Origin of the sequence: Micromonospora sp. B11E3 (genome assembly GCF_039871625.1) — a bacterium.
In the GTDB taxonomy this organism is placed as follows: Bacteria; Actinomycetota; Actinomycetes; order Mycobacteriales; family Micromonosporaceae; genus Micromonospora.
The window spans coordinates 54,486-223,634 of record NZ_JBDPMC010000002.1 but is presented as its reverse complement, the minus strand read 5'-3'; the positions used below and the strand labels follow the sequence as shown (position 1 = coordinate 223,634).

147 protein-coding genes and 4 pseudogenes (1 of these 151 cut by a window edge) are annotated in these 169,149 nt (G+C 75.0%); 74 read left to right on the top strand and 77 right to left on the bottom strand.

All coding sequences use genetic code 11. From position 1 onward, the window contains the following. Positions 1-88 precede the first annotated feature (88 nt). Positions 89-2,926: a leucine--tRNA ligase gene (leuS, locus tag ABGB16_RS02245; protein WP_347666240.1), complete on the bottom strand. Its 2,838-nt coding sequence runs from the start codon at positions 2,924-2,926 to the stop codon at positions 89-91. An 83-nt stretch (positions 2,927-3,009) separates the two neighbouring features. Here leuS and ABGB16_RS02240 point away from each other — a divergent pair, with 83 nt between their 5' ends. From ABGB16_RS02240 to ABGB16_RS02225, 4 genes are all read left to right on the top strand, one after another. After that, positions 3,010-3,285 carry a hypothetical protein gene (locus ABGB16_RS02240; RefSeq protein ID WP_347666239.1) on the top strand — a complete coding sequence of 92 codons (276 nt, stop codon included), beginning with the start codon at positions 3,010-3,012 and terminating at the stop codon, positions 3,283-3,285. A gap of 308 nt (positions 3,286-3,593) precedes the next feature. Then, positions 3,594-4,643: a MoxR family ATPase gene (locus tag ABGB16_RS02235; RefSeq protein ID WP_347666238.1), complete on the top strand. Its 1,050-nt coding sequence runs from the start codon at positions 3,594-3,596 to the stop codon at positions 4,641-4,643. 2 nt (positions 4,644-4,645) lie between these two features. Next, positions 4,646-5,944: a DUF58 domain-containing protein gene (locus ABGB16_RS02230; RefSeq protein WP_347666237.1), complete on the top strand. Its 1,299-nt coding sequence runs from the start codon at positions 4,646-4,648 to the stop codon at positions 5,942-5,944. 208 nt (positions 5,945-6,152) lie between these two features. Continuing rightward, on the top strand, positions 6,153-8,615 hold the full coding sequence (locus ABGB16_RS02225; RefSeq protein ID WP_347666236.1) for a transglutaminaseTgpA domain-containing protein: 2,463 nt from the start codon (positions 6,153-6,155) through the stop codon (positions 8,613-8,615). A 442-nt stretch (positions 8,616-9,057) separates the two neighbouring features. On the opposite strand, the gene ABGB16_RS02220 is transcribed toward ABGB16_RS02225, so the two are convergent. The 9 genes from ABGB16_RS02220 to ABGB16_RS02180 form a co-directional block, all read right to left on the bottom strand. Further along, complete coding sequence (locus ABGB16_RS02220; RefSeq protein ID WP_347666235.1) at positions 9,058-9,450, bottom strand: DUF3040 domain-containing protein; 393 nt, start codon at positions 9,448-9,450, stop codon at positions 9,058-9,060. A 116-nt stretch (positions 9,451-9,566) separates the two neighbouring features. Further along, a complete protein-coding gene (locus ABGB16_RS02215; protein WP_347666234.1) occupies positions 9,567-10,826 on the bottom strand; it encodes a DNA polymerase IV in 1,260 nt (419 codons plus the stop codon). A 64-nt stretch (positions 10,827-10,890) separates the two neighbouring features. After that, positions 10,891-12,081, bottom strand: coding sequence for a nucleotide pyrophosphatase/phosphodiesterase family protein (locus ABGB16_RS02210; protein WP_347666233.1), 1,191 nt, complete (start codon positions 12,079-12,081; stop codon positions 10,891-10,893). Further along, positions 12,078-12,845, bottom strand: a complete 768-nt coding sequence (locus ABGB16_RS02205; RefSeq protein WP_347666232.1) for a methyltransferase domain-containing protein — start codon at positions 12,843-12,845, stop codon at positions 12,078-12,080. Before ABGB16_RS02205 ends, ABGB16_RS02210 begins: the two co-directional genes overlap by 4 nt. Positions 12,846-12,904: 59 nt before the next feature. Continuing rightward, positions 12,905-13,081 (bottom strand): hypothetical protein, encoded by a 177-nt coding sequence (locus ABGB16_RS02200; RefSeq protein ID WP_347666231.1) that lies wholly within the window; start codon positions 13,079-13,081, stop codon positions 12,905-12,907. Between the two features lie 88 nt (positions 13,082-13,169). After that, positions 13,170-16,619 carry an error-prone DNA polymerase gene (locus tag ABGB16_RS02195; RefSeq protein ID WP_347666230.1) on the bottom strand — a complete coding sequence of 1,150 codons (3,450 nt, stop codon included), beginning with the start codon at positions 16,617-16,619 and terminating at the stop codon, positions 13,170-13,172. Between the two features lie 102 nt (positions 16,620-16,721). After that, the gene (locus tag ABGB16_RS02190) at positions 16,722-18,425 is read right to left on the bottom strand and encodes a DNA polymerase Y family protein (protein WP_347666229.1); all 1,704 of its coding nucleotides are present in this window, start codon (positions 18,423-18,425) and stop codon (positions 16,722-16,724) included. Positions 18,426-18,510: 85 nt separating this feature from the next. Further along, positions 18,511-19,311: a hypothetical protein gene (locus ABGB16_RS02185; RefSeq protein ID WP_347666228.1), complete on the bottom strand. Its 801-nt coding sequence runs from the start codon at positions 19,309-19,311 to the stop codon at positions 18,511-18,513. A 124-nt stretch (positions 19,312-19,435) separates the two neighbouring features. Further along, positions 19,436-19,885, bottom strand: coding sequence for an SAV_6107 family HEPN domain-containing protein (locus ABGB16_RS02180; RefSeq protein ID WP_347666227.1), 450 nt, complete (start codon positions 19,883-19,885; stop codon positions 19,436-19,438). A 494-nt stretch (positions 19,886-20,379) separates the two neighbouring features. Here ABGB16_RS02180 and ABGB16_RS02175 point away from each other — a divergent pair, with 494 nt between their 5' ends. From ABGB16_RS02175 to crtI, 9 genes and pseudogenes are all read left to right on the top strand, one after another. Further along, positions 20,380-21,360, top strand: a complete 981-nt coding sequence (locus ABGB16_RS02175) for an EamA family transporter (RefSeq protein ID WP_347666226.1) — start codon at positions 20,380-20,382, stop codon at positions 21,358-21,360. A 314-nt stretch (positions 21,361-21,674) separates the two neighbouring features. Then, a complete protein-coding gene (locus ABGB16_RS02170; protein ID WP_347666225.1) occupies positions 21,675-23,072 on the top strand; it encodes a ferredoxin reductase family protein in 1,398 nt (465 codons plus the stop codon). Positions 23,073-23,093: 21 nt separating this feature from the next. Further along, entirely contained in the window at positions 23,094-23,567 is a 474-nt protein-coding gene (locus tag ABGB16_RS02165; RefSeq protein ID WP_347666224.1) for an FMN-binding protein, read from the top strand. A gap of 866 nt (positions 23,568-24,433) precedes the next feature. Further along, positions 24,434-24,922, top strand: a complete 489-nt coding sequence (locus ABGB16_RS02160) for a YbaK/EbsC family protein (protein ID WP_347666223.1) — start codon at positions 24,434-24,436, stop codon at positions 24,920-24,922. After that, positions 24,919-25,623 (top strand): annotated as a pseudogene (locus ABGB16_RS02155) (monooxygenase); the annotation flags it as partial. The gene ABGB16_RS02160 and the pseudogene ABGB16_RS02155, both read left to right, overlap by 4 nt. Positions 25,624-25,772: 149 nt before the next feature. Further along, the gene (locus ABGB16_RS02150; RefSeq protein ID WP_347666222.1) at positions 25,773-26,384 is read left to right on the top strand and encodes a GNAT family N-acetyltransferase; all 612 of its coding nucleotides are present in this window, start codon (positions 25,773-25,775) and stop codon (positions 26,382-26,384) included. Between the two features lie 62 nt (positions 26,385-26,446). After that, positions 26,447-27,196: a carotenoid biosynthesis protein gene (locus ABGB16_RS02145; RefSeq protein ID WP_347666259.1), complete on the top strand. Its 750-nt coding sequence runs from the start codon at positions 26,447-26,449 to the stop codon at positions 27,194-27,196. Continuing rightward, the gene (locus tag ABGB16_RS02140; RefSeq protein ID WP_347666221.1) at positions 27,193-28,320 is read left to right on the top strand and encodes a glycosyltransferase family A protein; all 1,128 of its coding nucleotides are present in this window, start codon (positions 27,193-27,195) and stop codon (positions 28,318-28,320) included. Before ABGB16_RS02145 ends, ABGB16_RS02140 begins: the two co-directional genes overlap by 4 nt. Positions 28,321-28,333: 13 nt before the next feature. Next, positions 28,334-29,824 (top strand): phytoene desaturase family protein, encoded by a 1,491-nt coding sequence (gene crtI, locus ABGB16_RS02135; protein ID WP_347666220.1) that lies wholly within the window; start codon positions 28,334-28,336, stop codon positions 29,822-29,824. An 87-nt stretch (positions 29,825-29,911) separates the two neighbouring features. On the opposite strand, the gene ABGB16_RS02130 is transcribed toward crtI, so the two are convergent. The 3 genes from ABGB16_RS02130 to ABGB16_RS02120 all read right to left on the bottom strand — a co-directional run bounded on the left by ABGB16_RS02130 (position 29,912) and on the right by ABGB16_RS02120 (position 32,461). Beyond that, positions 29,912-30,601, bottom strand: coding sequence for a CDP-alcohol phosphatidyltransferase family protein (locus ABGB16_RS02130; protein ID WP_347666219.1), 690 nt, complete (start codon positions 30,599-30,601; stop codon positions 29,912-29,914). A 42-nt stretch (positions 30,602-30,643) separates the two neighbouring features. Beyond that, entirely contained in the window at positions 30,644-31,561 is a 918-nt protein-coding gene (metF, locus tag ABGB16_RS02125) for a methylenetetrahydrofolate reductase [NAD(P)H] (RefSeq protein WP_347666218.1), read from the bottom strand. A gap of 123 nt (positions 31,562-31,684) precedes the next feature. Then, positions 31,685-32,461 carry a GntR family transcriptional regulator gene (locus tag ABGB16_RS02120; RefSeq protein ID WP_347666217.1) on the bottom strand — a complete coding sequence of 259 codons (777 nt, stop codon included), beginning with the start codon at positions 32,459-32,461 and terminating at the stop codon, positions 31,685-31,687. Positions 32,462-32,666: 205 nt separating this feature from the next. Between ABGB16_RS02120 and ABGB16_RS02115 the strand changes: the two genes are divergently transcribed. The 3 genes from ABGB16_RS02115 to ABGB16_RS02105 all read left to right on the top strand — a co-directional run bounded on the left by ABGB16_RS02115 (position 32,667) and on the right by ABGB16_RS02105 (position 35,694). Beyond that, positions 32,667-32,900 (top strand): hypothetical protein, encoded by a 234-nt coding sequence (locus ABGB16_RS02115; RefSeq protein WP_347666216.1) that lies wholly within the window; start codon positions 32,667-32,669, stop codon positions 32,898-32,900. 248 nt (positions 32,901-33,148) lie between these two features. Beyond that, positions 33,149-34,516, top strand: a complete 1,368-nt coding sequence (locus ABGB16_RS02110; RefSeq protein WP_347666215.1) for a transcriptional regulator — start codon at positions 33,149-33,151, stop codon at positions 34,514-34,516. Between the two features lie 95 nt (positions 34,517-34,611). Continuing rightward, complete coding sequence (locus tag ABGB16_RS02105; protein WP_347666214.1) at positions 34,612-35,694, top strand: polyprenyl synthetase family protein; 1,083 nt, start codon at positions 34,612-34,614, stop codon at positions 35,692-35,694. Positions 35,695-35,942: 248 nt separating this feature from the next. Here the strand turns inward: ABGB16_RS02105 and ABGB16_RS02100 are convergent, their stop codons facing one another. Further along, positions 35,943-36,287 (bottom strand): Rv2175c family DNA-binding protein, encoded by a 345-nt coding sequence (locus ABGB16_RS02100; protein WP_347666258.1) that lies wholly within the window; start codon positions 36,285-36,287, stop codon positions 35,943-35,945. A gap of 226 nt (positions 36,288-36,513) precedes the next feature. After that, the gene (locus ABGB16_RS02095; protein ID WP_347666213.1) at positions 36,514-36,636 is read right to left on the bottom strand and encodes a hypothetical protein; all 123 of its coding nucleotides are present in this window, start codon (positions 36,634-36,636) and stop codon (positions 36,514-36,516) included. Positions 36,637-36,733: 97 nt separating this feature from the next. Here ABGB16_RS02095 and pknB point away from each other — a divergent pair, with 97 nt between their 5' ends. Further along, positions 36,734-38,716 carry a Stk1 family PASTA domain-containing Ser/Thr kinase gene (pknB, locus tag ABGB16_RS02090; RefSeq protein WP_347666212.1) on the top strand — a complete coding sequence of 661 codons (1,983 nt, stop codon included), beginning with the start codon at positions 36,734-36,736 and terminating at the stop codon, positions 38,714-38,716. Between the two features lies 1 nt (position 38,717). Continuing rightward, a complete protein-coding gene (locus ABGB16_RS02085) occupies positions 38,718-39,590 on the top strand; it encodes a deoxyribonuclease IV (RefSeq protein WP_347666211.1) in 873 nt (290 codons plus the stop codon). 210 nt (positions 39,591-39,800) lie between these two features. Here the strand turns inward: ABGB16_RS02085 and ABGB16_RS02080 are convergent. From ABGB16_RS02080 to ABGB16_RS02065, 4 genes and pseudogenes are all read right to left on the bottom strand, one after another. Continuing rightward, positions 39,801-40,887, bottom strand: a pseudogene (locus tag ABGB16_RS02080) (GntG family PLP-dependent aldolase). Between the two features lie 108 nt (positions 40,888-40,995). Further along, positions 40,996-42,402 carry a 3-deoxy-7-phosphoheptulonate synthase class II gene (locus ABGB16_RS02075; RefSeq protein WP_347666210.1) on the bottom strand — a complete coding sequence of 469 codons (1,407 nt, stop codon included), beginning with the start codon at positions 42,400-42,402 and terminating at the stop codon, positions 40,996-40,998. 107 nt (positions 42,403-42,509) lie between these two features. Continuing rightward, positions 42,510-42,995: a hypothetical protein gene (locus ABGB16_RS02070; RefSeq protein WP_347666209.1), complete on the bottom strand. Its 486-nt coding sequence runs from the start codon at positions 42,993-42,995 to the stop codon at positions 42,510-42,512. Positions 42,996-43,179: 184 nt separating this feature from the next. After that, entirely contained in the window at positions 43,180-44,763 is a 1,584-nt protein-coding gene (locus tag ABGB16_RS02065) for a glycosyl hydrolase family 18 protein (protein WP_347666208.1), read from the bottom strand. A 150-nt stretch (positions 44,764-44,913) separates the two neighbouring features. On the opposite strand from ABGB16_RS02065, the gene ABGB16_RS02060 reads away from it, so the two are divergent. Next, the gene (locus ABGB16_RS02060) at positions 44,914-45,402 is read left to right on the top strand and encodes a glutathione peroxidase (protein ID WP_347666207.1); all 489 of its coding nucleotides are present in this window, start codon (positions 44,914-44,916) and stop codon (positions 45,400-45,402) included. A 92-nt stretch (positions 45,403-45,494) separates the two neighbouring features. On the opposite strand, the gene ABGB16_RS02055 is transcribed toward ABGB16_RS02060, so the two are convergent. Continuing rightward, positions 45,495-46,298 carry an SGNH/GDSL hydrolase family protein gene (locus ABGB16_RS02055; protein WP_347666206.1) on the bottom strand — a complete coding sequence of 268 codons (804 nt, stop codon included), beginning with the start codon at positions 46,296-46,298 and terminating at the stop codon, positions 45,495-45,497. A gap of 338 nt (positions 46,299-46,636) precedes the next feature. Between ABGB16_RS02055 and ABGB16_RS02050 the strand changes: the two genes are divergently transcribed. Further along, entirely contained in the window at positions 46,637-47,164 is a 528-nt protein-coding gene (locus ABGB16_RS02050; protein ID WP_347666205.1) for a deaminase, read from the top strand. Here ABGB16_RS02050 and ABGB16_RS02045 read toward each other — a convergent pair. The 7 genes from ABGB16_RS02045 to ABGB16_RS02015 all read right to left on the bottom strand — a co-directional run bounded on the left by ABGB16_RS02045 (position 47,137) and on the right by ABGB16_RS02015 (position 51,733). Continuing rightward, complete coding sequence (locus tag ABGB16_RS02045; RefSeq protein ID WP_347666204.1) at positions 47,137-47,658, bottom strand: HIT family protein; 522 nt, start codon at positions 47,656-47,658, stop codon at positions 47,137-47,139. The two genes, ABGB16_RS02050 and ABGB16_RS02045, sit on opposite strands and share 28 nt — an antisense overlap. Positions 47,659-47,718: 60 nt before the next feature. Further along, positions 47,719-48,204, bottom strand: coding sequence for a GNAT family N-acetyltransferase (locus ABGB16_RS02040; protein WP_347666203.1), 486 nt, complete (start codon positions 48,202-48,204; stop codon positions 47,719-47,721). A gap of 75 nt (positions 48,205-48,279) precedes the next feature. Beyond that, on the bottom strand, positions 48,280-48,630 hold the full coding sequence (locus tag ABGB16_RS02035) for a DUF2203 domain-containing protein (protein ID WP_347666202.1): 351 nt from the start codon (positions 48,628-48,630) through the stop codon (positions 48,280-48,282). Positions 48,631-48,802: 172 nt separating this feature from the next. Beyond that, complete coding sequence (gene proC / locus ABGB16_RS02030) at positions 48,803-49,621, bottom strand: pyrroline-5-carboxylate reductase (RefSeq protein ID WP_347666201.1); 819 nt, start codon at positions 49,619-49,621, stop codon at positions 48,803-48,805. A 72-nt stretch (positions 49,622-49,693) separates the two neighbouring features. Beyond that, positions 49,694-50,722, bottom strand: a complete 1,029-nt coding sequence (locus tag ABGB16_RS02025) for a 6-phosphofructokinase (protein WP_347666200.1) — start codon at positions 50,720-50,722, stop codon at positions 49,694-49,696. 161 nt (positions 50,723-50,883) lie between these two features. After that, positions 50,884-51,156: a hypothetical protein gene (locus tag ABGB16_RS02020; RefSeq protein WP_347666199.1), complete on the bottom strand. Its 273-nt coding sequence runs from the start codon at positions 51,154-51,156 to the stop codon at positions 50,884-50,886. A gap of 79 nt (positions 51,157-51,235) precedes the next feature. After that, the gene (locus ABGB16_RS02015) at positions 51,236-51,733 is read right to left on the bottom strand and encodes a polyadenylate-specific 3'-exoribonuclease AS (protein ID WP_347666257.1); all 498 of its coding nucleotides are present in this window, start codon (positions 51,731-51,733) and stop codon (positions 51,236-51,238) included. A gap of 248 nt (positions 51,734-51,981) precedes the next feature. On the opposite strand from ABGB16_RS02015, the gene ABGB16_RS02010 reads away from it, so the two are divergent. Continuing rightward, positions 51,982-52,674 carry a Crp/Fnr family transcriptional regulator gene (locus ABGB16_RS02010; protein ID WP_347666198.1) on the top strand — a complete coding sequence of 231 codons (693 nt, stop codon included), beginning with the start codon at positions 51,982-51,984 and terminating at the stop codon, positions 52,672-52,674. A 196-nt stretch (positions 52,675-52,870) separates the two neighbouring features. Here the strand turns inward: ABGB16_RS02010 and ABGB16_RS02005 are convergent, their stop codons facing one another. Further along, positions 52,871-53,008, bottom strand: coding sequence for a hypothetical protein (locus tag ABGB16_RS02005; protein WP_347666197.1), 138 nt, complete (start codon positions 53,006-53,008; stop codon positions 52,871-52,873). A gap of 237 nt (positions 53,009-53,245) precedes the next feature. Here ABGB16_RS02005 and ABGB16_RS02000 point away from each other — a divergent pair, with 237 nt between their 5' ends. Further along, the gene (locus ABGB16_RS02000; protein WP_347666256.1) at positions 53,246-56,788 is read left to right on the top strand and encodes an adenylate/guanylate cyclase domain-containing protein; all 3,543 of its coding nucleotides are present in this window, start codon (positions 53,246-53,248) and stop codon (positions 56,786-56,788) included. Between the two features lie 7 nt (positions 56,789-56,795). Here ABGB16_RS02000 and ABGB16_RS01995 read toward each other — a convergent pair whose 3' ends face one another. After that, positions 56,796-57,506 carry a lysophospholipid acyltransferase family protein gene (locus tag ABGB16_RS01995; RefSeq protein ID WP_347666196.1) on the bottom strand — a complete coding sequence of 237 codons (711 nt, stop codon included), beginning with the start codon at positions 57,504-57,506 and terminating at the stop codon, positions 56,796-56,798. Positions 57,507-57,768: 262 nt separating this feature from the next. Here ABGB16_RS01995 and ABGB16_RS01990 point away from each other — a divergent pair, with 262 nt between their 5' ends. Together ABGB16_RS01990 and ABGB16_RS01985 are read left to right on the top strand one after the other, a co-directional pair. Then, complete coding sequence (locus tag ABGB16_RS01990) at positions 57,769-58,602, top strand: DUF308 domain-containing protein (protein WP_347666195.1); 834 nt, start codon at positions 57,769-57,771, stop codon at positions 58,600-58,602. A 181-nt stretch (positions 58,603-58,783) separates the two neighbouring features. Then, positions 58,784-60,202 (top strand): trehalose-6-phosphate synthase, encoded by a 1,419-nt coding sequence (locus ABGB16_RS01985; RefSeq protein ID WP_347666194.1) that lies wholly within the window; start codon positions 58,784-58,786, stop codon positions 60,200-60,202. A gap of 135 nt (positions 60,203-60,337) precedes the next feature. On the opposite strand, the gene ABGB16_RS01980 is transcribed toward ABGB16_RS01985, so the two are convergent. The 6 genes from ABGB16_RS01980 to ABGB16_RS01955 form a co-directional block, all read right to left on the bottom strand. Continuing rightward, positions 60,338-61,132, bottom strand: a complete 795-nt coding sequence (locus tag ABGB16_RS01980) for an alpha/beta fold hydrolase (protein ID WP_347666255.1) — start codon at positions 61,130-61,132, stop codon at positions 60,338-60,340. A 26-nt stretch (positions 61,133-61,158) separates the two neighbouring features. Further along, the gene (locus tag ABGB16_RS01975; protein WP_347666193.1) at positions 61,159-62,568 is read right to left on the bottom strand and encodes an NAD(P)-binding domain-containing protein; all 1,410 of its coding nucleotides are present in this window, start codon (positions 62,566-62,568) and stop codon (positions 61,159-61,161) included. Positions 62,569-62,695: 127 nt separating this feature from the next. Next, on the bottom strand, positions 62,696-63,400 hold the full coding sequence (locus ABGB16_RS01970) for an endonuclease/exonuclease/phosphatase family protein (RefSeq protein WP_347666192.1): 705 nt from the start codon (positions 63,398-63,400) through the stop codon (positions 62,696-62,698). A gap of 10 nt (positions 63,401-63,410) precedes the next feature. Beyond that, positions 63,411-64,358 carry an ROK family glucokinase gene (locus ABGB16_RS01965; protein WP_347666191.1) on the bottom strand — a complete coding sequence of 316 codons (948 nt, stop codon included), beginning with the start codon at positions 64,356-64,358 and terminating at the stop codon, positions 63,411-63,413. A gap of 78 nt (positions 64,359-64,436) precedes the next feature. Next, on the bottom strand, positions 64,437-65,111 hold the full coding sequence (locus tag ABGB16_RS01960; RefSeq protein ID WP_347666190.1) for a hypothetical protein: 675 nt from the start codon (positions 65,109-65,111) through the stop codon (positions 64,437-64,439). 43 nt (positions 65,112-65,154) lie between these two features. Continuing rightward, a complete protein-coding gene (locus ABGB16_RS01955) occupies positions 65,155-65,610 on the bottom strand; it encodes an SRPBCC family protein (protein ID WP_347666189.1) in 456 nt (151 codons plus the stop codon). Between the two features lie 200 nt (positions 65,611-65,810). On the opposite strand from ABGB16_RS01955, the gene ABGB16_RS01950 reads away from it, so the two are divergent. From ABGB16_RS01950 to ABGB16_RS01930, 5 genes are all read left to right on the top strand, one after another. After that, a complete protein-coding gene (locus ABGB16_RS01950; protein WP_347666188.1) occupies positions 65,811-67,625 on the top strand; it encodes a long-chain fatty acid--CoA ligase in 1,815 nt (604 codons plus the stop codon). 80 nt (positions 67,626-67,705) lie between these two features. Beyond that, entirely contained in the window at positions 67,706-69,340 is a 1,635-nt protein-coding gene (locus ABGB16_RS01945) for a sensor histidine kinase (RefSeq protein WP_347666254.1), read from the top strand. A gap of 7 nt (positions 69,341-69,347) precedes the next feature. Then, positions 69,348-70,016 (top strand): response regulator transcription factor, encoded by a 669-nt coding sequence (locus tag ABGB16_RS01940; RefSeq protein WP_007072219.1) that lies wholly within the window; start codon positions 69,348-69,350, stop codon positions 70,014-70,016. A 243-nt stretch (positions 70,017-70,259) separates the two neighbouring features. After that, on the top strand, positions 70,260-71,069 hold the full coding sequence (locus tag ABGB16_RS01935) for an SAM-dependent methyltransferase (RefSeq protein ID WP_347666253.1): 810 nt from the start codon (positions 70,260-70,262) through the stop codon (positions 71,067-71,069). 88 nt (positions 71,070-71,157) lie between these two features. Beyond that, the gene (locus tag ABGB16_RS01930) at positions 71,158-72,825 is read left to right on the top strand and encodes a bifunctional diguanylate cyclase/phosphodiesterase (RefSeq protein WP_347666252.1); all 1,668 of its coding nucleotides are present in this window, start codon (positions 71,158-71,160) and stop codon (positions 72,823-72,825) included. A gap of 92 nt (positions 72,826-72,917) precedes the next feature. Here the strand turns inward: ABGB16_RS01930 and ABGB16_RS01925 are convergent, their stop codons facing one another. From ABGB16_RS01925 to ABGB16_RS01915, 3 genes are all read right to left on the bottom strand, one after another. After that, positions 72,918-74,042, bottom strand: coding sequence for a glycosyltransferase family 4 protein (locus tag ABGB16_RS01925; protein WP_347666187.1), 1,125 nt, complete (start codon positions 74,040-74,042; stop codon positions 72,918-72,920). Further along, positions 74,039-75,298 (bottom strand): M48 family metallopeptidase, encoded by a 1,260-nt coding sequence (locus ABGB16_RS01920; protein WP_347666186.1) that lies wholly within the window; start codon positions 75,296-75,298, stop codon positions 74,039-74,041. Before ABGB16_RS01920 ends, ABGB16_RS01925 begins: the two co-directional genes overlap by 4 nt. Positions 75,299-75,723: 425 nt before the next feature. After that, the gene (locus tag ABGB16_RS01915; RefSeq protein WP_347666185.1) at positions 75,724-77,115 is read right to left on the bottom strand and encodes an NYN domain-containing protein; all 1,392 of its coding nucleotides are present in this window, start codon (positions 77,113-77,115) and stop codon (positions 75,724-75,726) included. A gap of 127 nt (positions 77,116-77,242) precedes the next feature. Here ABGB16_RS01915 and ABGB16_RS01910 point away from each other — a divergent pair, with 127 nt between their 5' ends. The 5 genes from ABGB16_RS01910 to ABGB16_RS01890 all read left to right on the top strand — a co-directional run bounded on the left by ABGB16_RS01910 (position 77,243) and on the right by ABGB16_RS01890 (position 82,832). After that, a complete protein-coding gene (locus tag ABGB16_RS01910; RefSeq protein ID WP_347666184.1) occupies positions 77,243-79,000 on the top strand; it encodes a DEDD exonuclease domain-containing protein in 1,758 nt (585 codons plus the stop codon). Positions 79,001-79,129: 129 nt separating this feature from the next. After that, positions 79,130-80,923 carry an HD domain-containing protein gene (locus ABGB16_RS01905; protein ID WP_347666251.1) on the top strand — a complete coding sequence of 598 codons (1,794 nt, stop codon included), beginning with the start codon at positions 79,130-79,132 and terminating at the stop codon, positions 80,921-80,923. A gap of 53 nt (positions 80,924-80,976) precedes the next feature. After that, a complete protein-coding gene (locus ABGB16_RS01900) occupies positions 80,977-81,516 on the top strand; it encodes an NUDIX domain-containing protein (RefSeq protein ID WP_347666183.1) in 540 nt (179 codons plus the stop codon). 104 nt (positions 81,517-81,620) lie between these two features. Next, positions 81,621-82,454, top strand: a complete 834-nt coding sequence (locus tag ABGB16_RS01895; protein ID WP_347666250.1) for a sugar phosphate nucleotidyltransferase — start codon at positions 81,621-81,623, stop codon at positions 82,452-82,454. 90 nt (positions 82,455-82,544) lie between these two features. After that, a complete protein-coding gene (locus tag ABGB16_RS01890) occupies positions 82,545-82,832 on the top strand; it encodes an Lrp/AsnC ligand binding domain-containing protein (RefSeq protein WP_347666182.1) in 288 nt (95 codons plus the stop codon). A gap of 80 nt (positions 82,833-82,912) precedes the next feature. On the opposite strand, the gene ABGB16_RS01885 is transcribed toward ABGB16_RS01890, so the two are convergent. The 5 genes from ABGB16_RS01885 to ABGB16_RS01865 all read right to left on the bottom strand — a co-directional run bounded on the left by ABGB16_RS01885 (position 82,913) and on the right by ABGB16_RS01865 (position 88,111). Beyond that, positions 82,913-83,587 (bottom strand): DUF4142 domain-containing protein, encoded by a 675-nt coding sequence (locus tag ABGB16_RS01885; protein ID WP_347666181.1) that lies wholly within the window; start codon positions 83,585-83,587, stop codon positions 82,913-82,915. Positions 83,588-83,770: 183 nt separating this feature from the next. Next, positions 83,771-85,396: a ubiquinol-cytochrome c reductase cytochrome b subunit gene (locus tag ABGB16_RS01880; RefSeq protein ID WP_347666180.1), complete on the bottom strand. Its 1,626-nt coding sequence runs from the start codon at positions 85,394-85,396 to the stop codon at positions 83,771-83,773. Beyond that, a complete protein-coding gene (locus tag ABGB16_RS01875) occupies positions 85,393-86,484 on the bottom strand; it encodes a Rieske 2Fe-2S domain-containing protein (protein WP_347666179.1) in 1,092 nt (363 codons plus the stop codon). The genes ABGB16_RS01880 and ABGB16_RS01875 overlap by 4 nt, the downstream gene beginning before the upstream one ends. 120 nt (positions 86,485-86,604) lie before the next feature. Then, positions 86,605-87,441 carry a cytochrome c gene (locus tag ABGB16_RS01870; RefSeq protein ID WP_347666178.1) on the bottom strand — a complete coding sequence of 279 codons (837 nt, stop codon included), beginning with the start codon at positions 87,439-87,441 and terminating at the stop codon, positions 86,605-86,607. Positions 87,442-87,511: 70 nt separating this feature from the next. Further along, entirely contained in the window at positions 87,512-88,111 is a 600-nt protein-coding gene (locus ABGB16_RS01865) for a heme-copper oxidase subunit III (RefSeq protein ID WP_347666177.1), read from the bottom strand. A gap of 108 nt (positions 88,112-88,219) precedes the next feature. Here ABGB16_RS01865 and ABGB16_RS01860 point away from each other — a divergent pair, with 108 nt between their 5' ends. The 4 genes from ABGB16_RS01860 (at position 88,220) to ABGB16_RS01845 (ending at position 91,120) form a co-directional block, all read left to right on the top strand. Then, positions 88,220-89,179 (top strand): cytochrome c oxidase assembly protein, encoded by a 960-nt coding sequence (locus ABGB16_RS01860; RefSeq protein WP_347666176.1) that lies wholly within the window; start codon positions 88,220-88,222, stop codon positions 89,177-89,179. 105 nt (positions 89,180-89,284) lie between these two features. Beyond that, positions 89,285-89,680, top strand: coding sequence for a hypothetical protein (locus ABGB16_RS01855; RefSeq protein ID WP_347666175.1), 396 nt, complete (start codon positions 89,285-89,287; stop codon positions 89,678-89,680). A gap of 111 nt (positions 89,681-89,791) precedes the next feature. Then, complete coding sequence (trpD, locus tag ABGB16_RS01850) at positions 89,792-90,838, top strand: anthranilate phosphoribosyltransferase (protein WP_347666174.1); 1,047 nt, start codon at positions 89,792-89,794, stop codon at positions 90,836-90,838. Between the two features lie 78 nt (positions 90,839-90,916). After that, positions 90,917-91,120, top strand: coding sequence for a hypothetical protein (locus tag ABGB16_RS01845; RefSeq protein ID WP_347666173.1), 204 nt, complete (start codon positions 90,917-90,919; stop codon positions 91,118-91,120). Positions 91,121-91,791: 671 nt separating this feature from the next. Here the strand turns inward: ABGB16_RS01845 and ABGB16_RS01840 are convergent. Then, on the bottom strand, positions 91,792-92,217 hold the full coding sequence (locus ABGB16_RS01840; protein WP_347666172.1) for a cytochrome c oxidase subunit 4: 426 nt from the start codon (positions 92,215-92,217) through the stop codon (positions 91,792-91,794). Between the two features lie 10 nt (positions 92,218-92,227). Beyond that, complete coding sequence (gene coxB, locus ABGB16_RS01835) at positions 92,228-93,187, bottom strand: cytochrome c oxidase subunit II (protein ID WP_347666171.1); 960 nt, start codon at positions 93,185-93,187, stop codon at positions 92,228-92,230. 170 nt (positions 93,188-93,357) lie between these two features. Between coxB and ABGB16_RS01830 the strand changes: the two genes are divergently transcribed. Both ABGB16_RS01830 and ABGB16_RS01825 read left to right on the top strand, forming a co-directional pair. After that, positions 93,358-94,509 (top strand): aminotransferase class V-fold PLP-dependent enzyme, encoded by a 1,152-nt coding sequence (locus tag ABGB16_RS01830; protein WP_347666170.1) that lies wholly within the window; start codon positions 93,358-93,360, stop codon positions 94,507-94,509. Beyond that, entirely contained in the window at positions 94,506-94,751 is a 246-nt protein-coding gene (locus ABGB16_RS01825; RefSeq protein ID WP_347666169.1) for a sulfurtransferase TusA family protein, read from the top strand. The genes ABGB16_RS01830 and ABGB16_RS01825 overlap by 4 nt, the downstream gene beginning before the upstream one ends. A 48-nt stretch (positions 94,752-94,799) precedes the next feature. On the opposite strand, the gene ABGB16_RS01820 is transcribed toward ABGB16_RS01825, so the two are convergent. From ABGB16_RS01820 to ABGB16_RS01810, 3 genes are all read right to left on the bottom strand, one after another. Further along, a complete protein-coding gene (locus tag ABGB16_RS01820) occupies positions 94,800-95,777 on the bottom strand; it encodes a carbohydrate kinase family protein (protein ID WP_347666168.1) in 978 nt (325 codons plus the stop codon). A gap of 279 nt (positions 95,778-96,056) precedes the next feature. Then, the gene (erpA, locus tag ABGB16_RS01815) at positions 96,057-96,425 is read right to left on the bottom strand and encodes an iron-sulfur cluster insertion protein ErpA (RefSeq protein WP_347666167.1); all 369 of its coding nucleotides are present in this window, start codon (positions 96,423-96,425) and stop codon (positions 96,057-96,059) included. A gap of 183 nt (positions 96,426-96,608) precedes the next feature. Then, entirely contained in the window at positions 96,609-97,745 is a 1,137-nt protein-coding gene (locus ABGB16_RS01810; RefSeq protein WP_347666166.1) for a glycerate kinase, read from the bottom strand. Positions 97,746-97,841: 96 nt separating this feature from the next. Here ABGB16_RS01810 and nadA point away from each other — a divergent pair, with 96 nt between their 5' ends. From nadA to ABGB16_RS01795, 3 genes are all read left to right on the top strand, one after another. Next, the gene (gene nadA, locus ABGB16_RS01805) at positions 97,842-99,038 is read left to right on the top strand and encodes a quinolinate synthase NadA (RefSeq protein ID WP_347666165.1); all 1,197 of its coding nucleotides are present in this window, start codon (positions 97,842-97,844) and stop codon (positions 99,036-99,038) included. 228 nt (positions 99,039-99,266) lie between these two features. After that, positions 99,267-100,622 (top strand): UDP-N-acetylglucosamine 1-carboxyvinyltransferase, encoded by a 1,356-nt coding sequence (murA, locus tag ABGB16_RS01800; RefSeq protein WP_347666164.1) that lies wholly within the window; start codon positions 99,267-99,269, stop codon positions 100,620-100,622. 71 nt (positions 100,623-100,693) lie between these two features. Then, entirely contained in the window at positions 100,694-101,299 is a 606-nt protein-coding gene (locus ABGB16_RS01795) for a DUF3043 domain-containing protein (protein ID WP_347666163.1), read from the top strand. A gap of 199 nt (positions 101,300-101,498) precedes the next feature. Here the strand turns inward: ABGB16_RS01795 and ABGB16_RS01790 are convergent, their stop codons facing one another. Together ABGB16_RS01790 and ABGB16_RS01785 are read right to left on the bottom strand one after the other, a co-directional pair. Further along, entirely contained in the window at positions 101,499-101,807 is a 309-nt protein-coding gene (locus ABGB16_RS01790; protein ID WP_347666162.1) for an AzlD domain-containing protein, read from the bottom strand. Next, complete coding sequence (locus tag ABGB16_RS01785; protein WP_347666161.1) at positions 101,801-102,604, bottom strand: AzlC family ABC transporter permease; 804 nt, start codon at positions 102,602-102,604, stop codon at positions 101,801-101,803. The genes ABGB16_RS01790 and ABGB16_RS01785 overlap by 7 nt, the downstream gene beginning before the upstream one ends. Before the next feature lie 67 nt (positions 102,605-102,671). On the opposite strand from ABGB16_RS01785, the gene ABGB16_RS01780 reads away from it, so the two are divergent. Further along, complete coding sequence (locus ABGB16_RS01780) at positions 102,672-103,232, top strand: XRE family transcriptional regulator (protein WP_347666160.1); 561 nt, start codon at positions 102,672-102,674, stop codon at positions 103,230-103,232. A gap of 175 nt (positions 103,233-103,407) precedes the next feature. Here ABGB16_RS01780 and ABGB16_RS01775 read toward each other — a convergent pair whose 3' ends face one another. The 3 genes from ABGB16_RS01775 to ABGB16_RS01765 are packed head-to-tail and all read right to left on the bottom strand — an operon-like array spanning position 103,408 to position 105,942. Continuing rightward, the gene (locus ABGB16_RS01775; protein ID WP_347666159.1) at positions 103,408-104,409 is read right to left on the bottom strand and encodes an ATP-binding cassette domain-containing protein; all 1,002 of its coding nucleotides are present in this window, start codon (positions 104,407-104,409) and stop codon (positions 103,408-103,410) included. Next, positions 104,406-105,227 (bottom strand): ABC-2 family transporter protein, encoded by an 822-nt coding sequence (locus ABGB16_RS01770; protein WP_347666158.1) that lies wholly within the window; start codon positions 105,225-105,227, stop codon positions 104,406-104,408. The genes ABGB16_RS01775 and ABGB16_RS01770 overlap by 4 nt, the downstream gene beginning before the upstream one ends. A gap of 10 nt (positions 105,228-105,237) precedes the next feature. Continuing rightward, a complete protein-coding gene (locus ABGB16_RS01765) occupies positions 105,238-105,942 on the bottom strand; it encodes an ABC-2 family transporter protein (protein ID WP_347666157.1) in 705 nt (234 codons plus the stop codon). A 309-nt stretch (positions 105,943-106,251) separates the two neighbouring features. Between ABGB16_RS01765 and ABGB16_RS01760 the strand changes: the two genes are divergently transcribed. Both ABGB16_RS01760 and ABGB16_RS01755 read left to right on the top strand, forming a co-directional pair. Continuing rightward, positions 106,252-111,180 (top strand): WG repeat-containing protein, encoded by a 4,929-nt coding sequence (locus ABGB16_RS01760; RefSeq protein ID WP_347666156.1) that lies wholly within the window; start codon positions 106,252-106,254, stop codon positions 111,178-111,180. A 130-nt stretch (positions 111,181-111,310) separates the two neighbouring features. Continuing rightward, positions 111,311-112,309, top strand: coding sequence for an aldo/keto reductase family protein (locus ABGB16_RS01755; RefSeq protein WP_347666155.1), 999 nt, complete (start codon positions 111,311-111,313; stop codon positions 112,307-112,309). Between the two features lie 72 nt (positions 112,310-112,381). Here the strand turns inward: ABGB16_RS01755 and ABGB16_RS01750 are convergent, their stop codons facing one another. Together ABGB16_RS01750 and ABGB16_RS01745 are read right to left on the bottom strand one after the other, a co-directional pair. Then, complete coding sequence (locus ABGB16_RS01750) at positions 112,382-113,182, bottom strand: site-2 protease family protein (protein ID WP_347666154.1); 801 nt, start codon at positions 113,180-113,182, stop codon at positions 112,382-112,384. Next, a complete protein-coding gene (locus ABGB16_RS01745; protein ID WP_347666153.1) occupies positions 113,182-113,382 on the bottom strand; it encodes a hypothetical protein in 201 nt (66 codons plus the stop codon). The genes ABGB16_RS01750 and ABGB16_RS01745 overlap by 1 nt, the downstream gene beginning before the upstream one ends. Positions 113,383-113,518: 136 nt before the next feature. Between ABGB16_RS01745 and ABGB16_RS01740 the strand changes: the two genes are divergently transcribed. The 4 genes from ABGB16_RS01740 to ABGB16_RS01725 all read left to right on the top strand — a co-directional run bounded on the left by ABGB16_RS01740 (position 113,519) and on the right by ABGB16_RS01725 (position 119,812). Continuing rightward, positions 113,519-115,447, top strand: coding sequence for a serine/threonine-protein kinase (locus ABGB16_RS01740; RefSeq protein ID WP_347666152.1), 1,929 nt, complete (start codon positions 113,519-113,521; stop codon positions 115,445-115,447). Positions 115,448-115,533: 86 nt separating this feature from the next. Beyond that, positions 115,534-117,666: a bifunctional adenosylcobinamide kinase/adenosylcobinamide-phosphate guanylyltransferase gene (locus ABGB16_RS01735; RefSeq protein ID WP_347666151.1), complete on the top strand. Its 2,133-nt coding sequence runs from the start codon at positions 115,534-115,536 to the stop codon at positions 117,664-117,666. Beyond that, positions 117,656-118,429, top strand: coding sequence for an adenosylcobinamide-GDP ribazoletransferase (gene cobS / locus ABGB16_RS01730; protein ID WP_347666150.1), 774 nt, complete (start codon positions 117,656-117,658; stop codon positions 118,427-118,429). Before ABGB16_RS01735 ends, cobS begins: the two co-directional genes overlap by 11 nt. A gap of 96 nt (positions 118,430-118,525) precedes the next feature. After that, complete coding sequence (locus ABGB16_RS01725; RefSeq protein WP_347666149.1) at positions 118,526-119,812, top strand: DUF2314 domain-containing protein; 1,287 nt, start codon at positions 118,526-118,528, stop codon at positions 119,810-119,812. Between the two features lie 228 nt (positions 119,813-120,040). Here the strand turns inward: ABGB16_RS01725 and gcvT are convergent, their stop codons facing one another. Then, entirely contained in the window at positions 120,041-121,171 is a 1,131-nt protein-coding gene (gene gcvT, locus ABGB16_RS01720; RefSeq protein ID WP_347666148.1) for a glycine cleavage system aminomethyltransferase GcvT, read from the bottom strand. A gap of 163 nt (positions 121,172-121,334) precedes the next feature. Here gcvT and ABGB16_RS01715 point away from each other — a divergent pair, with 163 nt between their 5' ends. After that, entirely contained in the window at positions 121,335-122,906 is a 1,572-nt protein-coding gene (locus tag ABGB16_RS01715; protein WP_347666147.1) for a leucyl aminopeptidase, read from the top strand. 72 nt (positions 122,907-122,978) lie between these two features. On the opposite strand, the gene ABGB16_RS01710 is transcribed toward ABGB16_RS01715, so the two are convergent. After that, positions 122,979-123,314, bottom strand: coding sequence for a hypothetical protein (locus tag ABGB16_RS01710; protein ID WP_347666249.1), 336 nt, complete (start codon positions 123,312-123,314; stop codon positions 122,979-122,981). A 177-nt stretch (positions 123,315-123,491) separates the two neighbouring features. On the opposite strand from ABGB16_RS01710, the gene lpdA reads away from it, so the two are divergent. The 4 genes from lpdA to ABGB16_RS01690 all read left to right on the top strand — a co-directional run bounded on the left by lpdA (position 123,492) and on the right by ABGB16_RS01690 (position 128,814). Then, the gene (gene lpdA, locus ABGB16_RS01705) at positions 123,492-124,883 is read left to right on the top strand and encodes a dihydrolipoyl dehydrogenase (protein ID WP_347666146.1); all 1,392 of its coding nucleotides are present in this window, start codon (positions 123,492-123,494) and stop codon (positions 124,881-124,883) included. A 73-nt stretch (positions 124,884-124,956) separates the two neighbouring features. After that, positions 124,957-126,858 (top strand): 2-oxoglutarate dehydrogenase, E2 component, dihydrolipoamide succinyltransferase, encoded by a 1,902-nt coding sequence (gene sucB, locus ABGB16_RS01700; RefSeq protein WP_347666145.1) that lies wholly within the window; start codon positions 124,957-124,959, stop codon positions 126,856-126,858. A gap of 140 nt (positions 126,859-126,998) precedes the next feature. Next, positions 126,999-128,381 carry a low temperature requirement protein A gene (locus ABGB16_RS01695; protein ID WP_347666144.1) on the top strand — a complete coding sequence of 461 codons (1,383 nt, stop codon included), beginning with the start codon at positions 126,999-127,001 and terminating at the stop codon, positions 128,379-128,381. A 76-nt stretch (positions 128,382-128,457) separates the two neighbouring features. Further along, on the top strand, positions 128,458-128,814 hold the full coding sequence (locus ABGB16_RS01690; RefSeq protein WP_347666143.1) for a hypothetical protein: 357 nt from the start codon (positions 128,458-128,460) through the stop codon (positions 128,812-128,814). On the opposite strand, the gene ABGB16_RS01685 is transcribed toward ABGB16_RS01690, so the two are convergent. Beyond that, a complete protein-coding gene (locus ABGB16_RS01685; protein WP_347666142.1) occupies positions 128,801-130,186 on the bottom strand; it encodes a vanadium-dependent haloperoxidase in 1,386 nt (461 codons plus the stop codon). The genes ABGB16_RS01690 and ABGB16_RS01685 overlap by 14 nt on opposite strands. Before the next feature lie 284 nt (positions 130,187-130,470). Between ABGB16_RS01685 and ABGB16_RS01680 the strand changes: the two genes are divergently transcribed. From ABGB16_RS01680 to ABGB16_RS01655, 6 genes are all read left to right on the top strand, one after another. Further along, entirely contained in the window at positions 130,471-131,853 is a 1,383-nt protein-coding gene (locus ABGB16_RS01680; RefSeq protein ID WP_347666141.1) for a hypothetical protein, read from the top strand. Positions 131,854-132,269: 416 nt separating this feature from the next. After that, complete coding sequence (locus ABGB16_RS01675; protein ID WP_347666140.1) at positions 132,270-133,217, top strand: TIGR03621 family F420-dependent LLM class oxidoreductase; 948 nt, start codon at positions 132,270-132,272, stop codon at positions 133,215-133,217. A 21-nt stretch (positions 133,218-133,238) separates the two neighbouring features. Next, on the top strand, positions 133,239-133,508 hold the full coding sequence (locus ABGB16_RS01670) for a type II toxin-antitoxin system prevent-host-death family antitoxin (RefSeq protein WP_347666139.1): 270 nt from the start codon (positions 133,239-133,241) through the stop codon (positions 133,506-133,508). Next, positions 133,498-133,950, top strand: coding sequence for a type II toxin-antitoxin system VapC family toxin (locus ABGB16_RS01665; RefSeq protein ID WP_347666138.1), 453 nt, complete (start codon positions 133,498-133,500; stop codon positions 133,948-133,950). Before ABGB16_RS01670 ends, ABGB16_RS01665 begins: the two co-directional genes overlap by 11 nt. 234 nt (positions 133,951-134,184) lie before the next feature. Further along, positions 134,185-134,493 (top strand): hypothetical protein, encoded by a 309-nt coding sequence (locus ABGB16_RS01660; protein ID WP_347666137.1) that lies wholly within the window; start codon positions 134,185-134,187, stop codon positions 134,491-134,493. Continuing rightward, entirely contained in the window at positions 134,490-134,885 is a 396-nt protein-coding gene (locus tag ABGB16_RS01655) for a hypothetical protein (RefSeq protein ID WP_347666136.1), read from the top strand. The genes ABGB16_RS01660 and ABGB16_RS01655 overlap by 4 nt, the downstream gene beginning before the upstream one ends. Before the next feature lie 46 nt (positions 134,886-134,931). Here the strand turns inward: ABGB16_RS01655 and ABGB16_RS01650 are convergent. Further along, positions 134,932-135,036 (bottom strand): annotated as a pseudogene (locus ABGB16_RS01650) (GntR family transcriptional regulator); the annotation flags it as partial. Positions 135,037-135,107: 71 nt separating this feature from the next. Between ABGB16_RS01650 and ABGB16_RS01645 the strand changes: the two are divergent. Together ABGB16_RS01645 and ABGB16_RS01640 are read left to right on the top strand one after the other, a co-directional pair. Further along, positions 135,108-135,245 (top strand): hypothetical protein, encoded by a 138-nt coding sequence (locus ABGB16_RS01645; protein WP_347666135.1) that lies wholly within the window; start codon positions 135,108-135,110, stop codon positions 135,243-135,245. After that, the gene (locus ABGB16_RS01640) at positions 135,239-135,607 is read left to right on the top strand and encodes a hypothetical protein (protein WP_347666248.1); all 369 of its coding nucleotides are present in this window, start codon (positions 135,239-135,241) and stop codon (positions 135,605-135,607) included. The genes ABGB16_RS01645 and ABGB16_RS01640 overlap by 7 nt, the downstream gene beginning before the upstream one ends. Here the strand turns inward: ABGB16_RS01640 and ABGB16_RS01635 are convergent. Further along, positions 135,528-136,121, bottom strand: a complete 594-nt coding sequence (locus tag ABGB16_RS01635) for a hypothetical protein (RefSeq protein ID WP_347666134.1) — start codon at positions 136,119-136,121, stop codon at positions 135,528-135,530. The genes ABGB16_RS01640 and ABGB16_RS01635 overlap by 80 nt on opposite strands. A gap of 270 nt (positions 136,122-136,391) precedes the next feature. Here ABGB16_RS01635 and ABGB16_RS01630 point away from each other — a divergent pair, with 270 nt between their 5' ends. After that, a complete protein-coding gene (locus ABGB16_RS01630) occupies positions 136,392-137,291 on the top strand; it encodes a TIGR01777 family oxidoreductase (RefSeq protein ID WP_347666133.1) in 900 nt (299 codons plus the stop codon). A 46-nt stretch (positions 137,292-137,337) separates the two neighbouring features. Here ABGB16_RS01630 and ABGB16_RS01625 read toward each other — a convergent pair whose 3' ends face one another. Beyond that, positions 137,338-138,525: a PHB depolymerase family esterase gene (locus tag ABGB16_RS01625; protein WP_347666132.1), complete on the bottom strand. Its 1,188-nt coding sequence runs from the start codon at positions 138,523-138,525 to the stop codon at positions 137,338-137,340. Between the two features lie 185 nt (positions 138,526-138,710). Between ABGB16_RS01625 and ABGB16_RS01620 the strand changes: the two genes are divergently transcribed. The 3 genes and pseudogenes from ABGB16_RS01620 to ABGB16_RS01610 form a co-directional block, all read left to right on the top strand. Then, positions 138,711-140,531: a DUF2079 domain-containing protein gene (locus ABGB16_RS01620; protein WP_347666131.1), complete on the top strand. Its 1,821-nt coding sequence runs from the start codon at positions 138,711-138,713 to the stop codon at positions 140,529-140,531. A gap of 90 nt (positions 140,532-140,621) precedes the next feature. Then, positions 140,622-141,269: a lipoyl(octanoyl) transferase LipB gene (gene lipB, locus ABGB16_RS01615; protein WP_347666130.1), complete on the top strand. Its 648-nt coding sequence runs from the start codon at positions 140,622-140,624 to the stop codon at positions 141,267-141,269. A 24-nt stretch (positions 141,270-141,293) separates the two neighbouring features. Beyond that, positions 141,294-141,380 (top strand): annotated as a pseudogene (locus ABGB16_RS01610) (VOC family protein); the annotation flags it as partial. 154 nt (positions 141,381-141,534) lie between these two features. Here ABGB16_RS01610 and aspS read toward each other — a convergent pair. Further along, positions 141,535-142,821, bottom strand: coding sequence for an aspartate--tRNA(Asn) ligase (gene aspS, locus ABGB16_RS01605; protein WP_347666129.1), 1,287 nt, complete (start codon positions 142,819-142,821; stop codon positions 141,535-141,537). A gap of 386 nt (positions 142,822-143,207) precedes the next feature. Here aspS and lipA point away from each other — a divergent pair, with 386 nt between their 5' ends. After that, a complete protein-coding gene (gene lipA, locus ABGB16_RS01600; protein WP_347666128.1) occupies positions 143,208-144,266 on the top strand; it encodes a lipoyl synthase in 1,059 nt (352 codons plus the stop codon). A 66-nt stretch (positions 144,267-144,332) separates the two neighbouring features. After that, positions 144,333-145,022, top strand: a complete 690-nt coding sequence (locus ABGB16_RS01595) for a DUF4191 domain-containing protein (RefSeq protein WP_347666127.1) — start codon at positions 144,333-144,335, stop codon at positions 145,020-145,022. A gap of 30 nt (positions 145,023-145,052) precedes the next feature. On the opposite strand, the gene ABGB16_RS01590 is transcribed toward ABGB16_RS01595, so the two are convergent. Then, a complete protein-coding gene (locus ABGB16_RS01590) occupies positions 145,053-145,469 on the bottom strand; it encodes an RDD family protein (protein WP_347666126.1) in 417 nt (138 codons plus the stop codon). Between the two features lie 248 nt (positions 145,470-145,717). On the opposite strand from ABGB16_RS01590, the gene glnA (ABGB16_RS01585) reads away from it, so the two are divergent. After that, a complete protein-coding gene (gene glnA, locus ABGB16_RS01585) occupies positions 145,718-147,142 on the top strand; it encodes a type I glutamate--ammonia ligase (protein WP_347666247.1) in 1,425 nt (474 codons plus the stop codon). A 705-nt stretch (positions 147,143-147,847) separates the two neighbouring features. Here glnA (ABGB16_RS01585) and mptB (ABGB16_RS01580) read toward each other — a convergent pair. Genes mptB (ABGB16_RS01580) through ABGB16_RS01560 form a run of 5 tightly spaced genes read right to left on the bottom strand, consistent with a single transcriptional unit; the run spans position 147,848 to position 156,426 of the window. After that, complete coding sequence (gene mptB, locus ABGB16_RS01580) at positions 147,848-149,413, bottom strand: polyprenol phosphomannose-dependent alpha 1,6 mannosyltransferase MptB (RefSeq protein ID WP_347666246.1); 1,566 nt, start codon at positions 149,411-149,413, stop codon at positions 147,848-147,850. 32 nt (positions 149,414-149,445) lie between these two features. Further along, positions 149,446-150,861 (bottom strand): polyprenol phosphomannose-dependent alpha 1,6 mannosyltransferase MptB, encoded by a 1,416-nt coding sequence (mptB, locus tag ABGB16_RS01575; RefSeq protein WP_347666125.1) that lies wholly within the window; start codon positions 150,859-150,861, stop codon positions 149,446-149,448. 2 nt (positions 150,862-150,863) lie between these two features. Next, a complete protein-coding gene (locus ABGB16_RS01570; RefSeq protein ID WP_347666124.1) occupies positions 150,864-152,462 on the bottom strand; it encodes a hypothetical protein in 1,599 nt (532 codons plus the stop codon). Positions 152,463-152,514: 52 nt separating this feature from the next. After that, the gene (locus tag ABGB16_RS01565; protein WP_347666245.1) at positions 152,515-155,652 is read right to left on the bottom strand and encodes a bifunctional [glutamine synthetase] adenylyltransferase/[glutamine synthetase]-adenylyl-L-tyrosine phosphorylase; all 3,138 of its coding nucleotides are present in this window, start codon (positions 155,650-155,652) and stop codon (positions 152,515-152,517) included. 6 nt (positions 155,653-155,658) lie between these two features. Next, a complete protein-coding gene (locus ABGB16_RS01560) occupies positions 155,659-156,426 on the bottom strand; it encodes a type 1 glutamine amidotransferase (RefSeq protein ID WP_347666123.1) in 768 nt (255 codons plus the stop codon). Between the two features lie 143 nt (positions 156,427-156,569). Here ABGB16_RS01560 and ABGB16_RS01555 point away from each other — a divergent pair, with 143 nt between their 5' ends. Then, positions 156,570-157,451, top strand: a complete 882-nt coding sequence (locus ABGB16_RS01555; protein WP_347666244.1) for an LD-carboxypeptidase — start codon at positions 156,570-156,572, stop codon at positions 157,449-157,451. Here the strand turns inward: ABGB16_RS01555 and ABGB16_RS01550 are convergent. After that, entirely contained in the window at positions 157,369-158,250 is an 882-nt protein-coding gene (locus ABGB16_RS01550; RefSeq protein ID WP_347666122.1) for a virginiamycin B lyase, read from the bottom strand. The two genes, ABGB16_RS01555 and ABGB16_RS01550, sit on opposite strands and share 83 nt — an antisense overlap. Before the next feature lie 185 nt (positions 158,251-158,435). Here ABGB16_RS01550 and ABGB16_RS01545 point away from each other — a divergent pair, with 185 nt between their 5' ends. Beyond that, positions 158,436-158,906 (top strand): hypothetical protein, encoded by a 471-nt coding sequence (locus tag ABGB16_RS01545; protein WP_347666121.1) that lies wholly within the window; start codon positions 158,436-158,438, stop codon positions 158,904-158,906. A 103-nt stretch (positions 158,907-159,009) separates the two neighbouring features. Here ABGB16_RS01545 and ABGB16_RS01540 read toward each other — a convergent pair whose 3' ends face one another. The 4 genes from ABGB16_RS01540 to glnA (ABGB16_RS01525) all read right to left on the bottom strand — a co-directional run bounded on the left by ABGB16_RS01540 (position 159,010) and on the right by glnA (ABGB16_RS01525) (position 162,119). Beyond that, entirely contained in the window at positions 159,010-159,384 is a 375-nt protein-coding gene (locus ABGB16_RS01540) for a VOC family protein (protein ID WP_347666120.1), read from the bottom strand. A gap of 111 nt (positions 159,385-159,495) precedes the next feature. Beyond that, positions 159,496-160,188, bottom strand: a complete 693-nt coding sequence (locus tag ABGB16_RS01535) for a WYL domain-containing protein (protein ID WP_347666119.1) — start codon at positions 160,186-160,188, stop codon at positions 159,496-159,498. A 65-nt stretch (positions 160,189-160,253) separates the two neighbouring features. After that, the gene (locus tag ABGB16_RS01530) at positions 160,254-160,679 is read right to left on the bottom strand and encodes a DUF350 domain-containing protein (protein ID WP_347666118.1); all 426 of its coding nucleotides are present in this window, start codon (positions 160,677-160,679) and stop codon (positions 160,254-160,256) included. 90 nt (positions 160,680-160,769) lie between these two features. Next, entirely contained in the window at positions 160,770-162,119 is a 1,350-nt protein-coding gene (glnA, locus tag ABGB16_RS01525) for a type I glutamate--ammonia ligase (RefSeq protein WP_347666117.1), read from the bottom strand. 267 nt (positions 162,120-162,386) lie between these two features. Here glnA (ABGB16_RS01525) and ABGB16_RS01520 point away from each other — a divergent pair, with 267 nt between their 5' ends. Next, positions 162,387-164,147 carry an NAD+ synthase gene (locus ABGB16_RS01520; RefSeq protein ID WP_347666116.1) on the top strand — a complete coding sequence of 587 codons (1,761 nt, stop codon included), beginning with the start codon at positions 162,387-162,389 and terminating at the stop codon, positions 164,145-164,147. Between the two features lie 222 nt (positions 164,148-164,369). Beyond that, a complete protein-coding gene (panB, locus tag ABGB16_RS01515) occupies positions 164,370-165,215 on the top strand; it encodes a 3-methyl-2-oxobutanoate hydroxymethyltransferase (protein ID WP_347666115.1) in 846 nt (281 codons plus the stop codon). Between the two features lie 457 nt (positions 165,216-165,672). Here panB and npdG read toward each other — a convergent pair whose 3' ends face one another. The 4 genes from npdG to ABGB16_RS01495 all read right to left on the bottom strand — a co-directional run. Then, entirely contained in the window at positions 165,673-166,371 is a 699-nt protein-coding gene (npdG, locus tag ABGB16_RS01510) for an NADPH-dependent F420 reductase (RefSeq protein WP_347666114.1), read from the bottom strand. 74 nt (positions 166,372-166,445) lie between these two features. Next, positions 166,446-167,930: an RNB domain-containing ribonuclease gene (locus tag ABGB16_RS01505; RefSeq protein WP_347666113.1), complete on the bottom strand. Its 1,485-nt coding sequence runs from the start codon at positions 167,928-167,930 to the stop codon at positions 166,446-166,448. 77 nt (positions 167,931-168,007) lie between these two features. Beyond that, on the bottom strand, positions 168,008-169,003 hold the full coding sequence (locus ABGB16_RS01500; protein ID WP_347666112.1) for a histone H1-like repetitive region-containing protein: 996 nt from the start codon (positions 169,001-169,003) through the stop codon (positions 168,008-168,010). An 82-nt stretch (positions 169,004-169,085) separates the two neighbouring features. Next, positions 169,086-169,149: the final stretch of a hypothetical protein gene (locus tag ABGB16_RS01495; RefSeq protein WP_347666111.1), read on the bottom strand. The gene runs 140 nt beyond the window's last position; 64 of the gene's 204 nt are visible here — the last part of the coding sequence; its start codon lies beyond the right edge, outside the window — the gene reads right to left on this strand; its stop codon occupies positions 169,086-169,088.

Below are 169,149 nucleotides of genomic sequence, written 5' to 3'. Positions count from 1 at the left end.
GTGTCGACGGGCAGCATGGCCGTCGACACGGATGGAGTGGTAGCCGACGCCGGCGGGGCGGGCGGGGCCCGCACCGCCGGGAACCGCGTCAGGCCACGATCGAGACCATGCGGCCCTGGACCACGATGACCTTGCGGGGCTCCTTGCCCGCCAGGCTGGCCGCGACCGCCTCCAGGGCCGCCGCGCGCACCGCCTCCTCGGACGCGTCCGCAGGCACCTCGATGCGGCCCCGGACCTTGCCGTTGACCTGCACCGGGTACGTCACCGTCTCCGCCACCAGCAGCGCCGGGTCGGCCGCCGGGAAGTCCGCGTACGCCAGCGAGGCGTCGTGGCCCAGCCGCCGCCACAGCTCCTCGGCGATGTGCGGGGCGAACGGGGCCAGCATCAGCACCAGCGGCTCGGCCACCTCGCGCGGGGTGGCCGGCAGCCGGGTCAGCGCGTTGGTCAGCTCGATCAGCTTGGCGATCGCGGTGTTGAACCGCATCCCCTCCATGTCGGAGCGGACCCCGTCGATCACCCGGTGCAGCAGCCGCCGGGTCGCCTCGTCGGCCGGGTCCTCGCCGACCCGCAGCTCGCCGGTCTGCTCGTCGACGACCGCCCGCCAGACCCGCTGCAGGAACCGGTACGACCCGACGACCGCCCGGGTCTCCCACGGGCGGGACACCTCCAGCGGGCCCATCGACATCTCGTACACCCGGAAGGTGTCGGCGCCGTACGCGGCGCACATGTCGTCGGGGGTGACCACGTTCTTCAGCGACTTGCCCATCTTGCCGTACTCGCGGCGCACCTCCTCCTCGCCCAGGAACCAGCGGCCGTCCTGCTCGACGACCTCCTCGGCCTGCACGTAGGAGCCCCGGGCGTCGGTGTACGCGTACGCCTGGATCATGCCCTGGTTGAACAGCTTGCGGAACGGCTCGAACGACGAGAGGTGGCCCAGGTCGTACAGCACCTTGTGCCAGAACCGGGCGTACAGCAGGTGCAGCACGGCGTGCTCGGCGCCGCCGACGTACAGGTCGGTGCCCCCGCAGTCGCCCTCGCCGCGCGGGCCCATCCAGTACCGCTCGTTCTCGGCGTCGACGAACCGGTCGGCGTTGGTCGGGTCCAGGTAGCGCAGCTCGTACCAGCAGGAGCCGGCCCACTGCGGCATCACGTTCGTCTCGCGGGTGTACCGCTTCGGGCCGTCGCCCAGCTCCAGCTCCACCTCGACCCAGTCGCGCCGGCGCGACAGCGGGGTCTCCGGGTCGGTGTCGGCGTCGTCCGGGTCGAACGTGCGCGGGGAGAAGTCGTCCACCTCGGGCAGCTCGACCGGCAGCATCTCCTCCGGCAGCGCGATGGCCGCGCCGGACTCGTCGTACACGATCGGGAAGGGCTCGCCCCAGTAGCGCTGCCGGCTGAACAGCCAGTCCCGCAGCCGGTACGTCACCGCGCCGGAGCCGTACCCGTTGGCCTCCAGCCACTCGATGATCCGGGCCTTGGCGTCGGCGACCCCCAGGCCGTTCAGGTCCACGCCCCGCTCCGGCGCGGCGCTGTTGATCGCCGGGCCGTCCCCGGTGTACGCCTTGCCGGCGAAGCCCTCGCTCGGCTGCACGGTCCGCACGATCGGCAGGTCGAAGACCTCGGCGAAGTCCCAGTCCCGCTCGTCCTGCGCCGGCACCGCCATGATCGCGCCGGTGCCGTAGCCGGCCAGGACGTAGTCGGCGATGAAGATCGGGATGCGCCCGCCGGTGACGGGGTTGGTCGCGTACGCGCCGACGAAGACGCCGGTCTTCTCCCGGGCCTCCGCCTGCCGCTCCATGTCCGTCTTGGCCGCCGCCGCCTTCCGGTACGCCTCGACGGCCGCGCGCGGGCTGGCGTGCCCGCCCGTCCAGGCGTCCTTCGTGCCCTCGGGCCAGGCGGCCGGCACCAGCGCGTCGACCAGCTCGTGCTCGGGGGCCAGCACCATGTACGTGGCGCCGAAGACGGTGTCCGGACGGGTGGTGAACACCCGGATCGGCTCGCGGTCGGTGGGGAAATCGATGTGCGCGCCGGTGGAGCGGCCGATCCAGTTGCGCTGCATCAGCTTGATCGGCTCGGGCCAGTCCAGGGCGTCCAGGTCCTCCAGCAGCCGGTCACCGTACGCGGTGATCCGCATCATCCACTGCTTCAGGTTCCGCTTGAACACCGGGAAGTTGCCCCGGTCGGAGCGGCCGTCGGCGGTGACCTCCTCGTTGGCCAGCACGGTGCCCAGCCCGGGGCACCAGTTGACCGGGGCCTCCGAGACGTACGCCAGCCGGTGGTCGTCGACGATCGCGCGCCGCTCGGCCACGGACAGCTCCGCCCAGGGGCGGCCGTCCGGGGTGGGGCGGTTGCCGCCTTCGAACTCGGCGATCAGCTCGGCGATCGGGCGGGCCTTCTTCGCCTCCCGGTCGTACCAGGAGTTGAAGATCTGCAGGAAGATCCACTGGGTCCAGCGGTAGAAATCGGTGTCGATGGTCGCCACCGAGCGGCGCTCGTCGTGGGCCAGCCCCAGCCGGCGCAGCTGCGCCCTGTACCGCTCGATGTTCGCCACGGTGGTGGTGCGCGGGTGGGTGCCGGTCTGCACCGCGTACTGCTCGGCGGGCAGCCCGAACGCGTCGAAGCCCATCGCGTGCAGCACGTTGCGCCCGGCCATCCGCTGGTAGCGGGCGAAACAGTCGGTGCCGATGTACCCCAGCGGGTGCCCGACGTGCAGGCCCGCCCCGGACGGGTACGGGAACATGTCCAGCACGTACAGCTTCTCCGCGCCCGCGCGCGGGTGGGCCGGGTCGGCCAGCGGGCCGGTCGGGTTGGGGGCGTGGAATGTCCCCTCCCGTTCCCAGTGGTCCTGCCAGCGGTTCTCGATCTCGTCGGCCAGGGCCGCGGTGTACCGGAACGGGGGGATGTCGCCCGCCGTTGCTGCCTCACTCATGGCGTCTCCTCGCTTCGCTCGTCGCCGCCGGCCACGCCACGGCCGGGCTGGATGCTGACCTCGCTCGGCGCGGTCATGTCGGTATGGGGAGTGGATCCGCTCGCCGCGTCGTCGCCGCCGGCGCGGCGGACGCGGTGCCCGCCGCCGGCGCGGCGGACGCGGTGCCCGCCGCCGGCGCGGCGGACGCGGTGCCCGCCGCCGGCGCGGCGGACGCGGTGCCCGCCGCCGGCGCGGCGGACGCGGTGCCCGCCGCCGGACGCCAGCGCCGTGCCGTCGCCCGCCGGAGGGCACAAAAAAGCCCCTCGCGCAGGAGGGGCCGCCGTGCTGTCGCGCGTCAGCGCATCAGCACGGCCCGGTAAGAAGCAGGAAGACTCCAGCCATGTCGGGAGTGTACCCCGCCCGCCGCGACGGCACGTCGCCCACCACCGCCAGGTGGGACGCCCGGCCGCCGTTCTCCCCCGTACCGCCCCGGCCCGGCTCCCCCGTCCGGCAGATATTCCGGGCGTAACCGACCGACTGCCTGCGCGGGTCGGCGGCACCGGCAAACATGGTTAGCCTGAGAGGCCAGTGAGAAATCTGCGGCAGACGAGGCTCTCCCGTCGCGAACCAAAGGACGGGGCCAGGTGCTCTAGACAGAGCTGCCGTTCCGGCGACGAGGAGGAGGCCCGTGACACAACAGACCTGGGACGAGGTGGGCGGTCTGCTGCCGCACGACGAGTTCCGCGCCGCCAGCGAGGCCATCGTGGCCAACATCGAGCAGGTCATCGAGGGCAAGACCGCGACCGTGCGCCTCGCTCTCGCCGTCCTGCTCGCCGAGGGCCACCTGCTCATCGAGGACGTCCCGGGGGTCGGCAAGACCAAGCTGGCCAAGGCACTGGCCCGGTCCATCGACTGTTCGGTGCGCCGCATCCAGTTCACCCCCGACCTGCTGCCCAGCGACGTCACCGGCGTCAGCGTCTACAACCAGGAGACGCACGACTTCGAGTTCCGCCCCGGCGCGGTCTTCGCCAACCTGGTGGTCGGCGACGAGATCAACCGGGCGTCGCCGAAGACCCAGTCCGCCCTGCTGGAGTGCATGGAGGAGCGGCAGGTCACCGTCGACGGGGTCACCTACCAGCTCCAGACGCCGTTCATGGTGATCGCCACCCAGAACCCGATCGAGATGGAGGGGACGTACCCGCTGCCGGAGGCGCAGCGCGACCGGTTCACCGCCCGGATCGCGATGGGCTACCCGGACGCCGGGGCCGAACTGGCCATGTTGGACGGGCACGGCGCGGCCGACCCGCTGCAGGAGCTGCAGCCGGTCTCCGACGCCGACATGGTCCGCCGGCTGATCGCCACGGTCCGCGAGGTGCACGTCGCCGACGCGGTCAAGCAGTACGCCGTCGACCTGGTCACCGCCACCCGCGAGGCCCCCGACCTGCGGTTGGGCGCGTCCCCGCGGGCGACCCTGCAACTGCTGCGCACCGCCCGGGCGGTCGCCGCCCTGGAGGGACGCGACTACGTCCTGCCCGACGACCTCCAGGTGCTCGCGGTGCCGGTGCTCGCCCACCGGATCATCCCGACCGCCGACGCCCAGCTCGCCCGGCGCACCACCGACGCGATCGTCTCCGACCTGGTGCACCGGCTGCCGCTGCCGCACGACCGCAAGCGCTCCCCGTACGACAACCGGCCCGACGACAACGGCCGCGCCCCGTACGAGCCGCGGAGGCGATGACCGTGCGCGACGGGCTCCGGGGCCTGACCACCCGCGGCCGCTCGTTCCTGGCGGCGGCGGTGGCCGCGGCCGTCTCCGCCGCCATCCTCGGCGAGAAGGACCTGCTGCGGGTGGCCGTGCTGCTCGCCGTCCTGCCGCTGCTCGCCGCCGCGTACGTCGGGCGCAGCCGGTACAAGCTGGCCTGCACCCGCTCGCTGGAGCCGCACCGGGTTCCGGTCGGGGCCAGCTCCCGGGTGGTGCTGCGGTTGCAGAACCTGTCCCGGCTGCCCACCGGCACCCTGCTGCTGGAGGATCGGCTGCCGTACGCGCTGGGCAGCCGGCCCCGGGTGGTGCTGGAGCGGCTCGGCGCGCACCAGGCCAGCTCGGTGGCGTACACGGTGCGCGCCGACGTGCGCGGCCGGTACGACGTCGGGCCGCTGGTGGTCCGGCTGACCGACCCGTTCGGGCTGTGCGAGCTGACCCGGGCCTTCCCGAGCGTCGACCACCTCACGGTGATCCCGCAGGTCACCCCCCTGCCGTCGGTCCGGCTCCCCGGCGAGTACGCGGGCAGCGGCGACAGCCGGGCCCGTTCGGTGGCGGTGCACGGCGAGGACGACGCGGCGACCCGGGAGTACCGGATGGGCGACGACCTGCGCCGGGTGCACTGGAAGTCCACGGCGCGCACCGGCGAGCTGATGGTCCGCCGCGAGGAGCAGCCCTGGGAGGCCCGGGCCACGGTGGTGCTGGACACCCGCGCGTACGGCCACCGCGGCGACGGCCCGACCGCCAGTTTCGAGTGGGCGGTCTGCGCGGCGGCGAGCATCGCCGTGCACCTGCGCCAGGCCGGGTACAAGCTGCGCCTGGTCACCGGGAACGGCGCCGACGTCGACGCGACCGAGGGCGCCGGGGACGGGCTGCTGCTCGACCACCTCGCCGAGGTGCGGCTGGACCAGCGTGGCGAGATCACCACGCTGGTCCAACGGGTCCGGCAGCGCGCCGACGGCGGCCTGATCATCGGCCTGTTCGGCACCCTGAGCACGGCCGAGGCGGAGCTGCTGGCCGGGCTGCGGGGCAACGGCGCGACCTGCGTCGGTTTCCTGCTGGACAGTTCCACCTGGCTGAACCTCCCGGCCCGGGCCCGCGCCGAGGCCGAGCACGCGCACGGCGCCGCCGCGCTCGCGCTGGTGCAGAACGGCTGGCGGGTGATCGGCGTGGAGCACGGCGCCCGGCTGCCGGCGCTGTGGCCGCAGGCCGGCCGGGGCTCGCAGGGGTTCGCCGTACGGGCGGCGCTGGCCGAGACCGTCGCGGGCGGCGTGAAATGAGCCGTGGCGGGCGGCGTGAGACGAGCCGCGGCGGGCGGCGTGGAACGAGCCGTGGCGGGCGGCGTGAGACGAGCCTTGGCGGGCACCGTGGAACGGGCCGCGGCGGGCACCGTGAGACGAGCCGCGGCGGGCACCGTGGAACGAGCCTTGGCGGGCGGCGTGGAACGAGCCGCCGCGGGCGCCGTGACGTGACCGGAAGGGTGGTCCCGTGACCGCGACACGCAACCTCGGGTTCGTGGCCGCGGCCGCGACCCTGTTGGCCGCGGCCCCGCTGTCGGCCATCTTCGAGCGCTGGACCTGGCTCGTGCAGGCCGCCATCGCGGTCGCGGTGGTGGCCGGGGTGGCCGCGCTGACCCGGCTGGTCCGCGCGCCGCTGTGGGGGCAGGCGCTGGGCATGGTCGGCGGGCTGCTGCTCGCCCTGACCTGGCTCTTCCCGGGCGGCACCGAGCTCGTGCCGTTCCTGCCCAGCCCGAGCACGTTCACCCACTTCGGCGAGCTGCTCAGCGCGTCCGTGCAGGACATGCGCACGCAGACCGTCAAGGTCGACGACACCGACCCGCTGCTGTTCGTCGCCGTGCTCGGCGTCGCCGGGGTGGCGATCGTGGTCGACGTCCTCGCCGTCGGGCTGCGCCGCCCGGCGCTGGCCGGGCTGCCGATGCTCGCCATCTACTCGGTGCCGGTCGCGGTCTACGTCGACAGCGTCCCCGCCGTGCCGTTCGTGGTCGGCGCCAGCGGCTACCTCTGGCTGCTGGTCACCGACAACGTCGACCGGGTGCGTCGGTTCGGCCGCCGGTTCACCGGCGACGGCCGGGACGTCGACGTGTGGGAGTCGTCCCCGCTGGCCGCCGCCGGCCGCCGGCTGGCCGTGGTCGGGGTGGCGCTGGCCGTGGCCCTGCCGCTGGCCGTACCCGGGATGACCGGCGGCATGCTCGACGCGCTCGGCGGCGGGACGGGCAACGGCAACGGCCGCCCCGGCCAGGGCGGCAGCACGGGGCGGATCGACCTGTTCGCCGCGCTGAGCGGTCAGCTCACCCAGTCCGAGGTGACCGACTTCGTGAAGGTCACCACCACGGAGCAGGCCCCGTTCTACCTGCGCTTCGGCGTCGCGGACGAGCTGCGCTCGGACGGCTTCCGGGTGCGCAACCCGACCGGCCAGCCGGTGTCCCGGGGCCTGCCCCAAGCCAGGCCCCTGCCGGGCGTCGAGCAGCGGCAGTACCGGGCCACCGTGGAGGTCACGAAGAACCTCACCATGCGGCTGCTGCCGGTGTACGCCGAGCCGATCCGCACCGAGGGCCTCGACGGCAACTGGCTCTACGACCGGAACCTGCAGGTGGTGTTCTCCAATCGGGAGAGTTCCCGCAGCGCGCGCTACTCGTTCGACTACGTCCGGTCGACGTACACCCCGGGCGCGCTGCGCACGGCCCGGTCGCTGCCGTCGGACCACCCGCTGCGGGTCCAGCAGACGGACACCCCGCGGGTGGCCGAGGTGGACACCCTGGTCGCCGACCTCGTCCGCGGCAGGCGCACCGACTACGACAAGGTGCGTGCCATCTACGACCACTTCTCCGCGGACAACGGCTTCACCTACAGCCTGACCACCAAGGGCGGCACGAGCGGCCAGGACATCGTCGACTTCCTCACCAACAAGGCCGGCTTCTGCCAGCAGTACGCCGCCGCGATGGCCTGGCTGGTCCGGGCCGCCGGCATCCCGGCCCGGGTGGCGTTCGGCTTCAGCAACGGCAGCGGCCCGACGGACGGCACGTACGTGCTGACCAACCGGAACCTGCACGCCTGGACGGAGGTCTACTTCGACGGGATGGGCTGGGTGCCCTTCGACGCCACCCCGGCGTACGGGGTGCAGGGCTCGACCCGGTCGGCCTGGGCCCCGGACACGGACGCGCCCGAGCCGTCCGCCCCCGAGCCGGGCAACCCGGCCACGGCGGGCGAGGCCGACCCGTCCGCCGGACCGGAGGGGCCGGACGTCGCCGACCGGGAGACCGACCAGGGCCTGGCCCTCGGGGGTGACACCCCGACCCGACAGGCCCCGACCTGGCCGTGGTGGAGCGCGGGGGTGCTGGCGCTGCTGCTCCTGCTGGCCGTGCCGGCCCTGCGGCGGGCCGCCCTGCGGCGCCGGCGCGGCTCCCGGGTGGCCCCCACCGCGCCGGCCATCGTGGACGGCGACGCCGGCCCGGCCGCTCCGGGGCGGGCGGTGGTCGTCGGGCCGGGCGCCGACCGGGCGCGGGCGGACGCGCACGCCGCCTGGGACGAGTTGCTCGACACGCTGGTGGACTACCGGGTCCGGGTGGACCGGACGGAGACGCCGAGGGCGACCGCGGAGCGCCTGGTCGCCGACGCGCTCACCGAGGACGCCGCCGCCGTCGCTGCGGTCAGGCTGCTCGGCCGGGCCGAGGAGCGGGCCCGCTACGCCCGCGCCCCGCTCACCGGGGAGCGGCTGCACCCGGCTCTGCGCGACGTGCGCGCCGCGCTCGCCACGCGGGCTGGCCGGCGGACCCGGGTGCTGGCGGCCGTGCTGCCGCCGTCGGTGCTGCTGCGCTGGCGCGCGGCGGTCACCGACACGTCGTCGCGGGTGGTGGCCCGCACCAGCGACGTGCGGTACCGGCTGCTGCGCTGGGACCCGCGCCGGCTGCTGGCCGCCCGCACCGGCCGCTGATCCGGTCGCGCGGGTGGGCGAACCAGGGTGCTGGGTCGCCCACCCGCCACCTCAAGCCCCATGCCGGCGACACGGCGGTATCCACGGCCTGCGGACACCCCCACGCCGCCGACACAGCGGTGTCCACGGCCTGCGGACACCCCCACGCCGCCGACACGGCGAGATCCGGTGCCTGCGGACACCGCCGCTTCGACGGCGACCGGCGGGAGGGCGGTGAGCGCCGGATGGCCCGGCAAGCGGGCGCCGGACAGCGCGGCAAGCGGGCGCCGGACAGCGCGGCAAGCGGGCGCCGGACAGCGGGGCAAGCGGGGCACCGGGGCATGACGAGCGGCCCGCCGTCGGACGGGCCGGGACCGACGCGGTCCCGCCAGGCGGCGGGACCGGGATCAGCCGGCGGGCCGGAGATCAGCCGGCGGGACCGGGATCAGCCGGCGGGACCGGGTCAGCGGTGCCCCTCCGGGCGCTGCCGCCACCGCTCCTCCATGCGATCGAGGAACGACGACCTGCGGCCCGACCGCCCGCGGGGACGCCGACTGGTCGTCCCGCCGACGACGTGCAGGTCGGGTGACTGCGCCCGGCGGTGCGACTGCACCGCGTACGCCGCCGAACCCAGCATGACCACGAAACCCGCCACCGCCAGCGGTGGCGTCTTGATCACCGCACCGTAGACCAGCAGGGCCAGCCCAACGATGATCGCGCCGGCAGCGACGAGCAGGCGACGCCGCGCGTGGAAACGCGGATCGCTGGCGCGCACGGCCGAGGCGAATTTGGGGTCCTCGGCAAGCGACCGCTCGATCTGCTCGAACAGCCGCTGCTCGTGCTCCGAGAGCGGCACGGCACTCCTCCCCGGTCACGCTTGGTCGGCCCGGACGGACCGACAGACCGTGACAGCCAACCGGCTGCTTACCGTCAAGTCTACGAGGGGGGTCGCGCGTCGGAAAGCGGGACGACCTACGGGCGGGGCGGATTTTCGTCTCGCTGCCCATCCCGACGGCCGAGCAGGCTCGCGGGACCTATGATGGATCGCCCGAATCGGGCCGCGGCGGCGTCCACGGCGGCCTCCGCCTCCCGCCAGCCGCGCTCGGGAGCGCCCAGCGTGAGCTGCTGCGGGGTCTCCCCCGTCGGGGCCAGCCCCTCCATCCGCACTCCGACCAGGCGGATCCGCTCGCCCGGATCCAGCGCGGTGTAGAGGGCCCACGCCGTGTCGAACATCTCCCGCGCCGTGTCGGTGGGGACGCCGAGGGTGCGGGAGCGGCTGACGGTGCGGAAGTCGGCCATGCGCACCTTGATCGACACCGTCCGCCCCACCTGGCCGGCCCGGCGCAGCCGGACGCCGACCTTCTCGGCGAGGGCGAGCAGGGCCCGGCGGATCTCCATCGGGTCGGCGACGTCGACGTCGAACGTCACCTCGGCGCCGATCGACTTCTCCGCGTGCTCCGGGGTGACCCGGCGCGGATCCACCCCCCGGGCCAGCGCGTGCAGGTGCGTGGCGGCGGCCTCCCCGAGCGCCTTGCGGAGCATGCCGAACGGCGCCTCGGCCACGTCGCCGACGGTCGCCAGGCCGAGGCGGCGCAGCGTCTCGGCGGACCGGTCCCCCACCCCCCACAGCGCGGCGACCGGCAGCGGGTGCAGGAAGTCGAGGACGCGGTCGGCGGGCACCACGAGCAGCCCGTCGGGCTTGGCCCGGGTGGACCCGAGCTTGGCCACGAACTTGCTCGGCGCGACCCCGACCGAGCAAGTCAGCCCCTGCTCCCGCGCGACCCGGGCGCGGATGCGCCGCGCGATCTCGGCCGGGGAGCCGAACAGCCGGCGGGCGCCGGACACGTCGAGGAACGCCTCGTCGAGCGAGAGCGGCTCGACCAGCGGGGTGACGTCCCGGAAGATCCGCATCACCGCCCGGGAGGCGGCCGAATACTCCGCGGGGTCGGTCGGCAGGAAGACCGCGTGCGGGCAGAGCGCCCGGGCCCGCGCGGTCGGCATGGCGCTGCGCACGCCGTACCGTCGGGCCTCGTAGCTGGCGGAGCTGACCACGCCGCGCGGGCCGACCCCGCCGACCACGACTGCCCGGCCGCGCAGCTCGGGGCGGCGGCGCACCTCGACCGAGGCGTAGAAGGCGTCCATGTCCACGTGCAGGATCGGCGAGCCGCTGTCGTCGGCGTCCGGCCCGAAGCGCGGGTCGCCACCGCGCGGCAACGACTGACTGCGGCCCATTCCCGCAGGTTAGTCGGCCGGTCCGACACTCCCGCCGGGCGCCGGGCCGCTCGGGGTGGCGGGGTCAGCCGCGCACGACCAGCAGGGGGACGGTCATCTCGGCGGCGGTGTCGGCCCCGTGGTACGCGACCAGCCGCGACTCGATCGGCTTCTCGGAGCGGGTGGCGACCACGGCGGACGTGCCCCGGCAGACGACCACCACGTCGCCGACCCGGCACAGGTGCTCCTCCGGCACCGGGCCGAACCAGCCGGTGGCCACCGCCTCGTCCCGGTGCAGCACCCGGGCGGCGTCGCCGAGCACCGCCGACCAGGCGGCCACCACGTCGTCGGCGGCGCCGGGCGCGACGTGCAGGTAGCGGACCCGCGGCTCGCCGGCGAGCACCCGCACCCCGGCCCGCAGCCGGGGGTCGGCGTCGAAGTCGAGCCGGTCCGCCTGCGGCACGTCGAGCTGGCCGTGGTCGGCGGTGACCAGCAGCGCGGCGTCCGGGGGCAGCCCGTCGACCAGCCGGGCGAGCAGCCCGTCCACCACGGCCGCGGCGAGCCGCCACGGGTCGGAGTCGACGCCGCTGAGGTGGCCGTGCCGGTCGAGGTCGGGGTGGTAGCCGGAGACCAGGGTCGGCCCGTCGCCGGCGGCGAGCGCCGCGAGCATCGTGGCGGCCAGCGCGTCGGCGTCGGCGGCGCCCCGGTAGTCGCCGCCCCGGTTGGCGGCCAGGGTCAACCCGCTGCCGCCGTACTCGGGGCGGCTCACCACGGTCACCGCGACCCCGGCGGCCCGGGCCCGCTCCAGCTGGGTGGGGACGGGCTGCCAGCGCAGCGGGTCGGGGTCGCCGGCCCACTGGATGTGGGCGAGCACCCGGTCGGTGCCGGGCACCCGCACCTTGAAGCCCAGCACCCCGTGCGCGCCGGGCGCCGCGCCGGTGCCGAGGGTGACCAGGCTGGTCGGCGTGGTGGACGGGAACCCGGAGGTCAGCGGGCGGCCGACGGCCGCGGCCAGCCCGGCCAGCGTGGGGGCGTACGGGGCGGCGGTGGGGATCTGGTACCAGCCGAGCCCGTCGACGAGCAGCACGGCGATCCGCCGTACCCCGGCCAGCGCGGGGGCCAGCCCGAGCAGGTCGGCGGCACCGGGCACCCCGAGCACCGCCAGGGCGCTGGGCAGCACGTCGGCCAGGCTCCCGCCGCCGTAGCGCGGCGCGACCGGCGTCAACGGCCCCGGGGGCTCGCCCGGGCCGGCCGGGGGCGGGACGGGACCGGTCATGCCGGCCGGCGGGCGAACAGGTGCAGCTGGGCGGCGAGGTCCCGGTACGGCGGCCGGGCGGCCAGGGCCAGTTCCAGCTCGACCAGCGCAGCCGGCTGGCCGTCCGCGACGGCGGCGGGAAGCAGGTCGGCGAGCACGCGTACCCCGTGGGTCTCCTCCACCACCAGGCCGGCGGCGGTGAGCAGGGCCGCCGCGCGGCCGGCGTCGTACCGCCGGCGCAGGGTGTCCCGGGGACCGGCGGCGCCGGCCGGGTCGGCGGCCAGGGCGACCGCCTGGTCGAGGTGGCCGTTCACCGCCCGGGCGAGCACGGCGGCGGCCTGCCCGGCGACCAGGATGCTCGCCGCGCCGCCCGGGCGCAGCGCCGCGGCCAGGGCGGCCACCACCGGCGCGGGGTCGTCCACCACCTCCAGCACGGAGTGGCAGAGCACCAGGTCGACGCCGGCCGGCTCGACCAGCCCGGCGAGCGCGTCCCCGTCGCCCTGCAGCGCGCGTACCCGGTCGGCGACGCCCGCCTCGGCGGCCCGGCGGGTCAGCGCGGCGAGCGCGTCGGGGCTGGCGTCGACCACGGTGACCCGGTGGCCGGCCTGGGCGAGGGGGACGGCGAAGCCGCCGGTGCCGCCGCCGACGTCGAGCACGGTCAGCTCGTCGCCGTCGCGGCGCTCCAGCTCGGTCCGCAGCACCGACCAGATGACGGCGGTGCGGGGGGTCAACGGCGGGCCGGCGAGCCGGCCTCGGGTCTGCTCCACCCCGTCGAGCCTAGTCACCCGGTCCAGTCGGCCGGCGGGTCCGGTGACCGGAAGGAAGCCGGACCCGCCGGCGCGGGTCAGGACTCCCCGCCGCCCGCGGGGTCCTCCTCGGCGCGGGACCGGTGGCTGTTGGCCACCGGCCCGTCGGTCACCGGATACTCCCGGGCCTCCGGGTGCGCCGCCACCCAGTCCATGCCGAGCCGGGTGCGTCGGGCGTTCGCCACCGCACCGGTGTACGCGTTGTTCCCCGTCACTGGTTCATTCCCCCTTGCCACGGGCGGGCCGCTCTGCCCACCCCCCTTCATTTTCCCGCGCACCCCCGCCGACCAGCAGTGACGATGATCACCGGAAGTCGCGGGAGGGCGGGCTGACCGGCGGCTCGATGGCGTCCAGCCGGTCGGCGGCGAGGTTGACCACCCCCTCGTGCCGCTCCAGCCGCCCCCGGACCACCAGGGCGGCGCTGGTCCGGGCCACCCGCCGGTACCGCTGCCACAGCCCCGGCGAACAGGTGACGTTGAGCATGCCGGTCTCGTCCTCCAGGTTGAGGAAGGTGACGCCACCGGCGGTGCCCGGCCGCTGCCGGTGGGTGACGAGCCCGCCGACCCGGATCCGCCGACCCGGCTCCACCGCGCCGAGCCGGGCGATCGGCACCGCCCCGAGCGCGTCGAGCCGGTCGCGGAGGAACCGCACCGGGTGGCTCTCCGGGGACAGGCCGGTGGCCCAGACGTCGGCGACGAGGCGGTCCACCGCCTCCATGCCGGGCAGCATCGGCGCGGTCGCGCCGGTCACCGTCCCGGGCAGCCGGTCCGGCCGGTCCTGGGCCGCCGCCCCGGCGGCCCAGAGGGCCTGCCGCCGGGTCAGCCCGAAGCAGGCGAAGGCGTCCGCGGTGGCCAGCGCCTCCAGCTGCGCGGCGGTGAGGCCGACCCGCCGGGCCAGGTCCGGCATGTCCCGGTACGGCCCGTGCGCCGCCCGCTCGGCCTCGATCCGCTCGGCCATGCCCTCGCCGAGGGTACGCACGCCGCCCAGCCCGAGCCGGACCGCCGGACCGCCCAGCCCCCAGGCGTGCGGCGGCTCGCCCGGCTCGCTGCCCCACCGGGTGGCCGGGGTCGACTCCAGCACCGCCCTGGCGCCGCTGGCGTTGACGTCCGGCCGGCGCACCTCGACGCCGTGCCGACGGGCGTCGTCGACCAGGGTCTGCGGCGAGTAGAAGCCCATCGGCTGGGCGTTGAGCAGGGCCGCCAGGAACGGGCCCGGGTGGTAGCGCTTGAGCCAGGAGCTGGCGTACACCAGGTACGCGAAGCTCATCGCGTGGCTCTCCGGGAAGCCGTAGCTGGCGAACGCGGAGAGCTTGCGGTAGACGTCGTCGGCCAGCTCGCCGGTGATGCCCCGCTCGGCCATCCCGGCGTAGAGCCGGTCGGCGATCTGCGCCATCCGCTCCGCCGACCGCTTCGACCCCATCGCCCGGCGCAGCTGGTCGGCGCCGGCCGCGTCGAAGCCGGCCAGGTCGATGGCGAGCTGCATCAGCTGCTCCTGGAACAGCGGCACGCCGAGGGTCTTCTCCAGCGCGTTGCGCATCAACGGGTGCGGGAAGGTCACCTCCTCCTGGCCGCTCTTGCGCCGGATGTACGGGTGCACCGAGCCGCCCTGGATCGGGCCGGGCCGGATCAGCGCCACCTCGACCACCAGGTCGTAGAAGCAGTCGGGCTTGAGCCGGGGCAGGGTGGCCATCTGGGCGCGGCTCTCCGCCTGGAACACCCCGACCGAGTCGGCCCGGCAGAGCATGTCGTAGACCTCGGGGTCGTCCAGGCCCATGTCGCCCAGGTCCAGGCTCATGCCGATCATGTCGTAGCCGTAGTGCAGGGCGGAGAGCATGCCGAGGCCGAGCAGGTCGAACTTGACCAGGCCGACGGCGGCGCAGTCGTCCTTGTCCCACTGGAGCACGCTGCGCCCGGGCATCCGCCCCCACTCCACCGGGCAGACCTCGATCACCGGGCGGTCGCAGATCACCATGCCGCCGGAGTGGATGCCCAGGTGCCGGGGGAAGCCCGCCCACCTCCCCGAGCCACCAGCCAGCTCGTTGGCGTACGCGATGACTTCCTCGGGGATGTCCTCGACGTCCACGGCCGCGACCGCGCCCCAGCGGTCGATCTGCTTGCTCCAGGCGTCCTGCTGCCCCGGCGAGAAGCCGAACGCCCGGGCCACGTCCCGCACCGCCGACCGGGGCCGGTACGAGATGACGTTGGCGACCTGGGCGGTGTGCTCCCGGCCGTACCGGGCGTAGACGTGCTGGATGACCTCCTCCCGGCGGTCGGACTCGATGTCGACGTCGATGTCCGGCGGGCCGTCGCGTTCGGGGGCGAGGAAGCGCTCGAACAGCAGCCGGTGCCGGACGGCGTCCACGTTGGTGATCCGCAGCGCGTAGCAGACCGCAGAGTTCGCCGCCGAGCCCCGCCCCTGGCAGTAGATGTCCTGCCGCCGGCAGAACGCGACGATGTCGTACACCACCAGGAAGTAGCCGGGGAAGCCCAGCTCCTCGATCATCCGCAGCTCGTGGTCGAGCTGCGCGTACGCCTCCGGGTGCGCCTCGCGCGGCCCGTAGCGCTCCCGGGCGCCGTCCATGGTGAGCTCGCGCAGCCAGCTCACCTCGGTGTGCCCCGGCGGCACCGGGTACGCCGGCAGCTTCGGCGCCACCAGTTGCAGGTCGAACGCCAGCTCCGCGCCGAACTCGGCGGCCCGGGCCACCGCTCCCGGGTACGCGGCGAAGCGGGCGGCCATCTCCGCGCCGCCGCGCAGGTGGGCGGTGGCGGCGGCGGGCAGCCAGCCGTCGATCTCGTCGAGGCTGCGCCGGGCCCGGACCGCGGCCAGCGTGGTGGCCAGCCGGCGCCGGCCCGGGGTGGCGTAGTGCACGTTGTTGGTGGCCACCGTGGGCAGCCCGGCGGCGGCGGCCAGCTCGGCGAGGGCGTCGTTGCGGTCGGCGTCGACCGGGTGCCCGTGGTCGGTCAGCTCCACCGCCACCGTCTCGGCGCCGAACAGGGCGGTCAGCCGGTCCAGCTCCCGGGCCGCCGCGTCCACCCCCTCGGTGAGCAGCGCGGCCGGCACGTGGCCCTTGCGGCAGCCGGTGAGGATCAGCACGTGGTCGCGCAGTTCCTCCGCGACCTCCTCCAGCCCGCCGTAGTCCGGGCGGCCCTTCCCGCCGCCGCGCAGCTGGGCGCGGGCGATGGTCCGGGCCAGCCGGGCGTACCCCTCGGGGCCGTGGGCCAGGGCGAGCAGGTGGGCGCCGCGCGGGTCGGGCTCGCCGGTGCCGCTGCGGGGGGACGCTCCGCCTCTCCCCGGGGATCCCGGCCCGGGCAGGCCCAGCGACAGCTCCGCGCCGACCACGGTGGGCAGCCCCAGCCCGCGGGCCGCCTCGGCGAAGCGCACCACGCCGTAGAAACCGTCGTGGTCGGTGACGGCGAGCGCGGTGAGCCCCAGGCGGGCGGCCTCCTCGGCCAGCTCCTCCGGGTGGCTGGCCCCGTCGAGGAAGCTGAAGTTGCTGTGCGCGTGCAGTTCCGCGTAGGGCACCGCGTCGTCGGGGCGGGACAGCTCGGGCGGCCGGTACGGCTCCCGCCGGTGCGCCCAGGCCGGGGCGTCGCCCCCGTCGCCGTCGACGGCGAGCGGGTCCACCACGTACAGGTGCCGCCCGCCGCCGAAGCCGTCCCCGCCGTCCCCGGTCGAGCCGGGGCGGCCGTCGGCCCGCCCGGAGAGCACCCGTTCCAGCTCCCCCCACGGCAGCTTCGGATTGTGGAAGCTCACCGGAACCCGGTCCCCGGGTCGCCCGGTCCCGCATTCCTGGCGATCTTGGTGGATTTCGGCCCTCGGAGGGGCCGAAACGCACCAAGATCGCAGGGTGCGTGCTCAGTCATAGATGGCCTCCACCAGCCACCGGCCGGCCTCGGCCGCCAGCAGCAGGGCGGTGCCGTCGGCGAGGCAGACCTGGAACCGCGCCCGACGGCGCGCCTCGGCCGGCGCCCACCAGCGTTCGTCGACCGGCCACGGGCCGGCCCAGCCGACGATCTCCACGGGTCGGGCCGTACCGACGGCCAGCCGGACGGGTGGGGCGCTCACCTGGAGCCGCGCGCTGACCACGACCGGCTCGCCGGCGGCGTCGTGCACGGCCGCGGCGAGCGGGCTGGGTAGCACCACGGCAGGGGCGGGCGGCGGGAGCCGCCCCGGCCACGGTGGCGTCGGCGCCGCCCGGCCCGACCGCGCCGGCCCGCCCGCCGGGCCGGCCGGCAGAGATGGCTCGCCGGGGCGCGCCGGCAGGGATGGCTCGCCGGGGCGCGCCGGCAGGGATGGCTCGCCGGGGCGCGCCGGCAGGGATGGCTCGCCGGGGCGCGCCGGCAGCCGCTCGTCGCCCCAGGGCACCAGCCGCACCTGGTCGGCCGGGGACCGCCCGCCGCCGAGTACCGCGGTGACCACCGCCTCGGGGCCGAGGATGCCCTGGACCCGGCTCAACGCCCGGTGCGCCCGCTCCCGCTCCTCGCCCGTCTCCCCCCACAGCCCGGGTTGCAGGCCGGCCCGGGCGAGCACCCCGTCGGGTACGAGCCGCAGCCGGATGATCCCGGACGTCGGGCGGGCCGGGCGGGCGCCGGAGCGGCCGGTGCCGCCGGAGAGCCAGCCGTCCAACTGCCAGCGCACCCGGTCGGCGATGGCCGCGGCGGTGAGCAGCCCGTCGTGCCGCCAGACCCGGTGCAGCTCCTGGCCGTGCGCGGTGACCGCCTCGATGCCGAGCCGGGTGCAGGCCAGCCCGTGCGCGGCCAGCCGCTCGTGCAGCCGTTCGGCCAGCGCGCGGGCGGCGAACGCGGCGGCGTCGACCCGGTCGATCGGCTCGTCGTGCTCGGCGGTCACCGCCAGGTCGGCCGGGGGCCGACGGACGGCCAGCGCCCGGTGGTCCCGGCCGGCGGCGAGCCGGTGGGCCAGTGCCCCGTCGAAGCCGAACCGGGCCAGTACGTCCCCGGCCGGCAGCGCGGCGAAGTCCCCCAGGGTGCGTACGCCGAGCCGGCGCAGCAGGTCGGTCAGGGCCGGGCGGCCCAGCGCCTCCACCGGCAGGGCCGTCAGGAACGCCGGCGTGCCGCCGGGGGGCACCACCCGTCCCGCGCGGGCGGCCAGGCCGGCGGCGAACACCCCGTCGGCGATGCCGACCTGGCTCTCCACCGCGCAGTTCTGGGCGACGTGCTCGATGATCCGCTCGGCGGCGGCCTCCTCCCCGCCGAAGTAGCGGCTCGGGCCCCGGGCGGCCAGCGCGCAGGCGCCGGGGCGGACCACCTCGACCCCGGCGGCCAGTTCCTCGACGGCGGCGACCACCGGCTCGAACGCCCGGGCGTCCCGCCCCGGATCGTGGTCGACGACGGTCAGCCGCGGGCAGCGCCCCTGCGCCTCCCGCTTGCGCAGGCCCCGGCGGACCCCCTCGGCGCGGGCCCGCTCGGAGCAGGCGACCACCCGGTTGGCGTGCAGCACGGCCACCGGACCGGTGGCGGGCACCCCCTCGACGATCTCGGCGGCGAGCACCGGCCAGTCCGGGCACCAGAGCAGCAGCGTGCGCACCGGCGCCCCGGTCACGCGGGACCGACCCGGGCGAGCCCGCCGATCGGGCCGGACCGGCCGGGGCGAGCGCGCCGGCCCGGGCAGGCCCCTCCCGTGCCGGTCACACCGGCCCCGGCAGGGCGAGCCCGCCGCGGCGGGGCACGGCGGCGAGGGCGGGCCGGCCGGCCGGGGGCACCGGCCGGAGCCGGCCGGCGGCGGCACGGCCGGTGACGGAGGCGACGGGGACGGCGGCCGGGCGGGGAATGACCCGGGTGAGCCCGTCGCCGGGGAGCCAGACCTTGATCTCCTTGGGACGGGCGGCCGCGCCCCGGCCCCGGGCGGAGACGGTGACCTCGCGGCGCCGCAACCGGCCCCGGCCCTGCCCCAGCCCCTCCCAGACGCCCTTGATCACCTGCAACGTGACGTCCGCGCCGTCCCAGCGGCCATACGGGACGAGCACGCTCCCGCGCTGGCGGGCGCGGGCGGCCAGCCGGTTGGCGACCGAGGCGGAGACCGTGGCCGGCACGGCGGCGACCACCACGTCCACCCCGTCGATCAGCGCGGCGACGACGGTGGGCCAGTCCGGCCCGGGCTGCGGCACCAGGGCGAGCCGGTCCAGGGCGATCCCGGCCTCGGCGGCCGCGCCCGCGCCGAAGGTGGGCACCCCCACCACGGCGCACCACGAGCCGGCCCGGGACGCCTCCGCGAGCAGCGCCAGCACCAGGGAGGTGCCGCCGCTGCGCCGGGGCTGGCCGGTGGCGACGGCGATCGTGCTGCCCCGGCGCAGCCCCCGGTTGGGCAGCAGGCCGGTCAGCTCGGGGGCGACCGGCAGCACCCGGTGACCGCCGGCCGGGTCCGGTGCGCTGGCCGGGCGCACCAGACCGGCCAACGCGGCGGAACCGACCACCATGCGGCCCGCCATCGGACCTACCCCCCGTCGCGCCTCGTGTCGTGCTGGGATCGTGCGTGCAGTGCGTGCAGTGCGTACGGGACGGGACGCGTCGCCGGGGCGGCCGGCGCGGGCCCGTTCGTGGCGCCGCAGGGGCTCAGGCGGCGCGGCCGTCGAGCGTCGGCTGGTGGGCCAGCCCGAGGGTGGTCTCCACCACCGTCACGAACTGCTCGGCGGCCCGGAGCAGGTCGTCGGCCTCGCGGGCGGTGACCACCCGGGGGATGCCGGCCTCGGCCGCGGCGCGCTTGCCGGCGGCGGCCGCGAAGAACGCCGCCCACTCGTCGAACTCGGGGGCCACGGCGCGGAGCAGGACCCAGGCGCTGGTGACCCGGTTGCGCCGGGCCGGGGCGGGGCGCGCGCGGGCGGCGAGCAGGGCGGCGGCGGCGCGGAGCGCGGCCAGGTGGGCGGCGGCGTAGCGCAGGCCGTCGGGGCGGGTCTGGGCGGCCTCGACCAGCCCGCGACGGGCCACCGTGAGGAGCTGGGCCGGGGTGCGGTGCGGCAGCACGTGCGCCGGCACCGTCGGTGCCTGGGCCGGGTTGGTCGGCATGGGGCTGTCTCCTCCACGTGGCCGGGGGCCGGGCGCGGCGACCGGTGCGGCTCGGCCGGCGGGGCCGAGCCGTGGGGTGTCGCCGGCGCAGGCCGGTCGGGTGGTGCGGAGGAAGGCGCACCGGGTGGGGCCGGCCGGGTGTGGACGCTTCCCCACACCACACCCGGCCGGCGTACCGGCGGGTTCGTCGCCCGCCGCCCGGGGGTCGTGGGCGGCGGGCGACGCTCCTGCCTGACGGGACCGGGCTCGCGACTGCCCGGCACCCAGGTGCGGCCCGCGGAGCCGCACCACCCGGGACCGGAGCCGCGAAACACCGGCCCGGGTTGGTTGGAACGGGCGTTCGAGAGAATCGAACATCCGTTCTAACGTCCCTGACAGTACACCCTCCCACCGACGAAAACGCAACGTGTGGCGTACGGCGTGGTGCGGCGACACCGGCGGGTAACGAGCGCCCCGCCCGGCGCCCCTGACGACGGCGGCACTAATCTCTGCTCGTGACGACCCCCCGCCCCGCCCTCGGTGTCGCCATGGTGCTCGGCTCGGGGGTCCTCTTCGCCGTCAACGGCACGGTCTCCAAGCTGGTGCTCCGGGCCGGCCTGAACGCCCAGCAGCTGACCCTGCTGCGCGCGCTCGGCGCCGTCGCCGGCCTGCTCCTGCTGAGCCTGGTGCTGCGCCCGGGCGTCCGCCGGCTGCGGGTCACCCCCCGGCAGCTGCCGCTGCTGGTCGCGTACGGCCTGACCGGCTTCTTCCTGGTGCCGATGCTCTACTTCGTGGCCATCTCCCGGCTGCCGGTCGGGATCGGCCTGCTGTTCGAGTACTCCGCCCCGCTGCTGGTCGCCCTCTGGGCGCGGTTCGGCCAGCGGCACCGGGTGCGCCCCCGGCTCTGGGCGGGCCTGGCGCTGAGCCTGGCCGGGCTGGGCTGCGTGGCCGAGGTGTGGGGAGAGCTCAAGCTCGACGGCCTCGGCATGCTCGCGGGCCTCGGCGCGGCGGTCTTCCTGGCCGTCTACTACGTGCTCGGCGCGCGGGGCGTCGCGGGGCGGGACACCCTGTCGCTGTGCACCTGGGCGTTCGGCGCGTCCGCCGTCGCCGGTCTGCTCACCCGGGCGGTCACCGCCGGCGTCGGCGGCTGGGAGCCGCTGGCCGCCGACACCGACCGGGGCGTGCCCGTCGCCCTGCTCTGCGCGTACGTGGTGGTGCTCGGCTCGATCGTGCCGTACCTGCTGGTGGCGGCCGCGATGCGGCACCTCCCGGCGACCAGCGTCGGGATCGTCGGCATGGTGGAGCCGGTGCTCGCCGCGGCGGTCGCCTGGCTGGTCATCGGCGACGGGGAGGCGCTCAACCCGGCCCAGCTCGGCGGCGGGGCGCTGGTGCTGCTCGGCGTGGCGCTGGCCGAGACGGCCCGGGTGGCCACCCCCGGTACGGCCGCGCCGACCGCGCCCGACACCGCGCCCGCGCCGGTGGCCGCCCCGCGCTGACCCGGCGGCACCCCGGCGTGACGCCGGTTCGTCCGGGTCCGGCCCGGCAGGCGAGTGTCTCCGCCGCCGCTGTGGAGCTGCCCCGTCCCTGCTGTCGCTCCCACCCCGCGTCCGGGCCCGGCCCCCGGGCGGCCGGTAGCGTGGGCGGGGCAGCTCCACAGGAGCCGCACCGCCCTGGTCACCGGGCCACCGACCCGCCTCGCCAGCCCTCCGACGGGATTCTCAGCACGGTCACAGCTTCGCAACAGGCGCCGCAGAGGTCCCCGCCGGAGGGTGAGGGGCATGACCGAGAGCCGTACCGACAGGACCGTCGGATGACCGCCGTCGCCGCCGGGCGACGGCCCGCCCCGCGTGCCCTTCCCGTGGCCCCCGGCTGGTGGGCCGACGCGGCCGGCAGCGCCGCCTTCCTCAGCCTGCTCGCCGTCACCGCGCTGTGGACGACCAACCGGGGGGTGCAGGAGCTGCTGTCGGGGGTGCCCACCGGGCTCACCTCCGCCGGTCGGCTCGCCGGCCTGCTCAGCACCGACCTGATGCTGATCCAGGTGGTGCTGATGGCCCGGGTGCCGCTGGTCGAGCGCCGCTTCGGCCAGGACCGGATCGTCCGCTGGCACCGGCTGGTCGGCTTCGCCTCGTTCCACCTGCTGCTCGCCCACGTCGCGCTGACCACCCTCGGGTACGCCGGCACGGCCCGGGAGGGCGTCGTCGCCCAGTTCTGGCTGCTGGTCAGCGGGTACCCGGGGATGCTGCTGGCCACCGCCGCGCTGGCACTACTGACGCTGGTGGTGGTCACCTCGATCCGGGCGGCCCGCCGCCGGCTGCGCTACGAGTCGTGGCACCTGCTGCACCTGTACGCGTACCTGGGCGTCGGGCTCGCGCTGCCGCACCAGCTCTGGACGGGCGCCGACTTCGTCTCCTCGCCCGCCGCCCGGGCGTACTGGTGGACCGTGTACCTGCTGGCGCTGGGCAGCGTGCTGGCGTTCCGGCTGGGGCTGCCGGCCTGGCGCAGCCTGCGGCACCGGGTCGAGGTGGCCACGGTGGTGCCCGAGGCGCCCGGGGTGACCTCCGTCTGGTTGCGCGGCCGGCACCTGCACCGGCTGCCGGCGCGGGCGGGACAGTTCTTCCTCTGGCGGTTCCTGGACGGCCCCGGCTGGTCCCGGGCCCACCCGTACTCGCTGTCCGCGCCGCCGTCGGAGGACCTGATGCGGATCACCGTGAAGGACCTCGGGGACGGCAGCGCGCGGGTGGCCGCCCTGCGCCCCGGCACCCGGGTCCTGCTCGAGGGGCCGTACGGGCGGCTGACCGGGGAGCACTGGCGCGGCGGCGGGGTGACCCTGCTCGCCTGCGGGGTCGGGATCACCCCGCTGCTGGCCCTGCTCTGGGAGCTGCCGTACGCCCCGGGCCGGGCGGTGCTGCTCTACCGCGCGCGTACCCCGCAGGAGCTGGCCTTCCGCGCGGAACTGGACCGGCTCGCGGCCGAGCGCGGGGTGGTCGTGCACCACCTGGTCGGCCCCCGGGCCGACCGGCCGTCCTGGCTGCCCCGGCACGCCGCCGAACTGACCGACGTCGAGGCCCTGCGCCGGCTCTCGCCCGACATCGCCGGGCACGACGTCTTCCTCTGCGGCCCGGACGGCTGGGTCGACGCGGCGCAGGCCGCGACCCGGGCCGCCGGGGTGCCCGACGAGCACATCCACCACGAACGTTTCGCCTGGTAACAGGCGCGAGGAGGAGTACGGATGCGACGCATCACGCTCTGGCTGCTGTCCACCGTGGCGGCGCTGGTGCTGCTGTTCGGCTACCGGACCAGCACGATGGGGGCGGGCGGCGGGGCCGGCACGTTCGCCGCCGGGACGGGCTCCGGCGGCGGGAGCGCCGACGCGGGCTCCGGCTCGACCGGGTCGGGGGCGTCGACCGGGTCCGGCTCGACCGGTGACCGGCAGGTCGACGGGTCGGTGGCGCAGACCCGGTGGGGCCCGGTGCAGGTCCGGATCACCGTCTCCGGCGGCAGGATCACCGAGGTCACCGCCGTCCAGGTGCCGGACGGCAACTTCCGGGACCGGCAGATCAACGGGTACGCGGTGCCGATCCTGCGGCAGCAGGCCCTCGCGGCGCAGAGCGCCCGGATCGACACCGTCTCCGGGGCCACCGTCACCAGCGACGGCTACCGGGAGTCCCTCCAGGCCGCCATCGACGCGGCGCACCTGGGCTGAGAGAGCGGAGGTGGGCACGATGAGCACGACGACGCCGACCGGCGAGCTGGACCGGCGGGCCTGGGTGGTGCAGGTGATGGGGCTGCCGGTGAGCGTGCACCTGCGCGGGCCCCGGGTCCGCGACGACGCCGTCGCCGCCCTGGTGGAGGCGTTCTTCGCCGAGCTGCGCACGGCGGACGGGGTGTTCAGCACGTACCGGCCGGACAGCGTGCTCGGCCGGCTCGGCGGCCGGGCGCCGGACCCGGCGACCGCCGACCCGCTGGTGCGGGAGGTGCTCGCGCTGTGCGAGGCGGCCCGGGCGCGCACCGGCGGCTGGTTCGACGCGCGGCGGCTGCCGCTGCCCGCCGGGGGCACCGGCTTCGACCCGTCCGGACTGGTCAAGGGCTGGGCGGTCGAGCGGGCCGCGCGGCGGCTGACCGGCCTGGCCGAGCACGACGTCTGCCTCAACGCCGGCGGGGACGTGCTGCTGCGGGCCGCCCCGGGCCGGCCCGCCTGGCGGGTCGGCGTGGAGGACCCGGACCGCCCCGGACAGCTGCTCGACGTGCTGGAGCGCGTCGCCGGCGCGGTGGCCACCTCGGGCACCGCCCGGCGCGGCGCGCACATCGTGGACCCGTACGCCCGGCGGCCCGCCGAGGCCGTCCAGTCGGTCACCGTGGTCGGCCCCGAGCTGCTCTGGGCCGACGTGTACGCCACCGCGGCGGTCGCCCGGGGCGCGGACGCGCTCGACTGGCTGGCCGCCCTCGACGGGTACGCCGCCCTGCTGGTGGACGCCGCCGGCCGGGTCCGGGCCACCGCCGGCTGGCCCGGAACCCGCCACCGCGCGGGTCGGCGCCGGCCGGTGAGCCGGGAGCGGCGAGAATGGCGGCATGCAGCCACACCCGAACGTACGGGCGGTACAGGAGGCCCTCGCCGCCGCGGCCGCCCGGGACGGCTCCGGCCGGCCCGCCGAGGTCCGCCTGCTACCCGAGGCGGTACACACCGCCGCCGCCGCGGCGGCGGCGCTCGGCGTGCCCGTCGGCGCCATCGCGAACTCGCTCGTCTTCGCCGCCGACGACGCGCCGCTGCTGGTGCTCACCTCCGGCGCACACCGGGTGGACACCGCCGGCCTGGCCGCGTCCCTCGGGGTCACCCGGCTGCGCCGGGCCACCCCGGAGTTCGTCCGCGCGCACACCGGTCAGGTGATCGGCGGGGTCGCCCCGCTGGGCCACCCGCGGCCGCTGCGCACCGTCGTCGACACCGCCCTCGACGAGTACGACGAGGTGTGGGCGGCCGGCGGGGTGCCGCAGGCGGTCTTCCCCAGCACGTACGCGGAGCTGCTCCGGATCACCGCCGGCGCCCCGGCCGACGTGGCGTGACCGGCATACCCGAGCTGGTCACCCTGCACGCCTGGCGGATCCCCCGGGCCGCCCTGCCCCGGGCGCTGGCCCGGATGGCGACGCACCCGGCGCGGCTGCGCCGCACGCCCGGGGTCCGGTTCGGCAAGCTGCTCGGCACCGGGACGGGGACCGGCTTCGGCCCCGGCGACGCCGACCTGACCCGCTGGGCGGCGCTGGTCGTCTGGGAGTCCCCGGCCGCCGCCGCCGGCTTCGCCGCGTCGCCGGTGGGCCGCTCCTGGGCCCGGATCGCCCGCTCGTCCGTCCGCGTGGACCTGCGGCCGCTGGCCAGCCGGGGCGAGTGGTCCGGGCGGCGCCCGTTCGGCGAGCCGTCCGGCGGCCGGGTCGCCGGGCCGGTGCTGGCGCTGACCCGGGCCCGGCTGCGGGCCCGCCGGGCGGTGACCTTCTGGCGGGCCGTCCCGCCGGTGGCCGCCGCCCTGCCCACCGCGCCCGGCCTGCTCGCCCGGTTCGGCGTCGGGGAGGCCCCGCTGGGCTGGCAGGGCACGGTCAGCGTGTGGCGGGACCTCACGGACCTCGTCGCGTTCGCGTACCGTCACCCCGAGCACCGGGCCGCGATCGCGCGCACCCCCACCGAGCGGTGGTACGCGGAGGAACTCTTCGCGCGGTTCGAGGTGCGCGGGGTGGCCGGCGACCGGTCGGTGCTCGGTTGGGTCGCCGACGGCGACGCGGGGCTCGATTCGGTCGCCGACGGCGACGCGGGGCTCGATTCGGTCGCCGACGGCGACGCGGGGCTCGATTCGGTCGCCGACGGCGACACAGGGCTCGATTCGGTCGCCGACGGCGACACAGGAACGGCGAAGGGTGGACAGGGATGAGGCTGGTGCGCTGGACGCCGGACGACCTGGTCCGGCGGCTGGACGACGTGGTGGCCGTCTACGGCGAGGCGATGAACTACCGCACGGACCTCCTGGACGCCCGCCGCGGCTACATCGCCACCCACGTCCGCCGCCCCGGCTTCCGCGCCGTCGCCGCCCTCACCACCGAGGGCCACCTGGCCGGCTTCGGGTACGGCTACCTGGGCACCCCCGGGCAGTGGTGGCACGACCAGGTGCACCGGGCGCTGGACGGCGAGGCCCGGCGGCGCTGGCTGACCGACTGCTTCGAGGTGGTCGAGCTGCACGTCCGGCCGCCCGCGCAGGGGCACGGCCTGGGCACCCGGCAGCTCACCGCCCTGCTCACCGTGGCGCCGGGCAGCACCACGCTGCTGTCCACGCCCGAGGCCGACGAGCAGCGGTCCCGCGCCTGGCGGCTGTACCGCCGGTTCGGCTTCGTCGACGTGCTGCGCCACTTCCACTTCCCCGGCGACGAGCGCCCCTTCGGCATCCTCGGCCGGGACCTGCCGCTCACCCCGGCCACCCCCGCGGCGTCCGCCGCCGGGCACCGGCCCGACCTGGCACCGGGCCGGCCGCCGGGGGCGCCGTGAGCGTCGGCCGCGAGGCCGGGGGCGCCGTGATCCGGCGCGGGCTGCCCTGGGCGCTGCTGGGCATGCTGGTCCTCGCCCAGATCTGCTACCCGCTCACCGCCGGCGCCACCCGGGCCCGGCTGACCGTGGCCACCGTGCTGCTGGGGTACGTGCTGTCGGTGGGCCACGCGCTGCTGGCCCGGGGCGTACGGCCGGCCGGGGCGCTGGTCGCGGTGGCCACCGGCGGCGGCTTCGCGATCGAGGCGCTCGGGGTGGCCACCGGCTTCCCGTTCGGCGGCTACGACTACTCCGGTGAGCTGGGACCGAAGCTCGCCGGGGTGCCGCTGGTCATCCCCCTGGCCTGGACGTGGATGGCCTGGCCGGCGTGGCTCGTCGCGGCCCGGCTCGCCCCGCCCGGGCCGCACCGGGTGGCGCTGGCCGCGGTCGGGCTGGCCGCCTGGGACCTCTTCCTCGACCCGCAGATGGTCGCCGAGGGCTACTGGGCCTGGCGGGACGCCACCCCGGCGCTGCCCGGGCTGCCCGGCGTCCCGGTCAGCAACTACCTGGGCTGGCTGCTGTTCGCGGTGCTGCTGGCGGCGGCGCTGCGCCCCCTCGCGGGGCCGACCGTCGACCGCGCCGACGGGCGGGACACTCCGATGTTCGCGCTCTACCTGTGGACGTACGCCTCCAGCGTGCTGGCCCACGCGGTCTTCCTCGACCTGCCCGCCTCGGCGGCCTGGGGCGCGGCCGGCATGGCCGTGGCCGCCGTGCCGCTGGCCCTGTCCCTGGGCCGCGGGCGGCAGCGGCGGCGCCCGGCCGACGCCACGGCATGACCGCGGCCCTGTTCCTGCTGGCGGCGGTCGCCGCGCTCACCGGCCACACCTGGGTCAACGCCACCCGGTGGCTGCGCCGGCCGGCCGCCGGCCCGGTCGAGGTCGCCGAGGCCGTCGCGGTGCTGCTGCCGCTGCGCGACGAGGCCGCCCGGGTCACCCCGTGCCTGCGGGCGCTGCTCGCCCAGCGGGGCGTGCCCCGGCTGCGGATCGTGGTGCTCGACGACGGCTCGACCGACGGCACCGCCGACGTGGTCCGCGCGGTGGCCGGCGACGACCCCCGGGTCACCCTGCTCACCGGGGCCGCCCCGCCACCGGGCTGGCTGGGCAAGCCGTACGCCTGCCACCAGCTCGCCGCCCGGGCCGACCCGGCGGCCACCGCGCTGGTGTTCGTCGACGCCGACGTGGTGCTCGCCCCGTACGCGGTGGCGGCGGCGGTGGCCGAGCTGCGCGCCGCGCGGGTGGCGCTGCTGTCGCCGTACCCCCGGATCGTGGTGGCGACGGCGGCCGAGCGGCTGGTGCAGCCGCTGCTGCAGTGGCTGTGGCTGACCTTCCTGCCGCTGCGGGCGATGGAGCGCTCGCGGCGGCCGTCGCTGGCCGCGGCGGGCGGGCAGTTCCTGGTGGCGGACCGGGCCGGCTACGCCGCCGCCGGCGGGCACGCGGCCGTGCGCGGGAGGATCCTGGAGGACGTCGAGCTGGCCCGGGCCGTCAAGCGCGCGGGCGGCCGGATCGCCCTGGCCGACGCCTCGCGGCTGGCCGCCTGCCGGATGTACGCGGACTGGCCGGCGCTGCGCGACGGCTACTCGAAGTCGCTGTGGGCGACCTTCGGCCACCCGGGCGCGGCGGCGGCCGTGGTGGCGCTGCTGCTCCTGCTGTACGCCGCTCCCCCGCTGCTGGCCACGGTAGCCCTGCTGGCCGGCGCCCCGGCGGTGGCCGCGACGGCGTGCGGCGGCTACCTGCTCGGGGTGGCCGGGCGGATCGTCGCCGCCCGGGCGACCGGCGGCCGGTGGTGGCCCGACGCGCTCGCCCACCCCGTGTCGGTCGCGGTCCTCGGCTGGCTGACCCTGCGGTCGTACCATCTGCGGAAGCGGCACCGCCTGTCCTGGCGGGGCCGTCCGGTCGGCTAGGGAGGGGCGGGCAATGGCGCGGATCGTGGTCGTCGGCGCCGGAGTGGGTGGCCTGGCCGCCGCCGCCCGGTTGGCCGCCACCGGGCACGAGGTGACCGTCTTCGAGCGGGCCGACACCGTCGGCGGCAAGCTCGGCCGGTACGAACGCGACACCCCCGCCGGGACGTTCCGGTTCGACACCGGGCCGAGCCTGCTCACCCTGCCCGAGGTCTTCCACGAGCTGTTCGAGGCCACCGGGGCGAAGCTCGACGAGTACCTCGACCTGGCGCCGCTGGACCCGATCGTCCGGCACGTCTTCCCCGGCGGCGGCCCCGCCCTGGACTCCTGCGCCGACCCGGCCGAGTTCGCCGCCCGGATCGGCGCCGCGTTCGGCGACCGCGCGGCGGCGGACTGGCAGCGGCTGTGGCGCCGCGCCGCCCGGGTCTGGGACGCCTCCCACTCCGACGTGCTGCGCCGCCCCGTCGGCTCCCCGCTGGACCTGGCCACGCTGGCCTGGCGGCTGGGCGACCTGGCCGCGATCGCCCCCGGCCGGACGCTGCGCGGGCTGGGCCGCCGGCACCTGTCCGACCCCCGACTGCGGATGCTGCTGGACCGGTACGCCACGTACACCGGCGCCGACCCGCGCCGCGCCCCCGCCGCGCTGGTCGCCGTCCCGTACGCCGAGCTGACCTTCGGCGGCTGGTACCTGCGCGGCGGGCTGGGCACCCTCGCCGACGCGTTGCTGACCCGCTGCCTCGACCTGGGCGTGGTCGTGCGGACCGGCGCCGAGGTGACGCGGATCGACGCCGCGGGCGGCCGGGTCCACGGGGTACGCCTCGCCAGCGCCGCCGCGCCCGTCCCCGCCGACGTGGTGGTGGCCAACGCGGACGCGCTGACCGTCTACCGGGACCTGCTGCCCAGCCCGCGCCGGCTGGCCGCGCTCACCGACCGCAGCCTCGCCGGCTTCGTGCTGCTGCTCGGCGTGTCCGGCGACTCCGGGCTGGCCCACCACAACGTGTTCTTCCCGCGCGGCACCGACGCCGAGTTCGACGCGGTCTTCGGCGACCCGGGGCGCGGGGTGCGGGCCCGCCCGGCGGCCGACCCGACCGTGTTCGTCACCGTCGCCGACGACCCGGCGGTCCGCCCCGACGGGCACGAGGCGTGGTTCGTACTGGTCAACGCCGCCCGCCACGGCACCGCCGCCGGGGCGGTGGACTGGCGCCGGCCGGGGCTGACCGAGGCGTACGCCGACCGGATCCTCGACGTGCTCGCCGAGCGGGGCGTGGACGTGCGGGACCGGTTGCTGTTCCGCGAGGTCCGTACGCCGGCCGACCTGCACGCCGACGCCGGCGCGCCCGGCGGGGCGATCCACGGCACCGCGGGCGGTCTGCTCCGCCCCGCCAACCGGGGGCCGGCGGCGGGGCTGTGGCTGGTCGGCGGGTCCACGCACCCGGGCGGCGGCCTGCCGATGGTCGCCCTGTCGGCCCAGATCGTCGCCGACGAGATCGGCCCGGCCTGGGAGTAAGGGCAGTCAGGCCCCGGGCTGTCGGGCGCGTCTGGCGGCGGCGCGTTGGCGGCGGGGCCAGCCGACGGCGGCGCGTTGGCGGCGGGGTCAGCCGGCGGCGAGCAGGGCGCGGCGGACGGCGGAGAGGAGCTGCCCCAGGCCGAAGCCGGCCAGCAGCACCCACACGGCGGTGGCCATGGTGATGGTGCCGGCGGCCAGGTCCGGGGCGATCAGCCCGGTCAGCCCCGCCAGCAGCAGCCCGACCAGGGCCACGCAGACCCGGGTCGGGCGCTCCCCCACGGTCACCGCCCCGATCTCCCGCATCCCCGCCGACACCGCCCGGGCCCGGACGTACTCGTGCAGCCAGGACAGCCCGCCCGCGGCGGCGACCAGCGCGCCCGGCGCGCCCACCAGCCAGAACGCGACCAGCCAGGCGGCCTCGCCGAGCCGGTCCGCCAGGGAGTCGTAGACGTAGCCGAGCCGCGTGGTGCGATTGGTGGCCACCGCCAACGCGCCGTCGACGCTGTCGGCCACCGCGGCGACCAGCACGAACAGCGCCGCGATCACCGGCCCGTTACCCGGCCGCACGGCGAACAGCGGCACGCAGAGGCAGAGCAGCACGCCCGCCACGGTGACCGCCGTGGGGGTGACCCGCAGCCGGCCCAGCACGTACCCGACGTGGTAGGCGAAGCGCAGCCAGGCGCGCACCACGGGGGCCGCCGCCCGGGGATCGAAGCCCCCGTGCAGCCGCGCCCACACCGCCGCGTACTGGTCCCAGTTCAGCTGAGTGCCCACCACGGATCAACCGTCGCACCGGCCCGCAGGTGTCGCGCCCGGGGGTCACACCCGCGCGCCGACCTCCAGCTGCTGCCAGACCTCCCGCGTCGCGGTGGACCGGTTGAGGGTGATGAAGTGGATCCCGGGCACGCCCTCGTCCAGCAGCCGTCGGCACATCTGGGCGGCCTGCTCGATGCCGAGCCGGCGGACGGCCTCCGGGTCGTCGGCGACCGCCTCGAACCGCGCGGCCAGGGCCGGCGGGAAGGGCGCCCCGGACAGCTGCACGGACCGCTCGATGGTGCCCAGCTGCGTCACCGGCATGACGCCGGCCAGGATCGGGGTGTCGCAGCCGGCGGCCGCCACCCGGTCCCGCAGCCGCAGGTAGTCGTCGGCGTCGAAGAACATCTGGGTGATCGCGAAGTCGGCCCCTGCCCGGCACTTGCGGACGAAGTGCGCCGTGTCGCTGGCCACGTCGGGCGAGCGCGGGTGCTTGTACGGGAAGGCGGCCACCCCGACGCTGAAGTCACCGGCCTCGCGGACCAGCCGCACCAACTCGTCGGCGTGGAGCACGCCCTCGGGATGGCGGACCCACTCCCCGCCCGGGTCGCCCGGGGGGTCGCCGCGCACCGCCAGCACGTTGCGCACCCCGACGCCGGCCAGCCGGCCGATGACGTTGCGCAGCTCGGCGACGGAGTGGTTGACCGCGGTGAGGTGCGCCATGGGCAGCAGCGTCGTCTCGGTGGCGACCCGCTCGGTCACCGCGACCGTGGTGTCCCGGGTCGACCCGCCGGCGCCGTAGGTGATCGAGACGAACGACGGGCGCAGCGACTCCAGCTCGCGGATCGACTGCCAGAGCAGCCGCTCGCCCTGGGGCGTCTTCGGGGGGAAGAACTCGAACGAGAAGGTCGGCTGGCGGTCGCGCACCAGCTCCCCGATCGCGGGCTGCGAGTTGGGGAGGACCGAGGGAAGACCGAGCGCCACGGAAGAACTCTAGCGGCCGGCGGGCCCCATACCCAGAACCTTCCCACCTGTCGCGACCGCCTCTCCACCGCCCCCACGGTTGGTCGTGGATTCCCATAGGTCGCCCAACCTTCGGGTTGAAGTTCAGGTCAGGTCGATCATGTAGTCCAGACTCACCCTGTCGGCCGGAATGGTGATCTCGGCTACCTCCACCACCCGATCTCCGACGAACGTCTGCCGGGTGATGACCACAACGGGAACGCCGCCGGGCACATGCAGAGTCGCCACCTCGTCGGGTATCGGCATCCGTGCCCGCACCTGCTCGCGCACGCCGGTGATGGTGTAGCCGAGCGAGTGAAGCTGCGAGGTGTTACCTCCGGGCCAGGGCTCGTTGGCAGGGTCGGCCACCGGCGTGCCGGCAACCATGTCCAACAGCAGGTAGGAGCTGGACATCTGCTGCGGCGCGCCGTGTGTACGGAAGACGAACCGCCGCTCCAGCAGCATCGTGCCTGGCGTGACGCGAAACAACTCGGCCAGGGCGTCCGCGGCCGCAGTTTCCCTGAACTCCTTGTCGAGGCTGAAGGCGCTCCACGCCACCTGCTGATCGGTCGTGAACGACGTACTCAGCTCACCGCTGCGGACCTGCTCAAGCTCCGCCCGGTACCGGTCCGAGCCAAGCCGCCGTACGGGCATCACCGGACGGACGTAGCTGCCCCTTCCCTTCTCGGAGGCGATCAGGCCCTCTGCCCGCAGCAGTGCCAGGGCTTCGCGCACAGTGCCCCTGGCGACAGAGAACTCAGTCATCAGCGTCGATTCGCTGGGCAGCAGGGAACCAGCTGGAATCACGCCGGACATGATCCGACGACGTAGCTCTTCCGCAACCCGCCTGTAGCGGGCTGCTCCCGAGTGCGGGGTAGGCACGCCCGCCACGCTACTCCCGATCTTCCTGAGGCTCCTGATTCCTGCGCGACTACGCGCGCCTGTCTGGACAGGTTGAATAGACAGGTACTACCGTAGCAGTGCGTCCGCGACCTCTGCCGCAGGACCGACCTCTGATGACCCGGGCCGGGCTGTGGCGGTCAAGTCAGGCGATGAAGTGCCTCAACCCACGACCGGAGCGCTACCGATGATCTCAGAACTAGCAGATTTGCCGGTGATTCCAGTCGATGAGGTTCCCGTCGCCCTGGTCTTGAAAAACGGCCCCGAACTGGTCGGATGGGCGTTCGTATTCCCGGACGGCTCCGCCTGGATCGTAAAGGCTGACGCGCGTAGCGTGATCCACTCGGGCAGCGTCAGAACCCTGGTGAACTTCTGGTCGCAAGTGTTCGACTGCGAGGTAGGCATCCCGCAGACAAAATAGCACTGAACAGAAATAGCTGTTTGCCCTCCCGATGCGAGCGAATGGCTATTTCTGCTCGTCGGGTACGGTGCACCGGCTGGGGCGGCGCGACGGCCGGAATGTCGTACCCCGGGGGTAGACAGGTGTCAGCGCGGGTGGGGCCGGCCGGTCCCCGGGGGCACGCGCGGGGGTCAGCACCGACCGGCGGCGCACCGGTCCGCCCGTCGGGCGTGCGGCGCCGCCACCGCCCCGATCCCGTCGGAGGACCGATGACCCCGTCCCCGCCCCCCGGCCCGCAGCCGCTCGGGCCGTTGCTGGCCCGGCTCCGGCTGGCGCTCGGCTGGAGTCAGCAGCGCCTCGCCGCGCGGCTGTGCGCCGCCGCCGGCGTGCCCACCCTCACCCGGCACGAGATATCCCGCTGGGAGCGGCAGCTCCGGGTGCCCGGCGACTTCTGGCTGGGCTGGCTGGCCGTCGTCCTCGACGTGCCGGTGGGGCTGCTGTCCGGGGCCGCCGCGCACAGCCGCCCGGAGCCCCCGCGGGTCGTCCGCCCCGGCTCGCGCTCCCGCTCGGCGCTGCTCGCCCTGGCCCGGCGCTGGCTGACCGATCCGCGCGGACCGCTGCTGATCGTCCCGCCGCCGGCCGCACAGCCCACGGGTCTACACCCGCCCGGCGGGGCGGCCGACCCGCCCGGGGGCGTACCGACGGTGGCGGAGCTGCGCCGGCTCGACGACCTGGCCGGGGGCGCCGACCTGGCCGGGTACGGGGCGTACCGGCTCGGGCGGGCGGTGCGGGAGCTGTCCGGGGCCGGCCCGGCCGCCCGCCGCCGGCTGCTGCCGGTGCTGGCCGAGTCGGCCCAGCTGGCCGGCTGGCTCGCCGCCGACGCCGGCCACCCGGCGGGCGGCCTCGACGCGTACCGGCTGGGGCTGCGGGCCGCGGCGGCGGCCGGCGACCCGGCGTTCGGCGGGCACGTCCTCGGCGCGGCGAGCCACCTGCTGGCCTGCGCCGGCGACCCGTACGGCGCCCTGGTGCTGGCCCGGACCGGCTACGCCGGCGCCCGGCGGTCGGCCAGCCCCGGACTGCGGGCGCTGCTGCTGCACCGGGTGGCGCTGGCGGCGGCCCTCGACGGCCGCGCCGAGGCGGCCGGGCGGGCGCTGGCCGCGGCCGACCGGGTCGCCGAGGCCGTCGAGCCGGCCCGGGAGCCGCCCTGGCTGTACTGGCTCGACGGGCCGGAGCTGGCCGCGATGACCGGGCGGACACTGGTCGCGCTGGGCCGGCCCCGACCGGCCGAGCCCCTGCTGGCCGCCGCCCGCCGGCCCGGCCGGCCGCGCGGCGCCGCGCTCTACGGCGGCTGGCTGGCCCGCGGCCACCTCCAACTCGGGAACGTGGAGCAGGCCTGCGCGGTGGCCGAGGCCGCGCTGCTGGACGCGATCCGCGCCGGCTCGCCCCGGGCCGCCGGCCAGCTCGCCGAGGTGCGCCGCCGGCTGGCCCGGCACGCCGGCGAGCCCGCGGTACGCCGGCACGCCGCCCTGGCCGCCGCCGCGGCCCGGTACCTGCCCCGCCCCGCCGGAACGCCCCGCCCGACGCGTCCCGCCCGCCCCCGGACGACCCGCCGATCACCGCCCGCGGCCACCCGCTGACCAGCGGTCGCGCTCCGGTCCCCTCGGGCGGCGGGGCGGCGGCGCGCCAGGGACCGCTGGTGCCGCTCCCACAGGCGATTCGCTAGCGTCGTGGCGTGACCCACGCTGCTCCCGTATCCCCCGTCGACCGTGCCGGCCTCCGGCAGCGGGTCGACAAGGCCCTCACCGACTTCCTGGCCGGCCAGCGAACCTGGATGGCGGACGTCGACGACGCGCTGGTGCCCGTGGCGGAGGCCATCGAGGCGTTCGTGCTGCGGGGCGGCAAGCGGCTGCGGCCGGCCTTCGCGTACTGGGGATACCGGGGCGCGGGCGGGATCGACTCGGACCAGGTGGTCAGCGCCCTCGCCGCGCTGGAGTTCGTGCAGGCCAGCGCGCTGATGCACGACGACCTGATGGACCGCTCGGACACCCGGCGGGGCGAGCCGGCGGTACACCGGCGGTTCGCCGCCCGGCACCGGGGGGCCGGCTGGTGCGGTGACGCCGACGGGTTCGGGGACGCGGCGGCGATCCTGCTCGGCGACCTCTGCCTGGTCTGGTCCGACGAGCTGCTGCACTCGACCGGGCTGGACCCGCGCACCGTGGCGCGGGCCCGGCCGGTCTTCGACGAGATGCGCACCGAGGTCACCGTCGGGCAGTACCTCGACGTGCTCACCCAGGTCACCGGCGACACCTCGGTCGAGCGCGCCGGCAAGGTGGCCCGCTACAAGTCGGCCAAGTACACCGTCGAGCGCCCGCTGCTGCTCGGCGCGGCGCTGGCCGACGCGCCCCTGGAGATCCGGGCCGCCTACTCGGCGTACGGGCTGCCGCTGGGCGAGGCGTTCCAGCTACGGGACGACGTGCTGGGGGTGTTCGGCGACCCGGCCCAGACCGGCAAGCCGGCCGGGGACGACCTGCGCGAGGGGAAGCGGACGTACCTGGTCGCGGCGGCCGTGGAGGCGAGCGACGACGCGGGCCGGGAACTGCTGCTGGGGCGGCTCGGCGACCAGGGGCTGGACGAGGACGGGGTGACCCGGCTGCGGGAGCTGATCGCCTCGACCGGGGCGCTGGCCCGTACCGAGGAGCGGATCGCCACGCTGACCGACACGGCGCTGGCCGCCCTGGCCGCCGTGGACCTGGAGACCGAGGCCCGCCAGGCCCTGGTCGACCTCGCCATCGCCGCCACCCGCCGCACGGACTGACCCACCAGGCCCACCCCACCGGGCGCCCCCACCCCACCTCACCGGCTGCCTTTCCGCTCTGCACTTCCCGCTCTGCTTCCCCGCTCTGCCGCGGTGATCATGGGGTTAGCGGTGCCCGCCACGGCGTGTCGCACCGCCAACTCCATGATCACCGCGGCCTGGCGGGGGCGCGGGTGAGGCCGGCGGGGCGGGCGCGCGGGTGGGTGGAGTGGGCGGGTGGAGGGGGGGTGGAGCGGGTGGGGTGGGTGTCAGAAGCCGAGGGCCTGGGCGCGGCGCTTGACCTCGCGGGCCTGGTCGCCGCCGAGTGCGGCGGCCGGGGTGCCCGGCAGGGTGTCGTCCGGCTCGTAGAGCCAGCGCAGCGCGGCCTCGTCGTCGTAGCCGGCGTCGGCGAGCAGGTTGAGCACGCCGGGCAGGTGCTTGAGCACGGTGCGGTTGGCCACCAGGTCGGCGGGAACCCGGCGGACGCCGTCGCGCCGGACGGCGAGCAGCTCGCGGTCCCGGATCATCTGGTGGACCTTGCTGATCGACAGTTCGAGGCGCTCGGCGACGTCCGGCAGGGTCAGCCAACCGGCAGGGTCGGCCGGACCGGGCAGCGTGGCGCCGGAGGCGGCCGGGGAGGGTGGCTCGGCGCCGGAGGCGGCCGGGGAGGGTGGCTCGGCGCCGGAGGCGGCCTGGGAGGGTGGCTCGGCGCCGGAGGCGGCCTGGGAGGGTGGCTCGGCGCCGGAGGCGGCCTGGGAGGGTGGCTCGGCGCCGGAGGCGGCCTGGGAGGGTGGCTCGGCGCCGGAGGCGGCCTGATCGGGTACGGATTCGGTCACCCGATCACCCTGCCACGCCGCCGACGGGGACGGCGAGCGCACCCCCGGCGGTGAGCACCGGCGCGGTGTCCCCGCTCGCCCCGTACGCCCGCCCGGCGGCGCCCCCGTCCCGGCTCGGCGTCGGCACGCCGGGACCCCGGCGGAGCGCGGTGTCAGGGCTGCCGGAGCCTCGCCTGTAGCATCCTGTTCAACCCTCACCCTACCGACACATAGACTGCCTGCCGATGGACACACAGGTCGCCGACACGTTGCTGGGCTCGCTGATCGACGGGCGCTACCGCATTCGCGGTCGCGTGGCCCGCGGCGGCATGGCGACCGTGTACACCGCCACCGACGAGCGCCTGGAGCGCACCGTCGCGGTCAAGATCATTCATCCGACCCAGGCGCCGGAGGCGCAGGCCCGGACGGCCGGGTTCCTGGAGCGGTTCACCGACGAGGCGAAGACGATCGCCCGGCTGACCCACCCGAACGTGGTGGCGGTCTACGACCAGGGCACGCACGCGGGCCTGCCGTACCTGGTGATGGAGTACGTGCGCGGCCGGACGCTGCGCGACGTGCTGACCGAGCGGCGCCGGCTGAACCCGGACGAGGCGCTGGCCATCGCCGAGCAGATGCTCGCCGCGATCGCCGCCGCGCACCGGTCCGGCCTGGTGCACCGGGACGTCAAGCCGGAGAACGTGCTGGTCGCCGAGGCGCCCACCGGCGGCGTCGCCAACCTGGTCGACAGCGTGGTCAAGGTGGCCGACTTCGGGCTGGCCCGGGCGGTGGAGGCGAGCGCGGAGGACGAGTCGGGCAACCAGCTCATGGCCACCGTGGCGTACGTCGCGCCGGAGCTGGTCACCGACGGGCACGCCGACCCGCGCAGCGACGTCTACTCGGCCGGCATCGTGCTGTTCGAGATGCTCACGGGCCGGGTCCCGTACGACGAGGGCCGGCCGGTGGACGTCGCCTGGCAGCACGTCGACCGGGACGTGCCGGCCCCCTCGACGCTGGTGCCCGGGCTGCCCCGGATGCTCGACGACCTCGTCGCCCGGGCCACCCGGCGCGACCCGGGCGCCCGGCCCACCGACGCCGGCGCCCTGCTGGCCGAGGTGCAGGTGGCCCGGGACGACCTGGGCAACCAGAACACCCACACCGCCGTGCTGCGCCCCGTGGCCGACGAGGTCGCCCCGATGGCGCAGCCGACCATGGTGGTCGCCGCGGTCCGCCCGGCCGAGCGGCCCGCCTGGGCCCGACTGCCCGAGCAGGGCCAGCAGCCGCACCGCCGCCGGGCCGGGCCGCAGGGCGGCGACCTCGTCGAACGGCTCGCCGCGCTGCGTACGCTGATCACGGCGGGCACGCGGGGCCGCATGGGCGTGATCGCCGCCGGGGTGGTCCTCGCCCTGGTCGTCGCGCTCACCGGCTGGTGGTTCGGGGTGGGCCGGTACACGGTCGCCCCGGAGCTGGTCACCCTGACCAAGGCTGAGGCGCAGGCGCAGGCCACCCGGGGCGGGTTCACCCTCCGGTACGCCGAGCCCCGCTACGACGAGAAGATCCCCCGCGACGGCGTGGTGGCGCAGGACCCGAAGCCCGCCGGCCGGATCCTCAAGGGCGGCGAGATCACCCTCACCCTCTCGCTCGGCCCCGAGCGGTTCCCGCTGCCCGACGTGGTCGGCAAGGAGTTCGCGCTGGCCGAGGCCGACCTGGTCGACCTCAAGCTGGTGGTGACCAAGGGCAGCCCGCGCTACGACGACAACCTGCCCGAGGGCGTGGTGGTGGACACCGACCCGAAGGTCGGGGCCGAGGTACGGCCGGGTACGAAGGTCACGGTCATCCTCAGCAAGGGCAAGGCCCCGATCACCGTGCCGAGCCTGGTCGGCAGGAACGTCAACGAGGCGCGGGCGATCCTGGGCCAACTCGGCCTGGTGCCGGTGGAGACGTACAAGGACTCCGACAAGCCGAAGGACGAGGTGCTCGCGCAGAGCCCGGCGGACGGGGCCGGCGTGGAGAAGGGCGCCCAGGTCAAGCTGGACGTCAGCAAGGGCCCGCCGCAGGTGGTCGTGCCCCGGGTGGTGGACCTGCCGTGCCCGCAGGCCAAGCAGCAGCTGGAGGCGCAGGGCTTCCCGGTGACCGTGCAGTTCAACCCCAACGGCATCGTCCGGTTCCAGAGCCCCGGGGAGAACACCTCGGTGCCGCCGGGCACCGCCGTCACCATCGGGTGCCTCTGACATGCCGGTTTCCGCACCGCAGCACCGGCCCGTCGGGTCGCACACCCCCACCTCGGGCGGGCTGGCGAAGGCCGCCCTGCCGTACGTCGACGCCGCCGCCTCCGAGGTGGTCCAGGTCTACGTCTCCAACTCGCGCGGCTGGGCGCTGCCGCCCGGCGACCCGGCGCAGGACCTGCTGTTCCGCGACGGCTGCGCCGAGCGCGGGGTGCCCGTGTTCATCCACGCGTCGCTGCTGGTGAACCTCGGCTCCCCCACTCCCGCCACGGTCGAGCGGTCGGCGCAGACGCTGGCGCACGCGCTGCGCCGGGGCGCGGCGATCGGCGCGCAGGGGGTGGTGTTCCACGCCGGCAGCGCCGTCGACGCCGGCCACGCCGAGGCGGCCATGCGGCAGGTACGCGAGGCCCTGCTGCCGCTGCTGGACAGCGCCGCCGCGACGGACGGCCCGATGCTGCTGGTGGAGCCGAGCGCGGGCGGCGGCCGGTCGCTGGCCTCCCGGGTGGAGCACCTCGGCCCGTACCTGGACGCCGTGGACCGCCACCCCGGGCTCGGGGTGTGCTTCGACACCTGCCACGCCTGGGCCGCCGGGCACGACCTCGCCGCCGAGGGCGGCATGACGGCCTGCCTGGACGCGCTGGTCGCCACCGTGGGCGAGGGCAGGCTGCGGCTGGTGCACGCCAACGACTCGAAGGACCTGTGCGGCTCGACCCGGGACCGGCACGAGAACATCGGCAAGGGCCTGATCGGCGAGCCCGCGTTCGCCGAGCTGATGGCCCACCCGGCCACGGCGGGCGTCCCGGTCGTCGTGGAGACGCCGACGGAGAAGCACGAGGGTCACGCCGAGGACATCGCGACCCTCCGTCGCCTGCGCCCCTGACCCCGCCACCCACGCGCCCCACCCCCGGCCGGCCTGACCCGCTCGGACTCACCGGCTCGCCCGGGCTCACCGGCTCGCCCCGGTGATCAACCCGGCTCGCCCCGGTGATCAAGAGAGTTGCGTCGTCGCGGCCGGCGGATCGTGACGCAAACCTCTTGGTCAACCGGCAGCTGGGGGCGGGCGGGGTCAGCCGCCAACGGGCGGGTGGGGTCAGCCGCGCAGGATGCGGGCCAGGGCGGTCGCCGCGCGGGCCACGGCCACGTCGTCGACGTCCATGTGCGTGACCAGGCGGGCGGTACGCGGGCCGAGCACCGAGATCAGCACGCCCTCCTCCCGCGCGGCGGCGGCCAGGGCACGTGCGTCCAGCGGGCACTTGGTCAGGTCCAGCGGCACCACGTTCGTGCGCACGACGGTGGCGAGCACCCCGTACGGGGCGACCGCCTCGGCCAGCCGGGCCGCCTTCGCGTGGTCCTCGGCGAGCCGCTCGACGTGGTGCGCGAGGGCGTACCGGCCGGCGGCGGCGAGGACACCGGCCTGGCGCATCCCGCCGCCCAACCGCTTGCGGATCATGCGCGCGCGGGCGATCTTCTCCGTGCTGCCCACCACGAGCGACCCGACCGGCGCGCCCAGGCCCTTGGACAGGCAGACCGACAGGGTGTCGAACAGCCGGCCGTACTCGGCCAGCGGCACCCCGTCGGCGACGTGCGCGTGCCAGATCCGGGCACCGTCGCAGTGCACCGCCAGCCCGGCGTCGTCGGCGACGCGCCGCAGCTCGCGGAGGGTGGACAGGGGGATCACCCCACCGCCGCCCCGGTTGTGGGTCTGCTCGACGGCGATCGCCCGGGTGGGCACCGCGAAGTAGCCGTCCGGGCGGATCATCGCGGCGACCACGTCGGGGTCGATGTCCGCGCCGACCGCCGGCCACGTCCGCGACGAGATGCCACCGTACGCCGCCGCCGCGCCGATCTCGTACGTGACGACGTGCGCGTCGGCGTCGCAGAGCAGCTCGTCGCCGGGCGGCACCACCAGCTGCAGGGCGATCTGGTTGGCCATCGAGCCGGTCGGGGCGAACAGCGCCGCCTCGTGCCCGAACAGCGCGGCGACCTCGGCCTCGAGGGCGTTGACCGTCGGGTCCTCGCCGTAGACGTCGTCGCCGACCTCGGCCGCGGCCATCGCCTCGCGCATCCCGGCCGTGGGCCGGGTCACGGTGTCCGAACGAAGATCGACGAAGTCAGCCACAGTTGTCCCTTCGGCCGCCGACTGCGGGGCTCGCAAGCTCACTCCTCGCGTCAGCCACAGTTGTCCCTTCGGCCGCCGACTGCGGGGCTCGCAAGCTCACTCCTCGCGTCAGCCACAGTTGTCCCTTCGGCCGCCGACTGCGGGGCTCGCAAGCTCACTCCTCGCGTCAGCCACGGAGCATCTCCGCCACCAGGAAAGCCAGCTCCAGGGACTGCTGGGTGTTCAGCCGCGGGTCGCAGGCGGTCTCGTACCGGTCGGGCAGGTCCAGGTCCGCGATGCCCTGGGCGCCGCCGAGGCACTCGGTGACGTCCTCGCCGGTCAGCTCGACGTGCAGGCCGCCCGGGTGGGTCTCCAGCGCGCGGTGCACCTCGAAGTAGCCGAGCACCTCGTCGACGATCCGGTCGAAGTGCCGGGTCTTGTAGCCGTTGGAGGACTCGTGGGTGTTGCCGTGCATCGGGTCGCACTGCCAGACCACCTTCGCCCCGGCGGCGGCGACCTTGGCCACGATGGGCGGCAGGGCGTCGCGGACGCGGTGGTTGCCCATCCGGCTGATCAGGGTGAGCCGGCCGGGGACGTTGTCCGGGTTGAGCTTCTCGCACAGCTCGATCGCCTCGTCCGGCGTGGTGGTCGGGCCGAGCTTCACGCCGATCGGGTTGGCGATCCGGGAGATGTAGTCGATGTGGGCCCCGTCGATCTGCCGGGTCCGCTCGCCGATCCAGAGGAAGTGCCCGGACAGCCCGTACGCGCGGTTGGCGGAGACCCGGGTGAGCGCCCGGTCGTACTCCAGGGCGAGGGCCTCGTGGGAGCAGTAGAGGGTGACGGTGCGCAGCGCCTCGTCCTGGGTCATGCCGCAGGCCCGGATGAACGCCAGCGCCCGGTCGATCTCCCGGGCGATGGCCTCGTAGCGCTCGCCGGCCGGGGAGTTCTTGACGAATCCCTTGTTCCAGTCGTGCACGGCGTGCAGGTCGGCGAGCCCGCCGGCCAGGTACGCCCGGAGCATGTTCATCGCGGCGGCCGAGTTGGCGTACGCGCGGATCATGCGCTGCGGGTCGGCGACCCGGGCCTCCGGCGTGGCCTCCAGCGAATTGATCAGGTCGCCGCGGTAGGCCGGCAGCCCGCGCGCGTCGGTCGGCAGCGACCGGGGCTTGGTGTACTGCCCGGCCACCCGGGCGACCTTGACCACCGGCAGGGACGCGCCGTACGTCAGCACGATGGCCATCTGGAGCAGGGTGCGGGCGTTGGCGAGCAGGTGGCTCTCGGTGTTGTCGGCGAAGGTCTCCGCGCAGTCGCCGCCCTGGAGCAGGAACGCCTTGCCCTCGCAGACCAGCGCGAGCCGCTCGCGGAGCTGGTCGACCTCGTAGGGGGCCACCACCGACGGCACGGTGTCGAGCACCTTGCAGACCTCGGCGACGACGGCCGGGTCCGGCCACGGCGGGGTCTGCGCGCGGGGCAGCTCCCGCCAGCGGTCCAGGCCGAGGGCGGCGTCCTCGGCGGAGTCGACGGTCGGCCGGCTGGTCTGCAGCGTGCGGCTGCCCACCGCCGGATGGCTCAGCTGGTGCCACTCTTGGCGCATGACAGAAAGCGTACGGCGACAGCGGACCGACCCGAGCGGCGAGGGGGACGGTTCCGGCAGTTGGGAGATACCTGGTGTGACCACGGCCACGGGCAGGCCGCCCCGCGTCAGGGGGTGACCGACGGCTCCGGGGTGGGGGTGTGGCCGCCCGGCGCCTCCGCGGAGACGCACCAGTCGGCGCCGCTGCGGGTGACGGTGAACAGCAGTGGTCGGGTTGCCTCGCGCGAGCCGGCGGTGACGGTGATCGAGGTGCTGACCTCCTGCCCCCGCTGCCCGGGGCGGACGTCGGTGATCGTGGCGCCCGACACGGCGAAGTGGTCGGCGAAGTCGCCGTTCGGACCGGTGGCGGCGGCGTCGAACGCCTCCTGCAGCGGGGCGCAGAGCTGGCTCCGCCCCGCGGCGACGTCCTTCGCGATCATCGCGTCGAGGTACGCCTGCACCCGCTCCCGGGACTTCGCGGCGGCCTCCTCGGCGGGCGCCCGTCCCGGCGGGATCTCCTCCTCGCCGCCGCCGACGATCCCGCAGCCGAACAGGGCGAACGGCAGGATCGCGAGCGTCGCGGCGAGCGCCGTCCTGGAGTGCGTCACGCCCATCGGTCCCTCCCCTCGACTCCGGCAGCATCACGTGCCGATCCGCGAGTCTGTCACATCGCCCCGGCCGGGCCGCGCACCCGGGCCGGCCGTGCGCCGCGCGGGTCGGGCGGGCGCCAACAGGGCCCTCCTCGCACGAGGATGCGGGGAGGGACCACACCCTGGTCCCTCCCCGCGCCCCGAGGACTCAGCCGAGGCCGCCCCTGATGGCGCCGATCAGCTCGCCGTTGCTCGTGTCACCGGAGAGTTCCCAGACGAACGCGCCGCCGAGGCCCTGGTTCTTCGCGTACGTCATCTTGCCGCCGATGGTGGCGGGGGTGTCGTAGCCCCACCAGTTGCTGCCGCACTTGGCGTACGCGGTGCCGCCGACCGTGCCGGTGGCCGGGCAGGTGTTCTTGAGCACCTTGTAGTCCTCGAACCCGGCCTCGTAGGTGCCTGGGGCCGGGCCAGTGGCGGTGCCGCCCGGGGTGCTCTGGGTCACGCCGGTCCAGCCCCGGCCGTAGAAGCCGATGCCGAGCAGCAGCTTGCTCGCCGGGATGCCCTTGCCCTTGAGCTTCTGGATCGCCGCGTCCGCCCAGAAGCCCTGCTGCGGGATGCCGGCGTACGAGGTGAGCGGCGAGTGCGGGGCGGTCGGGCCCTGCGGGTTGAAGGCGCCGAAGTAGTCGTACGCCATGACCATGAACCAGTTCAGGTTCGCCGCGGCGCCCGCGTAGTCGGTGGCGTCGATCTTGCCGCCGCTGCTGCCGTCGGCGGTGATCGCCGCGGTGACCAGCGCCGAGGAGCCGAACCGGGAGCGCAGCGCGCTGACCACGTTCTTGAACGCGTTCGGGCCGCTGCTGTCGCACTGCAGGCCGCACGCGTTGGGGTACTCCCAGTCGATGTCGATGCCGTCGAAGACGTCCGCCCAGCGCGGGTCCTCGACCAGCCGGTAGCAGCTGTCGGCGAACGCGGCCGGGTTCTGCGCGGCCTGGGTGAAGCCGCTGGACCAGGTCCAGCCGCCGAAGGACCAGACGACCTTCAGGTGCGGGTACATCCGCTTGAGCTTGCGCAGCTGGTTGAAGCTGCCGCGCAGCGGCTGGTCCCAGGTGTCCGCGACGCCGTCGACGCTGTCCGCCGCCGTGTACGCCTTCTCGTAGTCCGCGTAGCTGTCACCGATGGCGCACCGGCCGCCCGTGGTGTTGCCGAAGGCGTACATGATGTGGGTCAGCTTGGCCGCCGAGCCGCTGGTGTGGATGTTCTTGACGTGGTAGTTGCGGGCGTAGACGCCCCACTCGGCGAAGTAGCCGACGACCTTCTTGTCGCCGCTGGGCGGCGGGCTCGTGGGGGGCGGGGTGGTCGTGGGCGGCGGGGTCGTGGTGGGCGGCGGGGTGCCGCCGCCGCACGGCGCGCCGTTGATCGTGCAGTTCAGCGGCGCCTTGTACGCCCCGGTGCCGTTGTAGCCCCAGCTGAACGTCGCCCCGGGGGCGAGCGGGCCGGCCCAGCTCTTCTTGACGGCGACGTAGTGGTTGCCGCTGCTGGTGACGTCGGCGTCCCAGAAACTGCCGATGGTGGTGCCGGACGGCAGGTCGAACTCGATGCGCCAGGTGTCGACGCTGGCGCTGGAGCCGTTGGTGACGGTCACCCGCGTCTCGTGGCCGGTCCCCCAGTCCTGCACCTTGGTGAACGCGGCGGTCACACTTCCGGCGCCGAACGCCGAGGCCATCGGGACCGCCGCGACGGTCACGGCGACCACGGCGCCGGCCCAGAGGGCCCGGCGGAGCGATCTCTTCATGTGGCACCTCCCCCAATAGTTAGGAAACTTTCCAAAAGGATTGCTGAGACGCTACTCACGTCGTCACCACTTCGTCAAGATGTACATACGTCGATCTTTGTGAACGCTCGGATCCGACCGCCGGCCGGCACCGGTGGGTAGCCTCGGCCCATGACCGTCTTCGACATCGAGATCGACGCCCTGACCGGTGGTCCGGCGGACCTCGGCGCGTACCGGGGCAGGGCGCTGCTGGTGGTGAACGTGGCCTCCCGGTGCGTCCTCACCCGGCAGTACGCCGGCCTCCAGGCCCTGCACGACGCGTACTCCGACCGGGGCCTGGTGGTGCTCGGCGTGCCGTGCAACCAGTTCGCCGGCCAGGAGCCGGGCACCCCCGCCGAGATCGGCGAGTTCTGCCAGGTCAACTACGGCGTGACCTTCCCGCTGACGGAGAAGGTCGACGTCAACGGCCCGAACCGGCACCCGCTCTACGCGGAGCTGGTGTCCACCCCGGACGCCGAGGGCCACACCGGCAACGTGCGGTGGAACTTCGAGAAGTTCCTGGTCGCCCCGGACGGCACGGTGGCGGCCCGGTTCGCCCCGCCCGTACCGCCGGAGGACCCGGACCTGCGCGCGGCGGTCGAGAAGGCCCTGCCGGCCTGAGTTAGGCGGCGCGGCCCCGGCGGTCGAGAAGGCCCTGCCGGCCTGAGTTAGGCGGCGCGGCCCCGGCGGTCACCGGCGCGAGGCCGGCCCGGTCAGCCCGCGACGGAGCGGAAGACCGGGTAGTACCCGCCGGCCTGGCCGGCCGCGGTCGGGTGGTACGAGATGCCGATGTTCAGGTAGTTCAGGGCGTGCAGCCACTTCTCGCCGTAGCTGCACAGCTGGTGGCCGACGAAGATCGACCGGACGTCGGCGAACTTGAAGCCGGCCGAGGTGGCGGCGGTCCGGATGATGTCGTCCACCAGGTTGATGCCCTCGTTGATCTTCGCGCGGGAGGTGGCGCTGAGCCCGACACAGAAGGTGCCGAGCTGGTAGAAGACCGGGTAGCCGACGACCACCACGCGCGCCGACGGTGCGCGGGTCTTGATTCCGTTGTAGACGTTGGCCAGCTTGCCGGGCAGCTCGGCCCGGGCCTTGTTCTCCGCGGCCTGCACCGCGGCGACGCACTCGGTCTCGCCGTACAGGACGCAGGTGGTCATGATGTTGGCGAAGCCGACGTCGTTGCCGCCGATGGTGATGCTGACCAGCGTGGTGGTCGAGGACAGCGCGGAGAGCTGGTTGTTGATCACGTCCGTGGTGGTCGCGCCGGAGCAGGCGACCGAGCGGTACGAGGCGGGCCTGATGTTGGTGTTGTACAGCGCTGGGTACGCGTTGTTGCTGCGCTGGCAGGCGCCGCTCTCGGAGGTGTAGTTGTCGGCGCCGACGCCGGAGGCGTACGAGTCGCCGAGCGCGACGTAGCGGTCGGTGGCGGCCGCCTGGGCGGGGACGGCCAGCGCGAACGTGGCGCCGACGGAGGCCGCGAGGCTCACGGCGAGGGTAACGAGACGGGATTTCCGCACGTCGCACTCCTGGGGTGGGAAGTGTTGGTGCGAGATAGATATCACTATATGCGTCCCCCATGGAAGATCACCGATATTCGGTAGGGGCGGATACGGGCGTATCGGCGCCTATCCGTCCAGAGTCACGAAAGGCGAACGGCGCCCGAGGGAGGGTGTGGTGACGGGACACTGTGGAGCTGCCCCGGATGCGCGCCCACGTGCCGACGGAGCTCGCCACGTACGACGGGACGGCGGCTGTGCGCCAGTGCGCCGACCTGCTTCCGGTCGCCGTCCCGGCGGTAGCACGGGGAGCGCAGGCCGTGGTGGCCCTTCAGGGTGTCGCTCGTTAGGTTCGGCGTGTGACACCGGTCGAGATGGTCGCCGCCGCGTTGGAGGTCGCCGAGGCGGGGCTGGTGGCTGGAGAACTCCCCATCGGCGCCGTCGTCGTCCTCGGAGAGGAGATCGTCGGCCGAGCGTTCACCCAGGAGAAGTCGCGGGGCCGCCGACTGGTGCACGCCGACCTGTTGGCGATGACAGCGGCGGACGAGGCGCTGGGCTGGGGTCGACGACAAGGGCGCCTGCGGTTGGCGGTGAACCTGGAGCCCTGCGTGATGTGCCTCGGGGCGGCGATGACCCTGGGCGTGAGCGAGGTCTACTACGCGTTGGAATCACCCGGCGACGGCGGCGCGGGGATCGCAGCGCACTGGCGGCCGGGTGCCGACGCGCCCTGGCTCGCCGCTCCGCAGGTGGTCGGCGGCATCCTTCGAGACCGGAGTCGGGAACTGTTCCGCCGGTACTGTCTGACCGCTGCCGAGTCCGGGATGCGGCGCTGGGCGCAGAGCCTGGCGGACGCGGCTCCTCACGACGCCTCGTCCTCGCCGAGCTGATCCAGGGCGGCACGAACACGTACGCTGAGCTCCTCGAGCTCCTTCTGCGAGTACCGCAGGACGCCGTTCTCGGCCATGAGAGCGTGATACTGCTGCCGTTCGTACGGCACCCCGGGTGGCAGCGGCGCGACGTGCCAGTGCACATGGGCATTGCCCCGCATGCTGCCCAGCGAGAGCAGATAGGTGCGTTCGGGCTGGAGCGCCTCGGCGACGGCTCGGGCGATCCTGTGTACCACGGCCTGCATGGCCAGGTACTCGGTCGGCGTCAGGTCGCCCACCACGTCCTCCACATGCCGCCGCGGTGCGACGAGCGCGTACCCGGGCAGCGTGGGATAGCGGTTGAGGAACGCGACGTGGGCGCCATCGTCGTACAACAACACGTGCTCGTAACCTGGTTCGCCCGCCAGGAAGGCGCAGACGAAGCACGGCCCGTCGCGCACGCGCCGCGCATAGCCGACGAGGTCCATCGGCGCGGGATCGTCGAGATCGCTCACTGAGGCGACGATAGTCCCCGCGGCCCGCGCCGGGAGGGCCGCTCGCGGCCGGGACCGGAGTCAGTCGGCCGGTGGGAGGGTCAGGCGCATCGTCGGGCCGGAGGTGGCCACGAAGCCGAGCAACCGGTACAGCGGCTCCCCCTCCGCCGACGCCCGCAGGTCGATCTTCCGCACCCCGCGCGCGGCGAACCACCCCAGCAGCGCCTCCAGGCACGCCCGCGAGTATCCCCGCCGCCGGTACCCCGCCTCGGTGACCACGTTGTAGACGTACCCGGTCAGGCCGGTGGGATTGGTCGGGCCGCCGAGCCGGCGGTCGATCGTCCCGACCGCGCAGGCGGCCAGTTCCCCCGGCCGGTCCGGCTTGTCGACGACGAAGACGCCCATCGCGTCCTGCGGCTCGGCCAGCCGCTCGCGCAGCGTCCGCCGGGCGGCGTCCTGCCACGGCCCCGGCTCGGGCTCGACCCCGTCCGTCGACCCCAGCATCACACCGCGCAGCCGGACGATCTCGGCCGCGTCCCCGACGACCGCGCGACGCACCTGGATCACGACCGCAGACGGTACCCGGCGCCGCCGCGTCCCGGGAAACGGGATGTGAGCTCTACCGGAGGCGCCGAGCCCTCTTCACACCCGGCGGCGGCCGGCGAAGCCGCAGTCGGCCCGGTGGTACCAGCTCACGTCGGCGTCCCCCTCCAGCCAGCACCACAGCACCGGACGGCCGTCGCGCTCGCCGGGGAGGTCGAGCAGCACCGGGGCGAGGCCCTTGATCTGGATGTCGTGCTCGCGCAGCTCCTCGACGACCGCGTGCAGCCGCGCCTCCAGGCCCTTGCCCTCGGCCAGGCCGCCGAGCGGGCTCGGTCGCCCGCCGGCCAGGTCTGCGCGCAGCTCGGTCAGGTCGGCCCGGAGCCGGATCAGCTCGTCGATGCGCGGGTGCAGGGTGGCCACGAGGTGACGGGCCTGGGCGAGCGTGAACACCGCGCCAGTATGGGCCACCCGGCGGGAACGCGACGCCCCCGCGCCGGGACGCCACAACTTCGCGGAAGTTGCGCCCTCCCGGCGGCGGCACGCCACAACATCCGCGAAGGTGTACGCATCCCTGACCGCGCGACACGGCAACGTGCGACGCGGAGTCGCCGCGTACGCCGGATCAGCCGGACTGGGCGGCCAGCTCGCGGGCGCGGTCGCGCGCGGCCTCCAGCGCGGCGAGCATGGCGGCGCGGACGCCGTGGTTCTCCAGCTCCCGCACCGCGGAGATGGTGGTGCCGGCCGGCGAGGTGACCGCCTCGCGCAGCTTGACCGGATGCTCGCCGGAGTCGCGCAGCATGACCGCCGAGCCGATCGCGGTCTGCACGATCAGCTCGTGAGCCACCTGGCGGGGCAGACCGAGCAGGATCCCCGCGTCGATCATGGCCTCGACCAGCAGGTAGAAGTACGCCGGCCCGGACCCGGAGAGGGCGGTCACCGCGTCCTGCTGGGACTCGGGGACCCGGATCGTGGCGCCGAGCGGCTTGAACATCTCCTCGGCGAGCGCCAGGTGCGCCCCGGTCGCGTGGACGCCGGCCGAGATGGCGCTCATCGCCTCGTCGACCAGGGCCGGGGTGTTGGTCATCACCCGGACCACCGGGGTGCCCGCCGGCAGCCGGCGGCTGAAGAAGGTGGTCGGCAGGCCGGCACAGAGCGAGATCACGAGCTTGTCGGCCGGCACCTTGGGACCGATCTCGTCCAGCAACCCGGCCGCGTCCTGGGGCTTGACCGAGATGGCGAGCACCTCCGCCTCGTCCACCGCGGCGAGGTTGTCCACCACCCGTACGCCGTACCGGGCGGCCAGCTCCTCGGCGCGGCTGGGCCGCCGCGCGGTGGCGAGCAGCCGCTCCGCCGGCCAGCCGGAGCGGAGCAGCCCGGAGAGCACCAGCTCGCCGATCTTGCCGGCCCCGATCACCGCGACCGTGTGGACTGCGGGTGACATTTCCGCCGTACCCCTTCCGGGTTCGGGCGCGGCGCGGCGGACCGCTCGGGGCCGCCTCGCCGCCGCCGTCGGTCAGCTGCCGAAGAAGACCTCGGCCTCGGCGTACCGCTCCAGCGGCACGGTCTTCAGCTCGCGGGTCGCCTCGGCCAGCGGAACCCGGACGATGTCCGTGCTCTGCATGGCGACCATCTTGCCCCAGTCGCCCTCGTGCGCCGCGTCGATGGCGTGCAGGCCGAGGCGGGTGGCGAGCACCCGGTCGAAGGCGGTCGGGGTGCCGCCGCGCTGGATGTGGCCCAGCACGACCGTCCGCGCCTCCTTGCCGGTCTTCGCCTCCAGCTGCTCGGCCAGCCACTGGCCGATGCCGCCGAGGCGGACGTGGCCGAACGCGTCCAGCTCCTGGTTGTGCAGCACCATCTGGCCGTCCAGCGGCTGGGCGCCCTCGGCGACCACGACGATCGGGGCGTACTGGTGCTGGAAGCGCTTCTCGACGTAGCCGGCGACCTGGTCGACGTCGAACTGCCGCTCCGGCAGCAGGATGACGTTGGCGCCGCCGGCCAGGCCGGCGTGCAGGGCGATCCAGCCGGCGTGCCGGCCCATCACCTCAACGACCAGGGTGCGGTGGTGGCTCTCCGCGGTGGTGTGCAGCCGGTCGATCGCCTCCATGGCGATGTTCACGGCGGTGTCGAAGCCGAACGTGTAGTCGGTCGCGCCGAGATCGTTGTCGATCGTCTTCGGCACGCCGATGACGTGGACGCCCAGCTCGTGCAGCTTGGTGGCGACGCCGAGGGTGTCCTCGCCGCCGATCGCGATCAGCGCGTCCACGCCCTGCGCGGCGAGATTGTCCTTGATCCGCTCGACACCGTTCTCGATCTTGAACGGGTTGGTCCGGGAGGAGCCGAGGATCGTGCCGCCCCGCGGCAGGATGCCCCGCACCTCGGCGATACCCAGAGGCTTGGACAGGCCCTCCAGCGGACCCTTCCAGCCGTCCTGGAATCCCACGAACTCGTGGCCGTAGCTGGCGACGCCCTTGCGGACCACCGCCCGGATTACCGCATTCAGACCCGGGCAGTCGCCGCCGCCGGTGAGCACGCCGATACGCATGATCTGCTCGACCTCCTGAGCATCAGGTAAAGCCCGATTTGCCCCAGGATATTGTCAGATCAGACCATCGGCGTCGTTGCCGGCCCGGGGCGGGCCGTCAGTGCGCACTGTAGCCGCCGCGCCGGCACGCCGCCCGCGCGCCCCGGGCGGTCGCCCACTGCTCAGAATCCCGCCTCGCGGTTCTCCCCGGGCCTCGGCCGCCGCTGGAGGACCGGCCCCGCGTCCGGGTCGAGCAGGTCCACCCGGGGGCCGTCCGGCGCCGCCCAGAACGCGACGGAGGAGACGCCGTCGAACTCCGTCCCCTGCAGCGCCATCGGCCGGCCGGTCAGCCGCCCGTCGAGCCCGAAGGTGACCAGCACGCAGGTCCGGGCGGCGCGGACCAGCTCGGTGACCCGGCGCCGGGCGTCGGCGGCGCGGGCCCGCTCACTGCTCATCGGGATACCCCTCGATCGGCTGGACGTCGATCCGGTGCCCGGGAGGGATCGGGTCAAACCTCCCGACGGCGGGCCGACGTCAGCGGGCGGTCATCGCGCGCCAGCGGGCGAGGTTGTGCCGGGCGTCGACCAGGGCGTCGTGCCGGGCCGCCGCGGCCTGCGGCAGCCTCGGCCGGCCCCGGTCGTCCCAGAGTTGCCGCAGCTCCTTGGTGAACCGCGGGATCTCCCGGGGCAGCGCCGGCATCGCCCCCCACAGCTGGGCCAGCACGACATGGTCGTACGCCGCGTACCAGGCCCACAGCTCCAGCTCCTCGTCCGGCCGACCGCGGATCGGCTCGACCAGGAACTCGTAGAGGTCGTCGCGGATGCGCTCCCGCGACCGCCAGGACCGGTCGGCCGGCGAGGGGAGCTTGTCCAGGACGTTGCGCCGCACCCAGGGCACGGCGCGGGAGTCGTCGAACTCCGTGGACACGGCGTAGAACTCGCGCCCGTTCTCGTCGACGACGCCGATCGACACGAGGTCGACCGTGCGTCCGTCCTCGACGAACTCGCAGTCGTAGAAGTAGCGGTAGACCATCACCCGCCATCCTCGCCCACCGGGGCCACCCACCGTCGGCCGGGGCCTCGCCGCGCGCCGGCCGACGCCCTCCGCCGCAGGTCGCGACTGTCACGGAAGTGTCTCCAGGGGTGTACAGCACGCCACCGGGCAGTCATGATCTGATGTGTACCGCTACCGGACGCCGAGCCGGTTCAGAACCTCGTACCGGGGGCTGTCAGGTTCACCCGGCTGCGAGTTGTGATCCTTGACCGGGGAGGGGTTGGGCCGTGGAGGTTCGCCTGCCGGAGCCTGGTGACGCGCTCACGGGCGTCGAGATGTTCGCCGGACTCGAGCCGGAGGTGCGCCAGCGGGAGATCGCGGCGGCGGTGCCGCGCACGTACCGCAAGGGCCAACTGCTCTTCGTCGAGAACGACCCGGGCGAGTCGCTCATCGTGCTGCGCCGGGGTGCGGTGGCCGTGTTCCGCACGGCCCCGACCGGGGAGCGGGCGGTGCTGACGGTGATCCGACCGCCGGACGTGCTCGGCGAGGTCTCCCTCCTGGACGCCTCCACCCGCTCGGCGTCGGCCGAGGCGATCGAGGACTGCGCCGCGCTCGCGCTGTCCCGCCCCGCCTTCATGGAGCTGGTGCACTCCAACCCGCGCATCCTCGACGCCGTGATGCGGTCGCTCGGCGGCCTGATCCGCCGGCTGACGGAGCAGAACGCCGACCACGTCTTCCTGGACCTGCCCGGTCGGGTCGCCAAGACGCTGGTCCGGCTGGCCGGCGAGAGCCAGGCGCCGATGATCACCATCGAGCTGAACCAGAGCCAGCTCGCGGAGATGGCCGGCGGTTCCCGGCAGAGCGTCAACCAGGCCATCGGGTCCTTCGCCAGCCGGGGCTGGCTGCGGACGGAGGGCCGCCGGATCGTGGTCACCGACGTGGCGGCGCTGCGCCGCCGCGCGGGCATGAACGACCGCTGACTCCCGCCTCCGACCCCCGCCCCGCCCCGCCCCGGGTCGGGTCGGGTCGGGTCGGGTCGGGCATGGACTTGGCGGTGACGACGGCGAGCGGAGTCGCCGTCAAGGTCATGATCGACGAAGCGGGGACGGCCGGGACGGGACGACGAACGGGGCCGGTGGGCGTACCCACCGGCCCCGTTCGTCGTCCAGCGACCGCTCAGTTGCCCGAGTCGTCCGCCGGCGGCGCGCCCGGGCCGGGACCGATCTTCTTCGGGTCGGTCGTGTCCGTCGTCGTGGTGGTCGTGCTCGTGCCCTCGGCCGGGGCGGTGCCCTGGCCGTCCGGGGTCTCTACCATGCCTAGCTCCTCCAGTGAGGCGAGAGTGACGGCGTCGACGTCAACCGTGTCGCCCGGGGCCCACACGGTCCCCCGCTGGTCCGTCCACTCGGCGGACAGTCGTACGTGCACGGCACTCTCCTGACGATGCATTTCCTGAGTGGAAGGTTAGCCCTCGCCCGATCAGCCGCAGGGACCGCCCGGTTATCGGGTAGCCGACTCAGCGGCGGCGGCGGGATACTCGGTTGACCTCGCGCTCTGGAGCCGACCATCGACCTCAAGTGTGGACACTGCTCACGCGAAGCCGGTCCGGACGACCGCTTCTGCGGCGGCTGCGGTCAGGCATTGACCCGCGGATGCGCGCACTGCGGGCATCCGAACGGGGCCGAGGCCAACTTCTGCACCAGCTGCGGGCAGCCCCTGCGCGACCGGCCCGTCGCGGTGCAGGAGGACCGCCGGCAGGTCAGCGTGCTGTTCGTCGACATCGTCGACTTCACGACATACGCGGAGCGGGCCGACCCGGAGCAGGCGCGCGGCCTCCAGCAGCGCTACTTCGCGACGGTGCGCCGGCTGGTGCACCAGTACGGCGGGGTGGTCGAGAAGTACATCGGCGACGCGGTCATGGCGCTGTTCGGGGCACCGGTGGCCACCGACAACGACGCGCTGCGCTGCGTCCGGGCGGGGCTGGAGCTGCAGCGCAACCTCGCCCGCCAGCCCGCCGGCCCGCACCCGCCGCTCGGGTTCCGGGTCGGGATCGCCACCGGCGAGGCGCTGGTCGACCTCGCCGCCGCCCGCGACGGCGGGCAGGGGTTCGTCACGGGCGACGTGGTGAACACCGCCTCCCGGTTGCAGTCCCTGGCGCCCCCGGGCGGGGTGGTGGTCGACGAGAGCACCTGGGCCGCCACCCGACACGACATGGAGTACGCCGACCGGCCGCCGGTCACCCTGCGGGGCCGCTCCACGGTCAGCCGGATCTGGCTGGCCGTCCGCGCCCTGCCGCAGCGGGACCTGAGCGCCGCCGAGCTGACGCCGATGGTCAACCGGGAGCACGAGCGCGGCCTGCTGGTCAACGCCCTGCACCGGGCGGTGAACGAGCGCACCTCCCAACTGGTCACCGTCTTCGGCCCCGCCGGGGTGGGCAAGAGCCGGCTGCTGCGGGAGCTGGCCCGGCACGCCGCCAGCCTGCCCGGGCCGCCGGTGACCTGGCTGGTCGGGCAGTGCCCGCCGTTCGGCGAGAACGTCACGTACGCCGCGCTCGCCGACATCGTGCGGGCGTGGGTCGGCGTGCCGGACGTCGACGACCCGGTGGCGTTCCGCGACCGGCTGCGGCAGCGCCTGGGCGCGCTGGCCGACCCGCACGCCGTACGGCTGGCCGACTCGCTCGGCCCGCTGATCGGCCTGCCCGGCGAGCGGCTCACCCCGGGCGAGACCGAGGCGTCCTGGCGGCGGTTCCTGCTCAGCCTCGCCGCGGCCGGGCCGACGGTGCTGGTGTTCGAGGACATGCACTGGGCCGACCAGGCCATGCTCACCTTCGTCGAGCAGTTGGGCGCGGCGGCGCGGGGGGTGCCGCTGCTGGTGGTGGCCACCGCCCGACCCGAGCTTCGGGAGCGGCACCCGGCGTGGACCGGGACGATCAGCGGAACGATGTCGATCTCCGTGCCGCCGATGCACGACGACGACATCGACACCCTGTACTCGCTGCTGCTCGGGCAGGCCGCGCTGCCGCCGGAGTCCCGGGCGCCGCTGATCGAGTTCGCCGACGGCAACCCGCTCTACGCCCAGGAGTACGCCCGGATGCTGCTCGACGGCGGGCTGCTCGGCGCCCCCGGGGCGGCCGGACACCCCGACCCCGCCGGCGCCTCCGGCATGCCCCGGACGGTGCAGGCGGTCATCTCCAACCGGCTCGACCTGCTCGACGCGTCCGACCGGGCCGTGCTCCAGGCCGCGGCCGTGGTCGGCGTGCAGTTCTGGCCGGGGCCGGTGGCCACCGCGCTGGGCCGGCCGGTGGAGTGGGTCGAGCGGGCGCTGGACCGGCTGCAACGCCGGGACCTGGTGTACGAGCAGCCGAGCTCGACCCTGCCCGGCCAGCAGGAGTACCGGTTCCGGCACATCCTGGTGCGGGACGTCTGCTACCAGCGGCTGCCCCGGGCCGAGCGGGTGCTGCGCCACCAACGCACCGCGGACTGGCTGGAGCAGGTGAGCGACGGCCGGCAGCACGACCTCGTGGAGGTGCTGGCCAACCACCGCTGGGCGGCGCACGAGATCGCCCGGACGGTCGGCCTCGACACCGGCCCGTACGCCCCGGCGGCCCGCGCCGCCCTGCACCGCGCCGCCCGGCGGGCGTACGCGCTGCACGCGCTGGACACCGCCGCCACGCTGGTGGGTCGGGCGCTGGCCCTGGCCGGCGAACCCGACGCCGCGCTGGAGCTGTTTCAGGCCGAGCTGGCGTTCTACCGCGACGGCGACGCGTTCCTGGTCGACGGCGGGACGGACACGTTGACCCGGCTGGCCGAGCGGCTGGGCGCGGCCGGGGAGCGGACGGGCGCGGCCCGGGCGTGGACGCTGCTGGCCACCGCCGCCTGGAGCCGGGCGGACCGCGCCGAGACGCTGCGCTGCCTGGACCGGGCGATCGGCATCTACGCCGACCTGCCCGACACGGAGGAGAAGGCGGGGGCCCTGCTGGAGCTCGCCCGGGTGCACATGCTCAACGCCGAGACCGAACCGGCGTGCGCGGCGGCCCGGGCGGCGGCCGCCATGGCCGAACGGCTCCAGCTGCACGAGGTCAGCGCGAGCGCCCGGATCACCCTCGCCGTCGCCCGCTACCTGTGCGGCATGGCCGAGGCGTACGCCGAGCTGACGGAGATCACCGAGCACTGCCGGGTGGAGCGGCTGACCAGCCGCCGGCGGGCGGTGCACAACCTGGCCTGGGCGTTGCAGGAGGAGGGCGACCTGGCCGGCTCGGCCCGGCTGGTGGACGAGCAACAGTCGCTGGACCTCGGCGGGGAGCACAGCCTGGCGACGAGCTTCGAGGACCAGTGGGCCCGGGCGTACTACGCCGGGGAGTGGGGGCCGGCGTCGGCACTGGTCGCCGAGTCGACCCGGCGACCGACCGCCGAGTGGGACCTGCACATCGTCGCCGTGTCCGGCTGGATGCGAACGCTGCGTGAGGAGCCGGAGCCGGCGACGGCCGAGCAGCCGGCGGCGGGCCGCCCGGCGGCCGGACCGGCACCGGACGCCCCGGAGCAGGGTGCCGGGACCGACCAGGTGGCGCGGGCGGTGGCGGCGGCCCGGCGGTCCGGCTTCCACCGGGTGCTGCGCTCGACGCTGGCCCACGCCGCGCTCTGCCGCGCGGTGCAGGGGCGCGCCGAGGAGGCGCTGCGGCTGCTGACCGAGCTGGACGACGACTGGCGCAAGACCCGGATGATCCCGTTCGCCGAGTGGGTTCCGGCGGTCGGACACGTCGCCGTGGTGCTGGGCGACGAGGCGGCCCGGCTGGTCCGGGACCTGCTGGCCCACGCGCCCCGGACGACGCCCTGGGCGCGGGCCGCCGGGCAGGCGGTGGAGGCGACGCTGGCCCGCTCGGCCGGCGACGCCGCGACCGCCGCCGAGCTGTTCCGGGCGGCGGCCCGGAGCTACCGGCGGATGGGCGACGCCACCGATCACATGATCGCGACCGCCCTCGCCGTGCCGACGCTGCGCGAGGTGGACCCGCGGGCCGCGGCCGAGGCGCTGACCGAGGTACGCGAGTTCGCGGCCCGCAACCGCGCCCCCGGGCTGCTGCGGCTCGCCGAGGCGGGGTGAACGGCCCTCAGACGGCGACGGGCTGGCGCGGGGGCGGTTCGGCGGGCTGGGAGTTCTTGACCTTCTGGGCGTAGACGTCGACGTACTCGCGCCCGGACAGCTCCATCAGCTCGTACATGATCTCGTCGGTGACGGCGCGCTCGACGAACCGGTCGGCCGCCAGCCCCGCGTACCGGGAGAAGTCCAGCGGCGCGCCGAAGCGGATCCGGACCCGCTCGACCTTCGGGATCAGTTTGCCGGGCGGCTGGATCTCGTCGAGGTTGAGCATCACCACGGGGACGACCGGGGCGCCGCTCTCCAGCGCCAGCCGGGCCACCCCGGTCTTGCCCCGGTAGAGCCGGCCGTCGGGCGAGCGGGTGCCCTCCGGGTAGATCCCGGCGATGCCGCCGGCCCGCAGCACCCGCAGCTGGGTGTCCAGCGCCGCCTGCGCGGCCCGGCCGCCGGAGCGGTCCACGGGGATGGTGCCGGAGCCGACGAAGAACATCTTCGTCAGCCAGCCCTTGATCCCCTTACCGGTGAAGTACTCGGCTTTGGCGATGAATGTGACTTTTCGCTTGACGACCAGCGGGGTGAAGATCGAGTCGGAGAAGGAGAGGTGATTGCTCGCCAGGATGACCGGCCCCGTGTCGGGGACGTGCTGCAGCCCCTCGACCTGTGGGCGGAAGATCAGCCTCAGCAGCGGGCCGAGGATGATGTACTTCATCAGCCAGTACAGCACCGGTGTCCTTCCCGAGAGGTGGCGGCGACGCCACCGCGGCCGGGGCCGTGCCGGGCCCACGGGGCGCGCCCGGCGGCCCGCGCGGGTGCCGTCGGCGAGCGGGGACTGTCGAGGTGTGAGCCTACGAACCGGGAGCGGCACGCCACAACGCACTCCCGGAACCGGGCCCCGACGTGTCACGATTCAGGGCACGGCGTACGAGCGACGCACCGGAAGGTGCCATGAGGATTCGCACCGGCAGGTGCGATGAGGAGGTTGTCCGGTGTCAGCGGGTGGGGCCCGCCGGGGGCGGCGGGACAACGGGCTCGACGCGAGCGAGTACGCCGTCGCCGGTGACGTGGACCCCCGCGTCGGCGAGCACCTGCTCGACGTGCTGGCCGCCGGCGGCATCGCCGCCTACCTCCAGCCCTCGGCCGACCTGAACCCGGTCACCCGCACCACCACCGTCCCGGCCCGGCCGGTGGACCGGCTCTACGTGGACCGCTCCCACCTGACCACGGCCCGCGACTACCTCAGCCAACTGGCCGAGGAGACCCCCGCCGAGCAGCCCCGCGACGAGCCGGACGTGGAGGCCGAGTGGGCACGGATCGTGGCCGCCTTCCACGCCTCTCCCGCCGCGGGGGCGACCCCGTGGCCCGCCGCCGAGGACATCGACGACGACCCGGCCCGGCCGAGCCCGGACGCGACGACTGGCCGGGCCGGCGCGGACGAGGGCGCCACGGCCACCGACGTACGCCGGTTGCCCTGGGCCGCCGACGTCTCGGGCGTCTCCGTCGGCGGGGGCCGGCAGGACGAGCCCTCGCTGCTGGACGGGCTGGACACGTTCGGCGCGGACCTGCCCGACGACCCGGACGAGGGGTACACCCCGCCGCCGCCTCCCCCGCTGCCCCGGATCTCCAAGTACGCCGTGGTCGGCGTGCTGGGCATCGTCATCGGCTTCGTGCTCTTCCTGAAGCCCTCGCTGCTGCCGGTGGACTCGTCCGTGGTCACCCTGTTCGGCTTCACCGGCATCCTCGCCGGCTTCGTGACGCTGATCTGGCGGTTGCGCCCCGGCGACTCCGACGACTACGACCCGGACGACGGCGCGCGGGTCTGAGCGGTAGGCAGGACGCGGCCTTTCGCCGCCCGGGTCCGGGCACCCCACCCCGCCGCGCCGGACAGGCGTGACAGTGGTGTAACTTACTGTCAGTAGGAATACCGCTGTACGTCACTTACCCCACTGACTGACCGGTTTCCCTGCTCGCGGCGGTCGGTCTCTGCTGATCGGAATGCCCGAGATGCGACAGAGTTCCCTCGTGGTGGTGGCCAACCGCCTTCCCATCGACGACAGTGTGGCGCCCGACGGCGCCTGCGAGTGGCGACGCAGCCCCGGCGGGTTGGTGAGCGCCCTGCACCCCCTCCTCCGGCACACCCCGGCCACCTGGGTCGGCTGGGCCGGCGGGACCGGGCCGGCGCCGCGCCTGCCCGACGTCGACGGCGTACGGATGCACACCGTGCCGCTGAGCCCCGACGACCTGCGCGACCATTACGAGGGGTTCGCCAACGCGACCCTGTGGCCGCTGTACCACGACGCCGTCGAGCAGCCGGAGTACCACCGCCGCTGGTGGGAGGCGTACCAGCGGGTCAACCAGCGGTTCGCCGACGCCACCGCCGAGGTGGCCGAGCCCGGCGCGGTGGTGTGGGTGCAGGACTACCACCTGCAACTGGTCCCCGGCCTGCTCCGGGACCTGCGCCCCGACCTGCGGATCGGCTTCTTCCTGCACGTGCCGTTCCCGCCGCCGGAGCTGTTCATGCAGCTCCCCCGCCGGGCCGAGCTGCTGCGCGGCATGCTCGGCGCCGACCTGATCGGCTTCCAGCGCGCCCACGCCGCGCACAACTTCGCCCAACTGGTGGCGAAGGTGCTGGAGCTGCCGGCGACCGACCGGCGGGTCGACGTGGGCGACCGGGTGGTGCGGGTCGGCGCGTTCCCGGTCTCGATCGACACGGCCGAGATGGCCGCGCTGGCGGCCCGCCCCGACGTGGCGGCCCGGGCCCGGCGGCTGCGCCGGGACCTCGGCGACCCCGACCACGTGATCCTCAGCGTGGACCGGATGGACTACACCAAGGGCATCGAGCAGCGCCTCAAGGCGTACAGCGAGCTGCTGGCCCACGGGCACATCAAGGTGCCGCACACGGTGCTGGTGCAGGTGGCGGTGCCCAGCCGGGAGCGGGTCGGCCAGTACCAGATCCTGCGGGACCGGGTGGAACACCAGGTCGGCCGGATCAACGGCGAGTTCGGCCGGGTCGGCGAGCCGGCCATCCACTACCTGACCCAGCCGCCCGAGCGGGCCGAGCTGGCCGCGCTCTACCGGATCGCCGACGTGATGGCGGTGACCCCGCTGCGGGACGGGATGAACCTGGTCGCCAAGGAGTACGTGGCGGCCCGGGTGGACGACACCGGGACGCTGCTGCTGAGCGAGTTCGCCGGTGCGGCGGCCGAGCTGCCGCAGGCGTACCAGGTCAACCCGCACGACCTGGAGGGGCTCAAGCAGGGACTGCTCGCGGCGCTGCGGGCCGACCCGGCCGACGCCACCCGCCGGATGCGGGCGATGCGGGCGCACCTGCGCGCCAACGACATCCGCGCCTGGGCCCGTTCCTACCTCAGCGCCCTCGACGACGGCGACTCGCTGCCGACCCGCCTGACCCGCACTGGGTGACGCGCGGCCCGCCGGCCCGATGCCGCGATGTCGGCGGCATGGCGGCATCCGGGCCGCGCGGATGCCGCGACGTCGCCGACATGGCGGCATGCGCGCCGCGCGGATGCCGCGACGTCGGGTGGATGAGGCGGCGGCTCAGGCCGGCGCCTGCTCCTTCTCCAGCCAGTCGAGGATCGCGTCGACCGGCTCCCGCCAGCGGGCGTCCAGCATCAGGTCGTGGCCCATGCCGGGGAAGAGCAGCGGGGCGCCACCGTGCCGCCGGGCCGCCCGGGTCAGCGCGGCCGGCGGGACCACCCGGTCGTCGGGGCTGCCCAGCACCAGCACCGGCGGGTCGCCCACGGCCGGCTCCGGGGCGCGGTGGGTGAGCAGCTGCCACTGCGCCCGCCGGCTGGCCCGCCCGAGCCGGGAGACGTACCGGCGGGCGTCGGCGTCGGGCAGTTCCCGGCTGAACAGCTGCCGACGGCTCAGCCGCAGCCGCCCGCCGACCAGGGCGGGCAGGGTGCCGACGGGGTTGCGGCGCAGCGCGGTGGCCAGCGTCCCCCAGTCGCCGAGCACCGGCGCGACCAGCACCGCCGCCCGGGCCGGGTAGCGGGCCAGCGCGTGCCGGACCACCAGGGCCCCGGCGCCGTGCCCCACCAGCACCGCCTGGCGCGGCAGGCCCGCCGCCACCTGCGTCACGTCGTGGGCGTACGCCCGCAGCGTCGCCTCCGGCGCCGGCTCGCTGCCGCCGTGCCCGCGCAGGCTCAACGCGTACGCCGGGAAGCCGCGCGTGGCGGCGTGCTCCAGCCAGTGCTCGGCGAACGCCCAGGCGCCGTGCCCGAAGCCGGGCACGAAGAGCAGCGGCGGGCGGCCCTGCTCCACGGCGGGCGTCACGCTGAGCACCTCGCGGCGGGCCGGGCGGACCGGGCGGGCCCACTCCCGGCCACGCATGATCCGCGGCAGCTGCGCCTGGGTCGTCACTTGCCGCCCTCCAGGGTGTGCAGGGCGCGCTGGAGCGCGCGCAGGTAGTCGGCGTGGCCGACCTCGAACCAGTGCCGGCTGCTGTCCTTGACCCTGCCCGAGTACCGCTCCCCGACGCCGGCCGCCGCACGCTTCGCGAACGCGGCGGCCCGCTCCGGCCGGGTGACGCGCTGCCGCAGCAGCCGGGCGAAGAGCACGGCCTGCCAGTGCGCCAGGGTGAACACGCCGGAGTCCGGCTGCAGCAGGCCGACGACGGCGAGCGTCGGGTGCCCGGGGGCGAAGGCATTGAGCCACAGCCGGGGCCGGCCGGAGCCGTCGACGTCGCCGAGCAGCGCCGGATCGAGGAACTCGAAGCGCGGCAGGTAGCCGGTGGCGAACACGACCAGCTCCGGGTCGACCTCCCGGCCGTCGGCCAACTCCACGGCCTTGGCGTGGAACCGGGTCACGTCCGGCACGGGAGTGATCTCGCCGTGGCCGACGTAGTAGACCAGCTGGCTGTTGGCGATCGGGTGCGTCTCGTACACCCGGTGGTCGGGCTTGGGCAGGCCGAACCGGGTCAGGTCGCCGACGGTCAGCCGCAGCGTCCAGTGGTAGAGCCACTGCCGTACGCGCAGCGGCACCCGCAGTGCGACCAGCGAGTCGTTGACCTGGTCGGCGGGGCGGCCGAAGACGTACTTCGGGGCGTACCAGTAGCCGCGGCGGGTGGAGTGCCAGCAGTGGGAGGCCTGCTGGGCCGCCTCGACCGCGATGTCGCAGCCGGTGTTGCCGGCGCCCACGACGAGCACCCGCTTGCCGCGCAGCTGCGCCGGGTCCTTGTACGACGAGGCGTGCATGACCTCGCCGCGGAACTCCTCCAGCCCCGGATAGGACGGCAGCTTCGGCGACCAGTTGTGGCCGTTGGCGACGACCACGGCGGCGTACCGGGAGGTGCGCTCCGGGCCGTACCCGCCGGTGCTGCGGGTCGTGACGTCCCACCGGTCGCCGTCCACCGGTTCCACCCGGACCACCTCGGTGCCGAACCAGATGTGCTGCCGCAGGTCGAAGTGGTCGGCGTAGCGCTCGAAGTAGGACAGCAGCTGGCTGTGGTGCGGGTAGTCCGGCCAGTCGTCGGGCATCGGGAAGTCGGGGAACTGGGTGAACGGCCGCGACGAGATCAGGTGGGTGCTGGCGTAGACCGGGCTGCGGTCGTGTCGCCAGTTCCACGCGCCGCCGACGCCGGTCTCCCGCTCGTAGCAGTCGACGCCGAAGCCGTGCTCCTTGAGGTTCTTCACGGCGGTCAGGCCGCTGGCCCCCGCCCCGATGACGCAGACCGTGTCGCCCCGGTCGGAGACCGGGCGGCCGTCCCGGGTCAGGGCGAGCGTCGTCGCTTCCGGCTCGGGGCGGCCGGGGTCGGTGGAGGGGGACACCGGATATCTCCTTCGTGCGGCACGGGTGCCGGATCGCTGCGGGTATCCGCCGGGTCGTGCGCGAAATCCTTCCCGCAACCCGACCGGTTTGTCCAGTCCGACGGCGGGCGCGGGCCCGCCGGGCCGGTCAGCCGGCGGTCGGCAGCCGCAGGTCGGCCAGCAGGGGGAAGTGGTCGCTGGCGCGGCGGGTCAGCGGGGTGTCCACCACGTCGTAGGCGACCACGGTGATCCGCGGGTCGACGAGGAGCGCGTCGATGCGGGCGCGCGGGCTCGCGCACGGGCAGGTGTGCCGGTCGACGCAGCCCGTCGCCGCCGCCGCGTCGGTCAGCCCGTCGGCCACCGTGCGCCAGGCCGCGCCGCCCGGTCCCTCGTTGAGGTCGGCGCCGGCCACCACGGGCAGGTCGGCCGCCGCCAGCTCCCGCTTGAACGCCGCGGCCTGTCCCGGGCGTTCCGCCGGGTCGGTGGACAGGTGCGAGCCGGCCAGCAGGAACCGGGCGCCGCCGACGCGGCACTCGGCGTACGCGGCGCCGCGCATGTGCCGGCCGGGGGTGAGCGGGTAGCGCTGGCACCGGGTGGCCAGCACCCGCACCCGCAGGCTCGTCAGCAGGAGGTTGCCCAGCGCGGGCAGCCCGCCGGCGGCGACCACCAGACCGAACGACGCGGCCAGGGTCGCGGACTTCTGCCGCCACCGGAACCGCCGGGGAGCCTCCTGGAGGATCACCACGTCGGGGGCGGCCTCGCGGACCACGGCCGCCAGCGCCGCCGTATCGTCGCGCTGGCTGTGGATGTTGTACGACAGGACGCGCAGCGGCACGCCCGCGGCCTCCGTCACCCGGCCCGCCTCAGATCCGGCGGGCCAGGTCGGCGGCGCCGATCACGCCGGCGGTGTTGCCCAGTTCGGCCGGGCGCACCTCGGCCACGGGCAGCCGGCGGCGCTGGGCCAGCGCCTCGGCGAAGGACCGCCGGGTCGGGCCGAGCAGCAGGTCGCCGGCATCGATGACGCCGCCGCCGACGACCAGCACCTGCGGGTCGAGGATCTGCGCCATGTCGGCGAGGCTCGTGCCGAGCCAGCGCCCGACCTGGGCGAACGCCTCGGCGGAGACGGTGTCGCCGCGCTGGGCGGCGGTGGTCACCATCGGGCCGGTGATCGCCTCGGCCACGCCGCCGGCCAACTCCAGCAGGAGGGTGGCCCGGTGCGGCTCCTGCCGGGCGGCGGCGCGGGCGAACCGGACCAGCGCGCTGCCGCTCGCGTACTGCTCGATGCACCCGAGCCGGCCGCAGCCGCACAGGTGACCGTCGGGGACGGTGAGCATGTGGCCCAGCTCGGCGGCGATGCCGTGGGCGCCGCGGACCAGTTCGCCGCCCAGCACGATGCCGCCGCCGACGCCGGTGCCGATGGTGAACATGACCATCGAGTCGTCGGCGTCGCGGGCGGCGCCGTAGCGGAACTCGGCCCAGGCGGCGACGTTGGCGTCGTTCTCCACGATCACCGGCAGCCCGGTGGCGTTGCCGACGTACGCGCGCAGCGGCTCGTCGCGCCAGGCCAGGTTGGGGGCGAAGAGGACGGTGGAGCGGCTGGCGTCGATCCAGCCGGCGGCACCGATACCGACGGCCTCGACCTGCCGGCCCATCGCCAGCTCGGTGACCACGTCGATGATGACGTCCCGGGTCTTGGCCACGTCGTCGGCGGGGGTGTCCCGACGGGCCTGCGCGAGAACCCTGCCGGTGTCGTCGACGACACCGCCGGCCACCTTCGTGCCACCGACGTCGACTCCGATGGTCAGCGTCACCGCTGCCACTCCCCTCTGCTGTGCTGCCCGGCCACCGTCACGGCGGACCGCCGCGGGGTGGATCGGGATGTCCGGTGGTCAGGCACCGTCGCCTGGTGGGTCCGCGCCGACGTCGCCGGGTGCCCGGGAGGCGGGCACCACGGGTCGGACGGCCGGCGGCCGGGCGGGCCCCGGCGCGTCCGGCCCGGCGTCGTCGGCGGGCGGCACGACGGCACCGGGAGCGGCCGCGCCCGCCTGTCGGGTCGCGGCGGACCAGACGTCCCGCTCCGGTGCCGGCTGAGAATCATGCCGGGTGCGGGTGGCCTCGCGCCATACCTGGTCGTCCGCCGGATCCCGCCGGTCGGCCGTCGGCGGCGCCGTGGCGGGCTCCGCCGGGTGCGACGCGGGCTCCCCGGCCGAGGCGAAGGCGCGCAGCAGGCTGGCCACGCCGGCCGCCAGGTCCCCCGCCCCGGTCGCCAGCCGCTCGGCGAATTCGGGGCTCGGGTCGCGCAGGGCGGCGATACCCCGACAAACCGGGCAGACGCAGCACTCCGGCGTGCCCGTGGCGAATCCGCCGGACCCGCCGGCGTTTTCCGGCCCGGTGCCGCCGGCACCGTGACCGAGAACACTCGACACGATCCCACCCAGTGCACTCCACGGCCCCGCCGCGGAGCCGGAGCCCCCGGCCGCACCGGCCAGCCGGGCCGCCGCGAGCACCGTGGCGACCAGCCGCTCGGCCTCCTCCCGGGCCGTGCCCGGATCCGTACCCCCCATGGTCGGCTCCTCTACCGTGACGACCGGGGCGCCGCCGGCCGCGTCACCGCGCCGCACCGGCTTCTTCTACCCGGCGCTTGAGTTGCTTCAACGCCGCATCCATGATCATTTTCTCGGCCTTGCGGCGGAACATGCCGAGCATGCCGACGGACAGCTCCACCTCCAGGGTGTACGTCACGGTGGTCGTGCCGTCCGGGTTGCCGACCAGGTCGTACGACCCGCGCTGGGAGCGCTGCATCCTCGACGGGGCGACCAGGTGCCACTCGATGCGGGTGAGGTCCTCCGCGTACTCGTAGGCGAGCACGTACTCGTCGGCCATCACCCCGGCGTCGATGGTGAAGCCCACCTGGCTGGCGTAGCCGTCCTCGTACTCCTCGACCACCTCGGCCCGCCGCACCGCGTCGGCCCACTCGGGGTACCGCGCGAAGTCACAGATCACCGCCGCCACCTGGTCCGGTGACGCGCCGACCACGATCGACTGGGTGGAGGAGTCCGCCATGGGGGGAGGCTACCCGGCGGGGGTGGTCCGCGCCCCGCTCCACCCCCGTCACGCGCCGGTCGCCGCGGCCGGCGGGCCCCACCCCACCGCACCCGGCCGTCAGCCTCGTACCGCCCCCACCTGCCCGGGCGGGTAGGTTTCGAAGGAGCCGACCCGTCCGGGGCCCGCCCGCCCGGCCAGTGCGAGCACGAGGAGTGCAGGTGCGCGAGTTCTCCGTTCCGCCGATCGTCACCGTCGGGGACGCGGCCAACCTCACCGACCCGGTCTGGGACAACGCCGAGGCCGCCCCGGACGCCGTCCAGTTCGTCCGCCCCGCCGGCTCGGTCGGCCAGCCGGGCCGGGCGTGGGCCGACGTGACCTGCCGGCAGTTCCGCGACGAGGTCGTCGCCGTCGCCCGGGGCCTGGTCGCGGCCGGGATCTCCCCCGGCGACCGGGTCGCCCTGATGAGCCGCACCCGGTACGAGTGGACCCTCGTCGACTACGCCGTCTGGGCCGCCGGCGCGGTCACGGTGCCGATCTACGAGACCTCCAGCGCCGACCAGGCCGCCTGGATCCTCGAGGACTCCGGCGCGGTGGCCGTCGTGGTGGAGACCGACCACCACGCCGCCCTCGTCGCCGGGGTCCGCGACCGGATGCCCGAGCTCGCCCACGTCTGGCAGATCGAGCAGGGCGCGGTGGACCAGCTGGTCTCGGCGGGCGCCGAGGTCGACCCGGCGGAGATCGAGCGGCGGCGCAGGGCCGTCCGGTCCGGCGACATCGCCACCATCATCTACACCAGCGGCACCACCGGCCGCCCCAAGGGCTGCGTGCTGACCCACCGCAACCTGTACGCCGACGTCGCCAACGCGGTGCCGGTGCTGCCGAACCTGTTCAACGCGGGCGCGGCGACCCTGCTGTTCCTTCCCCTCGCGCACGCCTTCGCCCGGCTGATCCAGATCGGCGTGGTGCAGGCCCGCGCCACGATGGCCCACTGCGCCGACACCAAGCACCTGGTCGCCGAGTTGCAGGAGTTCAAGCCGACCTTCCTGCTGTCGGTCCCCCGGGTGTTCGAGAAGGTCTACAACGGGGCCCGGCAGAAGGCCGAGGCGGACGGCAAGGGCAGGATCTTCGACCGGGCCGAGCGGGTCGCCGTCGCGTACAGCGAGGCGCTGGAGCGGCCGAACGGCCCCGGCCTGGCGCTGCGGGTGCAGCACGCGGTGTTCGACAGGCTGGTCTACCGCAAGCTGCGGGCCGCCCTCGGCGGCCGGTGCCGGGACGTCATCTCCGGCGGTGCCCCGCTGGGCACCCGGCTCGGCCACTTCTTCCGCGGCATCGGGGTGAACATCCTGGAGGGGTACGGGCTGACCGAGACCGCCCCGGCCGCCGCCGCGAACCTGGTCGGCGCCACCCGGATCGGCACGGTGGGGCGGCCCCTGCCCGGCGTGACCATCCGGATCGCCGACGACGGGGAGATCATGATCTCCGGCGACCTGGTCTTCCAGGGGTACTGGCGCAACGAGGAGGCCACCGCCGAGGCGCTCACCCCGGACGGCTGGTTCCGCACCGGCGACCTGGGGCAGCTCGACGCCGACGGCTATCTCAGCATCACCGGCCGGAAGAAGGAGATCATCGTGACCGCCGCCGGCAAGAACGTCGCCCCGGCGGTGCTGGAGGACCAGGTCCGGGCGCACCCGCTGGTGAGCCAGTGCGTGGTCGTCGGCGACCGGCAGCCGTTCATCGCCGCGCTGGTCACCATCGACGAGGAGGCGCTGCCGACGTGGCTGGCCGCGCGCGGCCGCCCCGAGGACACCCCCGTCGAGCGGCTGCGCGACGACGAGGAGCTGCGCGCCGAGGTGCAGGGCGCGATCGACCAAGCCAACCAGTCGGTCTCCCGGGCCGAGGCGATCAAGGTGTTCCGGATCCTGCCGCACGACTTCACGGAGGCGACCGGGGAGCTGACCCCCTCGCTGAAGGTCAAGCGCCAGGTGGTGCACAAGTCGTACGCGGCGGAGATCGCCGACATCTACCGACGCTGACTACCATCCGTCACGTGCCCGACTCCTCGACACCCGCCCGGCCCCCCACGCAGCCCCTCGCCGCCGCGTCCCGGGTGGTCATGCTCGCGCTGGTCGCCGCCCTGACCCTGTTCGTGACCCGCGACGCCGGCCAGCTCTGGTGGATCGCCCTGCTGGGCCTCGCCGGGCTGCCCGCCGTGCTCGCCCCCCAGCACCGGGTGCTCGGCCCGCTCAGCCACTTCGCGGAGGTGGTGGTGCTGGGCCTGGCCGCGAGCCAGGTCGCCGCCGTGTCCTCCCTCGGCGGCTCGGTCGACGGGCTCGGCGCCGGCGCCTCGGCCGTGCTGCCGTACCTCGCCGTCCCGGTGACCGTGACGGCGCTGCGCCGCCGGTTCCGCGAGGGCGGCGCGCTGCTCGCCGTCACCGCCGCCACCCTGCTGCTCAGCGCCGCGCTCACCGAGGTCGACGGCGGCCGGCAGCTCGGCCAGCTCGGGTACCTCGCGGTCTGCGCCCAGTGGCTGATCCTGGCGGGGCTCGGGCTCTTCACCGCCGGCACGCTGCACCGGGTGATCCGGATGCGCGGCGAGGGCAAGCCCCAGCCGTACGCCGAGGCGACCCGGCTGCTGACCCAGCTGCGTACGGTCGCCCGGCAGCTGCCCGGGGCCACCCTCGACCCCGGGGGCATCTCCGAGCACCTGCTGGAGGAGCTGCGCGCGGTGGCCCGGGCCGACCGGGCGGCGGTGCTGTCCGCCAGCGGCGGCGGCCGGCTGGTGGTGCTCGCCCAGGTGGGCGTGGACCGGGTGGACTGGGAGACCACGCTCGACGCCGACTCGGCGATCGCCGACGCCTGGGCCAGCCAGCAGCCGCAGACGGCGGCCCGCTCGCAGGCCCGCTCGCACACCGGCGGGGACGTCTCGGCGCTGATCGTGCCGCTGATCGCCGGGGTCCGCACGGTCGGGCTGGTGGTGCTGGAGGCGGACGCGGCGCACGCGTACCCGCCGCCGGTGGTGTCCCGGGTGACCGCGCTGACCCGTCCGGCCGCGCTGCGCCTGGAGGCCGCGCTGCTGTTCGACGAGGTGCGGTCGCTGGCCACCAACGAGGAGCGGCAGCGGCTGGCCCGGGAGATCCACGACGGGGTCGCCCAGGAGCTGGTCATGGTCGGGTACGGCATCGACAACGCGCTGGCCACCGTGCACGACGACGCCGAGGAGACCGCGGAGTCGCTGCGCACCCTGCGCCAGGAGGTGACCCGGGTGATCACCGAGCTGCGGCTGAGCCTGTTCGAGCTGCGCAGCGAGGTGGACCGGCAGGGCGGCCTGGCCGCCGCGATCGCCGAGTACGCGCGCACCGTCGGCGCGTCCGGCGGCCTGCGGGTACACCTGTCGCTGGACGAGTCCACGGCGCGGCTGCCCGCGGCCACGGAGGCGGAGCTGCTGCGCATCGCGCAGGAGGCCGTCACCAACGCCCGCAAGCACGCCGGCGCGTCGAATCTGTGGGTGACCTGCGAGGTGGACCCGCCGTACGCGCAGATCGAAGTGTCGGATGACGGTCACGGTATTCCCGACCAGCGCCCGGACGGGCGCTACGGTCTTGCGATCATGGCCGAGAGGGCGGAACGTATCCGGGGCCGGTTGGAGGTCAGGCCGCGACAGCCCACCGGGACGACGGTGGCGGTGGTTCTCGGCTCCTCGCCCCGGCGCGATAAGGTGCGCGGCAGCACAGCAGCAGAAGGGGAGTAACGCGAGGATGACCACAAGTCCCACACCGGCCACCCGCACCAAGGTCCTCCTTGTCGACGACCACGACCTCATTCGCAAGGGGTTGCGGCACGCCTTCGAGCGGGACCGGCAGTTCGAGGTCGTCGGTGAGGCCGCCACCGCCGCCGAGGGCGTCCGGCAGGCCGGTGCCCTCCAGCCGGACGTGGTGATCATGGACCTGCGGCTGCCCGACGGCAGCGGCCTCGAGGCCACCCGGGCGCTACGCAAGTCCAGCGCGTCGATGGGCATCGTCGTGCTCACCATGTACGCCGGCGACGACCAGCTCTTCGGGGCCCTGGAGGCGGGGGCGAGCGCGTTCGTGCCGAAGACGGCCCCCGCCGACGAGGTGGTGGCGGCCGCCCGGCACGCCGCCTCCTCGCCCAGCGCCTTCACCGCGGCCGACCTGGCCGAGGCGATGAAGCGGCGGCTCGCCCCGTCGGGCCCGCAGCTGTCGCCCCGCGAGGGCCAGGTGCTGCGGCTGCTCGCCGACGGGATGAGCGTGGCCGGCATCGCCAAGCAGCTCTTCGTCAGCGAGTCGACGGCCAAGACCCACATCTCGAAGCTCTACGAGAAGCTGGGCGCGGCCAACCGGGCGCAGGCGCTGATGACCGCGCTGCGACTGGGCCTGCTGGAGGCCCCGGACGCCCCGAAGTTCTGACGGCCCCTCGCCCGGTCACGTCGGGCAGGGGGATTCGACGCGGGCCGGCGGGTCCGGTCGACGGGACATCGGCGACGGACGGCTCAGGCGCCGCTGGCGGCCCTGACCACGGGCCCGGGCGGCCAGCGTCGCGCCGGTCGCGGCTGCGCCGACGCGCACTTGGTCACCCGGGCACGGGGCGGGCAGAATGTCCGGGTGACCCGCGCGGGCGACGCCGCCCGCGTCGTCGACAAAGGGGTGGGCATGCACCGGCCGGACTGGGCACCCGACAGCATCGACATCGAGCGCCCGAGCGTGGCCCGCATGTACGACTACTACCTCGGCGGCTCGCACAACTTCGCCGCCGACCGGGCCGCCGCGCGGGCGATAGTCGACGCCGTCCCCGAGGCGCCGCTGGTGGCCCAGGCCAACCGGGCGTTCCTGCGCCGGGCGGTGCAGTTCCTCGCCGAGGCCGGGATCCGGCAGTTCCTCGACATCGGCTCCGGCATCCCCACCGTCGGCAACGTCCACGAGATCGCCCGGCGGATCGCCCCGGAGTCCCGGGTGGTCTACGTCGACGTCGACCCGGTCGCGGTGGCGCACAGTTGGGAGATCCTCAGCGGCGACGACACCACCACCGTGATCCAGGAGGACCTGCGCCACCCCGAGCGGATCCTGGCCCACCCGGAGGTCACCGGGCTGCTCGACTTCTCCCAACCGGTCGCCGTGATGATCGTGGCGGTGCTGCACTTCGTGCCGGACTCCGACCGGCCGGACGAGATCCTGCGGACGCTGCGCGAGGCGCTGGCCCCGGGCAGCTACCTGGTGCTGTCGCAGGCCAGCGACGAGGGCCGGCGCCCCACGGAGCGAGAGGACGTCGAGGCCGTCTACCAGCGCACCGACAACCCGCTCTGGATCCGCGGCCAGGCCGAGCTGACCGCCCTCTTCGACGGCTTCGAGCTGGTCGACCCCGGCGTGGTCTGGGTGCCGCAGTGGCGTCCCGAGACACCGGAGAGCGCCGAGGACGCCGAGCGGGCCGTCCTCAGGGGCGGCGTCGGGCGGCTCCGTGAGTGACCCGCCCGACGACCCGTCCGGCCCGGCTCGCCCGGGCACCTTCGCCCGCGCCTGGGCGAAGGCGGTCTCCGGCACCAGCTACCTGCCGATGGCCCAGGCCCAGCTGGAGGCGTTGCTGCAACGGCTCACCGACCGGCTGGCCCAGGCGCTGGAGGCCGAGCCGCTGGACCTGCGCACCGGGCACCAGGTCGGGGCGGAGCTGGTCGCGGCGCACATCGCCTCCGCCGAGGGGCTGGGCCGGACCGTCGAGGTGATCCAGCTCCGGCTGCTACGCGACCTAAGGCTGGTCGGCGAGGACGTCCAGGACCGGCTGGCCCGGCTGCTGGCCACCGTGGCCACCGGCTACGCCCGGGCCCTACGGGACCGGACGCTCGACGAGCAGGAGTCGATCCGCCGGGCCGCGATGACGGCCCAGGCGCAGGCCGAGCGGGCGCTGCGCGAGAGCGAGGCCCGCTTCCGCCACCAGGCCACCCACGACCCCCTGACCGACCTGCCCAACCGGACGCTGTTCACCGAACGGCTCAGCGCCGCGATCGACGCCCCGGGCCGGGGCGCCGACCGGGCGGGCCTGTGCTTCCTCGACCTGGACCGCTTCAAGATCGTCAACGACACCCTCGGTCACCAGGTCGGCGACCGGCTGCTGATCTCGGTCGCCGACCGGCTGCGCCGGGCCCTCGGCGAGCACCTGGTCGCCCGCCTCGGCGGCGACGAGTTCGTCATCCTGGTCGAGCGCACCGCGTGCACCGACGACGTGGTGAAGGTGGCCGAGGCGGCGCTGGCGGCGGTGAACGAGCCGGCGCTGATCGACGGGCACGAGCTGTGCGTGTCGGCCAGCATCGGCATCGTGGAGTGCCCGGTGGCCGGCACCACCCCCGTCGACCTGATGCGGGCCGCCGACACGACCCTGCACTGGGCCAAGGCGGACGGCGGCGCCCGCTGGTCGCTGTACGACGCCGAACGCAGCCGCCGCGAGCTGGCCCGGCACGCGCTGTCCTCGGCGATCCCGGCGGCGCTGGAGCGCGGCGAGTTCTACCTGGACTACCAGCCGCTGACCTCGCTGTGCGACGGCACCGTGCTCGGGGCGGAGGCACTGGTCCGCTGGCGGCACCCGGAGCTCGGCGAGCTGCGCCCGGACAGCTTCATCGGACTGGCCGAGGAGACCGGGCTGATCGTCCCGCTCGGCGGGTGGGTGCTCGCCGAGGCGTGCCGGGAGGCGCAGACCTGGGCGAGCGCGGGGCAGGCCGCGCCGTTCGTCAGCGTGAACCTGGCGGTCCGGCAGGTGCACCGGCCGGGGCTCGTGCAGGAGGTGCGCGGCGTGCTCGAACGCACCGGCCTGCCGCCGGGGCGGCTCCAGCTGGAGATCACGGAGAGCACCATGATGAGCGCCGACGAGGAGCCGGTGCGGGCCCTGCGGGTGCTGGCCGACCTCGGCGTACGGATCGCCATCGACGACTTCGGCACCGGCTACTGCAACCTGGCGTACCTGCGGGACCTGCCGGTGACGGAGCTGAAGGTGGCCGGGGAGTTCGTGGCCGGGCTGCGGGCCCCGGCCGAGGACCCGGCGAGCCGCACCGACGAGCGGATCCTCGCCTCGCTGGTGTCGCTGGCCCACGCGCTGGGCCTGGGGGTCACCGCCGAGGGGGTGGAGACGGCCGGGCAGGCCGACCGGCTGCGGGCCATCGGCTGCGACGTCGCCCAGGGCTGGCACTTCGGCCGGCCCGCGCCCGCCGCCCGCATCCTCGAACGCCTCCGCTGACCCGCCGGGTGTAGCCCACATCGCCGACATGGCGGGGTTCCGGCGCGTTGGACACCGCCATGTCGGCGACATGGAACCCGGGCCTCAACCGCTCAGCCGGCCAGCAGGGTCGCCATCCGGGCGGCCTGGGCCTCCCAGCGCCACTCCCGCTCCACCCACGCCCGACCGGCCGCGCCGAGCTGGCGGGCCAGGTCCCGGTCGGCGAGCAGCGTGGCCACCCGGTCGGCGAGCTGGGCGACGTCGCGTCCGGGGACGACGTACCCGGTCTCCCCCGCGCGGACGGCGTCCGGCGCGCCGCCGGAGTCCCCGGCCACGACCGGCAGGCCCGTCGCGGACGCCTCCAGGTAGACGATGCCGAGCCCCTCGACGTCCAGGCCGCGGTTGCGGGTGCGGCAGGGCATGGCGTACACGTCGCCGGCCGCGTAGTGGGCGGGCAGGTCGGCCGCGGGCACCGAGCCGGTGAAGACGACGTCCCGCTCGACCCCGGTCTGCCGGGCCAGCTTCTCCAGGGTGCACCGGTACGGCCCGCCGCCGACGACCAGCAGCGCCGCGTCGGGCACCCGGCGACGGATCTCCGGCATCGCCCGGATCAGCATGTCCTGACCCTTGCGGGGCACCAGCCGGGAGACGCACACCACCACCGGCCGGTCGGCCAGCCCGAGCCGGGCACGGACCGGCTCCCCGTCCACGTCCGGGTGGTACGTGTCGACGTCCACGCCCGGCGCCAGCCGGTGCAGCTCGGTCACCCCGTGCAACGCCCGCTCCAGCCGGACCCGGGTGTACTCGCCCAGGTACGTGACCACGTCCGCGCCCCGGCCGATCCGGCGCAGCGCGGTCCGGGCGCCGGGCAGCGCCGCCCAGCCCACCTCGTGTCCGTGGGTCAGGGCCACCACCCGACGGATCCCGGCGCGCCGGCGCAGCCCGGCGGCGAGCAGCCCGAGCGGGGCGGCCGCCCCGAACCAGACGCTGTCGCAGTCGTACGCGCGGGCCAGCCGGGCGGCCCGCCGGGCGACCAGCGGGGTCGGCAGCAGCACCTTGGTGCGCTCCCGCACCACCTCGAACGGCTGGTCGGCGTCGAACTTGTCCGCTCCCCGCCAGCTCGACGCGTACACCACCACCGAGCCGGCGGGCTGGCGTACGGCGAGGTTGTGCACGAAGGACTGGATGCCGCCGGGACGGGGCGGGAAGTCGTTCGTGATCAGCAACGTCCGGCTCACCTGCCGGCCTCCCTGGCGTAGGCGCGGGCGGCGGCGATCCGTTCCACGGTGGACGGGTGCGACGCCGAGTAGAGGTACTCCCAGCGGGGCGGGTCGGGGTCGGCCAGGTTGGCCCCGGACAGGCGGCGCTGCATCGCCTCGAAGGTGGCCGGGTCGCCGGTGAGGGCGAGGGCGTGCGCGTCGGCCCGGGCCTCGATCCGCCGGGAGACCAGCGCCTGGGCCGGCGCGGCCACCAGCCCGGCGACCGTGACCAGCGCGATGAGCAGCGGAAACGCCCTGGGTTCGGCGATCGAGTCGACGCGGGCCAGGCGCAGCAGCGGGCCGGCGGAGCCGAGCAGGTAGAGGGCGACCACGGCCAGGGCTGTGCCCAGCGCCCCGGTCAGGGTGCCGGTCCACACGTCGCGGTCCTTCGCGTGGCCCAGCTCGTGCGCCACCACGCTGGTCACCTCCGCCGGGGTCGCCTCGCGCAGCAGCGTGTCGTACACCACCACGCGGCGGGTCGGGCCGAGCCCGGAGACGTACGCGTTGACGGCCCGGGTGCGCCGCGACGCGTCGGCGACCAGCACGTCGCGTACGGGCACCCCGTCGCGGGCCGCCATGGTCATCAGTTCCGTGCGCAGCGGGCCCTGCTCCATCGGGGTGAACCGGTTGAACACGGGCTCCACCAGCACCGGCAGCACGAACGACAGCAGCACCACCAGCGCCGCCGCCCCGGCCGCCCCGAACGCCCACCACCAGCGCGGGGCGAGCCGGGTGACGGCGTAGAAGCCGAGCAGCGCCAGCACGCCGATCACCGCGCTGACCGCGTACGACTTGAGCAGGTCGGCGGTCCAGCCGCCCCAGCCGTTGGTGGCGAGCCCGTGCCGGGTGAGGATCGCGTGCCGCCAGGCGGAGAAGGGCAGGGTGAGCAGGTCGGCGACGAGCAGCACGGCGAGCCCGCCGAGGACCGCCTGGGCGACCCAGTGGCCGCCGAAGGGCCGGCCGGCCAGTTCCACCAGGCGACCGCCGAGCGGGGTGAGGCCGAGGCCCAGGGCCACCAGCAGGCCGACCGCCAGCGCAGCCCAGCCGCCGGGGCGCAGCGCGGCCCGGAAGGCCCGGCCCCGGGCGACCTGCTCGACGGGGAGGTCACGCAGCGCGGCGAGCTGGTCGGCGCGTGGGGCCGGCGGCCGGTGCCAGGGCACCAGCACCGCGGCGGCGACGGCCAGTGCGACGGCGAGCCCGACGAGCGTGATCACCGCCCACCCGCGCGGCGTCACCGCGCCACCCTGGAGCGAGCGGCCGGCGCCGCGCCGCGCGCGCCGCCGTCGCGTCGTACCCGCGTCATGCCGTCGCTCCTCCCGTCGAGAGCGCCCATCCTATTGGGCCGGCACCGCCCGCTCCGACGGTGGACGCCGGGTGGCGGCCCTTTGGAGCTGCCCGCACAGGCGGGGCGGCGGCCGTCCCCACGTCACGCCCCACGCCCGGCAACGGCCCGGCTGCGGGCGGACGGCCGACCCGCCCTCGGGCGGGCTGCGGCAGCCCGAACGGGCAGCTCCAAAGGCGGCAGCCCGAACGGGCAGCTCCAAAGGCGGTAGCACGAACGGGGCAGGTCCACAGGAGTCGCGCCGGCCTCCTGCCCGTCGGTCACCGGCGGACGACCGCGCCGCCGCCCCGTCCAACGGGACAGGTCGGCCGCCACGGGTCAGGACCGGGCGAGCCGGCGCAGCAGCGAGTCGGCGCCGAGCGGGTACGCGCCGTGCCGGCGTACCCCGTCGGCGACCTCGCGGTCGGAGGAGACCACCACCACGGGCCGGCCGGGCGGCTCGGCCCGGACCAGCCGGCGGATCAGCTCGTCGGCGGTCTCCCCCTTGCGGGAGAAGAGCACCCGCACGCCGCGCGGGGAGGGCGGCAGCCCGTGCATCCGCTCGGCCCCGTCGAAGACCACCGTGACCTCGTCGCCGGTCTGTGCCGCGATCCCGCCCAGCCCGGTGATCAGGCGCTTGCGCTGCTGCTCCAGTGACATCTCGCCGAAGCCGCGCTTGGTGACGTTGTACCCGTCGACGACCAGGTGCGCCTTGGGCAGCGCCAGGAGCTGGTCGAGCCGCGCCGGGTCGTCGGTGTCCCGGGCCCGCGCCGCGGCGCCGGCCGGGGTGGCCGCCGACGCGTCGGCGAACGCGTCGGCCACGAAGTCGGCGGGGAGCCGGTCGACCGGGTCCAGCGCCAGCTCGCGGCGCAGCCCGACGGCGGCCTGCCCGATCGTCTCCAGCAGCAGCCAGAGCCGGGCGTCGTCGACGGAACGGGCCTCCTTGGCACTGGCCCGGGCCACTCCGGCCGCCGCCTCCGCCTCGGCCAGGCGGGCCCGCGCCCGGCGCAGCTCCGCGTCCGCGTCGGCCGCCGCGCGGGCGGCCCGGCCCCGCTCGGTGGCCAGCATCTCGGTTGCCTTGCGCTCCCGGGCCTGCGTCTCGCGCAGCGTACGGGCGAGCTGGCGGGACTCCTCGCGGAGCTGGCCGAGCTCCTCGCGGACCCGGGCCAGCTCGTCGCGGAGCTTCTCGGCCTCCACCCGGGCCACCGCCCGGTCGTGCTCGGCGCGGGTGGCCCGCTGCTCGGCCTCGCGGATCAGCTCGTCGACCAGGGCCTTGTCCGCCTCGGCGCGCACGGCGGCGCCGCTGGCCTCGATCAGCTCCCGCCAGCCCGGCGGCCGGGCCAGGTAGGCCAGGGCGGCCACCTCGACGGGGTCGGCGGCCGCCGGCGCAGTGCCCTCCACCACCGCCGCGCCGAGGTCGCCGGCGTCGGCGAGCACCCGGGCGGTGATCCGCTGCCGGAACAGCGGGTCGGCGGTGAGCTGGGCGGCGATGGCCGGGGCGCCGAGCCGGGCCCGCCGGTTGGGGGCGAACTTGGCCACCCGGCGCAGCGGCACCGGGATCTCGTCGGCGGGCAGGCCGGGCAGCATGGCGGCGGTGAGGGCGACGATGCGCTGGCGCACCGGCTCCGGCAGCGTCGGCTCCGGCTCGGGTGCCTCTCCACCGGTGTGGTGCACGGCGTCGACCGACTCCTCCTGCGGGAGGTTGTCGTCGTACGGCTCGGTGAGGGGCATGTGGCAAGTCTCCCACCGCGACCGGGCCCACCGCCCGGTGAGTGAGCCGATCTCTCATCCTACTCCTGTGGGGGCCAGCGGGACCGGTGGGACGCAAGTGTCGGACCCGGGGGCTACCGTGCCGCGCGTGGGCGGAGCGGAGTACGTGCAGCAGGCGCTCGCCGGGCTGGACCCGGCGACGGGCGACGGGGTGGACCCGGCGCTGCCGCTGTACGCGACGACGTTCGTGGTGGTCGACCTGGAGACCACGGGCGGCGCCCCGGACGGCGGCGGGATCACCGAGATCGGCGCGGTGAAGGTGCGCGGCGGCGAGGAGCTGGGCGTGCTCGCGACCCTGGTCAACCCGGGCGTGCCGATTCCGCCGTTCATCACCGTGCTGACCGGGATCACCCAGGCCATGCTGGTTCCCGCGCCGCCGATCGAGCAGGTGCTGCCCAGCTTCCTGGAGTTCGTCTCCGACGCCGTGCTGGTCGCCCACAACGCGCCGTACGACGTGGGCTTCCTCAAGGCCGCCTGCGCCAGGCACGGCTACCGGTGGCCCAACCCCCGGGTGCTGGACACCGCCGCGCTGGCCCGCCGGGTGCTCACCCGCGACGAGGTGCCCAACCGCAAGCTCGGCACCCTCGCGGCGTACTTCCGCACGGCCACCCAGCCGACCCACCGGGCGCTGGACGACGCCCGGGCCACCGTCGACGTGTTACACGGGCTGATCGGCCGCCTCGGCGGGCACCGGGTCGACACGGTCGGCGAGGCGATCGAGTTCGCGCGGGCGGTCACCCCGACGCAGCGGCGCAAGCGGCACCTCGCCGACGGGCTGCCGAGGGTCCCGGGGGTCTACATCTTCCGGGCCGCCGACGACCGGCCGCTCTACGTCGGCACGTCCGGCGACATCGCCACCCGGGTACGCAGCTACTTCACGGCCTCCGAGAAGCGGGCGCGGATCTCCGAGATGCTCGCCGCCGCGGAGCGGGTGGAGGCGGTCGAGTGCGCCCACTCGCTGGAGGCCGAGGTGCGCGAGCTGCGGCTGATCGCGGCGCACGCCCCGCCGTACAACCGGCGGTCGAAGTTCCCCGAGCGGATGGTGTGGCTCAAGCTCACCGAGGGGCCCTACCCCCGGCTGTCGGTGGTCCGCTCCCTCTCCCCCGGCGACGAGGCGTACCTGGGGCCGTTCGGCTCGCGGCGGGCCGCCGAGCTGGCCGCGGCGGCCTTCCACGACGCCGTCCCGCTGCGTCAGTGCACGCACCGCCTGTCGCTGCGCGCGGTCACCCCGGCCTGCGCGCTGGCCGAGCTGGGTCGCTGCCCCGCGCCGTGCGAGCACCGGATCACCCCGGAGGAGTACGACCGGCGCGCGGCCGCGCCGTTCCGCACCGCCACGGCCAGCGACCCCCAGGTGGTGGTGGACGCGCTGCTGGCCCGGATCGAGGCGCTGGCCCGCGACCAGCGGTACGAGGAGGCGGCCGTGGTGCGGTCCCGGCTCGCGGCGGTGCTGCGGGCGACGGTACGGATGCAGCGGCTGGCGGGCCTCACCCGCATCGCCGAGCTGGCCGCCGTCCGGCCGGCCGCCGGGGGCGGGTGGGAGTTGGCGCTGGTGCGGCACGGCCGGCTCGCCGGCGCCGGGGTCTCGCCGTCCGGCGTGCATCCCCGACGGACCCTGGAGGCGGTCCGGGCGACCGCCGAGACCGTCCCGCCGGGACACGGGCCGGCGCCCCGGGCGTCCGCCGAGGAGTCCGAGCGGATCCTGTCCTGGCTGGACCGACCCGAGACCCGGCTGCTGGAGATGTCCTCCGGTTGGTCCTCCCCGACCAGCGGTGCGGGCCGCTTCCGGGACCTGCTGATCAAGGCGGAGTCCGCATCGGCCCACCAACTCTCGACCGAACGCCCATGACCAAGTGACCGATCGGACTACGTCGACTCCCTTAGGCTGTTAAGGAAGTGCAGTCCTGCCCGTTTCGTGGGCCTGCTCCCGGTCGCCCTCGCCCGGCGACCGCGGGGCCGGGGTGAGGAGGTGTCCCTCGTGGACGTCGACGCCGGACGCGGCGCCGCCCTGGGGGGCGCGCTTCCGACCCAGCCGGGTGAGCTGCCCCTGGCCCGGCGACTGCGGTCGCTGCTGAGCTGGCCGAGCGCCGAGGGCGACCCGGTCACCCACCTGGTCCGCACACACCGGGCCATCCATGCCGGCACGGACCCGTCGGTGCTGCGCCGGGCGTACACGATCGCGGAGAACATGCACCGCGGGCAGTTCCGCAAGAGCGGCGAGCCGTACATCACCCACCCGCTCGCGGTCGCCCAGATCTGCGCCGAGCTGGGCATGGACGCCACCACCCTGGTGGCCGCGCTGCTGCACGACACGGTGGAGGACACCCGCTACACCCTGCAGGCCCTCGCGGAGGACTTCGGCGGCGAGGTGGCCCACCTGGTCGACGGGGTGACCAAGTTCGACAAGGCGTTCTACGGAAAGGCCGCGGAGGCGGAGACGACCCGCAAGATGATCGTGGCGGCCGGCAAGGACGTCCGGGTGCTGATCATCAAGCTGGCCGACCGGCTGCACAACATGCGCACCCTCGGCGTCCGCTCGGCCGCCTCCCGCGAGCGGATCGCCCGCAAGACGCAGGAGGTGCTCGTCCCGCTCTGCGACCGGCTGGGCATCCAGGCCCTCAAGCGCGAGCTGGACGACGTGGTGCTGCTGCACCTGGAGCCCGAGGAGCACGCGCGTATCGCCCGGCACGTGCACGACCGGCCCGGCTGGGACGCGTACCTCGCCGAGGTCGTCGCGCACGCGAAGGTGGCGCTGCGCCGCAACCGGGTCGACGCGCAGGTCGCCGCCCGCCCCCGCCACCTCTACTCGATCTGGAAGGACACCGTGGCCGGCGGCCACAGTGCCCCGTACGACCTGCCCCGGATCGTGATCGTGGTGGACGGCCCCGCCACCGACTGCTACGCCGCCCTCGGCGCCGTGCACGGGCTGTGGCGGCCGGTGCCGGGCCGGTTCAAGGACTTCATCGCCTCCCCGAAGAACAACCTGTACCGGTCCCTGCACACCACCGTCCTGGGCCCGAAGGACCGGACGGTGGAGGTGCTGATCCGCACCGTCGAGATGCACCGCTCCGCCGAGTACGGCATCGCCGCGGACTTCCGCTTCCCCCGCCCCGCCGGCGCGGCCGCCGCCGCCCAGGCGGAACAGCTCGCCTGGCTGCGCCGGGTGCTCGACTGGGAGCAGGAGGCCCCCGACCCGGCCCAGTTCCTCCAGTCGCTGCGCTGCGACCTCGCCGAGGCCCAGATCCAGGTGGTCGCCGAGGGGCGGCAGGTCGTGCTCCCGGCCGGGGCGACCCCGGTCGACGTGGCGTACGAGCTGGGCCCCGAACGGGGCGACCACTGCCTGGCGGCCCGGATCAACGGCCGGCTCGCCCCGCTCTCCTCCGAACTGGAGGAGGGCGACGTGGTGGAGATCTTCACCGAGTCGGACGCGGAGAGCGGCTTCGAGGCCGACGTCGCCCCGCGCGGGCCCCGCCGGGAGTGGCTGGGCTTCGTCAAGAGCCCGCACGCGCAGATGCAGATCAACCGGTGGTTCGCCGAGCACACGGAGCCCGGCATCTCGATCACCGACAAGGTCCGCCTCGGCCGGGCCACCATCGGGCTGGCGTTGCGCAAGCACAACCGGGGGCTCGCCAGCGACATGCCGCTGCTGCGGCTGTCCGAGGAGCTGGGCTACCCCGACCTGGAAACCATGCTGGTGGCGGTGTTCGACCGGGCCCTGGAGCCGGACGCCGTGGTACGCCAGCTCATCGACCTGGTCGACCACCGGCATTGAGCGTTCCTCCCCCGGGCCGTCGGCCGACCGGCGGCGAGCACTAGCCTGGACGCATGATCCCCCGCTCGCGCGCCACCGGACGGGCCTTCGCGTACCAGCTCTTCTACCGGCTGCCCGTGCCGCTGCGGCGCCGGCTGGTCCGGCTCGCCGTGCCGAAGTACATCGTGGGCGCGGTCACCCTGGTCCGTGACGCCGAGGCCGCCGCCCCGGGTCGCCTGCTCCTGCTGCGCCAGCCGCCCGGGCACAGCTGGACGCTCCCGGCCGGGCTGCTGCAACGCGCCGAGGCCCCGGTGGTGGGCGCGGCCCGGGAGCTGTTCGAGGAGAGCGGCGTCCGGCTCGCCCCCGAGCGGCTGCGCCCGGCCGTGCCGAACGCCGTCGTGCACCCGAAGGGCTGGGTGGACGTGGTCTTCGAGGCCGAGGTGCCCGCGTCGACCACCGAGCTGAAGGTCGACGGCGCGGAGGTCTTCGAGGCGGCCTGGCACCCGCTGGACGACCTGCCCCGGCTGAGCCGGGCGACCGCGAACCTGCTCGGGTACTACGGCATCGGGCCGCGCGCCGGCGAGGTGCCGCCGCCGGCCGGCCCGCGGCCGTGACCACCCCGGCCCGTCCCTCCGGCGTCCCCGGCCAGGCCGACGCGCCCGTCCCGGCCGACACCCGCCGCGCGGCCCCGAGCGCCGGGCCGCAGGTCTGCGCCGTCGTGCTCGCCGCCGGGGAGGGGACACGGCTGCGGCCGCTCACCGAGCGGGTGCCCAAGGCGCTGTGCCCGGTCGGCAACGTGCCGCTGCTCGACCGGGCGCTGGCCCGGCTGGCCGGGCTCGGCCTCACCGGCCCGGCCCGCGTCGCCGTGAACGCCTGCTACCTGGGCGAGCAGGTGGTCGCGCACGTCGGCGGACGGGCGCACCTCTCGGTGGAGCCCGACTCCCCGCTCGGCACCGCCGGGGGCGTGGCGAACCTGCGGGACTGGATCGCCGGCCGGGGCGTCCTCGTCGGCAACGCCGACGCCTACCTGGCCGACCCGGCCGCCGAGCCCGGCCCGGACATCGCCGCGCTGCTGGCCGGCTGGGACGGCGAGAGCGTACGGCTGCTCGGCCGGCCCGCCGACGACCCGGCCGCGCCCGGCACCTTCGCCGGCCACCGGTTCGCCGGCTTCTCCCTGCTGCCCTGGCGGCTGGTCCGGGAGCTGCCGGTCGAGCCGGAGGAGCTGGTCCGGGCCGTCTGGCGGCCCGCCGAGGCGGCGGGCGCGCTGACCGTCGTGCCGTACGCCGGAACGTTCTACGACACCGGCACGCCCGCCGACTACCTGACGGCGAACCTGCACGCCGCCGGGGACGGCAACCTGGTGGACCCGACGGCGACCGTCACCGGTCGCTGCGACCGGGCGGTGGTGGGCGCGGGGGCGCGCGTCCGGGGCGAGGTCAGCCGGTCGGTGGTGTGGCCGGGGGCCGAGGTGGGCGCCGGGGAGCGGCTGTCCGGGTCGATCCGCGCCCCGGGCGGGCTCACCGTCGCGGCCAGCCCCCGCCCACCCGATTAGCATGGTCGGCGAACGCCACGGCGGCGTCGCCGCCGAGAAGGGTGCCCGTCGGCACCGACGGCGCCTGTACGCACGACGAAGGGCGAACCAGTGATCACCGCGATCGTACTGATCGACTGCGCCACCGACTCGATCCCGGAGGTGGCCGAGAACCTGGCCGCCCTGCCCGGCGTCAGCGAGGTCTACTCGGTGGCCGGGCACGTCGACCTGATCGCCATGGTCCGGGTCCGGGAGTTCGAGCAGATCGCCGAGATCATCGCCGGCAGCATCTCGAAGGTGCCCGGCGTGCTCAGCACGGAGTCGCACATCGCCTTCCGCGCGTACTCCCAGCACGATCTGGAGGAGGCGTTCGCGATCGGCCTGGCCAGCGCCGACTGACCGCCGCCGGCCGATCCGCCCGCGGGGAAAGACGGTAGCCAGCCCACCGGACGGTGGGCTGGCTACCTGGGCGTACGGCGTCAGCTGACGCCCGGGGCCGGGGACTCGGTGGTACCCGGGGCCGTCGACTCGGTGGTGCCCGGAGCCGGCGACTCGCTGGTGCCGCCCGGAGCCGGGGTGGTGGCGGTGCCGCCCGGGCTCGGCGTGCCGCTGGCGCTGGTCTGCGGGACCGGGATGCCCAGGGTCTGGGCGAGGGCCGTCAGGGCGTCGAGGTGCGCCTGGAGCACCGGCAGGGCGTTCTGCGCAAGCTGGACCACCGACTGCTCGCTGCCCTGCGAGATCTCGGTCTGGGTGGCCTGGACGGCCTGGACGTGGCCGGCCAGCTCGTCGGTCACCCACTGCTTGTCGAACTCGGCGCCGCTGAGACCGTTCAGGCGGTCGAGAATCTTCTGCTGGTCCGCCGTCGGCGAGCCCGGCAGCTGGACGCCCAACTGCTGCGCGGTGCTCTGCACCGTCTGGTCCAGCTGGGTGTGGTCCGTGACGAACTGGGCACCCAGGTCCTTCACCTGCTGGTTCTGGCCCTTCTGCTGCGCCATGTTCCCAGAGGCGATCTCGAACAGGTTCACCTGGTGCAGGGCCTGTAGGTACTGGGTGTCCTGCGTCGACGGCTGTGCCGCGGCCTGCGCCGCCGCCGCGGGCGCGAGCCCGACCACCACCAGGGCGGCGAGCAGTCCGAGGCGTTTGAGACCCAACATCTTTCCCCCCCCTTTTCGTTGGACCGCACGGATACCCGGCTGAGGAGGATTAACCCTGCGAATCCGCAGCCGCGCCGCGTGCGGTACCGGAGCGCCCCGGGCGGGCGGGAGTGACCCGGGGGCGGAAAACGGGCGTGGCGCCCGCCGGGGGTCCGGCGGGCGCCACGTACGGTCGGGCGTAGGTCAGCGACGGCTCTCGCCGCTGCCGATCTCCTCCCGCTCCGGCCGGGGCTCGACCGGCGGGTGGCCCGGCGAGACCGGCGCCTCGGCCGGCTTCTCGATCGGGAAGAAGAAGCCCCGGATCGCGGGCCCGAGGGCGCCGAGCCGGTTCATCTTCTTGGGCACCACCCAGCCGACGTACTCCAGCTCGCCGTGCCCGTCGTGGCCGGCCGCGGTGAGCGGCTGGTGGACCTCCTCGAACCGGCCGTCCGGCAGCCGCCGGATGATGCCGGTCTCGACGCCGTGGGCCAGCACCTCGCGGTCGTGCTGCTGCAGGCCCAGGCAGATCCGGTACGTCACGTAGTACGCCAGCGGCGGGGCGATCAGCAGGCCGATCCGGCCCGCCCAGGTCATGGCGTTCAGGCTGATGTGGAACTTGTCGGCGATCACGTCGTTGCCGCCCGAGAGCGTCAGGACGATGAAGAACGCCACCGCCATCGCGCCGATCGCGGTCCGCTCCGGGGTGTCCCGGGGGCGCTGGAGCAGGTTGTGGCTGCGGTAGTCCTTGAGCCGCCGCGCCTCGATGAACGGGTACATCGTGGAGAGGCCGACCAGGATGCCCGGCAGCACGACCGTGGGCCAGAACAGCGGCGGGATGACGTACCCGTCGCCGATCGGGATGTTGATCTCCCAGGCCGGCATGAGGCGGGTCGAGCCGTCGAGGAACATGACGTACCAGTCGGGCTGGCTGGCGGCCGAGACCACCCACGCCTCGTACGGGCCGAAGTACCAGATCGGGTTGATCTGGAACAGGCCACCCATCAGCGCGATCACGCCGAAGACGACCATGAAGAAGCCGCCCTGCTTCAGCGCGTACCGCGGGAACATCCGCTCGCCGACGACATTGCCGTTGGTCCGGCCGGGGCCGGGCCACTGGGTGTGCTTCTGCTTGAAGACCAGGCCCAGGTGGGCGCTGATCAGCGCCACCAGCAGACCCGGGATGAGCAGCACGTGGGCGATGAAGAACCGACTGATGATGATCTCGCCCGGGAACTCGCCGCCGAAGACCGACGAGGTCACCCAGGAGCCGATCACCGGGATGGACAGCATGATGCCGGAGGCGATCCGCAGGCCCGTGCCGGACAGGCCGTCGTCCGGCAGCGAGTAGCCGGTGAAGCCGGCGAGGAAGCCGACCCAGAACAGCAGCGAGCCGATGATCCAGTTGGTCTCCCGCGGCTTGCGGAACGCGCCGGTGAAGAAGACCCGCAGCATGTGCACGACGATCGCGGCCATGAACAGCAGCGCCGCCCAGTGGTGCATCTGCCGCATGATCAGGCCACCCCGGACGTCGAACGACAGGTCCAGGCTGGAGGCGTACGCGGCCGACATCGGCGTGCCCCGCAGCGGGGCGTAGCTGCCGTTGTAGACCACCTCGGTCATCGACGGCTCGAAGAAGAAGGTCAGGAAGACACCGGTCAGCAGCAGCACGACGAACGAGAACAGCGCGATCTCGCCGAGCAGGAACGACCAGTGGTCCGGGAAGACCTTGTTCAGCAGCCGACGCAGCGGGGTGGCGACCTGGAAGCGCTCCTCCACCCCCACCGCGGCCTTGCCGGGCAGGGCTGCCATGTCCAACTTACGACGCTTCACGGCCGCTCCCAGAAGTCAGGCCCGATGGTCTCGGTGTAGTCCGACCGCGCCACGAAGAAGCCCTCGTCGTCCACCTCGATCGGCAGCTGGGGCAGCCGCCGGCTGGCCGGGCCGAAGACCGGCCGGGCGTTGTCGGTGATCAGGAACTGGGACTGGTGGCACGGGCAGAGCAGACGGTTGGTCTGCTGCTCGTACAGGCTCGCCGGGCAGCCCGCGTGCGTGCAGACCTTGGAGTACGCGGCGTAGTTGCCCCACATGTAGCCGTCATGGCCGACCCGCTGGTTGGCCTCGCGGGACTTCTGGGCGTCGTTCTCCCGCAGGTGGATCAGCAGCGTCGGCGAGTCGGCGTGCCTGTTGCTCACGCCGTGCTCGATGCCCGGGAAGACGGTCAGCTGGCCGCCGGCGCTGACGTCCGCCGGGCGGATCGGCCGGCCGTCCTCGCGGACCAGCCGGACCTTGCGGCCGCCGTTGTTCGCCGGGTTGAACCCGGTGGTGAACATCTGGTTGTTCTTGTGCGGCTGGGAGATCAGCCCACCGACCAGCGGCGCCGCGACGACCGCGCCCACCGGCAGGAGGCCGGCCACCAGCGAGACGCCCAGCAGGGGCCGGCGCTTCACGCCCATCTCGTCGGCGAGGTAGAGCATCGTCTCGCCGGTGATCTTGCGGTCGTCCGGGGAGAAGGCGCCCTCGTGCCGGTCCTGGATCGAGACCTCCTTGGGCAGCAGCTTCTTGCCCCAGGTCAGGATGCCGAAGCCGACGGCCAGGAGGGCCACGCCGAGGGTGAGGCCGAGCAGCGGGGTGTAGAGCTTGTCGCCGCCGGAGCCCGGCTTGTACTCCCACGGCCACCAGATGTAGATCACCAGGAACGCGGTCGCGGCGAGGCCGGTGAGCAGGAACATGGCGGCGACCGTACGAACGAGGCGGCGCTCGGCCCGGCTGCCGGGGACGAGCTGCGGCTCGTAGTGGACGATCTCGATGTCGTCCCGGCGCGCGCCCTCCTCCACGATGTCGAACCGGCTGAGCCGGGGGTCGTGCACGTCGAGCGGCTCCCGACCCTGCTGGGCCTGGTGCTCAGTTTGGGTGCTCATGCCGTCACCTCGCTACGCTCGGCGCCGGCATGAGACATCACGGCGCTGTACTGACTGTTCGCTCGCTGACGCTCGCTCATGCCGTCACCTCGTTAGCGCTGAATCGAAAGATCCGCTCGGTCACGACTTGCCCGCAATCCACAGGCTGGCGAAGACGAGCGCGACGATGCCGATCAGGAAGATGGCCAGGCCCTCGGTGGACGGCCCGTACCGACCGAGGCTGAAGCCACCCTGGTCCTGGTCGTGCTTCAGGGTCTCCTGGATGTAGGCGATGATGTCCGCCTTCTGCGCCGGGGTGATCTGGTTGTCCCCGAAGACCGGCATGTTCTGCGGGCCGCTGAGCATCGCGGCGTAGATCTGGCGGTCGCTGGCGGGACGCAGGCTCGGCGCGTACTTGCCGGAGGACAGGGCGCCGCCGCCACCGCCGAAGGCGTGGCACTGCGAGCAGTTGATCCGGAACAGCTCGCCGCCGGTCGACAGGTTGGCGTCGTGACGCAGGTCGCCCTCGGGGATCTGCGGGCCGCCGCCGAGCGCCTGGATGTACTGCCCGAGCTGGCGGACCTCGTCGTCGGTGAAGACCGGCGGCTTGCGCGCGGCCTGGGCCTCCTGCCGGGCCATCGGCATCCGGCCGGAGCTCACCTGGAACTCGACCGAGGCCGAGCCGACCCCGATCAGGCTCGGGCCACGACCCTCGACACCCTGCGCGTTGCGCCCGTGGCAGCTCACGCAGCTCACGTCGAACAGCGCCTTGCCCTCGGCGGCGGCGCCGGTGAGCGGCGGGTTTTCCTGCGCCTGGACGCCGGGGGCGAAGACGGTGTAGGCGCCGCCGGCCAGCGTGAGCGCGGCAATCAGGCGGAACGCCGCGCCCAGCCGGCGGCGGCCCCTGCTGCGCGCTGCGGGCCGCCCGCCGCGCAACCGCGCGAGCAGACCGCGTCGGCGGTCGTTGTCAGAAGTCATGACCTGTGTCCTTAAGGGTGGGACTTGTCTCAGGGACGAAGCAGCGGCGCGATACGTGACGCCGCCAAGATCACTGGAGCCAGTAGATCATGGCGTAGAGGCCGATCCACACCACGTCGACGAAGTGCCAGTAGTACGACACGACGATCGCCGAGGTGGCCTGGGCGGGGGTGAACCGGCCCATGGTCGTGCGGATCATGAAGATGATGAAGGCGACCAGACCGCCGGTCACGTGCAGGCCGTGGAAGCCGGTGGTCAGGTAGAACATCGACCCGTACCCGTCTCCGTTGATCTTGATGCCCTCGTGCACCAGCTCGCGGTACTCGTTGAGCTGGCCGAGCACGAAGATCAGACCCATCACGAAGGTGATCGTGAACCAGCGCCGCAGGGCGTGGACGTCACCCTTCTCCGCCGCGAACACGCCGAGCTGGCAGGTCACCGAGGACAGCACCAGGATCACCGTGAAGGTGGTCGCGTACGGGATGTTCAGGTGCTCGGTGTGCTTCGCCCACTGCTCCGGCGCGGCGGCGCGGATGGAGAAGTACATCGCGAACAGCGCCGCGAAGAACATGAGTTCGCTGGAGAGCCACACGATCGTCCCGACGCTGACCATGTTGGGTCGGGTCAGGGAGTGGATCCGGCTCTTGTCAATGGCTGGGGCCGCAGTCACGCGGCCATTATTGCCCCTGACCACGGCCGGCGATCAGCGGGGGGCCAAACCGGTGGGATCGGTGGCCCGATCGTGGCAGGTCCGGTTCGCCTGGCTAGCCTGAAAAGCGTGCTGCACGTCGATTCGATCTTCGCCGCCACCTCGGGGGTCGCCGCGCCGTCCGTGGTCGCGGCCGGTGGCGACCCGCTTCCGCCGCCGTTCACCGTGGCCCGGGTGTTCACCGAGACCCGCCTGGACAGCTGGCTCGCCCTCGGGCTGGTGCTCGCCGCCGGACTCTACCTGTACGGCGTGCACCGGCTGCGCCTGCGCGGGGACCACTGGCCGGTGGCCCGCACCGTGTTCTACCTCGGCCCGGGCCTCGGCGGCATCGCCGCGGTCACGGTGAGCGGGCTGCACGCGTACGACACCGTGCTGTTGTCGGTGCACATGGTGCAGCACATGGTGCTGTCGATGGTCGCCCCGATCTTCCTGGCCCTCGGCGCCCCCGTCACCCTCGCCCTGCGCACCCTGCCCGTGCGACCGCGCAAGCGGCTGCTGGCGATCGTGCACAGCCGGATCGCCCGGATCTACACCTTCCCCCTCGTGGCGTTCGCCGTCTTCGTGGTGAACCCGTTCGCGTTGTACTTCAGCGACCTGTACCGGTACACGCTCGAGCACAGCTGGGCGCACGAGGTGATGCACGCGCACTTCATCGCGACCGGCTGCGTGTTCTTCTGGCCGCTGCTCGGGCTGGACCCGCTGCCCGGGCGGTGGCCGTACCCCGCGCGGGCGCTGCTCATGGTGCTGTCGGTGCCGTTCCACACCGTGCTCGGGCTCACGGTCATGCAGAGCACCACGCTCTTCGGCGGCGACTGGTACCCGTCGCTCGGCCTCGGCTGGTCCGACCCGTGGAACGACCAGGTCGTCGCCGGCGGCATCCTGTGGGCCGGCGGCGAGTTCGTCAGTGTGACGATGCTCGCGGTCCTGGTGGTGCAGTGGGTGCGCCAGTCGGAGCGGGAGGCCCGCCGCCTCGATCGCGAACTGGACCGCCAGGAGGCCCGCGCGCGGGCCGCGGAATCCCCGGCCTGACCAGGCCCGGAGGGCACATCCGCCGCCCAGGCCGGGCGGCGGGCGGGGCGGCGGCGACGACCGGTACGATCAGCGGGCGAGCTACGAGGTGGGAGCCAGCCAGTAATGAGCGATCGTCTTTGCACCGTCCTGCTCTACAGCGACGACCCGCAGGTCCGTGACCGGATGCGGCTGGCCGTCGGCACCCGGCCCGCGCCCGGGCTGGAGATCGAGTTCGTCGAGGCGTCCACCTACGCGGAGTGCGTCCGGCTGGTCGACGACTACGAGATCCACCTGCTGCTGCTGGACGGCGAGGCGAGCCCCGGCGGCGGCCTCGGCATCGCCCGGCAGATCAAGGACGACCGAGCCGACGCTCCCCCGACCTGCCTGGTGATCGCCCGCGCCGCCGACCGCTGGCTGGCCGCGTACGCCGAGGTCGACGCCACCCTGGTGCACCCGCTCGACCCGGTGACCACCGGCACCACCGTCGCCGAGCTGCTGCGTACCCACGCCGCGGCCTGAGCCCGAGAACGCGCGTCGCCCGGTTCCCGCCGCCGGCGCCCGACCCGTCACGACCGCCGCCGTCGCCGGTCACGCCCATCCGCACATCCACGCCCGCTCGGGAGGCCCGCCATGGGCGAACGGACCTGGCCGCTTCTGCTCTCCGCGCTGCTGCGCGGTGAGGAGCTCTCCACCGCGGACACCGCCTGGGCGATGGGCGAGATCATGTCCGGCGCGGCGGTCCCGGCGCAGATCGCCGGCTTCGCCGTCGCGCTGCGGGCCAAGGGCGAGACCCCGGCCGAGCTGGCCGGCCTGGTCGAGACGATGCTCGGCAGGGGGGCGAAGGTCGACCTGCCGGATGAGCTGCGCGAGTCCTCGCTCGACGTGGTCGGCACCGGCGGCGACCTCGCCCACACGGTGAACATCTCCACCATGGCCGCGCTGGTGGCGGCCGGGGCGGGCGTCCGGGTGGTCAAACACGGCAACCGCGCGGCCTCGTCGTCCTGCGGCACGGCGGACCTGCTGGAATACCTCGGCCTCCCGCTCGACCTCGCCCCGGAGGCGGTGGCCCGGTGCGTGCTGGAGGCCGGCATCGGCTTCTGCTTCGCGCCCCGGTTCCACCCGGGCATGCGGCACACCGGCCCGACCCGGCGCGAGCTGGGCGTGCCGACCGTCTTCAACTTCCTCGGCCCGCTGACCAACCCGGCCCGGCCCCGCGCGGGCGCGGTGGGCTGCTTCGACCTGCGGATGGCGCCGGTGATGGCCGCCGTCTTCGCCGAGCGGGGCGACTCGGTGCTGGTGCTGCGCGGCGAGGACGGCCTGGACGAGTTCTCCACCGCCGCCCCGACCCGGGTCTGGGCGGCCCAGCGGGGCACTGTCAGGGAGGTGGTGCTGGACGTGACGGACCTCGGGGTGCCCCGGGCCACGCTGGCCGACCTGCGGGGCGGTGACGCGGCGTACAACGCCGGCGTGGCCCGTCGACTGTTGGCCGGCGAGACCGGCCCGGTCCGGGACGCGGTGCTGGTCAACGCGGCCGCCGCGCTGGCCACCCAGGGCCCGCTCGACGGCGATCTCGTTGAGGCCCTGCGCTCGGGGATGGAGCGGGCCGCCGAGTCGATCGACTCCGGCGCCGCCGCCGCCACGCTGGACCGCTGGCTCGGGATCGCCCGCTCGGTCTGAGCACCCCGCCGCCGCCCCGGCGGATGTGTCGGATCCTCGTGGCAAACTACACCGGAGTCATTTTCCGGAGGGGATCCCGTGGCGGACCGCGAGCTCTACTGCGACACCTGCGAGGGCGTGCAGCCGTTCGAGGCGCCGCCGTGCGTCGACGGCCACGGGGTCGACTGCCCCGAGCTGATCTGCACGGGCTGCGGTGCCGCCGTGCTGATCGCCACGTTCACCTTCCCGGCCGCCCGGGTCGCCGCCCGCGCCCGTCGCCGCCCCCACCGGCACGCCGCCTGACCCGCCCATAGTCCTACGGCGGCGCCTCGTCGCGTCCTACAACGCCTGGTTCCACCTGTTCTCGCCTGTTCTCGCCTGTTCCCACCTGTTCTCGCCTGTTCCCGCCTGTTCCCACCTGTTCTCGCCACCGGGATCCGCCGGTGGCCCGGGCACGTCGTCCGGCCGCCTGTGGAGCTGCCCCGTCCACGCGCCCAACCGATCGACGCCGCTCTCGCCTGCCCGATCCCGGCTCGGCGATCAAGAGGATTGCGTCATCCGCCCCGGCGGACCGGACGCAAAGCTCTTGATCGTGCGGCCAGCGGCGGCGGCCCGGGTGGAGCGAACGCGACCCCGGGGATGTGCTGCCTCGCCGACCGGACGAGAGCCGGCCGACCGGACGAGAGCCGGCCGACCGGACGAGAGCCGGCCGACCGGGCGAGAGCCGGCCGACCGGGCGAGAGCCGGCCGACCGGACGAGAGCCGGCCGACCGGGCGAGAGCGGACCGGCCGACCCGAGAGCGGACCGGGCGGGTGGGCGCATGGACGGGGCAGCTCCACAGTCGCGCAGCCGGCATTCGGGGACGCCCGGCAGGGTCGGCGACATGCCGGGGCGGCGCGGCGCCGCTGCCCGTGAACACGCGCGAGCCCGCGCCCCTCGACGGGGCGCGGGCTCGTCCGCGAGTCGTCCGCGGTCAGTGCTCGGCGGTACGCCGGGTGCCGCTGTAGTACTCGAACAGCAGGCCGCACGCGGCGAACACGACGGCCACCAGGCCCACGCCGAGCAGCCAGAACTGCCAGAACACGAGACCCATGCCCGCGATGGCGGCGGCGAACGCCAGGCCGAACGGCCAGTAGCTGCCGGGGCTGAAAAAGCCGATCTCGCCCGCACCGTCGGCGATCTCGCCGTCCGCCCGGTCCTCCGGGCGCAGGTCGATCCGGCGGGAGACGAACCAGAAGAAGCCGCCGCACATCGCGCAGAGCAGGAACGACAGCGCCAGCGCGACGGTGCCGACCCACTCGACCCGGCCGGAGTCGCCGTACGTCCACGCGCCGTAGAGGACGGTGACGCCGAGCAGGAACCCGGCGATGACAAGGAAGATGCGCCACTCGGTCTTCATGCCCGCTCCCTCAGCTGCCCGCGGTGGCGGGGTTGAAGTTGGACTTGTCGCGCCGCGTGTCGAACGGCTTCGTCGTCTTGGCGTACGGGTCCTCGCCGATCGCCGACAGCGCCTCCTGCGTCGACTTGCCGTCGCGCTTGGCGGCCAGGAACCGGTCGTACTTCTCCGGCGAGACGACCCGCAGCTCGAAGTTCATGAACGCGTGGTACGTGCCGCACAGCTCGGCGCAGCGGCCGACGTACGCGCCCTCGGCGTCGAGGCTGGAAACCTCGAAGACGTTGCGGACGTTGCCCGGCATGACGTCGCGCTTGAACAGCAGCTCCGGCACCCAGAACGAGTGGATGACGTCGCGGCTGGTCTCCTCGAACCGGATCGACCGGCCGGTCGGCAGCACCAGCACCGGGATGACCTCGCTGGTGCCGAGCACCGACGCGACGGTGTTCGCGTCCGCGCCCTGGCCGTCGCGGTAGTTGAACTGCCAGTTCCACTTGAACGCGACGACCTCGACCGTGACGTCCGGGTTCTTCGACGTCTTGTTCACGTCGGTCTGCACGACCGCGGTGTAGTAGAAGAGCACCGACACGACCAGGATCGGGGCGATCGTGTAGAGGAACTCCATCGGCAGGTTGTACCGCGTCTGCACCGGCAGCTCGTTGCCCCGCTTCCGGTAGCGCACCACGCACCAGAAGATCAGGCCCCAGACGAACACACCGACCGCGAGGGCGGCGATGCAGGACGCGATCCACAGGTCGTACATCCGCTGGGACTCCGGCGTGATGCCGCCCTGCGGCCAGCCGAAGCCGCCGAAGCTCTTGCCGACGTCGCAGCCCGTGAGCAGGACCAGCAGCGCCGCGCCACCGAGGCCGAGGCCGGCGAGCCGACCAGCACCACGCCGCCGGCGCGCGCCGGCTCCCGGGGAAGCGCTGTGCCGTACGGCCGAGGGCCGTACCTCCGAACTCCTTGCGACCACCTGGTCCTGCCTCCCTAGCGCGCCGCGGTGGTGGTTTCCCTCATCACCGGCGGCAAAGGCGTCACCGACGGTCGCAGATTACTCGACCATGACCAGGCTGACCGTGTTGGGGTCGGTGTCGGCACCGATCGGGGGGATCTTGGCCGTACCGGCACGATAGCGTCGGAGTCGTGAGCGCATCCCCGGTATACCTGGACGCGGCCGCCGCCGCCCCATTACACCCGGTCGCCCGGCAGGCGCTGCTGGCCGCCCTCGACGACGGCTGGGCCGACCCGAACCGGCTGTACCGCCAGGCCCGCCGCGCCCGCCAGCTCCTCGACGCCGCCCGCGAGGCCGCCGCGCAGACCCTGGGCGTCCGCGCCGACGAGCTGTCCTTCACCCCCAGCGGTACGAGCGCGGCGCACTCGGCCGTGCTCGGCGGCCTGACCGGACGACGGCGGGTGGGCGACGTCCTGGTGCACTCCGCGATCGAACACTCGGCCGTGCTGCACGCCGGCGAGCGGCACGTCGCCGCCGGCGGGACAGCGACCTCCGTCCCGGTGGACCGGCTCGGCCGGCTCGACCTGGACGCCTGGTCGGCGGCCGTGGCCGCGCCCGGGGTGGCCCTCGCGGCGCTGATCGGCGCCAGCCACGAGGTGGGCACGGTGCAGCCGGTGCCGGCGGCGGCCGCCGCGTGCCGCGACGCCGGGGTGCCGTTGTACGTCGACGCGGCGCAGCTGGTGGGCCGCGTGCCGGTGCCGGCGGGCTGGTCGGTGCTGACCGCCAGCGCGCACAAGTGGGGCGGGCCGCCCGGCGTGGGGCTGCTGGTGGTGCGCAAGGGCACCCGCTGGGAGTCGCCGTGGCCGGCCGACGAGCGGGAGTCGGGGCGTACGCCCGGGGTGGTGAACCTGCCGGCGGTGGTGGCCGCGGCGGCGAGCCTGCGCGCGGCGGCGGCCGAGGCGGGGGCGGAGGCGGCGCGGCTGGCGCCGCTGGTGGACCGCATCCGCGCCCGGGTGGCGGCGGAGGTGCCGGACGTGGAGGTCGTCGGTGACCCCGTCGACCGACTCCCCCACCTGGTGACGTTCTCCTGCCTGTACGTCGACGGCGAGGCGCTGCTGCACGCGCTGGACCGGCGGGGCTTCGCCGTCTCGTCCGGTTCCTCGTGCACGTCGTCCACGCTGCGCCCGTCACATGTGCTGGAGGCGATGGGCGTGCTCTCGCACGGCAACGTGCGGATCTCGCTGCACCGGGAGACGACGGAGGCGGAGGTGGAGCGGTTCCTCGCCGAGCTGCCCGGCGTCGTCGCCGACCTGCGCGCCGAGGCCGGGGTGACGGGGCTGTGAGCGCGGGCGACGCCGCGCCCGACGAGGTGCTCGACTTCCGGGGCCAGCGCTGCCCCCTGCCGGTGATCGGGCTGGCCCGCCGCCTGCCGGAGCTGCCCGTCGGCGCGGTGGTGCGGGTCCTCGCGGACGACCCGGCGGCGGCCGTCGACATCCCGGCCTGGTGCCGGATGCGCGCCCAGGACTTCCTGGCCGCCACCGGCACCCCCGAGGGCCCGGCCTACGACGTCCGCCGCACCCATTGACCCGCCGCCCCGCCGAGAGGGCGGGCGGCGGGTCGGCGGTCGCGAGGGCTACGGGAGCAGGTGGGGGCGGACGTCCTCGGCGGCGGCGTCGCCGTACGACTCGGCGAGCCGCTTGACGAACAGGTCGGGGCGCACCTCGTACTCCTGCGTGCCGACGGTCTCCAGCACCAGCGCGGCCAGCAGCGAGCCGACCTGGGCGGCCCGCTCCAGGCCCAGGCCCCAGGAGAGGCCGACGAAGAAGCCGGCCCGGAAGCCGTCCCCGACACCGGTCGGGTCGACCGCCTGGACCTCCCGGACGACCGGCACGTGGATCGTTCCGAAGTCCCGGCCGGCGATCTCCGCGCCGTCCTTGCCCAGCGTGGTCACCCGGATCTTCACCCGGTCCAGCAGCTGCGCGTCGGTGAGGCCGGCCTTGCTCTGCAGCAGGGACTTCTCGTACTCGTTGGTCATCAGGTACTCGGCGTCGTCGATCAACGCCGCCACGTCCTCGCCGGACATGCGGGCGAGCTGCTGGGACGGGTCGGCCACGAACGGGTACCCGCGCTCGCGGCACTCGGCCGTGTGCCGCAGCATCGCCTCGGGGTCGTTGGCGCTGACCAGGACCAGGTCGAGCCCGCCGAGCCGCTGCGCGACCGGGGCCAGCTCGATGTTGCGGGCCTCGCTCATCGCCCCGGCGTAGAAGGAGGCGATCTGGCACATCTCGGTGTCGGTGGTGCAGACGAAGCGGGCGGTGTGGGCCACCTCGCTGACGTGCACCGAGCCGCAGTCGACGCCGTGCCGCTCCAGCCAGGAGCGGTAGTCGGCGAAGTCGGCGCCGACCGCGCCGAGCAGGACCGGACGCAGGCCGAGCTGCCCCATCCCGAAGGCGATGTTGGCCGCCACCCCGCCCCGGCGCAATACCAGGTCGTCCACCAGGAAGGACAGCGAGACCTTGTCGAGCTGGTCGGCGATGAGCTGGTCGGCGAACCGGCCGGGGAAGCTCATCAGATGGTCGGTCGCGATCGAACCGGTCACGGCGATCTTCATGTCTACCCTCGCGGTCGGGAGCACGGCGCCGGTCAGCCTACCGGGCCGGAACGAAAGCCGGAGGGGTGTCGTTCGATCGGCCGTCACGGTCCGCTCAACCCGGCGCCCGCCTCCGTACGTCGGGCGGGCCGACCGGGAAGGCGTCCGCGCTGCTCGACGCGGCGCGGGACGGCGGGCCGAGAAGATCTCGGACGGTAGGGCCGTATGAAAAAAGGGACAGCGGGGCCACCCCTGGAGACAGGGGCGGCCCCGCCGCGCGGCCCGCCGGCCGCTGCCGGCTCAGCTGAACGAGTCGCCGCAGGCGCAGGAGTTGCCCGCGTTCGGGTTGTCGATCGTGAAGCCCTGGGCGTCGATCCGGTCGGCGAAGTCGATGGTGGCGCCGGTCAGGTAAGGGGCGCTCATCCGGTCGACGACGACCTCGACGCCGTCGAAGTCGGTGACGATGTCGCCGTCGAGCGACCGCTCGTCGAAGAACAGCTGGTACCGCAGGCCGGAGCAGCCGCCCGGCTGCACCGCCACCCGGAGCCGCAGGTCGTCGCGGCCCTCCTGCTCGATCAGGGCCTTGACCTTTTGCGCCGCGACGTCGGTGAGGACGACGGAATTGGGGGCCTTGGCCTCGGTCGACTCGGTCTGCGCTGGCGTGGTCACGTGGAAGTCTCCCTGCGCGTGTGGGTCTGGACTCACTGGCCAACGCGGTACGTCGCCCGGTGATTCCCGATGTGGTCGCGACCTCGATTGTATGCCGCCCCGGGCCGGCTCACCGGATCGGCGTGACCTGCGCCCCTCGGCCGGTGCCTCCACCGCCGCGCCGCAGCGGCTGCGCCCGGTCCGTCAGCGGCTCCACTGGCGGGCCAGGCGGGCGCCGAGCTGCCGCAGTCCCTCGGCCGGGCGGCTCAGCGCCGCGTCCAGCCCGCCGCGTTCCTCGCCGCCGAAGTGCTCCACCAGGCTGTACGCGTCGGTGACGCCGGCCGCCGCGGCCTCCCGGCGCCCGGTGCTCACCTGCCCCGCCAGCACGACGCACGGCACTCCCCGGTCCCGGGCGGCCCCGGCCACCCCGGCGACGACCTTGCCGCGCAGCGACTGGTGGTCGAAGGAACCCTCGCCGGTGATCACCAGGTCGGCGGCGTCGAGCGCGGCGGGCAGCCCGATGGCCCGGGTGACCAGGCCGATCCCGGAGTCGCACCGGCCGCCGAGGGCCAGGATCGCGGCGCCGAGGCCGCCGGCCGCTCCCCCGCCGGGCAGCGCGCCGAGGCCGGCCGGGCAGCCGGGCAGGTCCCGCTCCAGGACGGCGGCGAAGCGCTCCAACGCGGCGTCGAGCAGCAGGACGTCGGACCGGGTCGCCCCCTTCTGCGGGCCGTACACGTTGCTGGCGCCGTGCAGCCCGAGCAGCGGGTTGTCCACGTCGGTGGCGGCGACCAGGGTGGCGCCGCGCAGCCGGGGCGCCCCGTCCAGCCCGGCGACGGCGGCCAGCGCCGCCCCGCCGTACGGCAGGGCCAGGCCGGCCCCGTCGAGCGGGGTGACCCCGAGCGCGGTGAGCATCCCGGCGCCGGCGTCGTTGGTGCCCGACCCGCCCAGCCCGATCACCACCGTGCGGGCGCCGTGCTCCACGGCGGCGGTGATCAGGGCGCCGAGGCCGTACGAGGTGGTGGCCTTCGGGTCGCGCTCGGCCCGCTCGAGCAGGTGCAGCCCGCAGGCCTGGGCGCTCTCCACGTACGCCGTGCCGTCGTCGGCGAGCAGGATCTCACCCTCAGCCGGCCGGCCGAGGGGGTCGACGGTCGGCACCGGCACCCGGCGACCGCCCAGCGCGTCGGCGAGGACGGTGACGAAGCCGGGGCCGCCGTCGGCGAGCGGCCGGATGAGCAGTTCGTCCGCCTCGGCCACCTCCCGCCAGCCCTCGGCCACCGCGGCGGCCACCTCCGGGGCGGGCAGGGTGCCGGCGAACTTGTCCGGGCAGAGCAGCACGCGCATGCCGAGCAGTGTGTCAGGCCACACCGGCGTCCGGGGAGTGTGGCAGGCCACACCGGCCGGGGCCGTGCGGCGGCGGCGCTGTGGGACCATTTGGACGTGACTTCGACCTGGGTGGAACCCTCCAACACCGCGACGGCCCTGCTCCTGCTCGGCCGCGGCAGCGACCCCGCCACCGAGCGTGGCGTGGAGTGTCCGGGCGACCTGCCGGCGCCCAGCGACCCCGACCTGGTGGCCCGGGCCGCGGCGGCGAAGGCCGCCCTCGGCGACCGGGTCTTCGTGCTCGGCCACCACTACCAGCGCGACGAGGTGATCCAGTTCGCCGACGTGACCGGCGACTCGTTCAAGCTGGCCCGGGAGGCGGCGGCCCGGCCGGACGCGGAGTACATCGTCTTCTGCGGCGTGCACTTCATGGCCGAGAGCGCCGACATCCTCACCTCCGACAGCCAGAAGGTCGTCCTGCCCGACCTGGCCGCCGGCTGCTCGATGGCGGACATGGCCGTGCTGTCGCAGGTCGAGACGGCCTGGGACGTGCTGACCGAGCTGGGCGTCGCGCAGGACGTCGTCCCGGTGACGTACATGAACTCCTCGGCGGACATCAAGGGCTTCGTCGGCCGGCACGGCGGGGTGGTCTGCACCTCGTCGAACGCGCGGCGGGCACTGGACTGGGCGTACCGGCAGGGGTCGAAGGTGCTCTTCCTGCCCGACCAGCACCTCGGGCGGAACACCGCCGTGCTGGAGCTGGGCCTCTCCCTCGACGACTGCGTGCTCTACGACCCGCACAAGCCGAACGGCGGGCTCACCCCGCAGCAGCTGCGGGACGCGAAGATGATCCTGTGGCGCGGGCACTGCTCGGTGCACGGCCGGTTCACCCTCGACAGCGTCAACGACGTACGGGAGCGGGTGCCGGGGGTCAACGTGCTGGTCCACCCCGAGTGCCGGCACGAGGTGGTCACCGCCGCCGACTTCGTGGGCTCGACCGAGTACATCATCAAGGCCATCGAGGCCGCGCCGGCCGGCTCGGCCTGGGCGGTCGGGACGGAGCTGAACCTGGTCCGGCGGCTGGCGCTGGCCCACCCGGACAAGCAGATCATGTTCCTGGACCGGGCCGTCTGCTACTGCTCGACCATGAACCGGATCGACCTGCCGCACCTGGTCTGGGCCCTGGAGGAGCTGGTGGCCGGACGGGTGGTCAACCAGATCACGGTGGACGCGGACACCGCCCGGCACGCCCGGGCGGCCCTGGACCAGATGCTCGCGCTCCCGGGCGCGGACACCCCGCCGCCGGTCGCCTGATCGCCCCTGCGCGACAAGGCTGGGACGAATACGCACCCCGCACCCCGATTTCCGCCCTGGGGGGCGATGTGCCCGAGTCCATTCGTGCCACGGAGGGCTATGCTGCCGGGGCGACGGCACACGCGGCTCCGTTCACCGTCGGCGTTTACCGTCGGCCGCGTCGCGGGTACCAGCAGCGAACGCCCGCATCACCATCAACACGGCAGCACCGACGCGCTGGAGGTTGCGTTGACCGACGACGTCCTGGTCGTACACGGAGGCACCCCGCTGGAAGGGCGGATCCGCGTGCGCGGCGCGAAGAACCTGGTGTCCAAGGCGATGGTCGCCGCCCTGCTGGGCGACAGCCCCAGCCGGCTGTTCGACGTGCCGCGGATCCGCGACGTCGAGGTCGTCCGGGGGCTACTCGGCCTGCACGGGGTCAAGGTGACCGACGGCGACGAGGACGGGGAGCTGGTCTTCGACCCGGCCAACGTCGAGAGCGCCAGCACCGACCAGATCAACGTGCACGCCGGCTCCAGCCGCATCCCGATCCTGTTCTGCGGGCCGCTGCTGCACCGGCTGGGCCACGCCTTCATCCCGGACCTGGGCGGCTGCCACATCGGGCCGCGGCCGATCGACTTCCACCTCCAGGCGCTGCGGGAGTTCGGTGCGACGGTCGAGAAGCGGCCGGAGGGGTTGCACCTGTCCGCCCCGAACGGGCTGCACGGGACGAAGTTCGCCCTGCCGTACCCGAGCGTCGGCGCCACCGAGCAGGTGCTGCTCACCGCCGTGATGGCCGAGGGCGTGACCGAGCTGCGCAACGCCGCCGTGGAGCCGGAGATCATCGACCTGATCTGCGTGCTGCAGAAGATGGGCGCGATCATCAAGGTGCACACCGACCGGGTGATCGAGATCCAGGGCGTGCCGAAGCTGCACGGCTACACCCACCGGCCGATCCCGGACCGGATCGAGGCGGCGAGCTGGGCGGCGGCGGCGCTGGCCACCCGCGGCCACGTCGAGGTGCTCGGCGCCCAGCAGGCCGACATGATGACCTTCCTGAACATCTTCCGCTCGGTCGGCGGCGAGTACGAGGTCACCGACGTCCGGCCGCCGCGGCTCGGCCGGCCGGGCCAGGAGGGCGGCATCCGGTTCTGGCACCCGGGCGGCGAGCTGAAGTCCGTCGCCCTGGAGACCGACGTGCACCCGGGCTTCATGACCGACTGGCAGCAGCCGCTGGTCGTGGCGCTGACCCAGGCCCGGGGCCTGTCGATCGTCCACGAGACGGTGTACGAGCAGCGCCTCGGCTACACCTCGGCGCTCAACTCGATGGGCGCCAACATCCAGGTCTACCGGGACTGCCTCGGCGGCACCCCGTGCCGCTTCGGCCGGCGCAACTTCAAGCACTCCGCGGTGATCGCCGGCCCGAGCAAGCTGCACGCGGCCGACCTGGTCATCCCGGACCTGCGGGCCGGGTTCAGCCACCTGATCGCCGCGCTCGCCGCCGACGGCACCTCCCGGGTGTACGGCGTCGACCTGATCAACCGGGGCTACGAGGACTTCGAGGCCAAGCTGGCCGACCTCGGTGCCCACGCCGAGCGGCCGTAATCTCGCTCACTCCCCGGCGCCCGGTGCACCGCGATGTGCGCCGGGCGCCGTGGTTTGGCTACCCTTGCCGCGTGCCGCTGTTTCGCCGCAAGTCCGCCACCCTCGTCGACGAGCCCGTCACCACCGTGACGCCCGACGAGGAGTCCGTCGCCGCCCGTTCCCGGGGCTACACCCCGAGCAAGAAGGAGCTGGGCCAGGCGACGCCCAAACGTCCGGTCGCCGGTCGCCGGCCGGCCGGCGCGACCAAGCCGCTGAGCAAGGAGGAGGCGCGGGAGCGTCGCCGGCAACTGCGGGCGGAGGCGGCGGCCGAGTTCCGGCGCGAGGGCGGCCCGCGCGACCGCGGCCCGGAGCGGCTGCTGGCCCGCAACGTGGTCGACTCCCGCCGTACGGTGGGCACCTGGTTCTTCGGCGGCGCGCTGATCGTGCTGCTCGGCTCCAACCAGGCCATGCCGCCGGTCGTCCGGCTGGTCTCGAACATCCTCTGGGGCGCGCTCGCCCTCGGCGTGGTGATCGACTCGTTCCTGATCAGCCGCCGGATCAAGAAGCTGGTCCGGGAGCGGTTCCCGAAGACCGACCAGCGGCTCGGCTCGCTCTACCTGTACGCGATCATGCGGTCGATCACGTTCCGCCGGATGCGCGCCCCGGCCCCCCAGGTGGAGATCGGCCAGGCCATCTGAGCCGGCTCGGCCGCTGTCGAGCTGCCCGCACAGACGGGGCAGTAGCGCCCCGAAGCCCCTTCCCGCGAGCGCGGGAAGGGGCTTCGTCGTTTTCCGGGGCGGCCGGGTCAGGGCAAGTCGTTTTCCGGGGCGGCCGGGTCAGGGCAAGTCGTTTTCCGGGGCGGCCGGGTCAGGGCACGCTCTTTCCGGGGCGGCCGGGTCAGGGCACGCCGAGCAGGCGGAGCAGCGCGGCCGTCCCGGCCGCCGCGACCACCACCAGGACGAACGGCGCCCGGCGCCAGGCGAGCAGCACGCCCACCAGCACCCCCGCGGGCCGGGCGTAACCGGCGAAGCCGGCGGCCTCGGTCAGCGCGGCGGTCGCGGCGAGCGCGGCCAGCAGGGTCGCGGCACCGACGGGCAGCAGCCGCCGGGACCACCCGGGCAGCTCCAGCCGGTCCCGCAGCAGCACCCCCGCGACGCGGAAGCCGTACGTGCCGGCGGCCAGGGCGAGAATCACGGCGATCAGCACGACGCCTCCCCCGCCCGGACGACCCGTCCCGCCCCGGCCTCCCCGACGAAACCGCCGGCCCCGTCCGCCGAGCCGGGACCGTAGGCACCGCCCGCCGGATCGGGGCCGCCCGGCTCGCCGGCGCGGGTCGGCCTGTGGCGTACCGCCGGCACGACCAGCGCGCCGAGCGCGAGCAGGACCGGCAGTCCGGCCGGCAGCACCGGGGTGGCCAGGACCGCCAGAGCCGCGCCGCCCAGCGCCACCAGGCGGGTCTCCCGGTCGCGCAGCGCCGGCAGCAGCAGGGCGACCAGCCCGGCGGGGAAGGCCGCGTCCAGTCCCAGGGCCGCGGGGTCCCCAGCCGCGCCGCCGAGGAAGACGCCGAGCACGGTTCCGGCGTTCCAGGCCAGGAACAGCAGCGTCCCGGCGAGCCAGAACGCGCGCCGGCGGGGCTCGCCGGCCGGCCGGGCCAGCGCGAAGGCGGTCGCCTCGTCGGTCATCAGGTGGCTGCCGAGCAGCCGCTGCCAGCGCCGCCGACCGAGGGTGTCGCCGAGCGTCAGTCCGAACGGCAGGTGCCGGGCGTTGAGCAGCAGGCCGGCCGTGACGGCGGCGAGCGGGCTGCCGGCGGCGACGAGGCCCACCGCCATGAACTGCGCGCCCCCGGCGTAGAGGACGACGGACATGGCGACGGGGGCCCAGGCCGGCAGGCCCGCCGCCACCGCCACCGCGCCGAACGAGGCGCCGACCGCGACCATCGCCGCCCCGACGGCGGCGACGTCGCGGAGCACGCCGCCGTCCACCGTTCGATCAAACGTACGCATGGTCCGTTATGATGAACGCAGGCCAGAGTGTTCGTCAAACCGAACAACCCGACCGATGGAGCGAACATTGACCGTGGACCCCGATCCGCCGCTGCCCACCATCGCGGCCGCCCTGCGCCGCGAGCGCGACCGGGCCGGCATCTCGCTGACCGAGCTGGCCCGCCGGGCCGGCATCGCCAAGTCCACCCTCTCCCAGCTCGAATCCGGCACGGGAAACCCCAGCGTGGAGACGCTGTGGGCGCTGGGGGTGGCCCTCGGGGTGCCGTTCAGCCGCCTGGTCGAGCCGCCCGCTGCGGCCGTACGGGTCATCCGCGCGGGCGAGGGCCCGCGCATCCGGTCCGAGCACGCCGACTTCACCGGCACCCTGCTCGCCGCCGGCTCGGCGCACGCCCGGCGCGACCTGTACGTCCTCGAGCTGGAGCCGGGCGCCGTGCGCGTCGCCGACCCGCACACCCCGCGCAGCGTGGAGCACGTCGTGGTGGCCGCCGGACGGCTGCGCGTCGGCCCGGAGTCGGAGCCGGTCGAGCTGGGGCCTGGCGACTACGCCACGTTCCCGGGCGACGCGCCACACCGATACGAGGCCCTCGCCCCGGGCACCTTCGCGGTCCTGGTGATGGAGCACCCGTAAGCGAGACCCAACCCGCAAGATCGCCACAGCGCCGTCGCCACCGTGGCCGGCCCCGGGCCGTCCTTCCGCCCCCGCCCGGACAAGAGCCGCACAACTTCAGGGAAACTGTGGCCACGGCGTGCGACGAGGGGACAGTTTCCCCGAAAGTGCGACCTCGGCTGGCGGGAGCCCCTTCTCACCGACCGTAGAGGCGGGCGACGACCTCCTCGATGTCCGGCTCGACGATCGAGATGTCGCGCAGGGTGGCCAGCCCGGCCAGACCCGCCACCACCTCGGCGGCGGTCGCCGACTCCAGCGCGTAGACGAGCCGGTGCCCCTCGGCCTCGACCCGGCGCAGCGGCGCGCCGGGCAGCACCGGCGGCTCCGGCAGGGCGGTGTCCAGGTCGGCGACGACGAGTCGGCGGGAGCCGTACCGGTCGTGCAGCGCGGCGATCGAGCCGTCGTGCACGACCCGGCCGTGGTCGATCACCACCAGCCGCCGGCAGAGCCGCTCGATGTCGGCCAGGTCGTGGGTGGTGAGCACGAGGGTGGTGTCGCCGGCCCGGCCCAGCTCGGCGAGGAAGCCGCGCACCGCCTGCTTGCTCACCACGTCCAACCCGATCGTCGGCTCGTCGAGGAACAGCACCTCCGGGCCGTGCAGCAGGGCCGCGGTCAGCTCGCCGCGCATCCGCTGCCCGAGGGAGAGCTGGCGGACCGGGGTGTCCAGGAACCCGTCCAGGTCGAGCAGGTCCCGGCAGCGGCGCAGCCGGGCGGCGTGCTCGGCGGCCGGCACCCGGTAGACGTGCCGGAGCAGGTCGAACGAGTCCCGCAGCGGCAGGTCCCACCAGAGCTGGGAACGCTGGCCGAAGACCACGCCGATGCGCAGCGCCAGCCGGGTGCGCTGCGGCACCGGGCGCAGGCCGCAGACGCGCACCTCCCCGGCCGACGGCGCGAGCACCCCGGTGAGCATCTTCAGGGTGGTGGACTTGCCGGCGCCGTTCGGGCCGATGTAGCCGAGCATCTCGCCCCGGGCGACCCGCAGGTCGATCCCGTCGACCGCGCTCACGACCCGCTTCTCGCGGCGCAGCCGCCCGGCCCGGACCCGGACCGTGAACTCCTTGCGCAGGCCGCGCACGTCGATGACGTCCGCCGTCGACGAGCCCGATGCCTCGCGTACCGTGCTGACCTCAGCGCTCACGATCCCGTACTCCGGTAGTGTCGGACACCGACCCGCCAGGCCACCGCCGCGCCCGCCGCGGCGACCAGCGCGACCGCCGGCGAGGCCCAGCCGGCCCACGCCGGCAGGCCCAGCGGGTCGGCCCGGCCGAGCAGTGCCAGCGCCGGCTGGTAGCTGACGAAGGCGAACCCCGTCCCGTACGCGAACAGCGCCCGGAACCAGCCGCCGTAGACCGTGACGGGGTACGATGTGAAGTCGCGCCCGCCGTAGGTGAGCGAGTTGGCCAGCTCCCCCGACTCGGTCCAGTAGAACGAGACGGTGGCGGTGGCCACGAAGATCGAGCCGAAGAAGACCACCCCGGCCACCGGGGCGAGCAGCAGCAGCGCCACCCGGCCCGGGGTCCAGTCGACGCCCGCCGAGGCGACCGCCACCGCCAGCACGGACAGGCCCAGGGCCGCCCGGGACACCTTGCGCAGGGGAAGGTCCATCAGCAGCAGCTGCGGCAGCGCCCCGAGCGGGCGGACCAGCACGGCGTCCAGCAGGCCGGTGCGCACGTACCGGGGCAGCCGCTCGATGTTGCCGACCAGCAGGTCGGCGGTGGCGAACGCGAAGGCGGAGAGCCCGACCATCACCATGGCCTCGCGGAGCGTGAACCCGCCCAGCTCCCGGGTCACCCCGAACAGCACCAGGACGGTCACCACGTCGAAGAGGGTCGCCCCCACGTTGCCGACGAGATCCACCACGAACGACGTCCGGTACGCGGTCTGCGAGCGGGCCTGCGCCCCGAGCAGCGCCCGGTACGCGGCCAGCCGCCCGGGCGGGTGCGCCCGTCGGGTCACGATCCCCGCCTCAGCCACCCTGCACCACCAGCCGGCGCTCGGCGCGGCGCTGCACCAGCCGGCACAGGCCCAGCACCGCCGCCGCCCAGCAGACCTGCACCCCGACCAGCCCGAGCTGGACCGGGGTGGGATCGCGTTCGACCAGCACGTCGAGCGGCGTCTGGAACAGGCTCGGGAAGGGGGTGCCCAGCTGCACGGCCAGGTACAGCCAGTCGGGCAGGAAGCGCAGCGGAAAGTAGAGCCCGGCGAGCACCCCGGAGGCGAGGGCCCACAGGATCAACGGGCCGCGGGCGTCGTCCAGCCAGTACGCGGTGGCGTTGACCAGGAACCGGCAGCCGAAGCAGAGCACCACCGCGACCAGCACGGAGAGCACGAACAGCGGCACGGTCGACCAGCGGGCCGGCAGGTGCACGGGAAAGAAGATCGGGCCGACCAGCAGCGGGGGCACCAGCCTGGACACGCAGGCCCAGCCGGCCCGGCCGAGGTCCGTGGCGAGGTAGCTGGTCACCGGGTGCACCGGCCGGAGCAGGTCACTGGCCACCTCGCCGGTGCGGATCCGGTCGGCCAGGTCCGTCCAGCCCCAGAGCAGGATGACCGCCAGCAGGCCCTGCCCGGCCCAGACGAAGGAGGCGAGTTGCTCCCGGTCGTACCCGCCCGCGACGCCGGCCGCGCCCGCCACGGCCAGCAGGACGTAGCAGCGCAGGAAGCCGAACACGGTGTTGGTCGCCGCGCCGGCCAGTGCCGCATGCCGGTACGTGGCGTATCGCCGGAATCCTGAGCCCGTTATAGCTAGGAATGTCCGAAACCATGGGATAACGTTTGAGCCGGTGGACCGTGCCACAGTGGCGGTGACAGAGCCCACGCCGTTACCCTCCTTCCGCAGCCACGCCAATGCCGGACCGAGCGACCTTACCGGCACGTGAGACGCCGAGCGCGACAATTACCAACGAGGTGACATCGCCGTGAGCGAGCGACGCGAGCCGGGCAACGGGGCGCGCCACGCGGGCGGCGACGGGACCTCGCCATGAGTGGCGACTACTTCGACCGCTGGCGCGACCCGGCCGAGCCGTCCTGGGTCTTCGAGACCACCTCCGAGTGGCACCCCCAGTTCCCCGGACAGCGATACCCCGGCGACATCGGCCTGCGGCAGCCGCCCCCGGCGCAGACCCGGGGACGCGCCGCCGCCGTCGGCCGTGCCGAGGTGCACCCCGGCAGGCCCGCCTCCGACCACCGTCCGGTGAGCCCGGCCCCCGGCGGTCGCGACGCGGCGTACCCCGACCGGTGGGACGACCGCCGGGGCGACCGCGACGACCTCGCCCGGCGCGGGTGGGACGACGACCGCGCCGGGCCGCGCCGGCCGGACAACCGTCCGGGCCGGGCCGGAAACGGCTGGGCCGGCGCGCCCACGGACCGCGGCGGCCAGTTCGAGGACCGCCCTCACCGGCACGACGAGCGGGGCTTCGGTCACCAGGGCCGGCCCGGCCGCCGCGACGAGCGTTTTCCCGGCTCTGACGACCGGTCCCCCGGCTACGGATACGAGGACCGGGCGGCCGGCCCCGACGACCAGCGCGGCCCCGATGACCGGCGAAGCCATGACGACCGGCGCGCCGGCGACGGCCGGTGGCGGGGCGACGAGCACCGGTCCGGGCGGCCCGGCCCGGGCGGTCGATTCCCGGCCGACGACGACCGTCGGCGCGTTCCGCCGGAGAGCGCCTGGCACCGCGACCGACGCCCGGAGGCGCCGGTCGGCCCGTACCCGCCGCGCCGCCCGCAGCGGGACGCGCCCGACGGGTACGACCGGCGCGAGCCGGAGTGGACACCGGACCGGAACGCCGCCGCCTGGCACGGCGACCCGTACGACCAGCGCCGCCCCGGCGAGGGACGCCACCCGCGCCCCGCCGAGGCGCCCAACCCGGTCTCCCCCGCGCCACCGCGCGGAGAGCCGGTCTCCCCCGCGCCACCACGCGGAGAGCCGGTCTCCCCGGCACCACCGCGCGGAGAGCCGGTCTCCCCCGCGCCACCACGCGGCGAGGCGGTCTCCCCCGCGCCACCACGCGGCGAGGCGGGATGGCTGCCCGAGCCGGACGAGGGCCCGTACGGGACGTACGACCGGACGGGCGGCGAGCGGCCCGGCCCGGACAGCTGGGGGCAGGACCGCCGCCGCCCCGCCCCGGACCGGGGCGACCGGCCTCCGCTGGACCGCGAAGGGCGGCCCACGCCGGGCCGCGATGTCCGGCCTCCGCTGGACCGCGAAGGGCGGCCCACGCCGGGCCGCGATGTCCGGCCTCCGCTGGACCACGAAGGTCGGTCCACGCCGGGCCGGGAGAGCCGGGCCGGATTCGACCGGGACGGCCGGCCGGTGCCACCCGGCGCCGGTTCGGGTCAGCCGGTGGAGCGGCCGGTTCGCCACCACGACCAGGCGGGCGTCGGCCAGCCCGGGGTCGACGCGCCACAACGGCCCGCCGAGCGGGACGGACAGCCGTACCGGGGAGCCCCGCGGGACGGCGCCGCACACCCGGAGACGTACCGCGACCCGGCGGCCCGGCACGCACCCGCGCACCGCGACGGCCTGCCCTGGCCGGAGCCCGGTCCCGTCCAGCCGCAGGGCCGGGGATCCGCCCGTCCCGTCACCGACCCGTACGACCACCGCCCGCCCGTCGACAGAGCCGCGCCGGTCCACGACGACCAGCGCACGGCCGCGTATCCCCCGGTGGAGCCGCGCCGCCGACCGGACGAGTCGCGGCGCTCGCCGGTCGACCCGGCCGCCGACGCACCCCGCCAGGCACGGCCGGTGGCCCCGGCGCCCGACGCGCACGCTACGGATGGACCGGTCTCCGGGGCGCCTGCCCCCGCGGCTCCCGTCTCGGGAGCGCCCGTGTCGGCAGTGCCTGCCTCCGCCCCGCCCGGGTCCCAGCCGCCGGTCCCCGCAGCGCCGGTGTCCGCGCCGCCGACCCCTGCGCCGCCACTCTCCGCGCCACCGGCCCCTGCGCCACCGGTCTCCGCGCCACCGGCCCCTGCGCCACCGGTCTCCGCGCCACCGGCCCCTGCGCCACCGGTCTCCGCGCCACCGGCCCCTGCGCCACCGGTCTCCGCGCCGCCGGCGGAGCCGGTCTCCGCGCCGCCGGCGGAGCCGGTCTCCGCGCCGCCGGCGGAGCCGGTCTCCGCGCCGCCGGCGGAGCCGGTCTCCGCGCCGCCGGCGGAGCCGGTCTCCGCGCCGCCGGCGGCCCGACTGCGGCTGGAGTTCCTGCCGGCTCCCGCCTCGGCCGAGAGCCGACCCGCGCCCGAGCGGCGCGACGAACCGCCGGTCGCGGACGCGGGATCGGTCCGTCCGGACGCGACGCTCCCCGGGCTCGCGCCGGCGTCGCCCAGCCGCCCGAACCCCGACGACCGCGCCGCGCCGATGGCGGACCTCCCGCCGTCGCCGGACGGCACGTCGGTCGCCGGTCCGCCCAGCGACGTACCGGCCGTACCGCCGCTGCCCGCCCCGGAACCGGCGCCCGAGGGCGGACCGGCATCCACAATCGAGCCGGAGCCTGCGACCAGGCCCGCACCTGCAACCGAGCCGGCGCTCACGACAGGGCCGGCGCTCACGACAGGGCCGGCGCTCACGACAGGACCGGCGCTCACGACAGGACCGGCGGCCGGCGGGGGCGCCGAGGCCGGCAGCCGGGGGGACTCCCCGACCGGCGGCGCGCCGGGCATCGACCCGAACTCGGCAGCCCCTGGCAGCCCCACCACTGCCCCCATCGTCGAGGTGCCGTCCCCGAGACAGGCCGGGGACCCGGTCGAGCCACAGCGAGAGGCCACCACGACGGCGGGCGAGGGCAGCGCCGACGAGGGGCTCACCAACCGCCCCGCGCCGGACGACACCGAGGCCGCCCAGACGACCGCGACGTCCGGAGAGGAGCCCGAACGGCCCGGCCCGCGGGACGACGACAGCCTTCCGGGCGTCGCGCCCCCGGCCGTACGGGAGGGAAGCCACTCGCCGCAGGAGCCTGCTGCCGTCGCCGCCCCGCCCACATCCCCCTCGGCCGAAGCGGGCTCACCGCACGCGCCGGCCCCTCGGATCCCGGCCCAGCCCGACGTGACCGCGCCGCCGGCCGACGTGTTCCCGACCCCAGCCCGGCCCGACGAGCAGCCGGCCCGGGCCGACCAGCCGGCTGCACCGGCCGCGGACAGTTCGGCCTCCTGGTTCCGGCCGAGCCGTTCCGTACCGCCGGTTGCCGAGCCGGCCGCCGCCGGACGGCCTCCACATGACGGGGACGGCCACCCGGTCCCCGCAGCCGGGCCCGGCGCGGGAACGACGGCCGCAGCCACCCCCGCCACTACGCCGGCGACCGACGGTGCGCCGGCCCACCCGATGAGCGCGCCCCCGGCACGCCCGATCTCGGCGCCACCCGCGCACCCGGTCTCGGCGCCACCCGCGCACCCGGTCTCGGCGCCACCCGCACACCCCGTCTCGGCGCCACCCGCGCACCCGGTCTCGGCGCCACCCGCACACCCCGCCTCCGCACCCCCGGCACACCCCGTCTCGGCGCCACCCGCGCACCCGGTCTCGGCGCCACCCGCCAACCAGGTCTCCGCGCCGCCCGGTCGGCCGGTGTCGCCCGCCGGGCCGGCGGCACGGCCGGGGCAGGACCGGCCGATGGACCCGGAGCAGGCGCTCGCCGCGTTGCAGTGGCGGCTGCACCCGGAGACCCTGCGCGAGGAGACCGACGACCCGGAGAAGCTGCGTACGGTCCGGGACGGGCTGACGGCGAAGCTCGACGTGGCGTTGGACAACCGGTCGCGGGCCCGGTTGCTGAGCCTCCGGGCGGTCGCGTCCCGCATCCTCGGCGACCTGGACGAGGCGCTCGACGACGCCCGGCTCGCCCTGACGTACGCCGAGGCCACCGGCGAGTTGCGGCGGACCGCGCTGGCCCGGGCGCGGCTGGCCCAGGTGCTGCGCTGGCGGGGCGAGTTCGCCGAGGCCGACCGGCTGTTCGCCGAGGCGAACTCCACCGAGCTGCCCGACCGGCTGCGGGCGGCCCTGCACGAGCACGCGGGCCGGTGCTGCTACGACCAGGGCCGGCTGATCGAGGCGTGCCACCACTTCGAGCGGGCGTTGGACCTGCGCCGGGCCGACGATCCGGAGCTGACCGCGCGGACCCGCGTCGCACTGGACGCGGTCGCCGAGCGGGCCGGCCGGGACGGCTTCGGCCCGTACCCGCGCAGCCGGGACGAGATCGTGCGCGCGGGCCGGCCTCCGGTGCCCACGTTCGACCAGGACCAGCAGCGGTGGGGGTACGCCGACGCCGACGGCAACCTGGTGCTCGGCACCGAGTACGCCGAGGTGCAGCCGTTCCGGGAGGGCGTGGCCTGGGTACGCCGGCCGGAGGCAGCCCGCTGGGCGCTGGTCGACGAGTCCGGTCGCACGCTCATCGAGGCCAACAACGGCTACCGGGCGGTCGGCTCGTTCTCCGACGGCCTGGCCTGGGTCTCGATGGACGGCGCCGGCAACTGGATGGCGATCGACCCGTCCAACATCGTGGTGATCCCGCCCGGCTTCGACGACGTGCGCCCCTTCCGGGGCGGGCTCGCGGCGGTACGCGCGGGCGACCGCTGGGGCGCGGTGGACCGGACGGGCTCCCTGGTGCTTCCCACCCGGTACCACGGCATCACCACGGCCCTGGCCGACGGCCGCTACATCGACGGCTTCACGGAGGAGGGGCTGGCCGTGGTCGAGCTGAACGGCCGGCGCGGGGTGGTGGACCGCACGGGGCGGGTGATCGTGGCGCCCGCGCACCCGGCGCTGGTCGTCCACCCGGTCGCGTTCCTGGTCGGTGACGGGGCGGGCCGCTGGGGGGCGCTGGACCGGCGGGGTGAGCCGCTGATCGACCGCGTGCACCCGAGCCGGGACCGGGTGGTCGAGGAGATCGACAAGCTACTCGCCGACGCCACCCCGTTGCTGTGAGCCGCGCGTCGGGGTCGGCCGCCCGTCGCGGTGAGCCGCGCGGTCTCCGGTCAGCCGCCGGCGCGGTGAGCAGGCCCGCCGGGCGGCTCGTCGCTGTGTGACCATGATCGGGCGGGACTAGGGTCGGAGCATGGAATTCCGACACCTAGGCCGCTCCGGCCTGATGGTCAGCGAGATCTCGTACGGCAACTGGATCACCCACGGCTCGCAGGTCGAGGAGGACGCCGCCCTCGCCTGCGTCCGGGCCGCCCTGGACAACGGCATCACCACGTTCGACACCGCCGACGTATACGCCGGCACCAAGGCCGAGGAGGTGCTCGGCCGGGCGCTGAAGGGCGAGCGCCGCGAGGGGCTGGAGATCTTCACGAAGGTCTACTGGCCGACCGGCCCGGGCCGCAACGACCGTGGCCTGTCCCGCAAGCACATCATGGAGTCGATCAACGGCTCGCTGCGCCGGCTGCAGACCGACTACGTGGACCTCTACCAGGCCCACCGGTACGACCACAGCACCCCGCTGGAGGAGACGATGGAGGCGTTCGCCGACGTCGTGCACTCCGGCAAGGCGCACTACATCGGCGTGTCGGAGTGGACGGCCGCGCAGATCCGCGAGGCCCACCGGCTGGCCCGGGAGCTGCGTGTCCCGCTGGTCTCGAACCAGCCGCAGTACTCGATGCTGTGGCGGGTCATCGAGGCCGAGGTGATCCCCACCAGCGAGGAGCTGGGCGTCGGGCAGATCGTCTGGTCGCCGATGGCGCAGGGCGTGCTCTCCGGCAAGTACCTGCCGGGCCAGCCGCCGCCCGCCGGCTCCCGCGCCACCGACGAGAAGTCGGGATCGATGTTCATCTCCCGCTTCCTCACCGACGAGGTGCTGACCCGGGTGCAGCAGCTCAAGCCCCTGGCCGAGCAGGCCGGGCTGACCATGCCGCAGCTCGCCGTCGCCTGGGTGCTGCAGAACCCGAACGTCTCCTCGGCGATCATCGGCGCGTCCCGCCCCGAGCAGGTGCACGACAACGTCAAGGCCGCCGGTGTGAAGCTGGACGCCGACCTGCTCAAGGCGATCGACGCCGTCGTGGACCCGATCACCGAGCGCGACCCGGCGCAGACCAAGTCCCCCGCCCAGCGCCCGTGACCCCGCCCGGGTCCGGCCGGCGCGCCCGCGTTGGCCGGACCCCGGACATCATGATCCCGCCCGGTCCCGGCGTCAGCCCTGCCAGAAGCGGATCAGGTCGAGGCCGTAGCCGTAGAGCCGCGGGGGCAGGCCGAGCACGTCCGCCACGGCGAAGACGCCATCGAAGAACCAGCCGCCGATGCGCGGGTTCCACAGCAGCGCGAACAGCAGGAGGAACCCGTACGGGGCGAACAGGTCGTACATCCGCCGCCACTGCGGGTTCAGCCACGGCTGGATCATGTTGCCGCCGTCCAGCCCGGGCACCGGCAGCAGGTTGAGCACGCTGGCGGTGAGCTGGAGGAACGCCAGCAGCGCCACGCCGGCCCAGAACTCCACCGGGCCGTTGCCGCCGAACCCGAGCCGCAGGACGGCCACCAGCAGCAGGGTGAACAGCACGTTGGTCGCCGGCCCGGCGAGGCTCACCAGCGTGTGCCGCGCCCGGCCCGGGATGGCGTGCCGGTCCACCCAGACCGCGCCGCCGGGCAGCCCGATCCCGCCGAGCAGCACCACCACCACGGGCAGCACGATCGACAGCAGCGGGTGGGTGTACGTGAACGGGTTGAGTCGCAGGTAGCCCCGGTGGGCCACGCCGCGGTCGCCGGCCCGGTACGCGACCAGCGCGTGGGCGTACTCGTGCAGGCAGAGCGAGACCAGCCAGCCCGAGACGACGAAGAGGAACACGTCGAACCGGACGTTGCCGATCCCGTTCCAGGTCAGCACGGCGCTGGTCACCAGCAGGGCGACCAGCGCGACGAAGACCGGGCTGGGCCGGAACGCGTCCCGGGGCACCCCGAGCACCAGCGGCCCGCCCGCGCCCGGCCGGTCGCCGGTCATCACTCGGCCGGGGGCTGCAGGCTCATCCGGTACTCCACGCGGTCGTCCTCGACGAGCGTGACCGTGGTGACGCCGGACGCCGCGAGTTGCCGCCAGGTCTGGCCGATCCACGACTCGGCGTCCGCCTGGCTGCCGAACGTCTCCGCCGGCCCCTCGGCCGACGCGCCGTCCGCGCCCTCGTACCGCCAGCTCCACGCCATGCCGCGTCTCCCCTCGCCGCTGAGTTCCCTGGGACGAACCCCCGCAAGCGTAGTCGCCCCCGTACCGGACGGCCCCGGCGCTCCTCCGCCCGCCACTGGCGACCGGGTGGATCACCAGGGCCGGTACGGTGGCGCGGTGCTGACTCAAGGAGTGCTGCTCGGCGGCCGTTACCTGCTGACCGAGCGCGTCGCGACCGGCGGCATGGGCGCCGTCTGGCGGTGCACCGACACCCTGCTGGACCGGGTGGTGGCCGTGAAGGTGCTGCTGCCCTCCCTGGTCGCCGATCCGGAGTTCACCACGCGGTTCCACGCCGAGGCCCGGATGATGGCCGCCCTGCGCCACCCCGGCATCGTCGCCGTGCACGACTTCGGGCAGTCCGCCCTCGACGACGGCAGCCAGGTGAGCTACCTGGTGATGGAGTACGTCGACGGCGAGCCCCTGGCGACCTGGGTGCGCCGGGCGGGGCGGCTGGACCCGGCGTCCACGATGTCGGTGGTGGCCCAGGCGGCGGCGGCGCTGCACGCGGCGCACACGGCGGGAATCGTGCACCGCGACGTCAAGCCGGGCAACCTGATGGTGCAGCGGGACGGCACGGTGGTGCTGGTCGACTTCGGCATCGCCCGGTCCCGCGGCACGGCCGGCATGACCGCCGCGCACACGCTGCTCGGCACCGCCTGGTACATGTCGCCGGAACAGGCCACGGGCCAGCCCGTGTCGGGGGCCACCGACGTCTACGCCCTTGGCGCGGTGGCCTACTACTGCCTCGCCGGCCGGCCCCCGTTCGACGGGGACAACCCGTTGCAGGTGGCCATGCGGCACGCCCAGGACGAGCCGCCGCCGCTGCCGCCGGGCACCCCGCCGGCGGTGGTCGAGCTGATCGGCCGGGCGATGGCGAAGCGCCCCGCCGACCGGTACGGCAGCGCGGCGGAGCTGGCCGACGCGGCCCTGGCGGCGCGCGACGCCACGATGGCGACGTTCCCGGTCTCGGCCCGCCCGCCGTGGGCCGTGCCCGGTCCCGCCGTGAGCGCCCCACCCGCCCCGGCCGGCCCGGCCACGCCGTCCAGCACCCCGACCCCGCCTTCCGACGGCACGGCCGCCCCGGCCACGCCTCCCAGCACCCCGGCCCCGCCTCCCAGCAGCACCGCCGGCCCGGCCACGCCTCCCCGCACCCCGGCCCCGCCTCCCAGCGGCACGGCCACCCCGGCCACACCTCCTCAGGCCCGGGTCGCTCCGCCCGGGCCGGCCAGCCCACCGGCGGTCCCGCCCGCGCCGACCGGGACGTCCGCGCCGTACCCGGCGGTGCCCGGCCCGCCGGCGTGGCCCACGGACGGGGGCCTGCCGTCGACCCTGGAGAACCCGACCGACGGGTCCCGGCGGCGTCGGCGTCTCGCGCTGGCCGGCGTCGCGGGCGCGGTGGCCGCCGTGCTGGTCGCCGGCGTCGCCGCGACGGCGCTGTGGTCGGGCGCGGGGCAGGACCCGCGGGACCAGCAGACCGCGCTGGCCGACGGCTCGGCACCGGCCGTGGCCGGGTCCACCGACGCCGGCAGGATCCGCTCGGCCCGGCCCGGCCCCACCGGCGCCACCGCCGCGGCCACGCCGTCCGGCTCCGCCCGCCCCGGCGCCACCGCCCGGCCGACCCACCCCGCCGACGACCCGGCCGCGCCCTCCGGCGCCGCGAGCGCCAGCCCCCGGCCGGGTACGACCACCACCGCCGCCCAGAAGCCGAACCCGTACACGGCGGGGCAGGTCTGCGGCAGCGGGTACGCCGTGATCGACTCGGCGACGCTGACCGGCTCCGACGGCGTCCGGCGCGGCCGGGTGTTCCTGCTGTACAAGGCCGCGACGGGGGACAACTGCGTGGTGACGCTCAAGGACACCGGGGTGGGCGTGCGGTCGACCGTGTCCGCGTACCTGGAGGTGCAGGGGAAGACCCGGGTCACCGACAGCGGCTCCTTCGCGTACTACGCCGGGCCGGTGCGGGCGCGCGCCGCCGGGACGTGCGTCAGGTGGGGCGGCTCCGTGGGCGGGGTCGGCTACGGCAGCCCGTACGAGCACTGCGGCTGAGCCCGCCGGCGAGGACGACGCCGGGGCCGCCGGCCGGCGTACGGGCCGGCGGGCGACGCGGCCCGCGGCGGTCGTAAGGTACGGGCATGTCCGTTGACGGGTGGCACACGCTCCTGGTGCTCGGCGGGATCCGCTCGGGCAAGTCCGAGTTCGCGGAGGCCCTGGTCGCCGACGCGCCCACCGTCCGCTACGTGGCGACGGCGGCGACCGGCGACCCGGCGGACGCGGAGTGGGCCGCCCGCCTGGCGGCGCACCGCGGCCGGCGGCCGGCGGGCTGGACCACCGAGGAGACGGCCGAGGACCCGCGCCGGCTGGCCGACGTCATCGCCTCCGCCGCCCCGGACGAGACGCTGCTCGTCGACGACCTCGGCGGCTGGGTGACCGTCCTGCTCGACCCGGCCCACCAGCCGGCCGACGACACGGCCACCATCGCGGAGCTGGCCGCGGCGGTCCGCGGCTGCCCGGCGCGGCTCGTGCTGGTCAGCCCCGAGGTGGGGCTGTCGCTGGTGCCGACCACGCCGCTGGGCCGCGCGTTCGCCGACGCCCTCGGCTCGGCCAACCGGGCGGTCGCCGACGCGTGCGACGCGGTGGTCCTCGTGGTCGCCGGCCAGGCGTGCTGGCTGAAGCCGACCGCGCTCGCCGGCGCCGCCGTCCCGGCGCAGCCCGCCAGGGCCGCCACGCCGGAGCGGGCCGCCGCCGGAGCGGCGGAGGCGGAGAGGATCCCCGCCGACGCGGCAGCGGTCGCCGCCGCGCGCGCCCCGGGCTGGGAGGCCGCCCTGCCGGACGTGCTGACCCCGGCCGTCGCCCCGGCCCCGGCCCCCTCGGCGGAGCCCGCGGGCGCCCCGTGGGCCGCGCCGACGATGGCGCTGCCGATGGTCACCACCGGCCTGATCATCCAGCCCGGCATGGAACTGCCCATGCCGGACGAGTACACGGGCCCGCAGGCCGTCGAGCGGCTCGCCACCCTCGACCTGCCGCCCGGCGCCGGACTGGGGGTGCTGGAGCGGGTGGTGGGCTTCGCCGCCGCCACCCAGGGCACCCCGACCCCCGCGCCCTGGGACGCCGTACGGGTGCTGCTGCTGCACGGCGACCACGCCGGCGGGGCGGCGGCCGGCGCCTCCCCCGCCGAGTCGGCCCGCCAGGCCGCGCAGGCGCGCGCCGGCGAGGGCGCCCTGGCCCGGCTGGCCGCGGAGAACGGCGCCAGCCTCCAGGTGGCGGAGGTGCCGGCCGCCGCGCCGATGGAGGGCATGCCCGCGCTGGACCTGGAGACCGTCGACGAGGCGCTGCGATACGGCTGGCGGCTGGCGGAGGAGGCCGCCGACGCGGGCGTACGGCTGCTGGTGCTGGGGGCGTGCGGGGCCGGCACCGAGGCGGCGGCGGCCGCCGTGCTCGCGGCGACCGCCGGGGCGGAGCCGCCGGCCGTGCTCGGCCGGGTCGTGACGGAGCACGGCCAGATCGACGACGCGGCCTGGATGCGGCGCTGCGCCGCCGTCCGGGACGCGGTGCACCGCACCCGGCGCTCGCCGCGGGAGGCCCGGGACGTGCTGGCCGAACTGGGCGGCGGGACCATCGCGGCGGCCACCGGCGTGCTGCTCGGCGCGACCGCCCGCCGGGTTCCGGTGCTGCTCGACGGCCCGGTCGGCATCGCCGCCGGCCTGGTCAGCCGGGACCTGGCGGGGCAGGCCCGACACTGGTGCCTGCTCGCCGACGACGGCGGCCACCCGGCGGTCCGGCTCGGCGCCGACGTGCTGGGGCTGACCCCGCTGCTCGACCTACGGCTCGACCTGGGCGAGGGCGCGAACGCCCTGGCCGCGCTGCCGCTGCTGCGCTCGGTGCTGGCGCTGGCCGCCGCGCTGCCCGCCCGCCCGGTGACGGGCGAGGGCGGCGAGGGCGACCAGGATCGGGGCGACGGCGACGAGCCCGACTTCCGCGAGCCGGAGCCGGCGGGCCCCGGGCCGGCCACCACCGAGCCGGCCCAGGTGGGCCGGCCCACCGAACCGGGGCGACCGGGTGAACCGGGCCAGCCGGGCCAGCCGGGCCAGCCCGCCGAGTCGGACCAGCCGGGCCAGCCCGCCGAGTCGGACCAGCCGGGCCAGCCCGCGGAGTCGAGCCAGCCCGCCGAGCCGGGCCAACCGGCCAGCACGGAGCCGGACGAGGCCGCCACGGCGGGGGCGGACGAGGCCGCCACGGCGGACCCGGCCGGGCGGCGTGCCGGCTGAGCGACGCCTCGGCGACGGGCTGCGGCTGGCGCTCACCACGTTCAGCACGCTGCCGGTGCGCGCGGGCCGGGTGGACCGGGCCGCGGCGGGCGCGGCGATGGCGCTGGCCCCGGCCGTCGGGGCGCTGCTCGGCGCGGCGCTCGCCGGGGCGTTGCTGGCCCTGTCGGCCGTCGCCGCGCCGCTGGTCGCGGCCGGGGTGACGGTCGGCGTCGGTGCCCTGCTCACCCGGGGGCTGCACCTGGACGGACTGGCCGACACCGTCGACGCGCTCGGCTCGTACCGGCGGGGGGCGGCGGCGCTGGAGATCATGAAGAAGCCGGACGTGGGCCCCTTCGGGGTGGCCGCGCTGGTGGTCGTACTGCTGGTGCAGGCCGCCGCGCTCGCGGAGCTGGCGGCCCGGCCGTGGCCGGCGACGCTCGCGGCCGTGGTGGCGGCCACCGCGGCCGGCCGGCTCGGGGTGACCGTGGCCTGCCGGCGGGGCGTGCCCGCCGCCCGCCCGGACGGGCTCGGCGCGCTGGTCGCCGGCACCGTCGGGCCGGTGGCGGTGGGTCTCGGCACGGCCGCCGTCGCGCTCGTCGCCGTGGCCGCGGTGCCGGGTCGCCCGTGGCAGGGGCCGGCCGCCGTGCTCGCCGCTCTCGCCGTCGCGGTGCTGCTGCTGCGGCACGTGGTACGCCGCCTCGGCGGGGTCACGGGCGACGTGCTGGGCGCCGCCGTGGAGGTGGTCACCACGCTGGTCTACCTGGGTCTGGTGGCGACCCGCTGATCCTCCGGCCCGGGGCGGGTAGCGTTTCGGGCGACAGGGCCGAATTGCGGGGCGCGGGACGGGCGGCGGCGCCGGCGCGGGGAGACGAGGAGGGCCATGCTCATCACGGATGACTTCCTGCCGGTCCCCGTCCCGGAGTCGCTCAGCGCGACGTACCTGGTGCCGATGCGGGGGCTGCCGAGGGTGGGTCCGAAGGCCGCCGTGCGGGGGCTGGCCGGCCGGCTCGCCGAGCCGGTGCACGGGCTGGCGACGCAGATGCTGGACAGCCCGCTGATGAGTGTGGACACCCGGTCGATCGGCGAGTTCCCCGAGCTGCCGCCGGACCTGCTGGCCGCGTTCGGGGCCAGCGAGTCGCAGCTCGACCGGCTCGCCGCGGCCACCCACCTCGTCGTCGTGCAGGCGGAGTACCGGCCGGGCTGGCCGCCGGCGCACGAGTGGGCGGCGCGGGCGGTGGCCGCCGCGGTCGCGGAGAGCTCCGGCGGGGACGTGGTGGACGTCTTCGGCCTGCAGTTCCTCGACCCGGCGGCGGCGCTGCGGTCGCTGCCCGACGCGCAGGGCCGGGTCCGACTGGTCGACTGGGTGCTGGTGCCGTACTCCTCCGACAGCAACGGGCTGTGGTTCACCACGAAGGGGCTGCGTCGGTTCGGGCTGCTGGAGTTGCAGACGCAGGGGGTGCCCGACCATCTCACCCGGGCCTGGGGCGCGGTGATGACCGGCGCCGCCCGGCGGCTGCTGCGGGAGTGGACCGACGGCCTCGCCGGCGAGGAGGTGCCCGCGTTCGTGCAGCTGCCGGTGCTCGCCACGGTCACCGGGCACGACATCGCGGTGGCGTACGGGAACCCGGAGCAGCACGGGGCGACCGCGCCGGTGCTGCTGCGGCTGGAGCTGGACCCGGCCACCGACCCGGAGGCGGACTCGTTCCTGAGCCTGCGCCCGCCGCCCGGGCACCCGGGGCCGGCCGGCCGGTACTTCGCCGCGGCCTGCGCCACCCTGTTCGCCGGCATCCAGCCGGACGTCCGCTACGCCCGCACCGGGGACGCGATGAGCAGGGCGATCGCCACGGCCCGGGCGAGCCTGGCCGACGTCCGGGCCCGGTTCGTGGCCGGGGCGCTGCCGCCGGAGTCGCAGCTCGTCGTCAAGTACGGCCTACCCGGCGACGACGGCCCCGAGTACGTCTGGGCCGGGGTGACCTCGTGGGACTCCCCGGAGCGGATCACGGGCGCGAGCGCCAGCGACGCCGCCGGCGACCCGAGCGTCCGGATCGGCTCACCGGTGGTGGTCGAGGCGGCCGACGTCGTCGACTGGGCCGTGCTCGACCGCACGGGCGTGATCGAGGGCGGCTGGACCCAGGCGGTCCTGGACGCCGGCGAACCCCCCGCCTGACCCGCCGCCCTTCCGCGCGCCCGCCCGCCGGCCCCGATGATCCCGCCGGCCCCGGTGATCCCGCCGGCCCGGTGATCCCGCCGGCCCGGTGATCAAGAGATTTGCGTCAACGGGAGCGTCGAACCTGACGCATTCTTCTTGATCACCGGGGCGGGGCAGGGGCCCGGGCGCCGGGGCAGGGGCCCGGCGCCGGGGCAGGGGCAGGGGCCCGGCGCCGGACCCGGGCGGTTACTTCACCGAGGGCTGCACGAACGGGGGGCGGGTGAGGCGCATCTGGGCGCGGCGGCCGCGGATGTCGACCTCGACCGTGGCGCCGTCGGCCAGGTCCGCCGCCGTGTCCACGAGGGCCAGCGCGATGCCCAGCTTGCGGGTCGGCGAGAAGGTGCCGCTGGTGACGGCGCCGACGGCCTGCTCGCCCGCGTACACCGTCATGCCGGGGCGCGGGATCGCCCGGGCGACCGCCTCCAGGCCGCGCAGCGTACGCCGGGGGCCGGCCGCCTTCTCGGCGAGCAGCGCGTCGCGACCCCAGAACGCCGGCTTGCCCCAGCCGACCGCCCACCCCGCGCGGGCCTGCACCGGGGTGATCTCCGGCGACAGGTCCTGCCCGTGCAGCGGGTACCCCATCTCGGTGCGCAGCGTGTCCCGCGCGCCCAGCCCGCACGCCCGCAGCTCGAACCGCTCGCCGCCGGAGAACAGCGCGTCCCAGACGGCGACGGCGTGCTCGGCCGGCACCACCAGCTCGTAGCCCAGCTCCCCGGTGTAGCCGGTGCGGCAGACGGTCAGGTCGGCGCCGGCCAGGGTGGCGGGCCGGAAACTCATGTAGCCGTGGTCGGTGGGCACGCCCAGCGCGTCGAGCAGCTCCGCCGAGCGCGGCCCCTGCACGGCCAGCACCGCGTACGCCTCGTGCTCGTCGGTGACCGTGACCGACGAGGGCGCGGCGGCGCGCAGCCGGCGCACCACCTCGGCGGTGTTCGCGGCGTTCGGGATGAGGAAGACGTGGTCGGGGGCGTACAGGTAGGCGATGATGTCGTCCACCACGCCGCCGGTCGCGTCGTCGCAGCACAGCGTGTACTGCGCCCCGCCCGGGGCGATCCGGCCGAGGTCGTTGGTCAGGCACGCGTTGACGAAGTCCGCCGCGCCCGGCCCGGTCACCCGCGCCTTGCCCAGGTGCGACACGTCGAACACGCCGACCCCGGCGCGAACCGCCGTGTGTTCCTTGAGCACCCCACCCCCGGCGTACTCCAGCGGCATCTCCCAACCGCCGAACGGGGCGAACTTGGCGCCGAGGGCGGCGTGCCGCTCGTGCAGCGGGGAACGGCGCAGTCGGATCGCGGCGGCGCCGGAGGTCACGTCGGTCATGGGTGGCAACTTACCGGCCCTTGAACGGCTGGTTAGCATCGGCGGGACCCTGCCGGCGGCGTTCGGCGGGACAGCCAATCATCCGGCGGGTAGGTTGCCGCCGGAGACCTTCATCGCCGGTACGCGACGACGCGTCCGGCCCGGCCCGCCCGGAGTTGCCTCAGTGACATCGCCCAGCACCACCCTCAGTCTGGTCGACACCGACCCCGCCGAACTCGCCGTCGACGCGATCGTGATCGGCCTCTACAGCCAGAGCGGGGAGCAGGCCGCCGATGCCGGTCCCGCCGGCGCGCTGCTGCTGGCCAGCGGCGCCGAGAGCATCGCCGCGGCCTTCGACGGCAAGCTCACCGAGACGCTGGCGCTGCTCGGCGCGACCGGCGCCCCGGGTGAGGTCGTCAAGCTGGCCACCCTGGGCACGGTCACCGCCCCGGTCGTCGTCGCGGTCGGGCTCGGCGGCGAGCCGACCGGCGCCGCCCCCGCGCCGGAGGCCCTGCGCCGGGCGGCCGGCTCGGCCGTGCGGGCTCTGGCCGGGGCGCGCCGGGTGGCGCTGACCCTGCCGCTGCCGGACGACGCCGACGCGGCGGCGGCGCTGCGGGCGGTCGCCGAGGGCGCGCTGCTGGGCGGGTACCGCTTCGCCGGGTACAAGACGCGGCCGCAGCCGGCCCGGCGGGAGCCGGTGGCCGAGGTGCTGGTGGCCGTCCCCGACGCGGGCGACGCGAACGCCCAGGCCGAGGTGGCCCGCGCGCAGGCGGTGACGAGCGCTGTCCGGCTCACCCGGGACTGGGTGAACACCGCCCCGAACCTGCTGCGCCCGCCGGTGTTCGCCGACGCGGTGGCCGAGGCCGCCCGCGAGGCGGGGTTGGGCGTCGAGGTGCTGGACGAGGCGGCCCTGGCGGCCGGCGGCTACGGCGGCATCCTCGCCGTCGGCCAGGGCTCGGAGGCCCCGCCGCGCCTGGTGAAGCTGACCTACACCCCGGACGGCGGCGGCAACGGCAAGCGGGTCGCGCTGGTCGGCAAGGGCATCACCTTCGACACGGGCGGCGTCTCGATCAAGCCGGCGCAGGGCATGTGGGAGATGAAGTCCGACATGGGCGGCGCGGCGGCCGTCGGCGCCGCCATGCTGGCGATCGCCGCGCTCAAGCCGTCGGTCGCGGTGACCGCGTACCTGCCGATGGCCGAGAACATGCCGTCCGGCACCAGCTACCGGCCGGGCGATGTCGTCACCATGTACAACGGCAAGAGGGTCGAGGTGCTCAACACCGACGCCGAGGGACGGATGATCCTCGCCGACGGGATCGCCCGGGCCTGCGAGGACGGCGCGGACTACCTGTTCGAGACCTCCACGCTGACCGGTGGGCAGGTCATCTCGCTGGGCAAGCGGATCGCCGGCGTGATGGGCACCCCGGAGCTGTGCGAGCGGGTGAAGGCCGCCGGCGAGGCCACCGGCGAGCCGGCCTGGCCGATGCCGCTGCCGGACGACGTACGCAAGGGCATGGACTCCGACGTTGCCGACATCTCGCAGACCAACGCCGGCATGGACCGGGCGGGTCACATGCTCCAGGGCGGGGTGTTCCTGCGCGAGTTCGTCACCGATGAGGTGGCCTGGGCGCACATCGACATCGCCGGCCCCAGCTACCACTCGGGCGAGGCGACCGGCTACTGGACCAAGGGCGGCACGGGCGTCCCGGTCCGCACCCTGGTCCACCTGGTGGAGGATGTCGCCGCCAACGGCTGAGCGGCAAGGAGGGCCCCCTGTCAGCGCTTTCGGCATATCAGGGGGCTCCTTGCCGGCTGGCGGCGAGCGGATTCAGTACAGCTCGGGCCGGCGCTTGCGGCGTTCGTTGTAGTCGCGCATGCGCTGCGGGTATCCCATCAGGCGGACGTCGTAGACCGGGATGGCCATCCGGTGCGCGAAGCGGCGGGCGCCCTCCGGGCCGTCGATGCGGCGGCGGGTCCACTCCCCGTCGTCGGCGATCAGGATGACCGTGGTCTCGGTGACGGTCGTCCGCGGCTCGATGTACGCCTCGACACCCCGCCGGGTCCGGACGAAGTTCTCGAGGTGTTCGAGGTCGGCACGGTCGACCGGCCGGTCACCACCCCCCGCCGGGCGCGCCTGCTTGCGTCGTCGTCGGAACAGCGCCACCGACCCGTCCCCCCATGTCCTGTCATCGAAGAGCATGGCAAGCGTACGTGTCCAAGACGTGTCATTGGGCACCTCAGTACGCGTCCGGCGCGGGGTGGTGACAAGATGACCGAGGTGGGGCCGGTCCCTGACACCCCGCCGTGACCCCCGAGCAGTGACGCGACCTGGGAGTTGGACGTGAGCGAGCCGAACGACGCAACCTTCGACATCGTCATCCTCGGAGGTGGTAGCGGCGGCTACGCGACCGCGCTGCGTGCCGCCCAGCTGGGCCTGTCGGTCGCGCTGATCGAGAAGGGCAAGCTCGGCGGGACCTGCCTGCACAACGGCTGCATCCCCACGAAGGCGCTGCTGCACGCCGCCGAGATCGCCGACCAGACCCGCGAGTCGGAGCAGTTCGGCGTCAAGGCCGAGCTGGTCGGCATCGACATGGCGGCGGTCAACTCGTACAAGGACGGGGTGATCTCCCGCCTGTACAAGGGCCTGCAGGGCCTGGTGGGCGGCAGCAAGAACATCACGTTCGTGGCCGGCGCCGGCAAGCTGGTCGCCCCGAACGCCGTCGAGGTCGACGGCAGGCGCTACACCGGCCGCAACGTCGTGTTGGCCTCCGGCTCGTACGCGAAGAGCCTGCCCGGCCTGGAGGTCGACGGCGAGCGGGTCATCACCAGCGACCACGCGCTGACGCTGGACCGGGTCCCCTCCTCCGCGATCGTGCTCGGCGGCGGCGTGATCGGCGTCGAGTTCGCCAGCGTGTGGAAGTCCTTCGGCGTCGACGTGACCATCATCGAGGCGCTACCCCGCCTGGTGGCCGCCGAGGACGAGGAGTCGTCGAAGGCGCTGGAGCGGGCGTTCCGCAAGCGGAAGATCAACTTCAAGGTCGGCAAGCCGTTCGAGAAGGTCGAGAAGACCGACAGCGGCGTGCGGGTGACCATCGCCGGGGGCGAGACCGTCGAGGCCGAGCTGCTGCTGGTAGCCGTCGGCCGCGGCCCGAACACGGCCAACCTCGGGTACGAGGAGCAGGGCGTGAAGATGGACCGCGGCTACGTGCTGACCGACGAGCGGCTGCGCACCGGCGTGCCGAACGTCTACGCCGTCGGCGACATCGTGCCCGGCCTCCAGCTCGCCCACCGCGGCTTCCAGCAGGGCATCTTCGTCGCCGAGGAGATCGCCGGCAACAACCCGGCCGTGATCGACGAGGCCGGCATCCCGCGGGTCACCTACTGCGAGCCGGAGCTGGCGTCGGTCGGCCTCACCGAGGCGAAGGCCAAGGAGCAGTACGGTGCCGACAAGGTCAAGAGCTACAACTACAACCTGGGCGGCAACGGCAAGAGCCAGATCCTGAAGACGACCGGCTTCGTGAAGCTGGTCCGGGTGGAGGACGGCCCGGTCGTCGGCGTGCACATGGTCGGTGCCCGGGTCGGTGAGCTGATCGGCGAGGCGCAGCTCATCTACAACTGGGAGGCGTACCCGGCCGAGGTGGCGCAGCTCGTGCACGCCCACCCGACGCAGAACGAGGCCCTGGGCGAGGCGCACCTGGCCCTCGCCGGCAAGCCGCTGCACGCGCACGCCTGATCGAGAACTGATACCCGCGGCGTCCGGCGGCAGACGGGCGAGATGCACCAGGGAATGAAGGAGTCTTAGAGAGATGCCGGTATCGGTCACCATGCCTCGGCTCGGCGAGAGCGTCACCGAGGGCACCGTCACCCGCTGGCTCAAGCAGGAGGGTGACACCGTCGAGGTCGACGAGCCGCTGCTCGAGGTCTCCACCGACAAGGTCGACACCGAGATCCCGTCGCCGGCGGCGGGCGTGCTGAGCCGGATCGTGGTGGGCGAGGACGAGACCGCCGAGGTCGGCAGCGAGCTGGCGGTCATCGCCGGTGAGGGCGAGTCGGCGGGCGGCGGCGCGGCCCCGCAGCAGGAGGAGCCGGCCGCCGAGGCCGCCGCCGAGCCGCAGGCCGAGGCGGAGCAGCCGGCCGTGCAGGAGCCGGCCCCGGCCGCTGCGGCCCCGGCCGCTGCGGCCCCGGCCGCTGCGGCCCCGTCGGGCCAGGGCACCCCGGTGAAGATGCCGGCCCTCGGCGAGAGCGTCACCGAGGGTACGGTCACCCGCTGGCTCAAGCAGGTCGGCGACACCGTCGAGGTCGACGAGCCGCTGCTCGAGGTCTCCACCGACAAGGTCGACACCGAGATCCCGTCGCCGGTCGCCGGCACGCTGCTGGAGATCAAGGTCGCCGAGGACGAGACCGCGGCCGTGGGCGCCGACCTGGCGGTCGTCGGCGCGGCCGGCGCCGCCCCGGCGGCGCAACCGGCCCCGAAGCCCGAGCCGAAGGCGGAGGCCCCGGCGCCGAAGCCCGAGCCGAAGGCCGAGGCACCCGAGCCGAAGGCCGCGGCCGCGCCGGAGCCGCCCGCGGCGAAGCCGGAGCCGAAGGCCGAGGCCCCGGCGCCGAAGGTCGAGGAGCCGACCCCGGGCCTGTCGTACAACGAGCCGGCGGCGGAGGCCGAAACCGCGGCCCGGCCCGCGCAGGCCGAGCGGCAGGCGACCCCGGCGGCGCCGACCGCCGCCCCGCAGCGCCCCACGGCGCCCGCGCAGGGTGGCGGCGAGGAGGCGGCCGGCTACGTGACCCCGCTGGTACGCAAGCTCGCCAGCGAGCACGGCGTGGACCTCTCCGCCGTGCGGGGCACCGGCGTCGGCGGCCGGATCCGCAAGCAGGACGTGCTGGAGGCGGCGGAGCGGGCCAAGGCCGCCAAGGCCGCGCCGGCACCGGCCGCCCAGCCGGCCGCCGCGGCGGCCCCGGCCAAGCCGGCCGCGAAGCCCCAGCCGAGCGCGAAGCGCGGCACCACCGAGAAGCTGCCCCGGATCCGCGCGGTCATCGCCAAGCGGATGCAGGAGTCGCTGCACGAGATGGCGCAGCTCACCACGGTGGTCGAGGTGGACGTCACCAAGGTCGCCAAGCTGCGGGCGCGGGCCAAGGACTCGTTCCAGCAGCGGCACGGCGTGAAGCTGTCGTTCCTGCCGTTCTTCGCCCTGGCGGCCGTCGAGGCGCTGCAGGCGTACCCGATCGTCAACGCCAGCATGGATCTGGACGCCGGCACGATCACCTACCCGGACGCCGAGCACCTGGGCATCGCGGTGGACACCGAGCGCGGCCTGATGGTGCCGGTGATCCACAGCGCGGGCGACCTCAACCTGGGCGGGCTGGCCAAGCGGATCGCCGACCTGGCGGACCGCACCCGCACCAACAAGATCAGCCCGGACGAGATCGCCGGGGCGACCTTCACCCTGACCAACACCGGCAGCCGGGGCGCCCTCTTCGACACCCCGATCGTGCCGAGCCCGCAGTCGGCGATGCTCGGCACGGGCGCCGTGGTCAAGCGGCCGGTCGTGGTGAACGACCCGGAGCTCGGCGAGGTGATCGCGGTCCGCTCGATGGTCTACCTGGCCCTGTCGTACGACCACCGGCTCATCGACGGCGCGGACGCCGCCCGCTTCCTGGTCGCGGTCAAGGAGCGGCTGGAGGCCGGCAACTTCGAGGCCGAGCTGGGCCTGTAACCCGCAGCGCCACCGGACGCGGGGCGCCCCGGTCACACCGACCGGGGCGCCCCGCGCCGTTTCACCCGCCGGTCCCGCTCGCGGGGGGGACTCCCGTCGAACCCGCACCCGCCCCGTCGTCCGCTCGGCAGAGTGGACGGGTGGGCGGCTACCGGGGACGCGGGCGGCTCGGGCCGGCCGTGGCCGTGGCCCCGGGCGCCCGCGTCGACCGGTTCGAGGTGTTCTTCGACCTGGTCTTCGTCTTCTCCTTCTTCATCATCACCCGGGCCACTGCCGTCCAGATCAGCGGCACGTCGCTGCTGCGCGGCATGCTGGTGCTGGCGGTGCTGTGGTGGGCCTGGGTGGTCCACAGCATCGTGGCCACCCGGATCCGGCTCGGCGCGGGCTTCGTCCCGGTGCTGATGATCCTCGCGATGGCCGCGCTGTTCTGCTTCGCCCTGGGGCTGCCCCAGGCGTTCGGGAACCCGCACGGGGGGGCCGCCGGGCCGATCGTCGTGGCGCTGGCCTACGTGGTGCTGCGCACCACACACGTGCTGCTGTACGTGCACGCCGTGCGACGCGACCCGGCGGACCGGCGGCAGCTCGCCCGGCTCGCGCCGGAGCTCGTGCTGAGCACCTTCCTGCTGCTCGCCGCGGCACTGATCCCCGGCCGGATCGACGACCCCCAGTGGGCAGCATGGGTCCGGGACGGCCTCTGGGTGTCCGTAGTGCTCCTCCAGTACTCCACGGGAATCATCAGCGGCACCCGGAGCTGGACGGTCCCGTCGGCGGAGCACTGGACGGAACGGTACGACTTCATCCTCATCATCGCCCTGGGCGAGTCGGTCATCTCGTTCGGCATCGGCAGCAACCTCCTCGGCCAGGCGCCGACCTGGCCGGCGGTCGTCGCCGCCGCCCTCGGCATCTTCCTCACCGCGGCGCTCTGGTGGGCCCACTTCGACATGATCGGGCCGGCCGCCCGGATCGCGCTGCACGCCGCGCAGGGCCGCCCCCGGGTGACGATGGCCCGCGACGGGCACGCCTACCTCTTCCTGCCGATGATCGCGGGGATCATCCTGTTCTCCCTCGGCGCAGAGGGGATCCTGGACGACATCGCCGATCCACATACCCCCTTCTACGGGGTGGCGAGAGGCCCGGACGTGCATCTGCTCTACGGCGGGCTGATCTGCTACCTGTGCGGGAACATGCTGTTCCAGCTCCGCACGCTGCGCACCCTGTCCTGGTCCCGGGTCGGCACGGTCGCGCTGCTGGCCGCCGGCATCCCGGCCGCCCCGCACCTGCCCGGGCTCGCCGCCCTCGGCCTGGCGACCGGGATCTGCGTGGGCCTCTGCGTGCTCGAGGTGCTGACCATGAACGAGGCCCGGCAGGCGCTGCACGCGATGGTCTTCCACGAACGCACCACCCACGAGGCACGCGAGGCCGCCTGGCGGGCCCGGTGGCACGAGGACGAGCTCGACAAGGCCGGGGCGCCGGAGGAGCCGGAAGAGCCGCCGGACCCCACGGAGGAGAGGCGCAGCGGGTAGGCTCCGCGGCAGCGTCGCGGTGCACCCGGCAAGGAGACCGCCGAGGGCATGGAGGCGCGGGACGTACGGGACCGATGTGCACCCTTCCCCCGAGCCGGCCGACCGCCTCCTGGCGCTCGGCCACCAGCTGATCGAGATCCACACCTGGCTCCGCGAGGAGCTGACCCGACTCCGCGAGGGCCTCGGCCCGGAGTCCGGCGCCGATCCACCCGACGGCCGGCTGCGCAGCCTGCGGGCGCACTGCCTCGTCTTCTGTTCCGCCCTGACCCGCCACCACGGTGGCGAGGACGCGGGCGCGTTCCGGGTGCTGGCCGAGCGGACGCCCGAGCTGCGCCCGCCTGGTGACCGACCGGTCGGGGCGGCACGGCCCCGCCGCGCGGCTTTCCTGCGCGGCGGGGCGGTCCTGCCCGGGGGTCGGCTCACCAGCAGGTGATGGGGCAGTTGAACGTGCCGAAGTGTCGGGGGTAGACCCAGCTGGCCACGTCGTACCCGATGGCCTGGCCGTCGTCGCCGTCGAACGAGTAGTGGACGCCGAGGTAGATGCGGCTGCGGGCGTTCTCGGTGGCGGCCTGGGTGAAGCTGGTGAAGGACCGGGTCACCCCGACCGCGTGCGGGTCCTCCGTCCTTCCGACGAACGACACCGCGTCGCCGAAGGTGCTGCGCATGATGCCGGCCCACGCCGCGCCGATGGTGGCGTGGCCGGACACCCAGGCGGGGAAGCACGGGCTGAAGCTGACGTTGCTCCGGTCCGCCGACAGCGGCCGCCAGGCGGGGTCGGCCACGGTGGCCGGGTTGTTGTCCGTGTCCGCCAACTGGATGGCCGTCTCGGGCCGCCACAGGTCGAGCGACGTCCGGTACTTCTCGTCCCAGGCCGCGATGCTGGCGTCCGCCATCGCCAGGCCGACCCGCGCGAACAGCCGCGCCACCTGGCGGGCCTCGGTGAGCCTCGCCCTGGACACCGTCTCGGTGAGGGCGAGGTACTGGCCCGGCGGCTTGTACGTGCCGTCCAGGTCGTTGGCCCAGAACCAGGCGGCCTGGGTCTGGTCCGCGGTGCGGGTGGAGCCGGTCGCGCGGCCCAGCGCCTTCACCTCGTTGACCTGGGTGGCGTACGCGCTGCTGGACAGCAGGGCCGAGTAGGAGGTGTACCCGGCCGGTCCGCTGCGGCGGAACTGCGAGCCGGAGGTCAGGGAGAACGGCTTCACGGCGCCCCAGTGCGGGTCGACGGCGTTGGCGGCGGTGAGGCAGGTGTTGCCGGTCGGCCGCCACGCGCCGGGGACGTTGTCCAGCGTGTACGACGTGGTGTCGGCCGAGCCGTCCCCGACCCGGTCGTACTTGTCGCCGTTGATCACCAGGTCGGCCAGCCGCCGCGCGTCCGTCTGGCTGCGGGTGCCGTACCGGTCGGTGAACGCCTGCTGGACGTACGCGGCCTGCGCCGGCAGCGCCGCGACAAGCAGGTCGCGGGCGGTGTACCCGGCGGCGAGGTCGCCGTCGACCTGGGGACCGACGATCCAGTCCACCCCGTAGTTGTGGTAGCCGTTTCCGACTCCCTGCTGGGTGCTCCACCAGGCGCTGTTGATCGCGTCGTGCACGCCGGCGTGCATGATCGCGGCGGCCCGGGCCAGGGGGCCGGGGCCGCCTCCCTGACGCCGGAACGTCTCCTGTAGGACGCTGTTCCAGTAGTAGACGGTGTCGGCGGTGGCGGTCAGGTCGGCGGACGCGGGCGGCGGCGTCACGGTGACGGCGCCGGCCGACGCCATCGCGGCGGTGAGCGCGCCGACGAGCCAGCGCCGGACTGATCTCTGCATGGGTGGGCAGACCTTTCGTCAGGGAAGGCGGGACGTCGACCCCTCGTGACGGTCGGCCCGCCGCCGGAGACCCCGGCGCGGTGATCATTCCGATCGATGACGGTCGCTGGCTATGGTTTCGGCCAAACCCGGCCGGAGTCGGCCGATCCGCCGGCGCACCGACACCCGGAGCCATCCGCTCCGCCGCCGACCGCGACCGAACCCGACGCGATCACCTCGTGACACAAATTGATTGGTGCCGATAGATTGGGGCGGTCCGGACAACCACGGATACGGGGGGAGACATGGTCTGGGACGACTCGCCGCCGGATCCCGGGTCGGCGCGGAACGTGGCCGAGTTCGTCGACCGGCTACGGTCACTCAAGGTGTGGGCGGGCAACCCGTCCTTCCAGGAGCTGCACCGGCGCAGCGGGCTGGCGAGCAGCACCCTGTCCGACGCGCTGAGTCCCCGGCGGGCCGGGCTGCCCCGGCTGGAGACCGTGCGCGGCTTCGTCAGGGCCTGCGGGGCGACCGACGCCGACCGGGCGCGGTGGGAGGCGGCCTGGCGGTCGCTGCAGGGCGGGCCGGTCGGGGCGGCCACGCCGCACCTGCTGCCCCGGCCGGCGGCGCCCTTCGTCGGCCGCCAGGGGATGCTGGACCAGCTCGACGCCGTCCGGCGCGAGCAGGCCGACCGGCGGCAGCCCGCGCTCGCCCTGCTCGTCGGGGGCGCCGGCACCGGCAAGACGGCGACCGCGGTGCACTGGGCGCACCGGGTCGCCCGGCACTACCCGGACGGACAGCTGCACGTCGAGCTGGACGGCTTCGCCGGGCGGCCGGCCGCCGCCACGCACGCCGCGCTGGCCCGGCTGCTGCGCTTCCTCGGCGTGCCGCCCGCGGACCTTCCGGCCGATCCGGCCGACCGGATCGCGCTGTACCGCTCGCTGGCGTACCCCCTGCGGCTGCTGGTCGTCCTCGACGACGCCCGCGACGCCGCGCAGGTGGCCCCGCTGCTGCCGGCCGGGCCGGACTGTCTGACGGTGGTCACCAGCCGCAGCCGGCTCTCCGGCCTGGTCGCCCGCGAGGGAGGTCACCGGATCCGGCTGCCCGCCCTGGGCGAGCGGGAGGCGGTGGCGCTGCTCGCCGCGATGCTGGGCGCGCCACGGGCGCAGCGGGAGCCGGCTGCCCTGGCCCGGGTGGCCGGCCACTGCGGCGGGCTTCCCATGGCGCTGCGCGTCGCCGCCGTCGGTCTCGCCGACCGCCCGGAGCAGCACGCCAGCGCGTACGCGGACCTGCTCGACGCCGCCGGGCCGCTGGACGGCCTCGACCCGCACGGCGACCCGGCGATCGACCTGCGGGCCGCGTTCGACGCCAGCTACCACGCCCTCGACGAGCCGGCGCGGGCGTTGCTACCGACCGTCGCGGCCGCGGGCCTCGCCTTCACCGCCCGCACGGTCGCGGCCCGCGCCGGCCTGCCCCCGCCGGAGGCACGCCGCCGGTTGCACGCGCTCGCCGCCGTGCACCTGATCGACCCGACGGGCTCAGACGGGTACCGGATGAACCCGCTGGTCCACGCGTGGGCGCGGGAACGGGCGCGGGAGAGCCCGCACCGCCGGGTCCCCCGGCCCAGCCCACCGGAGGGCCGTCCCGCCCCCACGTCGAACGGGTGCCCCACCGCGGCCTACGCGTGACGGTACGGGATGCGGGACCCCGCCGGTCGCGGCGTCGCGGCGCGGGTGCGCGTTGCTTTCCGCGGGCCCTTGCCCCACGGGCCGGCCGGCGACCATCGTCCTGCCCGTGAGCGTGCTGCCCCTCTCGGCCGGGAAGAAGTGGTGGGATCGGACGCCTGTGGAGCTGCCCGCACAGACGGGGCAAAGACCACGGCCCGTCTCCCGACGGCAGCGCGCCCGGGCACCCACGGCCGGGACAGCAGGCGGGCGCATGGACGGGGCAGCTCCACAGGCAGCAGAACAGGTGCCGGCTGCCGGCACGCAGCCCCGGCGGCGGATTCAGCCGTCGGCAGATTCGGCGGTGGGCAGATTCGGCGGTGGGCAGAAATCGGCCCGGCGCGCTGGCCCGGCGGGCGTCGACAGCGGAGGCTGGGCCGATGGCGACGTTCTCCCTCCAGTCCACCCCCACCGACGCCGCAAGCTGGCTCGACCTCGCCCGGCGCGCCGAGGCGGCCGGCTTCGACGCCCTGCTCGCCGCCGACCACCCCGGATCCTGCGGAAACCCGTTCGTCGCGCTGGCCGCCGCCGCATCCGTCACCTCGACGATCGGGCTCGGCTCGAACGTGTCGAACCTCGGCGTCCGCGAGCCCATGCTGCTGGCCACCGACGTGGCCACGCTCGACCTGATCTCCGGCGGGCGGGCCCGGCTGGGCGTCGGCGCCGGCCACACCCCGGCCGAGTGGCGCGCCGTCGGCCGGGAACGCCCCGACGTCGCCGGCCGGGTACGCCGCTGCATCGCCGCCACCGAGGCCGTCCGGGCCCTGCTCGACGGCGAGGAGGTCACCGTGGACTCCCCCGACCTGACCATGCACGCGGCCAAACTGGAGTCGCCCCGGCCGGTGCAGGAACGCATCCCGCTGACCCTCGGCACGTCCAACTCGACCCTGCTGCGCTGGGCCGGCGCGCACGCCGACATCGTCGGGCTCGCCGGCTTCGGCCGTACGCTCGCCGACGGCCACATGCACGAGGCGCGCTGGCGCGCCGACCAGATCGAGGCGCAGCTCGCGTGCGTCGCCGCCGGGGCGGCCGGCCGGGCCGAGCCGCCGCCCCTGGAGGCGCTGGTGCAGCGCGTGGTGGTGACCGACGACGCCGAGGCCGCCGCCGCGGAGCTGGCCGAGCAGATGGGCCTCACCGTCGCCGAGCTGCTGGCCGCGCCGTTCGTGCTGATCGGCACCGAGGACGAGATCGTCGCGGCCGTCGCGGAACACGAGCGCCGCTGGGGGATCACCCGCTTCGTGGTACGCACCGACGCGCTGGACCCGCTCGCCCCGGTGCTGCGCCGCCTGTCGGCAGGCGCCGCCGGTGCGTCGCATAGCACCTCGTAGCACAATCGGTAGACTGGCCCTATGGCTGAGCACGCTTCCCGCGAGATCACACAGCGTGAGCTGCGCAACGACTCCGGCGCGATCATGCGTGGGGTGGAGCGCGGCGAGTCGTTCACGATCACTCGGAACGGCACCCCGATCGGCCGACTGATCCCGATCCGACGGCGGACCTTCGTGTCAAGAGCGGAGGTCATGGCAGCTTTCGCCACCTCTCCCGTGCTGGATGCGGTCAGGTTCCGCGCTGACGTCGACAATGCTTTCGACCAGGACCCGTTCGATCGTGAGTGGTGACGTTCCCCTGCGCGGCCTGATCGACACCAACATCGTCATCCACCTCGCCGCCCTCGCACCCGCTCAGCTACCGGACGAGATGGTGATCACTGCCGTCACACTCGCCGAACTGTCTGCCGGCCCGCACCACACGGACGATCCCCGTGAACGCGCCCGGCGGACGAGCGTTCTGCAGCACGTGGAGGCGACCTTCGACCCACTGCCTTTCGACGCCGAGGCCGCACGGGCATTCGGCCTCATCGCCGCCGCGGTTCTGGCCTCCGGCCGCGGTACCCGCCGACGCATTGCCGACCTGATGATCGCGTCGATCGCCTATGCCAACGGCCTGCCCCTCTACACGACCAACCCGAACGACTTCATCGGGCTCAGCGAGCTGCTGACGATACAGGCGGTCAAACGGCCCGATAACCGAGGGGCAGCGGCCGGGAAAGATCATCCGTAGCATCGATGACGGGCTGCCGGTCGGCGACCGCTCGCAGCGCATCGCTCAAATCCCGGGTCTGAGCTTGGTCCGCCTCGGCGGCGTTCCCGCCTCCTCCCCTGCCTCGGGCGACGGCTGGCGTTCGGTCGTCGTTCCCGCCGGGAACTCGCAGTTCGAACTGGTCACGGGCTAGGAGCGGGACACGCCGACCGGGATCGGCGGCGCGCCCGGTGCCACCGGCGTACCCTCTGCGGTATGACCAGCCCGGTAAGGAAGTTGTCGATCTCCGTACCGCCGGACGTGGCCGAGCGCCTGGCGCGCGAGCCCAACGCCAGCGCCTACCTGGTGGATGCCGCCCGCGCGCTGATGCGCCGGGAGGCCCTGGCCGCCGAGCTGGCCCATCAGGGGATCGAAGTCACCGAGGAGGGTGTGGCCAGCGCGAGGGCCGCGCGCGCCGCCATCGACGCCGCCTGGCCGTCCGAGCGATACCAGGCCGTACGCGAGCGGGTGCAGCGCGCCCTGCACGACGGGGCCGACTGCACCCCGCAGGCACCGGCCGCGTGAGCGGCGAGGCCCCGCCGGTCCGGCTGGTGCTGGACCGGTCCGCGCTGCTGGCGTACCTGTCCGGCTCGGTGCACGTCGGTGAAACGCTCCACGAGGTGATCGCCGACGGTGTGCGCTTCGCCGTGACCGCCGTCGCGGTATCCGAGACGTTCGCGCTCGTGGACGACCCGAAGGACCGGGCCGCGCTGCGCCGATTGCTCGCCCTGAACTCGTGCGCCGTGCTGCACACCTCCGGCGAGTCGTGGCAGGAACTGACCTACTGGCACGCTTTCACCGGCCGCGTCGACCTGGCCACCACCGTGATGGCCTGCCTGGAGCACGACGCTCCGATCCTGAGCGGGGAAGCGCGGTACGGGGACGGCGACCTGCCAGTGATCCACCTGCCCGATTAGCCGGCCTCCCGGCCGCAGGCGATCGACAAGCCGGGTCTACCGCCGGTTAGCCTTCCGATCGCTCGGCGACGAACACGCCGACGCCGTGCACACCCTCGACGAGTCCCTGCGTCTGAAGGACAAGAATCGCCTGTCGCACGACGGTCTGCGAGCTGGACCACCTGCCCCGACCGCCACACACCCGTCCCCACCGAACCCAGCACCTGTGGAGCTGCCCCGTCCATGCGCCCAGGCGCCCGGACCGCCCCGCCGCGCAACACCCGCTGGTGGGACGAGGCGACCCGCGCCAACCCGCAGGGCGGCCGGGTCGGCCGGCTCACCCCGGCGCAGATGTGGCGGGCCAACGGCGGGCGCTGGTGAACCCACCCCGCCCGCACCAGCCGATCCGGCCACTGTGGCTGTGCCGCACCTGCGCCGCACCCTGGCCGTGCGCCACCGCCCGACTCGCCCTCCTCCGCGAGTACGCCGACGACCGCGTGGCCCTGCTCGTCTACCTCGGCGGGCAGCTCCACGACGCCGCCGACGAGCTGTACCGACTCAACCCGCACGACGGACCGGAACCCCGCCAGCTCTTCGACCGGTTCCTGGGCTGGGCGCTCATCCGCTTGGCTCGAGACGGGCCGCGGGTGGATCGGTTCGTGGTCAGCGCGCGGGCTGCTCCATCTGGGACCGGGTCTTCAGGAAGTCCTCGCTCCGAGACTGGGCCCGCGGAAAGCCGATGAAGATCACCATCCCGATGGTGTGGCCGTCCGCCCAGGCGCAGACGTCGACGGGGACGCCCTTGTTCTCACCGGCGCCGCAGCGAGCCACGCCGCCCAGCGGGCCGGGTTCGGTCGGCGTGACCCCGCGCAACCGCGTCAGCCCCGCGAACACCGTGTCCAGGGTCGCCTCGGGCGCGACGACTCTGCCGGACACCCCGCTGATCAGGACCGCGCGCTGGCCGTCCGGGCTGTGCACGCCGCGCTCCGCGGAGTACTCCTCGGCCGACAGCGTGTAGGCGGTCCCGACTGCGCTCGTCGGCTCCCCGTCGAGCAGCTGCTTGAAGCCGCCCATGGCCTGCTGCGCCTGCAGGTGCAGGCGCCGGTCGAGCGACTCGGGCCAGCGTCCCCACAACAGCTCGGGCTTGGTCAGGCGCATCGCGGCGGGAGAGGACGTGGGAATCGCCTCCGCCGCCCGCTCGGCGACATCGCTGAGACGTGTGCATCCGGTCGCGGTCACGAGCCCGGCCAGGACCACCGCCACAACCCCCACCAGGCGCCGCCGAGCGTTCGCCGTCCTCATCCCCGTCATGCGCCGTGCCCTCTTCTCATGTCGACCGCCGGGGCACGATACCCCAGCGGATCGACCGGGGTCGTCCTGGCGTGGAACCCGCACGACCGGCCGGGGGCGCCCGGGCGCACGGACGGGGCAGCTCCACAGGGGCCGAGCCCGGTGGGCGGGAGGTGCCCGCGTGCTCCGTACGCCACTCGCCGGATGGACCGGGGCCGCGTGCCCGAAGATGGGCCTATGCGCATCCTCATGGCCGGCGCGTCCGGCTTCCTGGGCACCCGGTTGGTCGAGCGGCTCACCGCCGACGGGCACCAGGTCACCCGCCTGGTCCGGCGGCCGGCGCGCAACCCCGGCGAGCGGCAGTGGAACCCGTCGGCCGCGGAGCTGGACCCGGCGGCGGTCGCCGAGGCCGACGCGGTGGTCAACCTGGCCGGCGCCGGCGTCGGCGACCGGCGGTGGAACGACGGGTACAAGCGGCTGATCCGGTCGAGCCGGGTCGACACGACGACGACCCTGGCGATCAGAATCGCCGAACTGCCGGCGGCTGACCGGCCGGCGGTGCTGCTCAACGCCTCCGCCGTCGGCTGGTACGGCAACACCGGCGACCGGGTCGTCTACGAGGACGCCCCGGCGGGCGAGGGCTTCCTGGCCGACGTCTGCCGGGTCTGGGAGGCGGCCACCCGCCCGGCCGAGGACGCGGCCGTACGCGTGGTCCGGCTGCGCACGGGGCTGCCGCTGCACCGCGACGGCGGGATGCTCAAGCCGCAGCTGCTGCCGTTCCGGCTGGGGATCGCGGGGCGACTCGGCAGCGGCCGGCAGTGGCTGCCGTGGATCTCGTTGGCCGACTGGCTGCGCGTGGCCGCGTTCCTGCTGGAGCGGGACGACGTCGCGGGCCCGGTGAACGCCGTCGGGCCGAACCCGGTCACCAACGCCGAGTTCACGAAGGAACTGGCCCGCCAACTGCACCGCCCGGCGGTCATCCCGATTCCCGCGCCGGCGCTGAGGCTCGCGCTCGGCGGCTTCGCCCAGGAGGCCCTGACCAGCGCCCGGGTGCTGCCCGGCGCCCTCACCCGGGCCGGCTTCACCTACCGCCACCAGGACCTGCCGGGCGCGTTGCACGCCGCCCTGACCGAGTGAACGAAGGGAGGGCCCCGGCAAAGGGGGCCCTCCCGGCCACGGCGTCTCAGCAGCCGATCACCCAGTAGCTCGGGCCGGTCTGCCGCAGGGTCGTCGACGTGAAGGTGTTGTAGAGGCCCATGTTCTGGTTGCTGCCGAGCGCGTACGCGTACCCGCCGGACTGGTAGGCGCGGCCCGCGACGACGTGCGCGTAGTTGCTGGCGGTGACGCAGGTCGGGGCCGGCGTGGGCGAGGTGGTCGGCGTCGGGCTCGGCGCGGCGCTGCCCAGGCCGAAGAAGATTGCGTCCCGGTACGCCGAGCAGATGGTGTCCAGGAAGTACGCCGCGGCGGTGCCGCACTGGTCGGCGCCCGTGCCCGGGTCGACGGGGGTGCCGTGCCCCATCCCGGAGATCCGGTAGAGGCGGACGGCGTCGTTGCCGTACACCTCCAGGCTGGTGCCGGCGGGCAGCGTGGTCGTGCTGGTCGGGGTCTGCGACACGCCCAGCACGTTGGTCCACTGGTCGCGGGACTCGACGGCGTTCATCGGTCGTACCGTGAAGTCGGACGTGCCGTGCCAGATCGCCACCCGGGGGCGGCGGCCGGCGTACCCCGGGTACGCGTTGCGGACCAGGTCGCCCCACGCGGCGGGGGTCTTGTCGACGCCCGGGTTCATGCAGGAGAACGCGCTGGTCGAGCTGGTGGCGCAGCGGTACGGCAGCCCGGCGACGACCGAGCCGGCGGCGAAGACGTCGGGGTACGTGGCCAGCATGACCGCGCTCATCGCCCCGCCCGCGGAGAGGCCGCTGACGAAGATCCGGCCGGCGTCGAGGCCGTAGTTGGTCCTGCCGTAGTCGACCATCTGCTTGATCGACAGCGCCTCGCCCTGGCCCCGGGCGGTGTCGCCGGTCTCGAACCAGTTGAAGCAGGAGCTGGAGTTGTTGGCCGAGGGCTGCTGGGCCACGATCAGGGCGAACTGCCACTGGTCCGCGTACTTCCGCCAGCCCGAGTTGGTGAAGTACGTCGACGCGTTCTGGGAGCAGCCGTGCAGCAGCACCACGGCGGGCGAGTTGGCGGGCAGCCCGTCGGGGCGGTAGACGTACATGGCCAGGTTGCCGGGGTTGGAGCCGAAGCCGGTGACCTGGGTGAGGCTGGCGGCCTGGGCGGGCGCGGAGACGGCGACCAGGGCCGCCGCGGCGAGGGTGATCCCGGCGGCGACTGCGGCGAGCCGGGCGAGCGGGGACGGGGAGCGGCGCACGGGCCACCTCCTACGGTGGATTGTGAACTGAGTCACGTCCGAATTGCCGCGACGTTACATCCGTGTTATCGGCCGCCGACATGGCCGGCGATCACACATTGACGCACGCCGAAGTGTACCGGTGTCGACTGATCAGCTTCCGTGTCGTACCGGCGTGTCCAGGTCCGGTTGGTAACGTCCGCTGCGTGCCGTCCTCCCCGTCCCTGGCCACCGGACCGACGTCCGGCCCCGCCGCCGCGCGCGACCGGCGCGCCGACCTGATCGCCGCGCTGCTCGCGATCGGCCTCGCCGTCTGGGTGACCAGCGGCCTGTGGCGGGACCCGAACCACCGGGCGATCACCGTCAACTCCAGCGACCAGGCGCTGTTCGAGTGGCTGCTCGCCTTCGGCGGGCACGCGCTCACGCACGGGGAGAACCCGCTGCTGACGTACCTGCTCAACGTCCCGCACGGGGTGAACCTCGCGGTCAACACCTCGATCACCGTGTACGCGGCCGTGTTCGCGCCGCTGACGTACCTGATCGGGCCCCCGGCGACGTTCCTGGTGATCCTCACCCTCAACCTGGCGGCCACCGCGCTGGTCTGGTACTGGGTGCTCTCCCGGCACCTCGTGCGCAGCCGGCTCGCGGCGGCGGTCGGCGCGCTGTTCATCGCCTACTCCCCCGGCATGGTGTCGCACGCCAACGCCCACCTGAACTGGACCGCCGGCTGGCTGGTGCCGCTGCTGGCCTGGCGGCTGTTCGCGCTGCGCCGCCCGGGGCACTGGCTGCGCGACGGGATCCTGCTGGGCGTCGCCGTCGCGGTGGCGTTCTCCGTCGCCGCCGAGGGGCTGTTCTTCACCGCCCTCGCGCTGGCGCTGTTCCTCGCCGTCTGGGCGCTGCACCCGAGCCGGCGGGCGCAGGCCCGGGCCGCGCTGCCCCCCTTCCTGCGCGGGCTCGCGGTGACCGCGCTGACCGCCGGGGTGCTGCTGGCATACCCGCTGTGGCTGCACTTCGCCGGGCCGCAGCGGTACCACGGCACCGGCTTCGACCCGCTCGTGCACTCCGAGGACATCGCTGCGTACTGGGCGTACCCGCGCCGGTCCCTCGCCGGCGAGGCGGGCCTCGGCACCTCGCTGGCGCCGAACCCCACGGAGGAGAACTCGTTCTTCGGGGTGCCGCTGCTGCTGCTCGCGGCCGCCTGCGTCGGCTTCCTGTGGTGGCGGGACCGCGCCCGCCGGGCCACCGTCTGGGGCCTCGCCGTGACCGCCGTGGTGTTCGCGGTGCTCTCCTGGGGGCCCCGGATGAAGTTCGACGGCCAGCGCAGCGACCGTTCGCTGCCGTTCCGGCTGCTGGACAACCTGCCGGTGGTCAACGCCGCCCTGCCGGCCCGGTTCGCCCTGGTAGTGGCGGTGGTGCTCGGCCTGCTGCTGGCGTACGCCGTCGACCGGCTGCGCGCGCAGCCGCCCCGGCGCCGCGCCGCGGCGGCGGCCTGGGCCGTCGGCTTCGCGGCCGCCCTGCTGCCCCTGCTGCCCACGCCGCTGCTGACCAGCGTCCGCGAGCCGGTGCCGGCCTTCATCACGGCCGGCACCTGGAAGCGGTACGTCTCCCCGGGCGGGGTACTCACCCCGCTGCCGGTGACCATCGACCTCACCCCGGACGGGCAGCGCTGGCAGGCGTACGCGCTGGCCAACCGGCAGGGCGAGTTCCGCATCCCGGCCGGGTTCTTCCTCGGACCCGGCGGCCCGGACGGCCGGGGCCGGATCGGCCCGGTGCCCCGCACCTTCGACAGCCTGATGTTCTCCGCCGGCCGGGACGGCCTCGTCCCGATCGTCACCGAGGGCAGCATCAGGGAAGCCCTGGCCGACCTGCACTACTGGAAGGTTGAGGTGGTGGTCCTCCCCGACCGGGTGCACGGCGCCAAGTACGACGTCGACGAGGACGCCCTGCGCCGCACCGCCACCGCCCTGCTCGGCCCCCCCGAGCGGGTCGACGACGTCTGGCTGTGGAAGGTGCCCCCGCCGGCGTGACGGGTCCCGCCGGCGGAGGCGCGGCCGTGAGCGCGGCCGTGAGCCGGCTCACGGGAGGTGACCGGCGGGTACGGGACTAGGCTGGTCGGCGTGACGACGACGATTCCGGGCCTCACGGCCGTCCGCGCCGGGGTGCTCGACTACCAGGCCGCGTGGGACGAGCAGCGCCGACTGCACGAGTCGGTGGTGGCCGGCGAGCGCGGGAACACCGTGCTGCTGCTGGAGCACCCGAGCGTCTACACCGCCGGCAAGCGCACCGAGCCGTGGGACCGGCCGATGGACGGCACCCCCGTGGTGGACGTCGACCGGGGCGGCAAGATCACCTGGCACGGCCCGGGGCAGCTCGTCGGCTACCCGATCGTGCGGCTGCCCGACCCGGTCGACGTGGTCGCGTACGTGCGCCGCACCGAGCAGCTGCTGATCGACGTCTGCGCCGAGTTCGGCCTGGCCGCCGGCCGGGTCGAGGGGCGCAGCGGGGTCTGGGTGCCGGAGGACGACCGGGGTCCGGCCCGCAAGGTGGCCGCCATCGGCATCCGGGTCGCCCGCGGGGTCACCCTGCACGGCTTCTCGATCAACTGCGACTGCGACCTGACGTACTTCGACCGGATCGTGCCCTGCGGCATCCGGGACGCCGGGGTCACCTCGCTCACCGCCGAGCTGGGCCGCCCGGTCACGGTCGCCGACGTGCTGCCGGTGGTCGAGCGGCGGCTTCCCACCCTCGTCACGGTCGGGGACTGACCGGGTGCGGATCCTTCGCTGACCACCGACGGCCGCCCGAAGCGGTACGGCCGGGTGGCCGTCTTCCGCGACGTCGCCGGCAACGCCTGGGACCTGCTCGGCCCGGCCTGATCTCGCGGGCGGCCCGGCGTCCGGCGCGCGCCGTCCCCGCCGACCGTCGCCCGCACCTGCTCGCTCGTCCCGCAGCTCCCCACTCCCCACAGGTGCCCCTCGCCGCCCGCTCGGCGACGAGGGGTACCCGGAGCTGCGGGCGTGATCACCCGTTTCAGGGGGTCAGCCGGTGCAGGTCGCGGGGGAAGGCGGTCACCTCCCGGACGTTCGTCGCGCCCGTGAGGCGGGCGACGAAGCGTTCCAGGCCGATCGCGAAGCCGCCGTGGGGCGGCATCCCGTGCCGGAACGCGTCGACGTAGCCGGCGTACGGCTCGACCGGCTCGCCGCGCGCCGCCAGGGCCGCCAGGTAGTCGTCGTACCGGTGCAGGCGCTGCCCGCCGGTGACCAGCTCCACGCCGCGGAACAGCAGGTCGAACCCGTTCGAGTACGCCGGCCGCGCCGGGTCCGGGTGGGTGTAGAAGGGCCGCTTCGCCATCGGGTACCCGGTGACGAAGACGAACTCGGAGCCGTGCTCCCGGCGGGCCCACTCCCCCAGCGCCCGCTCGTGGGCGGGGGCGAGGTCCGGCTCGTCGGCCGGCGCGCCGGCGATGGCCAGCGCCTCGGTGAAGTGCACCGCCGGGATCTGCGCCGGCACCGGCGGGGGCGTCACGCCGAGCGTGGCCAGGGCGGCGCCGGCCCGGTCGGCGACCGCGTCGAGCATCCCGGCGAGGGTGTCGCGCAGCACGGCCATGACGTCGCGGTGGTCGGTGACGAACCCCAGCTCGGCGTCGAGGGAGGTGTACTGGGCCAGGTGCCGGACGGTGTCGTGCGGCTCGGCCCGGAACACCGGCCCGACCTCGTACACCCGCTCGAAGACGCCGACCATGAGCTGCTTGTAGAACTGCGGCGACTGGGCCAGGTACGCGGGCCGGCCGAACCAGTCCAGCGCGAAGACGTTCGCGCCGGACTCGGTCGACGAGGCGACCACCTTCGGAGTGTGGATCTCCACGAAGTCGCGGATGTCCAGGGCGGCCCGGAAGCCGGCCACGCTCGCCGCCGAGACCCGCAGCGCGGCCGACCGCGACGGGTGGCGCAGCGCGGTCGGGGCGTGGTCGAGCTGGGTGGGCAGGGTCGCGGTCAGCGCCGGCCGGTACAGGTCGAACGGCGGCGGTACGGCGGGCGGGCCGAGCGGTCGTACGGTGGGCTCGGTCAGCTCGACCCCGGCGGGGGCCGCCCCGTTCGCGACCACCGTGGCGGTGACCTCGACGACGCTCTCCTCGGTGAGCTTGTCGACGGCGGCGCGTACGGCCGGGTCGGTGACCACCACCTGGGCGAGGCCGGCGGCGTCCCGCACGATCAGGAAGGCCACCGACTTGAGCAGCCGGCGGCGGTGCACCCAGCCGGCGATCCGGACGGTCGCGCCGACGTGGGCGGGAAGCTGGGTGGAGAGGGTACGTAGCATCGTGGGCTGCTCCTCGATCGATCGCAACGCCTTCGCCACCCGTGGGCGGCGAAGCATCGCCTCAGCCCCGGGAGGTGTGGGCGAGCGGGTCCTCGCGGTGCCACCACACCTTCGCCCCCGCGCGGGCGGGGGCCTCGTTCGTCGCCTGGTGACCGGGGCCAGCGGGCGGGCTCTACTGGGCGCGTGCGCCGTTCTTCCCGCAGCTCGGGAGGGTCTTCGCGCACCGACGCCAGACCGCCTCTCAGCGAACGGCGGCTCTCTGGGCTGGCGGGTCGGCGCGCTACTCGGCTCCGTCACAGCTTTGCGGGCGACGGTAGCAGCCGGGCGGACCGCGTGTGACGCCTTTTTCGCCGGTGACGGTGCGCGGCGTCACAGGGGTTCCGGGGGTGACGGGCGTCGCCCGACGTTCATCGACGGCGGCCGTCGGGCGTAGGCTCGGTCTCGTGACGATCGAGCACTCCGCGCCGACGGCAGAGCAGCCGACGAGCGCCGCCGCGCGTACCGGGACCGTCGCCCCCGAGGGGCGGCGCATGCTGCGGATCGAGGCGCGCAACGCCGAGACGCCGATCGAGCGCAAGCCGCCGTGGATCAAGGTGAAGGCCAGAATGGGGCCGGAGTACACCCAGCTGCGCGGGCTGGTCTCGCGCGAGGGGCTGCACACCGTCTGCCAGGAGGCCGGCTGCCCCAACATCTACGAGTGCTGGGAGGACCGGGAGGCGACGTTCCTCATCGGCGGCGACCAGTGCACCCGGCGCTGCGACTTCTGCCAGATCGACACGGGCAAGCCGGCGGAGTTCGACGCCGACGAGCCGCGCCGGGTGGCGGAGTCGGTGGTGGCGATGGGCCTGCGGTACGCGACGGTCACCGGCGTCGCCCGCGACGACCTGCCCGACGGCGGGGCGTGGCTGTACGCCGAGACGGTCCGGCAGATCCACGCGCTCCAGCCGGGCTGCGGCGTGGAGCTGCTGATCCCCGACTTCAACGCCGTCCCCGAGCAGCTGGCCGAGGTCTTCGGCGCCCGCCCGGAGGTGCTGGCGCACAACGTCGAGACGGTGCCCCGGATCTTCAAGCGGATCCGGCCGGCGTTCCGCTACGAGCGCTCGCTGGACGTGATCCGGCAGGCCCGCGCCGCCGGCCTGGTGACCAAAAGCAACCTGATCCTGGGCATGGGCGAGGAGCGGACCGAGGTGTCCCAGGCGCTGCGCGACCTGCACGAGGCGGGCTGCGAGCTGGTCACGGTCACGCAGTACCTGCGCCCGTCGCCCCGACACCACCCGGTGACCCGGTGGGTCAGGCCGGAGGAGTTCGTCGAGCTGCGCGAGGAGGCCGAGGAGATCGGCTTCGCCGGGGTGATGAGCGGGCCCCTGGTGCGCTCGTCGTACCGGGCGGGCCAGCTGTACCGGCAGGCCCTGGCGGCCCGCGGCAGCGTCCCGGCAGGCGCCTGAGCGTCCGGCGGGCGAGGTGCCGGGCGCGGATCAACGGGGCGGGCGGGGGCCACTAGACTCTGCGGCATGGCAAAGCCCCAGGAGAAGGTCTCGTTCGGCCAGCGGCTGAAGCAGATCGGGATGGTGTTCCGGTTCACCGCCAAGCAGGACAGGTGGTTCGCCCCGCTGGCCGCCGGCGCGGTGCTGATCCCGCTCGCGCTGACCGTGGTCGCGGTGATCCTCTGGGGCTGGTTCTGGCTGCCGCTGGGCATCCTGTTCGCGCTGCTCGCGCTGCTGATCGTGCTCAACCTGCGGTCCAACGCGGCGATGATGAACGCCGCCGAGGGGCAGCCCGGCGCGGCGGCGCAGATCATGGAGAGCATGCGCGGCGACTGGCGGGTCACCCCCGCCGTCAGCTCGACGACCCAGATGGACATGGTGCACCTGGTGATCGGCCGTCCCGGCGTGATCCTGCTGGCCGAGGGCAACCCGCAGCGGGTGCGCGGCCTGCTCGGGCAGGAGAAGCGGCGGCTGGCCAAGGTGATCGGCAGCGCCCCGCTGTACGACTACGTGATCGGCCGCGAGGAGGGCGAGCTGCCGATCCGCAAGCTGCGGATGACCCTGATGCGGCTGCCGCGCAACCTCAGCGGCAAGGACGTCAACTCGCTCGACAAGCGGCTCAAGGCGCTCACCGCCCGCCCGCAGCTGCCCAAGGGCGCGATCCCGAAGAACATGCGCCCGCCGCGCGGGGCGTTCCGCCAAACCCGGGGTCGCTGATCCGGCTCGTCCGCCTGGGCGTCGGGCGCGCTACCGCCGGGTCGCGGCGCGCTCCGGTGTGACGGACGTGACGACCGAGCCGGTGAGGCGGTCGTGCAGTCCGCGGCGCTGCCCGTCCATGATCAGGGCCGGGACGACCAGCGCCAGCAGCGCGCCGCGCAGCAGGGCGCGGACGAGGCCGATCCGCCCGCCGTCGGCCCAGTCCACGCACCGGACCCGGGTGACGTACATGCCGGGGGTCTGCGCGAACAGGCCCAGGAAGAAGCCGTACTCGACGATCAGCACCACGACCGGGGCCCAGCCGTCCCGGACCGGGTCGGCGAAGATGTTGGACACCAGCAGGCAGAGCACCCAGTCGATCACCAGGGCGCCGAAGCGGCGGCCCAGGCTGGGCGGGACGAACCCGGAATCGTCGGCGGGCGGCACGGGGCGCTGCGGCGTGGTCACAGCCGCCAAGGGTAGCCAGGTGCGCCGGGTGGTCGGATCCACACCTACCGCGGAATCGGATGAACCCGTTGATCTGCGACCGAACGTCACGGCGGGTAACGTCCGAACGGACATCCGGTGGCCCTGACCGGCGCCGATGACCCAGCGCGAGGGACGTAACACGGCGGAAACAGAAGGGACACGGCCGGGCAACCCCAGGGCCATAGCGTCGCCAGGAGCCAGCCACCATGTGGAGCCAGGAGGACGTTGTGTTCGCCAATCCCGAGGAACTCCTGCGGTACCTCAAGAATGAGGACGTAAAGTTCGTCGACGTACGTTTCTGTGACCTGCCCGGCGTGATGCAACACTTCAACCTGCCGGTGGAGTCCTTCGACGACAGCGTCTTCACCGACGGTCTCGCGTTCGACGGTTCGTCGATCCGCGGTTTCCAGGCCATCCACGAGTCGGACATGCTCCTGCTCCCGGACGTCGCGACCGCCTTCATCGACCCGTTCCGCGCGCAGAAGACCCTCGCGCTCAACTTCTTCATCCACGACCCGTTCACCCGCGAGGCCTACTCCCGGGACCCGCGGAACGTGGCGAAGAAGGCCGAGGCGTACCTGGCGGCCAGCGGCATCGCCGACACCGCGTACTTCGGCGCCGAGGCGGAGTTCTACATCTTCGACTCGATCCGGCACGAGACCGCCGCGAACAAGGGTTACTACTACATCGACTCGGTCGAGGGCGCCTGGAACACCGGCCGCGAGGAGGAGGGCGGCAACCGCGGTTACAAGACCGCGTACAAGGGCGGCTACTTCCCGGTGCCGCCGGTGGACCACTTCGCCGACCTGCGCGACAAGATCGTGCGCCGGCTGGTCGACAACGGCTTCACCGTCGAGCGCTCGCACCACGAGGTCGGCACCGCCGGCCAGTCGGAGATCAACTACAGGTTCTCCACGCTGCTGCACGCCGCCGACCAGCTCCAGCTGTTCAAGTACATCGTGAAGAGCGAGGTCTGGGCGAACGGCAAGACGGCCACCTTCATGCCGAAGCCGCTCTTCGGCGACAACGGCTCGGGCATGCACACCCACCAGAGCCTCTGGCTGAACGGCGAGCCGCTGTTCTACGACGAGACCGGCTACGCCGGCCTGTCCGACACCGCCCGCTGGTACATCGGCGGCCTGCTGCACCACGCGCCGTCGCTGCTGGCCTTCACCAACCCGACGGTCAACTCGTACCGCCGCCTGGTGCCGGGCTTCGAGGCGCCGGTGAACCTGGTCTACTCGCAGCGCAACCGGTCCGCCTGCACCCGTATCCCGGTGACCGGCAGCAACGCGAAGGCCAAGCGCGTCGAGTTCCGCGTGCCGGACCCGTCGAGCAACCCGTACCTGGCGTTCTCGGCGATGATGATGGCCGGCCTGGACGGCATCAAGAACAAGATCGAGCCGCCGGCGCCGATCGACAAGGACCTGTACGACCTGCCGCCGGAGGAGTGGGGCACGGTCAAGCAGGTGCCGGGCTCGCTGCCGGAGGTGCTCGACGCGCTCGAGGCCGACCACGACTACCTGCTCGACGGCGGGGTCTTCACCCCGGACCTGATCTCCACCTGGGTGGATTGGAAGCGGGCCAACGAGGTCGACCCGGTGCGTCTGCGCCCGACCCCGCACGAGTTCGCGATGTACTTCGACTGCTGAGCCTCGGGTCAGCACGCTCCTCCAGCACCGGCCGGGCCGGCTCCGCTTCCGTGGGGCCGGCCCGGCCGCGTTCGCGAGCGTCGTCCGACCGTGCCGCCCGCACGGTCCGCGTCGCGCCCGCCGCAGCCACTGTCCTTCGGCCCCTGTGGAGCTGCCCGCGTGAACGGGGCACGGTCCCCCGCCGCACCTCGTGGCGGACCGCCTGTCGCTCCGCCCGCCCGGCCCGCGACGCCCCCCACCACACGCCAGCCCACCGCCCCCCACCACACGCCAGCCCGCCGCACCCCGCACCACACGCCAGCTCGCGGCGCCCCGCGCCACCCCGCCACACGCCGCACCACACGCCAGCCCGCGGCGCCCCGCGCCACTCCGCCACACGCCGCACCACACGCCAGCCCGCCGCACCCCGCACCACCCCGCCGCACGCCGCACCACACGCCAGCCCGCAACGCCCCGCGCCACCCCGCCACACGCCGCACCACACGCCAGCCCGCAACGCCATACGCCAGCCCGCGAGGCCTGGCCGCACGCCGGCCCCGCAAGGCTGGGCCAATGGAGAGGGGAGCCCGGGCGCACAGGCGGGGCAGCTCCACAGGGCCCGACCCCACCTGGCGGTGCCCACGCCGCGCCGCTCTGTGGAACGCGCGGTGCCGCCGTTCGCACGGTCGATCCAGGCTGAACGGCGGCATCCGGCCGGCCCGGCGGTCAGCTGTCCGGCCGCCCGGCCCCGGCGTCGGCCGCCTCCCCGCCGTCCCCCCGCTCGCCGACGGCCCCACCGGTCCAGGCGACCCCACCGGTCCGGGCGACCCCACCGACCCGGGCGGCCCGCACCACCAGGACCACGAGCAGGGCCGTCATCGCGACCGCGCCCGGCGCCTTGGCGAACCGGGCCAGGCTGGTGCCGTCGGGCAGGGTGAGGAAGGACGCGACCGCGGCGGGCAGGACGAACCAGACCGTCCGGCCCACCGGGAGCACCGAGAACGCCAGCAGCGCCAGGGGCCAGGTCGCGTACCAGGGGTGGAAGACCGGGGACAGGGTGACCGTGGCGGCCAGCGCCAAGCCCGACCCGAGCAGCACCACCCGGGGCCGCGCCGCGGCCAGTGCGCAAACCCGTTCGCGGGCGTCGTTCAGGCGGCGCAGCGAGCGCCAGGCCCGGACCCACAGCGCCACGAGCAGCACGGCGAGCACCGCCAGGCCGGCGGCCCGGGCCGCCGGCACCGCGCCCGGCCGGAGTCCGGCCAGTTCGCCGACGTAGTTCACGACGAAGCCGACGGCGGTGGGCGGCGAGGTCCACTGCGCGGTGTCGCCGGTGTGGGCCAGCCCGCCGAGCCAGCCCAGACTCAGCCGGGACGCCAGCGAGGTCGCCGCCAGCGCGGCCAGGGCGCCGCCGGCCAGCCACCCGCCGTCGCGCAGCAGCGCCCGCCAGGTGTACCGGCCGGGCACGGCGGCCAGGGCGGCGAACGGCAGCACCACCAGCGCGGTCGCCTTCACCGCCAGGGCCAGCCCGAGCAGCGCCCCGGCCGCCAGCAGCGCGGACGGCCGGCCCGGCCTGCGGACCAGCACCAGCAGGCCGAGCAGCAGCGGGCCGAGCGCGACCGCGTCGTTGTGCGCGCCGGCCACCAAGTGCACCCCGACCAGCGGGGCGGCCAGCGCCAGCCAGGCGGCCCGCCGGGTCGGCACCCCGGCGGCCCGGGCCAGCCCCGGAAGGCAGAGCGCGGCCAACAGCAGCCCCGCCACGGCGAAGAGCCGCAGCAGCGCGATCGCCCCGGCCAGCCCGCCGCCGGCGGTCGCCGCGAGGGCAGCGAGCAGCACGAACAGCGGCCCGTACGGGGCCGGGGTGTCCCGCCAGATCGGCGCCACCGAGTCCAGCCACGGGCACCCGGCCGCCGCCACCCCCACCCGGTACGGGTCGTGCCCGTGTGCGTACGACCAGCCCTGGCAGGCGTACGAGTAGACGTCCCGGCTGCCGATCGGCGGCGCGGCCAGCAGCGGCAGCAGCCAGAGCCCGGCGGTCACGTACGCCCACCGGGTCGACGGCGCGCCCCGGCGCAGCGTCCACCACGCCCCGACCGTCAGCGCGGTGCCAACCAGCCAGCAGCCGAGCGTTGCCGGCCCGTTCCGGCCCCGCCAGATGCCGGCCAGCGTGCCGTCGGTCAGCTCGGGCAGCGCCCCGCCGAGCCAGCCGGCGACCGCCAGCAGCGCCGCCCCGAGCAGCCCGGCCCAGCGGGCCCGGCGGGCGTACGCCGCGGGCGGGGCGGGCGGGGCGGACAGGTCGCCGGCAACGCTCACCGGCACACCTCTGTTCAGTCGGCTCCCTCGGCAGCGCGGGCCGGCTCGCGGGCCGCCCGAGCCGACCGTACCAACCGCACAGCCGCCCAGATCAGCAACAACGTCATCAGCGGCGCACCGGGCATCTTGGTCCACCGGGCCAGCCCGGTGCCGTCCGGCAGGATGAGGAACGCCCCGACCAGCGCCACCACCACGTACCACACGCCGCGCCGGGCGGTGGCGGCGAGCACGGTCAGCGGCCAGATCCAGTACCAGGGGTGCACGACGGGCGACATCGCCACCGTGGCGGCCAGCGCCAGCCCGGCGTGCCGCAGCGGGTCCCTGGTGCGGGCCCGCCACCACAGCCACAGCAGCAGCCCGGCCAGCACCACCACGCCCAGCGCGCGGGCCACGGGCAGCGCGTTCACGTGGGCGCCGAACAGCCGCGCGACGTACTCGGCGGTCTGCCCGACCGCGGTGGGCGGCGAGGTCCAGGCGACGGCCGCGCCGCCGGTGGAGAGCCCGCCGATCCAGCCGAAGTCCAGGCCGGCGGCGACGGTCACCCCGGCCACCGTGGCGACCGCGCCGCCGACGACCCATCCGCCGTCGCGGACCAGCGTGCGGATCCGGTACGGCCCGGTCATCGCGGCGAGCGCGGCGAACGGCACCACCACCAGTCCGGTCACCTTGATCGACACGGCCAGCCCGAGCAGCACCCCCCCGGCCAGCAGCGGGCCGGGGCGGCCGGGGCGGGCGGCGACCACGGCCAGCCCGGCCACGAGCAGGCCGACCATGAGCGCGTCGTTGTGCGCGCCGGCGACCAGGTGCACGCCGACGAGCGGGCTGGCCAGCGCCAGCCACAGCGCGCGCCCGACGGGCACCCCGCACCGGCGGGCCAGCGCCGGCAGGGCCCACGCGGTCAGCGCCACCCCCGCCACCGCGAGCGCCCGGAACGCCACGATGCTCGCGGTCAGCGAACCGGTGGCCTTGACTACCGCACCGGCGAGGACCACGAACAGCGGCCCGTACGGGGCCGGGGTGTCCCGCCAGATGTACGAGATGGTGTCCAGCCACGGGCAGGGCAGCGTGGAGACGCCGTGCTCGTACGGGCTGATCCCGGCCGCGTAGCTCGCCCCCTGGCAGGCGTACGCGTACACGTCCCGGCTGGCCATCGGCGGCGCGACCAGCAGCGGCAGCACCCAGAGCCCGGCGGTGACCAGAGCCCACCGCGCGGACGGCACCCGATCGCGCAGCGACCACCAGGCCCACGCCATCAGCGCGGTGCCGGCGAGCCAGGCGAGCACCACGACCGGCCCGTGCTCGGCCCGCCAGATGTTGACCGGGTTGGTACGCAGCGGGGACGACGGTAGCGCGCCGCCGAGGAAGGCGGACAGCGACAGCAGCACGGAGCCGCAGAGCCCCACGTACCGGATGAGACGGGAACGGTCCACGGTCAGCATTGTCCGGCCGGCCGCAGCGAGCTGCTCACGCGGTACGCCCCGGGCGTGGCCCCGCGCACCGTGACGAAGCCGTCCGGACCCGGGGCGAGGCAGCCGTTCGACCCGGTCAGGGTCAGCCAACGCGACCACCGCACCCGCACGGGCACGTCGCCGGGGGCGTCGACGGTGAACCGCACGGCGGCCCGCCCGGAGTCGACGAGCCGCCCCGGCGCGCCGACCAGCGGGGCGGGGTCGGTCACGGCGTACAGCCGCCAGGTCGCGTCCCGCCACACCTCCCGCAGGTACGGCTGGCCCTCGGCGACCAGGGCGGCCTCCTGCCGGCCCCACCGGTCGGGCACGCTGTCCGGCGCCAGCGCGACGTACGCGACGGCCTCCCGGCGCAGCCAGGCGGCGTATCCGTCGGCGGTCAGGTCGCCCTCGTAGAACAGCGGGTTGCGGGCCGTGTCGACCTGCCGTTCCCAGCCCCGGGCCAGCGGGACCGTGTCCGGCAGGTACGCCGACTCCCAGTGGTCGCGCAGCGGCACCACCTCGACCCGGCCCACCGGCTGCCGGCGGGCCAGCTCGTCGGCGAGCGGCTGGTAGAACGCCCGCGCGCTCTCGGGCGAGCCGGCCCGGCCGAGGTCGCTGGTCATCACCGGGTTCTGCCACCAGACGACGGCGGCGAGCAGGCCGGCCAGCCACGGCCCCGGCAGCGGGGCGTACGCGGCGAGCAGCGGCAGCGCGAACAGCATCGGCAGCCGCAGCGCGTTGGAGCCGATCGGGGTGGGCACCGCCTGGGCGGCGACCAGCAGCAGCACGGTCAGCGCGGCGCCGGCCCGCAGCGCCCGGCGGCGGCGCGGCAGCAGGAAGAACACCGCCACCGCCAGCGCCACGTTGATGCGCATCGACTCGGCGCTGAACGGCTGGGTGCCGCCGTTGCCGAACAGCAGCGCCATCGGGGCGAGCGCGACCGCCGGGGCGAGGGCGAGCGTCAGGCTCTCGCCGAGCGGCCGGTCGGCCCGCCAGCCGCCGGGCAGCGGCCGTCCCGGGCCGGGCCCCCGGCGTAGGGCGGCCAGCAGCAACGCCGCGCCGGCCAGGCCGGTGAACAGCCCGGCGACCGGGCTGGCCCAGGTGGCGAGCGCGGCGAGCAGCCCGGCCAGGACCAGGCGCGCGGGGCGGGGCGGTCGGTCGGCGGCGACCGCGCAGAGGGCGAGCAGGCCGAACGCCAGCCCGACGGCGAAGGTGATCCGGCCGCTGACCAGGTTGCCGACCAGCACGATCGCGCCGAGCAGCCCGGCCAGCACCGGGCGGCGGGCCCGGTGCCGGGCGAACAGCCAACCGAGCGCCCCGGCGGCGAGCACCGCGGCGACCGCGCCGAGCGGGCGGGGTCCGGTCCAGGCGGCCAGGCGGGCGGTGAGCAGGCTGTAGCCGTACTGGTCGACGCCGCCGTACCAGCCGAGGTCGACGGGGATGGCGCCGTGCCGGCCGGTGAACCCGGCGCGGGCGACCTGGGCGGCCAGGTCGGTGCCCATCGGCGGGGCGAGCAGGAACGCCACCGCCAGCAGGGCCGCCGCGAGCGCCGCGGCGCCGGCCGCCGCCGTCGCGGGTGTCACCAGGGGGCCGCTGCTCTGCGAAGGGCGATGGGAAGGGGCCCTTCCTCGCACGTCAGGCATCAAGGACGCGCTCCATCGCGGCGCGGGATCGGCGGGCCGTGCGCAGGTACTCGTCGAGGAACTCCCCGGGGTCGTCCCGGCCGAGCAGCCGGGCCGCCCCGGCCAGCTCCACGCCGTGCCGGGGCAGCTGGTCGCCGGCGCGGCCCCGTACCAGCATCAGCGCGTTGCGGGCCTGCGCCGCGAGGGTCCAGCCGGCGGCCATCGCGGTGGCGTCCGCCGGGTCGACCAGGCCGGCGTCGGCGGCCGCCGCGAGCGCGTCGAGGGTACGCGTGCCACGCAGCGCGGGGAGGCGTCCGGCGTGCCGGAGCTGGAGCAGCTGTACGGCCCACTCGACGTCGGCCAGGCCGCCCCGGCCGAGCTTGGTGTCGGTGGCCGGGTCGGCGCCCCGGGGCAGCCGCTCGTGCTCCACCCGCGCCTTGATCCGGCGGATCTCGACGATCTGCTCCCGGGTCAGCCCGTCGGCCGGGTAGCGGACCGGGTCGACCAGCGCCTCGAACTCGGCGCCGAGGTCGGCGTCCCCGCAGACGAACCGGGCGCGCAGCAGCGCCTGCGCCTCCCACACCTTCGACCAGCGGGCGTAGTACTGGGCGTACGCGGCGAGGCTGCGGACGAGGGGGCCCTGCCGGCCCTCGGGGCGCAGGTCTGCGTCCACGCCCAGCGGCGGGTCGGGGGCGGGCGCGGACAGCAGCCGGCGCAGCTCCTCGGCGATCGCGTGCGCGGCCGCGCCGGCCGCCCGCTCGTCGGCCCCGGGCGGCGGGTCGTAGACGAAGAGCACGTCGGCGTCGGAGAGGTAGTTCGACTCGTACCCGCCGAGCCGGCCCATGCCGATGACGGCGAACCGCAGCCCGGGCAGGGCCGGCTGGGCGGCACGCGCGGTACGCAGCGCGGCGGCCAGGGTGGCGTCGGTGACGTCGGCCAGCGCGGCGCCGACGGCGGTGACGTGGGTGAGGCCCGGCGCGGGCCGGGCGGCCGGGTCGCGGCTCGGATCCGAACGGCTCGGGTCCGGGCGTCTCGGGTCGGGACGGCTCGGATCCGAACGACTCGGATCCGGACGACTCGGGTCCGGACGGCTCGGATCCGGACGGCTCGGGGTCGGGGCGAGCGAGCCGGCCCGGCTCAGCACGTCGGCGCAGGCGAGCCGTAGCAGCTCACGGCGGCGCAGCGCGCGGACCGCCCGGATCGCCTCGACCGGGTCGGCGTGCCGGGCCGCCGCGGCGGCGAAGCCCTCGCACAGCACCTCGTGGGTGCGCGGGGTCAGCTCGTTCTCCTCGGCCAGCAGCCGCAGCGCCTCCGGCTCGCGGGCCAGCAGGTCGGCGGCGTACCGGGAGGAGGAGAGCACCCGGGCCAGCCGGCGGGCCACCGGGCCTTCGTCCCGCAGCAGGCGGAGGTACCAGGGGGTGCTGCCGAGGGCGTCGGAGACCTGCCGGTAGTTGAGCAGCCCGCGGTCCGGCTCGGGAGCGTCGGCGAACTCGCTGAGCAGCACCGGCAGCAGGGTGCGCTGGATGGCGGCGGTGCGGCTCACCCCGCCGGTGAGGGCCTGCAGGTGGCGCAGCGCCCCGGCGGGGTCGGCGAAGCCGAGGATCTCCAGCCGGTGCCGGGCCGCCTCCGGGGTCAGCCGCAGCCCGTCGGCCGGCACCCGGGCCACGGACTCCAGCAGCGGCCGGTACAGCAGCTTGGCGTGCAGCCGGCGTACCTCGGTGGCGTGGGTGACCCACTCGGCGCGGAACTCCTCGACGGCGCTGCGGCCCGGCGTGGCCTGGTAGCCGAGGGCGGCGGCGAGCCAGCGCAACGCGGCCGGGTCGGCCGGCACGGTGTGGGTGCGGCGCAGGCCCTGGAGCTGGAGCCGGTGCTCGACGCCGCGCAGGAAGCGGTACCCGAGCAGCAGCGCCTCGCCGTCGGCCCGGCCGACGTAGCCGCCGGTGACCAGGGCGCGCAGGGCGGGGATCGTGCCCGGCGCCCGCAGCGACTCGTCGCCCCGGCCGTGCACCAGTTGCAGCAGTTGGACGGCGAACTCGATGTCGCGCAGCCCGCCGGGGCCGCGCTTGATCTCGCGCTCCAGCTCCTTCGGCGGGATGTTGTCGATGATCTTGCGACGCATCGACCGGACGTCGGAGACCGCCTCGGGCCGCTCGGCGGCCCGCCACACCAGCGGGGCGAGCTGGTCGATCCACTCCCGGGCCAGGTCCAGGTCGCCGGCCGCCGGGCGGGCCTTGAGCAGCGCCTGGAACTCCCAGGTACGCGCCCAGCGGCGGTAGTACGCCAGGTGGCTGGCCAGGGTGCGCACCAGCGGCCCCCGGTTGCCCTCGGGACGCAGCGCGGCGTCGACCGGCCAGGCGACCAGCCCGCAGACGTGGATGAGCCGGGTGGCGACCGCGGTGGCCGCCGGCAGGTCGTCGTCCTCGGCGCACACGAAGATCACATCGACGTCGGAGACGTAGTTCAGCTCGCCGCCGCCGCACTTGCCCATCGCCACCACGCCCAGCCGCGGCGGGTCGGTGCCCTCGGGCAGCTCGCCGACGGCGATTCCGTACGCCGCGGTGAGGGTGGCGTCCGCCAGCGCGGAGAGCGCGGCCATCGTCTGCTCCAGGCTCCGCGCGCCCGTCAGGTCGGCCGCCGCGATCCGCAGCAGGGCCACCCGGTACGCCTGGCGCAGCACCGCGACCGGCTGGTCGGACGCGGTGCGGCGGGCGGCGGCGGCCAGGTCGAGCCGCCCCTCGGCGGTGGGGGCGAGCCCGTCCGGCTCGGTGTCGAGCACCGGCCACTGCCGGGGGTTGGCCACCAGGTGGTCGCCGAGCGCCGCCGAGGCGCCGAGAACGGCAAGCAGCCGCCGCCGCAGCCCCGGGTCGGCGTACAGCGCCTCCAGCAGCTCGGACGGCTCCTCCTCCTGGCCGCCGCCCCGGCGCTCGGCCTCGGCGAGGCGGTGCAGTTGGCGCAGCGCGAGATCCGGGTCGGCGGCCCGGGACAGGGCGGCGAGCAGCTCGGCGGCCCGCTCGTCGACCGGCTCCTGCTCGTCCGGCCGCCACAGGCCCAGCCCGGCCGGGCCGAGCAGGTCGGCCGCGCGCGCCCCACCGTCGCCCTCGGCCGTGCCGAAGCCGTAGCGGGCCAGGCGCCCCCGGGTGGGTCTGCTCAGCACGGCTCAGTGCCCGAGCAGCGGAAGACCGCGCCGCACCGTGTCGTCCGCCAGCTCACCGAGGGCGAGGGCGGCGAACCGGATCGCGAAGGGCTGCCACACCTCCTCGACGTCGGCCATCACCCGGTCGCAGGCCGCCACCACCAGCTCGGGGTCGTAGCCCAGCTCGGCGAGCAGCGTGGAGTCGGTGGCCCAGTCGGCGATCATCGCGGTGTCGCACTCGATGTGGAACTGCAGCCCCCAGGCCCGGTCGCCGAGGCGGAACGCCTGGTGCGGGTAGCGGGTGGAGGCGGCCAGCAGAGTCGCCCCGTGCGGCAGTTCGGTGATCTCGTCGGAGTGCCACTGCAACACGTCCGGGATCAGCGGCACGTACCGGAACAGCGGGTCGGCCTCGGCGGCGTCACGCCGGCCGACCACGGCGGGGCCGACCTCGGGCCCGGACGGGCTGCGCTCGACCAGCCCGGCGTGCGCGGTGGCGAGCAGCTGCGCGCCGAGGCAGACGCCGAGGGTCGGCAGCCGGTGCCGGACCGCCTTGCGCAGCAGCCCCTCCAGGGCCGGGAACCAGGGGGCGCCCGGGGAGCCGTCGGGCAGCGGGTACGCCTGCTGCTCGCCGCCGAGCACGACCAGTGCCACGTACCCGTCGAGGTCGGCGGGGAGTTCGTCGCCGGCGTGCGGGCGCAGCACCCGCAGCTCCAGCCCCCCTTCCACCAGCCACTCCCCCAGCCGGCGGACGTCGTCGGTCGGATCGTTCTCGATCACCAGCGCGGTTCCCACGCCGTCGAGGCTATCCGGTGTGCCCCCGCCCGCCAGTCACGCCTCGTCCCCCCGGGCCCACTCCTGCCAAACTAGGCTCAGCGGATGTGAGCGATGACGACGGTGTCCGGCGCCCGCCCGTGCTTCGTCCCGGGGACACGGTGATGCTGGTGTCCCCGTCCGGGCCGACCAGGCCGGAGCGGGTGGCCCGGGGCATCGAGCTGCTCACCGGCTGGGGGCTGCGGCCCGTGCTCGCGCCGAACGCGTACGCCCGGCGGGGCTACCTGGCCGGGACGGACGAGCTGCGCACCGCCGACCTGAACGCCGCGTTCGGCGACCCGGGGGTGCGCGGGGTGATCTGCACGCGCGGCGGGTACGGCGCCCAGCGGGTCGTCGACGCCGTCGACATGGCGGCGGTCCGGCGGGACCCGAAGGTGGTGGCCGGTTTCTCCGACATCACCGCGTTGCAGCTCGCGCTGTGGCGCGGTGCCCGGCTGGCCAGCGTGCACGGCCCCGGGGCGGCCTGGCTGGACGAGCGCACCCCGCCGCGCTCGGCCGAGTCGCTGCACGCCGCGCTGATGACCACCGAGCCGGTCACCGTCGCCGCGGTGCCCGAGGAGGAGACGTCCGGCGTACGCGTCCCCGGCCGCGCCACCGGGACGCTGCTCGGCGGCAACCTCTGTCTGATCGCCGCCTCGGTCGGCACCCCGGACATGCCCGACCTGACCGGGGCGATCCTGCTGGTCGAGGACGTGCAGGAGCCGCCGTACAAAGTCGACCGGATGCTGACCCAGCTGCGCCGGGCCGGGGCGCTGCACCGGGTCGCCGGGGTCGCCGTCGGCCAGTTCACCGACTGCGCGGACGGCTGGGACACGACCGTCGCCGACGTGCTGGCCGAGCGCCTCGGCGACCTCGGCGTACCCGTCCTCGGTGGCCTGCCGATCGGCCACGGCCACGGCCAGCTCACGGTCCCGCTGGGCACCCCAGCCACCCTGGACGCCACGACCGGCACCCTGACGGTCGCCCCAGCCGTCCGCCCCGCCTAGCCCTCGCGCCGGTCGGCAGGTCGTACGTCTCGATCCGGCCGTCCGGCGTGACGTGGCCGATGCGGTTGGCCGCCCACTCGGTGAACCAGCAGCCGCCGGCCGGGTCGGCGACGATGGCGTGCGGCCGGGCGGCCCGGTCCGGCAGCGGGAACTCCGCGATGCGGCCGTCGGCGGTGATCCGGCCGAGCTGACCGGCGGCGATCTCGACGAACCAGAGCGCGCCGTCGACGCCGAGCGTGATGCCGACCGGCCCGGCCGCCTCGGTCGGCAGGGGGTGCAGGGCCACCACCCCGTCGGGCGCGATCCGGCCGACGGCGTTCGCCTGGTTCAGGGTGAACCACAGCGCGTCGTCCGGCCCGGCGACGATCATCGACGGGAACGCCCCGGTCACCGGCAGCGGAAACGAGGTGACCGCCCCGTCCGTGCCCACCCGGCCGACGGTGTCGCTGCTCATGCCCGCGTACCAGAGGGCGCCGTCGGGCCCGGCGGCGATGCCGCACGGCGCGGTGCCGGCGGGCAGCGCCACGGACGTCGCCTCCCCGGCGGTGGTGAGGCGGCCGATCCGGTCGTCTCCGGACCGGGTGAACCACAGCGCCCCGTCCGGGCCGGTCGTGATGGCCAGGGGCCGGCTCGCCGCGTCCCCCGGGTGGGTCTCGACCGCGCCGCCGGGGTCCACCCGGGCGATGCCGCCGCTGTGGACCAGCGTCAGCCAGAGCGCGCCGTCGGGGCCCACGGTGATCCCGTACGGCCCGGAGCGCGCGTCGGGCAGCGCCGTCTGTCGGATGGTGGGGGCTGCCACGGGTACGTCCGCCTCCCTGCTCGGCTCGGCCCACCCTGCGCCGGCACGGCGTACCTCGGCAACCAATTTTGCCCGGCCACCACCTCGGGTTTTCAGCCTGTTGACAGGGTCGCCACGGCTTCCGCCCAGCTCGTCCGGTCACTGTCGGTGAGGTCATCGCACACGAGTGCCGAGTTGGAGGACAGATGTCCCGCACCATTTCGAAGAAGCGCCTGCTGGTCGGGCTGGCGGCCGCCGGCGTGCTAGGCGTGGGAATCGCGGCGCCGGCCGTCGCGTTCGCCGGGGACGCCACCCCGGCGCCGAGCGCCAGCGCGAGTCAGGACGCCGACCAGTCGAAGCGCGCCGACCGGCAGGCCGAGTTCGCCGAGGCGCTGGCCAAGGAGCTGGGCGTCTCCACCGACAAGGTGACGGCCGCCCTGGAGAAGGTGCGCGAGCAGCACAAGGCCGACCGGCCGGAGCGCGGCGACCGCGACGGGAACGCCGCCGACCGCCAGGCGAAGCTGAAGGAGCGGCTGGACCAGGCCGTCAAGGACGGCAAGCTCACCCAGGAGCAGGCCGACGCGATCACCAAGGCGGTCGAGGCCGGCGTCTTCCCCGGCGCGGGCGGCCACGGCGGCTGGCGCGGCGGCTGGCACGGCGAGCGCGGCGACAAGTGACGCGGCGCGCCTGACGGGCCCGGCCGGACCCGGCTGATCCACACCCATGTCGCCGACATGGCGGTGTCCTGCTCACCGGGACACCGCCATGTCGGCGACATCGTCACGCCGCCGGCGGCGTGAACACCCCGAAGTGGTTGCCCGACGGGTCGACCAGGTGCGCGAAGGTCAGCCCGCTCGGTGCGCTGCGCGGCGGCACCAGCACCTTGCCGCCGGCCGCCTCCGCCAGCCGGCAGCTCTCCGCCACGTCCGCCACCTGCGCGTAGAAGATCGCGTAGTTGGGGGTGGCGCCGTCGGAACCGCGGATGGCCCCGCCGATCCCCTCCTCCCCCGCCCCGCCGTCCGTCACCCGGTACGACCGACCCGGCCCGCCCTGCTCCTCGAACGTCCAGCCGAACAGCTCGCCGTAGAAGCGCTCGGCCTCGGCCGGACGGTCGGTGCCGATCTCGAACCAGGTGATCGCGTTCGTCGTGGTCATGGTGTGCCTCCCGTGCGGCGCGCCGGCCCCTCGACCGGCGCTGTCACCGACCAGCCTCGACGGGTGTGCCGACACCGTCCTGTCGGTGTTTCGGAGGCGTTTCCGGGCCGCTCAGGCCAGGCTGAGCGGGCGGACCCGCTCGTGCGGGATGTCCAGCTCGTCGGGGCGCAGCTCGCGGCATACCGCCTCGGGCAGCGCGGTCACCGCCACGAGCCGGTCGACCCGGAACGCCCGCGGGCCGTCGCGCAGTCGGCACCAGGCCAGCAGATACCAGTGTCGGGGGTTGCCGAGGAAGCCCAGCGGCTCCACGACCCGCTCGGTGGCGGCGCCGGCGCGGTCGGCGTACCGGATGCGCAGGACGCGACGGGCGGCGACCGCGTCGGCGACGACGGCCGGGACGGGCGCGGCGGGCCCACCGCCGATCAGGTGCACCCGGCCGGCGAGTCGGCGGGCCTCGGCGGCGTCGGCGGGCGGCATCACCGCGACCAGCTTGCGCAGCGCCGTGGCGCCCGCCGCCGCGAACGGGGTGCCCGCGAGGCGGTGCAGCGCAACGGCCATCGCCACCGCCTCGGCCGCGCTCAGGTTGACCGGCGGCAGGGTGTGCGCCCGGTCCACGACGTACCCGCCGGTGCGGCCCGGCTCGGCCCAGAGCGGCACCCCGGCCTGCTGCAACGCGCCGATGTCACGCTCGATCGTGCGGGAGCTGACCTCGAAACGCTGGGCGAGCCAGCGCGCGCTGCGCGGCCGGGGCGACACCGCTCGCAGCTCCTCGACGAGGGCGTAGAGGCGGTCTGTCCGGTTCATCCCGGCAGGCTATGCCCGGGGTACGACACCCGACACCACCCCGGCGCGCCCCGCCCGCGACCCGGTCAGGCGATGCAGGCGCAGACGATCAGCGCGGCCCCGAAGTGGGTGGCGGCGCTGACCCGGGCGGCCGGGTGCGGCTCGTCGGAGCAGATGATCTCGCCGAGCCTGCCGGGGGTCAGCAGGTCCAGCACGAAGAACGCCAGCGCCATGATCAGCAGGCCGATGAGGCCGAAGATCACCGTCGAGGCGAGCCCCTTGGCGAAGTCGCTGTAGCTGGTGAGGATCGCGGTGAACACGATCCCGGCGATGCCGAGCTGGTTGGCGGCCAGCAGCAACGCGGCGTTGCCGTTGCGCCGCACCCAGATCAGCTCCCGCAGCCGACCGGGGGTGAGCAGGTCGACCAGCCCGAAGCCGGCCGCCATCAGCCCCACCCCGACGACCCCGAACACGATGCTCTGCCAGGCTCCGCCGAACAGGTCCGCCAGCACCGACTGCCTCCCGAGGCGTCTCCGCCCGGCGGGGGTACCGGGACGGTGATCGAGACGATAGCGGGCCGGCGCAACCCGTGGAGCCCCGGCCTAGAGCGACAGGTAGCGCTGCCGCTCGTACGGGGTGACCTCGCGGCGGTACTGCTCCCACTCGGCGCGCTTGTTGCGCAGGAAGAAGTCGAAGACGTGCTCGCCGAGCACCTCGGCGACCAGCTCGGAGCCGGCCATCACGTCGATCGCCTCGGACAGGTTCTCCGGCAGCGACTCGTAGCCCATGGCGCGGCGCTCGGCGCTGGTCAGCGACCACACGTCGTCCTCGGCGCCCGGGGGCAGCTCGTAGCCCTCCTCGATGCCCTTCAGGCCGGCGCCGAGCAGCACCGCGAAGGCCAGGTACGGGTTGGTCGCCGAGTCCAGCGAGCGGACCTCCACCCGGGCCGAGTTCGGCTTGCCGTACGCGGGGACGCGGACCAGCGCGGACCGGTTCAGGTGCCCCCAGCAGACGTACGCGGGGCTCTCGGTGATCCGGTCCGGCAGCGCCTGCGGGAAGAGCCGCTTGTACGAGTTGACCCACTGGTTGGTGACGGCGGTGTACTCCCGGGCGTGGACGAGCAGCCCGGCGATGAACGACTTCGCCACCTTGGACAGCTTCATCGGGTCACCGGCGTCGTGGAACGCGTTGCGCTCCCCCTCGAACAGCGACAGGTGGGTGTGCATGCCGCTGCCCGGCTGGTCGGTGAACGGCTTCGGCATGAAGCTGGCCTGCACGCCGGTGGACAGCGCGACCTCCTTGACCACGTGCCGGAAGGTCATGATGTTGTCGGCGGTGGTCAGCGCGTCGGCGTAGCGCAGGTCGATCTCCTGCTGGCCGGGGGCGACCTCGTGGTGGCTGAACTCCACGGAGATGCCGATCCGCTCCAGCGCGAGCACCGCCTGCCGGCGGAAGTCGCGGGCCACGGCGTGGGTGGTGTGCTCGAAGTACCCGCCGGTGTCGACCGGGGTCGGCACCGAGCCGTCCGGCGCGCCGTTCTCCAGCAGGAAGAACTCGATCTCCGGGTGGGTGTAGAAGGTGAAGCCCTTCTCGGCGGCCTTGGACAGCGCCCGGCGCAGCACGTGCCGCGGGTCGGCCCAGGACGGCCCGCCGTCGGGGAGCAGGATGTCGCAGAACATGCGGGCGCTCTCGCCGCTCCCCCCGCCCTCGAACGGGAAAACCTGGAAGGTGGTCGGGTCGGGCATGGCCACCATGTCGGACTCGAAGACCCGGGCGAAGCCCTCGATCGCCGAGCCGTCGAACCCGATGCCCTCCTCGAAGGCCGCCTCCAGCTCGGCGGGCGCCACCGACACGCTCTTGAGCGTGCCCAGCACGTCGGTGAACCACAACCGGACGAACCGGATGTCCCGCTCTTCCAGCGTACGGAGGACGAACTCCTGCTGACGGTCCACTTCCAACCCCTCGCGACACGGTGTCGGCCACCGGCTTGGCCGGTCCGCCCTGACCGCCCAGTCTCCCGCCACCTCTTTACGGAGACGTTACGCGAACCCACCGGGACGCGTATCCCGGTGCCCCGCCACCCGGACGCGCCGGCACCCGGCGCCTGTCCGTGCCGCCCGGCGGCACCCCGGCGCCCTGTCCCGCCGCCCGCCGCCCGGCCGGGCGCCTGCTCCGCCGCCCCGCGTGTCGGGGCCGACCGGCTGGGGCAAGATGAGGTCATGCCCACCCTGCGTCTCGCCCTGTCCCAGGTCAACCCGACCGTCGGCGACCTCGTCGGCAACGCCGACCTGGTCCGTCGGTGGACCCGCCGGGCCGCCGACGCCGGCGCCCAGCTCGTCCTGTTCCCGGAGATGATGCTGACCGGGTACCCGGTCGAGGACCTGGTCTTCCGCCGGTCCTTCGTCGCCGCGTCCCAGGCCGCGCTGCACCGGCTCGCCGCCGACCTGGCCGCCGACGGGCTCGGCGACCTGCCGGTGGTGGTCGGCTACCTGGACGCCGACGGCCCGCCGCAGATCAGCTCCGACGCCGAGCCGGGCCGGGGGGCGCGCAACGCCGCCGCGCTGCTGCACGGGGGCGCCGTCGTCGCCACCTACTTCAAGCACCACCTGCCCAACTACGGCGTCTTCGACGAGGACCGCTACTTCGTGCCGGGTGACACGCTGACCGTCGTGCGGGTCGGCGGGGTGGACGTCGCGCTGACCATCTGCGAGGACCTGTGGCAGGCCGGCGGGCCGTTCGCGGTCGCCCGGCAGGCCGGGGTGGGCCTGGTGGTCAACATCAACGGCTCGCCGTACGAGCTGAACAAGGACGACATCCGGCTGCCGCTGGTCCGCCGCCGGGCCGCCGAGGCCGGCGCGACGATCGCGTACGTCAACATGATCGGCGGCCAGGACGAGCTGGTCTTCGAGGGCGACTCGATGATCGTGGCGGCGGACGGCACCCTGCTCGCCCGCGCCCCGCAGTTCGTCGAGCACCTGCTCGTGCACGACGTCGAGCTGCCGGCCGCGGCGGCGCCCCTGGCCGCCGACGGCGAGCTGGCCGACGGGATGCGGCTGGTCCGTACGCCGATCGACGCCGCCCTGCCGCCGGCGGACGGCCCGGCCGCGGTGGGCGGGATCGAGAAGCCGGTCGCCGACGAGGCCGAGGTGTGGCGCGCGTTGGTGCTGGGCCTGCGCGACTACGTCGACAAGAACCGCTTCCCGTCGGTGGTGCTGGGGCTCTCCGGCGGCATCGACTCGGCCGTGGTGGCCGCGCTCGCGGTCGACGCGCTCGGCCCCGAGCGGGTGGTCGGCGTGTCCCTGCCCAGCCGGCACTCCTCCGAGCACTCCCTCGCCGACGCGGAGGACCTGGCGAAGCGGACCGGGCTGGACTACCGGGTCCAGCCGATCCAGCCCATGGTGGACGCGTACCTGGCCAACATGTCGCTGTCCGGGGTGGCGGTGGAGAACCTCCAGGCCCGGGTGCGCGGGGTGATCCTGATGGCGCTGTCGAACCAGGAGGGCCACCTCGTCCTCACCACCGGCAACAAGAGCGAGCTGGCGGTCGGCTACTCGACCCTGTACGGCGACTCGGTCGGCGGGTTCAACCCGGTCAAGGACGTGTGGAAGACGCTGATCTGGCGGCTGGCGAAGTGGCGCAACGCCGACGCCGCCAACCGGGGCGAGACCCCGCCGATCCCGGAGAGCTCCATCGGCAAGCCGCCGAGCGCGGAACTGAGCCCCGGCCAGCTCGACAGCGACACCCTGCCCGACTACCAGGTGCTCGACCCCATCCTGATCGGGTACGTCGACGGCGACCTGGGCCGCGACGGCCTGGTCGCGGCCGGCCACGACCCGGCGGTGATCGACCGGGTGCTGCGCATGGTGGACACGGCCGAGTACAAGCGCCGGCAGTCCGCCCCCGGCACGAAGATCTCCATGAAGGCGTTCGGGCGCGACCGGCGGCTGCCGATCACCAACCGCTGGCGCGAGCACGGCTGAGCCGGTCCCGGCCGGCCGGTCCGGCTCGGCACGTCGGGTGCCCGGCCAGCCGCGGGTCGGGCGCCCGGCCGGCCGGCTCGCACGTCGGGTGCCCGGTCGGCCGGTCGTGGGTCGCCGGGAGTGAAATCCTCCACTGCGCCCTGCCGCCGTCACCCGCCCGGTGGGACGATCGCGGCAGAACCCGGGGACCGCGCACGCGGCCTCGAGGGAAAGGAGACAGTCATGGTGGAGTCCACCCCGACCGAGGTGACCGCCCTCTACGGCGGCCCCGCGACCCGGCGGGTCCGCACCCGCGACCTGCTCGCCGCCAAGGAGCGGGGCGAGCGGTGGCCGATGCTCACCTCGTACGACCAGTACACGGCGTCGATCTTCGACGCCGCCGGCGTACCCGTGCTGCTGGTCGGCGACTCGGCGGCGAACAACGTCTTCGGTTACGAGACGACGGTGCCGGTGACCGCCGAGGAGCTGCTGCCGCTGGTCCGCGCGGTGGTACGGGCGACCCGGCAGGCGCTGGTGGTGGCCGACCTGCCGTTCGGCTCGTACGAGGAGGGGCCGACGCAGGCGCTGCGCACGGCGGTGCGGTTCATGAAGGAGGGCGGCTGCCACGCGGTGAAGCTGGAGGGCGGCCGGCGCTGCGCGGACCAGGTCGCCGCGATCACCGGCGCCGGCATCCCCGTGATGGCGCACATCGGCTTCACCCCGCAGCGGGAGCACGCCATCGGCGGGTACCGGGTGCAGGGGCGCGGCGACGCGGCCGAGGACGTCCTCGCCGACGCCCGGGCGGTGGCCGAGGCGGGCGCGTTCGCGGTGGTGCTGGAGATGGTGCCGGGCGAGGTGGCCAAGCGGATCACCGCCGAGCTGCCGATCCCGACCGTCGGCATCGGCGCCGGCCCGGACACCGACGCCCAGGTGCTGGTCTGGCAGGACATGGCCGGCCTGCGTACCGGTAGGGCGCCGCGCTTCGTGAAGCGCTACGCGGACCTGTCCGGGGTGCTGACCGAGGCGACCCGCCGGTTCGCCGACGAGGTCCGCGGCGGCACGTTCCCGGCCGCCGAGCACACGTTCTGAGGTGCAAGGAAGGGCCCCCTGTCAACACTTTCGATATAGCAGGGGGCCCCTGTTGACACCCCTGGCCGGCAGCGCCGGAAAGCCGGTCGCGCCCCTGCGGCCGGGCCGGCACGATCGGTGGCATGTTCGACTTCGGCATCCCCGCCTACCGGCCGCACTGGCAGCGCGGGCATGAGGAGATCGCGGCGGCGCAGGGGGCACAACTGGCCCGGCTGACCGGCCGGCCCCTCACCCGCGTCTGGCTGGTCTGGGACCTCGACGACGACAGTTGCGTTTCGCCGAGGCGGAGCTGGTCGTCTTCAACGGGCTCGACGAAAATGCCGTCTCGGTCGGCCCGCCCGACCCCCGGTACCGCCGTCATCCGCTCCCGGCGGCACGCCAGCCGTAGATCTTGGCACGAAACGGCCCCGGGAGGGGCCAGTTCGTACCAAGGTCTCCAACGGTCAGCCCGAGACGCTCACAGGTCCGTGACGCGGATGCCGGCGTGCGCCTTGTAGCGCTTGTTGATGGCGATCAGGTTCGCGGTGAACGCCTCGATCTGGTGGGCGTTGCGCAGCCGCCCGGCGTAGATGCCGCGCATGCCGGGGATCCGGGCGGCGAGCGCCGCCACGACACCGACCAGTTCCCGCTCCTCGGTGCAGATCAGCACGTCGAGGTCGATCCGGTCGATCTCCGGGTCGGCCAGCAGCGGCGCGCTCACGTGGTTGAACGCGGCACAGACCCGGGACTCCGGCAGCAGCCGGGCGGCCTGCTGGACGGCGCTGCCCTCCGCTACGGGCAGCGCGTACGGGCCCTGCTTGTCGAAGCCGAGGGGGTTCACGCAGTCGACGACGATCTTGCCGGCGAGCGGCTCCGCCAGGGCGGCGACGGTGGCCGCGTGCCCGTCCCACGGCACCGCGATCACCACCACGTCGCTGCGGCGGGCCACCTCGTCGTTGTCGGCGCCCGCGACCCGCGCCCCGGCGGGGAGGTGCGGCAGCCCGGCGATCTCGGCGGCGGCCTGCGCGGCCCGCTCGGCCGACCGCGAGCCGATCAGCACGGTCTGCCCGGCCCGGGCGAACCGGTAGGCCAGGCCCCGGCCCTGGTCGCCGGTGCCGCCGATGATCCCGACGGTCAGCCCGGACACGTCGGGCAGGGTGCTCGCGTCGTATGCCATGCGCCCATCCTCGCAAAGGTCACCGACCGGCAGGAGTGCCCTCGGGGTGAGACTGCCCACGGGCCGCCGGCGGCTCAGGCCAGCTCGAAGAGGACCTTCCGGGCGACCGGGTCGGCGGTGACCAGCCGGACCCGGACCCGCTCCCCCAGCGGCAACTCGCCCGTGCAGCGGGCCCGCACCGGAGGGTCGTCCAGCGCCACCGTGCCGCCCGGCCGCCGACCGGGCCGGCCCTGCCCGTTTCCCGGCCGCCCCGGTCCCGTCTGGCCGTCCGGCGCCCCGCCCGGCCGGTTCGGCGGCGCGTCCACGTCCAGCACCGCCGCGGGGAAGGTCTCGCCGACCCGCTGCTCCAGCAGGACCGCCTCGGTCAGCTCGACGGCGCCGCGGGTCGCCGCCGACGCGGTCCGGTCCGTGGTCGCCATGACCTCCGGCAGCCTCGGCAGCGCGGCCCGCGCCCAGTCGGGCACCGGCCGGCCCTCGTGCAGGGCCAGGCAGACCTCCGTGGCGTACCGGTCGGCCAGCCGGCGCAGCGGCGCCGTGACGTGCGCGTACGCCGCCGCGACCCCGCCGTGCTCCGGGTGCTCCGGCGGCTCGCCGTCGAACGCCGTGTACGCGGCGCCGCGCATCAGCTCGGCCGACTGGTCGACGAAGGCGGCCGCCCGGGGCTGCGACGCGTCCAGCCCGGCGAGCACCTCGCCCACGCTCGCGTCGTCCGGCCAGTCGACGCCCAGCGGGGCGGCGGCGGTACGCAGCCGGGCCACCGCCTCCGGCTTCGGCGCCGGCATCGTCCGCAGCAGCCCGATCCGCCCGGCCAGCATGATGTCCGCCGCGGCCATCCCGGTCAGCAGGGAGATCTGGGCGTTGTGGTCCTCCATCGGCACCGGCCCGCGCAGCACCAGCCGCCAGCCGTCGCCGTCCGCCTCGACGTCCTGCTCGGGCAGCGGCAGGTTCACCGCGCCCCGGCGCAGGCCGCGCGCGGTGAGCAGGGCACCGATCTCGGGCAGCAGGGCGATCGGCGCCGGCAGCCGTCCGGCATCGGCGTCGGCCTGCACGCCGACGTAGTCCAGCTTGGCGCGGCTGCGTACGAGGGCACGCTCCAGCGCGACGGCCACCGTGCCGCCGTCGGCGTCGAGGTCGATCGTCCACACCACGGCCGCCCGGTCCTGGTCGGGCAGCAGGCTCGCCGCGCCCTCGCTGAGGGTCTCCGGGTGCAGCGGCACGTTGCCGTCGGGCAGGTAGACGGTCTGCCCCCGCCGCCAGGTCTCCGCCTCCAGCGCGCCGCCGGGGCGTACGTGCGCCGCGACGTCGGCGATCGCGTACCGGACCCGGAAGCCGCCACCCGGGCGGCGGGCAAGGTGCATCGCCTGGTCCAGGTCCCGCGAGCCGGCCGGGTCGACCGTGACGAACGGGACGTCGGTGCGGTCGGCGGCGGGCCGGGGCGGAGTGGCCGCCGCCTCGTCGGCCTCGCGCTGCGCCGCGGGCGGGAACCCCTCGGGGAGCCCCAGTTCGCGGCGCAGCGCGCCGAAGTCGATGCGGGGCGCCAGTACGCGTCGGATCACCACGGGCCAATCCTGACAGCGGTACGCGCGCTCCGCCTCCCCTGGCGTGGCGGAGGCCCCTCAGCCGCCCGGCGCCGGCCTCAGCCGGTGGCCTTGCGGGCCGGCGTTCTCTTCGGGGCGGTGGTCTTCGCGGCCGGGGCCCGTTTCGCCGTGGTCTTGGCGGGCGCCCGCTTCGCGGCGGTCCTGGCGGCTGGCGCCTTCTTCGCCGGCGCCTTCTTCGCGGTCGCCTTCCGGGCACCCGCCGTGGGCCTGGTCGCGGCGGCCTTCTTCGCGGTGGTGGTCTTCTTCGCCGGTGCCCGCTTCGCCGCGGTGGTCGTCTTCTTCGCCGCCGCGGTGGTCGTCTTGGCCGCTGCGGTGGTCTTCCTCGCCGCCGCAGTCTTCTTCTCGGCGGCCACGGTCGTCTTCCTGGCCGGAGCCTTCTTCGGTGCGGCCTTCCTGGCGGCCGGGGCCCGTTTCGCCGTGGCCTTGGCGGGCGCCCGTTCCGCGGCGGTCCTGGCGGTCGCGGCCTTCTTCGGCGGCGCCTTCCTGGTCGCGGCCTTCTTCGCGGGAGCCTTCTTCGCGGGAGCCTTCTTCGCGGGAGCCTTCTTCGCGGGAGCCTTCTTCGCGGGAGCCTTCTTCGCGGCGGCCTTCCTGGCCGGCGCCGTGGTGGCGGCCGTTCTCCTCGCGGCGGCCTTCCTGGCGGGCGCCGTGGTGGCGGCCGTCTTCTTCGCCGCAGCCTTCTTCGCCGCAGCCCTCTTCGCCGCAGCCCTCTTCGCGGTCGTCCGCTCCGCGGCAGGCTGCTTCGCGGTCGTCTGTTCAGCGGCGGTCTGTTTCGCGGCCGGCTGCCTCGCCGGTGCCGGCGCGGCTACCGCCCTGGTCGCGGGCGTCGTCCGCACCGGTGCCAGCCCGGCACCCGCGCCGGAGGCGTTCGGGGACGCCCTCGTGACCGTCGCCCCACGGGCCGTCGTGGTGCCGAGGCCGGCCCGGCGCGCGGCCGTGGCCCGGGTCGCGCCCGCGGCCCGCTGCGCCGCGGCGGTCTTCTGCGCGGTGATACGTTCGGCGGCCGGGCCGGTGGTGGCCTCCTGTGCTTCGGCCATCTGGGTACCCTCCTCGGGGACATGCTCCCGCGCGCCGCCCCGCGGGGCGCGGAGTTCCTCGACGCGGGCCCTCCCGCGCCGTCTACCTGTCCTCCCCGGCCCAACGGGCGTCCTCGGCCTCCCACGCCTCGTTGCGCTCCCGCACC

Coding starts and splice junctions, on each gene's coding strand:
- leuS (WP_347666240.1), bottom strand. CDS start 2,926: ATGAGTGAGGCAGCAACGGCGGGCGACATCCCCCCGTTCCGGTACACC.
- ABGB16_RS02240 (WP_347666239.1), top strand. CDS start 3,010: ATGGGGAGTGGATCCGCTCGCCGCGTCGTCGCCGCCGGCGCGGCGGAC.
- ABGB16_RS02215 (WP_347666234.1), bottom strand. CDS start 10,826: ATGGGCCGCAGTCAGTCGTTGCCGCGCGGTGGCGACCCGCGCTTCGGG.
- ABGB16_RS02210 (WP_347666233.1), bottom strand. CDS start 12,081: ATGACCGGTCCCGTCCCGCCCCCGGCCGGCCCGGGCGAGCCCCCGGGG.
- ABGB16_RS02185 (WP_347666228.1), bottom strand. CDS start 19,311: ATGGCGGGCCGCATGGTGGTCGGTTCCGCCGCGTTGGCCGGTCTGGTG.
- ABGB16_RS02180 (WP_347666227.1), bottom strand. CDS start 19,885: ATGCCGACCAACCCGGCCCAGGCACCGACGGTGCCGGCGCACGTGCTG.
- ABGB16_RS02170 (WP_347666225.1), top strand. CDS start 21,675: ATGACCGCCGTCGCCGCCGGGCGACGGCCCGCCCCGCGTGCCCTTCCC.
- ABGB16_RS02165 (WP_347666224.1), top strand. CDS start 23,094: ATGCGACGCATCACGCTCTGGCTGCTGTCCACCGTGGCGGCGCTGGTG.
- ABGB16_RS02160 (WP_347666223.1), top strand. CDS start 24,434: ATGCAGCCACACCCGAACGTACGGGCGGTACAGGAGGCCCTCGCCGCC.
- ABGB16_RS02150 (WP_347666222.1), top strand. CDS start 25,773: ATGAGGCTGGTGCGCTGGACGCCGGACGACCTGGTCCGGCGGCTGGAC.
- ABGB16_RS02145 (WP_347666259.1), top strand. CDS start 26,447: ATGCTGGTCCTCGCCCAGATCTGCTACCCGCTCACCGCCGGCGCCACC.
- ABGB16_RS02140 (WP_347666221.1), top strand. CDS start 27,193: ATGACCGCGGCCCTGTTCCTGCTGGCGGCGGTCGCCGCGCTCACCGGC.
- crtI (WP_347666220.1), top strand. CDS start 28,334: ATGGCGCGGATCGTGGTCGTCGGCGCCGGAGTGGGTGGCCTGGCCGCC.
- ABGB16_RS02115 (WP_347666216.1), top strand. CDS start 32,667: ATGATCTCAGAACTAGCAGATTTGCCGGTGATTCCAGTCGATGAGGTT.
- ABGB16_RS02110 (WP_347666215.1), top strand. CDS start 33,149: ATGACCCCGTCCCCGCCCCCCGGCCCGCAGCCGCTCGGGCCGTTGCTG.
- pknB (WP_347666212.1), top strand. CDS start 36,734: ATGGACACACAGGTCGCCGACACGTTGCTGGGCTCGCTGATCGACGGG.
- ABGB16_RS02085 (WP_347666211.1), top strand. CDS start 38,718: ATGCCGGTTTCCGCACCGCAGCACCGGCCCGTCGGGTCGCACACCCCC.
- ABGB16_RS02075 (WP_347666210.1), bottom strand. CDS start 42,402: ATGCGCCAAGAGTGGCACCAGCTGAGCCATCCGGCGGTGGGCAGCCGC.
- ABGB16_RS02070 (WP_347666209.1), bottom strand. CDS start 42,995: ATGGGCGTGACGCACTCCAGGACGGCGCTCGCCGCGACGCTCGCGATC.
- ABGB16_RS02065 (WP_347666208.1), bottom strand. CDS start 44,763: ATGAAGAGATCGCTCCGCCGGGCCCTCTGGGCCGGCGCCGTGGTCGCC.
- ABGB16_RS02060 (WP_347666207.1), top strand. CDS start 44,914: ATGACCGTCTTCGACATCGAGATCGACGCCCTGACCGGTGGTCCGGCG.
- proC (WP_347666201.1), bottom strand. CDS start 49,621: ATGTCACCCGCAGTCCACACGGTCGCGGTGATCGGGGCCGGCAAGATC.
- ABGB16_RS02025 (WP_347666200.1), bottom strand. CDS start 50,722: ATGCGTATCGGCGTGCTCACCGGCGGCGGCGACTGCCCGGGTCTGAAT.
- ABGB16_RS02020 (WP_347666199.1), bottom strand. CDS start 51,156: ATGAGCAGTGAGCGGGCCCGCGCCGCCGACGCCCGGCGCCGGGTCACC.
- ABGB16_RS02015 (WP_347666257.1), bottom strand. CDS start 51,733: ATGGTCTACCGCTACTTCTACGACTGCGAGTTCGTCGAGGACGGACGC.
- ABGB16_RS02005 (WP_347666197.1), bottom strand. CDS start 53,008: ATGGTAGAGACCCCGGACGGCCAGGGCACCGCCCCGGCCGAGGGCACG.
- ABGB16_RS01985 (WP_347666194.1), top strand. CDS start 58,784: ATGCGACAGAGTTCCCTCGTGGTGGTGGCCAACCGCCTTCCCATCGAC.
- ABGB16_RS01980 (WP_347666255.1), bottom strand. CDS start 61,132: ATGCGTGGCCGGGAGTGGGCCCGCCCGGTCCGCCCGGCCCGCCGCGAG.
- ABGB16_RS01960 (WP_347666190.1), bottom strand. CDS start 65,111: ATGGGGGGTACGGATCCGGGCACGGCCCGGGAGGAGGCCGAGCGGCTG.
- ABGB16_RS01955 (WP_347666189.1), bottom strand. CDS start 65,610: ATGGCGGACTCCTCCACCCAGTCGATCGTGGTCGGCGCGTCACCGGAC.
- ABGB16_RS01945 (WP_347666254.1), top strand. CDS start 67,706: ATGCTCGCGCTGGTCGCCGCCCTGACCCTGTTCGTGACCCGCGACGCC.
- ABGB16_RS01940 (WP_007072219.1), top strand. CDS start 69,348: ATGACCACAAGTCCCACACCGGCCACCCGCACCAAGGTCCTCCTTGTC.
- ABGB16_RS01935 (WP_347666253.1), top strand. CDS start 70,260: ATGCACCGGCCGGACTGGGCACCCGACAGCATCGACATCGAGCGCCCG.
- ABGB16_RS01930 (WP_347666252.1), top strand. CDS start 71,158: ATGGCCCAGGCCCAGCTGGAGGCGTTGCTGCAACGGCTCACCGACCGG.
- ABGB16_RS01915 (WP_347666185.1), bottom strand. CDS start 77,115: ATGCCCCTCACCGAGCCGTACGACGACAACCTCCCGCAGGAGGAGTCG.
- ABGB16_RS01900 (WP_347666183.1), top strand. CDS start 80,977: ATGATCCCCCGCTCGCGCGCCACCGGACGGGCCTTCGCGTACCAGCTC.
- ABGB16_RS01885 (WP_347666181.1), bottom strand. CDS start 83,587: ATGTTGGGTCTCAAACGCCTCGGACTGCTCGCCGCCCTGGTGGTGGTC.
- ABGB16_RS01875 (WP_347666179.1), bottom strand. CDS start 86,484: ATGAGCACCCAAACTGAGCACCAGGCCCAGCAGGGTCGGGAGCCGCTC.
- ABGB16_RS01870 (WP_347666178.1), bottom strand. CDS start 87,441: ATGACTTCTGACAACGACCGCCGACGCGGTCTGCTCGCGCGGTTGCGC.
- ABGB16_RS01855 (WP_347666175.1), top strand. CDS start 89,285: ATGAGCGATCGTCTTTGCACCGTCCTGCTCTACAGCGACGACCCGCAG.
- trpD (WP_347666174.1), top strand. CDS start 89,792: ATGGGCGAACGGACCTGGCCGCTTCTGCTCTCCGCGCTGCTGCGCGGT.
- ABGB16_RS01840 (WP_347666172.1), bottom strand. CDS start 92,217: ATGAAGACCGAGTGGCGCATCTTCCTTGTCATCGCCGGGTTCCTGCTC.
- ABGB16_RS01820 (WP_347666168.1), bottom strand. CDS start 95,777: ATGAAGATCGCCGTGACCGGTTCGATCGCGACCGACCATCTGATGAGC.
- ABGB16_RS01810 (WP_347666166.1), bottom strand. CDS start 97,745: ATGCGCGTGCTGCTCTGCCCGGACAAGTTCGCCGGCACCCTGCCCGCC.
- ABGB16_RS01785 (WP_347666161.1), bottom strand. CDS start 102,604: ATGCGTACGTTTGATCGAACGGTGGACGGCGGCGTGCTCCGCGACGTC.
- ABGB16_RS01760 (WP_347666156.1), top strand. CDS start 106,252: ATGAGTGGCGACTACTTCGACCGCTGGCGCGACCCGGCCGAGCCGTCC.
- ABGB16_RS01755 (WP_347666155.1), top strand. CDS start 111,311: ATGGAATTCCGACACCTAGGCCGCTCCGGCCTGATGGTCAGCGAGATC.
- ABGB16_RS01750 (WP_347666154.1), bottom strand. CDS start 113,182: ATGACCGGCGACCGGCCGGGCGCGGGCGGGCCGCTGGTGCTCGGGGTG.
- ABGB16_RS01745 (WP_347666153.1), bottom strand. CDS start 113,382: ATGGCGTGGAGCTGGCGGTACGAGGGCGCGGACGGCGCGTCGGCCGAG.
- ABGB16_RS01735 (WP_347666151.1), top strand. CDS start 115,534: ATGTCCGTTGACGGGTGGCACACGCTCCTGGTGCTCGGCGGGATCCGC.
- ABGB16_RS01725 (WP_347666149.1), top strand. CDS start 118,526: ATGCTCATCACGGATGACTTCCTGCCGGTCCCCGTCCCGGAGTCGCTC.
- gcvT (WP_347666148.1), bottom strand. CDS start 121,171: ATGACCGACGTGACCTCCGGCGCCGCCGCGATCCGACTGCGCCGTTCC.
- sucB (WP_347666145.1), top strand. CDS start 124,957: ATGCCGGTATCGGTCACCATGCCTCGGCTCGGCGAGAGCGTCACCGAG.
- ABGB16_RS01685 (WP_347666142.1), bottom strand. CDS start 130,186: ATGCAGAGATCAGTCCGGCGCTGGCTCGTCGGCGCGCTCACCGCCGCG.
- ABGB16_RS01680 (WP_347666141.1), top strand. CDS start 130,471: ATGGTCTGGGACGACTCGCCGCCGGATCCCGGGTCGGCGCGGAACGTG.
- ABGB16_RS01675 (WP_347666140.1), top strand. CDS start 132,270: ATGGCGACGTTCTCCCTCCAGTCCACCCCCACCGACGCCGCAAGCTGG.
- ABGB16_RS01670 (WP_347666139.1), top strand. CDS start 133,239: ATGGCTGAGCACGCTTCCCGCGAGATCACACAGCGTGAGCTGCGCAAC.
- ABGB16_RS01660 (WP_347666137.1), top strand. CDS start 134,185: ATGACCAGCCCGGTAAGGAAGTTGTCGATCTCCGTACCGCCGGACGTG.
- ABGB16_RS01645 (WP_347666135.1), top strand. CDS start 135,108: ATGCGCCCAGGCGCCCGGACCGCCCCGCCGCGCAACACCCGCTGGTGG.
- ABGB16_RS01630 (WP_347666133.1), top strand. CDS start 136,392: ATGCGCATCCTCATGGCCGGCGCGTCCGGCTTCCTGGGCACCCGGTTG.
- aspS (WP_347666129.1), bottom strand. CDS start 142,821: ATGCTACGTACCCTCTCCACCCAGCTTCCCGCCCACGTCGGCGCGACC.
- ABGB16_RS01595 (WP_347666127.1), top strand. CDS start 144,333: ATGGCAAAGCCCCAGGAGAAGGTCTCGTTCGGCCAGCGGCTGAAGCAG.
- ABGB16_RS01555 (WP_347666244.1), top strand. CDS start 156,570: ATGCTGGTGTCCCCGTCCGGGCCGACCAGGCCGGAGCGGGTGGCCCGG.
- ABGB16_RS01545 (WP_347666121.1), top strand. CDS start 158,436: ATGTCCCGCACCATTTCGAAGAAGCGCCTGCTGGTCGGGCTGGCGGCC.
- ABGB16_RS01540 (WP_347666120.1), bottom strand. CDS start 159,384: ATGACCACGACGAACGCGATCACCTGGTTCGAGATCGGCACCGACCGT.
- ABGB16_RS01535 (WP_347666119.1), bottom strand. CDS start 160,188: ATGAACCGGACAGACCGCCTCTACGCCCTCGTCGAGGAGCTGCGAGCG.
- ABGB16_RS01520 (WP_347666116.1), top strand. CDS start 162,387: ATGCCCACCCTGCGTCTCGCCCTGTCCCAGGTCAACCCGACCGTCGGC.
- panB (WP_347666115.1), top strand. CDS start 164,370: ATGGTGGAGTCCACCCCGACCGAGGTGACCGCCCTCTACGGCGGCCCC.
- npdG (WP_347666114.1), bottom strand. CDS start 166,371: ATGGCATACGACGCGAGCACCCTGCCCGACGTGTCCGGGCTGACCGTC.
- ABGB16_RS01500 (WP_347666112.1), bottom strand. CDS start 169,003: ATGGCCGAAGCACAGGAGGCCACCACCGGCCCGGCCGCCGAACGTATC.